Raw genomic sequence first — 230,686 nt, 5'->3', positions numbered from 1 at the left:
GTCGTCGTCGGAATACAGGATCGTCATGCCCTCGATGTGGACCGGTGTGTTTTCCACCGGCGTCGGCGCGTCGGGCAGCCGCACATGCAAGAGGGCGCCGGGGGTCAGCCGGTCGGCTTTGCCGGCCGGCATGCCGTCTAGCTCCACACCGCCGTCTTCAGCCAGCGCCGCGGCCGCAGTCCGCGACAGGCCCAGCAAGCGCGCCAGCCCGGCGTCGACGCGCATGCCCGCCAATCCCTCGGGGACCGGCATCGAACGATTGGTCGTCAAGGTTTGTCGGCCTCATGGCCTGGTGCGGCGAGGTCCTCGCGCTTGCGCCGGCCGACGGTGTCGAAGTCGAACCCGAACACCGACAGGGCGACCAGCAGGATCGCCCCGCCGACCACCGACGGGTCGGCGACGTTGAATACCGGCCACCAGCCGATCGACAGAAAGTCCACGACATGACCGCGCAGCGGGCCCGGTGACCGGAAGAACCGGTCGACCAGGTTGCCCATTGCCCCGCCCAGGATCATGCCCAGGCCGATGGCCCACCACGGCGACACCAGTCGACGCCCCATCCAGAAAATGCCGATCACGACACCCGTCGCGATCACCGTCAACAGCCACGTGTATCCGGTCGCCATCGAAAACGCGGCCCCCGAGTTGCGCACCAAAGTCCAGGTGACGGTGTCGCCGATGATCGACACCGGCTGGCCGGGCGTCAGCAGTTCGACGGCCAGCACCTTGGTGACGAGGTCGAGCACCAGCACGACCGCCGCCACGGAAAGCAGCAGGCGCAGCCGTCGCGGCGGTGCGGCAGCATCGGCATCCGCCGCCGGCGCCGGCTCAGCCGATCGTATTGGTTCCTCAGTCACGTCCCTATCATCCCAGCATGACCGGACTCACCGTCATCACCACCGGCGGCACGATCGCGACCAGCGCCGACGCCGACGGTGTGCGGCGCCCGACCCGCAGCGGCGCCGAGCTGACGGCCGGACTGGACGTCGACGTTGTGGACCTGATGGCGCTCGACAGCTCGCAACTGGTGCCCGCCGACTGGGATCGCATCCGCGACGCGATCGAGGCCGTGGCCGCGGGCGGCGCCGACGGCGTGGTCGTCACGCACGGTACCGACACGCTCGAGGAAACCGCGTTGTGGCTCGATCTCACGTATGGCGGCCCCGCACCGGTGGTGCTCACCGGAGCGCTGCGCAGCGCCGACGATCCGCACGCCGACGGTCCGGCCAACCTGCGGGATGCCCTAGCGCTGGCAGCCAGCGCGCAAGCCCGTGACCTCGGCGTGCTGGTGTGTTTCGGGGGCCGGGTGTTGCAGCCGCTGGGGCTGTACAAGGTGGCCGCCGGTGACGGTTTCACCGGCGAGCTGCTCGGCTCCGTCACCGAGGCGGCGGTAACCATGACGGGCGCTAAAGCCCGCCCGTACCTCGGCGATCTGAGCGCCGCCAGGGCCCCGCGAGTAGACATCGTGGCGGCCTACCCGGGAAGCGACGCGGTGGCGCTCGACGCGTGCGTGGCGGCGGGAGCCCGCGGGGTTGTGCTGCAAGCGCTTGGCTCCGGCAATGCCGGAGCGGCGGTGATCGACGGGGTGCGTCGCCATTGCCAGGACGGCATCGTGGTCGCGGTGTCGACCCGGGTTGCGGGCGGGCGGGTCAGGCCGGGATACGGTCCGGGCCGCGACCTGGTCGATGCCGGGGCGGTGATGGTGCCCGGACTGCCGACCAGTCAGGCGCGGGTACTGCTGATGGCGGCGTTAGTCGCGGAACTACCCCTCGTCGACGTCGTCGGCCGTCTGCTCTGACAACGCAGCCACATACTGCGGCCAGTCGAGGCTGTCGACCGGATTGGCGCGGGTGAGCGCGCCGCTATCGACCGGGAAGGTGCGCGCCGGGCCGGGCCCGGAGCCTCGGGTCTCGAAACGCGCCGTGACGACGCCGTGCCCGGCGCCCTGAACCCAGCCGTGCCCAAGCTCGCGATGCTTGACGTCGTCGCCGATCCGCCAGTCCGCTGCGTGCGGCACCTCCGCGGATGTGTCGACTCGGTGATCGGGTGCCGTCATCTCGCCGAACAGCTCCAGGTCGGGAAACAACGACTCCTGACGCACTTCCGTCAAACCCGAAAACCCAACGCCCAGTAGCCGAATCGGCCCGATCTCCCGCGGATCCAGCAGCAGTCGCCGAGCCACCGCCACCAACGCGGCGGCATCGGTGGTGCCGTATGGCAGCGTGGCCGACCGGGTCAGCATACTCATATCGGACTTCTTCAGCTTCACCGTGACCGTGCGGGCTCCCCGACCGTCGCGCAATAGCCGCCGATGCGCATGCTCGGCGATCGGCCCGACCTCTTCGCGCACTTGCTCGAGGCTGGTCAGGTCGGCCGGGAAGGTTGATTCGGCGCTGATCTGCTTGGCTTCGGCGCGTTCTGCGACTGGGCGGTCGTCGATGCCGCGGGCCAATCGGTGCAGGGCGGGCCCGATGGTTGCGCCCAGGATGTTGGCGACCTCAGCGTCGGTGAGCGCGGCCAGCTCCCCGATGGTTTCGATGCCGAGCCTGTGCAGCTTCTCTTCGGCGACTGGGCCGATGCCCCACAGCCGTCGCACCGGCAACCCGGCCAGCAGTGCCTGTTCGTCGGCGCGCCGGATCACCCGCACACCATCGGGTTTGGCCAACCCGGAAGCGATCTTGGCGATCTGCTTGCCCGAGCCGGCGCCGACCGAGGCAATCAGGCCAGTCTCGTCGCGCACCCGGCCACGCAGGTCCTCGCAGTACCGTTCCACGTCGGGCGCCGACGCGCCGGCGAGTTCAGGCGGCTCTGCGAATCCCTCGTCGTAAGAAAGTTGTTCGACGACGGGCACCGCGGCGCGCACGATGTCGAAGACGCGACGGCTGGCCACGCCGTACACCACACCGCGTGGCGGCAGCACCACCGCATGGATGCCCACCAGTCGGCGCGCCTGGTGCATCGGCATCGCCGAGCGAGCACCGAACACGCGGGCTTCGTAGCTGGCGCCGGCCACCACGCCCCGGCCACCGAGCCCACCGACCAGCACCGGCCGGCCCCGCAGCGTCGGCCGGGTGAGCTGCTCGACGGACGCGAAGAACGCATCCATGTCGAGGTGCAGCACCCAGCGCGAGTCCACGCGAGAAATGCTATGGGGAGTATGCGCCGCAGGTCTGCGCTACGTCAGCGCGCGGCACCCCTCATGCGCGGCGCGGTCTCATTCGGTTGGCTCGGGCGCTGCGACGGATTCCGCCTCGCTCGACTGTGATTCCGAATCGGGCAGCTGGCTCGCGAGGTATTCGCCGAGGCCGCCGATCGTCGGGTAGTCGAACACCGCGGTAGCGTTAATCGTGAACGCGCCACCGAACTGGCTGTGTAGCCGGTTGCGCAGTTCGACCGCCATCAGTGAATCCGTGCCGAGGTCCAGGAATCGACTTGTCGCGGCGGGCGGTTGCGCCAGCCGCAGAAAACCTTGCACTTCGCGCTGCAGGAATTCGGTGATGAAACTGGCGCGCTGCGCCACCGGTATCTCCTGCAGTTGCCGCAGCAACTCACTGTCACCGGTCGTCTCCTTCTCGGCGCTCGGCAATACGAGGTCGAGAATCGGTGGACGAGCACCGCCCAGCAGCTTTGCCGCACGCTGCCAGTTGGCTTTGATGACGGTGGCCTGCCCAGTTCCGTTGGCGACCACCTCGGCCAGCGCGTTGAGCGCGGCCGTGGGTTCCAGCGGAACCAGGCCTTGCGCAGCGATATTGGCGCGGGCGGCCTCCGATGAGGCCATGCCCCCCTTGGCCCAAGGACCGAAGTTGACGCCGGTCGCCGGCAACCCTTTCGCCTTTCGTTTCGCCATTAGCCCGTCGAGCAGCGCATTGGCAGTCGAGTAGTTGGCCTGGCCGGGTGAACCGAGCAAGCTGGACACCGAGGAGGACACGACGAAGAAATCGAGGTCGTCGTTCTTCGTCAACCGGTCCAAGTGGCATGCACCGAACGCCTTGGGCGCCAACGTCGTCCGGAAACGCTCGAGGCTCTGGTTTGACAGCAGCGCATCGTCGAGCACGCCCGCCAAATGCACCACCCCTGCGAGCGGCGGCAGCTCCCTACGGATGCGCTCCAGCATCTTTGCGACCTCGGTCTCGTCGCCGACGTCGGCCGCGAAGGTGTGGACGCGGCACGGATAGCGTTCGGTGATGTCGTCGATCGCTCGTTGCGCCTGCACATCGGGCGCGCGCCGACTCGTCAACACGATGTCGCCGGCACCGAGTTGCGCGAGGTAGGCCGCCGCGTGCAAGCCGATTGCGCCGAGCCCACCGGTGATCAGATAGCTCCGATCCCCCCGCGGCTGCAATGGATTCGGCATTTGCAGCACGATCTTCCCGATATGCCGAGCTTGTTGCATACGGCGAAAAGCCGTCTTCGCTTCACTCAGCGGGTAGACCTCGGCGGGTAGTGGCTGCCACTCGCCGCTGGCCAACCCGTCCGACACCTCGTCCAGCAAGCGGCGAATACGCTCAGGCTCTTGCACGCAGGCCCAGTCCAACGCGACGATCTCGTAGGCGATATCCGGACGGGCCGCCGCCATCTGTTCGCGCGTCCAGATGTCGCGCTTGGCGATCTCGACGAAGCGGCCATTGCGGGCAGTGGCCCGTACCGTCGCTTCGATGAACCCCTCATTGGTCAGGCTGTTGAGCACCACATCAACACCTGAGCCGCCGGTATCCGCCAGGATCTGGTCGGCGAAATCCGTAGTGCGCGAGTCGTACACATATTCCACACCCAGCTTGCGTAGTGTTGCGCGTTTGTAGGCACTCGCGGTGGCGAAGACGATCGCGCCTTTTCGTTGCGCCATCTGGATCGCGGCCAATCCGACACCACCGCTCGCGGCATGAATGAGCACACGGTCACCAGGCCTCAGCTGCGCCCAGTCGAACGCGAGCCGGGCGGTGAGTGCCGCAGCAGGAATAGTCGCCGCCGCAACTGCGCTCAGCCCGTCAGGCAGGGGCGCCAGCAACTGGACCGGCACATTGAAACGGCTGGCGAACGCGCCCTGCATAAAGCCATAGACGCGTTGCCCGACTTCGAGTCCGGTGACGCCCTTACCTAACTGGGTGACGACGCCGGCGAAGTCGCCGCCGAGCGGGCCTGGATCGCCTGGGTAGAGGCCGAGCACATTGAGCACCTCCCGGAAGTTCAACCCACCGGCTTCAACCCGAACCTGCACACAGCCGTCGTCCGGCGGCGAGGCTTCCTTCTCGATCAGACGCAGGTTGTCGATTGCGCCGCGTTCAGTGGGCGCCAAGACGTAATCGGTTCCACGCGGTACCGCGAGATGACCGCTGCGTGCCGATGGCAGCAGCCGGGACGCCAAGAACTTTCCTTGTCGCAGCGCGAGTTCCGGTTCCTCGATCGGTGCGCCGAGAAGGTCGACCAGCAAGCGCCCGGCCTGCTCTGATCCGTCGCAATCGACCAGCCTGCAGCGCAGGGCCGGTTCCTCGTTGATGATGGTGCGCCCGAGTCCCCACAGCGCCGCCTGCACCGGGTCGACCGGCTCACCGGATTCGGTCGCCACCGCCCGTTCGGTGACGATCCACAGACCACCTGGAAGTTTGATCGCCTCATCGGCCTGCAGCGTGTGCACGGCACTAAGCAGGTGGGCGATCTCGTTCTCCAGCCGCGCGGCCGATTGCGCGCTCGACTCATCTGCACTCGGCCCGGCACTGCGCCAGACGATACCGGCGAACGGCACGCCGCGCTCTTGAGCCTGTGCCAACACTTGCCCCACCGGCGACGAATCTGTGGTCCGGTCAAAAGAGATGCAGCCGGGCAGCTGGGAGGCCAGTTCGTCGAATCCGGCAACCAGCCAGGTGCCGTTCACGTTTCTTGCGCCGTCACTCGACGGCTGAAGCGGCACCTCGTGCCAACCGAAGGTGTACAGCAGCCGGGTGGCATCGCCGCCGAGCCCGCGCAGCAACGCCTCCCGGGGCGCGCGTTTGACAGTGAACTCGCGAATCCCGCCCAGGTAGCGGCCATCCCGATCGACGAAATCGATGTCGAAGACTTGGGTTTCGCTGTCGACGGCGCTGGTATGCCACCTTCCCCGACAGTAAAACCGCCGCGGCATCTTCTCCCGCAGCGCCACTTGCCCGTACCGCAACGGCAACAACAGATCGTTCACACCCTGTTCGGCCGCGACAAGAGCCGGGAACGCCGGGAAGACGACTCCTGTGCACAGATCGAGCAGCACCGGATGCATGGGCTCGGTGCCGAGATGCTCGGCGAGTTCGTCGCCGACGGCGACATCGCCGATCACCTCGCCCACGCCAATCCACAGCGATTTGAGGGATGTGGACCAGGTAGGACCCCATTCCAGCTCGCTCTCGGCGAAAGTCTCGAACAGCTGCTGTGGATTAGCGCGGTCGAACCGCTCGATTGCCGCGTCGATGGAGTCCGCCGAATCGTGTACCGGTTCGTCATCGACACCGGTGACAACGGTGCCATCAGCATTCAACGACCATTCAGCATCGCCGTCGCCGTACGGGCGGCTATGCACTTGGAAACTCCACCCACCGCCGTCCTCCAGCGGATGCAACGTCAGCTGCACCTCGCGAGAAGCCTTCTCGGGCAAGATGATCGGCTCATAGAAATAGACGTCTTTGACCCGCGCCGGCGGCCCGACGGCGGCCAGGGCCATCGCCGCATACGTCGCCCCCGGCACGACAACAGTGCCGTAGATGACGTGATCGACCAGCCACGGCTGCGATTTGACCGACAGCCGGCTGGTGTAGACGGAGTCTCCGGAAGCCAGATCCTTTGCGCTGCCCAGGATTCCGGACATGGCGGCACCGTCAAAGGCGATACCAGATGTCTTGGGCCAAAAGCGACGACGCTGGAACGGATACGTGGGCAGTTCCAGCCTGTGGCGGGGCTTGCGGTGCAGCTCAGCGAACTTGGGCCGATGGCCGCTGACGTACGCCGCCGCCAGCGCTTCGGTGATCTGGCGCCGGTCGCCGATGCCCTTGCGCAGGGAAACGATCGCCCGCGGCGCAGCCAAGTGTTCCGGCCAGACCTGCACCGCAGCCCCGGTCAGAACCGGTTGCGGACCGAGTTCCATCAACACCGAGCATCCCAGCGCCGCCACGGTGCGGACGCTTTCGGCGAATTGCACCGGCTGTCGGGAATGGCGCCGCCAATACTGTGCGTCGAGCGGGGTCGCCGCGGTAAGCACGCTGCCGGTGCGGTTGCAGACCAGCGGCAATGTCGGCACGGCGAACTGCAACCGCGCTGCATACGATTCGAATTCGCCGAGCACCGGCTCCAGCAACTCCGAATGGAAGGCGTGGCTGGTCTCCAGCCAGCTACAACGGATTCCGTCGTTACCGCATTTGGCGACAATGTCTTCCAGATCCGCACCCGGACCTGACAGCACCGTGTTGGGGCCGTTGTAGGCGGCGACCGACACCCGCGGAAATTCGTTGGCGGTCTCCTCGACGTGCTTGGCGTCAGCGAAGACCGCCACCATTCGCCCACCTTCGGGCAGGCTGCCAAACAGCCGGCCGCGTTCGGCCATGAGCCGCGCCCCGTCCTCGAGGCTGAAAACTCCCGCAACACACGCCGCCGCGTATTGGCCCACGCTGTGCCCCAGCACCACGTCGGGCTCGATGCCCCACGACTGCCAGAGCCGGGCCAGCCCCATCTCGACGGCGAAAAGCGCCGGCTGCGCAAACGAGGTGTGCCGCAGTGTTTCTCCGGTACTGCGGTCGCTGGCGAACAGCACCTCCAACAATGGGCGAGGAAGAATATCGTTGACCGCTTCGGCGCAGCGTGTCACTGTTTCTGCGAAAACCGACTCGCTGTCGAACAACTCGCGGGCCATCCCCGGATGTTGGCTGCCCTGCCCGGTGAACAACCACGCCGTCGTCGGCCGGTCGGTGCACTCTCCACGTAGCACACCGGGTCGCAGCCGCTTTTCGGCCAACTCGGCCAGGCCCTCGCGGGCACCGTGGACCGAATCCACGACCAGCGCGGCGCGGTGTTCGAAATGCGAACGCCCGGCCCCGGCGGTGAAGCACACGTCGGCGATGTCGACGTCAGGGTGGGTGGCCAACCAGGAGCCATAGCGCCGCGCCAACGCCACCAGCGCCTCCGGTGAGCGCGCCGACAACGCCAACACGTTGACCGATTCATCGCGGCGGTCCGACTCCGGCGCCACCGCGACGTCGTCATCTGCCGAATGATTGACGGTGTTCGGCGGCTCTTCGATCAGCACGTGCGCATTGGTGCCGGTGAACCCGAAAGAACTTATGCCGGCGCGTCGTGGTTTTCCGTTGGGCCGCCACGGAGTCGGCTTGTCTACGACTCGCACCGGCAGCGAGTCCCACGGGATATGCGGCGACGGCTTCTCGAAGTGCAGACTTTGGGGCAGCACTCCGTGCTGCAGCGACAACACGACCTTGATCAGACCGGCGGCCCCCGATGCCGACTCGAGGTGGCCGATGTTGGTCTTCACCGACCCCATCAGCAACGGCCGGTCCGCGTCGCGCGCGGCGCCATAGACGGCCCCGGCCGCCTGCACCTCGATCGGATCACCCAGCGGGGTACCGGTCCCATGCGCCTCGAGGTAGTCGACATCTTCGCCGGCCAGACCGGCACGTGCCAGCGCTGCGCCGATAAGCCGTTGCTGCGCAGCGCCATTGGGCACCGTCAAACCGCTGGAAGCGCCGTCTTGGTTGACCGCGCTGCCCGGGATGACTGCGCAAATCCGATCGCCGTCGCGCTCGGCATCGCTCAGCCTCTTGAGCACAAGAATCCCGCAGCCTTCACTGCGAACATAGCCGTCGGCGGAGGCGTCGAAGGTCTTGCAGCGCCCGACGGGGGAAAGCATCCGGGCGCGTGAGGCGGCGATGATGGTCACCGGGCTCAGCAAGACGTTCACACCGCCGGCCAGGGCTAAATCGCAGTCACCGGAATGCAGTGCCTGGCAGGCCTGATGGACGGCCACCAATGACGAGCTGCATGCGGTGTCGACCGCCACCGCCGGTCCTTCCAGCCCGAGCGCGAAGGCAACCCGACCGGAGATGGCATTGAGTGAATTGCCGGTGATGAAATGGGGCTCGATCTTGTCGACCGACTCGGCAGACAGCAGATGCGCATACTCGTTGGCGGCCACCCCCACGAAGATCCCGGTCCGGCTGCCGCGCAACTCCCCTGGCGAATACCCAGCCCTTTCAAGGCCTTCCCAGGCCGTTTCCAGCATCAGCCGCTGCTGCGGCTCGATCCAGACCGCTTCGCGCGGAGAAATACCGAAGAACTCTGGATCGAATGCGTCGATTTCGTCGACGAATCCACCAAAGCGGCTGTAGATCTTGCCCGGGGTCTCCGGGTCCGGGTCGTAAAACTCGTCGATGTCGAATCGGTCTTCCGGGATTTCCCGGATTGCATCGCCGCCACCGGACAACAGCTCCCAGAACGCTTCGGGATTGGGCGCGCCGGGGAAACGGCACGCCACCGCCACGATCGCGATCGGCTCATCCGTGCGCGTCACCGCTATCGAAGCCGGCTGAGGCCCTGACGCCTGTTCGCTCAGTTCGAGCACATCACAAAGCAGGTAATGGGCCACGTCGGACAGCCGTGGGTGGTCCATCGCCAGCGTGGCCGGCACGTCCTTGCCCACTGCTTGTTCGATGCGGCGCCGCAATTCCACAGCCATTAGCGAATCCATGCCGAGGTCAAAGAATCCGGCGTCCTCGCGTATCTGCGCGGCATCGACTCGCGTCACCTCCGCCACGGCATCGCGCAGGTAATCGACGAGAAGTTTCTTGCGCTGTTGTGCGGGAGCGCTGGTCAGCTGCTCGACCAGTGGAGTCTTCCCGGCCCGGGTTGGGGCTGGCGCCAAATCGGGCACCTCACGCTCCAGCTCTGCAAGGAATGACTTTCTTCCCGCTTGCTGGTAGAGCGGCAGGAAGCGAGCCCAGTTGATCCGGGCCACAATGCCTTGTGCGGAGCCCTGTGTCACCCCCTGCGCGAACGAAGCCGCCATGGCATCAGCCATGCCTGCCAGTGCATCGGCGGGTGACAATGTCCACACCCCACGCTGGTCCAGTCGCGCACGAGCCTCCTCGTCGGCCATACCCGCCGACCAAGGACCGAAATTAACACTGATCCCTCGAACGCCTTGCTCGCGCAGCCGCCAAGCCAGCCCGTCGAGGAAGGCGTTGGCCGCACCATAGGCGGTCTGACCGAAGCTTCCCCACACTGAGGCGATCGAGGACGTGCTCAGGAAGAAGTCCAGCTTCAGGTCAGCAGCTGCTTGGCTCAAATGCCATGCGCCCCAGACCTTTCCTGCGAACACGCGGTCCACTTCGGCGTCGTCTAGGGTGCTAAGGGGGGTGGTGCCGATCTCGCCTGCGGCGTGGACGATGCCGGCCACCGGCGGTAGTTCGGCCTGCACAGTGGCCAGCAGACGCGCAACATCGTCTGCATCGGCGACATCGGCTGCGACAACCTGGATTTCGGAGCCATGCCGCTGGCGTATGGCATCGATGCGCTGTTGCGCGGCATCGCTGGGTGGGCGCCGGCCGGTCAGCACCAGATGCCTGGCGCCGTGCGCGGCCAGGTATCCGGCGATTTCCAGTCCGATCGAACCCAGTCCCCCGGTCACCAAATACGTTGCGTCATCATGCAATGACGGCGGTGTTGCGATCGGCTGCCCAACCCGTCGAACCAGCCGCGGAACATAGACCGCTTGATCGCGCAGCGCGACTTGGTCTTCCCTCATGGCCGAGTCGCACGGCGCTGCGACGATCTGGCGGATCAACAGCGACCACTCGGCGGCGCTGGCGTGCGCCAAGTCCGCCAGTCCGCCCCATACTTGCGGGTGCTCCAGCGATGCGGCACGACCGAATCCCCAGAGGCAACTCTGATCGGCCGACACGGTGTCGGTGTCTGTGACGTGTTGTGCGCCACGGGTGATCAGCCAAATGGGTATGCGCAGTTCTGCGGCGACCGCCGCGCGGAAGAGTCGCCTGGTTCCGCCCACGACTCGGTGTTGCATCCGCAACAGCGACTGCATCGACGGTGCGGTGTCGGAGCCGAGGGCAGCGACATGCAGGATACGTAGCGCCGGTTCGTCTGCTGCCGCAGCGCCCAACGCAAGCTCAAGGCGATCCTCGTCCGCGTCGTTCACCGGCAACGAAAGAATCTGGTGCCGGTGCCCGTGCGCGGTCAGCACTTCGACCAATGGCTGAACTGCATCAGCATCATCGCCGACGATCAGCCAGGCAGACGCGTCGCCGGCTTCCGGCACCACGGCAATGGATTTCTCCCAGCGAATCTCGTAGCGGTCGTCCGCGATGGACCGGTTTTGGCGCTGCTGGTTGTGTTGTGCGGCAAGCTTTGTCAGCACGTCGACGGTCTGCTGGTTGCCGCTTGCACCGTCGAGCATTTTCGCAAGCTCTTCGACGCGGCCGTCCTCGAGAAGACGGACGGTTTCGGTGCTCGCGGCGCTGGTCTTGCCGGTGGGCCGGACCCGCTTCTCGGTAAACCAGTACTGCCGATGCTGGAACGGATAGGTCGGCAGGTCGAGCTTTCGCGCCGGCCCGCTGACAGCGCCGAAGTCAGGCACATGGCCCAGGACGTACGCGTCAGCAAGGGCTTCGGTGATCTGGCGGTGGTCGGCGGTGTTTCGCCGCAGTGAGGCGATGGCACGCGGCGCGTTAGCCGGATCCGGCCACGCCCGCAGGGCTGCCGCGGCGAGCACAGGTTGCGGGCCGACTTCCAGCAACACTTTGCAAGCCAGATTCGCGAGGCTGCGCACACTCTGTGCAAATTGCACCGGTTGGCGCGCGTGGCGGCGCCAATAGGAGCCGTCGAGTTTCACGCTCCGGCCGAGCGCCGCGCCGGTCCGGTTGCACACCAAAATCCGTTGAGGAGGGCTGAAATTGAACTGGTTCGCAAACGATTCGAACTCGTCGAGGATCGGATCCAGCAACGCGGAGTGAAACGCGTGGCTGGTGTCCAGCCAGTCACACCGGACACCGTCGGCGCTCAGCGCGGCCACCGCCTGGTCCAAATCCTGTACGGGTCCAGACAGGACGGTATTGGCACCGTTGTAGGCGGCAACCGACAGACTAGGGAATTCGTCGGTAAGGCTTTCGACGCGCTCGGCGGCGGTGAAGACCGCGACCATCCGACCCCCGGGGGGCAAGCTGCCGAAAAGCCGGCCGCGCTCGGCCATCAGCAGCATGCCGTCCTCGAGGCTGAACACGCCTGCGACGCAGGCCGCCGAATACTGGCCCACGCTGTGGCCCAGCACCACGTCGGGTTCGAAGCCCCACGACTGCCAGAGGCGGGCCAAGCCCATCTCCACCGCGAACAAGGCAGGCTGGGCGTAGGAAGTCTGCCGCAGCGTGTCGTCGCTATCCGCATCGAAAATGACATCCAGCAACGGTTTCTCGAGGACGTCAGCGACCACTGCCGCGCAACGGGTCAGCGTCTCGGCGAACACCGGCTCGGCGTCGAACAACTCCCGGCCCATACCCACGTACTGGCTGCCTTGACCGGTGAACAACCACGCCGTCTTCGGGCTGTCGTCGGACACTCCGCGCACCAGGCCAGGGGCCGGACGGTCGTCCGCGAGCGCACCTAGCAATTCGCTGGCAGATTCCTTGGAATTGACCACCACTGCAGCCCGGTGCTCGAAATGCGCTCGCGCTACCCCGGCGGTGAAGCACACGTCGGCCAGGGTGGCCCCGGGGTGTGCGCTCAACCAGGTGCGGTATCGATCCGCGATCTGTACCAATGCGTCGGGCGTGCGGGCCGATAGTGGAAGGACGCTGAACCGTCGGCCGCCGGACTTGCCGACCGGACTTGGGGCCACTGCCGCCGGGCTTGCTTCATCGGGCGCTTCGGAGATGATGACGTGCGCGTTGGTTCCGGCGAATCCGAAAGAGCTGACACCCGCAATACGCGGCCGGCCATTGCGTTCCCAGGCAGTGGCCTCCTGTACGACCTGCACCGCAAGCCGGTCCCAGGGAATGTGCGGCGACGGATCGCGAAAGTGCAGGTGCTGCGGTAGTAATCCGTGCTCGAGCGACAGGACGACCTTGAGTACGCCCGCGATTCCCGCGGCTGCTTCCAGATGTCCGATATTTGTCTTTACCGAGCCGATCAATAGCGGCTGGCTCGCCTCGCGTCCCGTGCCGAGCACCGCACCTGCGGCCTGGATCTCGATGGGATCGCCCAGCGATGTCCCGGTCCCGTGTGCTTCCAGGTATCCGACGTCGCCGGGCGCGATATTGGCGCGCTTCAGGGCCTCGGCGATAACCCTTTGCTGGGCAACGCCGTTTGGCACCGTCAAACCACCCGATGCGCCGTCCTGGTTAACCGCGCTGCCCCGAATCACGGCGCGAATCCGATCGCCGTCGCGGATCGCGTCCTCAAGCCGCTTCACGACAATGACACCGCACCCCTCGCCGCGCACGTAACCGTCCGCCGCCGCATCGAACGTCTTGCACCGGCCGTCGGGCGCGAGCATGTGCGCATTGGAAAAAGTGATCATGGTCGCCGGGGTGAGCAGCGCGTTCACGCCGCCGGCCAGTGCGAGGTCGCACTCCCCCAACCGCAGCGCTTGGCACGCCTGGTGAACGGCCACCAACGAAGAGCTGCACGCCGTGTCGACGGCGACGGCCGGGCCCTGCAGCCCCAACCGATAGCTGATCCGACCCGCTGCTGCGGCATTCGACGTCCCGATTGCCATATAGGCCTCGATCTCGTCGTAAGTCAGCTCGTCTGATGCCATACCCAGGTAATCGTGGGTGGACAAACCGACGAACACGCCGGTGTTGGTGTTTGCTAAAGCCGTTGGCGCAGTGCCCGAATGCTCGACCGCCCGCCAGGCCGTCTCCAGCAACAGCCGATGCTGCGGGTCCATCAACCTGACTTCGCGAACTGACATACCGAAAAACGGCGCGTCGAATCCTGTTGCGTCGTCGACGAAACCTGCCCGCCGGGTCACTACCTTGCCAGGCGTGTCGGGATCCGGGTCGAAGAATTCATCGGCATCCCACCGGTCCTCGGGCACCTCCGATATCGCGTCGCGGCCTTGCCGCAGCAAATCCCAAAACTCGTCCGTATTCGCGGCGCCCGGAAAGCGCGCAGCGTAGCCAACAATCGCGAAACCCGATGCTCGCTGCTGCTGACTTTCGACGGATGCCATGCCGTTGCCCTCCTGCTTAGGACTGTGAAAGATTCGATCGCTGCGGGCGGCTCCGTTGCGCAACAGAGTCACCGCCGCCGGCCAGTATTGCAAGCGCGGCGACGCCACCGGGCACCCTATCGCCAAAGATGGCTTCCTGCTTGCATTTCACGACGGGTGACTCCTTGTCAACTTGCTGTGAGGTATCGAAGGCACGCCCCATGTCGGCGACGGCGACCGCAGGGAGGGTTATGTTGTTCTGGCTGCCAGCGTGGCCGGGCGGGAGCGTTCAAATCGAGGAGGACGAAGTTTTGCGCATCGGGAAGATTACGATCGGCTCGATTGACGATTGGACGCTGACTCCCGGCTCAGTCATCTCCTGGCGCCCGACAACCGCGTCCAGCGAACGGGTCCGGCACGCGCCGGTCAGTTCGGTCCCGGTCAGCTACATGCAGAGCCAACACCTTCGCAACTACTGCGAACGCACAGCCGCAAACCTGGACTTTTCGCGACAAATCATCGCCACCTGCGAAATAGCCGGCGAGTGCGATGTTTCCGCTATGAACGACGCCCTCAACGCATACCTGCGCCGGCACGACACATTTCGCAGCTGGTTCGAGCACACCGGCAACGGAAGTTTCATCAAGCACACCATCGCCGATCCCGCGGATATCGAGTTCGCGCCGACCGAGCATGGCCACATGACGGTCGACGAGATTCGCGCTCATGTCGTGGCCATACCGAATCCGCTGGAGTGGGGGTGCTTCACCTTCGGGGTTGTGCGGAGCGAGAACCACTTCACGTTCTTTGCCGCGATGGACCATGTCCACGGGGACGCGACGTTGATCGGCACAACGATGCTCGAAGCCAACGGAATGTATTCCGCGTTGAGTGCAGGTGGTAAGCCCCTCGCGCTTCCTGAGGCCGGTAGCTATGACAATTTCTGTGTCCGCGAACGCCAGTACACCTCAACGTTGACTTTAGATTCGCCCGAGGTACGCGCGTGGATCGAGTTCGCGGAGAACAACAACGGCGGCTTTCCTGAATTTCCGCTTCCGTTGGGTAACCCACTGGAGCCGTGTGACAGCGACATTGTCTCCGAGCTCCTGATGGATGCCGAACAGACAGAGCGATTCGAATCGGCCTGCTCAGCGGTGGGCGCGCGGTTCGTCGGCGGCCTGTTCGCCTGCATCGCCCTGGTGGAACACGAGTTTACGGGTGCTCCCACGTATTACGGGCTGACTCCCCGCGATTCGCGCACCGGAGCGGACAGCTTCACGACGCAGGGATGGTTCACCGGCTTGATCCCGATCACCGTGCCGATAGCCGCGGCCTCTTTCGGCGATGCGGCATGGGCAGCGCAGGCCTCTTTCGACTCAGGACTGGCCATGGCAAAGGTGCCGTATTACCGCGTGTTGGAACTGGCGCCGTGGTTGAGCTGGCCACAACCGAACTTTCCGGTGTCGAACTTCTTTCACGGCAACGCTGCCCCACTCAATGCCGTCCTTGCAGCGGCCGACCTGGGTCTGGCGAACAATATCGGAATCTACTCTGACGGCCGGTATTCCTATCAACTGACCATCTATGTATTCCGGTACGGCGAGGGCACCGTCATGGCGATCATGTATCCCGACAACCCGGTCGCCGAGAAATCAGTCACCCGCTACATGGAGGCGATGAGGTCCGTATGCGTGCGGGTCGCCGACACCGGACACTGGGGACGCGTCGCATAGCGTGGCTCACTTCGGACTGCGCCGACCGGGGGTGAGGGCGACATGCGACGGCTAGCCGACTTTGTGGTGCGCTGGCCCTGGATAGTCATAGGGCTATGGGTCGCGATTGCGGTCGCGCTGCCACTGACATGCCCGTCCCTGAGCGAAATGGCGCTGAAGCACCCGCTCGCTATCTTGCCCAACGACGCGCCCTCGAGCGTGACCGCTCGAAAGATGACCGAGGCGTTTCACGAATCCGGCTCGGAGGATCTCCTGTTGGTGGTCCTGACCGACGACCACGGACTCAACCCCGCCGACGAAACCACTTACCGCAAACTGGTGGACGCGCTGCGCCAGGACACGCGAAACGTGGTGATGGTACAGGATTTCATCAGCACGCCGGCCCTGCGTTCAGTCGTGACCAGCGCGGATCGCAAAGCTTGGGTGTTGCCGGTCGGTCTTGCCGGCGAGTTGGGCACCCCGCAGTCCTACGCCGCGTTCAACCAGGTCGGCGACATCGTCAAACACACCTTGGAAAAAAGTCCAGCTGGAACGTCCCTGACGGCAAGGCTCACCGGCCCCGCAGCAACCGTCGCCGACCTGACGGTCGCGGGCGATCGGGACCGCCTTCCCATCGAACTGGCGATCGCCGTTCTGGTGCTCATCATCCTGTTGGTGGTTTACCGCAGCCCGGTCACCATGCTGCTGCCGTTGATAACCATCGGGTTGTCTCTGGTGATCGCACAGGCGGTGGTGGCGGGCTACTCACAACTGACGGGCTCGGGGGTCTCGAACCAATCCATCGTATTTCTGAGCGCGATAATGGCTGGCGCCGGAACGGATTACGCAGTCTTTCTGATTAGCCGCTATCACGACTATCGGCGGTCAGGTGCGGATTTCGATCAGGCGATCACAAGGGCGATGATCTCGATCGGCAAAGTGATCACCGCATCCGCCACTACTGTGGGAATCACTTTTCTGCTGATCAGCTTCTCCCGCATGGGAGTGTTCAAGACGGTCGGAGTGTCGTCTGCGATCGGCATCGGCGTGGCATATCTCGCCGCAATGACTTTATTGCCGGCAATTTTGGTGCTCGCCGGGCCGCGTGGCTGGGTCAAGCCACGGCGCGAACTGACCGCTCGGTTCTGGCGGCGTTCCGGCATACGCATTGTGCGCCGGCCGAAGGTCCATCTGGTTGCCAGCGTGCTGGTGTTGGTGATCTTGGCCAGCTGTGCCGGCTTAGTGCGCTACAACTACGACGATCGCAAAGCCCTGCGGCCGTCTGCTCCAAGCTCCATCGGGTATGCCGCTCTGGATCGCCATTTCCCGGTGAACCAGTCGATTCCCGAGTACATCCTCGTCCAATCGCCGCGTGACCTTCGCACGCCGCAGGCCCTTGCAGATCTGGAACAGATGGCCGCGCGAGTGAGCCAACTGCCGAATATCGCTGCTGTCAGCGGTATCACTCGTCCCACCGGAAATGTGCCGGAACAATTCAGAGCCACCTATCAGGCAGGTGCTGTCGGCGCCCTTTTGGCCGGCGGGTCCACGATGATCAACGACCGCACCAATGACCTCAACCGGCTGGTCGAAGGGGCCGGCACCCTAGCGGACAACCTCGGCGAGGTACGCGGCCAAATCAGCCTGCTCGCTGCCAGCGTGGAGGAACTCGAGAATGCCTTCTCATCAGCGAAGGACCAGTACAGCGGCGATACGCTGGTCAAAGAGGTCGATATTGCGGCCCAACTTGTCGACCACGTCAACTCGCTGAGCAACACCATGGGCTGGAACTTCTCAGCCGCAAAGAACATGTTCGCCTGGATAGGCCCGGTGCTGGCGGCGCTTCAGGGCAACCCGGTCTGCGATGCCGATCCGTCGTGTAGCGCCACCCGCGGAACGTTCGAGCAACTGGTCGGCGCACGCGACCAAGAAGACCTCAACGCGATCAATGACCTGGCCCACCAACTGCAGGGCTACCCGGACAAACGCGCCCTGAAAGCGTCGACCGACCGCCTGCGTAATGCAATAACCAAGCTCACCAACGTGATGCATTCCATGGGGATGGACCAACCCGGTGGCCTGCAGGCGAACCTGAACAGCCTGCAAGATGGCGCGGACCGGTTCGCCGGCGGAAGCCGGCAAGTGGCCGACGCGGTGGCTCAGCTCGTCGGCCAGGTCAAACGGATCGGCGCGGGGCTCAGCGAGTCGGCGGCGTTCCTGTTGTCGCTGAAACATGATGCCGCACAACCGGCAATGGCCGGGTTCAATATCCCGGCCCAGTTGCTGCATTTAAAGGAGTTTCAGAAGGCCGCCAAGGTATTCATCTCCCCGGACGGCCACTCGGCGCGGTATTTGGTTCAAACCAAACTCAATCCGTTCAGCACCGAAGCCATGGATCAGGTCAACGCGATCATTGCAACCGCTCGGGGCGCCCAGCCGAACACCACATTGGCCGACGCCAAGGTATCGATGGCCGGATACACCGTTGGACTGAAGGACACCCGCGACTACTACGGACACGACATCCGGTTCATTATCGCGATAACGCTCCTCGTCGTACTACTCACCTTGATCGCGCTGCTGCGTGCACTTGTCGCACCGGTATACCTAGTCGCTTCCGTGGTCATCTCGTATTTGTCAGCCGTGGGTATCGGCGTCCTGGTATTCCAATTCCTTCTCGGCCAACAACTACATTGGAGCGTGCCGCCGCTCGCGTTCGTGGTGTTGGTCGCCGTGGGAGCCGACTACAACATGCTGCTTGTCTCACGAATGCGGGACGAATCTCCGCGCAGCATGCGTTACGGCATCATTCGCACCCTCAGTTCGACCGGCGGTGTGATCACCGCGGCAGGCTTGATCTTCGCTGCCTCGATGTGCGGTCTGCTGTTCTCCAGCATCGGCACAGTGGTCCAAGGCGGTTTCGTGATCGGCGCGGGAATTTTGCTGGATACCTTCGTGGTACGCACCATCACGGTTCCCGCCATCGCCGCGTTGGCCGGGCGGGCGAACTGGTGGCCGTCACGAGTGGGCGCGCGGCGGTCACCGGTCGGACGCGCCGCGCCACAACCCGGTTAGAGCCCACACATGGTGTATGTGAAACTAGAGAAGCCGAGCGGTCAGGAGTAGCGATGAGGAAACTACTCGCAGGGGTGACGACGCTGGTAACCCTCGGCACAGCAGGCTGTTTCGGCGTCAGGACCGCCTTGGCCGACGACACGCCGGGTGGCGGGACGCCGGCACCCGGTACGTCCGCCGACGGGACAGCGTACGCGCTCGGAGGCGCTCACGTTCTGGGTATTCCCTATGACGAGTACATCCGCCGCGAAGGTGCTGAATGGTTCCCGGGACTGAAGCGACAGATCGTTCGCTACCCGGCGGGGCAGGTTCAGGGCCACGTGCTGGAACGACTCTTCCCTGGAATAGGCCGACTCGATGAACTCTTTCCGGGCCTGGGCTTGGACGGCCCCAGCGTCGGCGAGTCAGTCGACGAGGGAGTGGGCAACCTCGACGCGGCGATCCGCAACGGTGGTCGCGGCACCGCGATCGGCCTATCCGAGGGTTCGCTCGTAGTTGACGCCGAGCAAGCTCGGCTCGCAGATGATCCAACCGCGCCACCGCCAGACAAGCTGACCTTCGCCACATTTGGCGACCCAGTTGCGCGCCACGCTTTCGGGCAAAGTTTCCTGACCGCCATGTTCCCGGTCGGCAGCGTTGTTCCAGCACTCGACTACCGGGTACCACCTCCGACCGAGAGCCAGTACGACACCAAGGTTTTCATCTCCGCATACGACTCCATCGCCGACTTCCCCGACCGGCCGGACAACCTGTTTGCTCTCGCCAACACGCTGATGGGCCTCGCCACGGGTCACACCGCGGTGGCCTTCACCAACCCGAGCATGGTGCCGCCGCAGAACATCAGGTCCACAGTTAACTCCAAGGGTGCGACCACAACGACATACCTGATCCCCGAAAAACACCTTCCGCTCGTCATGCCGTTGGCTTACATCGGAATCCCTGAGGACACGCTGAACAAGCTTGACGCGATATTGACGCCGCGGGTGAATGCGGCCTATTCGCGAAACGACGATCCGGCGACCGCTCCGATCCAAGTAGACCCGGTGCACGGCTTCGACCCCGCGGCCGTCACCGCACCCGCCACACAGGCGACTTTCGGCGGCGATGCCGACCCGTTCTCGCAGATTCTCAACGGCGCCATGTCCGCGTTCTCGTCGGGCAAAGGCTGACAACGGCATGCCTGCGAGCATCGGTTAGCCGCGGTGGATTCTCGTGTTTCGCGGTCCCGGGTGGCCGCTTGGGCGTTGTGGGATTGCGGCGCCACTGGGGTGAACGCCGTCGTGGTGACGTTCGTCTTCTCCGTTTACCTCACCGGTCAGGTCGGCGTGGGATTGCTCGGCCCCACGACACCCGCAAGCTGGTTGGGTCGGGCGCTGGCGATGGCAGGGCTGCTGGTCGCGGTGCTGGCGCCGGCAACCGGGGTCTGGGTCGACGCTGCCGACCGACGCCGCACGGCAATCGCGGCACTCACCGGATTGGTAGTCGCGATGACGTCGGCGATGAGCCTGATCCAAGCCGACTACCACTACCTGTGGGCCGGCCTGGCTCTGCTGGCCTGCACCGCAGCCTGCAGCGATCTCGCAACAGTGCCCTACAACGCCGTGTTGAGCCAACTGTCCACGCCGCAGAACCTGGGCCGCATCTCCGGGCTTGGTTCGGCCGCAGGGTTTTTCGGCAGCGTGCTGTTGCTGCTGACGCTCTATGTCGGGTTCATCCAGGGAGATGGCGACACCCGCGGCCTGCTCGGTCTCTCGGTGACCGGCGGCCAGTACGTACGAGTGGCGATGCTGCTTGCAGCTGCGTGGCTGGTTCTGTTCGCTTGCCCGCTGCTGGTCGCCCTGCGCACTCCGGCCGTCATCGACCGCCGCCCGGTCGTCGAGTTCCGCAGCGCCTATCGCGCGCTGTGGCACGACCTGAAGGCCGAGTGGCGACGCGACCACAATGTCGTCTACTACCTTTTGGCCAGCGCGGTCTTCAGGGACGGGCTAACGGGTGTCTTCACATTCGGCGCAGTCCTCGGCGTCACCGTCTACGGGATATCGCAGGCCGATGTGCTCGTGTTCGGCGTATGCGCGAGTATTGCCGCCGCGATCGGGGCCCTGGTCGGCGGCCGGCTCGCCGACCGAGTGGGCCCAAAACCCGTCATCGCCGCCTCGCTCACCGCCATGATCACTGTCGGACTCGTGCTGCTGACTCTCTCCGGAGCGGCGGCCTTCTGGATCTGCGGGCTGCTGTTGGGCCTATTCGTCGGACCAACCCTCGCCTCCGCACGGGCACTGATGCTGCGGATGTCCGAGCGGGGCAAGGAAGGAGTGGCCTTCGGCCTCTACACCACCACCGGTCGTGCGGCATCGTTTCTGGCACCGTGGATGTTCTTCATGTTCGCCGACTTATTCAGCACCGACCGGGCCGGGATGGGTGGGTTGTGCTTAGTTTTGGCGGCAGGCCTGGCGGCCATGATCGCAGTGCGAGTGCCCCGAGAAGCGAACGTGACTGACGCCGACGCGTGCGCAGACACGAGATCTGTTGGGAGAACTGAAGTTAGTAGTGGAGAAGTAACGTGACGCACATGTCCCCGCCGTCTATTGTCACCATGCTGCACGGGCGCGCCAGCCTGCGGCCTCATGACATAGCGTTCACTTACACCGACTACGACGAGGATTGGGCGGGAGTTCCCGAAAGTCTTACCTGGTTGCAGTTATCCCGGCGAACGCTGAATGTGGCACGAAAGCTCAGCCTCTACGGGTCGGTTGGAGACAGGGCAGTGATCTTGGCCCCACAGGGTCTCGCGTACATTGTGGCATTCCTGGGATCCATGCAGGCAGGGCTGGTTGCAGTCCCGCTCCCGTTGCCACACCGCGGTTCGAGTCATGAGCGGGTAAGTGCGGTCCTTGCCGACACGTCACCTGCAGTTGTTCTCACAACGTCTGCGGTTGCGGAAGATATCGCCGAATACGTTGATCAGGCACGCCTGGACGCTGTTCCGAAGATCGTCGAAATCGATTCGATGAACTTGGATGTCGATGACGCAACAAGCGCTCGGACGGATGGTGTTTCCAGCACAGCCTATTTGCAGTACAGCTCAGGTTCGACCCGGCTGCCGACCGGGGTCATGATCTCGCACCGCAACCTCCAGGCGAATTTCGAGCAGCTGATGCGCGGCTTCTTCACCGACTCCAACATCAAAGCCCCGCAAGGTATCACGATTGTTTCGTGGTTGCCCTTTTACCATGACATGGGCTTGGTGCTGGGAGTCTGCGCACCAATTCTGGGCGGCTGGCGCGGCGAGCTGACAAGTCCGGTTTCGTTCTTGGAGAGGCCGGCCAGATGGATGCGATGTTTGGCCGCAAGTCCTCATGCGTGGTCAGCGGCGCCCAACTTCGCCTTCGACTTGGCCGCCCGCAAGACAACCGACAGTGACCTTGCCGGGCTCGACCTCGGGGACGTGCTGGGCATCATCAGCGGCGCAGAACGTGTCGAGCCCGCCACATTGCAACGCTTCGTTGACCGCTTTGCGCACTTCAATTTCCGGGACCACATGGTGCGTCCTTCATATGGCTTGGCGGAGGCCACCGTCTTCGTGGCGACAGGCGCCTGGAGCGATTCATCGGGTGCCGTTCACTTCGATGCCGCTGAACTGTCGGCCGGCCGGGCTCAGCGATGCGCGGCCGGGGATGGCAGTTCGCTGGTCAAATACAAAGTGCCCCAATCACCCATGTTGCGGATCGTCGACGGCGACACATGCCGCGAGTGCGCTCAGGGCCAGGTCGGCGAGATCTGGGTCCATGGCCACAATGTCGCCGACGGCTACTGGAACAAACCGCCGGAGGAGCAGCGCTGCTTCGGCGCAACGCTCGTCGACCCTTCGCCGGGCACGCCGGACGGGCCCTGGCTAAGAACGGGCGACCTCGGTTTCATCTTCTCCGACGACCTGTTCATTGTCGGCCGCATCAAGGATCTGCTGATCATCCGTGGACGTAATCACTATCCGGAGGACATCGAGACGACGGTCCAAGAAATCACCCGTGGTCGGGTCGCGGCGATATCGGTCCCTCTTGACAGTACCGAGCAGCTGGTCACCGTCATCGAGCTCAAGAAGCGAGGCGATTCCACCGAGGAGGCGATGCACTGGCTGACCCGCGTCAAAAGCGACGTCATCTCCGCAGTATCCAATGCGCACGGGTTGACTGTCGGGGACCTCGTCCTGGTACCGCCTGGGTCGATTCCCACCACGACGAGCGGCAAGATCCGGCGCGCCGCCTGTGTCGAGCAGTACCGCCAGGACCAGTTCGCCCGGTTGGACGCTTAAGCCGGGCGCAGGGGTGAATTACGGATGCTATTCACTGTCCTGATAATGGCGCTGGCCGTCAGCGTCGAACCATTTCGAATCGGTATGACCGTGCTCATGCTGAACAGGCCCAGACCGGCACTGCAACTGCTCGCGTTTTTGTCGGGCGGGTTCACGATGGGGATCACCGTGGGTCTCGTTGTGCTGTTTGTGTTTCGACGCACACTGCTGGGATCCAGCTACTTCACTGTGCCGAAAGTCCAAGTTCTGATTGGGTTCCTGGCCTTGTTGGTCGCGGTAATCGTGGCCCTCAACCTCCCCGACCGGTTGGCCTTGCGCCCAGCACGATTGGCGACGCCGGCCCAACGATTGCTGCGGGGGGATTCGCTGTCAGTCGCGGGAATCGCCGGTCTCGGCATCGCATTGCCATCGGTCGACTATCTGGCCGCGCTGGCCGTCATACTGGCCTCTCGGGCGGCGGCCCTAACGCAAGTCGCAGTGCTGTTGACCTTCAATGTCGTGGCCTTCGCGCTCGTAGAGATTCCGCTCATTGCCTATCTACTGGCGCCCCAGACAACCGCCAGGTCGATGACGGGGCTGCACAACTGGATCCGGTCGCGGCGCCGAGTTGACGTCGCGATGTTGGTGGCCGCGGCCGGCTGTGCGTTCCTCGTGATCGGCCTTGCCGGGCTTTGACCATTTCTCGACCCTGACCAATGCTCGGACATGACCCACAACGGCAGATGCTTTTGCGCTAGCGTCAGGGTCCATGGCGATGAATCTGTGTCACCGAATGTTCTGCAGCTCCAACCGCTGGGCCACGACCGTGAAGAACCAGCTGCTGCCCTGGGTGCTGGGCGGCGTGGAGCTCGGCGACAACGTGCTCGAGATCGGCCCCGGTTACGGCGCCAACATCCGTGTGCTGATCGATAAGACCCCGCGCTACACCGCCGTCGAGATCGACCAGAACATGGCTGACCGGTTGCGTGCAGCCTATGGCGACCGGGCACAGATCATCCATGGTGACGGGACCGACACCGGTTTGCCAGCAGAAGAGTTCAGCGCGGTCGTGTGTTTCACGATGCTGCATCACATCCCCACCGCGCAACTGCAGGATCGCCTGTTAGCCGAAGCGTTTCGCGTGCTGCGGCCCGGCGGGGTGTTCGCGGGCAGCGACAGCGCTGCCTCGATCCCGTTCCGGATCTTGCATTTTCGCGACATGTGCAACCCGGTGTCGCCGGCCACATTTCCCGACCGGTTGCGGCAAGCAGGCTTTGACGATGTGGATGTCGACACCAACGGCGGCAGGCTGCGCTGGCGTGCGGTGAAGGGCGGCTGAAGATGGGCCAGCAAGACTCGACACTATGGTCGCGGCTGCGTCAGGAATGGCTGCAACGCCTCGAGTCCGACGAACGCTCTGCCGTGCTGGCTTGGGCGGCGTTCACCCTCACCTTTACCGGACTCCGGGCGCTTACCCACTGGATCCACGCCGGCCACGGCCCGTCAAGCGGTGGTATCAAACTGGGCAATAGGCACTTTCACCACTACAACCTCGGAATCGCGTTGCTGTCCATCGTGGGCGCGGTGGGCCTGCGCGGATCGGACGAACAACGGCGCCACCCTGTGGCGGCGGTCGCGTTCGGCGCCGCCAACGCGATGATCGTCGACGAGTTGGCCTTGCTGCTCGACCTTGAGGATGTCTACTGGAAGGCCGAGGGACGCGAGAGCGTCGACGTGGCGGTCGGTCTCATCGCCGCAAGCGGCACCGTGCTGGCCGGGATGCCGTTCTGGCCGTATGCGCGTCGCGCATTGCGATCACCCAAAGACGCCGCTAAACCTTAGCGATCGCCACCCGGACGCCATCACCGATCTCCGCGGATTCCGGACCCGGATCGCCGAAGTCGAAACTGGTGGCGAGGATCTCGCGGGCGATGAGGTCGCGATGCGTCCGCGCCCATTCCGCGCGCTCGGCAGGCACTGAGATCACTACGCTGATGCGGTCGGAGACGTCGAGGCCGGTCGACTTGCGCAGCTCCTGTAGCTCGCGGATGCGGTCTTTGGCCCAGCCTTCGGCCTCCAGTTCGGGTGTCACCGTGCCGTCCAGCACGACCAGCCCGGCACCGTCGGGCAGTGCGGCGGTGAACTCCGGGTCGGCGGCCACCAGGCGCGAGCTGAACTCGTCCGGCTGCAGCAGCGCCGGTCCTGCGGTCAGTGTGCCGTCCGGGTTGACGACCCCCTCGCCCGCCTTCACCGCCTTGATCGCGCCCTGCACATCCTTACCCAGCCGTGGTCCGGCCACCCGGGCGTTCACGGTGAGCTCGAAACGACCGTAACGGCCGATGTCGTCAGTCAGTTCGACCTTCTTGACGTTCAGCTCGTCGGCGATCAGATCAATGAACGGCTCCAGGCGCTGCGGTTCATCAACAGCGACAGTCAATTTCGGTAGCGGCAGCCGAACCCGCAGCTTCTTGGCCTTGCGCAGCGACGACGCCGCCGAGCACACCTGGCGGACCTGGTCCATGGCAGCAACCAACTCGGTATCCGCCGGCAGCGTGTCCGCCGACGGCCAGTCGGTCAGATGCACCGATCGCTCTTTAGTGATGCCGCGCCAGATCACCTCGGTAGTCAGCGGCAGCAGCGGCGCGGCCAGGCGAGCGGTGACCTCCAGCGCGGTGTGCAGGGTGTCGATGGCGTCGGCGTCTTCGTCCCAGAACCGTTGCCGTGAGCGTCGCACATACCAGTTCGTCAACGCCTCAGTGAACTGGCGCAGCTGCTCGCATGCAGCGGAGATGTCGCAGACATCAAGTGCATTGGTGAGGTCGTCTCGCAACGCGGCCAGCTTGGCAAGGATGTAGCGGTCCAGCACGTGCGGCGAATCAGTGCGCCAATCGCCGACCTTCGGCGCATACAAGGCAAGGAAGCTGTAGGCGTTCCAGAACGGCAGCAGCACCTGACGCACACCCTCGCGGATGCCCGGCTCGGTAACGATCAGGTTGCCTCCCCGCAGGATCGGCGAGGCCATCAAAAACCACCGCATGGCATCCGAGCCGTCGCGGTCGAACACCTCCTTGACATCGGGATAGTTGCGCAGCGACTTACTCATCTTCTGCCCGTCAGAACCCAGCACAATCCCGTGCGCCACACAGGTTTTGAAAGCAGGTCGGTCGAACAGCGCGGTGGCCAGCACGTGCAGGGTGTAGAACCAGCCGCGGGTCTGCCCGATGTATTCGACGATGAAGTCGCCAGGGTAATGGCTGTCGAACCAGTCGCGGTTCTCGAAGGGGTAGTGCACCTGCGCGTAGGGCATCGACCCGGAGTCGAACCACACGTCGAAGACGTCAGGGATTCGCCGCATCATCGAACGCCCGCTGGGATCATCGGGGTTGGGCCGGACGAGTTCGTCGATGTAGGGCCGGTGCAGATTGTCGGGCCGGACACCGAAGTCGCGTTGCAACTCGTCGAGGCTGCCGTAGACGTCGATCCGCGGATACCCGGGATCGTCGGAGACCCACACCGGAATCGGCGTTCCCCAGTAGCGGTTTCGGGAAATCGACCAGTCGCGTGCGTTTTCCAGCCACTTGCCGAACTGACCGTCTTTGACGTGCTCGGGATGCCAGGTGATCTGCTGGTTGAGTTGCACCATGCGGTCGCGGAATTCGGTGACTTTCACAAACCACGACGACACCGCCCGGTAGATCAGCGGATTGCGGCACCGCCAGCAGTGCGGGTAGGGGTGCTCATACGTTTCGTGCCGCAACAGCACCGCGCCGTTAGCCGCGGCCGAGCCGGTGCCGTTTTTGAGATCCCGGATGATGTGTGGGTTGGCGTCGAACACGTGCTGGCCCTGGTAATCCGGAACCGATGAATCGAAGCGGCCGTTGCTGTCAACGGGTGTGGCCGGCACGATGCCGGCCTTGTCCCCCGCCTCCTTGTCGTCCTCGCCGTAGGCCGGCGCCATGTGAACGATCCCGGTGCCGTCCTCGGTCGTCACGAACTGTCCGGGCAGCACGTGAAAGGCTTTAGCCGAATCGTTCCAGCGCGAGTCCATGAAATAGGGAAACGGCGGCAGATACCGCATACCCAGCAGATCCGCACCGCTATAGCGGCCCAGCACCTCCGGCTCGTCGCCGAGCTCGCGCGCGTAGGCGCCCAGCCGCGCTTCTGCCAGCACATAGCGCCGCTCCCCCGCCCGAACCTGCACGTAGGTCACGTCGGGGTTGACGGCCACCGCCTGGTTGGACGGCAGCGTCCACGGCGTCGTCGTCCACACCAGCAGGTACGCACCCGCCAATTCCCCTTCGGGAAGCCGGAATCCGACCGTGATCGCCGGGTCCTGACGACTCTGGTAGACGTCGTCGTCCATCCGCAGTTCGTGGTTGGACAACGGGGTTTCGTCGCGCCAGCAATACGGCAGCACCCGGTAGCCCTCGTAGACCAAACCTTGGTCCCACAGCTGCTTGAACGCCCAGATCACCGACTCCATGTAGGGCAGATCGAGCGTCTTGTAGTCGTTGTCGAAATCGACCCACCGGGCCTGGCGGGTGACATAGGCCTGCCATTCGTCGGTGTAGCGCAACACCGATTCGCGGCAGGCTTCGTTGAACGCCGCGATGCCCATCGCGTCGATCTGCGACTTGTCGGTGATGCCGAGCTGGCGTTCGACCTCGAGTTCGGCGGGCAGCCCGTGGGTGTCCCAGCCGAAGCGGCGCTCCACCTTGTAGCCGCGCATGGTGCGATACCGCGGCACGATGTCCTTGACGTAGCCGGTGAGCAGGTGCCCGTAATGCGGCAGGCCGTTGGCGAAGGGCGGCCCGTCGTAGAACACGTATTCGGGGGCGTCGGCGCGGCGCGCGATGCTGGCGCGGAAAGTGTCGTCGCGGGCCCAGTAGTCGAGGACCTCGAGCTCCAACGCCGGAAAATCGGGTGCCCCGCTGCCCAGTTTCGGATAGCTGTGCTCGGTCACTGCGTCGTCTCCTGTGCCATTGTCAGGCCGGGGACGACGCCGCGCATGATGCGCGAGCGCCGCGGTACCACCCCGCTTGCCGCGCTGGCGCGCGACCGCTCGATGACGGCTGTGACGGGCCTACCCGTTCGGTTCTACTGAGCCTGGTTGGCTGTTCTTCCGAAGGCTCCCCGGTGATGGCCGGATCGATGCCGTTGGGACAATTCTACGGACGGCGCCAAATCGGCACTCAGCCCAGTGCCGCCTTCGCATCGGCCAGGTTGTCCGCGCCGAGCACCAAGCGGGTCTCGGTGGCCAGGTAGGCCGTTTCCAAGTTGACCTTCGCAGTGCCGAGCTTGTGGATCGCCTCGGCAAGCGCACCCGGACGGTCTTGTATGTCGAGAACGATGACTTCCTGCTCTTCGGCGATTTTGATTCCGGCGTCGTGCAACGCTTCAAACGCGGGCGTGGCGTCGTAGACCAGGATGTGCACCTCGGACTGCCCGCCCCCGCTGCTCAGCGCGCACAGGCCGGCGATGTTGACGCCCGCCTTGCCCAGCACGTCGCCGACCCGGGCCAGCTCACCGGGCTCGTCGTCGAGATAGAGCGTCAGATCGGTCGCCATGGTGGTACTCAACGCTACTGCGAAAACCGGGCGTATTGCGGCGATTCCAGCGGGCCACCTCTTACACTGCGGCGCGTGGCATTCAACGCAGTGTTCGCTCGGGACGTGGCCTTACCGTTGGCGCTGGCCGCCTACAGCGTGATGGACGGAAGTTCCCCCGCCCTGCCAACCGGGTTCGTGCAGACAGCACTGATCCGAGCCGACGGTGCCTTACTCACCGCGATGACCGACCCACATCCTGCGGTGGTGGCGATGACGAAGGACAACACCATCTTTGGTCTGATGGGCCACAACGCCGCCACTCACACCGCATTCGTATCGTTTCGCGGCAGCGCGGACCTGGCCGACTGGCTCGCCGACTTCGACGCCGTCCCCACCGGATACGCGCCGATCGCCGGATTCGGAGAAGTGGCAGCCGGCTTTTTAGACGTCTACGAACTCGTCCGCGACAGCATCGCCGCGAACTTAGCGACCGCAACCGCCGACTGCGATCAGATCCTGATCACCGGACACAGCCTGGGCGCCGCGCTGAGCGTGCTCGCCGCCCCGGATATCTTCCGCAAGATGCCGCCGAACACCATCGAGCCGCGGCTGATCACCTTCGCCGGGCCTCGCGTCGGGTTCAACGACTTCGCGGCCGCATTTAACGCCGCCATCGAAAGCTGTTTTCGAGTGGTCAACTTCCTCGACATCGTGCCGCACGTGCCGCCGTCCCCGTATGTGCATGTCGGCGCTGAGATCGATGTCGACAGCGGCGGCGCGATCGACGTCGTCTGGCGCCATAGCTTGGCCGCTTACCGCCAAGGCTTGACCGCGCTGATAAACCGTTCTTCTGCCTAGAACGCGACACGCCGATCATGGAGGCAACCAATGATGACCGGCGCGTCGCGTCCTAGCTGCTCAAAAGCAATGAAGCCAAAATGCGAGTTGCCAGGCGCTCGACCCAAAGAGTCAGCGACCTGGCAACTAGCGGCTTGGGGAGAAGGATCGCTCGGCGGTCATCGGACTACGCCACCTCGAGCAGTCCCACTCGCCACAGCGCCGCGTACAGGTGACGCAGCGGAATGCTCAGCAAACGAGCAGCCCCGGTGACCAACGGGTCTCCCTGGCCGAAGGGGTCGGACTTGACGTCGCGCGCCACCTTCTTCGCCGCGGTGTCCGCCGGCGCCGGCGCTACGGTCAGCTTCGGCGCCGCCGTCAGCCGGGGGGCGGGTGCGGTGGTCACCACCTCGTCGTACAGAACAGCGGTCATGGTTGCCTCCTAGACGGAAATCAAGCGGTTTTTGTTGGGACTTGATGTTCCGTCCCGCTGGTTCCGAGCAGTTCCCTGCTCTTAGGCAACGCGCGCGTCGAGCCGATTCAGCTGGAGGCGGCGTGCCGGGGACCGGTTCGGGACGAAACAGGACCCGGATATCGGTCCGGACTCTCACTGGAACTCATTCGTCCCTCACCTCCTCACGGCAACGCCAGGTGCGGATAGCCGCACAACATCCACGTGCACTGCAGGAGTACAGCCCGACGAATGTCGGTGACCGCACCCCACTCGCTAGAGCTTCGACACCACACGGCGTGTCCGGTATCCCGGAAGCCACTTGGGCTCAACCCTTAAGCCGGGAAGAGCTGTCCTGACCCGGGGCGTCTCTCGACGTTCAGGGTCAGTGGCCTATGTCCGTGTAGCCGCCTCACCTAACGAGGTGCTTACATCCGATGATGCAGGAACATCTTGATTAGGTCAATTTAATCCCGACCGGCGTGTCAGCGAATTGACGGTATCTTTACGTTAACGACACCTGAACACGTGTCACGCGAGCTCATAATCTCGCAGGTCAGGGCGTGTCATGACGTCCTGGAACCGGGTGAAACTCCACGGCCACACCGCGGGTAATCCGCGGTCGTCGAGATACCAACTTCGGCAACCAGTCACCCACACCGTCTTCTTGGCGGCCTCGGCTCGCGCGGCCTCGAAGCGGGTCGTGACCGCGCGTTTGGCGCTGATCGCACGGTATCGGCCGTCGGCCAGTAGCTCGATGAGCTGCATGAGGTAGGCGAACTGCGCCTCGGCGACGTCGATCAGCGAGAAATTGCCGACCGGCCCGTTGGGGCCGTTGAGCATGAACAGGTTGGGAAAGCCCGGAACCGACACCGACAAGTACGCGTACGGCCGCTGCGCCCATACGTCGTCGAGGCGCACGCCGTCGCGGCCCACCACGTCGATCGGCCGCAGGAAGCGGTCGACCCGGAACCCGGTGGCCAGCACGAGCACGTCAAGCCGGTGCAGTTCACCGTCGAGGGTCCGGACGCCATCCGGCTCGACCCGGGCAATGGGCTCGGTGACCAGGCGGGCGTTGGGCCGCTGAATGGCTTCGTAGAAGTTCGGCGAGATGATCAGCCGCTTACACCCGGCCCGGTAGTCGGGCCGCAACTTCTCCCGCAGCACGGGATCGGCCACATTGTCCTCGAGGTTGGCGCAAGCTGCCTGTTGCAGCTGCATGAGCGCGGGCGAGTCTGCGTCGACGACCGCGTTGGCGAAACTTTGGACAAAGCCGGCGTTCAGCTCGGCACGCAGCTTGCTCAGCAGCGACGGGTTGGCGCGGTAGCGGGCCCGCTCCGCCTCGTCGATGGGCGGATTCTGTACCGGCAGGATCCATTGCGGGGTGCGCTGGAAGAGGCGCAGCTCGGCCACGGTGTCGGTGACGGCGCCGACGATCTGCACCGCGGATGAGCCGGTGCCAACCACGCCGAGCCGCGCACCAGCCAGTGGCACGCTGTGATCCCACCGCGAGCTGTGGAACACGCGAGGTCGCCTGCGCGACCCGAGCCCCTCGATGTCGGGATAGCGCGGGTGGTGCAGCACCCCGGTGGCGGCGATGACAACGTCGGCCTCGTCGCGCTCACCGGTGGAAGTCGTGATGCGCCAACGGTTTCCGATGTATTCCAGGCGGCGGATTTCGCGGCCGAAGCGGATCAGCTCGTCGACGGCGTGGTGGCGCGCGACGCTCTCGAAATAGGCGAGGATCTCCGGCCCGGGCGCGAACGCATGGCTCCATTCGGGGTTCGGCGCGAAGGTATAGGTGTAGAGGTGCGAGGGCACATCGCAGGCGATGCCCGGATAGGTGTTCTCCCGCCAGGTGCCGCCGAGCCGGTCGGCCTTTTCGTACACCGTGATGTCGGTGAAACCCGCTTGGCGCAGCTTGACGGCGGACAGCACGCCGGCCATCCCGGCGCCGATGACGGCGAATCTGAGGTCAGGCATCGCCGTCGGACAACGACGGGCGCCGCGCAGCGGCAGGAGGAGTAATCGCGCTAAATTCCCGAGGCCGCAGGCCGTCGAGGACGAGCGATACCACGAAGTCGGCGACTTCGGCGGCGCTGACACCGTCGTCGGTGGAAAGGCGCCGGTGCGCCAGCTGACCGATCAGCGCTGCGAGGGTGTAGGCCACCATCCGCGGTGGGGCCGTGATCACCTCGCCGCGCTCCTGGGCTGTGGCGATGAACGTTTCGATGTCGTCGATGAACCGCTCGTAGATGCCGCCGAGGTGTTTTTCGAAGCGGTCGCCCAGCGCGTACGCGTCGCGGAACAGCAGCTTGACGGTGGCTTTGTCGGCCTCGAAGAACTCGAACGTCGCCTGCACGGCCGGGCGAAACGACGCGTCGAGGCCGGCCCCGGCGAAGGCAGTGACCGCGGCCGCGACATGTGCGCGCAAAGCCTGCTCCTCGACGGCCATCAAGGCGTGGAACAACTCGTCTTTGGAGTCGAAGTACCAGTAGATCGATCCGTAGGCCAGCCCGGCCTCTTTCGCGATGTCGGCGATCGTCGTGGCGTGAAAACCCTTGCGGGCGAACACTTTTTTGGCCGCGGCCATGATCTGGTCGCGGCGGGCGGACTTGTCTTCGTCGCTGACCGCGCGCCGGCGTCGGGTTGCCGTACTCACCGCTCGACCAGCTGCTCGAGCTGGCCAACTGCGTCGATGAACTCAGAGACCATGTCGAGCACCACTGACCGAGCAGACCGTACTTTGTCCAGCGAGCCGACCACCTGGCCGACGAAGTAGGTCGCCAGCTCACGGGCTTTGGCGTCGGGCTGGCTCGCGGCCTGGTTGATCCGCAGCTGCGGGTCGGCGACCAGCGCGCTTTGCAGCGGCATGCCCAGCGGCGCCGGACTTCCGGGCCGCTCCCATTCGTCGGTCCAGGCGGTGCGCAGCATGCGGGCGGGTTTACCGGTCAGCGACCGCGACCGCACAGTGTCCGACGACGAGGCGGCCAGGAACTTGTCCTTCACCACTGCGGGCGTCTCGGCTTCGTCGGTGGTCAACCACACCGACCCGCACCACACGCCTTCGGCGCCCAGCGCCAGCGCGGCGGCGATCTGGCGGCCGCGGGCGATCCCGCCGGCAGCCAGAACCGGCGTCGGCGACACCGCGTCGACCACCTCGGGCACCAGCACCATCGTCGCCACCTCGCCGGTGTGGCCGCCGGCCTCGGTGCCCTGAGCAACGATAAGGTCGACGCCCGCCGCGGCGTGGCGCAGCGCGTGTTGTTTGGTGCCGGCCAATGCGGCCACCAGGACGTCGTTGTCGTGGGCACGGGTGACCAGGTCGGGTGGTGGCGGGCCCAGCGCGCTGGCGATCAACCGAATGTCGTGGGCGAACGCGACGTCCAGCAGCGGCTGATAGCCCTTGGGCGACACGTTGAGCCCCGCAGTGGGCGGCAAAGACCCTGGCGCACTGTGGATTCCGTAGCGGTGAAGAAGGTCGTCGAGAAACTCGCGATGTTCGTCCGGCAGCAGCGCACGCACCTGCGCGGCGTCGATCCCGCCGGATTCCGCGCCCACGTATTTGGGCGGCAGCAGCAGGTCCACGCCGTACGGCTTGCCGCCGGTCTGCTCCTCGATCCACGTCAGCTCGGTTTCCAGCCGCTGCGGGCTGTGTGCGACGGCGCCGAGGATGCCGAAACCGCCCGCGTTGGTCACGGCGGCCACCACGTCGCGGCAGTGGCTGAACGCGCAGATCGGAAACTCCACGCCGAGTAGCTCGGCAACCCTGGTTCGCACAGACGACGACGCTACCGAGTTATTGATTGACGTGTCAATCAGGTTCGATAGGGTGCGGCCATGGGCCTGAGTGAGCACGAGCAGCGCAAGCACCGCCAGGCGGTGCGGGAGCTGATGCTGACGACGCCGTTCCTGGCCGGACTGGGTATCGCGTTCGAGCGCTACGAGCCCGACGACGTCACCATCCGGTTGCCGTTCCGGGAAGACCTGACCAACGACGGCACCTACTTTCACGGCGGGGTGATCGCGTCGGTGATGGACACTGCCGGTGCCGCGGCGGCCTGGTCCAACCACGACTTCGACAAGGGGATGCGCGCGTCCACTGTCGCGATGAGCATCCAGTACACCGGCGCCGCCAAGCGCTGCGACCTGCTCTGTCACGCCCGCACTGCCCGGCGGCGCAAGGAGCTGACCTTCACCGAGATCACTGCCACCGACGCCGACGGCAACGTCGTCGCCCACGCCGTGCAGACCTACCGCATCGTGTGAGCTCTTCGACGCCGAGTGGCTACTTATGACACGCTTTCTTGCGCCGGGCACGTGTATTAAGTGGCCACTCGGCGCACTACGGGGCCTGCCCGTCCGGCGGCCAGCTGGCGACGCCGTCTTCCAGCGGAACGTCCAGGCTGCGGACAACCGTGGCGATCATCCGCCAGGCCGCGATCGCGGTGACGAGTTCGATGAGCACGGCTGGGTCGGCGTCGAGTTCGCGTTCGCAGGCGGCCCAACTCTCGGCGCTCACCGCGCCGTCGCGCACGACGTCGTCGGTGGCCGTCAGCACCGCGCGCTCGACCGGCCCGAACCCGTCGTAGCCGCGCCAGTCCCGCACCGCAAGCAGGTCCTCAGCTGAGACGCCGAGACCCTGAGCGACGCGCCAATGCTGCGTCCACTCGTAATCCGATGCGGTGAGCCAGCCGATGCGCATGATCACCAGTTCGCGCAGCCGCGAATCGAGGGAGCCGTGCCACAGCATGCTGGCGAGCAAGTCGTTGATCGCGCGGGCCAGCAGCGGGTGGTTCAACAGCACCTGAAAGATGGCCAGGTCGGCCATATAGTTCGGGACACCCGCTTCGTCGGCGGCGGCCTTTGCCTCGTCGACCGGCAAAGGTGGCACCCGAGCGTCGGTCATGGCGTGACGACTCCATGCACGGGCGGTACGCCGGCACGCTCACCGGCCATCGTGGCAACTAGATCTTCCACGTCGTCGAGCCCGGCGCAGCGACGCGGCAGGCTCTCGAACGGGTAGCGGCCCGACGCCAGCAGCTGCAGCGCCGCCCGGTACGCGGCGACATCGACCCCCAGCGCGCCAAGGATCCGTAGTTCCTTGGCCACCAGCATGTCCGGCGAAAACCCCGGGGCGCCGCTGCCGAAGCCTCGAGTACCGGCTACTACGACGGTGGCGGCGGGACGGGCCAGTGCGATCGCTTGCGCGAACGCCGCAGGCGCCCTGGCGGTGACGTCGACGACGACATCGGCCAGCCCGCCACACGCATTCATCAAGGCGGCGACGGGATCGTCAACGGCCACGTCGACAGCGAGGTCGGCACCGAACCTCGCGGCAAGCGCCAACCGATCGGCGTCGCGGGGCCCCAGCCCGGTCACCATCACAAATCCCGCGCCGGCCTCTTTCGCCGCCGCGGCCGCGCACAACCCGCGAATCCCCGGACCAAGCACCGCGACGACGTCGCCCGGACCGGTCTCGGGAAGCGTTGCACCCCAGCGTATTCCGGCCCCCAGCGGATTGAACAACGTCGCCACGACCGGATCGAGGTCGGCCGGCACCGGCAGCACCATCGAATCGGGCGACAGGTATTGGTATTCGGCGTAGCCACCCCACAAACTCGGCGCCCGATCGACGGGAATGAATCCGTACATGTCCGCCAGCCCGTGACGGTCACAACGCCGATACTGTCCGGCAAGGCAATTCACACACCGTCGGCACGATTGGAAGACTTCGACAGCAATTCTGTCGCCGGCGGCCACCCCCCAACGCTGCGCTGCCTGCGGCCCGATGGCCTCGATTATGCCGACGGTTTCGTGACCGGGAATAAATGCGAAGCCCCCGGCCAGATCTCCGGTGTACTCTTCGTGGTCGGTGCCGCACAGCCCGCAGGCCGCCACCCGCACCAGGGCATCGTCGTCGGCTACCTCCGGAACTGGAAATTCGCGGCTCACCAGGCGGCGCGGCGCCTCCAGCACCAACGCCCGCGCCATCGCGTCGCGCGACATACGCGCACCTTACGGACGTATTTGCGGACGAGTCAATCGCCGCGCCGACCCGTCGGATATAGCCGTGCCCACTTGCGCGGGGTGCATTCATAACCACATTTACTGCTCGCCGATTTAGCTGCTAGTGAACACCGCGACGGCTTTGCCGGGGACAGAGCAGGCGCGGGCGCTAATTGTACCGGCTGATTCCGCATATTTCCGGTGTCTAATGCAACGAAACTTCTTAGATACCGCACAGCTGCTCTGGACTTCGCCAAAGGCAGTCAGCCGCTAAGCTGATATGGTTGCCGTCAAAACGTCCGGCGATGAATTCGTTGAAAGGTGTTCGTAAATGGTCACATTGTCGTTGACGAGACTGGCTGTCGCGGTGGGTGGTGCGGCATTGGCGTTGTCTGCTGGGGCCGGGCTCGCGTCTGCGCAACCGGATGATCCAGCGGTCAACACGACCTGTACCTACCCTCAGGTGATCTCAGCGCTCAACGCGCAAGATCCGGCTGCTGCCGCGCAATTCAACCAATCGCCGATGGCGCAGTCGGCGCTCCGGAGATTCCTCGCCGCACCGCCGCCTCAGCGCCAGCAGATGCTCCAGCAGTTGCAGGCCAGCCCAGCGGGTGCGCAGTACTACGGAACCATTGAGCAGGTCGCCCAAACCTGCAACAACTACTGAGCCGATTCGGCGGGAGTGCCCGACTCATCTCACGCCGCGTAGCCAGCACCCCGACGCGGCGGTGGGTTAGCCGGCGACGGCTCCCGGCTGGGGAAACGGGGCGCCCAAATCGGGCACCCGGTGAAATCCGTGTCGACGTGTCAGCGATGCGCCGCGTCGAAGCATGGTGCTCATCGCGACGAATCCGGCATGGTCCACCACGACGAACGGCGACAGCAGCCGGTTGTGCACGAACGCGAACGCCACGCCGCTCGCCGGGTCCGCCCACCCCAGCGAGCCGCCCAACCCCGCGTGACCAAAGCCGGGCATCGCGTTGAACGGCACACGGTGATAGCCCATGTGAAAGGCCAAGGGCACTAAAAGGTTCCGATCCGGCCGCAGGCTGCGCCGTCCGGTCAGACGGGCCACCAGCTCCCGCGACAGGAACCGGGTGCCGTCGATCTCGCCCCCGTTCGCAATCGCGCCGTACATTCGGGCCAGGCTGCGCGCGGTCGCGACCCCATTCGCCGAGGGAATCTCGGCGTCGAGCAGCGGAATCTCGCCCTGCACAACGGCTCTCATCCCAGGAAAGTACATCGAGCCGAAGCCGGCCGATAGCTCCAGTGCCGCGATCCGTGGTGCCACACGGTTGAAGACCGGGTTGGAAATGGTGCTCTGCGGCATGATGATCTGCGCCACCTTCGTCGGCGACTCAAGCGGCGGGCGGCCCAGATGCAATCCGTCGGTGTCCAGCGGCTCGGCGAGTTCCTCCCGGATCAAATCCCGCATCCCCTTGCCGGTGACGGCCCGCGCCAGCCCCGACATCAGCCAGCCGTAGGTCAGCGCGTGGTAGGCGGGCTTGCCCAACAGGGTTCCTGGCGCGGCCGCCGCAATCCGCTGCTCCATCCGCCGGTGGTCCAGCAAATCTTCCTTCGTGGCGCCGTGCAGGTGCGAGAGTCCGGCCCGATGCCGCATCACCTGGCGAACGGTGATCGTGTCTTTGCCGTTCGCGCCGAACTCCGGCCAGTACTCGGCAACGGGTGCGTCGTAGTCGATCAACCCGCGGTCTGCTAGCCGGTGGATAACGGTGGAAGCCATGCCCTTGGTCGCCGAGAACACCATGGCACCGGTATCGGCCGACCACCGCACCTGACCAGCGCGGTCGGCCCAGCCCGTCCACACGTCGACGACGGGTTCGCCGTCGACATATACTGCCAGCGCCCCGCCGCCGAATCGTCGCGACGGGAATATGCTCGCGAAGCTGCGAACCGCACAGGCAAAGTGCCGATCCGCTGCACCGTGAACACCGCGCGGCAACGCTGCGCCAGGGTAATCACGGGTTTCTTGCCTCACAGCATCGAATTTACCCACCTGGTTGGCAAACAATCCTGAATTTACCTTTCCGTTAGGCTGATGCAACCTTAAGTATTTGCTGAGCGGCCATTGCCGGCGTCAATTCGCCTGCTAACACCTGTCGCTCGACGTCAGCGCGGATCTTGCGGACCTCGGGATTGGACAGCAGCCGCTCGAGCACGGTGTCGCGCACCATCTGCCAGGTCCAGTCGACCTGCTGCGCGCGGCGCCGTGCGTCGAACTCCCCGGCCTCTTTGAGCACCTGGCGATGACGCTCGACGGTCTCCCACAACTCGGTGAGTCCATTGCCCTCGAGGGCGCTCATGGTCAAAACGGGGGGACGCCAGAGTGTGTCGCGCGGATAGATCAACCGGATCGCCGACGACAGCTCTCGAGCCGCGATCCGCGCATCGGCCAGATGATCACCGTCGGCCTTGTTCACCACCACGATGTCGGCCAGCTCCAGCACGCCTTTCTTGATGCCCTGCAACTGGTCACCCGTGCGAGCCAGGGTCAAAAAAACGAAGGTGTCGACCATGTTTGAAACCGCCACTTCTGACTGACCGACGCCGACGGTCTCGACCAGGATTACGTCGAAGCCCGCGGCCTCGAGCAGCACGATGGTTTCCCGGGTGGCCTTGGCGACTCCGCCCAGCGTGCCGGAAGTCGGGGATGGACGGATATAGGCGTCGGGATGCGTTGCTAGCCGCGGCATCCGGGTTTTGTCGCCGAGAATCGATCCCCCGGTTCGCGTCGAGGATGGGTCGACGGCCAGCACAGCTACCCGATGGCCTTGCTCGATCAGCATCATGCCGAGCGCTTCGATGGCGGTCGACTTGCCTACTCCGGGAACGCCGGTGATGCCGACGTGGTGGGCGCTTCCGGCCGCAGGCATCAGCGCCAGCAACAGCTGCTGGGCTTGTTCGCGGTGGTCGGCGCGGGCGGATTCCACCAAGGTGATGGCCCGTGGCAGGGCCGCGCGGTCGCCGCTGCGCACAGCCTCCGCGAGCTCGTCGACGATGTCTTCAGGTGCCATCTAGGTCAGCGTGTACCCCAGCCGCTCGGCGAGCTTGTGCAGCAAGTCGATTGCGGCGTCGGCGATCACCGTTCCCGGCGGGAAGATCGCGGTGGCCCCGCAGGCGTAGAGTTCGTCGAAGTCACCGGGCGGGATCACTCCGCCCACGACGATCATGATGTCGGGCCGGCCCGCCTCGGCCAGCGCGTCGCGCAGTGCTGGCACGAGGGTCAAATGACCGGCGGCGAGCGAAGACACTCCGATCACGTGCACGTCGTTGTCGGCGGCCTGACGAGCCACCTCTTCCGGTGTGGAGAACAGCGATCCGACGTCGACGTCGAACCCGATGTCGGCGAACGCCGTTGCGATCACCTTCTGGCCACGGTCATGGCCGTCTTGACCCATCTTGGCCACGAGAATCCGCGGCCGGCGCCCTTCGGCCTCGGCGAATTTCTCGACGAGCTCACTGGCTTTGGCGATGCTGTTCACCTTTCCGGCTTCATCACGATAGACCCCGGCGATGGTACGGATTTCGGCCTGGTGGCGTCCGTACACCTTTTCTAGCGCGTCGGAGATCTCCCCCACCGTCGCTTTGGCCCGCGCCGCGTTGATCGCCAGCGCCAGCAGGTTGTTGCCGAGCCCGTCTTCGCCGGCTCTGCCGTGCGAGCCAGCGGCGCGCGTCAGCTCCGCTAACGCCTTCTCGACCTCGTCGGAGTCCCGATTGGCGCGCAGCTCTTGGAGTTTGGCCAGTTGCTCGGCCCGCACCCGGGTGTTGTCGATCTTGAGCACCTCGATTTGGTGGTCCTCGTCGACTTGGTACTTGTTGACCCCGATCACCGGTTGCCGTCCGGAGTCGATGCGCGCCTGGGTGCGCGCCGCGGCCTCTTCGATGCGCAGCTTCGGGATACCGTCGGTGATGGCCTGAGCCATCCCGCCGTGCTCGGCGACCTCGCGCAGGTGTGCGCGCGCGCATTGGGCGAGTCGATGGGTCAGCCATTCCACGTAATAGGAGCCGGCCCATGGGTCGATCGGCCGAGTGGTGCCGGATTCCTGCTGTAACAGCAACTGGGTGTTGCGCGCGATGCGTGCGGAGAAGTCGGTGGGCAGCGCCAGCGCCTCGTCGAGCGCGTTGGTGTGCAGCGACTGGGTATGGCCCTGCGTAGCGGCCATCGCCTCGATGCACGTGCGGGCGACATTGTTGAACGGGTCCTGTGCGGTCAGCGACCACCCCGAGGTCTGTGAATGGGTGCGCAGCGACAGCGATTTCGGGTTCTTCGGGTTGAACTGGGCGACCAGCTCATTCCACAGCAGCCGCCCGGCGCGCAGCTTGGCGACTTCCATGAAGAAGTTCATGCCGATACCCCAGAAGAACGACAGCCGCGGCGCGAACTGGTCGATATGCAAGCCGCCATCCAGGCCGGCCTTGATGTAGTCCACGCCGTCGGCCAGCGTGTAGGCAAGCTCCAAATCCGCTGTGGCACCGGCTTCTTGGATGTGATAGCCGGAAATCGAGATCGAGTTGAACTTCGGCATCTTGGCGCTGGTGTAGGCGAAGATGTCGGAGATGATCCGCATCGACGGCTTGGGCGGATAGATGTAGGTGTTGCGGACCATGAACTCTTTGAGGATGTCGTTCTGAATGGTCCCGGCCAGTTTTTCCGGCGGCACGCCCTGCTCCTCGGCCGCCACCACATACAGCGCCAGGATCGGCAGCACCGCGCCGTTCATGGTCATCGACACGCTCACCGTCGACAGGTCGATCCCATCGAACAGTTGCCGCATGTCGAGAATGGAATCGATTGCCACTCCGGCCATTCCGACGTCGCCCTGCACGCGCAGATGATCGGAGTCGTAGCCGCGGTGGGTAGCCAGGTCGAAGGCCACCGAGAGGCCTTTCTGCCCGGCGGCCAGGTTGCGGCGGTAGAACGCGTTGGATTCGGCTGCGGTGGAAAATCCGGCGTATTGCCGGATGGTCCACGGCTGGCTGACATACATCGTCGGATAGGGGCCGCGGACAAAAGGCGGCTCACCCGGAAAGCTGTGCAGCGGATAGCCCTCTTCGACTGCGGCGTTGCGGTCACCACCGATGTAGACCCGTTTGACGACAATGCCTTCCGGTGTGTGCCACTCGAGCTGATCGGGGGTATACCCAAGCGCCGACGCCGCCGCGGCGACGTGCTTTTCGACCGCAGCCTCGGTGACCTGGCCGTCGGCGGTGTCGCCGTGCAACGGCACATCAGCGAAACTGCTGAGGATAGAAGCGGTTTCCGGAGCCGGCTTACCGGCGACGTCCTGGAATATCATCGACCCTAGGCTCCCAGTCGGGTGAGCAGATTGGACAAGGCTTCGACCGCATTGATTTTGACGGTCAAATACTCGTCGGGCAGATGTTCGGCGTCTGGTAGCGCTGTTTTCGGCCCGGCGAGGTAGACGCGCTGTATCCCGGCGCTGCGTGCCGCCTCCACCATGGCAGGGGCCTCGTCGTTGTAGCGCTTGTCGGTGCCGCAGATCACCGCGGCCGTGGTGGTTCCGGCCGTCGAGACCGCCTGTGCGACACCGGCGGCGTCAACCGGGCCCGGGTTGATCGCCTCGATCCCGCCGGAGGCGAGCAGGTTGGCCGCGAACGTGGCACGGACGTTGTGCTCTGCCAGCGGGCCCAGCGGCAACAGCAGCACCTGCGGGCGTGAGCCGGTCTGCTCCAGGTAAGCGTCGGAACGGTCTCTCAACGCCTCGAACTCGGCAGCGTAGCGTTGCACCGCGGCAGTCGAATCGCTTGGCGGCAGTGGCGGTTCGGTGATGTTCGGGTATTCGTTGACGCCGGTGATGGCCCTGCGGCGGTGCGCAGTGTCGTCGATGCGGCGGGCGGCGACTTCGGTGATCTGATCGCTCACGTAGTCACGGGCGTCGACGAAGCCGCCGCAGGCTTCGATGTCCTGGAAATGCTTCCAGGCCTGCTGAGCTAGCTGTTCGGTGAGGTCCTCGACATACCATGACCCGCCCGCGGGGTCGAGGACTCGGCCGATATGCGACTCCTCGAGCAGCAGTAGCTGCGTGTTGCGGGCAATGCGGCGCGAGAAGCTCGTCGGTGTGCCCGGATAGCCGCCGGGAATCGCGACGTCGAACGGCAACACCCGCACGGTGTCGGCGCCGCCGACACCGGCTCCGAATGCGGCCACCGTGGTGCGCAGCATGTTCACCCAAGGGTCACGCTGGGTCATCATCGCCCACGAAGTCTCGGCGTGCAGGATCGCCGCGCCGCTGTCGGGCTCGCCCACCACTTCGGCCACCCGAGCCCACAGTTGGCGCGCCGCACGCATCTTCGCGATCGTCATGAACTGGTCGTCGTCGGCGGCAAACCGAAAACTAATCTGCTGCAACGCATTTGCGGCGGATATCCCGGACTCGTCGAGCACCCGAAGATAGGCCACCGCGGCGGCGATAGTGCCGCCGAGCTCCCACGCGGCACTGGCGCCGCGGTTGTGCAACGCCGGGCCGTCGACCGTGATCGCCCGCACGCCGTGTGCCCCGGCAACCCGTGATGCGACCGCGACCACCTCATCGAGCGAGGGGGCGGCGCGATCGCTGAGCGGCGCGGTCAGCGGGTCGGCGCCGAGATCGACCGACAGCATCGCCCGATTGTGGTCGTCCACCTCGGCCACCAAAGCCAGCATGGTGTAAGCGGCGGTTGGGTAGTCGGCGCCGGCGTCGAGAATGACTGGCACGAGCGCTAAGTGCACACCGGCCAGCAACCGGTCGAGCTGAGCCGGCGCCACACCGGATTCGCCGACCCGCAACACCAGCGCGCTGACGCCGTCGTTCAGGGCAGCCAGTAGCGCCGCGTTGTCCTCACTGGCATTGCTGGGGAACACCTCGGCAACTTTCCAGCCGGCGTTGACGTCGCGGTGGGCGCTGGCGCCGCGCACGAACGGGAACTCGCCGGGAAGCGGCCGCTCCGGCAGCGCGTCCAATGCGGTGTAGAGGGCTCGGATCGGAAACCCTTCGTACGTAGGGGTCTCCAGCAGCCGCTCCGGTTCGTCGCCGAGCTCCTCGGCGCCACGCCGGGTGCTCTTCGCCACCACCTCGGCGACAGCTGTGCGCCACCGCGCACGTGCCTGCGCCAGATCGACGGGCTCGGACGACGCATCGACTGACACCGGCGGCTCCTGTTGTCGCAGAGTCTGGTTTGCCCGGCTCCTGCACAGGCCGTTCCCGGCCCCGCATCGTCGCCGGGCTCGCCACTTGACACCCAGGCTAATTGATCGCGATCGGTGCTCAGAAGCCGAGGTGTGGTCGGTGCTGGCGAAACGCCGGACACCGGAAACGCACTGTTTACTCACCACCCGTAGCCTTAGACACCGTGCCGGGTCCCGCCGCGAGCAAGATAGCCGACACTTTCCGTGGCGTCGCTTCCGCGGTGGTCGCAACGGCCCGTCAAGTGCCCCGTCGGCGCATCATCCTGACAGCGTTGACCATTGCGGTGCTGATCGCGGTGGCGTTGCTGGTCCCGATTCCCACCGCGGTGCAATTGCGCGACTGGGCAAAATCGGTGGGACCGTGGTTTCCGCTCGCCTTCCTGGGCGCGCACATCGTCGTCACCGTGCTGCCATTTCCACGCACCGCATTCACGCTTGCCGCCGGCCTGTTGTTCGGCTCGGCGCTCGGTGTGGTGCTGGCGGTCCTGGCCAGCACTGCCAGTGCGGTGATCGCGCTGGTACTGGTCCGGGTGGCGGGTTGGCAGCTAAGCCGTCTGGTGCGCCATCGAGCGGTCGACAGCGTCGACGAGCGGCTGCGCGACCGCGGTTGGCCGACGATCCTTTCCCTGCGGCTGATCCCAGCCGTGCCGTTCTCGGTGCTCAACTATGCGGCCGGCGCCTCGGCGGTGCGCGTGTTGCCGTACACGGTGGCCACGCTGGTCGGCACGACCCCCGGGACCGCTGCCGTGGTGATCCTCGGCGATGCGCTCACCGGACACGTCAGCCCGCTGCTAATCGTGGTGTCGCTGTGCACGGGCGCCGTCGGGTTTGCCGTACTGGTCTACGAGATCCGCCAGCATCGGCAGCACCACCGGCGGCGGTTGGCCCACACGCCGAAATCAGCCGAGCCGGCTACCAGGAGTTGACTAACCTGCGATCACCATGACTGACCAGACGAAACTCGCGTTGAGCAAGGTGCCGGAAGTCACGTTGGGCTTCTGGATCATCAAGGTGCTGGCGACGACGCTCGGCGAGACCGGCGGCGACACGGTCACGATGACGCTGAATTGGGGGTATCTCGCGGGCGTCGTGCTGTTCGGGGTCGTGCTGGTAGCGCTTGTGCTGACCCAGATCTGGGCCAAGAGCTTCCGGCCGTTTCTCTACTGGGCGACGATCATCGCCTCGACAACCTTCGGCACGGCGATGGCCGACTTCGCTGATCGCTCGCTCGGGATCGGCTACACGGGCGGGTCGAGTCTGCTCTTGCTGTGTGTGCTCGTCACCCTCGGGCTCTGGTACTGGTCGGAGGGCACGGTTTCGGTGACGACGGTCTCGACCCCGAAGGTCGAGGCTTTCTATTGGGCGACAATCACTTTCTCGCAGACGCTGGGCACGGCCCTCGGCGATTGGCTGGCCGACACCCGCGACCTTGGTTACGAACGCGGTGCGCTGGTGTTTGCTACTGCGCTCGCCGTGGTCGCGGCGCTGTATTACTGGACAAGCATCTCGCACGTGGCCCTGTTCTGGATTGCCTTCATCTTGACCCGGCCGCTCGGTGCGACTCTGGGCGATTTTCTCGACAAGCCGGTGAGCCAGGGCGGGCTGAACCTGAGCCGCCCGTTGGCTTCTGCGGTGATTGCGGCCCTGATCGTCGCGCTCATCATCGTGCTGCCGCAACGGGCGGGACGGCATCCTGGCGCCGAGGAGAATGGCCGCGTCACGCAGCAGCCGGGTCAGCCGGGATCGTGAGCCGGAACTGAGCACCGCCCTGGTGGGATAGGCACGTCAGGTCGCCGCCGTGGGCACGGGCCAGGGCGCGTGCGATCGATAAGCCGAGACCCGCGCCGCCGTGGTCGCGGGCGCGCCCGGTGTCCAGGCGCACCAGCCGTTCGAAGATGCGTTCGCGTTCGTCCTCAGGAATACCTGGGCCGGTGTCGGTGACCGTCACCTCGGCGACGCCGTCGCGTCGCTGCAGGTCTATGCCGATCTGGCCACCGGGCGGAGTATGCCGCCGCGCGTTGTCCAAGAGGTTGGACAGGATCTGGGCCACCCGCGTCGGATCGGCGCGCACACGCAGCGCGCTGAGCCCCGCCCGCGTGATGGTCAGCTGCGGCGCCAGCATGCGCGCGCGGTCGGCTTCGGCGTCGGCGATCGCGCCCAGGTCGGTGTCTTGCAGGTCCAGCGGTAGGCCGGCGTCGATGCGACTCAGGTCGAGCATGTCGGCGACCAGCCGTGCGGCGCGGTGGGCGTCGGACAGCAGCAGGCTGGCTCGACGGTACTGGCGCCGTGCCGCGGGGTCGGACTCGTCTTGGCTGGCGTTGCTGGCGAGTTGTTCGGCGGCGGCCTGGATCCCGGCAATCGGGGTGCGCAGTTCGTGCGCCGCGTCCACGAGGAATCGCCGGGTCGCCGTCTCGGCGCGCTGCGCGGTCTCCGCCGCCCGCTGAGCGCGGTGTTCGGATGCTTCCAGCGCGTCGAGCATGCCGTCGAAAGCGCTTGCGGCGCGGCCTAACTCGGTGGTGGGCCGGTCCGGCCGCAGCCGTCGGCCACGATCACCGATGGTGGTGTCTTTGGCCAGCTGAGTGAGTCGCGCCAAGGGAAGCAACGCCGCACGGCTGGCCGCTATCAGCAGTAACGCCGCGACGCTGAGGGTGGCCAGACCGGCGCCAACCATCAGGCGGCGCAGCTGGCTGATCATCTGCACGCTCTGCGTGGTGTCGGCGACGAGGATCACTCGTCCACCGGTGGGCAGCGGGTGCACGACAGCGGTGGCGGTCGCCTCGGGCGGGGGCGGTGGCCGCGGAGGTGGTGGAGGCGGTGGACCCCAGGGTGGCGCGGGCGGTGGCGGCGGGCCAGCACCCAGCAGCGGTGGCAGCGGTGGCCGAGGTGGCGGTGGGGCCACCGGTCCGGCGGTCATGTCCGGGCTGATCGAGGGGTCACCGTACGTGGCGCCGTTTGCTGTGACGACCAGCGCTCGCACGGTGCCCCCGTTGAGTTCGGCGGCCAGCTGAGCGGGCGGAGTGCCGGCGGCGGCGAGTACATCGGCGCGCGACGTCGCAGCGACCAGCCGGTCATGCAGATTGCGGCGGGCCTGGACGCCGACGCTGAAGTCGATCACCACCCCGAGCAGCAGCAACAGCAGCGCCATTAACCCGACCACGATCAGCGTCACTCGACGCCGCAGCGACGGGGTCGGCGTCGTGGCAGACGTCATGACCGCTGGGGTTGCAGGCGGTAGCCGATGCCCCGGACGGTGTGCAGGATCCGGGGGCCATGGGCCTCGAGCTTGCGCCGCAGCCCGCTGATGTGCACCTGGACGAGGTTGGGGTCGTAGGCGTCGTAGCCCCACACCGCGGTCAGGATCTGGCGCGCGCTGACGATCCGGCCGCGCTGCTCGACGAGGAAGGCCAGCAGGCGCAGCTCGGTTGCCGTGAGGTCCAGCGGCTGGCCGTCGCGGGCGGCGATCCCGGCGTCGACGTCAACCATCAGGTCGCCCACCTGCACCACCGCGGGCAGCCGTCCGCGGCGGCGCAGTACCGCGCCAACTCGCGATACCAGTTCGGCGAGCTCGAACGGCTTGACGACGTAGTCGTCGGCGCCGCCGTCGAGCCCGCGCAACCGGTCCGGCAACCCATCGCGGGCGGTGATCATCACGATCCCGACATCGCCCCAGCCGACTACGACGTCGATCAGGCTGAACCCGTCGCGGCGGCCCGGCAGCATCACGTCAAGCACCACCAGGTCGGGGCGAAAGCCGTCGAGCACGCCCTCCAAACCCTCGCCGTCCGAGCGGGCTTCGGCGAGATAGCCGGCGTCGGCCAGCGCCTCGCACACCATTTCACGGATCGTCTCGGAGTCTTCGACCACCAGTACCCGCGGCGCGCCGACACTGAACTGGTCGGCCTTTCGGGCTGCTGAACCCGCGCCCGCGCGGGCGGTGCGACGGTAATCGGTCATGGTTCATTGTTAGCGCCGAGTTTCTGAGACCAGCCTGAAGAAACGCTCCCGACCGTTTCTTCAGGCTCACTTCAAGTTCGCTGCCTAGCTTCTGAGGTGACCACAGCCGACAGAGATGGGAAGCGACATGGCCGATAACGACACCACCCCCGACGACGTCACCGCTACCCCGCCGGACACTGAATCCGACCGCCCGACAGCGTCTTCCGATCACGAAACGCAGGTCCGTCGACGCCGATGGGTGGGTTTCACGCGCCGCCATCCCACGGGGACGGCGGTCGGTGCAGGGCTGGCTGGTCTGGTCGTTGGCGCGGTTGCCACGGCCGCGGTGATCGCGACCACCTCGCCTGCGTTCATCGCCGCGAGCGAGGGACGAACCCATGCCGGGCCGCCTCCTCCTGCGCCGGCTTGCGTTGCTGCCCCCGTGCCGCCGCACGCATGGCCCGCACCGCCTCCGCCGCCCGACGCTTGGTCCGGCGTTCAGCCGCGCCACGGAGGGCCGGCCAATCGGCCGCCCGCGCCTGGGGAGCCGGCACCCCCGCCACCACCCCCGCCTGCTGGGCCGCCACCTGGCTGGGGTGCACCACCGCCACCACCACCGTGGGGACCGCCGCCGGCGTAGCGATCGAGGCCCGCGTTATCCAGCGGCCTAGCCGTGGTGTCCGCGGCCGAAGCTCGGCGCCGGCGTTGCGGCGCGGCACAGGCACGGATCACCGGCCGCCGTGACCGCCGCCGAAACCGCCGTGGCCGCCGCCAAAGCCTCCGATACCGCCGCCGTGGCCGCCCCCGGACCCACCGGGTCCATCGCCGAAGCCGCCGTGGTTGCCGCCGAAGCCGCCGCCCGGGGCGCCCCCGGGTAACCATCCGCCCCCGCCGCGCTCGCCACCGCGGGGCTGCCACCCGCCACCTGGCGGCCATCCGCCGCCGTCTCGGCCGCCACCAGCCGGTGGCCACGCGCCGCGATCGCGAGCGCCGCCTCCGGGCGGCCACCCGCCCCCACTGCGGTCACCGCCGCCGGGCTGGAACGGCGGGCTCTGCACCGGCGGATGGAGGACCGGCGGATTGAAGACCGGGGGAAGGATCGGAATCACCGGCGCCACCGGTACCGGGACCGGCACCGGGGCCACCGGAGCGGGTGCTGGAGCCGCAGGCGCGGGCACGACCGGAGCCGGCGCTGGAGCGGCGGGTGCCGGAACGACCGGAGCCGCGGGCGGAGCCGGAGCCACCGGAACAGGCGTCGCAGCCACCGGCACGGGGACCGGCTTGGGAGCAGCAGGCGCGGGCGCGGCCGCCTCAGGCGCAGGCGCCTCCGGGGCTGGCGCTGACGCAACAGAATCGGAAGGTGCCGGCTGCATCTGCGGCGCCGGCTGGACGTTCGGCGCAGCCGCGGGCGGAGCTTGCACTTCTGCCTTCGGGGGCGCAGGCGCGGGCGCCTCCTTCACCGGAAAGACGAGGTCTCCGGCGGCCCGGGGCTGCTGACTCATCGCAGGGCGAGCACGGATGCCCAAGGAAACGACCAGCGCCAAAACCCCGACAAAGAAGATCGTCATCACGCTCAGCGCGACCAAGAGCGGCTTGCGGCCCTCGGCGCTGAAGTCAGCGTCGAGGGCGGCGTAAGCGTCTGTGTCGGCGGCATACGCCAACGCGTGACCCGCACCGACGTCGGCCGTATCCGGCTCGACCACTCCGGCCGTCGTCCAGTCCCGAACTTGGGAGTAAGCCACCGCGACGGTCGACGAGGCGAACAGCGGCGCGTCGGCCGACGCCAATGCGGCTCCTCGCGCCAGTGCCATGTCGGGCTCTTCGGGGACGGTCACCGGCAGCCCGGTTGCCGCCTCCAGGTGGGGCTTGATCGCCGCGACGTCAACGCCAGTGCCTACGACAAAGACGCCTTCCGGCCGGGATTCCAACACATCCAGCTGGGCCATCAGGCCTGTTAACTCGGTCAGCGATTCTGCGCTCCGCACTGGTCGGCGGCGTACATCGCTGATCGAACCGTCGGCCGAGTCGACGACCGCCAGGGTCGCGGCGTCAGGCTCCAGGAACAGCAGCCCGGTGTGGCCATAGCCCACCGCGCTACCGACGGACTGCGCCAAAGCGGCCGCGGCCAGAAATGCCGAGACCAGCATGACGTTTTCGACCTTGTAAGCCGCCAGTGCGTCGCGGAGCGCGGCGGCTTCGACAGGGTCGGTCCACGTGACCCCAGTTGCCGCGAGGTGGTAATCGCCTTCTGCAGCGCTCTCTCGAGTACCGAGGATGGCCGCGATCACCCGCTCGGGTGCACTCGTAGTTGCGGACTCCTCGTCAGCAACGACGTCAAAGCCGTCTTCGTCGACGGTGGCTCCGTCGGCGTTCTGCCCTTCGACGAGCACCATGCGGACCGTCGTGGGTGCCATCGACACGCCGAGGACGATATCCACTGTTCCTCCAAGCCAATTGGCGCAATCATCAGCTTAGCCACCACGACGGCAAGGTTCAGCGATACGGTTGTGCCCAACCGACGGAGTCAGGCCCGCGAATCGGGCCCCTTAGCCGTCATCGTCGCGAACGTCACCAGAAACGTAGCCGCCGGAATCGCGTTGACCACCCGATCGCGCACCCGGATGTGGGCACTCACCGCCAGCAGGAAGTACAGCGTCAGCATGGCCGTGGTGAGCCGCGCCAGCACAGGAAAACGGAACACCGACAGCAACCCCACTGCCGCGGCGGCTTTAACCACCGGAAAAATCCACCGGATATCAGTCGGAACGCCCAGCGTGTCAAGGGATTTGGTGATGGCCGGTAGCGGCACCGCGCAGGCCACCGCATCTCCGGCTTGGAAGGCCGCCAGGGCGGCATATGTTTTCGGTGATGTGACGAAGCTCATCGTGGCATTCTATTGACCCAACTCCGGCGTCGTCCCGACCGGACCCTCAACCGGCTTGCGCGCGTCGGCCTCGGCCTTGGCCACCGCCTGCATGATCGCGGGGTCGGTCTGCGTCGAGAACCAATCGGCGATCTCCTCGCTGTCGTCTTCAGGTTTGGCCAACTCCTCGTCGACCGGCGACGGCTGATACCGGAACACCCCGTCGTCACCAGGGGCGCCCAGCAGTTTGGTGAAACCCTGTAACGCCGAGCCGAAGTCGCTGGGCACCACCCACACCTTGTTCGCTTCGCCCCGGGCCAGCTGTGGTAGCACCTGAAGATACTGGTAGGCCAGCAGTTCCGGTGTGGGCCTGCCGGCCTTGATTGCGGCGAACGTCTTCTCGATGGCCTTGGCTTGGCCCTGGGCCTGCAAGTACGCCGCCGCACGTTCCCCTTGCGCGCGCAGCATCCGGGATTGCCGGTCGGCTTCGGCCGCCAGGATCGCCGCTTGCTTGGCGCCCTCGGCTTGCAGGATCTGCGCTTGCTTTTGCCCCTCGGCTTGCTTGATCGCCGATTCCCGAGTGCCTTCGGCGGTCAAGATCATCGCGCGCTTTTCCCGGTCCGCCTTCATCTGCTTTTCCATTGACGCCTGAATCGACGGCGGCGGGTCGATGCTGCGCAGTTCCACTCGTGCCACGCGCAGCCCCCAGCGGCCGGTGGCTTCGTCGAGGACCCCGCGCAGCTGTCGGTTGATCACCTCTCTCGACGTCAGCGTCTGCTCCAGCGTCATGCCACCCACCACATTTCGCAGCGTGGTGGTGGTCAGCTGCTCAACGCCGACGATGTAGTTGCTGATCTCGTAGACCGCGGCTTGCGGGTTGGTGACCTGGAAATAGACCACGGTGTCGATGTTGAGTGTCAGGTTGTCCTCGGTGATCACCGGCTGCGGCGGGAAAGACACCACGCGTTCCCGCAGATCCACCCTGGCGCGAACCCGGTCGATGAACGGCACTAACAAGGTCAGCTGCCCGCTGACCGTGCGGCTGTACCGACCCAACCGTTCGATCACCGCGGCCTCTGCCTGCGGAATCAACGCCACCGATTTGGCCACCACGATGGCGGCGAAGATCACTAAGACAGCGAGCATCACCAGACCAGCAACCGCGCCTTGCATTTGGGTTCCTCCTATTGCTCCAGAGGGCTCAGATGTTTTTCCACACCACCGCGGTGGCGCCGTCGATGCGCATGACGGTTACCAACTCGCCGGGCTCGTAGACGTCAGCGTCGTCGAACGGCCGCGCCGTCCACATCTGACCGTCCAATTTCACTTGACCCTCGTCTCGTGCGACGCGGTCGACTACCAGCGCGTTCTTGCCCTCCAGCGCCTGCACCCCGGTCGTTATCCCCTTCGCTGCGCTCAGCCGCCGCCGCAGCGGAGGCCGCACTAGTACCAGCAGGAGAACCGAAACCACCAGGAATACCGCCCCGTCGGCCCAGATCGGCCAATTCAGCAACCAACTCGTTGCGGCCGCTGCCAGCGCCCCACCACCGAGCATCAACAAGGACATGTCGCCGGTCAACGCCTCCGCACCGGCGAGGCCCAATGCGAAGATCAGCCAGAGCAGGGCCGCGGGCATGCGGTCAGGATATCGCGTGATCAGCCGCAACCACGGCGAACAACTAGACTGCGAAACCATGTGGTGCCCCAGTGCGACGCTCTCGGTATGGGCTAACGCTTGGCTTGCCGGCAAGGCGGCGCCCGACGATGTTCTCGATGCGTTATCACGTTGGGCGCCAAGGCAATCCGTTACCGCTTATGATGCCGTCGCGGCTGGTCACACCGGTCTGCCGTGGCCCGACGTGCACGACAGCGCCGCGGTGTCGCTGTTGCAGACGCTGCGCACCGCAGCGGGCCGGCCGGCGCTCACCGGTCCATCGGTGAATGTGGTGTTGCCGGTGCCCGGCGATGTACGTGGACTGGCGGCCGGTACCCAGTTCGAGCGCGATGCGCTCGCGGCCGGGGAGGCGCTGATTGTCAGCGATCCCCGCGACCCGTCGGTGGCCGTCGGGCTGGTTCCGGAGTGCCGCTACGACGAATCCGATGACGAAGCCGGCATGCCCGAATTGTGTGCGCTGTCCTGGACCGTGTATTCGCTGCCGGCAGCACCGACGTTCGACCACGACGAGCTCGGCGACGCCGAATACGCGCTGCGCTCAGCGGTGCGGTCGGCGGCCGATGCCCTCGGCACTCTCGGACTCGGATCCGCCAACACCGACGTTGCCGATCCCCGGGCGCTGGTCGAGCAGCTGGTCGAATCCTCGCGGCACCACCGTGTTCCCGACCACGCGCCGTCACGGGCGTTGCGCGTCCTGGAAAATGCGGCCCACGTCGACGCGATCATCACGGTCAGCAGCGGGCTGAGCCGATTGCCGACGGCGGCGCAATCCGCGTCGCAAGCGCAAATCGCCACCGAGGCGCTGCGCCCGCTGGCCGCGGTGGTGCGTTCGGCGCGGATGGCCGCGGTCAGCGCGATTCTGCGGTCGGCGTGGCGGTACTGACCGCCGGCGACCATTCGGCAACACAGTGCGGCGGCCGGCATGGCGCGCCGTTGATGCTGGCCCGGCATCCCGGCACCGGGTCGGGCCCGCTGATCCGCGCCGGCTTGCGGTCGTAGCGAAGTTCGTCGATCAATCCGACGGCGAGCCGGGCGAATCGCCGATCAGCGTTAGGGGTGCTAGCCCGCGCGAATGCCATGCCCGCCGCCTCGGCCTGCGCCCGCAGCTCGTGATCGAGATCCCACACCACCTCGATATGGTCGGCGACGAATCCGATGGGGCATACGATGACGGCCTTGGTGCCTGCCTCCGCGAGCGTCGCGACGTGATCGGCGACATCGGGCTCCAGCCAAGGGATTTGCGGCGGTCCCGATCGCGACTGCCACACCAGGTCGTAGTCGGAATACCCCGCGCCGACAGCGACCAGGCTTGCGGCATACGCGATTTGGCGGCTGTAGAGCCGAGGTCCGCACCGCTGGTCGGCGGCAACCGGGATCGAATGTGCCGTGAACACCAGCCGCGCGTCGGCCGGCACCGTACCGGCGGCTTTCGTGATTGCCTCCGCGAACATCTCGACGAACAGCGGATGATCGAAGTAAGGCCGAAGTTTGACCAGCTCCGGCGCGTCGGCGCCGGCCGCTGCCCGGGCCCGGGCAATGTCCTCGACATACTGGGTGCAGCTGGAATAGCCGCTCCACGCCGACGTCGTGAACACCGCTGCACGGCGAATCCTATTGTCGCGCATGGTCCTAACCGTATCCTCGACGTACGGCTCCCAGTTGCGGTTGCCGAAATACACCGGCAGGCTGCCGGCTAGTTCAGCGCGCAGTTGGGTGACCAGCGCCCGGTTGATGCCGTTGATCGGCGACACCCCGCCGAAATGCAGGTAGTGCTCGGCGACTTCGTCGAGACGCTCTGGCGGCACGCCACGCCCGCGGGTGACGTTCTCCAGGAACGGCCGCACCTGCTCTGGTCCCTCCGGTCCACCGAAGGACAACAGCAGGACAGCGTCAAACTGCATCAGAGCAGCTGGGTATGCGCACCGCCGTCGGCGTAGATGATGTCCCCGGTGGTGGCCGGCAACCAGTCGGAGAGCACCGCGCACACCGTCTTGGCGACCGGGGTGGCGTCCTTCATGTCCCAGCCGATCGGGGCCCGCTGGTCCCAGCCCTGCTCCAGCAGCTCCATTTGCTTGCTGGCTTCTTCGCCCAGGGCACCGCCGACGATCGCGCTCATCGCCAACGTCCGAATCGGGCCCGCCGCAACAAGATTGGACCGCACGCCGTACGGGCCGGCCTCGCGTGCGACGAACCGGTTCACCGACTCCAGCGCGCTCTTGGCCACCGTCATCCAGTTGTAGGCCGGCATCGCTCGGGTGGGGTCGAAGTCCATGCCCACAATCGCCCCGCCGCGATTCATGATCGGCAGCAGCGCCTTGGCCAGTGACGCGTATGAATACGCCGAAATGTGAATGCCTTTTGAGACGTCTTCATAAGGCGCGTCGAAGAACGGGTTGATGCCCATCCCGCTGGGTGGCATGTAGCCGATTGAGTGCACCACGCCGTCGAGTTTGTTGCCTTCGCCGATGACTTCGGTCACCCGCTCAGCCAGCGTGGCGAGGTGCTCGTTGTTTTGCACGTCAAGTTCCAGCAGCGGCGGTTTTTGCGGCAGCCGGTCCAGGATGCGTTCAATGAGCCGCAGCCGGTCGAACCCGGTGCAGACCAGCTGCGCGCCTTGTTCCTGCGCCACTCGTGCGATGTGGAACGCGATCGACGCGTCGGTGATGATCCCGGTGACGAGGATCCGTTTGCCTTCGAGCAGTCCTGCCATATCCGTCCTTCGCTTAGTGGCCCATACCCATGCCGCCGTCGACGGGGATGACCGCGCCGGAGATGTAACTTGCGTCCTCGGAGGCCAAAAAGCTGACCACCCCGGCGACCTCATCGGCAGTGCCGATCCGCTTGGCCGGGATGAAGTCGAGCGCGCCCTCTTGAATCCGCTCGTCCAGCCCACGCGTCATGTCGGTGTCGATGTAGCCCGGCGCCACGACATTTGCGGTGACGGACGCCTTGGTCAGCTCCCGAGCAATCGAGCGGGCCATCCCGATCAGGCCGGCCTTGGACGCCGCGTAGTTGGCCTGGTTTCCGATGCCCCACATGCCCGAGACCGAACCCATGAAGATCATCCGGCCGAACCGCTTTTTGATCATGCTGCGCGACGCACGCTGGGCCACCCGGAACGCGCCGGTGAGGTTGGCGTCGATGACCTTTTGGAACTTCTCTTCGGTCATCCGCATGAGGAATGCGTCCGCGTTCAGACCGGCGTTGGCGACCAGAACCTCTACCGGGCCCTGGTGCACTTCGACGGCGGTGAACGCCGCGTCGACGGCGGCGGAGTCCGTGACGTCACACTCGACGCCGAACAGCCCTTCGGGTGCGCCAGATCCGCGGTGGGTCACCGCAACCTTGTGTCCGTCGGCGGCGAGCCGGCGGGCCACCGCCAACCCGATCCCCCGGTTTCCACCGGTGACCAGCACTGATCGCGACACGAACGGGGGCTTTCCGCCGGCCGGCGTCTCGGTTGGTTTCTCGGTAGCAACTTCAGTCACCCCGACAACCTAGCGTCTCGGCAGCGAGACGCCGAAATCGGCTGGCACCATCCGCATCCGCTCACCCAGTGGCCACTTATGACACGCGTTTTGGCGCCAGGCGTGCATTAAGTGGCCACTCGGTGCACCGAGTCAGGTCGGCAGGCGCCGGTTGATCAGCAGCGCCGCCAGCCCCGCCAGCGCGAGGATCAGCGAACCGAGCCGCAGCCAGCCGACGCTGGCATCGCCCTTGATCGTCTCGTAGCCGATCTGCTGCTGCAGCGTGGAGTAGACCTGCTTGAGTTCCTGCAGGTTGGACGCGTTGTAGGCATTGCCGCCGGACAGCTCGGCGACCTTCTTCATCGTGGTGTCGTCGACGGGCACCGGCTGGCGCTGGCCGTTGATCTCGACGAAGCCGTACGGGGTGCCGAACGAGATCGTCGAGATCGGCACACCTTGGTCTTTGGCGGTCCGCGCCGCGGTGAACGCCCCTTTGGGGTTGTCCGGATTGGTCGGCACGGTTTCCTTGCCGTCGGAGAACAACACGATCCGTGCTGGCGGCGGGGTGTCGCCGCCGCCGATCACCGCCCCGACGGTGGCGATAGCCTGCAGCGCGGTGAAAATGCCCTCGCCGGTGGCAGTGCGGTCGGCGAACTGCAGCTTGTCTAAAGCGGCCTTGGTTGCCGCCCGGTTGGTCGTCGGGGACACCAACACAGTCGCAGTGCCCGCATAAGCGATCAGCCCGAGGTTGATGCCCGGGGTCAGCTCGTCGGCGAACGTCTTCGCGGCCTCCTGGGCCGCCACCATGCGGTTGGGCTCGACATCGGTGGCCCGCATCGACTGCGACACGTCGATCACCAGCATCACCACGGCGCGGTTGCGGGGAATACGCACATCGTGGGTCGGGCCGGCCATCGCGATCGTCAGCAGCAGCAGCGACGTCACCAACAAGATCGCCGGAAGGTGACGCCACCGCGTAGGCCGTTTGGGCGCAACGCTTTCCAGCAGCTCCATGTTGGCGAACCGCAGCATCCGGCGATGCCGCGCCACCTGCGCGATGATGTACAGCCCCGCCAGGCCGAGGACGGCGAGCAAAAACAGAAAGAACCACGGGTGTTCGAAGCCGGACAGTGTCATCGGTCCGAGCAACGGCACCGTCACTGCATACCCGCCAAAGCTCCGCGGCGGCGCGACTCGACGAAACGGACGATGTCCGCGATCCAGTCGCGATCGGTGCGCAGCGACAGCAGCGGTGCTCCGCAGCTGCGGATTGTGCGCTTTACCTCGGCGCGGTGGGCAGCGGCCGCCTTGGCGAAATCGTCACGCAGCTGCGGGTCGATGGTGAACTCGCGGATGGCACCGGATTCGGCATCTTGCAAGATGACGTCGCCGACGTCGGGCAGCTCGACATCGCGAGGATCCAGCACTTCGATGCCGAGCACTTCGTGACGACCCGCGATGGCGCGCAGCGGGCGCGTCCAGTTGATGGGGCCCAGGAAGTCGCTGATGATCACGGCCATCCCGCGGCGCCGTTGCGGCCGGCGCAGCGCGTCGATGGCCGCCGCCAGATCACCGCGCACCCCCACCGGCGCCTTGGGGGTCGTTGCGATGGTGCGCAACAACGTCTGCTCGTGCATGCGCCCCGAGCGGGCAGGCACCCGGATCATCCGCTCGCCGTTGGAGATCAGCGCGCCGAGCCGGTTGCCGCCGCCGCTGTTGAGGAAGGTGATCGCGGCTGCGGCCGCCACCGCCAGGTCACGCTTTTCGCAGACAGTGGTGCCGAAGTCCAGGCTCGCCGACATGTCGACCACCAGCCAGGTCTCCAGCTCGCGGTCGGCGATCATCTCCCGGACGTGCGGCACCGTGGTGCGCGCGGTGACCCCCCAGTCCATCCGGCGCACGTCGTCGCCGGGTTGGTAGAGCCGCGACTCCCCCGGCTCCGTACCAGGGCCCGGAAGCAAGCCGAGGTGATCGCCGTGCAGCACACCGTCGAGCTTGCGTTTGACGGTCAGCTCCAAAGTGCGAAGCGCCGCCGAGAGCTTCGGGTCGTCGATCTCGCCGCGCTGGAAGGACGGCGGATGCACCACCGCCGGCGTCTTGGAGTCTGTCACCGACCGCTAGCCGCCCCTGCGGCCTGCATCACCGGGGGCACCGAATGTCCTTGCTGCGGAACGGCATTCACCTGTGGCAGGGCAACCGTCTGCAGCACTCGGTTGATGACGACCTCCGGGGCGATCTCGTCGGCGAGCGCGTCGTAGGTGAGCACCAGCCGGTGGCGCAGCACATCGGGGATGACCTCGATGACATCCTGCGGAATCACGTAGTCGCGACCGCGCACCAGAGCCAGCGAACGCGCCGCGGCGATGATCCCCAGCGAGGCACGCGGGGACGCGCCGAACGCGACCCAGCTCTTGACGTCGTTCATGCCGAGCTGCTCGGGATGACGGGTGGCGGTCACCACGCGCACCACATAGTCGACCAGCGCGTGGTGCACGAAGTTGTTGGCCGCGATCTCCTGTAGCCGTAGCAGGTCACCGGTTTGCAGGACCTGCTTGGGCGTGGGCGGGGTGACACCCATCCGGTAGATGATCTCGCGCTCTTCCTCCGGCGACGGGTAGCCGACGTTGATCTTGAACAGGAAGCGGTCGCGCTGCGCTTCCGGCAACGGGTAGACACCTTCGTGCTCGATCGGGTTCTGGGTCGCCATCACCAGGAACGGGTTGGGCATCGGGAAGGTCTTGCCGCCGATGGACACGTGCCGTTCCTGCATGACCTCCAGCAGCGCCGACTGCACCTTGGCCGGCGCGCGGTTGATTTCGTCGGCGAGCAGGAAGTTGACCACCACCGGGCCCAGCTCGGTGTCGAACTCCTCTTTGCCCTGCCGGTAGATGCGGGTACCGATGATGTCGGTCGGCACCAGGTCGGGAGTGAACTGGATACGCGCGAACGTCCCGCCGACGACCCGGGCGAAGGTCTCCACCGCCAGGGTCTTGGCGACACCGGGCACACCTTCTAGCAACACATGGCCTTTGGACAGCAGACCCACGAGCATCCGCTCGACCAGCTGGTCCTGGCCGACGATGATCCGCTTGACCTCGAAGATGGCGCGCTCAAGGGTGTGCACCTCGGCGGCCAGCCCATTGCCGCCGCCCCCGCCCGGCGCGGCGTGCGCCGGGGATGTCGGGGGGCCGCCCGGCCCGGAGTAACCGCTGGCGCCCTGGGGCGGCCCACCTGGTGATGTCATCGGCTTTCCTTCACGGCTCAATCTCCACAGCTTGATGAGACACGACTGCCAAAACGGACGTCGCGAGCAGCGGCGTGCCCTCGTCCACTATTCCAGGCCTGCGAGCTTCCGTCGACGTGGCGCCCGCCCAGCCCCGACGACGGCCTCAGTACTCGATGATCCGCGTGACGTACGGCGTCATTCCTTCCGTCCGCACCGGGCTGACGATGACTTTGCCCGCGATGCTGGATGCCTCCAGCATCTGACCGTTTCCCAGATACAGCGTGACGTGCTGACTGCCGCCCGGGCCGTAGAAGATCAAGTCGCCTCTCTTGGCCTGCGACGGCGGGACGTGCCGGCCGGCGTTGTACTGGTCACCGGAAAACCTGGGGATCAGCACACCGACCCCGGCGAACGCGTATCGGGTCAACCCCGAGCAGTCGAAGCCCACCGTGTCGGCGCCGTCTTCCACACCCCGGCTCGGGCCATCGAGCGTGCCGCCGCCCCATGAATACGGCACCCCCATCTGCGACCCGGCGCGGCGGATCACGTACTCGACTGCCTGGCGTCCGTACACCCGCGGAATTCTGCTCGGGCTGGTGTTATTGCCGCCACCGCCACCGCCACCGCCGCCGCCGATTCCGAGGCTGCCGAGGAACTTGCGGCCCAGGTCGAGGGTGGTCTGCGTGGCCTGGGCGGTGGCGGCCATCGAGGCATTGGCGATCGCCAGCGGATCGCCCGGCGCGCCCGCGCTGGGCACCTTGGGCAGCGTCGGGTCCCACTGGGGATCGTCGGCCATGGCGGGGCTGGCCAAACCGATCAGCAGCCCAATCACCGCCAACAACGGCCAAGCCAGCATCGCGCGACGAAATCGGTTGTGGCGCATTACGATCCGCATGTCACCACTCGATGTAGCGGACCACGTAGGGGGTCATGCCGCTGGTTCGCACCGGCGCCACCCGCACCTTCAGCCCGACGTCAGGGGCCTCGAGCATCTGTCCGTCGCCGAGGTAGAGCGTCACATGCTGGCTGCCGCCCGGGCCGTAGAAGATCACGTCGCCGCGGCGCATCTCCGCTGAGGGGATCTTGCGGCCGAGGTTGTATTGCGAACCGGAGTAGTGCGGCAGCTTGATGCCAACCCCGGCGAACGAGTACAGGATCAGGCCCGAGCAGTCGAACCCGACGGTGTCGGATCCCGAACCGATGCCCCGGCTCGGCCCCGCGGCGTTGCCACCGCCCCACGAATACGGCACACCGAGCTGCGAGAGCCCCCGGCGGATGACGTATTCGGAGGCCTGCCGGCCGTACACCCGCGGGATCCGGCCGTTGGTGATCCCGGTGTCGTCGGGCTTGAGAATGCCCAGCTTCTGCAGAAAGCCGCGGCCCATGTTGGCGGTGACCTGCGACGAGGTCGCCGAAATCCCCAGGACGGTGTTGATGATCGCGATCGGGTCACCCGGGACGTTGGCGCTGGGCACCATCGGCAGGGTGGGGTCCCACTCGCCGGCCCACTGCTTGGGATCGCTCGCCGGCCGCGCCGCGCCTGACGCCCTGGTATCCCACCGATCACCGGAGCGGGTGCCTGCCTGCCCGCCGCCGGCCGACGCCGACCAGTTGCGGGCCGCGTCGAGCTTGGCCTGGGCCGCGTTGCGCTGCGCCGCAAGGCGATTGGCCTCCGACTGCTGTTCGCTGAACTTGCGCTGCGCGTCGGTGAGCGCCGCCACCGCCGCGTCCTGGCTGGACTGCGCGTCGGCGGCAGCACGGTCGGCTTTCTGCTTGGCCAGCCGCGCCGCCGACTCCTTGTTCACCTGCTCAGTGCGGGCCCGCTGCAGGTTCACCATGACCTGTCGGGAGCTGGCGGCCAGGGTCCGGCTGGCGGTCGCGGTGGCGATGATGTCGTCGGGGTTGGCGGCGGTCAGATAACTGTTCGACGGACCGTTGACGTAGGTGGCCGCCGCGAAGGTGTCGAATCGCCGTTGGGCCGCGACAATCGCGGCGTCGGCGTCCTTGACCGCTTGCTGACTGACCTCGACGTCATGCTGCGCGGCCGCGGCGTTGTCGCGCGCGGTCTGCACGTCGACCAAGGCCTTGTTGACGCCTTCTTGCTCGCTCTGAATGGCCGCGCGCAGGTCTTCAAGGCGTTGGTTGGCCTTGGCGACATCAGCGATCAGTGCCGCCAGTGAGTCGGTGCCGCCGGGATCAGCGACGGCTAATCCGGGTGTTCCCGCCAGTAGGAGCACCACACTCAACACCGCCGCGGTAGCAGGCCGAGCAAGCCAGGCCGCCACCCTGGAAGAAGAGCCGCGGCAGATGCGTCTCATTCGACTGTGGTCTCCTATGGCTCAACGCGGACGGACGACGCGAGCCCCAGTAATCACTGCAGGCACGGTTCATAACAAAGGCACCGTTTGAACCATAAGTCACATATGACCCTATGGAAACTTTAGTAACAAACTACAGCGCTGTAGTTTGATTACTTGTGACCGAACGGTGACTTAATGAATTCCCGGCGAGCCGGCGCGACTCATAATCCGGAGGGAACCAAGCCGGTCAGGCGCTTACGCCCGCGTCGTTGGCGACAGTGCCCGGTGCAGCCGTCACGGCTCGTTTGGCGCGCACTTGCAGGATTCGAGTACCGACGGCGGCCGCGAGCACGCCGATCACTACCAGGATGGTGAACGCTGTCCACGGGAATTGTGGAGTGCTCAATTCGTGGAGGAAATTCTGCGCCGATTGCACTGGATTGCCGGTTTTGGCGTTGTCTTCCCCGATCTCCAACGTGGCCCGCGGGAAGTGCGTGCTGTAACTGCCGACGTGCGACGGGCTGAGCACGAGGACGGTCGCGTCCGGGTGGCTGCTGCCGATCACGGTGGCGACGTCCCGCAGTGGCGTGTCCGTCGGGGGGTTTTTATCGAGCACCACGATCTTGAGGTCGATGCCGTCCTTGCCGGCTTGGTTGACCACCTGGCGCAAGCCGGGGACATCGGGGGCGGGTGCGCTGATGCCGTCGGCGTCGACGGCCGCTTTGACCAGCGCCAGGCACTGGTCGGGCGGGGTCGACGGGTCCGCGCCGACGGCGCTGCAGATTTCACCCGGGATGTATAGCGGCGCATGCAGCGTGGTCACGGTGCAAGACGGTACGCGACGGAACTCGACAGCGTGACAGCCCATCCGCGCGGGGAGAAGACTGGACGACGTCCGCACGCAGGACCGCAGCCCATTGCAGGACAAGCGTACTGTTAAAGTGGGACCGGATCGCCGGCACGGCCCGTCGGCGGTGGAGAACTAAATCTCGGGAGTTGATGTGACGACAGAGTCGGTGAATTCGTTCGGAGCCCGCGACACCCTCAAAGTCGGGGACAACAGTTACCAGATCTACCGCCTCGACGCGGCACCCGGCACCGAGAAGCTCCCCTACAGCCTCAAAGTCCTGGCCGAAAACCTGCTCCGCAACGAGGACGGCCGCAACATCACCAAGGAGCACATCAACGCGATCGCACACTGGGATCCCAAAGCCGAGCCCAGCGTCGAAATCCAGTACACGCCGGCACGAGTGGTGATGCAGGACTTCACCGGGGTGCCCTGCATCGTCGACCTGGCGACCATGCGTGAGGCGATCGCAGAGCTCGGCGGCGACCCCGAGCGGGTCAATCCGCTGGCACCGGCCGATCTGGTGATCGACCACTCGGTGATCGCCGACCTGTTCGGCCGCGCCGACGCTTTCGAGCGCAACGTCGAGCTCGAATACCAGCGCAACGGCGAGCGCTACCAGTTTTTGCGTTGGGGCCAGGGCGCTTTCCGCGACTTCAAGGTGGTGCCGCCGGGCACGGGCATCGTGCACCAGGTCAACATCGAATACTTGGCCCGCGTCGTGATGACCCGCGCAGACGGCGCGGGAGAGATAGCTGCATACCCCGACACCTGCGTGGGCACCGACTCCCACACCACGATGGTCAACGGGCTCGGCGTCTTGGGCTGGGGTGTGGGCGGCATCGAGGCCGAGGCCGCGATGCTCGGTCAGCCGGTGTCGATGCTGATCCCGCGGGTGGTCGGCTTCAAGCTGACCGGTGAAATCCAGCCGGGAGTCACCGCCACCGACGTGGTGCTCACCGTCACCGAGATGCTGCGTAAGCACGGTGTAGTCGGCAAGTTCGTCGAGTTCTACGGCGAAGGCGTGGCCGAGGTGCCGCTGGCCAACCGGGCCACGCTGGGCAACATGAGCCCCGAATTCGGTTCCACCGCAGCCATTTTCCCGATCGATCAGGAAACCATCGACTACCTGCGGTTCACCGGGCGCAAAGAGGAGCAGCTTGCGCTCGTCGAGGCGTACGCCAGGGAACAGGGCATGTGGCACGACCCCGCCCACGAGCCCGCGTACAGCGAATACCTCGAGCTCAACCTTTCCGACGTCGTCCCCTCGATCGCCGGGCCGAAGCGTCCGCAGGACCGCATCGCCCTGGCCGACGCGAAACGCACGTTCCGCGAGCAGATTCCGAGCTACGTCGGCGACGACCCGGAGAAGAAGGAGTACTCCAAGCTCGACGAAGCAGTCGACGAGACGTTCCCGGCCAGCGATCCGGCGTCGCTGTCGTCCAACGACGCCAACGGCGCCCCGGTGCACTCGGCTGCCGCTAGCGCCAAAGGCCGCGTCAGCAACCCCGTGCGGGTCAAGTCAGACGAACTGGGCGAGTTCGTACTCGACCACGGCGCGGTGGTGATCGCCGCCGTCACGTCGTGCACCAACACCTCCAACCCCGAAGTGATGCTGGGCGCGGCGCTGCTGGCCCGCAACGCCGTCGAAAAGGGATTGACGTCCAAGCCGTGGGTCAAGACGTCGATGGCCCCGGGTTCGCAAGTGGTCAGCGACTACTACGAGAACGCCGGGCTGTGGCCATATCTGGAGAAGCTCGGCTTCTATCTGGTCGGCTACGGCTGCACGACCTGCATCGGCAACTCCGGGCCACTGCCCGAGGAAATCTCCAAGGCGGTCAACGACAACGATCTGTCGGTTGCCGCCGTGCTGTCAGGCAACCGCAATTTCGAGGGCCGCATCAACCCCGACGTCAAAATGAACTACCTGGCGTCACCGCCGCTGGTGATCGCCTACGCGCTGGCCGGCACCATGGACTTCGACTTCGAAACCGAGCCGCTGGGCCAAGACAAGGACGGCAACGACGTCTTCCTGCGCGACATCTGGCCGTCGCAAAAAGATGTCTCCGACACCATCGCCTCCGCCATCAACCAGGAGATGTTCGTCAAGAACTACGCCGACGTGTTCAAAGGCGACGAGCGGTGGCGCAATCTACCGACGCCGAGCGGCAACACCTTCGAGTGGAATCCGGATTCGACGTATGTGCGCAAGCCGCCGTATTTCGAGGGGATGGCTGCCGAGCCGGCGCCGGTGAGTGACATCACCGGCGCGCGGGTGCTGGCACTGCTGGGCGATTCGGTGACCACAGACCACATTTCACCGGCCGGCAGCATCAAGCCCGGCACGCCTGCGGCGCAATACCTCGACGACCACGGAGTGCAGCGCAAGGACTACAACTCCTACGGCTCGCGCCGCGGCAACCACGAGGTAATGATCCGCGGCACGTTCGCCAACATCCGTCTACGCAACCTGCTTCTGGACGACGTGGCGGGCGGCTACACCCGCGACTTCACTCAGGAAGGCGCTCCACAGGCGTTCATCTACGATGCGGCGCAAAATTATGCGGCTCAAGGGATTCCGCTGGTGGTGCTGGGCGGCAAGGAGTACGGCTCCGGGTCGTCTCGGGACTGGGCGGCCAAGGGCACTGCGCTGCTTGGGGTTCGGGCGGTCATCGCCGAGTCGTTTGAGCGGATCCACCGCTCCAACCTGATCGGCATGGGTGTGATTCCGCTGCAGTTCCCGGAAGGCAAGTCCGCCCAGTCGCTGGGTCTGGACGGCGCCGAGGTGTTCGACATCACCGGTATCGAAGCGATCAACGACGGCAAGACCCCGAAGACGGTGCACGTCAAAGCCAGCAAAAACGACGGCAACGCGGTCGAGTTCGACGCTGTGGTGCGCATCGACACGCCCGGCGAGGCCGACTACTACCGCAACGGCGGGATCTTGCAGTTCGTGCTGCGCAACATGCTGAAGTCCAACTAGCTCGGGTGCATCCGTGCCCAAGGTCAGCGCGGACCATCTGGCGGCCCGCCGCCGTCAGATCCTCGACGGTGCTCGCCGCTGTTTCGCCGAATACGGTTACGACAAGGCGACCGTACGGCGGCTGGAACAGGCGATCGGATTGTCGCGGGGCGCGATCTTTCACCACTTCCGGGACAAGGACACACTGTTCTTCGAGCTGGCCCGCGAGGACGCCGAACGCATGGCCGCAGTCGCCTCTCGTGAAGGTCTGATCCAGGTGATGCGCGAGATGCTTGCCGCGCCGGAGGAGTTCGACTGGCTCGCCACGCGGTTGGAGATCGCCCGCAAGCTCCGCAACGACCCTGCCTTCAGTCGCGGATGGCGAGAACGCTCAGCAGAATTGGCGGCGGCGACAACCGAACGGCTGCGCCGACAAAAGCAGGCGGGTCGCGTGCGCGACGACGTACCCAGCGACGTGCTGCAGTGTTACCTAGACCTGGTTCTGGACGGGTTGGTGGCGCGGCTGGCTGCCGGTGAAGACCCGTTGCGGCTCACCGCAGTCCTGGACCTGGTCGAACGCTCGGTGCGCCAGGGCTGAGCGTTACCGGGCCCGGGTGCGGTGGTTGGGTCCGCCGCGGCTGCGCATCGTGGTACCCGATTCGCGCAGCATGCTGTGGATGGACCCGTACGATCTGCCAGTGGAAGCCACGAGTTTCCGGATGCTTGCTCCGCCCTCGTATGCATTGCGCAACTCGGCGACCAGCTGCTCGCGTGTCTTCTTCGTTTTCCTCATCGGCGCCCTCCCGCGGTCACCCGGATTAGGCATAGCGTAGGAAGCAACTGTCAGCGGCGCGGCAGTTTTGGCCGAAAATCCCTGCTGTCGCTCAAGCCAATTCGATGAGGTCCCGGTACTCGTCGGACCAATAGTCCTCGGTGCCATCGGGCAGTAGCACAACCCGTTGCGGGTCCAATGCCTCGGCCGCCCCCGGGTCGTGCGTCACCAGCACCACCGCGCCGGTGTAACTGCGCAGCGCGTCGAGCACCTGTTCGCGGGACGCGGGATCGAGATTGTTGGTTGGTTCGTCCAGCAGCAATACGTTGGCAGTCGACGCCACCAGCCCGGCCAAAGCCAACCGCGTCTTTTCTCCACCGGACAACGTGCCGGCCGCTTGCTCGAGCTGCGCACCGCTGAACATGAACGCCCCGAGCAGTCCGCGTAGATCCTGCTCGCCCGAATCCGGTGCGGCATGGACGATGTTCTGCCACACCGTGGCCGCGTCGTCGAGCGTGTCGTGTTCTTGCGCGAAATAGCCGATTTTTAAACCATGCCCGGGTTGCAGCGTTCCCGCGTCGGGTTTCTCGACTCCGGCCAACAGCCGCAGCAGCGTCGTCTTGCCGGCGCCGTTGAGCCCCAGCACCACAACCCGGGAGCCGCGGTCGATGGCCAGGTTGACGCCGGTGAACACTTCCAACGATCCATAGGTCTTGGTCAAACCGGTAACCACCAACGGAGTGCGCCCGCACGCTGCCGGGGTCGGGAACTTGATCCGGGCCACCTTGTCGGCCACCCGCTCTTCGTCGAGCGCAGCGATCATCCGATCGGCGCGTCGCAGCATGTTCTGCGCTGCAACGGCTTTGGTGGCCTTCGCGCCCAGCTTGGCGGCTTGAGTGCGCAGCGCAGCGGCTTTGCGTTCGGCGTTGGCCCGTTCGCGCCGCCGACGCTGCTCGTCGGTGGCGCGGGCGTCGAGGTATTTGTGCCAACCCATGTTGTAGACGTCGACCTCTCCGCGCACCGCGTCCAGAAACCACACCCGGTTGACGACATCGGCCAATAGGTCGACGTTGTGGCTGATCACCACCAGCCCGCCGGTGTGTGTGCGCAGAAAATCCCGCAGCCAGCCCAACGAATCGGCGTCGAGATGGTTGGTCGGCTCATCGAGCAGCAAGGTGGTGGCAGAGCCGTTGTCGGAGGCGGCGAACAGGATGCGGGCCAGTTCTATTCGGCGACGTTGACCGCCGGACAGCGTGCGCAGTGGCTGATGCAACACGCGTTCGGCCAAACCGAGATTTGCGCAGATACGCCCGGCTTCGCTTTCTGCGCCGTATCCGCCCAGCGCGGCGAACTTCTCCTCGAGTTGGCCGTAGTGGCGGATCGCGCGGTCGCGCTCGGTGTCATCGGCGACCTCGGCCATCAGCGCCTGCTGCTTTTCCAGCTCGGTGAGCAGCGTGTCCAGTCCTCGGGCGGAGAGCACGCGGTCGCGGGCCAGCACGTCGAGGTCACCCTCTTTGGGATCTTGCGGCAGATAACCGATCTCGCCGCTGCGGGTTACTGATCCGGCGTATGGCTGGGTCTCCCCCGCCAGGATGCGCAACGTGGTGGTCTTGCCGGCACCATTGCGTCCGACCAGCCCGATGCGGTCGCCGGACTGAACCCGCAAGGCGGGCCCGTCAGCGGAGAGCAAGATACGCGCCCCAGCGCGGACCTCGAGGTCCGTTGCCGTGATCACGATCAGTCTCCTTGTTAATGGGCGCGACGCCCGTCACGTGTCGTCGGTGAACACCGGAGGCCGTTTCTCAGCCCGCGCGGCAACCGCTTCCTCGAAGTTGGAGGTGAGCAGACGAACGAACAGCTGTCCGAGACCCTCGGCCTGCATGTGCCCTTCCAGGCTAGCGGCGTCCAGTCCACTCCACAGTGTGCGCTTGGTCAACTCGATTCCGGGACGCGAGAACGCCGCGATCCGTTCGGCCAGCGCATAGCACGTGTCCAGCAGCTGCTCGTCGGGCACGCGATACGACACCAGCCCGATGCGTTCGGCTTCTTCGGCGTCGACGTCGCGACCGGTCAGCATCAGCTCGAACGCTCGCGAGGAGCCGATGGCCCGGGGCAGCAGATAGCTCAGGCCCAATTCGCTTGCGGTCAGCCCGTTGTTGATGCCGGCGGCCCGGAAGTAGGCGCTGGTCGAGGCAACCCGGATGTCGGCGGCCAGGGCCAGACATAACCCGCCGCCGATGGCGGCGCCGTTAACTGCGGCAATCACGGGTTGGTGGAGCCGGCGCAGCCCCAGGATCACGTCGTCGAGCAGTTCCATGGAGCGCAGCGCGTAGGTCGGCCGGGTCAGCCCCTCGACGTGTGGCACCTGCCCTGCCGACTTGTGGTCGGCGCCCGAGGAGAAGCCCCGGCCCGCTCCGGTCAACACGACAACCCGCACGGAATTGTCGTAGGTGACCTCGGCCAGAGCCTCTTTGAGCGGCACCATGACATCGAAGGCCATGGAGTTCATGCGCTCCGGCCGATTGAGGGTGATCAGCGCGACGTGCGGCCGCGGGTGTTCAACACGGACAAAGCCAGTCTGGGAATTCACGGAGTGCACGCTATCGCGTGCCGCCGCTCAGACCTGGTCAGGTTTGGACTGCTCGGCGATGGCGGCGTCGACGTCGAAGGCCTTGACCTGCTGCACCAAGTCTTCCAGCGCGGGCGGTGGCAGAGCGCCGGCCTGGTTGAACACCAGCTTGCCCTTCTTGAACGCCATCAACGTCGGGATGGCACGGATCTGGGCGGCCGCTGCCAGTTGCTGCTCCGCCTCGGTGTCGACCTTGGCGTGCACGACGTCCGGGTGTTTGTCCGAGGACGCCTGGAAAGTCGGCGCGAACTGTTTGCAGGGTCCGCACCAGGAGGCCCAGAAGTCGACGAGGACGATGTCGTTGTCGGCGATCGTGTCGTTGAAGTCTGCAGCGGTGAGGTCTCGAGTAGTCACCTCTTGCCCAACGCGGTGAGCTGCCGCAATGTTCCCGTGATTGCAAAGTCGGCGGCGGCCACCCCCCTCTAGTGGCCGCCGCCGTCCATCGCCACCGTCAGCATCTCCAGCCAACCCCCCGTGACTGGTTCGCGCTGCATTTGGCGGCACCCACGATTATAGGTGAAGACATGTCGAGGTCTACATATATCGGTGATATTGCCTGCTGTGTGGTTGAATTTGCAGATGGCTCAGGGGGCGAAGCGCCGGACCGCACCTCCGGTTCTCGATCCCGTCGCGGCGGTGAAAGTTGCCGAAACGCTGCAGGCGCTGGCTTCCCCGAACCGCCTGCGCATCCTGACCCGATTGCGGCAATCACCTTGTTCGGTAACGGAATTATCGGCTGCAGTCGGTATGGAGCAGCCCGCCGTTTCCCACCAGCTCCGGCTGTTGCGCAACGTTGGTTTGGTGGCCGGAGACCGCAGCGGGCGCCACATCGTCTACCGGCTCTACGACAGCCATGTCGCCGCTTTGCTGGAGGAAGCGATCTACCACATCGAGCACCTGCACGTCGGCGTCAGCGATACGTTTCCGCACACGGTCGACACTCTGCAGCCGGGATGGCCCGAAGGTCGGGGTCGGTCGATTCGCGGCTGACCATTCGGGGGTGCGCGAGCAGTACAGCCAACACACAGCAACCTTTCACCCGAACACCAGCAGATCGTCAGCCAAACCGGCGATCGTGAAGTGCGCCGCCGCCACGGAGGTCTGTTGCGGCCATCCGCTTACGCAAAGATCGGAGAACGCCGATGTCTTTTCCTTTGCCCACGGCACTGGCCCGGTTCGTGATGTTTGCGGCCGTCGCAGCCACCGCGTTGTCGGTCGCCGCGTGCGGCACATCGAACAAGGGAAACAACGCCACCAGCCCGTCTGCCAGCCCGACGAGTTCGTCCGCAGCGCCGGCGCACGCCAAAGGCACCGACCACGTCGCCGGTCTGATCGCATCGGTGTCGGGCAGCACGATTCAGGTCACCCAGTCCGGCGGGAACGCCACCGTCGACTTCACGCCTTCCACCAAGGTCGTGGAAGTCACCCCCGCCCAGCTGACTGACGTCACCGCCGGAAGCTGCGTCAGCGTGCACCCCACGCCGGAAACTGCTCCGGCAGGAAGTGCGGTGACTGCTCAGTCGGTGCGGGTCAGCGCGCCCGTCGACCGCAAGTGCCCGCAACCCAAGGCGCAAGCAGGTTCGTCCGCCACACCGCCGTCGTCCGCTGCACCGGCGAAGAACCGGGGGATCAACGGCACCGTGGCGTCAGTCACGGGCAACACCATCAACGTCACGAGCAACGATGCCAGCGGCGCAGCGTCGCAGACGGCCGTCACCGTGACCGAGAAGACCAAATACACCAAGCAGACAACAACCGACGGTCAAGCAATCGCTCAGGGTAAATGCATTACGGCGCGGGGCACCAAGGATGGTGGCGGAACGCTGCAGGCCACGACCATTACGCTTCAACCGGCCAACAACGGCAAGTGCCCGCAGCCGGGCGGCAATCACCACGGCCACTAGCCGCCGACGATGCGGGCCGCCTCGGCCCCGAAGGATGACACCAGACATCGATGTCTGCCACCCCGACCAAGCCTCAGCTGAGGCCACTCGTGATCCTCGCGGTCAGCGCGGTCACCGCGTTAGCGGCGGCTGCGTGCGGCACATCGAAGAGCCCCGGCAGCGAAACCACAGGGAAGCCAACATCATCGGCGCACCCGACGACATCTGCGCCCACGCCGGCGCCGCCACCGAACGAGGGCATCGGCAACGTCGAGGGCATGGTCTCGTCGGTGTCCGGCAACACGATTCACCTCCGGCTACGGAGCGGAACAGCGACCGTGAACTTTTCGCCGTCGACCACGGTCACCGAGGTCAGTTCGGCTCAGTTGAGCGATGTCACCGTCGGTAGTTGCGCCGACGTCGAGCCCACCCCAGAGACCGCTCAAGCCGCTGGTGGCGTCACCGCCCAATCTGTGACGATCAGTCCGGCCGTCGACGGCAAGTGCCTGCCGCGCCCGACGGCGGCAAGCACACCGTCACCCACCTCCCCCGGTGCACCAGCAGAGAATCCCGGGGTCTACGGAATGGTCGGCTCTGTCTCCGGGAACACCATCACGCTCACCACGACGGGCGGAAAAACCCCGCAGACGAAGGTGACCGTCACCAACACGACTACGTACGTCAAGCAGCTACCCAGCAATACGCAAGCGATCACGCAGGGTAAGTGCCTGGCGGCCCAAGGGCCGGACAACGGCGGCGTCGTGCAGGCGACGACGATCGAGCTGCAGGCCTGCCCACCGATGGGCCGCCCGCATTTCCACATCCCGTTGCCTCACTTGCCGCACCACCACCATTAGAGGGCTCAGTACGATCGCGGCAGCCCGAGGCTGTGCGTAGCAACGTGGTTGAGGACCATCTCGCGGGTGATCGGCACGGTTTTGAAAAGCCGGACGAATTCATACATGTTGGCCAGCGCGACTTCTCGGGTGAATCCGCTGCCGCCGTGCACTTCGATGGCCTGGTCGACGCAGCGGATGGCGGCGTCGGCGGCCAGGAATTTCGCCATGTTGCTGGCCTCACCGGCGTCGGCGCCCGCGTCGTAGCTCGCCGCGGCGTGCCGGGTCATGAGCCGGGCCGCTTCCAGCGCAACCTTGGCTTCGGCCAAGGGATGTGCGACGCCCTGGTGTGCGCCGATTGGCACGTCCCAGACACGTCGTTCGCGGGCGTAGCCGACTGCCTTGTCCAGTGCGTATCGGCTGACGCCGTTGCAGATCGCGGCGATGATGACCCGCTCGGGATTCATCCCGTCGAACGCGACCCGTAATCCGTTGCCTTCGCCGCCGATCAGCCGATCCGCCGGAACCGCAACGTTGTCGAAGAACACCGTGAACGACTTGTCGGTGATCTCGAACGTCATTGGTATGCGGTGCATCTCGATGCCAGGAGTCTCGCGGTCGACCAGCAACAGCGACAGCTGAGCGCGCCCGGCTGTATCTGTGCCGGTGCGGGCGACGACGAGCAGCGCGTCGGCTTGGTCGGCGGCGGTGATGAACGTCTTTTGCCCGCTGATGTAGTACTTGTCGCCGTCGCGGCGGGCACTCGTGGCGAGATTGTGGGTGTTGGAGCCGGCGTCGGGTTCGGTGATCGCGAACGCGATCTTGACTGTGCCGGCGGCCATCGGCTGCAGCCACTCCTGTTTTTGCTCATGGGTGGCGTGTCGTCCCAGCAAGCTGCCGACGATGCCGGGCGAGATCATCAACATGATCTGCGGGCAGCCCGCTGCGGCGGCCTCTTCGGCGACGACGTTCATCGCGGTCAGTCCCATTCCGCCGCCGCCGTATTGCTCAGGCAGGTTCACGCCGACGAAGCCGCCGGCGGCCAGCGCGTCCCACACCTCGGTGGGATGCTGCAGGGTCTCGCTGCAGTGCGTGAAGTACGCGTTGCCGAATTTGGCGACGATCCCGTGAACCGAAGCGCGCAGTTCGGTTTCTTCCGCGTCGCTCAAGAATGCGGTCGGGGTCAACGGAAGTCCATCCAGTGCCCGTGGGGAGTGAAGCCCAGCAGGAATGGGATCTCGATGCGGCAGATCGGGCCGGCGGTGATGTCGTCGGTGTCGAAAATCACGTATTCACCGAGGTTTTCGGCCCACCGCGACACCGGCACTACCAGGTAGCCGTCGCCCTCCGGCGCCTCGGGAGTGCGGGGTACGAAGGTCGGCTCCATCACCAGGGCCGGGCGGTCGTGGCGCAGCCGGTACTCCTGCTCGCGGCCGGTGTCGATGTCGCGGACGACGAGGCTGTGCATACGCATGCCTTGGCCCTTGGCATCGCCGCCGATCAAGTATCCCCACTTGTGCCCCCGGCCGTAGTAGCGTTCGTCGACTTTCGGCAACTCGCACGGCCGGTCGCCGAGCAACTCCGATTTGACGCTCCCCTCGTCGAGATCCACCGTCCAGCGGCCGAGCGTGCTGCGCGCGAGGTTGAAGAACAAGGCGATGTCCTGGCCTTCGAACCGGTCGATGTCCAGCGGAAACGGTGGCCGTTCGAAGACCGGGCCATCCAAGGTCAGCCTGTTGTCGACGACATTGGCGGCCAGCGTGTGCATGACGTACTGTGGCCCGATTTCTGCGGTGATCCACCGTATTTCGCCGTGTTCGACGTCGTCGCGTGGCACCAGAGCAAGGATGATCGGGAGATGCGGATCCCAGTGCTGCACAGACAGGCCGCGCTCGATCCGGTCGGGATCGAACGCGAAGCCCTGGAACGGCAGCACCATCCAGTCTTGGGTGAGCCACATGTCGTGGACTTCGCAGCAATACGGCGCATCTGTCAACTCGCGTGAGATCACAGCTCCATCGGGTCGCACCACATGCACGGTGACGTATGGTCGACGGTTGCTGTAGGCCCACCCGTACAGCGTGCCGGTGGCGCTGTCCCACTTCGGGTGCGCGGTGAACGCCGCGTCGCCGTAGCACGCTAGGTCGAAGATCCCGCGCGACAACTGCGGCGACCACGGCACCACCCCGCGGGTTTCGAGCGTGATCGGATCCAGCGCGATCGGCGGGCTGCCCTGCTCGCCGGAGGCAAGGATCTGGCCGCCGAAGGGAAAGCAATTGATGTTGTTGGTGCCCTGCGGGATTCCGCGGGTGTGCTGGTCGCGGACGGCAGGCCCGAAGCCGATGTTGCGCCAGTCGCTCCATTCGCCGTCGGCCCAGCAGAACATGCCGCGGCCGTGACGCTCCTCGAGCACGTATTTCGGAGTGCGGATCCAGCGGTTGCGGAAATCCGCACGCCCGTTGTCCAACGTCAGCCCCTGAACCATGCCGTCCATGGCCAACAGCCCGTTGGCGCCCTGCTTGGTGGGCCGTTTGAACGTCGGGCCGGCCCGATAGAAGCCGCCGGAAAGTTCTTTAGGAATCTCGCCGAACGTCGTGATGCAGTCCTCGACGGTCGCCTCGAACCGCATCGGCCGGAACGCTCCCGTCAGCACCGCGGCATTCGGTACCGTGACCATGGCGACTTAGTATACTAAGTGATGTGACGACGGCAAAGTCTTTTCGGACCTCTCGGGCCGCCGACGTTGTCGCCGCCAGCCTGCGCCGCCAGATCCTGTCCGGCGAACTCGCGCCGGGCGATTCGCTGCCGACCGAAAGTGAGCTGATCAGCCAGCTCGGGGTCAGCCGCGAAACGGTGCGAGTAGCGCTGCGGCTGCTCGACGCCGAAGGTCTGACCACGACCAGCCAGGGACGCAGCGGTGTGCGCATCCGTCACCCCGAGCCTGAGCGGGTGGCCCGCTCGCTGGTGCAGTTGCTCACCCTCACCGGCGCGACGTGGGGTGATCTGCTGGCGTTCCGCAAATTGCTTGAACCGGCTGCGGCGGCGCACGTCGCCCAGCACGCTTCTGCGCAGCAGAAGGCCGCCCTTGCCGAAGTGGCCGAGCGCGGTATCGCGCCGGATGGAGCGGGCTATCACGAATTTCACGAGCTTCTCGTGCAAGCAAGCGGAAACCCGATCCTGACAACGGTTCTGGCCGCTGTCGAGCAGGCGGTCCGCTGGGCCGCCGCCGAACAGGACATCACCCAGTACGACCGCGAAGAAGCGGCCAAGTCACACCGTGCGATTGCCGACGCGATCGCCGCGGGCGACGCGCAGAAGGCCGAGCATCGCATGCGCCGGCACCTCGACGCCGCTCTGCGTCATGTCGATGCATCGGGATTGCTTGGTGCCCCGATGATTCCGCCTTCGCGCTGGCGCGGCGACAACAGCGACCTGCCATGGCAGTGACTACCGCCCCGGCCTATCTCTTGAGCGCTGCGAGATCCTCTGTCAGCGCTTCCTCGGCGAGGTCTTCGAGTTCCTTGCCTTTCGTCTCCGGCCCGAGGAGGTAACCGGCCAACGTCAACGCCCAGAGACCGCCGAGCGCCAGGTAGGGCGTCTCGAGCCCGTACCGGGTGATGGCCCACCCGACGATGGTCGGCGCCGCGATCGACACGATGCGGCCGCCGCCGACGGCGATGCCAAACCCGGTGCCGCGCAAAATAGTTGGGAACAGTTCGGCGATGTAGGTATCGCCGACGCCCCACAGCCAGCCGAGCGTGGCAATGGCGACGGCGCCGAACACCTGGTAATCGTGCAGCGAATCAGACGCGGCCGCCAGGACGGTCGAGATGACTTCGATGATCCCGGCCAGTATCGCCGACGGTCGCCGACCGACCCAGTCAGCCAGAGCAGTTCCCAGGTAAGCGAACACAGCTTGCAGCAGGAAGAACACCAGCGCGTAGCGAATCGCCTCGATTGGGGCTGCGTGGAACTTCTTGACGATGTACGTCGTCAGAAACAGCGTCATACCCCAGTAGCCGACTGCGTTGGCGGTGTAGATGAGCCAGCCCGCGACCAGGCGTCGCCGCACACCCGGAGGCTGCCAAAGCTGCGGCTTGGCAGCACCGCCCTCTACTTTGGCCTGGACGTCGGGATATGCAACGTCTTCTTGATTTCCGGCAGGACGAGGCTCTAGATGTTCACCGCGTAGGAGTCGAAGCCATAGCCCAGTCCGGCCGTCACTGCGACGAAGAGCGCCTGCGTGAAAGTCGCCGATACAGGTCGCAATACGGGGGCCTGGACAGTGTCAAGGTTCAATGCCACCCGGGAACGGTATGCAGCGAGGCGACGTATGCAGAAGAATCACAATCTTCATGATCAGAACACACCAGGCGCCGCCGGTGGTTGGCCCCAGCTCGGCCTCAGGCAAGCGTCGCCTGCTCGGCGGCGGCGACGACGTCGGCGGGGTCGCCGCGCATGCGCCAAGCCCGGAGTTGCCGCATGGCGCCGTTGCCTTCTTCGCTCAGGCGAGCTAGCTCCGAGATCACCCGCTTGTGTTCGCCGAGTGAGTGCAAGGCCGGTGCGATGCGGTCGACGAAATCGATCAATAGCCGCCGGGTCGGCACCAATCTGCGGTCGCCGGCAAGGTCCATCGCCTGACCGTCGAGCCCGTCGTGCGCGGCTTTCCAGTAAGCCGCACGCAATACGTCTGCGGGAACGCGCAAAGCGGGTTCCCCGCACCGCATCTCGTCCAATGCGGTCATGACAGCGGCGCGAACCAGGGTGGCCAGCAGCACCGTCTCGGCCACCGTCGACGGCACGTCGGCTACCCGTACCTCGATCGTCGGATATCTCGCCGATGGACGAACGTCCCAATAGATCATTCCGTCGTCGAGCACGGTGTCGGTATCGATCAGCATGCGGACCGTGTCGTCGTAGTGGTCAACCGAGTCGAAAAACGGCGGCGGTCCCGCGGCGGGCCAACGGCCCCATAAGATGCTGCGCCAGCTGGCATAGCCGGTCTCGGCGTTGCGGTACACCGCCGAGTTCGCGGTCAACGCGAGCAGTAGCGGCAACCAGGGCAACAGCCGGTTACTCACTTCGACGGCCGATTGCCGGTCGGGCACCTCGACATGAACGTGACATCCGCACACGCCCTGTTCTCGGGCCAGCATGCCGTACCTATCGCCGATCTGGCGGTAACGCGGCGTGTCGGTCACCGGGAACTCCTGCGACAGGTAGGGCGGCAACCCGATCGCCAACAGCCGCACATCGCACGCCCCGGCGGCGTCGGCGGCAATCCGACGTAACCGCAGCAGTTCGTCGCGAAGCTCACCGCTGGTGGCGAAGACACCGGTCGTCGTTTCGACCTGGCACGTGGTCAATTCGAGCTGCAGCTCGACGCCACGCGCACGCGCCTTATCAGCGACCGACCGATTGGCCGGCGCTGGTTCGTTGTCGGCGCCAATCAAGAGGAACTCTTCCTCGACGCCGACGGTGGGGTGCTCGGGCACGGTGTGGCCCTTCGTGTCGTGCTGTACCTGCCAACGCCGGACTGACGGCGATGAGCAACTGGACGCAAAGCGGTCGACCTCGACTGTATCCCCCGGCAGGCCGCATTGTCCGACAGGCGCCGAATCAGTTCTGACGATTGCCAATATTTTTGTTCGAGTTCGCCATCGTCTCACCCCGCCATTTGCGGTGATGATAGGTCGAGCGCGTGACGCCCTCGTCGGACAATCCGCGGCAGCCAGGCACGAAGGAGATGTCATGAAGGTCATCGCTTTTGAAGAGCATTACAAACTGCCAGCGATATCCGACGAGCACGAGAAGGACCCGATCACGTCGGGAACCGCGCTACTGAAGCAGGCCGGTTACGGCGGCACCGGCTCGCAAGGCGAATGGCCTCCGGGCATCAACGATCTGGGTGGGGGGCGAATCGCCGCAATGGACGCCGCAGGCGTCGATGTGCAAATCCTCTCGCACAGTGTCCCGGGCCCCGAGACCCTAGAGCCGTCGGTAGCAGTGCAGCTTTCGGCGCAGGCCAATGATGCTGTTGCAGCTGCGGTCACCGAACACCCCGACCGATTCCGCGGCTTCGCCACCCTGCCAATGCGTGACCCGACGGCAGCCGCCAGAGAACTCGAGCGTGTCGTCCGTGAGCACGGCTTCGTGGGCGCCCTGATCAACGGCCACGTCAAAGGGCGCTATCTTGATGACGCATTTTTTTGGCCGGTGTTCGAGTGCGCCGAAAGGCTGGGCGTGCCAGTATATTTGCATCCCACCGTTCCGCCGCAATCGGTAATCGACGCTTATTACCGTGGCTTCGAACCGAAGATCTCGGCGAGGTTGTCGGCCGCCGGAGTCGGCTGGCACATCGACACCGGTATTCACTGCCTTCGCCTGATCCTGGGCGGCGTGTTCGACCGGTTTCCCCGGCTGCAGATCATCGTTGGTCACCACTTCGAAGCATTGAGCTGGATGGGATGGCGCGCGGACTACTCGTTTCCCGTGGATGAGAGCGGACTGAGGCGCACCGTCAAGGAATACCTGCGGGAAAACTTCTACGGCGGCATCCTCGCCGGCGATTTCTTCACTCAAGACCCCGGCGCGATGGACCCAAGTTGGAGTTTGTCCTTCAATGCCTTTCTGGCCATGACCAACGTGATAGGGATTGACCGGATCGTCTTCACCGCCGACTATCCCTACGCCGGCATGAAAGCCGCGCGGCAATTTCTCGATCAGATGCCGATCAACCACGCGGACAAGGAAAAGATCGCGCACCTCAACGCCGAGCGCCTGCTGAGACTATGAGCGCCCGCCCGGTCGACTGCGCGCTAAACCAGTGATTGACTTCGGTCAATCACGACCGGTAGAAAAGAACGCATTGCTCGCACCAGCGCTGCCGGCAATGGACGAGCGCAGCGCTGGGAACGGCCGGACCTTGCGCTAGAGGTTGTTGAGCGCCACGCCAGCCTAACCCGTCACCACCCCACCAGAGGAGCGCCACAGTGCCGACATCACCCACAGGACGGGTTGCTGGCAAGCGAGTGCTGATCACGGGCGCTGCGCGCGGTCTCCGGGCGCAGCCACGCGGTGCGGCTCGCTGAGGAGGGTGCAGACCTCATTCTCCTCGACATCTGCCAGTCGCTGCCCCAGGTCGAATACTCGTTAGCCACTGAGTAAGACCTGGCCGAAACGGTGCAACTGGTCAGCGCTTACGGCTGCCGGTGCGTGAGGCGAGTGGTCGATGTTCGCGACGAGGCGGCGTTACGCTCAGCGGTCGACGACGGCGTCAGTGAGCTCGGCGGGTTAGACGCGGCGGTTGCCAACGCGGGTGTGCCGACAGTTGCTCCTTGGGACAGAACGACTCTCGACCATTGGCGCACCGTAGTCGACGTGAACCTCATCGGAGTGTGGAACACCTGCGCGGCGGCGGCGGTTGACAACCACGTACGCATGGCCCACCCGCGACGCGATGCTCGAGGACTACGTGACCAGGACCTGGTGCAGCATCCAAACCGCCTGACCCCGGTCAACGATTACACAGTAAAGCCGAGCGCCCGCAGCTGTTCGCGGCCATCGTCGGTGATCTTGTCTGGGCCCCAAGGGGGGTTCCACACCCAGTTGATGCGCAGCTCGTCGACCAGTCCGGCGCCGATCAGCGCGGTGCGCGACTGGTCTTCGATGACGTCGGTCAGCGGGCAGGCCGGCGAGGTCAGCGTCATGTCGATCAGCGCCACCGTGCCCTCGTCGCTGTGTTCGACGTTCAGGCCGTACACCAACCCCAAGTCGACGACGTTGATACCCAACTCGGGGTCGACGACGTCTCGCATCGCCTCCTCGACGTCGGCGAGCAATTCGTTATCCGGTGCTGCGGTTTCGCTCATCGTTAACCTCCTCGAAGCCTGATATCGCCTGTGCCAGCGCGTCTTTGAATGCCATCCAGCCCAGCAGTGCACATTTGACCCGCGCCGGGTATTTCGCGACCCCGGCGAACGCGACACCGTCGCCGAGAACATCCGGGTCTGGATCGATGGTTCCGCGCGAAGACACCATTTCGGTGAACGCGGTGACGGTCTTCAGCGCCTGTCCCACGTCTTGACCGATCACCTGCTCGGTGAGCACCGAGGTAGCCGCCTGGCTGATCGAACAACCTTGTCCGTCGTAGGAGACGTCGGCAATCCGCTCGCCGTCGTCGGACAACGCGATGCGCAAGGTGACTTCGTCGCCGCAGATAGGGTTGACGTGGTGCACTTCCGCGGCGAACGGCTCACGCAGTCCGCGGTGTTGCGGATGTTTGTAGTGATCGAGGATCACGTCCTGATAGATCTGCTCCAGGCGCACGGTCACGCTCCCCCGAAGAACTCCACGGCGCGGCGCACCCCGGCGACCAGTCGGTCGACCTCGTCGACGGTGCTGTAGACCGCGAACGACGCCCGCGCGGTGGCCGCCAAGCCGAAGCGGCGGTGCAACGGCAGCGCACAGTGGTGCCCGACCCGAACGGCGACGCCCTCGTCGTCGAGCACTTGTCCGACGTCATGGGCGTGGACACCGTCGACCACGAAAGACACCGGCGATCCGCGGTCGTGCATCGATGTCGGCCCGATGATACGCACGCCGTCGATGCCCGACAGGCCCTCGATCGTGGCCGAAACCAGCTGGCGCTCGTGCGCCTCGACGGCATCCATCCTGATCGCTTGCAGATAGCGTGCCGCCGCCGCAAGTCCGACCACTTGGGAAGTCATCGGGGTGCCGGCCTCGAACCGCTGCGGGGGCGGCGCGTAGTTGGTGGCCTCCATAGTGACGGTTTCGATCATCGAGCCGCCGGTGAGGAACGGCGGCATCTCGGCGAGGAGGTCGCGACGGCCGTACAGCACGCCGATCCCGTTGGGGCCCAGCATTTTATGGCCGGAAAAGGCGGCGAAGTCGACATCGAGTCCATGGAAGTCAACCGCTCGGTGCGGCACCGACTGGCAAGCATCGAGCACGGTCAACGCGCCAACCGCCTTGGCCCGGGCCACCAGCTCCGCTACCGGGGCGTGTGCACCGGTCACATTCGAGTGATGCGTTACCGCAACGACTTTGACCCGTTCATCGAGCTGCAACGAATCCAGGTCGATGCGGCCATCGTCGGTGACGCCGTACCAGCGCAGCGTAGCGCCGGTCCGGCGGGACAGCTCCTGCCACGGAACCAGGTTCGCGTGATGCTCCAGCTCGGTGGTGACGATGACATCACCGGGTCCGACCGCGCGCTCGAAGCGCGCGTCGCCCAATACGTAGGACACCAGGTTGATGGCTTCGGTGGCGTTCTTGGTGAACACCAGCTCGTCGGCGTCGGCGCCCACGAACGCGGCGACATCGGCGCGGCCCTGCTCGTAGGCGTCGGTGGCCTCCTCCATCAGCTGGTGCGCGCCGCGATGGACCGCGCCGTTGGATGTGATCAAAAACTCACGCTCGGCGTCGAGCACCTGGACCGGACGCTGCGACGTCGCACCGGAATCCAAGTAGGCCAACTGTTTTCCGCCGCGCATCACGCGCTTGAGGATGGGGAAATCGGCGCGGATCGCGGTCAGATCGAGCGGAGTCACCGACGTCTCCATGGTCAAGCCCCCGTGGCCGCCGTTTGGGTCGCTGTCTGGGTGAAGCGCACGTAGCCGTTCTGGTCAAGCTCGTCTGCTAGCTCGGGGCCGCCGGATTCCACGATCCGTCCGCCGACGAAGACATGCACGAACTGCGGCTGGATGTAGCGCAGGATGCGGGTGTAGTGGGTGATCAACAGGATGCCGCCATGGACCTCTTCGGCGTAGCGGTTCACGCCCTCGCTGACCACGCGCAGCGCGTCGACGTCCAGACCGGAGTCGGTCTCGTCGAGAATCGCGATCTTGGGCTTGAGCAAGCCGAGTTGCAGGATCTCGTGACGCTTCTTCTCGCCACCGGAAAAGCCTTCGTTGACACTGCGTTCGGCGAAGGCCGGGTCGATGTCGAGGGCATCCATTGCGGACTTGACCTCTTTGACCCAGTGCCGCAGCTTCGGCGCCTCGCCGCGGACCGCGGTGGCGGCGCTGCGCAGGAAGTTCGACATCGACACGCCGGGCACCTCGACGGGGTACTGCATGGCCAAGAACAGCCCGGCGCGGGCCCTCTCGTCGACGCTCATGTCCAGCACGTTCTGACCGTCGAGCGTGATGGACCCGGATGTCACCTTGTACTTCGGGTGTCCCGCAATCGCGTACGAGAGCGTTGACTTGCCGGAGCCGTTCGGGCCCATCACGGCATGGGTTTCGCCGGAACTGACGGTCAGGTTGACGCCGTTGAGAATCGGGATTTCGCGTTCGCCGTCCGACGGGTCGGTGACGCTGACGTGTAGGTCTTTGATTTCCAGAGTGGTCATGAGGCTGTCGTCTTCTCCGTGATGGCCAGTTCGTGTTCGATGGCTGCGGTCAGGCGCTCGCGCACCTCGGGCACTGCGATCTTGGCGATGATCTCGCCGAAGAAGCCGCGCACCACCAGCCGGCGCGCTTGCTCTTCGGGGATACCGCGGGAACGCAGGTAGAACAGTTGCTCGTCGTCGAATCGTCCAGTGGCGCTGGCGTGTCCGGCACCGACGATCTCGCCGGTTTCGATCTCCAGGTTGGGCACCGAGTCTGCGCGCGCCCCGTCGGTGAGCACCAGGTTGCGGTTGACTTCGAAGGTGTCGGTGCCGGTGGCCGCGGCGCGGATCAGCACGTCGCCCACCCACACGGTGTGCGCGTCGGGCTTGCCGGAGTCTGGATTCCCTTGCAGCGCACCCTTGTAGAGCACATTGGATTTGCAGTCGGGGTGGGCGTGATCCACCAACAGCCGCGACTCTAGGTGCTGGCCGTCGTCGGCGAAGTACAGTCCGAGCAGCTCGGCGTCACCGCCGGGGGCATCGAACCGCACTCTGCCCGTGAGCCGCACCACGTCACCACCGAGAGTGACCGCGACATGGCGTAGCACCGCGTCTTTTCCGAGCGCGGCGTGGTGCATGCTCACATGTACGACGGCGTCGGCCCAGTCGGCGATCGAGACCACGGTGAGCCGGGCAGCGTCGCCGACGACGAATTCGACGTTGTCGGCGTAGGTTCCGCTGCCCCGCTGGTCGATCACCACAACCGCCTCCGCGAGTTCGTCGACCCGGATCTGCAGGTGCCCGTAGGCCGTCGCTCCCTCGCCCGGCCCCGTGACCGCTATCTCAACCGGTGTCTGCAGCGCCGCGCCGCGTTCCACGGTGACCAGCGTCGCGGCGTTGAACGACGAAAAGGCCTGCGCGGCAACCCGGTCGGCGGGCACGCCGCCTTGGCCGAGGCGCTCGTCGCCGCGGCGTACGGTCTCCACGGTGACACCGGGCTGTTCGGCGACGCTGACCTGCGCAGTCCCCGTGGCCGGTGCTGAGCCGTCGTGCAGGCCACGCAACCGCCGCAGCGGGGTGAATCGCCAGATCTCGTCGCGGCCGCCGGGAACCTCGAAGGCGTCGACGTCGAACGACGCGAACAGCTCTCCCTTATTCAGTGCGGTGAGTGACGACCCTGCTGGCGATACCTCGACGGTCAGGTCTTGAGCCGTCATCCGACAGCACCCTCCATCTGCAGCTCGATCAGCCGGTTGAGCTCCAGCGCGTATTCCATCGGCAGCTCTTTGGCGATCGGCTCGACGAAGCCGCGCACGATCATCGCCATCGCCTCGTCCTCGGTCAGCCCGCGGCTCATCAGGTAGAAGAGCTGGTTCTCACTCACCTTGGACACGGTGGCCTCATGCCCCATCGTGACGTCGTCCTCGCGGATGTCGACGTAGGGGTAGGTGTCGCTGCGGCTGATCGTATCCACCAGCAGCGCATCGCATTTCACGCTGGAGCGCGATCCATGGGCGCCCTTGTTCACCTGTACCAGGCCGCGGTAGGAGGTGCGGCCGCCGCCGCGGGCCACCGACTTGGACACGATGTTGCTCGACGTGTTGGGCGCCAGGTGAAGCATCTTGGCGCCGGCATCCTGGTGCTGACCCTCGCCGGCGAACGCCACCGACAGCACCTCACCCTTGGCGTGCTCGCCGGTCATCCACACCGCGGGGTATTTCATCGTGACCTTGGAGCCGATGTTGCCGTCGATCCATTCCATGGTGGCGCCGGCTTCGGCGCGCGCGCGCTTAGTCACCAGGTTGTAGACGTTGTTCGACCAGTTCTGGATCGTGGTGTAACGGCAACGGCCACCGGGCTTTACGATGATCTCCACTACCGCCGAGTGCAGCGAATCCGACTTGTAAATCGGCGCAGTGCAGCCTTCCACGTAGTGGACGTACGCACCCTCATCGACGATGATCAGCGTCCGCTCGAACTGGCCCATGTTCTCGGTGTTGATCCGGAAGTAGGCCTGCAGCGGGATATCGACGTGCACACCTGGCGGGACGTAGATAAACGACCCGCCACTCCACACTGCAGTGTTCAACGCGGAGAACTTGTTGTCTCCGGCCGGGATCACCGTGCCGAAATACTGCTTAAAGATGTCCTCGTGCTCACGCAGTCCGGTGTCGGTGTCGAGGAAGATAACTCCTTGCTTTTCAAGGTCTTCCCGGATCTGGTGGTAAACAACCTCTGACTCGTATTGCGCGGCTACGCCAGCAATCAGCCGCTGCTTTTCGGCTTCCGGGATGCCCAGCCTGTCGTAGGTGTTACGAATGTCTTCTGGCAAGTCATCCCAGGAGGCTGCTTGCTTCTCGGTCGAGCGCACAAAATACTTGATGTTGTCAAAGTCGATACCGCTGAGGTCTGAACCCCACGTCGGAATCGGCTTACGTCGGAAGATGCGCAGTGCCTTCAGCCGGTTCTCCAGCATCCATTCCGGCTCGTTCTTCTTCGCCGAGATGTCGCAGACCACTTCTTCGGAGAGCCCACGCCGAGCGCTGGCGCCCGCGACGTCGGAGTCCGCCCAGCCATAGCCGTACCGGCCCAGCGCAGCGATCGCCTCCTGCTGGGTCAGCGGCTCGGCGGTCGGCCCACCGGTCTTGGTGGCCTCAATGGTCATAGCGACGCTCCTTTGATGCTCGTGGGTTTCGGCGCGGGCTGGGCGCCGACGGGTAATCGCTTGAGCTGCTCGACGGTACTGGTCAGCGGCACATGGGTGGTGCAAGCACAGTCTCCGTTGACGATGGTCGCCAGCCGCTGCACGTGGGTGCCGAGCACTTCGGCCATGGCCTGCCGCTCGGTTTCGCAAAACTCCGGAAACTCTTCGGCCACATGGGAAACCGGGCAGTGATGCTGGCAGATCTGCACGCCCTGAATCGGCCCACCCACTCGTGTGGTGGTGGCTACATAGCCAGCCTTGGTCAGCGCAGTGGCGATCCGCCCGGCCGTCGCCTCGAGGTCGGCGTCGGCGTGGCTGCCGGCCGCGGGCACCTCGGACAAGATTGCGTCGATACGCCGCCTGGCGAACGTGCGCACCGCGTCGTCACCGCCGATTTCCCGAAGCTGTCGCATGGCTGCCGACGCCAGGTCGTCGTAGGCGTGTTCCAGCTTCTCGCGGCCGGCCGCGGTCAGCCGGTAGCGCTTCGCGGGGCGGCCGCGTCCCATCTGCTGCCAGGCCGCAGCGGGAACCGACTCCGCCTCGCCGGCGTCGATCAGCGCGTCAAGGTGACGGCGCACACCGGCAGCCGACAGCCCCAACCGCTCGCCGATCCGGCCCGCGGTGATCGGCCCGGACTCCAGCAGAAGCTGCACGACAGCACGACGGGTATGACCGTCGTGAGTCGACACTGCGGCTGCTGCCGCTGCAGACGGGATTTTCACAACACCAGTGTGACGCAATTCCGGCGACCGGTCCAGCAAGGCTAGCCTGGCCCGTCGGTTGGGCTGGTCACACCGATGGCCGGCGCCGCCCGGTTACGCTGCTCAGATGGCCGCCCGCCACCACACGTTGAGCTCGTCGATCGCCCGATGGCACGGTGACGAGCAGACGGTCGGCCCGCCGCTCAACGATGCCGAGCTCGTCGCACTTCGGCGCACACGGCTATTCGGGGCCACCGGCACCGTCCTGATGGCAATCGGCGCGCTCGGCGCCGGGGCGCGGCCGGTGGTGCAGGATCCGTCCTTCGGCGTGCGACTGCTCAACCTGCCGTCGCGGCTGCAGACCGTGTCGTTGACGATGACCACCACGGGCGCGGTGATGATGGCGCTGGCGTGGCTGATGCTGGGCCGCTTCGCGCTGGGCAGTCGGCGGATGTCGCGCGGCGACCTGGACCGCACGTTGTTGTTGTGGACGCTGCCGCTGCTGATGGCGCCGCCGATGTACAGCAAGGACGTCTACTCCTACCTGGCCCAGAGCCAGATCTGCCGGCTCGGGCTCGACCCCTACCGCGTGGGGCCGGCACGGGCGTTAGGCCTCGACCACGTGTTCACGCTCTCGGTGCCGAGCCTCTGGCGCCACACCCCGGCGCCCTACGGTCCGCTGTTTTTGTGGATTGGCCGCGGCATCTCGGCGCTGACCGGCGAAAACCTCGTCGCAGCCGTGTTGTGCCATCGGCTGGTGGTGTTGATCGGCGTCGGGCTGATCGTGTGGGCCCTTCCGCGGCTGGCCCGCCGTTGCGGCGTGGCAGAGGTCAGCGCGCTGTGGCTGGGAGCGGCCAACCCGCTGCTGATCATGCATCTGGTCGCCGGCATTCACAACGAAGCGCTGATGCTGGGTCTGATGCTGGCCGGCACCGAATTCGCGTTGCGCGGCCTCGATAGTTGGCACTGGCCGGGGCTGCCGCCGCTCAGAGCGACGACCCATTGGCGCGACTGGGCGCCGGTCGGCATGCTGCTGTTCGGGGCCGTGCTGATCACACTGTCCTCGCAGGTGAAATTGCCGTCACTGCTGGCGCTCGGATTCGTCGCGATGGCGCTGGCTTACCGGCTGGGCGCCAACCTGCGGGCGGTGCTCCTTGCCGGCGGAGCGATGGCCGCGGTGGCGCTGGCCGTGATGGCGGTCGTCGGCTGGGCCAGCAGGCTCGGCTTCGGCTGGATCAACACGCTGGGCACCGCCAACGTCGTGCGCAGCTGGATGTCACCGCCGACGCTGCTTGCCCTTGGCACCGGGCAGGCGGGCATCCTGCTGCGTCTGGGTGATCACACCACCGCGGTGCTGTCGCTGACGCGCGGCATCGGGGTGCTGATCATCGCCGTGATGGTGGGCTGGCTGTTGGTGGCGGTGCTCCGCGGACGGCTGCATCCGGTCGGCGGTCTCGGCGTCGCACTGGGCATTACCGTCCTGCTGTTTCCGGTAGTGCAACCGTGGTATTTGCTATGGGCGATCATTCCGCTCGCGGCCTGGGCGACCCGGCCGGGCTTTCGCGCAGCGGCGATCGGCGTCACCATCGTCGTCGGTGTCTTCGGCCCGACTGCGAACGGCGACCGGTTCGCGCTCTTCCAAATCGTGGATGCCACGCTGGCCAGCACGCTCATCGTGGTGCTGCTCATCGCCGGGACCTATACACGTTTGCCATGGCGCCGGCTGCCGGTCGAGGCCGGGGTACTGATTCACGAAGCGGTATCTGACGTGGTCTCCCCGCCGGCCGATACTCCGCAGCGGCAAGCGGTGCCGGGCGCATAGGCTGACATTCCGTGAGCTCAGCCGCAGAGGTCCCCGTCCGCATGCGTGGGGCACGCAAGCAGTACGGGTCGACAACCGCGGTCGCCAACCTCGATCTCGACGTCCATGCCGCTGAGGTGCTGGCTCTGCTGGGACCGAACGGTGCAGGCAAGACGACAGCGGTCGAGATGTGCGAGGGGTTCATCCGCCCGGACGTCGGCACGATCGAAGTGCTCGGCCTGGATCCGATCCTCGACAATGCGCAGCTGCGGCCGCGGATCGGGGTGATGCTGCAAGGCGGCGGCGGCTATCCCATGGCCCGCGCCGGCGAGATGCTCAACCTGGTGGCCGCCTACGCCACCGATCCCCTGGACCCGCAGTGGCTGATGGACACGTTGGGCCTCACCGAGTGCGCACGCACCACGTATCGGCAGCTCTCGGGCGGGCAGCAGCAGCGGCTCGCGCTGGCCTGCGCGCTGGTCGGCCGTCCGGAACTGGTGTTTTTGGATGAACCCACCGAGGGCATGGACGCCCATGCCCGGCTGATCGTGTGGGAGTTGATCGACGCGCTGCGTCGTGACGGTGTGACGGTGCTGCTCACCACCCACCAACTCAAGGAAGCTGAGCAGCTCGCTGATCGGATTGTCATCATCGACCACGGTGTAGAGGTGGCCGCGGGAACACCGGCGGAGTTGACGCGCACCGGGGCCAAGGACCAGTTGCGGTTCAGCGCACCGCCACGGCTCGACCTGTCGCTGCTGGTTTCCGCGCTGCCCGAGGACTACAAAACCACCGAGGTGACACCGGGCGAGTATCTGGTCGAAGGACCGATCAACCCGCGGGTACTGGCGACGGTCGCGGCATGGTGCGCACAGATCGACGTGCTGGCCACCGACATGCGCGTCGAGCAGCGCAGCCTCGAGGACGTTTTCCTCGACCTGACCGGCAGGGAATTGCGGCAATGACGAGTGAAACTCTTTTTCCCGCAGGCACTTTCGCGCCCAATCCGCGCCCCAACGCAGTGTCGAAGATGCTGGTCGCCCAGTCCACGTTGGAGCTGAAGCTGCTGCTGCGCAACTTCGAGTACTTGCTGCTGATCATTTTCATTCCGATCATGCTTCTCATCGCGCTCACCCTGCTACCGTTCGGCTCCTTCGGTCCCAACCGCGCCGCTACCTTCGTCCCGGTCATCACGGCGCTGGCGGTGATCTCCACCGCTTTCACCGGCCAAGCCATTGCGGTGGCGTTCGACCGCCGTTACGGCGCACTGAAACGCCTGGCGGCCACCGCATTACCGATCTGGGGAATTATCGCCGGCAAGTCGCTGGCCGTGGTCGCAGTGGTGTTAGGGCAGTCGATCGTCTTGGGCGCCATAGGTTTTGCGCTCGGTTGGCGGCCCCATCTCGCGGGTCTGGTGCTGGGGGCGGCGATCATCGCGCTGGCTACCGCGGGCTTTGCTGCGCTTGGGCTGCTGCTTGGCGGCTCGATGCGGGCAGAGATCGTGCTCGCGTCCGCCAACGTCCTGTGGTTGATCTTCGGTGGGTCCTGCGCGTTGACCCTTGAGACGGACATGGTCCCCAAGGCGGTGAAGTGGGTCGCGCGGTTGACCCCGTCGGGGGCTTTCACCGAAGCGCTGTCGCAGGCGATGCGGCTGTCGGTCGACTGGTTCGGCATTGTCGTGGTCCTGGCGTGGGGGGTGCTCGCGGCGCTGGCCGCCCTGCGCTGGTTCCGATTCAGCTAGTGCGAGCCTCTTTCGAGACTGCAGCCTTAAACGCGACACGCCTGTGGTGACCGCTACGGGTGCAGTGTCGGGGCCACCGGTGCAGTCTCGGCTCGGGGCGACGGCTACTACGACCTGTAGTTATCGGTGGCCTACCATCGAGGCCGTGACGACCATGGCGATGCCCGTCGGGCGCTGGCTGTTGCGGCTGCTGGACCTGCTGCCCGTGCCCAGCGTGCGCGCCCAACGCTTCATCGCCGCCGCCGTCATCGTGACGCAGGGCGGCATCGCCGTCACCGGCGCGATAGTGCGCGTCACCGCGTCGGGACTGGGCTGCCCCACGTGGCCGCAGTGTTTTCCGGGCAGCTTCACCCCGGTAGCGGTGGCCGAGGTGCCTCGGGTCCACCAGGCCGTCGAGTTCGGTAACCGGATGTTCAGCGTCGCGGTGGTGATCGCCGCGGCGCTGGCTGTGCTGGCTGTCGCCCGGGCACGGCGTCGCCCCGAGGTACAGGTGTACGCGTGGTTGATGCCCGCCTCGACGATCGCGCAGGCAGTGATCGGCGGCATTACCGTCCTCACCGGGCTGCTGTGGTGGACCGTGGCCATCCACCTTTTGGCATCGATGACGATGGTGTGGCTCGCGGTGTTGCTGTACGTCAAGGTCGGCGAACCCGACGACGGTGTGCTCCGCTACCGGGTGGTCAAGCCGTTGCGCGGGCTCACCGCACTGAGCGCGATGACGCTGGCTGCGGTGTTGGTGGCCGGCACGCTGGTCACCGGCGCGGGTCCGCACGCTGGTGATCACAGCAGCAGTCGGACGGTGCCGCGATTGGCAGTCCAGATCACCACGTTGGTGCACGTCCATTCGTCGCTGCTGGTCGCCTACCTCGCGCTGTTGATCGGGCTGGGTTTCGGCTTGCTGGCGGTGCATGCGCCGCGGCCGGTGTTGTTGCGGCTGGGTGTACTGGTGCTGCTGGTGTGCGGCCAAGCCTTAGTCGGGACCGTGCAGTTCTTCACCGGCGTGCCTGCCGCGCTGGTCGCCGTGCACGTCGCGGGCGCGGCGCTGTGCACCGCGGCCACCGCCGCGCTATGGGCGTCGATGCGAGAGCGGGCCCAGTCCGAGCCGCTCCAGGGCTGACTCGACACAGAGCGCGAACTGACGCTGCTGATCGCTGCGGTCGGCGTCGTCCAACGCCCGCCAACCGAGCGACGGCGCGACGAGGTCGAGCCGCACCAGCCGAGCATCGTCGGGGCGGCCGGTGACGTCGGCACGGGCGCAGAGCAACTCCGTCGCGTCGATGCCCAGCTTTTCGGCCGCGGCCCGCAGCGCAGCATGACCCACATCCCACAGCTCGAAATCCGCATCGACAAGCCGGCGTCCGATGAACGCGTGTGACTGCACGCCACCGAGAAAGACCAGCGCCGTCGTGTCGGGTCCGGCTGCGGTGGCCGCTGTCGGCACGCCGGCCCGCTGAAGATCGCGCAGATATCGCTTGTCGACATTCCACTCGATGACAGGCGGGGCGTTCAGCACGTTCGGCACGCGTTTTGTCCACGCCAAAAAGTCGTCCAGCAGGCCGGCGTCATCAGGTGCCGCCCGCAAAATCACTAGGTCGGCGTTCACGGTTGCCGGGTCGTCCCAGCGCATCCACCGTGCGTGCAATCCCCGTTTGCGCAGCGCGCCGACCAATCCGTCGTCGTCATTATCGACCGACCGGGAGCCGGCCAGCACGATGCGCGGATGACGGACGTCGGGGCGGGCCAATTTCATGGGCTCTCCACACCTGCGGATGATAGTCAGCATGCACGCGATCGAAGTCGCCGAACTCGGCGGACCAGAAGTCCTGCGTTATGTCGACAAGCCACAGCCCTCCCCGGCTTCCGGCGAAGTGTTGATCAAGGCCGAGGCGATCGGCATCAACTTCATCGACACCTATTTCCGATCAGGGCAATACCCGCGCGAGTTGCCGTTCGTGCTCGGAACCGAAGTGTCGGGCACGGTTGCCGCCGTCGGTGACGATGTGACGTCGCTGCGGGAGGGCGACCGGGTGGTGACCGCGGCCGCATCCGGGGCCTACGCCGAATTCAGCACAGCCCCAGCCGAATTCGTCGCACAACTACCGACCGAGGTGGACTTCGACGTGGCAGCCTCGGCGCTGTTGAAAGGGCTGACCGCGCACTACCTAATCATGTCCGTCTACCCGGCGCAGCCCGGGGACACCGTGTTGGTGCATGCCGGCGCCGGCGGGGTGGGCCTGATCTTGACGCAGTGGGCGGCCGCCCTTGGTATTCGGGTGATCACGACGGTGTCGACGCCCCGGAAGGCGGAGCTGTCGCGGGAAGCCGGCGCTAGCGAGGTGCTCGATTACCCTGACGACGCCGACGAATTCGGCAAACGGATCCGCGAGTTGACCGAGGGTGCCGGGGTGGCCGCGGTCTACGACGGAGTGGGGGCCAGCACGTTCGACGCCAGCCTGGCCAGCCTGGCCGTGCGGGGCACGCTGGCGTTGTTCGGCGCTGCCAGCGGACCCGTGGCCCCGGTCGACCCGCAGCGCCTCAACGCCGCTGGGTCGGTGTACCTGACCCGCCCGAAACTGGCTGACTTCACCCGCACGGAGCAGGAATTCGCTTGGCGCGCGCGCGAATTATTCGACGCGATCGCGGCCGGGTCGATCAGGGTCACCGTGAGTCGGCGCTACCCACTGGCCGACGCCGTCCAGGCGCATCAGGACCTACAGGGGCGTAAGACGGTCGGCTCTATCGTGCTGGTGCCCTAGGCGTTGTCAGCCTGCGGCCCGAGTTCGTCCTCTTGGCCCCAGCTGCCCGGCACCATCGGCATGGTCGGGTTCGCGCCGAACTCGTCACCAGGAAGCGTGGTCAACCCCGCGGCCTTCGTGGTGCCTTGACGGACGGTCCCGGCGAAGCCCAGCGGCCCCGCACCGGCATCGGAGGCCGCCGTCGAGCCGACGAGCTCCTGCTCCGGCGGACCCCAGTCAGGGTCCACGTCGACGTCCATCGTCATGAACTGGTCGCCGTGGTCGCGCAGTGTCGCGCGCCGGCGGCGGCGCGCCCGCGCCTGCTGCCGGGCGGCCGCTGCTGCCGCCGCGGCGGCCGAATCCGGCTCGGACCCTTTCTTTTTGGCGCTGGAGCTGGCGCTTGCGCTGGCACTCATGCCCGAGCCGAACCCGGTGCCTGGCGGCCCCTCCATGTAGGGCGGGACGAATCCCGCCCCGCCGGCGGCCGGGGGTGGCGATGGCGGAGCGGGACTGGCGGCGGTGCTCGTCGTCGGCGTTGGCGCGGGCGCCGGGGCCGAGGCGGAAGCCGCGGCTGGCGCGGCGGGACCCGGACTCATCCCGGCGACCGGCAACACAGGCGGCGCAGGCTCGGCGGGCGCCGCAAGCGGCGCGACGGCCGGCGCGGCGGGCTGGATGGCAGCCAGACCCGCCAGCCCCGCGAAGCCGCCTACCACACCCAGGGGAGCAACCGCCGCGAGAACCGCGGGCACCAGCAACTCCGGCTGAGTCCCAAGCCAACTGGCGATCTGGGCGATGTGCGTCGGCCAGTCGAACATCTCGAGGGCAACCAGATACTGGAAAGCCAACGCCGGATTTTGCATCAGGTATACGCCGAACTGTTGAAAATCCTCGAACAGTTCGAGCGCGCGGACAACCCAGTAGATCGGTTGGCCAGGGTTCGTATAGGCGTCGTAGGGCAGCCCGTTCACGGTGCCCTGCGCGGGATTCCAATTGATTCCGAAGTTCTTCAGGATGTTGGCGATGAAGTCGTCCAGCGGGTTGTCGACCCTGGGGTCTGGGAATGGGTTCCCCGAATCTTGAGTCGACGCATTGGATTTCACGATCTGTGGTGCCGGGGTGGTCTGCGGTGTTGACGCCACCGCGGTGGTGGAGACGGCTTGGTAGGTGGTCATCGTGGTGGCCGCCTGAACCCACATCCGCACATAGTCGGCCTCATTGAGCGCGATCGGAATCGTATTGATCCCAAAGAAATTCGTCGCCACCAACACCGCATGCACAGCATGGTTGGCCGCCAACTCCCCCAGCGTCGGCATCGCCGCCAACGCCGCGGTATAGGCGCCAGCCGCCGTCTCATGCGCAGCAGCCGCCGTCGCACTATCGGCACTGGTCTGCATCAACCACGCCAGATACGGCACATGGGCAGCCACATACGACTCCGCACTCGGCCCCTGCCACGCCCCGGCCTGCGTCGCCGCCAACACGCCGCTCAGCTCCTGAGCAACCGACGCATACTCCGTACTCAACGACGACCACGCCCCCGCCGCCGCCAACAACGACCCCGGACCCGGACCAGCGCTCAACAACGCCGAATGCACCTCCGGCGGAAACGCCATCCAGATCGGCGCCGACATCGTCAGTTGTCCAGTACCGAATGCGACGGAGCTGCAACGCTATTCGCGGCCCGTAAGCGGGCGGTCAGTGCCTCGGTACCAGCACTGGCGATCATTCCGTCGGGATCCACGCGCAACCTCATGCCAAGCACTCCTCCCTGCGTGGGTAACCATAATGAATATCGTTTTCATTTTCAACGTGGATTTCTTGGCGCAAGGAGCCGTCCGGCGGCCTGGCGCGTCTAGCGCCGCCGCGACCGCGGGTCAGGTGGTGTCGAACAGAGTTGTTAGCGGGTGCTGTTCTGGGGCGTTTCGGGCGGATCGGTGCTCCAGGTCCCCGGCACCATCGGCACGCTGGGGCTGCCACCGAAGCCATCGCTGGCGAGCGTGGTCAACCCAGCGGCTCGCGTCGCGGCGTCGTTAGCTACCGTCCCGGCAAACCCCAACGGTCCCGCGCCTTTCTCGGATGCCGTCGTGGCAACGGTGGGCTCGTTCGGCGGCGGCGCTTCCCAGTCGGGCTGTACCTCGACATTCATGTCCATGAATTCGTCGCCGTACTCGGGCAGCTTCGCCCGTCGGCGCCGCCGCGCCCGGGCCTGTTCTCGAGCCGCCGCAGCCGCCCCTGCCGCGGCGGTATCACCCTCGGGCGTCTTGCGTTTCGCGCTCGAGCTGGCACTGGTGCTCATCGCCGAGCCGGACCCGATGCCGGGAGGACCGACGATGTAGGGAGGGGTGAAACCGGCGACGCTGACCGTCGGCGACGGTGGCGCCGGCGGCGCCGGGGAACTGACGACGGTGCTCGCGGTGGGGGTAGGAGCGGGAGCCGGGGCGGAGCCAGGACTCACGGCGGTCGAGGTAACCGGCGTTAGGCCCCCAGCGACTGGCATATTGGACTCGATCTGGGGCTCGGTCGCGGCCGGGATAGTTTCGGCGCCCGTGGGCACGGCTGCCAGCCCGGCTAGCCCCGCGAAAGCGCCCACTCCTAGGCCGGGAACTGCCATCAGGGGGAATAGCGGCAAGCCGAAAGCGGACGTGGTCGCCTGCGAGGTGAAGTAGCTGATCGCTTCAAGCGCGTGCCCGAACTCGTCGGCAGCAAGCGCCGGAATGTCGCTCATCAGCTGCTGGAAGCCTAAGGACGGATTTGTCAGGATTTCGGAGAAATCTCTTCCCAATGTGTCGGTAATTTCAAGTACTCGGTTGTTCCACCAGCTCTGCTGGCTTGGATCCCCGCCGTCATTGTCGATGATGTCTTGGATTCCGCTGCTGTTGCCGCTGTCGTTGCTGTTGCTGCTGGTGCTGTCGCTCTTCTGAATCTGCGGCGCCGGGGTGGTCTGCGGTGTTGACGCCACCGCGGTGGTGGAGACGGCTTGGTAGGTGGTCATCGTGGTGGCCGCCTGCACCCACATCCGCACATAGTCGGCCTCATTGAGCGCGATCGGAATCGTATTGATCCCAAAGAAATTCGTCGCCACCAACACCGCATGCACAGCATGGTTGGCCGCCAACTCCCCCAGCGTCGGCATCGCCGCCAACGCCGCGGTATAAGCGCCAGCCGCCGTCTCATGCGCAGCAGCCGCCGCCGCACTATCGGCACTGGCCTGCATCAACCACGCCAGATACGGCACATGGGCAGCCACATACGACTCCGCACTCGGCCCCTGCCACGCCCCGGCCTGCGTCGCCGCCAACACGCCGCTCAGCTCCTGAGCAACCGACGCATACTCCGTACTCAACGACGACCACGCCCCCGCCGCCGCCAACAACGACCCCGGACCCGGACCAGCGCTCAACAACGCCGAATGCACCTCCGGCGGAAACGCCATCCAGATCGGCGATGTCACAGGCACTCCTGCGGTTTGGTTTTGCGGGGCAACAACCAGCCCCACGGTCCGCGACCCGGCGCCACGGACTGACTAAGCAGGTCAACTGAACCGGCATTTAATACGACCTGGTGTGGTAGGACAAGACCCGGTCGGGGTATGGGGTATTTGCTGGAACGACGAGCTTGGTGGGCGATCAGGCACCCAGGAGCGTGGGCAGCTTCAGCGCGGAGTCCACTGCCAGCGCGCAGAACACCACCGCCAGGTAGTTGTTGGACTGCAGGAAGAGCCGCAACGGTTTGACCGGCTCGCCGCGGCGCACCCCGGCGTAGAGCTGGTGGGCCATCGCCAGGAACCACACGCCCGCCAGCACCGCAACAGTCGCGTACAGCCAACCGGTTGCCAGCGCCAATACCAGCGTCGCCAGCACGGTCAGCCAGGTATAGACCAGGATTCGCCCGGTGACCTGACGCTCCGTCGCGACAACTGGCAGCATCGGCACGCCGGCGGCTTTGTAGTCGTCCTTGTACCGCATGGCCAGCGCCCAGGTGTGGGGTGGCGTCCAGAAGAAGACGATCGCGAACATCACCAACGCCGGCCAACCGATGGTGCCCGTCACTGCTGACCAGCCGATCATCACCGGCATACAGCCAGCGGCCCCACCCCAGACCACGTTCTGGGAGGTGCGCCGCTTGAGCAGGAGTGTGTAGACGAAGACGTAGAACGCGATCGTGGCGACGGCCAGCAACCCGGACAACAGGTTGGTCGTCCACCACAGCCAAACGAACGAGCCCGCACTCAGGACTAGGCCGAACACCAAGGCGTTCCGGGTCGGCACGGCGGCACGAGCCAAGGGCCGTCGTGCGGTGCGTTTCATCACCTTGTCGATGTCGGCGTCGGCCACACAGTTGAGCGCGTTAGCGCCGCCGGCAGCCAGCATCCCGCCGATCAACGTGTTGAGGATCAAAAGCGGATTTACCGTGCCGCGGTCGGCGAGCAACATCGCCGGTATGGCGGTAACCAACAGCAGCTCGACAACCCGCGGCTTGGTCAACGCCAAATAAGCCAGCACAGTGGTGCGTACTGGACTCGGCGCGACGCGCCCGCGAACGCTCACGCAATAACTCCTCGATCGCAGCAGCGCGCAGCTTCTACTACAGACGATGGTAGACCGAGTGGTTGCGCCACCCTCACCGCAGGGTCCATTCGCGACCGATTGCCGTGATCGGATCGGTCATACGCCGTTTGCTCAGCGGCCTGGAGTGGTACGACCAAAGTTGACCTGCAGTGCGCTGTGATCCCGCACTAGGGTGGGGATGAACCAGCTTGTCGAATCGAGGACTGAGCTTGTGACCACGCTTGAAGACATTTCCGCGCTTACCCAACCGCACCACCCCGACGACTGGACCGAGGTTGACTCGCTTGCGGTCGACACCATCCGGGTGCTGGCCGCCGATGCGGTCCAGAAGGTCGGCAACGGCCATCCCGGGACGGCGATGAGCCTGGCTCCCCTGGCCTACACGCTGTTCCAGCGGGTGATGCGCCATGATCCCAGCGACACCACGTGGCTGGGCCGCGACCGGTTCGTGCTGTCGGCGGGGCACAGCAGCCTCACCCTCTACATCCAGCTCTACCTCGGCGGCTTCGGGCTCGAGCTCTCGGACATCCAGTCGTATCGGACCTGGGGATCCAAGACTCCCGGGCATCCGGAGTTCCGCCACACGGCGGGGGTAGAGATCACCACCGGCCCGCTCGGTCAGGGTTTGGCGTCGGCGGTGGGGATGGCGATGGCATCACGCTTCGAGCGCGGCCTGTTCGACCCCGACGCCGCCCCGGGCACCAGCCCGTTCGACCACTACATCTTTGTGATCGCCTCCGACGGCGACATCGAAGAAGGGGTGACCTCGGAGGCGTCCTCGTTGGCGGCGGTTCAGCAGCTGGGCAACCTCATCGTGTTCTACGACCACAACCAGATTTCGATCGAAGACGACACCAACATCGCGTTGTGCGAGAACACCGCCGACCGCTACCGCGCCTACGGCTGGCATGTGCAGGAGATCGAGGGCGGCGAGAACGTGGTCGCGATCGAGGAGGCCATCGCGAACGCGAAGGCTGTCACCGACCGCCCGTCGTTCATCGAGCTGCGCACGATCATCGGCTATCCGGCACCGAACGCGATGAACACCGGCAAGGCGCACGGCGCGGCCCTGGGCGAGGACGAGGTAGCGGCCACCAAGAAGGTGCTGGGGTTCGACCCCGACAAGCACTTTCAGGTCAGCGACGAAGTGCTGGCCCACACCCGCAAGCTGGTGCAGCGCGGCAAGGAGGCTCACGAGCGCTGGCAGCCCGAGTTCGATGCGTGGGCGCAGCGCGAGCCCGAACGCAAGGCGCTGCTGGATCGGCTGACGGCCGAAGAGCTGCCCGACGGCTGGGACGCCGACTTGCCGCACTGGGAGCCCGGATCCGACGAGATGGCCACCCGTAAAGCATCCGGTGCGGTGCTGAACGCGGTGGCGCCGAAAATTCCCGAACTGTGGGGCGGGTCCGCCGATCTGGCCGAAAGCAACCTCACCACGATCAACGACGCCGACTCCTTCGGGCCACCCGCGATCTCGACCAAGGAGTTCACCGCAAGCTGGTACGGCCGGGTTTTGCATTTCGGTGTGCGCGAGCACGCGATGGGCGCAATCCTGTCCGGCATCGTGCTGCACGGCCCGACTCGCGCCTACGGCGGCACCTTCCTGACGTTCTCCGACTACATGCGCCCGTCGGTGCGGCTGGCCGCGCTGATGGACATCGACACCATCTATGTGTGGACACACGACTCGATCGGCCTCGGTGAAGATGGCCCCACCCATCAGCCGATCGAACACCTGGCGGCGCTGCGCGCCATCCCGAAGCTGTCGGTTGTGCGCCCCGGCGACGCGAACGAGACTGCGTATGCCTGGCGCACAATCCTGGCCCGCGGCAACGGCAGCGGGCCGGTCGGGCTGATCCTGACCCGGCAGGGTGTGCCGGTGCTCGAGGGCACCAGCCTCGACGGCGTGGCCCGCGGCGGTTACGTGCTCGGCGGCGCCGAAGGCGGCGAGCCCGACGTCATCCTGATCGGCACCGGCTCGGAACTGCAGATCGCGGTGGCGGCACAGAAGGCGTTGGCGGACAAGGGCGTTACCGCGCGGGTGGTCTCGATGCCGTGTGTGGAGTGGTTCGAATCGCAGCCGTATGACTATCAGGAAAGCGTGCTGCCGACCAGCGTCAAGGCCCGGGTGGCCGTCGAAGCGGGTGTCGCCATGCCCTGGCACAAAATGGTCGGCGAGACCGGGCAGATCGTCTCGATCGAGCACTACGGCGAATCCGCGGATTACAAGACCCTGTACCGGGAATTCGGCTTCACCGCAGAAGCCGTCGTTGCCGCCGCCGAACGAGCACTGGACAACTCCAGAAGAAGGGCGAATCAATGACTCAGAATGCGAATCTGGCCGCGTTGAGCGCGGCAGGTGTATCGGTGTGGCTGGACGACTTGTCGCGAGACCGGATCAAGTCCGGCAATCTGCAGCAGCTGATCGACACCAGGTGCGTCGTCGGCGTCACCAGCAACCCGACTATCTTCCAGAAGGCGCTGGCAGAAAGCGACACCTACAACGACCAGATCGCCGAGCTGGCCGAACGGGGCGCCGACGTCGACGCCACCGTCCGCACCGTGACCACCGACGACGTCCGCATGGCGTGTGACGTGCTCAGGCCGCAATGGGAAGCCTCCGACGGAGTCGACGGGCGGGTGTCGATCGAGGTGGATCCGGGGGTTGCGCACGACGCCGACGCAACCATCCAGCAGGCCGTCGACCTGTGGAAGACCGTCGACCGACCGAACCTGTTCATCAAAATCCCGGCGACCGAAGAAGGCATACCGGCCATCACCTCAACACTGGCCGAAGGGATTTCGATCAACGTGACGCTGATCTTCTCCGTCGAACGCCACCGTGCGGTGATGGACGCCTACCTCAACGGCCTGGAGAAGGCCAAGCAGGCCGGCCACGACCTATCCAAGATCCATTCCGTGGCATCGTTTTTCGTGTCCCGGGTGGACACCGAGGTTGACAAGCGGCTGGAGAAGATCGGCACCGAAGAGGCGCTGGCGTTGCGGGGCCAGGCCGGTGTCGCCAACGCCCGGCTGGCCTATGCCGCATACCAGGAGGTCTTCGTCGGCGGCGATCGCTACGAGCAACTCAAGACTCAGGGCGCGCGAGTGCAGCGACCGCTGTGGGCGTCGACCGGCGTCAAGAACCCCGACTATTCCGACACGTTGTATGTGACCGAGCTGGTCGCGCCGAACACGGTGAACACCATGCCGGAGAAGACCATTGAGGCCGTCGCCGACCACGGTGTCATCAAGGGTGACACGGTGACCGGCACGGCGTCGGAGGCCCAGCAGGTATTCGACAAGCTGCAAGCCGTCGGGGTGGATCTGACCGACGTGTTCGTCGTGCTGGAAAACGAAGGCGTGGAGAAGTTCGAAGAGTCCTGGACCGAGTTGCTCAAGGAGACGCAGGCTCAGCTGGACGCCGCTGCCAAATGAGCCAAGCCGGCACCCAATCCTTTCGGGGGGCCAGCACCACGCAATGGCGAAACCCGCTGCGGGACAAGCGCGATAAACGGCTGCCTCGGATCGCCGCCCCGTGTGGCATGGTGATCTTCGGGGTCACCGGCGATTTGGCCCGCAAGAAGGTGATGCCGGCCATCTACGATCTGGCCAATCGCGGCCTGCTGCCACCCACTTTCGCACTGGTGGGCTTCGCCCGCCGCGACTGGGACCACGAGGATTTCGGTCAGGTGGTGTACGAGTCCGTCAAACAGCACGCGCGTACACCGTTTCGGCAAGTGGTGTGGGAGCGTCTGGCCGACGGGTTCCGTTTCGTGCCAGGCACGTTCGATGACGAGCAGGCGTTCGCCCGGCTGGCCGAGTGCCTGGACAAGCTCGACGCCGAGCGCGGCACCGGCGGTAACCACGCGTTCTATCTGGCCATCCCGCCGAAGTCTTTTCCCGTGGTGTGTGAGCAGCTGCACAAGTCAGGGCTGGCCCGTCCGCAGGACGGCCGGTGGAGCCGGGTGGTCATCGAGAAACCGTTCGGCCACAACCTTGGCAGCGCACGTGAGCTGAACAAGGTGGTCAACAGCGTCTTCCCCGAGGAGTCGGTCTTCCGCATCGACCACTACCTCGGCAAGGAAACCGTGCAGAACATCTTGGCGTTGCGGTTCGCCAACCAACTGTTCGATCCGATCTGGAACTCGCACTACGTCGACCATGTGCAGATCACAATGGCCGAAGACATCGGCCTGGGCGGGCGAGCCGGCTACTACGACGGCATCGGCGCGGCCCGCGACGTAATCCAGAACCACCTGATGCAACTGTTGGCGCTCACCGCGATGGAAGAGCCGGTGAGCTTCCAGCCGTCGGAACTGCAGACCGAAAAGATCAAGGTGCTCTCGGCGACCCAACTCGCCCAGCCCCTCGATGAGACCACCTGCCGCGGCCAGTACACCGCCGGGTGGCAGGGTGGTGAGCACGTGGTGGGGTTGCTCGACGAGGAGGGCTTTTCCAAGGACTCCATCACCGAGACGTTCGCGGCAATCACGTTGGAGGTCAATACTCGCCGCTGGGCAGGGGTGCCGTTTTACCTGCGCACCGGAAAACGCTTGGGACGCCGGGTTACTGAGATCGCGCTGGTATTCAAGCGGGCGCCGCATCTGCCGTTCGACGCCACCATGACCGACGAGCTGGGCGCGAACGCTCTGGTGATTCGGGTGCAACCTGACGAAGGGGTCACGCTGCGGTTCGGCTCCAAGGTGCCGGGGACCGCCATGGAGGTGCGCGATGTCAACATGGACTTCTCGTACGGCTTGGCGTTCGCCGAGGACTCACCCGAGCCGTACGAGCGGCTGATTCTGGACGTGCTGCTCGGTGAGCCGTCGTTGTTTCCGGTCAACGAGGAGGTCGAATTGGCCTGGGAAATCCTCGATCCCGTGCTGGACAACTGGGCCGCACATGGAAAGCCGGAGCCGTATGAGGCGGGCAGCTGGGGCCCGACGTCGTCGTTCGAGTTGCTGCGCCGCACCGGCCGGCAATGGCGGCGGCCATGATTCTCGATCTGCCGGATACGACTACCACCGCTATAAACAAGAAGCTCGACGAGGTACGCGAACGGGTCGGGGCTGTGACGATGGGCCGGGTACTGACGTTGGTCATCGTGCCCGATACCGAAGCCATGGTCGAGGAATCCATCGAAGCCGCGAACGCGGCCAGCCATGAGCATCCCAGCCGGGTGATCGTGGTGATCACCGGTGACCGCGACGCGCCCGAAGCGCGGCTCGACGCGCAGTTGCGTGCGGGCGGTGACAGCGGCGCCGGAGAGGTGGTGGTGCTGAGGCTGTCGGGTCCGCTCGCCGACCACGCCGGCAGTGTGGTGGTGCCCTTTCTGCTGCCCGACATCCCCGTCGTCGCATGGTGGCCCGACATTGCCCCGGCAGTGCCAGCCCGGGATCCCCTGGGGCAGTTGGCAATTCGGCGCATCACTGACGCCACCAACGGTGTCGACCCGCTGTCGGCGATCAAGAGCCGGCTGCCGGGTTACACCCCGGGCGACACTGACCTGGCCTGGAGCCGGATCACCTATTGGCGCGCCTTGCTGACATCGGCGATCGATCAGCCCCCGCACGAGCCGATCACCTCTGCGGTGGTTTCCGGCCTGAGGACGGAGCCGGCTTTGGATGTCCTGGCCGGCTGGCTGGCCAGGAGGATCGATGGGCCGGTGCGGCGCGCGGTGGGCGACCTCAAGGTCGAGCTGGTCCGTCCGACCGAGACGGTGACGCTGAGCCGGCCACAAGAAGGGATGACGGCGACGCTCAGCCGCACCGCCAAGCCGGATGCGCTGGTTCCCTTGCCCCGCAGGGAAACCCGTGAATGCCTTGCCGAAGACCTGCGCCGGCTGGATCCGGACGTGATCTACCTCGAGGCGCTGGAAGGTATCAGTCAGGTGGAGTACGTATGAGCAGAGTGGTCGAAACCTATCCCGACAGTGACGCGCTGGCGGCGGCAGCGTGCGAGCGGCTGATCGATGCCATCGACGCAGCCGTGGCGGCCCGCGGCCAGGCGCTGATCGTCTTGACCGGCGGCGGCAACGGCAACCGGCTGCTGAGCAAGCTCAGCGAGCAGAGCCAACGAATCGACTGGTCGAAGGTCCACCTGTTCTGGGGAGACGAGCGCTACGTACCCCAGGACGACGACGAGCGCAACGACAAGCAGGCTCGTGAGGCCCTGCTGGACCACGTCGACATCCCGGCGCGCAATGTGCATCCGATGCCGGCGAGCGACGGCGAATTCGGCGACGACATCGATGCCGCCGCACTGGCCTACCAGCAGGTTCTCGCGGCGTACGCCCAGCCTGGTGACCCTGCACCCGATTTCGACGTGCACCTGTTGGGCGTCGGGCCCGAGGGCCACATCAACTCGTTGTTCCCCGATACCCCCGCGGTGCGGGAGACCGCCCGGCTGGTGGTGGGGGTCACCGATTCACCGAAACCCCCGCCACAGCGAATTACCTTGACGTTGCCCGCACTTCAGCGCTCCCGCGAAGTCTGGACGATGGTCTCCGGGTCGGAGAAGGCCGACGCCGTGGCCGCCGCCCTCGGCGGCGCCGACCCGGTCTCGGTCCCGGCCGCAGGAGCAGTCGGGCGGGAGAACACGGTGTGGCTGCTCGACACGGACGCCGCGGCCAAGCTCTCGAGCTGACTCCTTCTCCGCAGTTCCTCCCGGCCGAGCGTCATAATGACCGTCATGGCAGACAAATCGGCCCGCGCGGGCTCCGAGCGGCAGCGGCTGAAGACCCTCGCACAGGCCGCGTTGAACGCCGACCTCACGGTGCAACAGCTCGAGAGCGTGCTGGCCGACATGAACACGTCGCTCTCCGGCCTCAACGGTGCCCTCGACACCTTCGAGAACAGCCTCGAACACCTAAACACCACACTGGGCAAGCTCGACGAGCTCGCGCCGAGGCTCGGCGGTGTGGTCGATCGGATGGAAGCGATTGTTGAGAGGGTCGAGCACATCGTCGACCTGACCGAAGCGGTGATGTCACCGTTGTGGGCGACCGAGCACGCGGTGCGCGGCGTCATCAACGCCTTGCGGAACCGCACCGTGCGATAGCGGACCCAAACACGAACTTCCGCTAGCCGCTGTTGCGCAGCGCGCTCGCTAAACCGTTCATCGTCAACAGGATTCCGCGCTGCACCAGTTCGTCGTTGTCACCGCGGCGGTAGCGCCGCAGCAACTCTACCTGAAGGTGGTTCAGCGGCTCCAGGTACGGGAAGCGGTTGAACACCGAGCGCGCCAGCGCCGGGTTGTCAGCCAGCAGGTCGTCTTGGCGAGTGATCAACCGATGCATGGTGATGGTGCGCTGGTGCTCGTCGACGATCTTGTCAAACACCCTGTGCCGCAGTGACTCGTCAGAAACCAGCTCGGCATACCGAGCCGCCAGTCCCAGGTCGGTCTTGGCCAGCACTTGGGCCATATTCGACAGCACGGTGCGGAAGAACGGCCATCGTCGATACAAGTCGTGTAGGACGTCGAGTCGGGCTTTCTCTCTATCAGACCTCTCGGCGACCCACTGCTCGAACGCCGAGCCGGTGCCATACCAGCCGGGCAGCATCACCCGGCACTGGCTCCAGGCCAGCACCCAGGGAATGGCGCGCAGGTCCGCGATCGACGTGGTGGGTTTGCGCGATGTCGGCCGGCTGCCGATGTTCAGCGACCCGATCTCACTGACCGGGGTGGACGCCAGAAAATAGTCGACGAAACCCGCTGTCTCATGGACCAATTCGGCATAGACCCGTTGTGCTCGCGCGGCCAGGTCGTCGAGCACCTCGTAAGCGGGGGCCGCGTCGTCGCCGAGACCCTCCACGTCGAGCAGCGTCGCCTCCAAGGTGGCGGCCACCAACGTTTCCAGGTTGCGGCGCGCCAGTTCCGGTTCGGCGTATTTGGCGGCGATCACCTCGCCCTGCTCGGTGAGGCGCAGGGAGCCGTTCACCGCGCCCGGCGGCTGGGCGAGAATGGCCTCATAGCTGGGCCCGCCGCCGCGCCCTACGGTGCCACCGCGACCGTGAAAGAGCCGCAACCGAATTCCCGTTCTGCGGGCCGTCTCCACCAGGGCGAGCTCTGCGCGGTAGACCGCCCAGTTCGAAGCCAGATAGCCGCCGTCCTTATTGGAGTCGGAGTAGCCGAGCATCACCTCCTGGCTTTCGCCGCGAGCCCGGACCAGCGCCCGGTAGAGCGGAAGATCGAGCATCGCTTGCAGAATCGACGCTCCGCTGTAGAGATCGTCGATGGTCTCGAACAGCGGGACGATGCCCACGGGGCAATACGGTCGTGCCCCGGAGGCATCTAACAGACCGACCTCTTTCAGCAGGATCGCCGGTTCGAGCACGTCCGACACCGAGCGGCACATCGAGACGACGTAGTTGGGCACCGCCTGCGGGCCGTATACCGCCACCGCGCGGGCGGCAGCCGCGACGATGTCGAGCTCGCGCCGGGCCAGCCCGGAAAGTTGGGCGCGGTCACTGAGCAGCGGCCGGCGGGTGCCCAATTCGCCGGCCAGCAGCGTGACCCGCTGGTCTTCGGGCAGCGACGAGTAGTCCGGATGCACCCCGGACCAGGCCAGCAGCTCGGCAACCACTTCTTCGTGGACGTCGGAGTTTTGCCGCAAGTCCAGGCCACACAGGTGAAAACCGAAGACGTGCACGGCCTCCCGCAACGCGGCCAGCCGGTGCTCGGCGAGCAGCGCGCTGCCGTGGCGGCGCAGCGAGACATCGATGGTGTCAAGGTCAGCCCGCAACTCCCCCGGCGTCACATATCGGGGCAGGCCCAGCTCGAGCTGTTGGGCCGGCTGACGATCGAGGATCGCGGCCGCGGTCGTGGTGAGCCGGGCGCGGATCACCCGCAACGCCCGCCGGTACGGCTCGTCGGCGCGGGCCGGTTCGTGACAGGCATCGGCCAGCGCGGCCAGTTCGGGGCTGACGGTGACCAGCCGCGCCGACATCGACAGCTCCTGTTCCAAGGCGGTCAGCTCGGCGAAATAGTGCGCCAGCGCGGTGTAGGCCGCACTGCCAGTGGCCAGCCGCACCACGTCGGCGGTCACGTTCGGGTTGCCGTCGCGATCACCACCGATCCAGGAACCCGGCCGCAGGATGGGCTCGCAGAGCAGGTTCGAGTCGGGCCAGCGTGCGCGCAGCGCCTCCCGCACTTCGGCGTTGATCTTCGGGATGACATCGAAAAACGCGGCCGGGTAGTAGCGCAGGCCGACTTCGATCTCGTCGGAGATCTGCAGCCGCGACAGCCGGACCAGCGCGGTCTGCCACAGCGTCAGCACCTGGCGGCGCAACTCCGGTTCGATGGCGCGGCCTCCGAAACAAGCGCTGTCAGTGTCCCCGCGTCCTGCAGCGCGCAGCCGCATCAACTCGGTGATCCGGTGTTGGGTGGCGAACACGGTGCGACGTCGGGTCTCGGTCGGATGCGCGGTGATGACCGGCGACACCAACGCGTCGGCCAGCGCGGCGGCAACCGTAGCCGAATCGATATCGGCGGCATCGAGTTTGCGATACGTGGCGGCCAAGCTGCTGTCCTGCGGCGGCTCACCGGCGGCGACGTGGATGGCGCGGCGCCGCTCGCGGTGGATGTCCTCGGCCACATTGGCCAACAGCGCGAAGTGAGTGAAGGCCCGGATCACCGGAATGGCCAGGTGGATGTCGAGACCTGAGAACATCCGGGCCAGATCGGCACGCTCGATCTCCGAACGCCGCAGGCGAAACGACTCCACCCGGGCACGCTCGACGAGTTCGAACACCTCGTCGCCGTTCTGCTCGCGCACGGTGTCGCCGAGTATCGCGCCGAGCAGCCGGATGTCCTCGCGCATCGGCTCGGTGGCTTGGCGTCCCACTCGCGTGCGTTGGACGGCGCCGACCGGCTCCAGCACAGCGTCGGATACCTCGGCCATGCGTTCCAGTGTGACGCCGGCTGCCTGAACTCGCCTGTTTAGCGGTACTTGATCAGCAGGGCCATCCCGATGATGGACACCAGCCAGATGCCGGTGACGAACAGGGTCAACCGGTCCAGGTTCTTCTCGACGACCGTCGACCCGGACAGGCTGGATTGCACGCCGCCGCCGAACAGTGTCGACAGACCCCCGCCCTTCGCGCGATGCAGCAGCACCAGCAGCACCACCAGCACGCTGGTGATCACCAGGATGATCTGCAGGGCCAACTCCATGGCCGCCACCTTACCGGGTTAAGCCTCCAAGACGACCGCGGCCCGGTCATCGCCGTTCGGGCGCCACTGCCTCGGCCAGTCCGGCAGGAATCCCGGGCAGCCGGGCAATCGTGTCCAGCAGGGCGTGAGCGCAGACGTCGCCCAGCAATCCGCCGTCGACGGCTGGGTCCGTGATTTGCTGCCGGCACACCTCGAAGGTGAATGCCAGCCATCCCGACACGCTCATTCTGAGCGCGCATGCCGTGGACCCGTCCAAACCCTGCTGCCGACCCGGAACCACCTCGGTGAGCAGGGCCATGACGCGCGGAACCTGCCGGTCGATGACTAGTTCCTCGATGGCGAGTAGCAGCGGGTCGGCGCGACCCACACCGAGGTAGGCGGCCCACACGCTGTTCGGATGGCGTTCGTGATATTCCAGGCAGGCGAGCACGGCGGCGCGAATCCGCTGAAACAGCGTCTGATCCGGTCCCCGCGGCGGGGTAGTTGCTTCGAACAACCGCTGTGCCTCGGCGTCGACGACCGCGTCGAAAAATGCCCGCTTGTCCGGGAAATAGTGGTACATCAGCGCCCGAGATACCCCTGCGCGCTCGGCGACCTCGTCGATGCGCACCTCGTCGTAAGGTCTTCGCCCGAACATTTCGACGCCCCACGCAAGCAGCTCGGCACGCCGGTGGTCGGGCGACAGACGGCGTCTGCCCTCCCCCATATTTCCTCCCCTTTAACATAAGCTGCTTATCTACCAGGCTAGGCTTCTCACTTGCCCATCGTTGTTGCGCATTGAGAATTCATAGGAATTCCGCGTTGTGTACATAGGCATTTGATATAGGTCGGGTGCGAATGAAGCGGGACACGCAAAACCGAGAGCACATCGTCGCGGCACTCCATGCCGCGGCACGACTGCGGGTGCACCACCTGGCCCGTGGCCAAAGCTTGACGGCCAACTCGGTACTGGCGCGCCTGGCCGACGATGGTCCGACGCGGCTGACGGTGTTGGCAGACACCAGCGGTGTCAGTCAGCCGGCGATGACGCAAGTGGTTACGCGATTGGAGCGCGAAGGTTTGGTTGCTCGCCTGCCCGACCTGGAGGATCGACGGGCCACCCTGGTCGAGATCTCGGACCGGGGGCGGACGTTCCTGTCCGAGCTGAGGCAATCGCTCAACGACCGCCTCGTCGAACTGCTGGAAACGCTGTCGCCCGACGACGAGGCGGCGTTGGCGTTAGCGATGCGCGTTGCCTTGCCCCGCATCCGACAGCTGATCGAAGAAGCCGCGCAGCAACCCCGTTCGGCGCGGGAACCCACGCCGCTGATGAGCTGACCGAGCAGCTGGGCGGCGCCTAGGGCAGCGGCCCCCCAGCCGCGATGGCGCACAGCTTCGCGAACTCCTCGCCGTCCAGGGAGGCCCCGCCAACCAGGGCGCCGTCGACGTCGTCGCAGGCGATGATGTCGCCGATGTTCTTGGCGTTCACCGAGCCGCCGTACAGAACTCGGACTGTGTCGGCGATCTGCGGTGACGCCAACGCGCCCAGTTCTTTTCGAATCGCAGCGCACACCTCCTGCGCGTCCGCGGCGCTCGCCACCCGCCCGGTCCCGATGGCCCACACCGGCTCGTAGGCGATGACGACGGTGCCGATCTGCTCGGCCGTGAGCCCTGCGAGCGAGCCGCGCAGCTGCTCGACGTTGTGGGTCACGTGGTCACCGGCTTCACGGACCTCCAGGTGTTCGCCGATGCACACGATGGGTGTCAGCCCGTGCTTGAGCGCGGCCGCGGCTTTGGCGGCGACCAGTTCGTCGTCCTCGTTGTGGTAAGTGCGCCGTTCGGAGTGACCGGCGACGACGTAGGTGCAGCCCAGCTTGGCGAGGAACGCGCCGCTGATGTCGCCGGTGTAGGCGCCGGAGTCGTGTGGCGACAGGTCCTGGCCGCCGTAGGTCAGCCGTAGTTTGTCGCCGTCGACAAGGGTTTGCACGCTGCGAAGGTCTGTGAATGGTGGCAGCACCCCGACGTCGACCTTGTCGTAGTACTTGTCCGGCAGCGAGAACGCGATCTTTTGCACCAGCGCGATCGCTTCGAAGTGGTTCAGGTTCATCTTCCAATTGCCGGCGATCAGCGGCTTGCGGCTCATCGGGCTCCTTTGCGTCAGGTGTTCAACACCGCTAGGCCGGGCAGTTCTTTGCCCTCGAGATATTCCAGCGACGCGCCGCCGCCGGTGGAGATGTGCGACACCGCGCCCTCAGGAAGGTTCAGCCCGCGCACAGCGGCAGCCGAGTCACCGCCGCCGACCACGCTGAAGGCACCCTTGGCGGTGGCGGCGACGATCGCTTCGGCCACACCTTTGGTGCCTGCGGCGAACGCGGGGAACTCGAATACGCCCATCGGGCCGTTCCAGAAGATTGTCCTGGCGTTGGAGAGCAGCGTCCTGAACCGGATAACCGATCCGGGCCCGATGTCCAAGCCCATCTTGTCGTCGGGAATAGCGTCGGCTGCAACGACTTTCGATGGGGAATCGGCCGCGAATCTGTCGGCCACGACGATGTCCACCGGCAGGCGGATCACGTCGGCATAGGTTTCGGACAGCCTGCGACAGGTATCGACCATCTCGGGCTGCACCAGCGACGTCCCGACCGGAAGACCATGGGCGGCAAGGAATGTGAAGCACATGCCGCCGCCGATCACGATGCTGTCGGCCTTCGTGGCCAGCTTCTCGATGACGCCGAGCTTGTCCGACACCTTCGACCCGCCGAGTACCACGGCATACGGCCGTTCGGTGGAGCTGGTCAGCTGCTCGAGGACTTTGACCTCGGCGGCGACCAGCTTGCCGGCGTAGTGCGGCAGCAGTGTGGCAACGTCGTAGACCGAAGCTTGCTTGCGGTGCACGACACCGAACCCGTCGGAGACGAAAGCGCCGTTGTCTCCGACCAGTTCGGCGAGTTGCCGGGCCAGCGCGAGGCGCTCGTTGTCGTCCTTGCTGGTCTCGCGCGGGTCGAAGCGAACGTTCTCCAGCAGCAGCACTTCACCGTCGCTCAGCGCTTGGGCGCTGGCGACCGCGTCGCTACCCACAACATCGCTTGCCAGTTGGACATCGTGGTCGAGTTGCTCGCTGAGCGCAGCCGCGACCGGGGCCAGTGACAGATTCGGGTCGTGGCCGTCCCTCGGGCGACCTAGGTGCGCGGTGACGACCACTTTGGCCCCGGCGTCGGCCAGTGCCTTCAGCGTCGGCACCGACGCGGTGATGCGGCCCGGGTCGGTGATCGTCCCGTTCTCGAGCGGGACGTTCAGGTCGGAGCGCACGAGGACTCCGCGACCCGAGACCCCTTCGGCGAGAAGGTTTTCGAGTGTCTTGATGACCACGGCTTACAGCGACTTGCCGACCAGGGCGACCAGGTCGACGAGGCGGTTGGAGTAACCCCATTCGTTGTCGTACCAGGACACCACTTTGGCTTGGTTGTCGATGACCTTGGTCAGCCCGGAGTCGAAGATCGAGCTGTGCGGGTCGGTGACGATGTCGGTGGAGACGATCGGCGCGTCGTAGTACTTGAGGATGCCCTTGAGCCGGCCCTCCGCGGCGGCCTTGAAGGCGGCGTTGATCTCCTCCACGCTGGCGGGCTTGGACAGGTCGGCGGTCAGGTCGGTCACCGAGCCGGTCGGGATCGGCACGCGCAGCGCGTACCCGTCGAGCTTGCCGTTGAGCTCGGGCATGACGAGCCCGATGGCCTTCGCCGCGCCGGTGGAGGTGGGCACGATGTTCAGCCCGGCGGCGCGGGCGCGGCGCAGATCTTTATGCGGCCCGTCTTGCAGGTTCTGGTCCTGAGTGTAGGCGTGGATGGTGGTCATCAGGCCTTTGATGATGCCGAACTCGTCGTGCAGCACCTTGGCCAGCGGCGCAAGACAGTTCGTGGTGCACGAGGCGTTGGAGATGATGTTCTGGCTGCCGTCGTACTTGTCGTCGTTGACCCCGAGGACGATCGTGATGTCCGGGTCGGTGGCCGGCGCCGAGATGACGACCTTCTTGGCGCCGGCGTCCAGGTGGCCCTTGGCCTTGGCGGCATTGGTGAAAAGCCCGGTGGATTCGACGACGACGTCCACGCCCAGATCACGCCACGGCATGGCGGCTGGGCCTTCCCTGACCTCCAGCGCTTTGATTTTGGAGCTGCCGACGACGATGGTGTCTTCGCCTTCCAGGCCCACGTCGTGGGGCAGCCGGCCTAGGATCGAGTCGAATTTCAGCAGGTGGGCCAGCGTGGCGTTGTCGGTGATGTCGTTGACGGCCACCACCTCGACGTCGGCGATGCCCTGCTCCTGCTGCGCGAGTAGGGCCCGATAGAAGTTGCGTCCGATTCGACCGAAGCCGTTGATGCCTACTCGGACCGTCACGTCTTTCTCCTTAGTCGCTGGTGGTCTACCCGCGCCAGCCTAGTCGGGCGACGATGCGGGCCGTCTGCGGCCCGAGGAGGAGCCCGACCATCCAGCCCAGCGGGCGACGATGCGGGCCGTCTGCGGCCCGAGAAGGAGCCCGACCATCCAGCCCAGCGGGCGACGATGCGGGCCGTCTGCGGCCCGAGAAGGAGCCCGACCATCCAACCCAGCGGGCGACGATGCAGGCCGTCTGCGGCCCGAGGAGGAGCCCGACCATCAACCCAGCGGGCGACGATGCGGGCCGTCTGCGGCCCGAGGAGGAGCCCGGCCATCCAGCCCAGTCGGAGCCCGGAGGCGTCCGGAAACTGCACATCAATGTCGATTCCGCTACGCTGAGCCGCAGGTTGAATAGCAGCCTAGAAAGCGCCGTACTGGCGTGCAGGCCGAGGTCTTCGTGCTTGTGACGATGCTCGTGAAACCGGTGCCTCCGCTTGGCGTTTTTCACGCGATTAGCGATCAGCGACATTCAAGATCAGGGAGCTCATGTCTGTTGTTTGTATGCCCGGACCAGGGCAGCCTCCAAGTGGCCACGGGATTTCGTGTCCGACAGTCTGCGAGAACGGTGTTGCCTGAGCATGAGCGAGAACGAAACGGTCGAAAACATGCGCGCTGCGGTCACCGAAACCAACGAGCTGAACTCGGTGTCACAGCCTTTGGGGTATGCCGTCACCTGCCAACCGGGCGCCGGAGTCGGTGACGACGACCCAGCTCGTCGCCGATTCAACGTCCACCGGATAGACCACCCGGTTGGGCATGGCCCCAGCTTCGATAACGCAGCCGAGGTGCGCGCGCACCTCGACCGGCTAGCGAAGCTGCCACGCTGGCGCCTCGATCTCGACGACGAGTCCGTGACGTTTGACAGCACGAAGCTGACGATTACCGACAAGCAAAGCGGCGAGAGCTTCTCCTTGAAGGGGTGGAAGTCGTTCGGGATCTCCGGCATGGCCAGCGCCCAAAAAGCGCCGGGCGCATCTGTGGGTGTGCGCCATATCTCGGTGGCCGCCGAGGAGCCGCCCACCGTAGGGCGCTGGAACCGGTGGGACGGGCGCTGAGCCCCTACTTCTCCGTGCGCAGGCGGCGCAAGGCCGCTTCGGAAGCGTGATAACCGCACAGCCCGTGCACACCGGCGCCGGGTGGCGTGGATTGCGAGCACAGGTAGACACCTGGCACACCAGTGAAGTAGGGATCGACTGCCACCCGTGGCCGGAAAAGTATCTGCAAGCGGTCATTGGCGCCGCCGATGATGTCGCCGCCGATGAAATTCGCGTTGTATGCCTGCAGCTCGGCGGTTGACTTGCTGACCCTCGCGACGATGCGGTCGCGGAATCCGGGCGCGAACCGCTCGATTTGGTCGACCACCGCGTCGGTGGCGTCGCCGTTGTAGCCGAACGGCACATGCGCGTACGCCCAGATCGGGTTGATGTCGCCGTTGGAACGCGACGGGTCGGCCAGATACTGCTGCCCGACGAGGACAAAAGGGCGCCTGGGCATTTGGCCGTTGGCGCGCTCGAGTTCGGTCTGCGCGATTTCGGCAAACGTGCCACCGAGGTGGACGGTGCCCGCGCGGCCGCAGGCCGGATCGGCCCACGGGATATCGCCGTCGATGGCGAAGTCGACTTTGAACGCCGATGAACCTTCGCGGTAGCGCTGATAGGAGCGCTTGATGCGGGCGGGCATCAGGTCGCCGTAAATCGACAGCGCCGCAGCGGGACTCAGGTCGAGCATCACGATATCGGCGTCGGGGATGTCGGCGCGGCTGCGGACGGTGACGCCGGTTGCGATCGCCCCGCCATACTCGCCGAGCGCAGTGGCCGCGGCCGCGATGATGAACCCTGATCCGCCTTGCGCCACGGGCCAGCCGTAGCGGTGTCCGCTGGCCAGGATCATCAGTCCCAGTGACGCGGTCAGTGGTCGGTCGAGCCGGGTGTACACGTGGGCGGCCGCGCCGCCGAACAAGGCTCGGGCTTTCTCGGTGCCAAACCACCGCGCCATTACGGTGGCCGGCAGCAGGGCGCGTGGCCCGAATCGCGCAAGGTGGATCGGGTGCCGCGGAACACCCAGAACGGGCCGCAGCAAGTCGTGCGAGAGCTCGTCGAAACCGGCCGCCAGATCACTCAGCGCGCGCCGCCAGCGCGGCCCGTCGGAGCCAAGACCAGCGGCGGTCTGATCGATCGACCGGTACAACACCCCGGCAGTGCCGTCGTCGAGCGGATGCGCGCAGTCGATCTCCGGCCATCGCCACGTCAACCCGCGGTGTTCGAGGTCGATCTGCGTCCAGAACGGTGAACCTACCGCCATCGGATGGAAGGCCGAACAGTGGTCGTGGATGACACCAGGCAGCGTCAGTTCGCCCGAGCGTGCACCGCCGCCGATCCTGTCGGCCGCCTCCAGCACCTGCACGTCGACGCCGTGGCGCGCGAGATTGACTGCGGCGGCCAAGCCGTTGGGGCCGGCGCCGACGACGACGGCGGTGGTCACTGCGTCCGGTGCGCGGCGTCGGTGTGGTGCTTCGTGGGATGGACGGGGATCTGGTCACCCGGTTCGGGCCACGGCTCGCGGCTCAGCATGTCTTCGACTTTGACATAGCCCTCTTCCATCACGCCGGTCTTGGCGTCGGCAATGCGGTACCACTGCTTCTGTGTCTGGATCGGTTGGCCTTCGAGGATGATTACCCTGACGTCGCCCTCCTCGAAGTGACAGCGCCGCTGCACCGCCTCGATCAGCTGCTCGTTGTGCAAATGACCTTCGCCGAAGTTCCATCCGATGAGCGGCCCCGCGACGATTTCGCCTTCTCGGATGGCGTAGTCGGCTTCGTTCTCGATAGCGCGGGGCAGCAACCCGTTGAGCGCCCGGCCGTGCAGATGCATGGCCCGAAACGCTCCTGGAACCTTGTCGGCCATGACTTCCGCGGTCGCCGGGCCGTAGAGTTTTACCAATTGGTTGACCACGAGCGGTGAGCTTTTGACGACGTTGGCTTCAATCTTGTCCTCGGCCCCCGGACGGAAGCACCACAGGCTGGTGGCCCAGTTACCGGCGTAGTAGCGCATTGCCGGAAGGAACGAAATCTGCTGGGGGAACATGTTTCCTGCGATCAGAGCGGTAGCGATGACAACGATTAAGGCGGCTGCCAGCAGCGGGGAGCTCAGGTCGTAGACCGTAATGGAGCCGTAGTGCCCGAACAGGTAGAACAGCGAGAAGATGAAGAAGACGTTCCACTCCAACGGAACTCCCATCGGGAGGTTGGAAATGATGTTGAGGTGGAAGATCACCATGAAGGCGATCAGGAACCACCGCCACGGCTGACCGTCGGCGGCGAAGACCAGCACGCCCGGCACGATGAATTCGGCTGTGGTACCGCCAACGTGGGCCATGAATTTCGGCAACCAGGAGGGTCGCAGGTCGTTGACCGGGTCACGGTAGAGCATGTGCTTGAACCAGCTGAACATCTTGGGGCGCAGCAGCGCGTTATTGCTGGTCATCACCGCCACGACATACGGGAAGTGGTGGTTGAGCTTGGACGTCGCTGCGCCCCACCACAATCCGAGCATGATGATTTTGAAAGCCGCGATCTCGTCGATGAACGGAAAGAAGAACACAAAAAGCTTGAGCCAGTAATGTTCGGCGCGGGCGGCCAAGAAAATGGTCTTGTCGCGCAGCCCGAGCACCGCCAGCGCGACTATAGTCGGCACCACCAGCATGGGGTCGACCAGCCCGACATCGCCGCTGCTGGTGACCGCGCCGCCATTGCCGGGCGACAGCAGCGCCCACACGCCGGAGATCAGCACCGCGGCATACAGCGCGACGTCGACGACCGTGCGGGTGTCGCCAGCGGTGAACGGAACCTTCTGCGGCCACGGTGGCAAGCGAATCGTGTTGGGCCGCAACCAGTACAGGAACCCACCGATCGGCGGCCAGAACCTGCCTGTCAGCGGGCCGGAACCGCAGCCTAGGCCCAGTACCTCGAACAGCAGGGTGAAGATGATGACCTTCTGGTACACGATCGGCTGCGTCCACCATTCGCCGATGTGACCGAAACCGCCCAGACCCGGTGTGAGCGAAATGATCGCTGCGGGGGCGGCGATGTACACGGCGATCTTGAGCACGTAGAGCAGGTAGACCGCATACGGGGTGCCGAAGCCGTGTTCGGCCCAGTGGCGGCTGCAAACCTGGACCCGGGTGCTCCACGGCAGGGTTCGCCACGTGTCAGGGTCGACGTCCGGAATCGACGGTGTGATGAATCCCATGACGGCCTCGTTTCCGTGAAAAGCGGAGTCTATCGCCAAATCACTTGGCGGATATGGCGAATCCCTTCTAGGTCAGGCGTCCTCCAACAGATCCGGGGTCACCGCTGATTCCGTGTCCGGGATCCCCTCTTGCTTCGCTTTGCGGTCTGCCATCGACAGCAGTCGCCGAATACGGCCTGCGACAGCGTCTTTGGTCATTGGCGGGTCTGCCAGCCGGCCTAGCTCTTCCAGGGAAGCCTGGCGGTGCTCGATGCGCAGCTTGCCGGCCGCGGCCAAATGGTCGGGCACACTGTCGCCGAGTATCTCCAGCGCGCGCTCCACTCGGGCCGCCGCCGCCACCGCGGCCCGAGCCGAACGGCGAAGGTTGGCGTCGTCGAAGTTGGCCAACCGGTTCGCCGTTGCCCGCACTTCGCGGCGCATCCGGCGCTCTTCCCAAATCAGCCGGGTGTCCTGGGCGCCCATCCGGGTAAGCAGGGCGCCAATCGCTTCACCGTCGCGCACCACCACCCGGTCGGCGCCGCGCACTTCGCGTGCCTTGGCGCTCACCCCGAGTCGGCGCGCCGCACCCACCAAGGCCAGCGCGGCTTCCGGCCCCGGGCAGCTGACCTCCAAGGACGAGGAGCGTCCCGGCTCGGTCAGCGACCCGTGCGCCAAAAAGGCGCCGCGCCAAGCAGCTTCGGCGTCGGCGATGCTGCCCCCAACCACCTGGGCCGGCAGGCCGCGCACGGGGCGGCCGCGCTGATCGAGCAGGCCGGTCTGCCGAGCTAACGCCTCGCCGTCGTTGGCCACCCGCAGCACGTACCGGGTTTGTTTGCGAATACCGCTGGCCGACAACACATGTACCACCGCGTTGTAGCCGTACAGCTCGAAGATCTCTTTGCGTAGCCGCCGTGCGATGCTGCCCAGGTCCACCTCGGCTTCGACGACTACCCGACCACCCACGATGTGCAGCCCCCCGGCGAACCTCAGCAGCGACGTGACTTCGGCACGCCGAGCGCTCACCGAATTCACCACCAACCGGCTCAACTCGTCTTTGACTTCGGCCGTCATCGCCACGCGTCGTCACCTCTCGGTCCGCTACGACCCGGTGCCTGAGCGCCGGTCCCTTCTTCAATTGGCATCGGTGCGGTGGCCGCGGGACGGGCTTCGGCGTCGGTGCCACGCACCCGCACCTCTTCCAGCACCGCCGCGAGCTTGCCCGGATCATGTAAAGGTGTACCAGGCCTGGAGACATCCACGAATCGCACCTGCGCGTCGAGCAGCTTTGCGGTGCGGCGCAGTTGCTCACGCTCGCGCTCACTGGGCACCCGTTCGGCGTCGATGATCACGTCATGCACGGTGAAGTCCGGCGCATGCTGCGCCAGCACGTGCAGATGACGCTCCACCGAAAAACCCGCGGTCTCCCCCGGCTCGGCCACCAGGTTGAGCACCAGCGCCCGTCGGGCCGTCGTCGCCTGCAACGCTGCAGCCAGCCCTGGCACCAATACATGCGGGATCACGCTGGTGAACCACGAGCCCGGTCCCAACACCACCAGGTCGGCGGCCATGATGGCGTCGACGGCCTGCCGTGTGGCCGGCGGGTTGGCGGGCAGCAGCCGCACTCGGCGCACCTTCCCCGGTGTGGTTGCGATCGCCACCTGGCCGCGGATCACCCGGCTCATCCGCGGATCGGTCTCCAGGCCGGCGACGTCTGCCTCGATTTGCAGCGCGATGGGGCACATCGGCAACACCCTGCCTTTGACGCCGAGGATGCGGCCCAGTTCGTCGAGCGCCGCGACCGGGTCGGCCAGCACTTCGTTGAGCCCGGCGAGCAGAAGGTTGCCGATCGGGTGCCCGGCCAGTGCCCCGCTGCCGCCGAACCGATGCTGCAGGATGGTCGCCCACAGTCGCCCGTGTGGGCTATCGGATGCCAAGGCAGCCAATGCCATTCGTAGATCACCCGGCGGCACCACGTTGAGCTCGTTGCGCAGCCGGCCGGAGGAGCCCCCGTCGTCGGCGACAGTCACCACCGCCGAGACGTGCGGGGTCAGCCGCCGGGCCGCTGACAGCGTCGCATATAGGCCGTGTCCGCCGCCCAGGGCGACTATGCGTTCATTCATTCGCGACCCAGATCCCGGTGCAGCACCCGCACGGACAATTGCGTATCGGGCTCCAGCAGCCGCGCCAACTCCTCCGCGATGACAACGCTGCGGTGCTTACCGCCGGTGCAGCCGATGGCGACGGTCATGTAGCGCTTCCCCTCTCGCCGGTAGCCGTCGACAACCAGGGACAGCAATCGATGGTAGGTGTCCAGAAACTCTGCCGCGCCGGTCTGGCCCAACACGTAGTCACGAACCGCAGGATGCTGGCCGGTGTGGGGGCGCAGCTCGTCGACCCAGTGCGGATTGGGCAGGAAGCGCACGTCCATCACCATGTCCGCGTCCATCGGTAGGCCGTATTTGAAGCCGAACGACTCGAGGGTGACGCTGGTGTGCGCCACGGCTTCGCCGCCGAATGCTCGTTCGATGCTTTCCCGCAAGCCCCGGACCGACAGGGTCGTGGTGTCGATGATCAGGTCGGCGGTGGCGCGAACCGGAGCCAGCATCTCGCGCTCGGCGGCAATCCCTTCGGCCAACGTCTGGCTACCTTGTAGCGGGTGGCTGCGCCGATTCTGCTCGTAGCGGCGCACCAGCATGTCGTCGGAGGCTTCCATGAACAACACCCGCGGGGTGATGTTGCGGGTGGCCAAGTCGTTGCGCACCCAGTCCAGGTCCCCGGTGAACCCCCGAGAACGCACATCCATGACGACGGCCAGCTGGGTGATCCGCGATCCCGCCGCCAGCCCGAAGTCGACCATGCGGGTGATCAGCTGCGGCGGCAGGTTGTCGGCGACATACCAGCCGAGGTCCTCGAGCACCTTGGCCGCGGTGCCGCGGCCCGCACCTGAGAGCCCTGTCACCAACACGACATCGATGCCCGATTGCGCTGCCCCGTCCGGCTGGTTGCCAGCCGACTCCGCGTGCACAGCGTTTCCACCCAGGTTTTCGTCGCTCATGCGCTGCCCCATCATCCCGACGCCCGTTCGGGGACTCGGTCGCCGTCGGATCGCAGCGCTTCGAGCACCGCGGTCGCCGTCGCGACCCCGATACCCGGTACGGCGGTGATTTCTTCGACGGTTGCCTCGCGGAGCCGGGCCAGCGATCCGAAATGGGTGACCAGCGCCTTGCGACGGTGCTCCCCCAGCCCGGGCACCGCGTCGAGGGCCGACGCGGTCATCCGCTTGGACCTCTTGCTGCGGTGATAGGTGATCGCGAATCGGTGTGCCTCGTCGCGCACCCTCTGCAACAGATACAGGCCCTCGCTGTTGCGGGGCATGATGATCGGGTCCGGCTCGGAGGGCACCCACACCTCTTCCAACCGCTTCGCCAGACCGATCACCGCGACGTCAGTGACGCCGAGTTCGTCGAGCACTGCCTTGGCCGCGTTGACTTGCGGGGCGCCGCCGTCGACGACATACAGATTGGGCGGGTAGGCGAATTTCCGTGATCTTCCTTCGGGGGCAAGCATATTGGGGTCTTGTTGGTCGCGCAGGTGGCGCATGAACCGGCGACGGGTCACCTCGGCGATGGAGGCGACATCGTCGGAGCGGCCCTGGCCGGCGGCTTCCCGGATCGCGAAATGCCGGTAGTCGGACTTGCGGGGCAACCCGTCCTCGAACACCACCAGCGAGCCGACCACGTCAGTGCCCTGGACGTGGCTGACGTCGACGCATTCGATCCGCAGCGGCGCGTCGGGCAGGCCGAGCGCTTCCTGAATGTTCTGCAGCGCAGCCGATCTCGCAGTGAAGTCGCCAGCACGCTTCAATTTGTGTTGCTGCAGCGCCTCTTTGGCGTTGCGCTGGACCGTTTCGGCCAGGGCCTTTTTATCGCCGCGGCGCGGCACCCGCAGCACGACGCGTGAGCCCCGGAGCTTCGATAGCCAGCTGGCCAACTCGTCGGCGTTGGGCGGCAGGCACGGCACCAGCACCTCACGTGGCACCGGGTTGGCGGATTCATCTGCTGCGCCGTCAAGTTCGGCTTGTTCACCGTAGAACTGGGTGAGAAACTGCTCGACCAGTTGTGCTTCAGCCGAATCACCAGGATCACCGGGCTTTTCGACGATCCAGCCGCGCTGGCCGCGGACCCGCCCGCCTCGGACGTGGAAAACCTGGACAGCGGCTTCCAGCTCGTCGTCGGCGAACGCCACCACGTCGGCGTCGGTGCCGTCGCCGAGTACCACCGCCTGCTTTTCCAGTGCCCGCTTGAGCGCCGACAGGTCGTCACGCAGCCGCGCGGCCGTCTCGAAGTCGAGTTGCTCGGCTGCGGCGTTCATCTGCTGTTGCAGGCTGCGGGCGAACTTCTCGGTTTTGCCGGACAGAAAATCGCAGAAATCCAGCACGATCTGGCGGTGCTCCTCGGCGGTCACCCGCCCGACACAGGGTGCCGAGCATTTGTCGATATAGCCGAGCAGGCAGGGCCGATCAATTTGCTTGTGCCGCTTGAAAACCCCAGCCGAGCAGGTGCGCGCCGGGAACACCCGGGTGAGCAGGTCCAGGGTTTCCCGGATGGCCCAGGCATGCGAGTACGGCCCGAAGTAGCGCACACCTTTGCGCCTCGGGCCCCGGTAGACCATCAGCCGCGGAAATTCCTCGTTGAGGGTGACCGCCAGCACGGGGTACGACTTGTCGTCGCGGTAGCGGACGTTGAACCGGGGATCGAACTCCTTGATCCAGTTGTATTCCAGCTGCAGCGCCTCGACCTCGGTGTTGACCACAGTCCACTCGACCTTGGCGGCGGTGGTCACCATCTGGCGGGTCCGAGGGTGCAGGCTGGCGACGTCGGCGAAGTAGGACGTCAGCCGGCTGCGCAGGCTCTTGGCCTTCCCGACGTAAATGACACGTCCGTACTGGTCCCGGAAGCGGTAGACGCCCGGCTCGACCGGGATGGACCCGGGCGCGGGGCGGTATGTGGCGGGATCAGGCACGTTTTAAGGCTAGTCGTGTACAGCGACCAGACGTAAAAGCACCGTTTTGCGCCCCGAAAACGGAGCTTTTACGTCTGCTCGCGCGAGGGGCGGTAGCGCTCCAGCAGCTCGCGGACGGTGTCCATGGCGGCTACCGCGCGGTGTTTGTCAACGGCCTGGATCGCCATCAGCGGAATGTACTCGTCGTCGGGCAAGTCGATTCGCGCCCATCGGGCCCCGACCGGAAACGACACCCCGACGACCTCCGACCACGGGATCAGCCGGTCGCCCAGCAGGTTGCGCACCGACAGTCCGGCAGCGCCCACGCGGAGACGGGGCCGCGCGAACAAAAGCACCAGACCGGCGATGACGATCCCGAGCGCGGCGATCGCTACCTGGTCGGAAGTCTGGAAGACCACGCCGGTGGACTTGACTTTGAGCAGCAGGCCGACCGCGATATGCGCGGCCGCGATCACCACCGCCGCGGCGTAGGCGAAGTACGGCGTCAGGTGCGGGCGCACTTCTACGTCCCACTCCGGTGTCACGGTCACGACTGTGCGCGCAAATCGCGCAGCGTCAGCGCGGTATTCAACGCGGCCGCGGTCGCCTGCGCGCCCTTGTCTTCCGCCGACGCGGGCAGGCCCGCCCGGTCACGCGCCTGTTCTTCGGTGTTCGTCGTCAGCACACCGTTGGCCACCGGGGTCGACGCATCCAGGGACACCCGGGTCAGACCCTGGGTCACCGCGTCGCAGACGTAGTCGAAATGCGGTGTCTCACCGCGTATTACCACTCCCAGTGCGACGACCGCGTCATGCTGGCAGGCCAGTTCCTGTGCCACCACTGGGATCTCGATCGCCCCGAGGACGCGGACCACGGTCGGGTTGTCGATTCCCCAGTCAGCGGCCACTTTGCGGGCACTGTCCAGCAGCGCGTCACAGATTTCGGTGTGCCATGTGCTGGCGACGATTGCCAGCCTCAACCCGGACGCGTCGAGCGCCGGCATCTCCGGCACACCGGCGCCGCCACTCATATTGCGCCGCTCCTCCTCATCGCTTCGCTCTGCATCGTCGCCGGCGCGTCATAGAGCCCCACCGAATTCACCTGGCAGATGGACCGTTTCGTGGTAGTCGTCGAGCCCGACCAGGTCGTGGCCCATCCGGTCGCGCTTGGTCATCAGATACCGAATGTTCTCGGCATTGGCCCGCACCGGCAGCGGCACCCGTTCGATGATGTGCAGCCCGTAGCCGTCCAGACCGACCCGTTTCGCGGGATTGTTGGTCAACAGCCGCATCGACCGAACCCCGAGGTCCACCAAGATCTGTGCGCCGATGCCGTAATCCCGTGCGTCGGCGGGAAAACCGAGTTTGAGGTTGGCGTCGACTGTGTCTTCACCGGCGTCCTGCAGCTGGTAGGCCTGCAATTTGTGCAGCAATCCGATGCCGCGGCCCTCGTGGCCGCGCATGTAGAGCACGACACCGCGCCCCTCGCGCGCGACCATCGCCATCGCGGCGTCCAGCTGGGGCCCGCAGTCGCAGCGACGCGAGCCGAACACGTCGCCGGTCAGGCATTCGGAGTGCACCCGCACCAGCACGTCGTCGCCGTCGTAGTTCGGGCCCGCGATCTCCCCGCGCACCAGAGCCACGTGCTCGACGTCGTCGTAGATGCTGGTGTAGCCGATCGCGCGAAACTCGCCATGCCGGGTGGGGATCCGGGCTTCGGCCACCCGCTCGATCTGCTTCTCGTGTTTGCGCCGATACTCGATCAGGTCGGCGATGGCGATCAGCGCCAGGTCATGCTCGTCGGCGAACACCCGCAGCTCGTCGGTCTGCGCCATCGCGCCCTCGTCCTTCTGGCTGACGATCTCGCAGAGCACACCCGCAGGTCGCAGCCCGGCCATCCGGGCTAGGTCGACGGCCGCCTCCGTGTGGCCGGGCCGGCGCAACACACCGCCCTCCTTGGCGCGCAACGGAACAACGTGGCCGGGGCGGGTGAAATCCTCGGCGACGCTGGCTGGATCGGCCAGCAACCGCATCGTGGTGGCCCGGTCGGACGCCGAAATCCCGGTTGTCACACCGTTTCTCGCGTCCACGGTGACCGTGTAGGCGGTACCGCGCTTGTCCTGGTTGACCGCGTACATCGGCAGCAGGCCCAGCCGGTCGCAGATCGCGCTGTCCAGCGGCACGCACAAGTATCCCGAGGTGTAGCGGACCATGAACGCCACCAGGCTCGGCGTCGCCTTCTCGGCGGCGAAAATGAGGTCGCCCTCGTTCTCCCGGTCCTCGTCGTCGATGACGATGACGGCCTTGCCGGCCGCAATGTCGGCAACCGCCCGCTCGACGGAGTCCAACCTCGTCATCTCTGCCACCTGTCCGTTCCCGGCCGTTCTCGGCCGAGAACGCTGCCAGAAGAGCCCTGGTGAAGAGCCCATGTGTTGCATCCAGTATGAACCACCACGCGGGCGCCGTTATTGCCGCTGCTTATTCGATGCTTACTCTGCGGAATGCTGCATCAGCCGCTCGACATATTTGGCGATGACGTCGACCTCGAGGTTCACCGTTGTTTCCGCGGGTGCGCGGCCCAAGGTGGTCAGCTCCCGGGTGGTCGGAATCAGCGAGACTTCGAACCAGTCGTCACCGATACCGGAGACGGTCAGTGAGATGCCGTCGACGGTGATGGAGCCCTTTTCGACGACGTAGCGGGCCAGCGCGGCGGGCAGCCCGATCCGCACCACTTCCCAGCCCTCGGCGGGCATCCGGGCGAGGATCTGAGCGGTGCCGTCCACGTGCCCCTGCACGATGTGCCCGCCGAGGCGGCTGTTCACGGCGGCGGCGCGCTCCAGGTTCACCCGGCTGCCCGGTTCCAGCCCGCGCAGGCTGGACCGGTTCAGTGTCTCGCCCATCACATCGGCGGTGAACTGTCCACCGGGCAGCACGTCGACAACTGTCAGGCACACGCCGTTGACGGCGATCGAATCGCCGTGGCCGGCGTCGGCGGTGACCACAGGGCCGCGTATGGTGAAGCGCGCACAATCGCCGAGATCGTCCTTGGCGACTACTTCGCCGAGTTCCTCGACGATTCCGGTGAACACCGCATCAGGCTAATGATTCGGCAGTGGCGGCGGAAAGACGCGTCACCTCCGGCTTCCGGGTGCAGTCACGGCCACCCTCTACGATGCAACCTATGCAGACGCGCCGCCGCCTATTTGTCGTCCTCGCCGCCCTGAGCATCGCCGCCGCCCTGATCAGCGGTTGCTCCTCATCTTCGAAGTCCTCCAGCAAGCCGCTGCCGGATGCCGCGACGCTGGTCAAGCAGTCCAGCCAGGCCACCAAGAACGTCAAAAGCGTGCATCTGGTGTTGTCGACGACCGGCAAGGTCCCGGGGCTGCCGATCAAAACGCTCACCGGGGACCTCACCACCAACCCCACCGCCGCCAAGGGCAACGCCAAGATCACCGTCGGCGGCTCGGACATCGACGCGGATTTCGAGGTCTACAATTCAAACCTTTATGCGACGCTCACGCCGGGCAAGTGGGACAACTTCGGTCCAGCCGCCGACATCTACGACCCGTCAACGATCCTGAACCCCGACAACGGTCTGGCCAACGTCTTGGCCCACTTCACCGACCCCAAAGCCGAGGCGCGGGAGAACATCAACGGCCAAGACACCATCCGGATCAGCGGAAAAGTATCCGCCGACGCGACGAATGCGCTCGCTCCGTCATTGAAAGCGACACAGCCGCAGCCGGCCACGGTCTGGATTCAGGAGAACGGCGACCATGAACTGGTGCAGGCCAAGCTGGATCAGAGCCCGGGCAATTCCATCCAGATGACCCTGTCGAACTGGAACCAGCCAGTGCAGGTCACCCAGCCGCCGGTGAGCTGACGACATGCAAGCCGGACGCAGAGTCGCGATCAGCGCGGGCAGTCTCGCCGTACTGCTGGGCGCCCTCGACACCTATGTCGTGGTCACGATCATGCGCGACATCATCATGACCATCGGCATCCCGGTCAACAAGCTCGAGCGGATCACCCCGATCGTCACCTGGTACCTGCTGGGCTACGTCGCGGCGATGCCGCTTCTCGGCCGAGCGTCGGACCGGTTCGGCCGCAAGCTGTTGCTGCAGGCCAGCTTGGCCGCGTTCGCGGCCGGGTCGGTGGTCACCGCGCTGTCGACCGATCTGCACGTTCTAGTCGTCGGCCGCACGGTCCAGGGCCTGGCCGCCGGCGCGCTGCTGCCGGTCACGCTGGCCCTCGGGGCCGACCTGTGGTCGACCCGCAACCGCGCCGGGGTGCTCGGCGGTATCGGCGCCGCGCAGGAACTCGGCAGTGTGCTCGGGCCGCTATACGGGATTTTCATCGTCTGGCTGACCAGCCGCTGGCAAGACGTGTTCTGGATCAACGTGCCGCTGGCCGTGGTGGCGATGGTGATGATCCAGTTCAGCCTGCCGTCACGAGACCGCAGCGCCGAGCCGGAGAAGATCGACCTGGTCGGTGGATTGCTGCTGGCGGTGGCGCTGGGCCTGGCGGTGATCGGGCTGTACAACCCGGATCGGACCGCTCAGCAGGCGCTGCCGAGCTACGGATTGCCGCTGGTGATCGGCGCGATCGTCGCCGCGGTGGTGTTTGCGCTCTGGGAGCGCTTTTCCCGCACCCGGTTGATCGACCCCGCCGGTGTGCACTTCCGGCCGTTCTTGGCGGCGCTGGGCGCATCGGTTGCGGCCGGGGCGGCGCTGATGGTGACGCTGGTCGACGTGGAGCTCTTCGCCCAGGGCGTGCTCGGCAAGGACCAGGACGAGGCCGCATTTGTGCTGGTCTGGTTCCTCGCCTTCCTGCCGGTCGGGGCGCTGGCGGGTGGGTGGATCGCCACCAAAATCGGCGACCGCGCGATGACGTTCATCGGTCTGCTCATCGCCGCCGGCGGATATTGGCTGATCTCGGGCTGGCGGCCCGACCTGCCGAGCCATCGGCACACCATTCTCGGCCTGGTCAGCCTGCCCGCGATGGACACCGACCTGGCGATCGCCGGAATTGGGCTGGGCCTGGTGATCGGCCCGCTGTCGTCGGCCAGCCTGCGAGTGGTCCCATCCGCACAGCACGGCATCGCCGCGGCCCTGGTGGTGGTGGCCCGGATGACCGGCATGCTGGTCGGAATCGCCGCGCTGAGTGCATGGGGGTTCCAGCGCTTCAACCAGATCGTGGCCGCCAAGACCGCAGCGGTACCGCCAAACGCCAGCCTCGCGGAACGGTTGGCCCTCAAGGCGGTGCTGTACCGGGATGCGTTCGCGGAGATGTACGGCGGGATCTTCACCGTCACAGCCGTCGTCTGCGTCGTCGGGGCACTCCTGGGTCTGCTGCTGTCGAGCCGTCGCGTCCACGCCGAGGAGCCGCACGCAGCCGAGCCGCAGCCCGTGGGGCCCAAGGCCTAACGCGGGACCAGGCTCAGCAGCAGGTCCGGACCTACCCGCTCTACTCCGTCGAAGCGCCAGCGCAGTGCTCGCGCGATGCTGGGCACCCCGACGTCGTCGACCGCGGTGATCGGCCCGCCCAGCAGAATCGGCGCGACATACGCCAGGATGCGGTCGATGGCCCCGGCGCGCAGGAACGCCCCCGCAAGCGTCGGTCCGCCCTCGAGCAGCACGTCGGTGCGATCCGAGAGAGCCTTGAGCACCTCATGCGGATCGTGGGTGCGGATCACCATGGTGCGCGAATCATCGTTGAGAACCTGTGCCTCCGAAGGGATTTCGCGCTTGCCCACCACGACCCGCAGCGGCTGGCGCCCGGCGAGGCTGCCGTCGGCCAGCCGCGCGGTCAGCGCCGGGTCGTCGGTGAGCACCGTGCCCGTGCCGACGACGATGGCGTCGGCGGCGGCGCGGCGGCGATGCAGGTCAGCGCGAGCCGCCTCGCTGGTGATCCACTGGCTTGACCCGTCGGCGGCCGCGCTGCGTCCGTCGATGCTGGTCGCGTACTTCCATGTCACATGGGGAAATCCGGTGCGCTGCTTGTGCAGCCACTCCCGCAGCGGCCCGGCCGCCACCAGATCTGCCTGTACACCCGGGACGACATGCACACCCGCCGCGGCCAGCCGGGCCGCTCCCCCGGCCGCGAGCGGGTTCGGGTCGGCGACCGCGTACACCACCGTGGCGATACCAGCGTCCAGCAGGGCATCCACGCACGGCGGGGTCTTGCCGTAGTGATTGCACGGCTCCAAGGTGGCGACCGCCGTGCCGCCTTCGGCCAGGGCACCGGCGCGGCGCAGCGCCACGATCTCGGCGTGGGCGCTGCCCGCTGGTTCGGTGCCACCTGCGCCAGCGACTCGGCCGTCGCGGTCGAGAATGACCGCGCCGACCGGTGGGTTGGGATAGGTGCTGCCCTTAACCAGCTCAGCGTGCTCGACGGCGAGTCGCATGGCGGCGTCGTAGCTGATGGCCACCTGAATGTTCATCGGCGCAGATGCGGTGACGCGGCGCTGGCTTGCCGGCGGAGTGCCTCGATCGCAGCGGCCGGATCGTCGGCGCCATAGACGGCTGACCCGGCGACGAAGCAGTCGACGCCGGCCTCGGCTGCTTGCTCGATGGTGTCGGCGTTGACCCCGCCGTCGATCTCAACCAGGATGGTCAGCTCGCCGGAATCGACCAGCTTGCGGACTTTGCGGACTTTGCCCAACACCTTCGGCATGAACTCCTGGCCACCGAACCCCGGTTCCACCGACATGACCAGAAACGTGTCGAAGTCCTTGAGGATGTCGAGGTAGGGCTCGAGCGCGGTACCGGGCTTGATGGAGAGGCCCGCCTTGGCCCCGGCGGCCCGGATGTCGCGGGCCACCTTCACCGGGTTCTCGGTGGCCTCCGCATGGAACGTGACGTTATAAGCGCCGGCTTCGGCATACGGCGGTGCCCAGCGATCCGGGTCTTCGATCATCAAATGGCAGTCCATCGGGATATCGGTGACCTTCAACAGGCTTTCCACCACCGGCAACCCGATCGTCAGGTTCGGCACGAAATGGTTGTCCATCACGTCCACATGCAGCCAGTCCGCACCAGTCACCGCGGCGACCTGGTCGGCGAGACGCGCGTAATCAGCGTTCAGGATCGACGGCGCTATCAGGGGCCGATCGGTCTTGCCTGACATGGGGTTCAGCCTACTTTGAGGACTTCCAGGGCTGCGGCGAACATGGCGTCGGTGCCGTGCCGGTGCGGCCACAGCTGGACGTACGGGCCATCTCCAAGCTGGTCGACGGGTTCGAACAGCGGCCGGGTGTCCAGCGCGGTGACGGGGTGGCGGCGCAGCGCATCGGCGACCACGCCGACGGTTTCGGCCAGGTGCGGCGAGCAGGTCGCATACAAAACGACACCGCCGGGGCGGGTCAGCGCGATCGCCGCCTCCAATAGCTCGCGTTGCAGCTTGGTCAATGCCGGGAGGTCGGTGGGCTGACGCCGCCAGCGGGACTCCGGTCGTCGGCGCAGCGCGCCGAGGCCAGTGCATGGCACGTCGACCAAAACCCGGTCGAAACCCGGCTCGAGGCTGCTGCGGCGGCCGTCGACCCGCAGCACGTCGACGGCCAGCCCACGCGTGTTCTGCTCCACCAAGTCGGCGCGGTGCGCCGACGGCTCCACCGCCGTGACCCGGGCCCCGCGATCGGCGCCCAGCGCCGCCAGCAACGCGGTCTTTCCGCCCGGCCCCGCGCACAGGTCCAACCAGCGACCGGTGTCGCCGCTGACCGGCGCCAACGTCAGCGCGCGGGCCACCAGTTGGCTGCCTTCATCCTGCACCAGGGCGTGACCGTCGCGCACGGCTGGCAACTGCGCCGGGTCACCGCCGGGCAGATACACCGCATACGGCGAATACCGGCCGACGCTGCCACCGACGGCGTCGGCCAGCTCGGCGGCGGTCAGGACACCGGGACGTGCCGCCAAGTGCACCTGTGGGCGTTCGTCGTCGCTGGCCAGCACCGCCTCGAGTTCCCCCGCCGCCGAGCCCAGTGCGTCGGCGAAGGCCTGGGCGATCCACCGCGGGTGGGCGTGGGCGAAGGCGGTGTAGCCGATCGGATCCCGCGCCCGGTCGGGCGCCAGCTCCGCCACCCAGGCCTGTTCGTCGCGGGTGCTGATGGTGCGCAGCACGGCGTTGACGAAACCCGCTCGGGCAGAATCGAATTCGATGCCCGCTTGCTCGACGGTGGTGGACACCGCGGCGTGCGCGTCGACCCGGGTGCGCAGCAGCTGGTAGGCGCCCAGGCGCAGCAGATCCAGCAGCACCGGGTCGATGGTTTCCGGCCGGCGCCCAGCGGCCGCACCGATGATCGCGTCGAGCAGACCCTGGGTGCGGCACGTGCCGTAGGTCAGTTCGGTGGCGAATGCCGCGTCGCGCCCTGTGATTCCGCGCTCGCGCAGCAGCGCGGGTAGCGCCAGGTTGGGGTAGGCATCGCGCTCGGTGACGGCCCGCAGCACGTCAAAGGCGGCGCGACGGGCCGGATCAAGCTGCCGGCGGCGTGGTTTTCGGGGTCGGGGCTTCGCCGGCCGGGATGGCCGGTTGCCCCGTGGACTCGCTTGGCGTGTCATACCGCTCGCGTGTCGGCTTCGAGGCGAGCGCCGCGGGCCCAGTCGACGGCGTTCATGAGCTTCTTTCCGGGCGGCTGGATTTGGCCGAGACGGACCGGCTCTGACGCGGTGCCGATCCAGACGTCATGGCGACCGACGTGAATATGCCCGGGCTCCAACGGTTTTGGTGCCTCGCCGTCGACGCTTACCGGCCCGATTTTGACCCGCTGTTCACCGATGAGTGTCCACGCGCCGGGCTTGGGCGTGACGGCGCGGATCCGCCGCTCGACAGCTTGGGCGGGCAGGTCCCAGCACACCCGCGCTTGCTCCACGGTGATCTTCGGGGCGAAGCTCACCCCGTCGGCGGGCTGCGGAACCGGGGTCAGCGTCCCGTCGGCGATGCCGTCAAGCGTGGTCTCGAGCAGCGCGGCACCCGAAATAGCCAGTCGCCCAAGCAGATCGCCCGCGGTGTCCGTCGGCCGAATCTCCTCGGTGACGACGCCGTAGACCGGCCCGGAATCCAGACTCGGCTCGATCTGAAAGGTTGTAGCGCCGGTGATCGTGTCGCCGGCGGCGATGGCCGCCTGCACGGGCGCGGCCCCGCGCCAGGCGGGAAGCAGCGAGAAGTGCAAGTTGACCCAGCCGTGAGTGGGTATCGCGAGCAGCTCGTCGCCGAGTAGAGCGCCGTAGGCCACCACCGGGCAGCACTCCGGTGCCAGCTCAGCGAGTTCGGCGACGAACTCAGCGGAGTTGGGCCGCGGTGGCCGCAGCACCGGGATGCCGTGGTCGAGAGCCGCCCGCGCCACCGGCGACGGCTCGGGGCGGCCGCGCCGCCCGGACGCCGCGTCCGGACGGGTGAGCACCGCGATCACGTCGTGCCGGGGCGAGTCGATGAGCCGCTGCAATGCGGGCAAGGCGGATTCGGGGGTGCCGGCGAAGACGAGACGCACTTGCCCAGTCTAGGAATCCGACCAGCGCCGCCAGTGGACGGCGGCATTCGCTTTGGCCCGGCGGGTCGACCGACCGACAGCATGGCGGTAGTCAACTATGGTCTTGCTGTATTGTTTCTTACAGCTACTGTAGCTGTTGTGCGATGACTGGGATTGCGTGAGGAGAAGCAGATGAGCATTGACGTTCCGACCGGCGAGTACGTCTCGGCCGCCGCCCATCGGGCGACGTGGGCAACGGGCGACTACGCGCGCATAGCGGAGGAGGTGATGGCTCCGATCGGGCCGGTACTTGTTGCCGCCACCGGTATCGGCCCCGGTGATCGGGTGCTCGACGTTGCGGCCGGATCCGGCAATGTCTCCATCCCTGCTGCCAAGGCCGGTGCCAGGGTGGTTGCCAGCGACCTCACACCGGAGCTTCTTCAGCGCGCTCGGATGCGTGCCGGCCAACAGCGACTCGCTCTGGAATGCCGAGAAGCCAACGCCGAAGCGCTGCCGTTCGGTGACGGCGAGTTCGACGCGGTGCTCTCCGCGATCGGGGTGATGTTCGCGCCCCGCCATCAGCGCGCGGCCGACGAGCTGGTGCGGGTGTGTCGCTCCGGCGGAACTCTGGGTGTGGTCAGTTGGACACCCGAGGGCTTCTTCGGCCAGATGCTCGCTGCGATCGCTCCGTACCGGCCGACGCTGCGACCCGGTGACCCGCCTGCGGCGTTGTGGGGACGTGAGGATTATGTGGCCGGACTATTCGGTGACCGAGTTGCGGATATCAGTGCGCGGCGGGGCATGTTGATGGTCGACCGCTTCGAGAGCGCCGACGCGGTGCACGAGTACTTCAAGCACCACTACGGCCCGACCATCGAGGCCTACCGCAATATCGCCGACAATCCCGTCGTGGTCGCCAGCCTTGACGCTCAACTGGTCGAACTGGCGGAGCGTCACCTGACCAACGGCACGATGCAATGGGAGTACCTGCTCGTCACCGCCCCCAAGCGGTGAGAGCGGCGTCTTAGTCGCGGTGGTATTGGTCGTTGCTCAGGATTTCGACGCCACGCCAGCCCCAATACACCCGATGGGCCTGGATGAGCCCGCCGTCGATTTCCATGACCTCGACGAAGTCCATCTGCTCGCCGTTCGGTGTCTGCCGCGGGTATTCCCAGGTGGCGCGATGCCCGTCGGTGAAGAAGCCGGTCCTGTAGTACTGGCGTTCATCTGGTGTGCGCGCGACAACCTCGGTTAGGAAGGGCCGCCATTCATCATGGCCGCGACACACTCCCGGGCCGCCGAGAATGTGTGCCGCCACAGGGCTTTCCAACGTGGCGTCCGGCGCTGCCCATTCTCCGTTATTGCCCTTCTTCTTCGGCCAACCGCGGAATCAGCCCGCCCGCTAGCACATCCTTCACCTGGCGCGGCGAAAGGCGGTGGCGGACAGTGAAAGACATCTCCTTGGTGACGTTGTCGACCTGCAGCGTGTCCTTGCTGGGCAACGTGTCGCGAAGATGGGCGATGCGCAGCTTATCGCCCTGCTCGATCGCGTCGTAGTCATCCTCGTTGTCGAACTCGAGCGCCAGCACGCCGTAGTTGGCCAGGTTCTGCCAGTGGATACGGGCGAACGACTTCGCGATGACCACACGCAGTCCGAGGTAGCGCGGTGCGATCGCGGCATGCTCGCGCGACGATCCCTGACCGTAGTTCTCACCACCGACGATGAAGTGGCCAGTTTCCACTTCTTCTTGTGCGCGTCGCGGATACGAGTCGTCGATCTGGGTGAAACTGAACATCGCCAGCTTGGGAATGTTGGAGCGATACGGTAGCGCCCGCGCACCGGCCGGGGAGATCTCGTCGGTGGAGATGTTGTCACCAACCTTCAGCAGCACCGGCGCCTCGATCTCGTCGGGCAGCGGTGACAGCTCCGGAAGGCTGGAAACGTTGGGCCCCTTCACCGGTTCGACCTTGCGTGCCTCCTCCTCCGGCAACGGCGGCACCAACATCGCGGTGTTGATCGAGCTCTTCTCGGGCAGCTCGATTTTCGGATAGTCCATGTTCGCCTCGCGCGCCCAATCGCGCGGATCGGTGATCCCTCCCGTCAGCGCCGACGCCGCTGCGGTCTCCGGCGAACACAACCAGACGGAGTCCTCTTTGGTGCCCGATCGGCCGGGAAAGTTACGCGGCATGGTGCGCAACGAGTTTCGGCCCACAGCCGGAGCCTGACCCATGCCGATACAGCCCATGCATCCCGCTTGGTGGATGCGCGCACCGGCGACCACCAGATCGGTTATTGCGCCCATCTTCGTCAGGTCGGCCAGTATCTGCCGCGACGTCGGGTTGATGTCGAAGCTGACCTGCGGTGCCGTCTGTCGCCCAGCCACCATCGCGGCGGCGATCGCGAAATCGCGCAGTCCGGGATTGGCACTCGACCCGATGACCACCTGCGCCACGTCCTCGCCGGCGACCTCGCGGACCGGCACCACGTTGCCCGGCGACGACGGCTTGGCGATCAGCGGTTCGACCTTCGACAGGTCGATCGTCTCCTCGACGTCGTAGCCCGCGCCGTCGTCGGCGACCAGTTCGACCCAGTCGTCCTCGCGCTCTTCTGCCCGCAGGAAGTCGCGTACCGCCTCGTCGCTGGGGAAAACCGTTGTGGTGGCGCCTAGTTCGGCTCCCATATTGGCGATGACGTGCCGGTCCATCGCAGTCAGGCTGGCCAGGCCGGGGCCGTGATACTCGATGATCCGGTTCACCCCGCCTTTGACGTCGTAACGGCGCAGCATCTCCAGAATGACGTCTTTGGCCGAACACCACTCGGGCAGCTCGCCTTCCAGGCGCACACCCCAGACCTCGGGCATCCGCAGGTGCAGCGGACGCCCGGAAATCGCCAGCGCCACTTCCAGACCGCCCACCCCGATGGCCAACATGCCCAACGAACCGGCCGCCGGCGTGTGGGAGTCAGAGCCCACCATGGTCTTGCCGGGAATCCCGAAACGCTGCATGTGCGTCGGGTGCGACACCCCGTTGCCCGGCTTGGAATACCAGAGGCCGAAGCGCTGGCAGGCAGTGCGCAGATATTCGTGATCTTCGGCGTTCTTCTCGTCGGTTTGCAGCAGGTTGTGATCGACGTACTGCACGCTCACCTCGGTGCGGGCCCGATCCAGCCCGAGCGCTTCGAGTTCCTGCATCACCAACGTGCCGGTCGCATCCTGGGTCAGCGTCTGGTCGATGCGTATCGCGATCTCCTCGCCCGGCGTCATCTCACCGGAAACCAGGTGCGACTCGATCAGCTTGCGGGTGACATTGAGCGCCATGTTGGTCCCTTTCTGATCACGGTGCGCCGCCGTGCTACCCGATATGTTCCCGGGACAAGCGCACAGTTACCAGACCCGTGGGTCATGCCGTGCGGAAGGTGCACCATCAATGAAATATCCGTCGGTTCAAGTAACGCCCATTGCGTCAATTCACCGTAGCCTAACTTTACTAAGTGGACGGCAGCTCGAGGCGGTATTCAACCTAGCCTTGCTTTACTTAGGCAAAGCTGGCCTGAATAAGCATTACCTTCGTTGCAAACCGCCGTCCACCTGCTCTAACCTGCTTCTATGAGCGATCGAAATGCCCCCACAACCAAATTCAATGCGCTCCTTCAAGAGCAAATTCGCAACGAATTCACTGCTGCCCAACAATATGTTGCAGAGGCGGTGTATTTCGATGGTGAGGAGTTGCCACAGCTGGCGAGACACTTTTACAGCCAAGCCGTCGAAAAGCGAAATCACGCGATGATGCTGGTGCAGTACCTGCTTGACCGAGATGTCGCCGTCGAAATCCCGGGAGTAGACGCGGTGCGCAACCAGTTCGACACCGCACGGGATGCGTTGGCGCTGGCGGTGGACCAAGAACGCGCGGTGACCGACCAAGTCAGCCGGCTCGCCAGCGTGGCGCGCGAGGAGGGCGACTACCTGGGCGAGCAGTTCATGCAGTGGTTCTGCAAGGAGCAGACCAGGGAAATGGCGCTGATGGCGACCCTGCTCCGAGTCGCCGACCGCGCCGGGCACAACCTGTTCGATCTGGAGACCTTCGTCGCCCGTGAGGTTGGCTCAGCGCCCAGCGCCTCCGGCGCTCCACATGCCGCGGGGGGCAGCCTCTAAATCTGCGGGTAAATCTGCGGGCAAACGGCTTCGGCGAAGCCCTGCGATTTCCCGTTGCGTTGTGGTAGCAATTGCCGCGTCGACGCGAGAGGAAGGCATGTCAGTGGATCCACTCGCAGCTCACCAGCGTGCTCAGGAGGTGTTCGCCGGCGTGCTTGCCAATGTCACGCCCGATCAGCTCAAGGCACCTACCCCGTGCTTGGAGTGGACGGTTCGTGACCTGATCGAGCACGTGCTGGGGGGCAACGAACGAGTATCCCAGTGGGCAGGCGGTGACGAACAGCCGCCGGCCCGACCCGACGATCGGATCGAGGCTCACCGAGCCACCGCCGCGGCGGCCCAGGAGACGTTCGCAAGGCCGGGCGCGTTGGAGGCGACCTACCGCCTGCCGTTCGGGGAGGTCCCCGGGCACCGCTTCATCGGCATGCGCACCACCGACGTTTTGGTTCATGCTTGGGATCTCGCCGTCGCCACGCACCAGCCCACCGACCTGGACGCCGAGTTAGCGCTTCGGCAGCTGGCCGCCGCGCGCCAGGGGGTTCCGCCCGAGTTCCGCGGTCCGGGCAGGCCGTTTGCCGTGGAGCAGCCCTGCCCCGCCGACCGCCCGCCCGCCGATCAGCTGGCCGCCTTCCTCGGCCGGACGGTGCAGTGAACCGGCGTGGTGGACTCAGCCGATGTGTAACGGGTCGATCTGTACCCGGACGGGGCCGTGTGTCGCCTGGGCGCTGAGCACCGCAACGGCCCGGCGCAGGGCCGCCGCCAACGCCAGACCTTGATCGCGGGGCACCCGCAGCAACATCCGGGTCACCGCCGCGTCAGTGGCGAAGCCGGCCGGGCGGCGTGCGCCCGGCGGCAGTTCCACCGGGCCGAGCACATCCGTGCCGTCGGGCAGCTGCACTTCGTCGAGCAGCGCTGCCACCGCGTCCGCGGTGCCGTCGACCGCGGCAATGTGCACGCTGGGCGGCAGGCCGACTTCGCTGCGGCCCGTGAGTTCGGCATCTGCATGGCCGACCGGATCCCAGCGGATCAGGGATTGCACGGTGGGGATGGATGATTCGGCGATCACCGTGACCACTCCGCCGTCTTGACGGCCCCGAACCAACGCCGCTGCGGTCATCCAGCGCCGCAGCGTGTCCTCGGCCGCGCGCAAATTCTGTCGGCCCAGCAGCGCCCAGCCGTCCAGCAGCAGCGCCGCCCCGTAACCGCCGGGGGTGCGAGGCTCAGCACCCGGCGTGGCGACCACCAGGGCAGGGTTCCCGGCAACCTCGGTGACGACGGCGTCGCCGGCCGAGGTGATCACGGTAGTGCCGGGGAATGCCCGGCCCAGTTCCTCGGCAGTGCGTCCCGCGCCGACGACCACCGCGCGCACCGCATCCGACCCGCAGCGGGCGCACCGCAGCGACGGCTCCGCCCGTCCGCACCAGCGGCACACCGGACCGGGTCCGCCGCCGTCGGGTAACGACAGCGGACCCGTACAGTGCCGGCAACGAGCGATGGCACGGCAGCGCCCGCACGCCAGCGACGGGATGTACCCGCGCCGGGGCACCTGCACCAGCACCGGCGCCCCCGCCTGCAGCGCGGTGCGGGCGGCGCGCAGCGCCATCGACGGCAGCCGCGCGGTGCGTGCCGCGGGGTCGCGCTCCTCGGCGTACCCGCGGTCGTCGAGGGCGACCACCCGCGGCGCACAGGCTCGCACCATCGGCCGCGCCGCGACGATGTCGTGTGCCCAACCGCGCCGCACCAGCGCATGGGCCTCGGCGGTGCGGGCGTAGCCGCCGATCAGCGCCGCGCACCGACGCTGGTGGGCCCGCAGCATACCCACCTCGCGGGCATGGGGATAGGGTGCCCGCGGCTCGGACAGGGTGTCGTCGCCGTCGTCCCAGACGATGACCAGCCCCAGGTTGGCCACCGGCGCGAACACCGCGCTGCGGGTGCCGATCACCAGGCGCGCGGCGCCCCGCAACACGGCCAGCCAGCGGCGGTAGCGAGCCGCGGGCCCCAGACCGGCCGACAGCGCCACCACGGCGGATTCGTCGATACGTGTCGTCGCCGCCTGCCACAGCGCGTCGACATCCCGCTGGTCGGGGACGATCGCCAGCACCCCCTGGCCCGCGCTGATCGTCTGCGTCGCGGCCTCGGCCATCCTGTGCGTCCACAGCTCTCCCGGCAGCGCCTGCCACACGGCCCGCGCGGCACGCGACTGGCCCAGCGCGGCCAGAAACTGACCGCCGCGGCCATACGCTTGCCAGCCCGCCGGGTCTACCGGCTCCACGACCGGCTGGCTTGCCGTTGCGGTGGTTTCCCGCTCCGCCCCGGCATGCCGCGCCGGCACGGCCAGCCGCAGCACGTCGGCCCTGGTCCCCGCATAGCGCGCCGCTACCGCGTCGACCAGCCTGCGGATCTCCGCGGTGAGCACTGGCTCGGCGGAGATGACCCGGTCCAGCCAGCCCAACTTGCCTAGGTGATCGGTGTCGGTGCGACGCTCCAAGATGAACCCGTCGACCAGCCGGCCGTGAAACCGTAGCCGGACCCGCACCCCCGGCTGGGCGTCGTCGGATTGCTCGGCGGCAACGAGATAGTCGAATTCGCGGTCCAGATGCGGCACCGACAACATCGGCAGTACCCGCGCGATCGGCTCATGCTCGGCGGCCTGCCGGGTTGTGCTCACCGGTCGGCCACCGGCTCCGCCCGGCCGAAGAAGAACCCCGCCGTGATCAGGATCTGCGCCACCGCATAGGTCCACCAGACCGGAACTGCCAGAGCCTCGTTGTCGAGCACGAAGCGGTCGATGCCGATCATCGCATCGGACACGGCGAAGCACACCGCGCCCACGGCGGTCATCACCGTGGGCAACCGTGCCAGCAGCGCCGCGCACACCATCGCAGCCAGCACGACCATGTAGACGGTCACGGGAAGCGTCAGCGCGTGCAGCCGCGGCCAGAACCACACCAGCAGCGCCGCACACGCGAGGCAGGTGACCACCACGGCGCTCAGGCGCGCACCCGACGGCCTCGCCAGTGGGATCAGCACGGCCAGAAAACACAAGTGCGCCAATAAAAATGACGTCAACCCGGCGACGAACGACGGCGCCCACCACGGGATTGCCAGCAACCAGTCGCCAACAACGGAGAGCAGCAGTGCCGGCACCAGCCAGCGCCGCTCGCGGGCGATCGGATGCGCGGCGGCGCCGACGGCCAGCAGCAGCGCCATCGACGCCTTGAACGCGGGCTGGGCCACCCAGTGGCCGGTCAGCTCTTCACCGGGCGCGGAACGCAATGCGGTCACGGTCAAGAACATCCCGTAACCGACGCCGCACCAGCCGGCACTCGCCCAAGCACCGAGCACCAGACGGGGTGCGTACGGTGGGCCCATGCCCAGCTTCGACACTCCCGGTCCTGCCATCGACGCCATCTTGCTGAAGGTACTGGATAAGGTTCCGTTCCGGTTATCCGCCGACGACAGTATCGACGTGGTGCGGCAGCGGCTGCGCGAGCTGCCCCGCCGCCGGGTACACCCGGAGCTGCGCGTGGAAAACAGCAGCATCGATGGGCCGGCCGGCACTATCAATATCCGAACCTATTGGCCGCCAAGCAGTTCGGAGGCGACAACGCCGGTTGTGGTGTACTTCCACGGCGGCGGCTTCGTCTCCGGCGATCTGGACACCCACGACGGCACCTGCCGCCAGCACGCCGTCGGCGCCGACGCGGTGGTGGTTTCCGTCGACTACCGGCTGGCACCTGAGCACCCCTACCCCGCTGCGGTCGAAGACGCTTGGGCGGCAACACAATGGGCCGCCGAACATGCCGCCGACCTCGGTGCGGATCCCACCCGGTTGGCGGTGGCGGGTGATTCGGCCGGCGGCACCCTGTCCGCGGTGATCGCCCAGCGGGCCCGCGACAACGCCGGCCCGCCGATCAGCTTCCAGCTGTTGTGGTATCCGTCCACGCTGTGGGACACCTCGCTGCCGTCGTTCACCGAGAACGCGTCCGCACCAGTCCTGGACCGCAAGGCGATCGCGGCGTTCTCGCGTTGGTATGCAGGAGAAATCGACTTGGCCGATCCGCCGCCGGGGCTGGCGCCGGGGCGGGCGAAGAACCTGGCCGGTCTGCCGCCCGCCTACATCGCGGTCGCCGGCCACGACCCGCTGCGCGACGACGGGCTGCGCTACGGTGAGCTGCTCGCCGCGGCGGGGGTGCCTGTCGAGGTGCACAACGCCGAGACGCTGGTGCACGGCTACATCGGCTACGCCGGCGTGGTGCCGGCTGCCACCGAGGCCATGGACCGAGGGTTGGCGGCACTGAAAGCGGCGTTGCACTAGCGCGCGTACCGGCTGGGCGCGACGCCGTGCCAACGTTTGAACGCATGCGAGAACGTGGAAATGTCGGTGTACCCCAGCCGTTTCGACACCTCCTCCACGGTGAGCCCGACATTGCAGAGCAGGTCGACGGCCAGCGCGGCGCGGACCTCGTTGACCAGGGCGCGAAACGACGTGCCCTCGGCGGCAAGCTGGCGGCGCAGCGTGCGCGAATGCATGTCGAGTTCGGCGGCGATGTCGGGTAGGGCGGGAAACCCGCTGGAATCGCGAAACAGCTTGCTGCGCACCACCGCGGTGATTCCGCAGCGTTGCTCGCTGCGCTGCATCAGCACGTCGCATTGCGCGACGCAGATTTCCAGCGTGTGCGGATCGGCTTGCGGCAACGGCTCGTCGAGCATGGCCCGCGGGAAGTGCAGCCGGTTGTGGGCGCGACCGAATGCCACATTGCGGATCGGGACAAGCCCGAGCAGCGGGGCCAGCAGATCCTCGTCGATCGCCACGTCAGCCGAAACCTGATCGGCGTACTTCTCCACCACCGGAAGCACGAAACCTGTTGTCGTGGTGATGATCCCCGCAATATCACGCTCGACAAAGAAGCGCCGCACGTCGGCGGGCAGATGGTCGGCGCTCAGTTGGAGCATGCACTCGTCGGCGCCTTCGAACAGTTGCACATCGATGTGCATCATGGTCAGCGCGAAGTAGCGCATCGCGATCGTGAACAGTTCGCGCAGCGTCCCGCAGGACATCACCGCGAAACCCATCAACCCGAAGTGGGTGAGGGTGAACCGGTTGCCCACCTCGATACCGACCCCTGGGGCGGCGGGGAGGCGCTCGAGCAGCCTGCGGACCGCCGCCACCTCGTCCCCCGCGCTGACCACCAGGTCAGGTTCGGCCAGGTGAGCCGGATCGATTCCGGTGCCGGCCAGCACCTCTGCCGCGGGCACCCCGTGTTCCTCGGCCACCTCGCACAGCACCCTCGTCGCGTACACGGGGTGCCGTATGTCCGGCGTCCACGTCGCCACGGCCCACCGCCTGTCCTAAACTCCCAAGTCTCTGTCCCATAGTCCCATTACCCGTTGCGGTTGTCGTCCATACAGTGGAGTCGTGGCCACGCTGACACCCAGTGCGCCAGCCAAGCGGTTGAGCACCTGGACCATGACCCGCGAGGCGATCACCGTCGGCTTCGACGTCGGTGAGAAGTTCATCGGCCGGCTGCGCGGCAGCGATATCACCCGATTCCGTTGCGGTGGTAGGCGTTTCGTCGCGCTGAGCCACCCCGACTACGTCGACCACGTATTGCATCGGGCTCGGCTGAAATACGTCAAGTCGCCCGAATACGAGCCGGTCCGCGCCGGTGCCGGCATCAATCTGCTCACCGACGAAGGCGACTCGTGGGCCGCGCACCGCGGCGTGCTGAACCCGACGTTTTCGCGGCGCCACCTTGGCGAGCTGGTCGACCTGATGATCGATCCGATCGAGGACGTCACCGGGTCGCTGCCCGCCGATGCCGAGTTCGACATGCACGAGACGATGGTCGAGGCGACGCTACGGGTGGTGGCCAACGCCCTGTTCAGCCAGGACTTCGGGCCGCTGGTGCACAGCATGCACGACCTGGCCACCCGAGGACTACGGCACGCGGAGAAGATGGAGCGGCTGGGCCTGTGGGGGTTGCTGCCCTCGCCGGTCTACGACGGGTTGATCTGGTGCACGTATTCGCGGGTGCCGCTGCCGCCGCCCCTGCACGACATGCAGCGGATCTTGCTGGAGCTCGACGGCGCAGTCAACGCGGTGATCGACCAGCGGCTGGCGCATCCGACCGCGGAAAACGACCTGCTGAACGTTTTGCTGCAGGCCGAGGGTGGGACGTGGCCGCGCAAGCGGGTTCGCGACGAGGCGCTGACGTTCATGCTCGCCGGGCACGAGACCACGGCGAATTCGATGTCGTGGTTCTGGTATCTGATGGCGCTGCACGGCCAGGCGCGCGCCCGGATGCTCGACGAGGTCGACGCCGTGCTCGGTGGCCGCCGTCCCACCACCGACGACATTGCGCGGCTGCCGTGGACCACGGCGTGTATCCAAGAGGCGCAACGGTATTACTCGGCGGTGTGGATCCTGGCCCGCAAGGCGGTCGAGGACGACGTGATCGACGGCCACCACATCCGCGCCGGCACGACGGTGATCATCCCGATCCACCACATACACCACGACCCGCGGTGGTGGGAACGGCCCGACGACTTCGACCCCACCAGATTCTTGGGCGGCGGCGGCGAGCGGCCCCGCTCGGCATATCTGCCGTTCGGCGGCGGGCGGCGGATCTGCATCGGACAGAGCTTCGCGCTGATGGAGATGGTGCTGATGGCGGCCATCATGAGCCAGCGGTTTACTTTTGACCTTATGCCCGGACATCCGGTCGAGCTCGAGGCGACGCTGACGCTGCGGCCCAAACACGGTGTGCACATGATCGGACGGAGGCGCCTATGACAACGGCAACCCCCGACTACCACACCGTCGTCGTCGGCGCCGGGTTCTCCGGGATCGGCACCGCGATCAAACTCGGCAAGGCCGGCCTCGGTGAGTACCTGGTTATCGAGGCCGGCGACGGCGTCGGCGGCACCTGGTACTGGAACACCTATCCCGGTATCGCCGTTGACATTCCGTCGTTTTCCTACCAGTTCTCGTTCGAGCAGAGCCCGCACTGGTCGCGGACCTACGCGCCCGGACACGAGCTTCAGGCCTATGCAGAACACTGCGTCGACAAGTACGGCATCCGGTCGAAGATCCGGTTTAACACCAAGGTCCTATCCGCGGAGTTCGACGACGAGCAGAACCTCTGGCGGGTGCAGATCGATCCGGGCGGCGAAATCACCGCCAGGTTCTTGGTGAGCGCCAGCGGCGTGCTCACCGTGCCCAATCTGCCCGACATCGACGGGGTGGACTCCTTCGACGGAATCACCATGCACACCGCCCGCTGGGACCACTCGCAAGATCTGACCGGCAAGCGGGTGGCGGTGATAGGCACCGGGGCATCAGCCGTGCAGGTGATCCCGGAGATTGCGCCGATTGTCAAGCAGCTCACCGTGTTTCAGCGCACGCCGATCTGGTGCTTTCCGAAACTCGACGTGCCGTTGCCGGCGCCGGCGCGTTGGGCGATGCGGGTACCCGGCGGCAAAGCGGTTCAGCGGCTGGCCAGCCAAGCCTTCGTCGAGGCGACGTTCCCGATCGCGGCGCACTACTTCACCGTTTTTCCGTTGGCCAAACGGATGGAAGCGGCCGGGCTGGCCTACCTGCGCCAGCAGGTCCGCGACCCAGTGGTGCGCGAGAAGCTGACGCCCAAATACGCCGTGGGCTGCAAACGCCCCGGCTTTCACAACGGTTATCTGGCCACCTTCAACCGCGAGAACGTGCGGCTGGTCACCGAGCCGATCGACAAGATCACGCCGACAGGTGTGGCCACCCGCGACGGCGAGACCCACGAGGTCGACGTGCTGGTGCTGGCGACCGGCTTCAAGGTGATGGACACCGACAGCACCCCCACCTTCGCGGTCACCGGCAGCGGTGGCCGGTCGCTAGCCAAATTCTGGGACGAGCACCGGCTGCAGGCCTACGAAGGCGTCAGCGTTCCGGGTTTTCCCAACTTGTTCAGCGTGATGGGCCCTTACGGCTATGTCGGGTCGTCGTATTTCGCGCTGATCGAGACGCAGACCCACCACATCATGCGGTGCCTGAAGCAGGCCCGCCGCCTGGGCGCGAACCGGGTCGAGGTCACCGAGGAAGCCAACGACCGCTACTTCGCCGAGATGATGCGCCGCCGGTACCGCCAGGTGTTCTGGCAGGACAGCTGCCGGCAGGCCAACAGCTACTACTTCGACAAGAACGGCGACGTGCCGTTGCGGCCCACCACCACGGTCGAGGCCTACTGGCGCAGCCGCCGCTTCGACCTCGACGACTACCGGTTCAGTTCGTAGCGCGAACAGACGCAAAAGCCCCTCACGCCTAGGCGTGTCGGGGGCTTTTGCGTCTGCTCGGCGTTAAACCGCGCGCTTGAGGTCGTCGACCTTGTCGAGCTGCTCCCAGGGCAGCTCGACGTCGGTGCGGCCGAAATGGCCATAGGCGGCGGTCTGCGCGTAGATCGGCCGCAGCAGGTCGAGGTCGCGGATGATCGCGCCGGGCCGCAGGTCGAACACCTCCCCGATGGCCTTCTCGATCTTGACCGGGTCGACAGTCTCGGTGCCGAACGTCTCGACGAAAAGCCCAACCGGGGCGGCCTTACCGATCGCATAGGCGACCTGCACCTCGACTCGCTCGGCCAGCCCCGCAGCGACGACGTTCTTGGCCACCCAGCGCATCGCGTACGCCGCCGAACGGTCCACTTTGGAGGGATCCTTGCCGGAGAAGGCGCCGCCGCCGTGGCGGGCCCAGCCGCCGTAGGTGTCGACGATGATCTTGCGGCCGGTCAGCCCGGCGTCGCCCATCGGGCCGCCCAGCACGAACTTGCCGGTCGGGTTGACCAACAGCCGCACCTCGGAGGCGTCCAGGGTCTCGTGCGCCAGGTCGTCGAGCACGGTGTTGAGGACCTTTTCCCGGATGTCCGGGGTCAGCATGTCGTCCAGGTCGACGTCAGCGGCGTGCTGGGTGGAGATCACGACGGTGTCCAACCGCACCGGCACGTTGCCTTCATAAGCGATGGTGACCTGGGTCTTGCCGTCCGGGCGCAGGTATGGCAGCACGCCGTTCTTGCGGACCTCGGCCAGCCGTCGCGAGAGCCGGTGGGCCAGCGCGATAGGCAGCGGCATCATCTCCGGGGTGTCTTTGATCGCGTAGCCGAACATCAGGCCCTGGTCGCCGGCACCCTGGGCGTCCAGCGGATCCGCGACGCCCTCGACGCGAGCCTCGTAGGCGGTGTCGACACCTTGGGCGATGTCAGGAGACTGCGCGCCGATCGCGATGTTCACCCCGCACGACGCGCCGTCGAAGCCTTTGTCGGACGAGTCGTAGCCGATCTCCAGGATGCGACTGCGGACGGTGTCGGTGATCTCGGCGAACGCCTCCTTGGCGCTGGTGGTCACCTCGCCCGCGACGTGCACCTGGCCGGTCGTCACCATGGTTTCCACGGCGACCCGGGAGCGGGGGTCGTCGGCCAGCAGGGCGTCGAGCACCGAGTCGCTGATGGCGTCGCAGATCTTGTCGGGGTGTCCCTCGGTCACCGACTCGCTGGTGAACAGCCGACCCTTTTCGCTCACACCCAGATCCTTCCCCATCATCGACAAAATGTTAGTTAGACGAATTATATCGTCGCGCCGTCCACCCGACCGGCCGGCATGGGCGCCACACGATTTGACTTACCCGCTGCCGCTGTGCAGAAAGGCGGCGATTGCGTCCACGATACGACTGGCCATCAGCGTCTTCGAACCGTGTTGCAGCGCCGACTCGGTGCCGTCCGCGGCCAGCAGCCAGCCGTCGTTGCTGTCGACTTCGAACGCCTTGCCCTCGCCGACGGCGTTGACCACCAGCAAGTCACATCCCTTGCGGCGCAACTTGTTTCGCGCGTGGAACAGCACGTCACCGCTCGCGTCGCCGGTCTCGGCGGCGAACCCGACGATAGCCCGCATGTTGGGCAGCTGCCCGTCGGCGCGGGCCCGTACCGCCCCGGCCAGCACGTCGTCGTTGCGCACGAGTTCGATCGCGGGAGGCTCTTGCACGCCTTTTTTGATCTTGGCGGTTGCGACCTGCGCGGGCCGGAAGTCCGCGACCGCGGCCGCCATCACCAGCACGTGGGCGTCGGGAGCGTGCTTGGACACCGCGTCGCGCAGCTGCTGCGCGGAACTGATGTGCACCACCTCGACGCCGGCGGGATCGATGAGCCCCGCGGTGTGTCCGGCGATCAGCGTCACCTCGGCGCCGCGCTGCGCCGCGACCCGGGCCACCGCGTAGCCCTGCTTGCCTGAGCTGCGGTTGCCGATGAAGCGCACCGGGTCGATCGGCTCGCGGGTGCCGCCGGCGGTCACCAGCACCTTGCAGCCGGCGAGGTCGTAGGGCAGCGCGTCAGGGCGCTCGAGCAGTAGGTGGGCGAACGTGGTGATCTCCTCGGCTTCGGGCAGCCGGCCAGCCCCGCTGTCGGCGCCGGTCAGTCGCCCGGATGCCGGCTCCAGCACAACCGCGCCGCGGCGCCGCAGCGTGGCCACGTTGTCGACGGTGGCTGGATGCTGCCACATCTCGGTGTGCATCGCCGGTGCGAACAGCACCGGACATCGCGCGGTGAGCAGTGTCGCGGTCAGCAGATCGTCAGCGCGCCCGGCTACCGCGCGGGCCAGCAGGTCGGCGGTCGCCGGCGCCACCACCACCAGGTCGGCCTCTTGGCCGATATGAACGTGCGGCACGGTCGGAACGTCGTCGAAGACGCCGGTGCGTACCGGCTCGCCCGACAGTGCCTCGAAGGTGGCCGCGCCGATGAAACGCAATGCCGATTCGGTGGGGACGACGCGAACTCGGTGGCCCGCTTCGGTGAGCTGACGAACGACAGTGCACGCCTTGTAGGCGGCAATGCCTCCGGAGACGCCGACGACGATCCGCTTGCGGTCCATGCCGCGACGCCTACTTACTCGCCTTCGGTGTGTTCGAGAAGGTCGGCGTGGATCTCGCGCAGCGCGATGGACAGCGGCTTTTCCTGCAGTCCCGGCTCAACCAGCGGACCGACGTACTCGAGGATGCCCTCCCCGAGTTGGTTGTAGTAATCGTTGATCTGTCGGGCCCGCTTAGCTGCGTAGATCACCAGGGCGTACTTGCTCGAGACGCGCTCCAGCAACTCGTCGATGGGTGGATTGGTGATGCCCAGCGGCGGGTCGTAGGTCACGGTGCCGCCCAAGGCGGGATCGAACTGGTCCGCGGCGGCTGACGACGCGTCGGACTGAGGGGTGCTCACTGAAAAAATTCTCCTGGCGAAGTAGTACGGCGGGGAACGGCTAGCGACTCGAACCAAACAAACCGACTCACGCCGTATCCGGCGTGGTTCCCAGCAGCAAGGATACCAACTGCGAGCACGCAGTCTCCAATTCGTCGTTGACCACGACTTGGTCGAAGTCACCTTGAGCTGCCAGTTCGGCGCGGGCGGTGGCGAGCCGGCGGCGGATCACGTCCGGTGTCTCGGTGCCGCGGCCGACCAGTCGGGCTTCCAGGACGTCCCAGCTCGGCGGCGCCAGGAAAACCAGGAGCGCCTCGGGCATCGCTTTCTTCACCGCCCGGGCGCCGGCCAGGTCGACCTCGATGAGCACCGGATGTCCGGCCGCGGTGGCGTCACGAACCGGCTGCGCGAGGGTGCCCGATCGGTGCAGCCCGCCGTGGATCTCCGCCCACTCGAGCAGCGCGCCGTCGTCGATCAGCTGTTGGAAGCGCTCCGGTGTCACGAAGTGGTAGTCGACGCCGTCGACCTCGCCGGGCCGGGGTGCCCGTGTCGTGACCGATACGCTGAAGTGCAGATCAGAGATCCGTTCCCGCAGGCACCGAACCACCGTCGACTTGCCGACGGCAGAGGGACCGGACAGCACCACCACACGTCCCGCCGTCGCCGGCGCAAGACCTTGGTCGCGCTCGCCGTCCGGTCCCCCGTCGGCGCTCATGGGTCGGGTTAGGCGGAGCCGAACTTTTCCAGCAAGGCCTTGCGCTGCCGATCACCAAGGCCACGCAGCCGACGGGTCGGCGCGATCTCCAGCTCGGTCATGATCTCTTGCGCCTTGACCTTGCCCACCTTCGGCAGCGCCTCGAGCAATGCAGACACCTTCATCTTGCCCAAGACCTCGTCGGTCTCGGCGTCCTTGAGCACTTGCTTGAGGTTGGTGCCGCCGCGCTTGAGCCGATCCTTGAGTTCGGCTCGCGCTCGACGTGCGGCAGCAGCCTTCTCCAACGCGGCGGCGCGCTGCTCGTCGGTCAACTGGGGAAGGGCCACGATTCCTCCGTCTCATCGATCTTGTTGGTCTCAGCCGGGTACACCAGCCAGCGGAGACGACCGTACCCACGCTGACTGACGAAATCTAACCCGCCCCCCTGGTTCCGGCTACAAAGGCCCAGCGTGCGGGCGCGTCGACGACCTCGCGTGACCTCGCTGGAGCCCGCGAATCGCAACGCGCCGGCCACTGCTGCGACTTGCGCCGCAAGCCGCGAACATGCTGTCTAGCAGGCGTTTTGGGTGTGTTCGCGAGCGTCGCGGCCAGTAGACCGACGCCACCCCTGACCGCGCGCGCGGCCGTTGCGGTCGAATCTTGACCGATTTCGCACGTCGCGGCGTGTCGCGCGTGTCGCGGGGCTACTCGCTCATCAACACGCAGACAACTACACAGCGTAGTAGACGCGGTATAGCTGGTCGACCGGCAGGCCTACTTCCCTCCGCGCCAGCCTCGATCGAAGGGAAGCCGCCAGGCATGCGGCGCAATGAGCTGGTGAATGGCGTTGGGGCCCCATGAGCCGACGTCGTAGCTGCGCACCGGCGGCGGCTCGTCGAGCAGCGGCTGAGAGACCTCCCAGAGCCGCTCGATGCCTTCCGCGGTGGTGTACAGCGTGTGGTCGTCGTGCATGGCATCCAGGATCAGCCGCTCGTAGCCTTCGAGCACGTCGCGCACGGCCTCGGTCTCGGCGATGCCGAACTGCAGGCTCTGCTTGTCGAGCTTCATACCGGGCCCGGGGCGTTTGCCGTAGAACGACAGCGACACCTTGGACTCGTCGGCGAGATCGAAGGTGAGGTGATCGGGGCCGTGCAGCCCGATGCCGCAGCCGGGCGGGAACATGCTCTTGGGCGGTTCGCGGAACGCGATCGAGATGATTCGCTGGCCCTCGGCCATGCACTTGCCGGTGCGCAGGTAGAACGGCACGCCCGCCCAGCGCCAATTGTCGATCTCGCACTTGAGCGCCACGAAGGTCTCGGTGTCGGAATCCGCTGACACACCGTCCTCCTCGCGGTATCCGCGATACTGGCCACGCACGACGTGGGTCGGGTCCAGCGGCACCATGGACTCGAACACCTTGTTCTTCTCGGCGCTGATCGACCGCGAGGCCAGCGCGGTCGGCGGCTCCATCGCCACGAACGCGAGAATCTGGAAGAGGTGCGTGACGACCATGTCGCGGAAGGCGCCGATCGGCTCGTAGAACGCCGCGCGGCCCTCCAGGGACAGCTTCTCCGGAACGTCGATCTGGATGTGGTCGATGAAGGTCCGGTTCCAAATCGGCTCGAACAGGCCGTTGGCGAACCGGAACGCCAGGATGTTCTGCGCGGCTTCCTTGCCGAGGAAGTGGTCGATGCGGAAGATCTGCGATTCGTCGAACTTCTCATGGATGGAGGCGTTCAGGTCGACCGCACTCTGCAGATCGGTGCCGAACGGCTTTTCCATCACCACCCGGGCGCTCTTGACGAGTCCGGCGTCTTCGAGTGTCTGCAGCACCGGGATCACGGCTTTCGGCGGAACGCTCAGGTAGTGCAACAGCCGTACTTCGCCGTCTAGGTGCGCGGCCTGCTCGTGCACGGCGTCCGAGAGCGCGCCGGCTCCCTTGCCCTGCGGGACGTAGCGCAAGTTCTGCAGCCACTTGTCGAGGTCGTCGCGGTTGACCTCGCGCCGGGAGAACTCGGCACATGCTTCGCCGGCGAGCTTGCGGAAACCGTCGTCGTCGAGGTCGTCGAGCGACGTGCCGACGACCCGCAGTTCGGGCGCCAGTTTGGACATGCACAGGTGGAACAGGCCGGGAAGCAACTTACGGCGAGCCAAATCACCTGTGGCGCCGAACAAGACGACGATGTGCGGGGCGGCGCCGGTGGACTTGCCCTTGGTCTGCGATGTTGAGCTGGTCACAACTACGATGTTCCCACTTGATCTCGATGCGACGCGACGAATTGAGCAGCACCGGCTCAGGCCCGTGAGGGTGTTCCGCAAAGACGGTTGGGGGCGCCGCTTTCGTCCGCATAGCGGCCGTTTTTGCCCGGATCGCACGCTAGGGTTTGGCCATGCCGATGATGCGGATCCGGGAAGCCGCCGAGCTGCTGGGGGTCAGCGACGACACCGTGCGGCGATGGGTCGACCAGGGCAGCTTGTCGGTCAGCCGCGACCAGTCCGGCCGTAAGGTGATCGCCGGCGACGAGCTGGCGGAATTCTGGCGGACCAACGCGCGGCCGCTCCCGGCCAATCCGCTGGGTGTGGGCAGTTCGGCGCGCAACCGGTTCGTCGGCTTGGTGACCCGGGTGGTCAGCGACAAGGTGATGGCGCAGGTGGAGATGCAGTGCGGTCCCTTCACCGTGGTGTCGTTGATGAGCACCGAGGCGGCGCGCGAGTTGAAGCTGGAGCCCGGCAGTGTGGCCGTGGCCGTGGTCAAGGCCACCACCGTCATCGTCGAAACGCCGGAAGAGTTCTCCTGATCCGCTAGACCGCGGCGAGGTAGGCCACGGCGTCGCGCATCCGCTCCGCCGCGGCGCGCAGGTCTTCGACACGCGGCCCGGATCGCAGCACGTCGCGCGACACCGCAGGCAGGAGCTGTCCCGGCGCCGCCCCGCCCAATCCGCCGAGCGCCTGGACCTGTCCGCCCTGCGCCCCGACACCCGGCACCAGCACCGGGCCGGCCAGTGCACTGACGTCGGGCGGCTGCGCTACCGTCGCGCCGACCACCACGCCGACCGAACCCGGCTCAGGCAGCCCCGCCCGGTTCAGCTCTGCCGCCGCGTCGACGATCGATTGAGCGACGGTGCGTCCGCCTGCGTCGGCCCGCTGGATGGCCGCGCCTTCCGGGTTGGAGGTCGCCGCCAGCACGAATACCCCGCGTCCGTGCGCGGCTGCGGTGTGCAAGAGCGGTTGCAGGGCGCCGAATCCCGGATACGGCGACGCGGTGACGGCGTCGGCGGCCAGCGGCGAGTCACCCACCCAGGCCTGCGCGTAGGCCGCCAGCGTGGAGCCGATGTCACCGCGCTTGGCGTCGGCCAGCACCAGCACGCTGGTGTCACGCAGTGCGCCGATGGTGCGTTCCAGCACGGCGTATCCGGCGGCCCCGTACGCCTCGAAGAACGCGACCTGAGGTTTGACGACGGCGAAGCCGCCGTAGGCCTCGATACAGATGTCGCAGAACGACGCCAGCCCGTCGGGCGTGGTCGGCAAGTCCCAGGCGCGCAGCAGCTCCGGATGTGGGTCGATGCCCAGGCACAGCAGCCCCCGCTGCGACATCGCGTCGCGCAGCCGGGCGCCGAACCCGGGCATGACTAGCGCCCGCCGTTGGTCAGCGCGCTGTGTAGCTCCTGCAGCGAACGCACCCCGATGTCGCCGCGGATCCCGGCCTCGATGCCCTGCACAGCCGCCGAGGCGCCCTGCACCGTCGTCACGCAGGGAATGTTCATCGCGACCGCGGCCGAGCGGATTTCGTAGCCGTCGATGCGCGGACCGGAGTTGCCGTAGGGGGTGTTGATCACCATGTCGACCTCACCGGCCCTGATCGCGTCGACCGCGGACAACGCCGGGCGGCCAGGACGCGGCTCTTCGAAATGCTTGCGCACCACCTGACAGGGAATCCCGTTGCGCCGCAACGTTTCCGCGGTACCTTCGGTGGCCAGCACACGGAAGCCCAGGTCGGCCAGCCGCTTGACCGGGAACACCAGCGAGCGCTTGTCGCGGTTGGCCACGGACACGAACACCGTGCCCTCGGCCGGCAGCGAACCGTACGCAGCGGTCTGGCTTTTGGCGAACGCGCTGCCGAAGTCGCGGTCGATGCCCATCACCTCGCCGGTCGACTTCATCTCCGGGCCGAGCAGCGAGTCGATGCCGGCGCCTTCGACGGTGCGGAACCGGTGGAACGGCAACACGGCCTCTTTGACCGCGATCGGAGCATACGGCGCCGCGCTTGCCCCGTCACCGGATAACGCCAGCATGCCGTCTGCGCGCAGTTCGGCGATGCTGGCCCCCAACATGATTCGTGCGCACGCCTTGGCCAGCGGAACCGCGGTCGCCTTCGACACGAACGGCACCGTGCGACTGGCCCGCGGGTTGGCCTCCAGCACGTACAGCACGTCGTCTTTGAGGGCGTACTGCACGTTGAGCAGTCCGACCACGCCGATACCGTGGGCGATGGCCTCCGTCGCTTTGCGGACCTTCTCGATGTCCGTGCGGCCCAACGTCACCGGCGGCAGCGCGCACGCCGAGTCACCGGAGTGAATCCCCGCCTCCTCGATGTGTTCCATGATCCCGCCGATGTAGACCTCCCTGCCGTCGCACAGCGCGTCGACGTCGATCTCGATGGCGTCCTCGAGGAATCGGTCCACAAGCACCGGGTGTTCGGGGGATAGCGCTGTGGCGCGGGTGATGTAACCCTGCAGCGTGTCGTCGTCGTAGACGATCTCCATGCCGCGACCACCCAACACATACGAGGGCCGCACCAGCACCGGATACCCGATCTCGGCAGCGATACGGCGGGCCTGGTCGAAGGTCGTCGCGGTGCCGTAGCGGGGAGCCGGCAGCCCGGCAGCGGCGAGCACATCGCCGAAGGCGCCGCGGTCCTCGGCCAAGTCGATGGCCTCCGGCGCGGTGCCGACAATCGGAACTCCGGCGTTGGCCAGCTGCTGCGCCAAGCCGAGCGGGGTCTGGCCGCCCAGTTGCACGATCACGCCGACCACGCCGGGACCGCCTTGTGCGGACTGGGTTTCGGCGTGAAACACCTCCAGCACGTCCTCGAACGTCAGCGGCTCGAAATACAGCCGGTCGGCGGTGTCGTAGTCGGTGGACACGGTTTCGGGGTTGCAGTTGACCATCACTGTCTCAAACCCGGCCTGGCTCAACGTGGTTGCGGCGTGCACACAGCTGTAGTCGAATTCGATGCCCTGCCCGATCCGGTTGGGCCCGGAGCCCAGGATGAGCACCTTCGGTTTCTGGTTCTGCGGGGCCACCTCGGTTTCGGCGGCCGGGTCGAGCTCGTAGCTGCTGTAGTGGTACGGGGTCTTGGCCTCGAACTCCGCGGCGCAGGTGTCGACGGTTTTGTACACCGGGTGGATGCCGAGCCGCTGCCGCAGTGAGCGCACACCGTTCTCGCCGGCCAGTTCTGGTCTTAAAGCGGCGATCTGGCGATCCGACAGCCCGCTGTACTTGCAGCGGCGCAGCAGGTCGCCGTCCAGCACGGCGGCGTCGACCAACTCGCCGCGCAGCTCGACCAGTTGCGCAATCTGCGCGACGAACCACGGGTCGACCCCGCAGGCCTGCGAGACCTGCTCGACCGAAGCGCCCAGCCGCAGCGCCAGTTCGATGTCGTAGAGCCGGCTTTCGGACGGTGTGGCCAGCCGCTGCAGGGCTTCGTCGACGCCGCCCGGCGGGTCAGGAGTCGTCCAGAAGCCGGCGCGGCCGGCTTCCAGCGACCGCATCACCTTACCCAGAGCTTCGATGAAGTTGCGCCCCAACGACATTGCCTCACCGACCGACTTCATGGTGGTGGTCAGCGTCGGGTCGGCGCCCGGGAATTTCTCGAAGGCGAACCGCGGCGCCTTGACAACGACGTAGTCGAGGGTGGGTTCGAAGCAGGCCGGGGTTTCTTTGGTGATGTCGTTGAGGATCTCGTCGAGGGTGTAGCCGATGGCCAGCTTGGCCGCGATCTTCGCGATCGGGAACCCGGTCGCCTTGGACGCCAGCGCGGACGACCGCGACACCCGCGGGTTCATTTCGACGACGATCAGCCGCCCGTCGCGCGGGTTGACCGCGAACTGGATGTTGCAGCCGCCGGTGTCGACCCCGACCTCGCGCAGGATCGCAATGGCCAGGTCGCGCATCCGCTGGTATTCCCGGTCGGTCAGCGTCATGGCCGGGGCTACGGTCACCGAGTCGCCGGTGTGCACGCCCATCGGGTCGACGTTCTCGATCGAGCAAACCACCACGACGTTGTCGTGGCCGTCGCGCATCAGCTCGAGCTCGAATTCCTTCCAGCCGTAGATGGATTCCTCGATCAGCACATTGGCGCTCGGTGAGGCGGCCAGGCCGGCGCCGGCCATCCGGTCGACCTCTTCGGCGCTGTGCGCCATTCCGGAGCCAAGGCCGCCCATGGTGAAGCTCGGCCGCACCACGACGGGCAGGCCGAGTTCGGCGACCGTCTCGCGGACCTCGTCCATGGTGAAACAGACCCGGCTGCGGGCCGATTCGCCACCGACTTTGGCGACGATGTCTTTGAACCGCTGCCGGTCCTCGCCGCGCTGGATGGCGTCGAAGTCGGCGCCGATCAGCTCGACGTCGTAGCGCTCGAGCACGCCGTTCTCGTAGAGCGCGACCGCGGTGTTGAGTGCCGTCTGCCCGCCCAGGGTGGCTAGCAGCGCGTCGATCTTGTTGCCGCGCCGGGCTTGTTGGGCGATGACGCGTTCGACGAACGCTGGGGTGATCGGCTCGACGTAGGTGTGGTCGGCGAACTCCGGGTCGGTCATGATCGTGGCCGGGTTGGAGTTGACCAGGCTGACCTGCAGCCCTTCGGCTTTCAACACGCGGCAGGCCTGGGTGCCTGAGTAGTCGAATTCACATGCCTGCCCGATGACGATCGGCCCGGAACCGATCACCAGCACGTGGCGCAGGTCGTCGCGGCGCGGCATCAGCCCTCCCCCTTGCCGCGAGCGTGCACAGTTGTACGCCAATTACGACGTGTCGGCGCACAAACACGCCCGCTCGCGGGAGATGTCATTGGCCGGCTCCCATCAGATCGACGAACTGGTCGAAAAGGTATTCTGCGTCGTGCGGTCCGGCCGCGGCCTCAGGATGGTATTGCACCGAAAATGCGCGCCCGTTGGCCAGTTTGACGCCTTCGACGACGCCGTCGTTGGCGCAGGTGTGGCTGACGACCGCCGGCCCGAACGGGGTGTCGAACCGCTGACCCGCCTCGCCTTCCAAAGCGAACCCGTGGTTCTGCGCGGTAATCGCGACCCGACGGGTGGCGTGGTCGATCACCGGGACGTTGATGCCGCGGTGGCCGAACACCATCTTGTAGGTGGACAGGCCCAGCGCGCGGCCGAGGATCTGGTTGCCGAAACAGATGCCGAACAACGGGATTCCGGCGTCCAGTACCTGACGGGTCACGGCGACGACATGGTCGGCGGTGGCCGGGTCGCCGGGGCCGTTGGACAAGAACACGCCGTCCGGCTCGATCTCGGCGATCTGCTCGAAGGTCGCCGACGACGGCAGCACGTGGCTGCGGATGCCGCGCCGGGCGAAATTGCGCGGCGTATTGGTTTTGATCCCGAGGTCGAGCGCGGCGACGGTAAACCGCTGCGGCCCTTCGGGTTCCACGATGTAGGTGCCGTCGGTGCTGACCTGCCCGGCCAGGTCGGCGCCCAGCATCGGCAGCTGGGCACGCACCCGCTCGATCAGCTCGTCCGGCTCGGCCAGCGCGGCACCGGAGAAGATTCCGGCTTTCATCGAGCCGCGGCTGCGCAGATGACGCACCACGGCCCGGGTGTCGATGCCGGCCACCCCGACGATGCGCTGGCGGACCAGCTCGTCCTGCAGCGTGCTGGTCGCCCGCCAGTTGGAGGCACGCGGCGACGGATCGCGCACCGCGTAGCCGGCCACCCAGATCTTGTCGCCGCGGCTCTCGGCGTCTTCGGTGTTCCAACCGGTGTTGCCGATCTGCGGCGCGGTCGCCACCACGATCTGGCGGTGGTAGCTGGGATCGGTCAGGGTCTCTTGGTAGCCGGACATGCCGGTAGAAAACACCGCCTCGCCCAGTGTCTGACCGATCGCGCCGAACGATGTGCCGGTGAATATGCGCCCGTCTTCGAGCACCAGCACGGCCCTGTCGCGGTTGTTCATCAGCATGCCTCCGGCAGCCAGCGGTGGTACTGGCTGCGGTCGTCGCCGCGAAAGCCGGTGTCGATCTCGGCGCCCGACGGCAGCCGCCATCGGATCGCCAGTATCCCGTCGCGGGTGGTGACTTTGCCGACCATGCCGCGCTCGGTGCGGATGGCGGTGATCGACTCCTGGGGAATCCAGATCGGGCTGGCCTTCGAGCGTTGCACCAGGATTCCCTCGGGATACCGGGTCAGCACCGCCTTGCTGCGGTAGCCGAGATCGCCGACCGCCACCCGGTCATGCCACCTCGGCGCCAGCGTGCAGCCGACGTAGATGCCGGAGGTCGGCGCGACGATCGCCGATCCCACCGTCTCCGGTACCTCGGGCAGGGCCCCGATCAACGCGGCTTGGCGTTCCCCGCGATGCCGCCAGCCGCGCACCATCAGCGAGATCACCAACGCGATCACCAGCGCCAGCACAGCCGCGAAAATGAGCGACCCGATCAACGTCGTGGAGTTCAAGCCGGGCTCTTTCCGTCGCGAGCGGTGAGCTTGCCGCGCAGCAGCGTCGCAGTCACCGTGGCCGGCAACGTCATCGACTCATACGGCGTGTTCGACGAGCGGCTGGCCAGGTCGGACCCGGCGACGGTCCAGGTGGCGTCGGGGTCCACGATCGTGAGGTTGGCCGGCTCGCCCACCTCCAGCGGGCGGCCGTGGTCGGGCAATCCGGCGATGCCTGCGGGGTTCTCGCTCATCACCCGGGCGACGTCCCGCCAGCTCAGCAGGCCCGGCTCCACCATGGTGGCGACCACCACCGACAGCGCGGTCTGCAGCCCGAGCATGCCCGGTCGCGCGGCGACGAACTCGACACACTTCTCGTGTTCGGCGTGCGGGGCGTGATCAGTGGCCACACAGTCGATTACCCCGTCGGCCAGGGCTTGACGCAACGCGGCAGCGTCGGCCGCCTCACGCAGCGGCGGGTTGACCCGGTTCACGCCGTCGTAGCTCGCGAGCCTGGAGTCGTCGAGCATCAGGTGATGCGGAGTGACTTCGGCGGTGATCGAAATGCCTTGCTGCTTAGCCCATTTCAGAATCTCGACAGTGCCCGCGGTGGAGGCGTGGCAGATGTGCACCCGGGCGCCGGCGTCGCGGGCCAGCAGGGCGTCGCGCGCGACGATCGACTCTTCGGCGGCCCGCGGCCATCCGGCCAGGCCCAGCCGGGCGGCGCTCGGCCCCTCGTGGGCGACGGCGCCGACGGTGAGTCTGGGTTCTTCGGCGTGCTGGGCGACGAGCAAGCCCAGGCCGGTGGCGTACTCCAGGGCGCGGCGCATGACCAGCGGGTCGGCCACGCAGTTGCCGTCGTCGGAGAACATCCGCACCTGGCCAGCGCCGGCGGCCATCATGCCCATCTCGGTCAGTTCTTTTCCGGCCAGGCCCACCGTGACCGCGCCGACCGGATGCACGTCGACCAGGCCGACCTGCTGGCCGCGATGCCAGACGTGGTCGGTGACCACCGGGCTGTCGGCGACCGGGTTGGTGTTGGGCATCGCGAAGACCGCCGTGTAACCACCCAAAGCCGCTGCTGCCGAGCCGGTTTCGATGTCCTCGGCGTATTCTCGGCCCGGTTCACGCAGATGGGTGTGCAGGTCGACGAAGCCGGGCAGCAGCACCTGTCCGGTGGCGTCGATCACATCGGCATCTTCCGGAATCGCCAGCCCCGCACCGATATCGGCGATCTGCCCGTCATCGACGAGCACGTCGACGCGCTTGCCCTCCCCGTACGGGCGAACCCGGCGAATCAGCACGCTCATGCCGCGGCTCCTCTTTCCGGGGACTCCGCTCCGACCAAGACATGGAACAGCACCGCCATCCGCACGTGCACACCGTTGGAAACCTGTTGCAGCACAGCCGATTGCGACGAGTCAGCCACCGACGACGCGATCTCCATGCCACGCAGCATCGGACCCGGGTGCAGGACCACTGCGTGGCCGGGCAGCAGCGCCTGGCGCCGGTCGGAAAGCCCGTAGAGCACCGAGTACTCGCGCGCGGACGGGAAGAAGCCGCCGTGCATCCGCTCGGCCTGCACCCGCAGCATCAACACCGCGTCGGCGGCGGGTAGTTCGGCGTCGAGGTCGTAGGAGACGGTGACCGGCCAGTCGGCAACCCCGACCGGCAGCAGCGTGGGCGGCGCGACCAGCACCACTTCGGCGCCCAGTGTGGCCAGCAGCATGACATTGGAGCGGGCGACCCGGCTGTGCAGGATGTCGCCGACGATCACAATGCGCCGGCCTTCGATGCCGCCGAGCCGCTGGCGGATGGTGAGCGCGTCCAGCAGCGCCTGCGTGGGGTGTTCGTGGGTGCCGTCGCCGGCGTTGATCACCGACGGGCCACCTTGGTCGGTGGCGGTCCAGTCGGCCAGCCGCTGCGCGGCACCGGATGCGGGGTGGCGGATGACCAAGGCGTCGCCGCCGGCGGCGCGCAGCGTCAGCGCGGTGTCGCGTAGCGATTCCCCTTTGCCCACCGAGGATCCCGTCGCGCTGACGTTGATCACGTCGGCGCTCATCAGCTTTCCGGCCACTTCGAACGACACCCGGGTGCGGGTGGAGTTCTCGTAGAACATCGTGATGATGGTGCGGCCGCGCAGCGTCGGCAGTTTCTTGACCTCGCGGCCGACCAACGCCTGCGCGAAGCGGTCGGCGTCGTCGAGGATCGCGGTGGCGTCGTCACGGGTCAGGTCGCCGGCGGCCAGCAGGTGTCTGGTCATCGGGAGATCACCACCCCGTCGCGACCGTCGTGTTCGCTCAGCAGTACGTGCACACTCTCGCTGCGAGAGGTCGGCACGTTCTTGCCGACGTAGTCGGCGCGCAGTGGCAGCTCGCGGTGGCCGCGGTCGACGAGTACCGCCAGCTGCACGATCCGCGGCCGGCCGATGTCGCGCAGCGCGTCGAGCGCCGAGCGCACCGAGCGCCCGGAGTACAGCACGTCGTCGACCAGGATCACCAGCGCGTCGTCGATGCCGCCGGGCGGAATGCTTGTCGCTTCCAGGGGCCGCGGCGGCTGCATCATCAGGTCGTCGCGGTACAGGGTGATGTCGAGCGCGCCGTGGTCGACATGGACACCGGAGAACTCGGCGATGCGGGAGGCCAGCCGCTGGGCCAGCGTCACCCCGCGGGTGGGGATGCCCAGCAGCACCACCCGCGGACCGGAGCGACCGGTGTCGTCGAGCGCGGTCTTCTCGATGATCTGATGGGCGATACGGGAAATGGTGCGGCCCACGTCGGCCGCCGACATCAATTCCCGGGATTCGCTGCCTAAGCCGGCGTGGCCCGCAGCACCCATGCGTGACTTGACCTCCTTCTCCGCCTCGCCGGACGGATCGTTAAAGGATGTCGACTGCCCGGCAGCCTAGCATTGCCGGCACCTGGGCCCGCATTGCGGTCAACGTGTCGGTCGGGTCGTGTATGATTCGAAATTATGTTCGAAGATAACGCCATGGCGGCAGTAGACCCCCATGCCGACGAGGCGGCGCTGATCGCACGCATCGCCAAGCTGGAGCGGGTGAAATCGGCTGCGGCCGCGGGTCAAGCGCGGGCGGCCGCGGCGCTGGATGCGTTGCGGCGCTCGAATGAGGCTGCTGCGGGGATTCCGGCGAACCAGCGGGGGCGCGGGGTGGCCAGCGAGGTCGCGTTGGCGCGACGGGATTCGCCCGCGAGGGGCGGGCGGCACCTGGGCTTCGCAAAGGCGTTGGTGTACGAGTTGCCGCACACGCTCGCCGCGCTGGAGGCCGGGCAGTTGTCGGAGTGGCGGGCCACGTTGATTGTGCGGGAATCGGCCTGTTTGGACGTCGAGGACCGCCGCGCGCTCGATGCCGAGCTGTGCGCCGACATGTCCGCATTGGACGGGATGGGTGATGCGCGCATTGCAGCCGCGGCACGGGAGATTGCCTACCGGCTCAACGCGCAGGCGGTGGTGGATCGCGCTGCGAAGGCGGCCTCCGAGCGCACGGTGACAATCCGCCCGGCCCCGGACGCCATGACCTGGGTGACGGCCCTGCTGCCCGTTCCGCAGGGCGTCTCGGTGTACGCGGCGCTCAAGCGGGCGGCAGACACGACGTTCGATGGCCGCACGCGCGGCCAGGTGATGGCCGACACCTTGGCGGAACGCGTGACCGGACGACCCGCCGATGTAGCCGAACCGGTTGCGGTGAACCTGATCATCTCCGACGAGACGCTATTTGGCGGTGACTGTGCCGCAGCGGTGATCGACGGCTATGGCCCGGTCCCGGCCGCCGTGGCTCGCGATCTGATAAGCGGCGCAGCTACCGACGCCCGGTCGCGGGCCACGCTGCGCAGGCTGTACCGCCATCCCCGCTCCGGCGCTTTAGTGGCAATGGAGTCGCGGGCGCGCCGTTTCCCCAAGGGCCTGGCCACCTTCATCGGTTTGCGCGATCAGCGATGCCGCACGCCCTACTGCGATGCCCCGATCCGGCACCGCGACCATGCCCAGCCGCACCACCGCGGCGGACCGACCATGGCGGCAAATGGACTCGGCTTCGTGTGAGCGCTGCAACTACGTCAAGGAATCGCCCGGCTGGCACGTCAGCACCAGATTGGACGAAAATGGCTGGCACACAGCGGAATTCACCACGCCCACCGGAATGCATTACCACTCGACGGCACCGCCGCTACCCGGAGCATTCATGGTCATGGTCAGCGAAGTCGAAACCCGAATCGGCATCGCCCTGACCCAACTGCACGCCGCCTGACTGGCTTGTCCACGCGCGGCGCACACTATTCTGATCCGGTGAATCTCGACGGCAATCAGGCTTCCATTCGGGAGGCCTGCGAAGCCGGTCTGCTCGCCGGTGCGGTGACGGTGGTCTGGCAGCGCGGAAATATGTTGCAGATCAACGAGATTGGCTATCGTGATGTCGATTCCGGGCTGCCGATGCGGCGCGACACCATGTTTCGTATCGCGTCGATGACCAAGCCGGTCACCGTCGCCGCCGCGATGAGCCTGGTCGACGAGAGCAAGCTGGCGTTGCGCGACCCGATCACCCGCTGGCTGCCGGAATTCGCCGACATGCAGGTGCTCAACGACCCGAACGGCCCGCTCGAGCGCACGCATCCGGCGCAGCGGGCCATCCTGGTCGAAGATCTGCTGACTCATACCAGCGGGCTGGCATACGGCTTCTCGGTCACCGGGCCGATAGCGCGGGCGTATGTTCGGCTGCCGTTCGGCCAAGGCCCGGACGCCTGGCTCGCCGCGCTTGCCGCCTTACCGCTGGTGCACCAGCCCGGTGAGCGGCTCACCTACAGCCACGGCATCGACGTGGTCGGTGTCCTGGTGTCGCGGGTCGAAGGTAAACCGTTTCACCAGGTGCTCGACGAGCGCATCCTGCAACCGCTCGGTATGCGCGACACCGGCTTTTTCGTCCCGCCCGAGAAGCGGTCCCGCGCGGCGACCATGTACCGGCTTGACGACGACGACCGGCTGCAGCACGACGCGATGGGGCCGCCGCACGTGTCGCCGCCGGCGTTTCCCAACGCTGGCGGCGGATTGTGGTCGACCGCCGACGACTATCTGCGGTTCGCGCAGATGCTGCTGAACGACGGCACGGTCGACGGGGCGCGGGTGCTCTCGGCCGAGTCGGCGCGGGCGATGCGCACCGATCGGCTCACCGCCGAGCAGAAGCGGCATCCCTTTCTGGGCTCGCCGTTCTGGATCGGCCGCGGGTTCGGGTTGAACCTGTCGGTGGTGACCGATCCGGTGAAATCGGCGCCGCTGTTCGGGGCGGGCGGATTGGGGACGTTCAGTTGGCCCGGCGCGTACGGGACGTGGTGGCAGGCGGACCCGTCGGCGGATTTGATCCTGCTGTATCTGGTGCAGAATCTGCCGACCCTGTCCTCGGACGCCGCGGCTGCAGTCGCCGGAAACACCTCGCGCGCCAAACTGCAAGCGGTGCAACCGAGATTCGTACGCGGCACCTACCGCGCGCTGGGGCTCTAGCGCCTACTGGGAGTCAGATCATGCCGGGACCACTGTCGAGTCCGCGGCCATAGCGAGCTGCGCGGCAACTAGCAAGCAGCTCGAGCAGTTTCACCGCAGTGAGCGCAGTTTCGACGAGACGGGCGGCTAGTGGCGCAGCATCACTTCCAAGAACCGCTCGCGGTGCCCGGCGGCCTGCGGGTTCGGTCGCGAACCGGACAAATGCAGAAAGCCGATGCCGGCGGCGAAGGTGGCGTTGGCCCGCATGTCAGCCTCTTCGGAGTCGAAGCCGTCGTCGAGGAACGCCTGGCGCACCGCGGCCACCACCCGGCGGTCCGATTCACGGACCGCAGCCGCTACGGCGGGCTCCGAGCGAGCCCATTCGCGCATCGCGCGCTCCAGGATCCAGTGCCGGGGCCCGACCATCGCGGTCAGCATCCGCGACAGCCGCTGACGCGGCGGGTCTGCGGAGAGCGCGTCGAAGAATCCGCGATCCTCGTCGCGGACCGCGGCCCAGGTGTCGATGAGCGCGCGGCGGTAGGTCTTCATGTCGCTGAAATGCCAGTAGAAACTGCCTCTGGTCACACCCAGGCGGCGGCACAGCCGATCGATCGTGAGGGCCTTGATGCCCTCTTCCGCGAGGAGTCGGAAACCGGTCTGGATCCAGTCGTCCACTTTCAGGCGGGGATTGGTTGAGCCGCCCGAAATCGTCACGCTAGGCAAGCGTAGTCAGTCCGAGGGCAACAAATTGCCGTAATTGGACGCTGATGTCATTAGCTTCGCCGCGCGTCGCGGGGACGCCTAACCGCCTGTGGCCTCGGTTGCCTATTGCGTCAAGTGTCTAGCCACTGCGAAACCTCGGCGGATTTTTCGCCACAGGCTCACGCTGGATGCATTCGTAACGGGTAGGTCACCGGGTCGCGCGGCGGTTCGCTACCGCGATGATGACCGGAATGTCGGTGTTCTCATCGGTGTGGTAGCTGGCGCACACCCGGTGGTAGCCATCTGCGATTTGCACCGGAACGCCGGTCTGTAAGTCGCCGCGGATCAGAAGAATGGGCGACAGCGGATGGCCCTTTTTGATTTTGGACAAGTCGGAGGCTACGTGGGGATTGTCGACGGGAAGCAGCCGTAGCCGCGCAGCACGAAGGATGTCTTTGGCCTTCTTGTGCACGATCGATCCGGCGCGCAGCTCGTCCGTGAGCGTGGTGACCGTTTGCGGATCGGCAAGCAGGGCAAGATAGTCGGCGGCGGCGGGAAAGTCGTGCTCCTCAGGCCCGTCGAGCCATTTCACCTCAGGCATCGGGTACTTCCTCACTTCAGTGGTCGCCGAATCCACCGCGGACACTACCTCCCTCAAGACGGCGCGCATCAGCTCGTGTGGTATGCCTGCCCCCATCTCGGCGATCTCTGCGCGCATGCGCTCGAAGGTGCGTACTGCGATCGACAGCTTGGCCGCGGTTTTGGGCTGGGCCACATAGGGTCTTCTTCGAACTTGACGCCGTAGCGCTCGAGGCGCCGGGCCATGGCACACCCACGGGTGGCGGTCTGGCGGCCCAGCGTGTGACAGCCGGCACGAATACGCAAAGGTGGTGGAGTGACACGCGAGGCTTTCGGCGCCGAGTTCGACGGCGCCGACGGATTCCTGGACACCGCAACCTATGGTGTGCCGCCGCGGTTTGTCGCCGAGGCGCTGCGCGACTGCATCGACTCCTGGCAGCACGGCAGCCTCGAGGTGAGCACGTTCATCGAGCTGATGGCCGCGAGCCGAGCGGCGTATGCCGCACTGACCGGGACGGACCAGCACCGGATAGCCGTCGGCAGCAGCACCTCTTCTCTGATCGGTCTGATCGCTGCGTCGATACCGGACGGCAGTCGGGTGGCCACCTTTCGCGGTGAATACACCAGCGTCGTTTTCCCGTTCGTGGCACAAGCAGCTCGCGGTGTCACCGTCACCGAGTTGCCGCGGGGCCGACTCGAGGACAGCGCCGCAGACTTCGACGTGATCGCCGTCAGCCTCGTGCAGTCCGCCGACGGCGCCCTCCTTGACGTCGACTCGTTGCGCCGCAGCATCGCCGGTGCCGGCACCCTCACGGTGATCGACGCGGTGCAGGCGCTGGGCTGGATGGACGTCGAGCTGTCCTGGGCCGACGCCGCGGTCGGAGCGAGCTACAAATGGCTGCTGGGCCCGCGCGGTGTGGCGTGGATGTCGTTGAGCGACCGGATGTCCGGCACGTTGGTCCCGCACATGGCGAATCCCTTTGCCGCAGAAGACTTATGGTCGTCGCTGTACGGGCTGCCGATGCGGCTGGCCGGCGACGCCCGGCGGTTCGACTTGTGGCCGGCGTGGTTCAGCCTGCTCGGCGCGGGGCGGTCGCTGCCCTGGCTCGCCTCGCTGGATCGGGCCGCCGTCCAAGCGCACACCGTGGGCCTGGCGAACCGGCTGCGGACCGAATTGCAGCTTGCGCCCGTGGATTCCGCGATCGTCTCCATCCCTGGCAACCACTCGGCTGACGCGTTGCAACAGGCCGGTATCCGCGCAGCCGTGCGCGCAGGCGGGGTGCGCGTCGGGTTCCACCTGTACAACACCGAGGCCGACCTCGACCGTCTCTTGGACGCGCTGTAGGCCCTTATCCGACAACGGCTGCCGTTCCCTGCGGCGCAGCCGCGGCAACCGCCTGGCGGGCGGCGGCCATCCGCTTGAGCGATGCTTCGGTGAAGACCGACAACCCAAGCTCGGGGTTGTAGCCGTGGATTTCCTTCACGTCGAGCTCGGCCAGGAAATACAGAATCTGCTTGGAAATCACCTGGCCGGGCACCAGCACCGGGAAACCGGGCGGGTAGGGCACCACAAACGTGGTGGAGACCAACGTCTTTCCGCGGGCGAGCCGCCGGCCGGCCGCACCGAGCTGGACGTGTTCGCGGTCGGACTCTTCATAGCCGGCGTAGAAAGCCGAACGCATGTCGCCGAACGCGCAGGCGCCGTCGGGACGGAACGCGCCGTCGAACTCGCTGAAGTCGGGCAGCGCCGGCAGATTCTCGGTGATCTCCGCTACCCGGCGCTGCTGCAGGATCCGATCCTCTTTACTGGCCGCGCCCTGGCTGCGCTCGAAATCGGTGGCTACCCGACGCAGCACATCGAGCAGGTAATGCACGCTCGACCAGGTGACGCCGATCGTGAAGATCAACAGCACACTGTTGATCGACGTCTTGTTAATCTGGATCCCGAACCGCTCCATCAAGATCTTCTCGCGGAACTCGTATCCGGTCATCCCGGTCTTACCGACGAACAAAGTGACCCGCGTCGGGTCGAGCACGAACTGATCGGAGCGCCAGGCCTCGTTCCACTCCGCCAGCGCGCCCTGCCTGACCTGGCGGTACGAGCTGACCGTCGAAGTCCGGAATTCGTCTGGCACCAGGTCGGATTCGTCGAGGATGCGAAACCACTTGCTGATCAACCGGTCTTTGCGGACGCGATGGCGGAACACCAGCGCCATGTTGTAGACGTAGCGGACCAGCTGGAAACCTTCCATGTCGACCTGCCGGCGCGCCAGATCCAGCGACGCCAGCAGTTGTTGGTTGGGCGACGTGGAGGTGTGCGTCAAAAACGCCTCACCGAACGAATCTCGGGTGAGCGCTTTGAAGTCTTGGTCGCGGATGTGGATCATCGACGCCTGCCGAAGCGCCGACAGCGACTTGTGCGTCGAATGCGTCGCGTACACCCGGACCCGCGCGCGGGTGGGGTCGGGAAGCAGCCGGCGCCGCCCCCATTCGGCGCGCTCAACGCCCTCCATCGAGGCACGCCACTTGCGGTATTCCTTGGCGTAGGCCGGTGACGACAACATCGATTCGAGTTGCTCGGCGGCGATCATCGCGGTGCGCTGCCGCGCCCACGGCACCGCGGTGGCGAACGCGTACCAGGCCTCGTCCCACAGAAAGCAGATGTCCGGCTTGATCGCCAGCACCTCCTCCATCACGCGGCGGGGGTTGTAGACGACGCCGTCGAAAGTGCAGTTGGTGAGCAGCAGCATGCGTACCCGGTCCAGCTGTCCGGCGGCCTCGAGGTCCAGCAGCGCCTTCTTGATCGTCTCGAGGGACACCGCCCCGTAGATGGCGAACGGCTGCAGTGGATAGGCGTCCAGGTACATCGGGTATGCCCCGGCCAGCACCAAGCCGTAGTGATGCGACTTGTGGCAGTTGCGGTCGATGAGAACGATGTCGCCCGGCCGGGTCAGGGCTTGAACGACGATCTTGTTGGCGGTCGAGGTTCCGTTGGTGACGAAATACGTCTGGTTGGCGCACCAGGTGATCGCGGCTTTGTCCATCGCCACTTTGATGGTGCCGTGCGGGTCGAGCAGCGAGTCCAGTCCACCTGACGTGCACGACGTCTCGGCCATGAAGATGTTGCGTCCGTAGAACTCGCCCATGTCTTGTAAGGACTTGGAGTTGAAGATGCTGGCGCCGCGCGCGACGGGAAGCGCGTGGAACTGCCCGACCGGTGCCGCTGCGTAAGCGCGCAGCGCATCGAAAAACGGTGTGGCGAAACGAGTTCGGATGCCGGCCAGCACCGTGCTGTACAGGTCGGTGACGTCGTTGAGCCGGTAGAAGGTGCGGTCGTAGACGTCGGGTTCGTCCTCGGTTTCGGCGGCGATCGACTCGTCGGTGAGCAGATACAAGTCGATGTGCGGCCGCAACTCGCGGATCCACTCGCCGCATTCGATCCAGTCGTAACTGCGATCGTGCGAAGCCTCGTCGTCACCGGGACCCAGCAGCGTGGTCATCAACGGCAACCGGTCGCGGGAGCGCAGCGGCAGGTCGTGGCGGATGATCGCCGCCTGGATCTCGCCGTTGAGCGCGACGGCGGTGACGGCGTCCTCGATGCTGGCCACGACGAGCAATTCGAACTGCACGTCGTCGGCCGGGTCGCGCAGCGCTCGCAGCGCCTCGGCGAGGCTGTCGGGAGCCTCGGCCGGCCAATCATCGGCGAGCAAAACGGTGTAGAAGTGCTGTCGTTTGGCCCGCGCTACCAGCTCCTGATCGGCCAGCGGCGCAGAGGTGTCGAAAAGCGCTGCGCGATCGCCGTATTCGGAGAGCAACCGGACGGCCAGCGACACCTCGTCGGACAGCCGCACCGTTGCACCGTTGGCGAGATAGCCGCGGAACGCCTCGACGTTGGCCGCGCCCGGGTACAGCCAGTAGCGCTCGTATGCACCGAGGCGATTGAGCAGGCGCTTCACCCGCGCGGCCTGGTGGCCGGTGTCCACCCCGGCGCGGCTGAATTCGGCGAGCTGACGGCAGGCGTCGTCCAACAGGTTCCAGGTGTCGATACGCGAGTACGACGGGTTGGCTACCGCGGCCAAGGCGGAAACCCGAAGCCGCCTTGGGTGCTCGCCGTTTCGCTGCATGTCGCCAGTGTGTCGCGCCGGTGAACAGCGCGAGGGCGTTTCGTCGTCAACCGCGCAGTTCGTCGTCGCGGTCGTCGATGCGGCGATTGCTGCGGGTGATGACCATCCACCTTCGAACCGGCAGGTCCCAGCGCCGCTGTGGCAGTTCGGTGACATCGGTGAGCGACCTGACAACGGCCTGCGTCAGGCCCATGATCGCGGCCATCACCGGAAGCAGCGGTTGGAACGGTTTGGCCGCCGAGCGCACGGTGCTGATGCGCCGGGCGACGACGTAGCGCTCGATGCAGTGATATAGCCAGGCGCCGACACCGAGCGCGTAGATCGCCAGCGCCGCCGCAACGACGGCCAGCCCGTACGCGGCGCAGGCGACGGCTCCGAGCACGACGGTCGCCGCCAGCGCGGCGGCGATGACGATGCGCAACTCCAAGCGGGTCATGACTCGGGCCCCGGCTCGCGCGGCGCCGCCCGAACCGCTTGCGAGGCCACGCGGATCTGCGGTGTCACCAACATGATCTGACCCAGCACCCCGTTGACGAAGCCGGGCGACTCGTCGGTGGACAGCTCCTTGGCCAGCTCGACGGCCTCGTCGACCGCAACAGGCTCGGGCACGTCGTCGGCGTGCAGCAGCTCCCACACCGCCACCCGCAGAATGGCGCGGTCCACGGCGGGCAACCGGTCCAGCGTCCAGCCCTGCAGATGCGAGGCGATGAGGTCGTCGATGTGGTCGATGTGCTCAGTGACCCCGCGGGCCACAGCGACCGTGTACGGGTGCAGCGGCGCCACATCGGGATTCGCGTCGGCCAGCGCCGTGCGCGCGTCGGCCATTTCGGCCGGAGTCTGGCCCCGCGCTTCGGCTTCGAACAGCAAGTCGACGGCACGCTTGCGGGCTTGGTGCCGACCTTTCACAGGCCTCGCCGGCTTACCGCCAGGCATGGTCAGGCACGGCCCAGGTAGCTGCCGTCGCGGGAATCCACCTTCAGCTTGTCGCCGGTGTTGATGAACAACGGCACCTGGATTTGTGCGCCGGTCTCCAGCGTGGCCGGCTTGGTGCCAGCACTGGAGCGGTCGCCCTGCAGGCCCGGCTCGGTGTGGGTGACTTCGAGTTCCACGGTGACCGGCAGCTCGATGTACAGCGGTGTGCCGTTGTGGAACGCCACCTGCACCGGCATGCCTTCCAGCAGGAACCGGGCGACGTCGCCGACCAGCGACTCCGGGATGTGGTGCTGCTCGTAGTCCTCGCTGTCCATGAACACGAAGTCCGAGCCGTCGCGGTACAGGTAGGTGGTGTCGCGCCGGTCGACGGTGGCGGTCTCCACCTTCACGCCCGCGTTGTAGGTCTTGTCGACGACCTTGCCGGAGACCACGTTCTTCAACTTGGTCCGCACGAACGCCGGGCCCTTGCCGGGTTTGACGTGCTGGAATTCGACGATCTGCCACAGCTGGCCGTCGATCACCAGCACCAGTCCGTTTTTGAAGTCGGCAGTCGTTGCCACAGTCGGTGACTCTCCTACACGATGGCCAGTTCCTTGGGGAACCGGGTGAGCAATTCCGGTGTGTGTCCGGATGTTTCGTCAGCCACGACGAGGGTGTCCTCGATACGGACACCACCCTGGTCGGGCAGATAGACACCGGGCTCCACGGTCACGACGGAGCCCGCAAGTAGTGTACCGGCGGCCGTCGCGTTGATCCCCGGCGCTTCGTGGATCTGCAGGCCCACCCCGTGACCCAGCCCGTGGCCGAAGCGTTCGCCGTGGCCCGCGTCGATAATCACCTGGCGCGCCGCGGCATCCACGTCTTGCAGGTTCGCCCCCGCCCGCAGCGCCTCGCGGCCGGCCCGCTGTGCGGCGGCAACCAGTTGGTAGATCTCCTGCTGCCAGTCGGCGGCCCGGCCGAGCACGAAGGTGCGGGTCATGTCGGAGTGGTAGCCGGCGACGAGCGCACCGAAGTCGATCTTGACGAAGTCGCCGGCGGCCAGCACCGCGTCAGTGGGCCGATGGTGTGGGATGGCCGAATTCGGCCCGGCCGCCACGATTGTCTCGAACGACACGCCTTCGGCGCCGTGGTCGAGCATCAGGTTCTCCAGTTCGCGGCTCACCTCGCGCTCGGTGCGGCCGGGCCGCAGGCCGCCGCGCTCGATCAAGTCGGTCAGCGCCGCGTCGGCCGCCTCGCAGGCCAGCCGCAGCAGCGCCACCTCGCCGGCGTCCTTGACCTCGCGCAGCGCCTCGACCGTGCCCGAGGCGCGCACCAACTCCGTCGTCCCCGCCTCTGCGGCCAGCACGTCGAAGCCGTCGACCGTGACCACGTGGCTTTCGAAACCGAGGCGCCGCACACCGGCGGCCGCGGCTCGCCGCACCAGGTGACGTCCGCAGGCCCGCTCAATGGCGATCTCGAGATCGGGCGCCTGCTGCGCGGCCTGGGTACGGTAGCGCCCGTCGGTGGCCAGCACCGGAGTCCGGTCGTCGGCAAACACCAGCAGCGCGGCGTTCGAGCCGGTGAAGCCGGACAGGTATCGCACGTTGACCAAGTCGCTGACCAGCATCGCGTCCAGCCCGGCGGTAACGATTCGATCCCTTAGATGGCCTCGGCGCTGGGAATGTGTCACAACCGCTGACGCTACTCGCTACGCTGTGGCCCCATGACTAACTGGAGGCTGCGCGGGCTGGTGTTCGCCGCTGCGATGGTCGTCGTCCGCTTGCTTCAAGGGGCGCTGATCAACGCGTTTCCCACGCAGGCGGGGTTGATCAGCATCGTGCTGGTGCTTTTGTTGTTGATCGCCGCTCTGCTTTGGGGGCTGCGGGACGGTCGCGCCGACGCTTCAGCGGAGCCTGACCCGGACCGCCGCCAGGATCTGGCGATGACGTGGCTGCTGGCCGGCCTGACCGCCGGGATCGTCAGCGGTGCGGTGGTGTTTGTGATCTCGCTTCTCTACAAGGGCCTCTATGCCGGGGGGCTGCTCAACGAGCTGACGACGTTCGCCGCGTTCACCGCGCTGTTGGTGTTCCTGCCGGCAATGGCCGGGGTGGCCGCTGGCCGCTGGCTCATCGACCGCCACGCTCCTCCGCCGCCGAAACATGAGCACCGTGAGGATGACACCGATGTGTTCGACGCGGTCCACGAGGACGAGACCCCGACCGAGGGGATGGCCACGGCCAAGGGCCATGACCAAGAGCAGACCGCTGGGGGCAGGACCGAAGAGCGGCCCTCGTCGGTGGCCACAGCCGAAGGCGAAGAACCCACCCGAGCCGAGCCGACCCAATCCGATGCCGAGCAGACCAGGCGCGCCCCTAGGTCCGGAGACGATCAGCGGTAAACGCTGGCCAGGTAACGCAGCGCGAGCACATAGCCCTGTAGGCCGAGCCCGACGATGACCCCGGTGGCGACCGGGCTCAGGTAGGAGTGCCGCCGAAACTCCTCGCGGGCATGCACATTCGAGATGTGCACCTCGATCAGTGGTGCCCTCAGTTCGGCGCATGCGTCGCGCAGCGCCACCGACGTGTGGGTCAGCCCTCCGGCGTTGAGGATCACTGGTTCTTGCGCGTCGGCGGCCTGATGTATCCACTCCAACAGTTGAGCTTCGCTGTCGCTTTGGCGCACAATAGCTTTCAGTCCGAGGTCGGCGGCCTCCTGCTCGATCAGCGCGCTCAGCTCGTCGTGGGTGGCGGCGCCATAGACCTCGGGCTCGCGCTGCCCGAGCCGGCCCAGGTTGGGCCCGTTGATGACGTTGACGTTCACCGGGCACTCACCTCCGCGTAGGCCGCTGCCAACAGCGATGGGTCGGGGCCTTCGAGCCGGCCGGGTTTGGCCAGCCCATCGAGCACCACGAAACGCAACACCCCGGCGCGGGTCTTCTTGTCGGCGGCCATGATCTGCAGCAGTTCGGGCAATGCGTCGGCCTCGTAGCTGACCGGCAGAGCCAGCGACGTCAGGATGGCCCGGTGCCGGTCGGCGGTCGCGTCGTCGAGACGCCCCGTCAGCCGACCCAGTTCCGCGGCGAACACCAAACCCACCGACACCGCGGCGCCGTGGCGCCACTGGTAGTGCTCGCGCCGCTCGATCGCATGCCCCAGTGTGTGGCCGTAATTGAGGATTTCGCGCAGCTGCGATTCCTTCTCGTCAGCGGCGACGACCTCGGCCTTGACAGTGACCGCGCGCCGGATCAACTCGGGCAGCACGTCACCGGCGGGATCTATTGCGGCCTGCGGGTCGGCTTCGATCAGGTCCAGGATCACCGGGTCGGCGATGAAACCGGCCTTCACCACTTCGGCCATGCCGGCGACAAGTTCGTTGCGCGGCAAGGTTTTCAACGTATCCAGGTCGACCAGTACGGCGATCGGCTGGTGAAACGCGCCGACCAGGTTCTTGCCCGCGTCGGTGTTGATGCCGGTCTTGCCGCCGATGGCGGCGTCGACCATGCCCAGCAGGGTGGTCGGCACGTGCGCGATCGACACCCCACGCAGCCACGTGGCCGCAGCGAAGCCGGCGACATCGGTTGCGGCTCCCCCGCCGAGGCTGACCAGCGCGTCCTTGCGGTCAATTCCGATGCGGCCCAACACTTCCCAGATAAATCCGACGACGGGTAGGTCTTTGCCGGCCTCGGCGTCGGGAATCTCGATACGGTGAGCGTCGATGCCCTTGCCCGCCAGGCCTTTTCGGATCGACTCGGCAGTTTCCGCGAGCACGGGCTGGTGCAGGATCGCGACGCGGTGCCGATCGGCCAGCAGCTTGGTGAGCTCGCCCAGCAGCCCGGTGCCGATGATCACCGGGTAGGGCGGGTCGACGGCCACGTGCACGGTGACCGGAGCGAAACCTGTCATTTGCCGGCCTCGGCGCGGCGAGCAGCGGCCAGCGCCGCCGGTGTGACCGGGCTCGCCGGTGTGACTGGGCTGGGCGGCGGTGACGGCTGGCTGGTCGCCGCCGGGGTTTGCTCAGCCTGCGACGGTCGCCGCCATGACGTGCGGCGCCGTCGAGGGGGCGCCGGCTGCGGATTCTCCAGCCGCGACACGATGTAGCGCACCACTGCCCCGGGGTTTCGGCGGTTGGTGTTGACCCGCATCGTCGCGACCCGCCGGTACAGCGGAACCCGCTGGGCCATCAACGCGCGGAACTTCTCGGCGCGGTCGGCCCCGGCCAGCAGTGGGCGCACGGTGTTGCCCCCGGTGCGGCGGATGCCTTCGGCCGCGCTGATCTCCAGGAAGATCACGGTGTGTCCGGCCAGCGCCGAGCGCACCCCGGGGCTGGTGACGGCGCCGCCACCCAGCGAGAGCACGCCGTCGTGGTCGGCCAGCGCCGAGCGCACCACCTCTTCTTCGATGCGGCGAAACTCCTTCTCCCCGTCGGTGGCGAAGATGTCGGCGATGCTGCGCCCGGTCCGCTGCTCGATCGCCGCGTCGGTGTCGAGCAACTCCACCTCCAGCGCCTTCGCCAACCGTCGCCCGATCGTGGACTTACCCGAACCGGGCAGCCCCACCAACACCGCCTTGGGCGCCATTACCCCGACGCCCTGGCGCGGTCGGTGACCGGCTCACGCTCGGCGACCGAACGAAGGTATGCGTCGATGTTGCGGCGGGTCTCGGTCAGCGAGTCGCCGCCGAACTTCTCCAGCACCGCGCGGGCCAGCACCAGCGCCACCATGGTTTCCACAACGACCCCGGCGGCCGGTACCGCGCACACATCCGACCGCTGGTTGATGGCGACGGCCTCGTCGCCCGTGGTCATGTCGACGGTGGCCAACGCCCGCGGCACGGTCGAGATCGGCTTCATCGCCGCGCGTACCCGCAGCGGCTGGCCGTTGGTCATGCCGCCCTCGAGCCCGCCGGCTCGGTTGGTCGATCGCACGACGCCGTCGCGGCCGGGATACATCTCGTCGTGGGCTTGGCTGCCGCGGCGGCGCGCGGTCTGGAAGCCGTCGCCGATCTCCACGCCTTTGATCGCCTGGATGCCCATTACGGCGCCGGCGAGCTGGCTGTCGAGCCGGTTCTCGCCGCTGGTGAACGACCCGATACCCACCGGCAGGCCCAGTGCGACGGCCTCGACCACGCCGCCGAGCGTGTCGCCGTCCTTCTTCGCGGCTTCGATCTCGGCGATCATCGACTGTTCCGCGGCCTTGTCGAAGGCGCGCACCGGGCTGTCGTCGATCGCGGGCAGGTCTTCGGGCTGCGGCGGCGGACCGTCGTAGGGCTCCGAGGCGCCGATGGAGATGACGTGGGAGAGCACCTCGGCACCCAGCGCCTGGCGCAGAAACTGCCGCGCCACCGTTCCCGCCGCCACCCGGGCGGCGGTCTCGCGGGCGCTGGCCCGCTCCAGCACCGGTCGGGCATCGTCGAACCCGTACTTGAGCATGCCGGCGTAGTCGGCGTGGCCCGGCCGGGGCCGAGTCAGCGGCGCGTTGCGGGCGAGGTCGGCCAGCTCTGACGGGTTGACGGGGTCGGGGGCCATCACGGTCTCCCACTTCGGCCATTCGGTGTTGGCGATCTCGATCGCGATCGGCCCGCCGAGGGTGTAGCCGTGCCGCACTCCGGCCAGCATGGTCACTTGGTCGCGTTCGAATTTCATCCGCGCGCCACGGCCGTAGCCCAGCCGCCGGCGGGCCAGCTGGGTTGTGATGTCGTCGCTGGTGACGGCCACCCCGGCGACCATGCCCTCCAGCACGGCCACCAGCGCGCGGCCGTGGGATTCACCGGCAGTGGTCCATCGCAACACGTGTCCCATCTTCCCATGACCGGCGTGGGCGGCGGGCCAAGCCTTACGCTCCGCCCGGAAAGGCGGTCAGCTGCATCAGCTCAAAGGAATGGTTGGAGGATTTCGGTCGTCACGGCATGCAGGGTCGACCGGATCGTGGGATCGTATGCCGCGCGATGAGCCTTGGCCTCGCGGCAGGCGTCGAAGTACCGCCCCGTCACCGCGGCACCGGTTGGCTCCACAGCCAGGTTCATCACCGCTCGGACACCGCTCGATACCGAGGACAGTGGGGGAATCCAAGCTCCGCGAACCATGCGCGTATTCATCAATGTCGCGGGGTGCAAGCAGTTGACGGTGATGCCGGTGTCGGCCAGTTCTGCCGCCAGGCCGAACGTGAACACGACCATGGCGAACTTGCTGCGGTTGTAGGCCTGCACGCCGGTGTAGTGGTGGTCCATCCGCAGGTCTGCGAAGTCGACCGGTGCTTGCGCGGCGGATGCGACGTTGACGATCCGCGCCGGTGCACCGGTTTTTCAGCGTGGGAAGGAGTCGTCGAGTCAACAGTGCGGCGGCGAGGTAATTGACCGCCCACCGCAGCTCGTGGCCGTCGATGCTCAGCTCCCGCTTGCGATACGGGGGTCGGCCCGGACCTAGTCCCGCGTTGTTGATCAGCAGATGGATCGCCGGGTGCTCGGAGCTGACCCGGTCTGCCAGGTCGCGGGTTTCCTGCAGGGAACCGAGATCGGCGAGATAGGCCTGGGCGCTGCCACCGGATGCTCGCACCTCGTCGGCGACATCTTCTGCGCGCTCGCGATCGCGGCCGTGCACCAGCACATGCATGCCGCGCGCAGCGAGCGCTACGGTCACAGCACGGCCAAGCCCAGACGTAGCTCCCGTGATCAGCGCGACGCGACTGGTTTCCATCACCTACCCCGTTCACGATAGGCGCAGCTTTGCTGCGTCACATCAGAGCCAGCGCGACGGCGCCTGCGCTGGCCGCGCACATTGACGGGCCATGCGGCACGGCGGAGGCGCCCGTAGCCGCTTTCACGACGATGCCGCACGCGGCGGTGAGCAGCGGCGCGCCGAATGCCGCCAGGAACCACACGTCGACACCGAAGCATCCGGTCAGCGCGCCCAGGCCGATCGCCAGCTTGACGTCGCCGGCGCCCATCGCCGTCGGCGCTGCCAGATGCATCAGCAGATACACCGTCGTCAGCGCTACGGCGCCGGCCACCGCCGCCATGCCGAACCCGGCAACGACCGCAGCAATCAGGATGATCCCCGCGCCGGGCAGCGTCAGCACGTTAGGCAGTCTGCGCTGCCGGATGTCATAACCGCTGAGCACTAACAGCCACGCCAGCATCACCCCGGCGAGCGCGATCCGCATGCGCGGCACGTTATTGCAAAGCAGCCGCCATGGCTTCCCGCGGCGCGGGCAGCCCTGTGAATTGTTCGACTTGCGCGAACGCCTGGTGCAGCAGCATTTGCAGGCCGCTGATCACCCGGCCACCGGCGGCGGCCACTGCGGTGGCCAGCGGGGTCGGCCAGGGGTCGTAGACCGCGTCCAGCAGCACCGGCACACCGGCCAGCGTCTCGGCGTAACGGGCGGCCACGTCGGCGGGGATAGTGCTGACCAGGACTTCAGCGGCCACCGCTTTGTCGGCCAGCGCGTCGCTGTCCAGTCCACAGAAGCGGCTCCGGACGCCGAGCCCGACGCCCAGCGCGACCAGCCGGGCGGCCTTGTCCGGATTACGCGCGACAACCGTCAGCCGGTCGGCGCCCAGCTGCGCCAACGCGACCACAGCGGCGGGCGCGGTGCCGCCGGAGCCGAGCACCATGACGTGGCCGCTCACCGCGCCCAGCGCCCCGGCCACACCGTCGATATCGGTGTTGTCGGCGCGCCAGCCGCGTGGTGTGCGCACCAAGGTGTTGGCCGAACCGACCAGACCGGCGCGGTCGGTGTGCTCGTCGGCGAATGCCAGCGCGGCGAACTTTCCCGGCATCGTCACCGAGAACCCCACCCACTCGGGTCCGCAGGCGCTGACCACACCGGCCAGCTCGTCGGCGCCGCATTCGATGCGCTCGTAGGTCCAGTCCCCCAGCCCCAGCGCGCGGTAAGCGGCCAGGTGCAGCTGCGGGGAGCGGGAATGGGCGACAGGAGAACCGAGAATCGCCGCCTTCCTACCGCGCCAAGCCTGATTGCGCTCTTCGCCGCCGCGCTGCGCGCGGCTACGCTCATCGCGCGGAGTCGAGGACACCGTTGTGCTTGGCCAGCTCGATGTTCGCCAGATGCTGCTGGTAGTCGCGGGTGAACAGGGTCGTGCCCTGCGAGTCGATGGTCACGAAATACAGCCAGTCCCCCGGCTCGGGATGCTCGGCCGCGTGCAGCGCATCCACGCCCGGAGAACAGATCGGCGTCGCCGGCACCCCTTCCGACACGTACGTGTTCCACGGGGTGGGCTGCGCGCGGTCGGCGTCGCTGGTGGCCACCTCGCGGCGGTCCAGCGGATAGTTCACCGTCGAGTCGAACTCCAGCGTGCGATGCTCGCGCAAGCGGTTGTAGATCACCTGGGCGACCTTGGGGAAGTCATGCGGCTTGGCTTCCTCCTGCACCAGCGACGCCACCACCAGCACGTCGTAGGGTGACAGGCTCAGCGAATTCGCCGTGTCCAGCAGATCCGAGCGCACGTACATGTCGGAGCTGGCGTTGATCAGCGTCGCCAAAATCGTTTCGGCGGAATCCGACGGGTTGACGTTGAACGTCCCCGGCGCGATCAGGCCCTCGATGCGGCGGTGATCGTCGCCCATCGCGGTAACCGGCTCGGTCGCCCACTGCGGCACCGACAACGCCGTCGGCGGGCGGACCTGTCCCGCCGCGTTGCGCAGGTCGTTCACCGGAACACAGTGCTCGTTGCCGTCGAGATCCACGCAGGTAGCGCGGGAGATCAAGGTGAGGATCCCCGGGGTGACCGCGTTGGTCTTCATGTCGGTGGTGTCGTCGAGCTGACGTCCTTCGGGGATGACCAGCTTGCCCACCCGGTTGTGCGGGTCAGCGAGCCGCTGTACCGCGGACTTCGCCGGGATTTCGGTGCGCATCCGGTAGTACCCCGGCTGGATCGCCGAGATCGCGGCGTTGCCGTGCGCGGCGTCGACGAATGCCCGCACGGTCCGCACCACGCCGTGGTTGAACAACGTCTCGCCGACCGCGGTGGTCGAGTCGCCGGGGTGGATCTGGATCACGACGTCCCGCTTGCCGCTGCCGGTGTAGTCGTTGTCAGATCCGAACATCGTGTGCCAGAGCTTGGAGCCCACGAACACAGCGGCCACGACAACAACGACGAGCAGGCTGACCGCCAACCCGCCGACGATGCGCCGGCGGCGACGGATGCGCCGGTCGCGCAGCCGCTCGGAGCGGCTCTTGCGATGCCGGGCCGGACCCACAGCGTCAGATGCTGGTGGCGACCCGCTGCGCCCGGCTTCGCCGCGCTGGCGATCGCCACGGGGTTTGGTGCGGTCGCGGCCGCCGCCGTCGCTGTCAGGCACCGTCGGCCTCCCCGCGAAGCGTTGCGCGGCGCTGGTCGAGCCAGCCCTGCAGGATCGCCACGGCCGCGACCTGGTCGACGACAGCGCGTCGGCTTTTCGCGCTGACCCCTGCCGCACGCAGCGACCGCTGCGCGCTCACCGTGGTCAGCCGCTCGTCGGCCAGCCGCACCGGGATCGGCGCGATCCGGCGGGCCAGCGCGTCGGCCACGTCGATCGCGTCGCGGGCCGACGGACCGGTCCGGTCGGCCAGCGTGCGCGGCAGCCCGACAATCACCTCGACCGCCCCTAGCTCGTCGGCGAGCTCAGCGAGCCGACGAAGATGCGCGCCCGAACGCTCGCGGCGCACCGTTTCCACCGGGGTGGCCAGGATGCCGTCCGGGTCGCTGCTGGCGACGCCGATGCGCACACTGCCGACGTCGATGCCCAGCCGCCGCCCCCGGCCGGGGTCGTCCCCGCCGGGCCGATCGGGCAGCCGGTGCTCTAGCGACGTCACTCAGCCGACCCGCGCTATCTCTGCACGGACCGCGTCGAGTGCAGCATCGATGCCGGACGGATTCTTTCCTGAGCCCTGCGCCAGGTCGGGCTTGCCGCCCCCGCGGCCGTCGACCGGCGCCGAGAGCGCCTTGACCAGATCGTTGGCCCGAATGCCCAGGTCCTGGGCCGCGGAATTAGTCGCTGCGGCATACGGCACGGTGCCGCCGTCACCGGCGGCGATCAGCGCGACCACCGCGGGATCGCTGCCAAGTTTGCCGCGGATGTCCGCGGCCAGCGAGCGCAGGTCGGCAGCCGTCATCCCGCTCGACATGCGCTGCGCCACCACACGCACGTTACCGATGCGCTCGGCTCCGGCGGCGGCATTGGCCGCGGCGGCTCGTGCGTTGGCCAGCCGCATCCGCTCGAGCTCCTTCTCGGCGGCCTTGAGCCGCTCCACCAGATTGGCCACCCGGGCCGGCACCTCTTCGGAGGGCACCTTCAGCGTCGCCGCCAACCCGGCCATCAGCGCGCGCTCCTTGGCCAGATGGCGGAAGGAGTCCAGGCCGACATAGGCCTCCACCCGGCGCACGCCCGAACCGACCGACGACTCACCGAGAACCGTCACCGGGCCGATCTGCGCCGAGTTGTGCACATGCGTGCCCCCGCAGAGCTCCAGCGAGAACGGCCCGCCGATTTCGACCACCCGCACGATTTCGGGATAGCTCTCCCCGAAGAGCGCCAGCGCGCCCATGGCCTTGGCTTTGTCGAGCTGCTCGGTGAACGTGTGCACCTCGAAGTCGGCCTGCACCGCCTGATTGGTGACCTCTTCGACTTGACCCAGCTGCTCGCCGCTCAACGGGCCCTGCCAGTTGAAGTCGAAGCGCAGATATCCCGGGCGGTTCAGCGATCCGGCCTGAACGGCATTGGGCCCCAACACTTGACGTAGCGCGGCGTGCACCATGTGGGTGCCGGAGTGACCCTGGGTGGCGCCTTTGCGCCACTCGGGGTCAACCGCCGCGACGACGGTGTCGCCTTCGACAAACTCGCCCGACTCGACGTTGACCCGGTGCACCCATAGGGTCTTGGCGATCTTTTGCACATCGGTGACGGCGGCTTTGGCGCTTTCGCTGCTACCGGTGCCGGTGATGCTGCCGGCGTCGGCGAGCTGCCCGCCGGACTCGGCATACAGCGGGGTGCGGTCCAAGATCAGTTCGACGCGGTGCGCGCCGTTGACGCTGTGCGACACCACCGGTACTCGCCTGCCGTCGACGAAGATCCCCAAGATCGTTGCTTCGGAAGCTAATTCGTCGAATCCGGTGAACTCGGTTGGGCCGGCGTCGATGAGCTCGCGGTAGGCGGAAAGGTCGGCGTGCGCGTGTTTGCGCGCCGCGGCGTCGGCCTTGGCGCGGCGGCGCTGTTCGGCCATCAGCTCGCGGAAGCCGTGCTCGTCGACCTGCAGGCCGGCCTCCGACGCCATCTCGAGGGTGAGTTCGATCGGGAAGCCGTAGGTGTCGTGCAGGGTGAAGGCGTCCGAACCGGACAACACGGTGGAACCGGATGCTTTGGTGGCGCTGGCCACCTCTTCGAACAGCTTCGAGCCCGACGCCAGCGTGCGGTTGAACGCCGTCTCCTCGGCGACCGCGATGCGCTGGATGCGGTCGAAGTCGCTGACCAGTTCCGGGTACGACGGGCCCATCGCGTCGCGCACGGTGGCCATCAGCTCGCCGACGATCGGGGTGTCGATGTCGAGCAGTTTGGCCGAGCGGATCACCCGGCGCAGCAGCCGGCGCAGCACATAACCGCGCCCGTCGTTGCCGGGGCTGACCCCGTCGCCGATCAGGATCGCCGCGGTGCGGCTGTGGTCGGCGATGATGCGGTAGCGCACGTCATCGTCGTGGTTGCCGACGTCATACCCACGGGGCGCCAGCTCGGCCACCGTGTCGATGACAGGCCGCAGCAGGTCGGTCTCGTAGACGTTGTGCACGTCTTGGAGCACACACGCCACCCGCTCCACGCCCATGCCGGTGTCGATGTTCTTGCGCGGCAACGACCCGGTGATCTCGAACTCGTCCTTGGTGCCCTCCCCGCGCTCGCTTTCCATGAACACGAGGTTCCACAACTCGATGTAGCGGTCTTCGCTGACGACCGGACCGCCTTCGGGTCCGAAGTCCGGCCCACGGTCGTAGTAGATCTCCGACGATGGCCCACAGGGACCCGGGATGCCCATCGACCAGAAGTTGTCGCCCATGCCGCGGCGCTGGATACGCTCAGCCGGCAGCCCTGCGACTTGCTGCCACAGCTGCGCGGCCTCATCATCGTCGAGATAGACTGTCGCCCAAATTCTTTCGGGATCTAATCCGTATCCGCCGTCTTCGACGCTGTTGGTCAACAGCGTCCAGGCCAGCTCGATCGCGCCGCGCTTGAAATAGTCGCCGAACGAGAAGTTGCCGGCCATCTGGAAAAACGTGTTGTGCCGAGTGGTGATGCCCACCTCGTCGATATCGGGTGTGCGGATGCATTTTTGGATGCTGGCGGCCGTCGGGTAGGGCGGTGTGCGCTGGCCCAGGAAGTACGGCACGAACTGCACCATGCCGGCGTTGACGAACAGCAAGTTGGGGTCGTCGAGGATCACCGAGGCACTCGGCACCTCGGTGTGACCCGCTTTCACGAAATGATCAAGGAACCGTTTCCTGATCTCGTGTGTCCGCACTTTTCCGCTTCCTTTGCCGCCGCTGCACGGCTCATTTGCGACCGCATTACCCTACCGGTCCGGTTACCCGCCCTGAACAGGTAACGAATCGCGGCGCCGGGTGGTGCCGACGCTAGCCGTTGACGAAGCTCAACCGCACCTTTCGCTGCGGGTTGTCCCGGTTGAGGTCGACCAGCACCACGCTCTGCCAGGTGCCCAGCAGCGGCTCACCGCCCTGCACGGGCACCGTCACCGACGGGGCGACGATCGCGGGCAGCAGGTGGTCGGCGCCGTGGCCTTCCGACCCGTGCGCGTGCCGGTAGCGGTCGTCGCGGGGCAGCAGCCGTTCCAGGGTGTCGACGAGGTCGTCGTCGGAGCCCGAGCCGGTCTCGATGATCGCCACACCCGCCGTCGCGTGCGGGACGAACACGTTGCACAGGCCGTCCTGGTGGTTGCCGCAGAACGAGCGCACCGCGGCGGTCAGGTCCACGATCCGGCGACGCGCGGTGTCCACTTCCAGCACATCCGTATCCACGACTTCAAGCCTACGAGTCGGGCCCGCGACGCTGCCAATCCCCCATAACGACACGGCAACTGCCCATTGCCATGCGTAATCGGCGGGTGAAAAGTATTCAGTAGACCGGCGGCGCCGCCGGGGCGCCGCCCCAACAGGTGAAGGGGTCAACCGTGTACGCACGCTCTACGACGATTGAGGCCCAACCATCGCTGATCGATGCAGGCATTGCGCACATCCGCGACGAGGTGATGCCCGCGCTGGAACAGATCGACGGCTGTGTGGGCGTGTCGCTGCTGGTGGACCGGGAAACCGGCCGCTGCATCGCGACCAGCGCGTGGGAGACCCAAGAGGCGATGCATGCCGGCGCTGAGCGGGTGCGGCCGGTGCGTGACCGGGCCGCGCAGGCATTCGGCGGTACCCCGACCGTCGACGAGTGGGAGATCGCGGTGCTGCACCGTGACCACCACTCGCGTCCCGGTGCCGGCGTGCGAGCGACCTGGCTCAAGGTGCGAGACCCAAATCAGTTCGACCGGGCCATCGAGTTCTACCGGGAGTCGGTGCTGCCCGACATCGAAAATCTCGAGGGGTTCTGCAGCGCCAGCCTGATGATCGACCGCACGTCGTGGCGTGCCGTGTCGTCGTCGACGTTCGACAGCATGGAAGCGATGCAGCGTAACGACGACAAGGCCCGCTCGCTACGCACCGCGCTGCTGCGCGACCTGGGCACCGACCAGTACGACGTCGGCGAGTTCGAGCTGGCGCTCGCCCACCTGCGGGTGCCCGAGCTGGTCTGACCGCTGGTCTTTGCGCCGAGATCGACGTTCTGCAGGCCGTCTGTCGCGTTTTGTCGGCGAAACGTCGATCTCGGCGCTGCCTCTACTCCGCTACGGCAGCGCGTCGCCGGGGAATCCGCGGCACGGGTGCACGTCGAAGGTGAATACCCCGGCTTGCACACCGGGGTCGTCGTTCATGACCGCAGTGGTCTCCTCGACGGTCCCGGTGAACACCCCGATACCGCACACGTCCGAGCCGTCGGTGACCGGAAGCACCACCGGCAGCACTCCTTCGTGGCGCAGCGAGAAGTTGCGCCGGCCGTGCTCCCAGATGATCGACGGGGTGTCCTCGCCGCCGAAGTTCGGCCCCTGCTTGAGGATGACGACGCTGTAGGCCTTGGCGGCGGGCAACAGCGCGTTCATTTCTTCGTCGGTGAAGGTCTTCATGATCCTCCCTGTCGCTTGCCGCGGATGATCGCCCGCAGCCGCTCCAGTCGGCCGGCGATGTCGCGTTCCTTGCCGTGCCCGGTCGGGCGGTAGTAGTCGACGCCGACCAGCTCGTTGGGCGGATACTGTTGCGCCACAACGCCATCGGGGTCGTCGTGGGAGTAGCGGTAGCCCATCGCGTTGCCCAGCGCCGCGGCGCCCGAATAGTGGCCGTCGCGCAGGTGTGCCGGCACCAGGCCGGCCTTGCCCGCTTTGATGTCGTCCATCGCCGCCGCCAAAGCAGTGGTCACCGCGTTGGACTTGGGTGCGGTGGCCAGATGCACGGTCGCGTGCGCCAGCGTCAGCTGGGCTTCGGGCATGCCGATCAGCTGCACGGTCTGCGCGGCGGCCACCGCCGTGTGCAGCGCGGTCGGATCGGCCATGCCGATGTCTTCGCTGGCGAGGATCATCAGGCGACGGGCGATGAACCGCGGGTCTTCGCCGGCGACCAGCATCCGCGCCAAGTAGTGCAGTGCGGCGTCCACGTCCGAGCCGCGCACCGACTTGATGAACGCGCTGATCACGTCGTAGTGCTGATCGCCGTCGCGGTCGTAGCGCACCGCGGCCTTGTCCAGGGAGCGTTCGATCGCCTCGACGGTGACCTGCTCCCCCGCCTCCGCTGCCGCCTCCAGCGCGGTCAGCGCACGCCGGGCATCACCGGCGGCCAGCCGCACCAGTAAGTCGACGGCGTCGGAGTCGACCTGAACCCGCCCGCCCAGGCCACGCGGGTCGTCGATCGCCCGCTGAACCACGGCGCGCACGTCATCGCCGCTCAACGGCCGCAGCTGCAGGATCAGGGACCGCGACAGCAGCGGGGCCACCACCGAGAACGACGGGTTCTCGGTGGTCGCGGCCACCAGCAGCACCACCCGGTTTTCCACCGCCGACAGCAGCGCGTCTTGCTGGGTCTTGGAGAACCGGTGCACCTCGTCGATGAACAGCACCGTCTGTTCGCCATGCGCGGCGGCCCTTCGCGCGACATCGATGACGGCCCGGACCTCTTTGACACCGGCCGACAGCGCCGAGAGCGCCTCGAACCGGCGTCCGGTCGCCTGTGAGATCAGCGCGGCCAGCGTCGTCTTGCCGCTTCCCGGCGGGCCGTAGAGGATGACCGACGCCACCCCGGAGCCCTCGACCAGGCGGCGCAGCGGCGACCCGGGCTGCAGCAGGTGGTCCTGCCCGACCACCTCGTCAAGGGTGGCCGGGCGCATCCGCACCGCCAGCGGCGCCGCGGCCGAAGCAGCTGGGTCGCGGTCGGTGAAGCTGGGCGCACCGGGCAGGTCGAAGAGACCGTCGGACACGGTGTTCAGGTTAGCCACCGGCGACGACGAGTGGCTTCCCGACGGAATTCCGCATCGGCGCCGTGGCCGCAGGCGATGATCATCGGGTGACTGACCTTGCTGTATACGGGCCGTGGGCCGTGATTGCCGGCGGATCGGAAGGCGTGGGCGCCGAATTCGCCCGACAGCTCGCCGCAGCCGGCTATGCGGCCGAAGGCGCTCGCGTCGTGGTCGCCGAACTCGATCCGGCCGCGGGCCAGGCCGTCGCCGAAGCGATCGGCGGAGTTTTCGTCGCCACCGACGTCGCCAACCGCGCTGACCTCGAAAACGCCGTGCAGACAGCGCTTTCCGAATACGGATCAATCGACATCGTGGTGAACAACGCGTGGGGCGGAGGTTCCATCGGCCGCGTCGAGAACAAGACCGACGAGCAACTGGCACAGGGCATCGCGGTCGGCTACTACGGCCCCTTCTGGGCGATGCGGGCCGCATTTCCCTACATGAAGGCACGCAGTTGGGGACGGGTGATCAACATGTGCAGCCTCAACGGCGTCAACGCACACATGGGATCGCTGGAATACAACGCCGCGAAAGAGGCGCTGCGTGCACTGACCCGCACCGCCGCTCGCGAATGGGCGCCCACCGGCGTCACCGTCAACGCCATCTGCCCGGCGGCCAAGAGCCAGGCCTTTTTTCGCGCCGTCGGGCAATACCCGGGGCTGGAGGCAATGGCGGATGCGGCCAACCCGATGGGCCGCCTCGGCGACCCCTACGACGACATCGCGCCGGTCGCAGTGTTTTTGGCCAGCGAAGGCTGCGGCTATCTCACCGGAAATACGCCGTTCGTGGATGGCGGCAGCCACATCAACGGCGTCGCCTGGGCGCCCGACCTCGATGCCGAGCAGCCGAATTAACGCGCGCGGGTCACCTCGTCGATGACGGTGTGGATGAACCCCATCTTGTCCAGCACCGGAGCCGGCAGCACGAACGGGTAAAGGTCGTCGCGGCCCATCGAGCGGTTCACCATGTTCAGCGACCACGACAACGGCAGCCACATCTCGATGATCGTGCGAAATGCGCTGGGCCCCAGCGGCGGCTGCGCGAAGGTGGCGGCGGCGGGAGCAAGCCCGCAGGAGGCGCAGGTATCGAGCGCGGCGCGGATGTGCAGGTAGTGGGCGAAGGTTTCGGCCCAGTCCTCGCTGGGGTGCATGGTCGCATACGACGACACGAACCGCTTTTCCCAGCCGGCGGGTGCACCGTCGCGGTAATGCCGGTCGAGGGCGGCCTGGTAGTCGGCGTCGGGATCACCGAACAGCTCCCGAAACCGGGCAAGGTAATCCGGTGACGTGTCGACCAACCGGTAGAAGTAGTAGTGGCCGATCTCGTGGCGGAAGTGCCCGAGCAGCGTGCGGTACGGCTCCCCCATCTCGACGCGCAGCTGCTCGCGGTGCACGTCGTCGCCCTCGGCCAGATCCAAAGTGATGACGCCGTTGTGGTGGCCGGTCATCACCTGTTCTTGTTCGCTGGAGAGCAGATCGAACGCCAGCCCGTAGTCGGGGTCGCGGTCGCGTCCGATGATCGGCAGCTTGAGCTCGCACAGCTCGGCGATCAGCCGTCGTTTGGCCCGCTCGGCGCGCGCGAACGCCGCCAGCGCCTTGGTGTCCGAGTCGTTGGGCCGGCAGCGGGTCAGCGCGCAGGAGACGCAGAGTCCACCCTGGTCCACGCGAACTAGCCAATTGCATTCCGCCAGATGCATATTGGCGCACAGCTGATACTCGCGGGAACTGACCGCACCGGGGTGCTCGACGTCGGCGTCGTCGGTGATCACCAGCAGCGCCATGTCGTCGAGCGAGAACCCCAGGGCCGCACCGCACGACAGGCATATCGAGTTTTCGAACGTCAGGCGTTGACCGCAGTTGGGGCACACGAAGTCACGCATGCAGCACTCCGTCCGCGCACGGCACTACGTCGACAGCGACATCGATCTCGCTGTTCTCCGAATTGGTGTAGATGATGCCGCGCAGGGGCGGCACGTCGGCGTAGTCGCGGCCCACACCGACCACGATGTAGCATTCGTCGACCATCTGGTCGTTGGTGGGATCCATTCCCAGCCAACGGTTTTCCGGTGTCCACACCGCCGCCCACGCGTGGCTGGCGTCGATGCCGACCATCCGTTCCTTGCCCGGCGGCGGGTCGGTGGCCAGATACCCCGACACGTAGCTGGCGGCCAGCCCGTTGGCGCGCAGGCAGGCGATCGCGAGCCGGGTGAAGTCCTGGCAGACACCTTCGCGCGCCACCAGCATCTCGTGCACACCGGTCGACACAGTGGTCGAGCCGGAGCGGTAGGTGAAGTCGGCGTGGATGCGCGACGCCAGGTCGCGCAGCACGTCGATCAGCGGACGCCCGGCAGCGAAGCTGGGGGCGGCATAGTCGCGTACTTCGTCGGTGATCTCCGGAGGGTCCAGGTCGAGCGTGAACTCGGTGGCGAGCGCACCCTCCGGCCCCGTGGGGCGGGCGCGCTCCCACGGGGCGCGCGCCGATCCGTTGGCGTACAGCTCGGCGGGCGGCGGATCGACCTCGACGACCGACTCGCTGGTGACGGTCAAGGTGCGGTGCGGCTCGGTGACGTGGAAATAGCAGCTGACGTTGCCGTAGACGTCGCGGCTGGTGGAGCTGTCGGCGGGCGCGGGCTCGATGCGCAGCTCGTGGGCCAGACAGCGCTGCCCGGGCAGGTCGCGCGGGGTGAGAAAGCCCCGCCCGTAGGAGCTGGTCACCACGTCGGAGTAGCGGTATTCGGTGCGGTGGGTGACGCGGTAGCGGCGCGTGCCAGGGCCAGCCGTCGACGTCACGGCGCCATCCGGCGACGGGCCGGGCCGGACAGAGGGTGCATCGCGCCGGGCAGCGACAGCTGAGTGGCCGTGATGATCCGGGACAATTCCCGCAGTCCGCCGTGCATGCCGTCGAGCAGGTCGACCAGCTCGCCGCGCTCCCCCGACTCGGCGATTTCCTCCAGGTCGGCCGGGTCGAGCCGGCGCAGCCGGGTGCTGATCTCGTCGACCAGACGTTCGGGCCGTGACGAGCCCGACGCCCCAGGCAGTCCCTTCAAGTTCGCCCGCAGCCGCTCCAGCTGATACACCAGCGAGCGCGGGTTTTCCGCCTCAAAGAGCACCAACTCGGCCACAGCGGCAACACTAACGGCGCCCAGATTGCGCCGAAGGTAGATCACCGACGACTCGCACGCCACCAGCACCGCCTCGACGATCGTTTGCTCAGCGGTACGGCTGCGGGCCCGGCCCAGCGTGGCGCGCAGCAGCGCGGTGAGAAACAGGCCGCGCTCGAGCCGCTTGCCGATGTCGGTCATGGTCCAGTCGACGTCGCGCACCATCGACTCCGCGGCCACCCCCGACAGCGCCAGCATGCCCGCCAGGGTCAAGGCGTGCGCGGTCGCGAGCGTGGTGTCGTCGGCGGGATGACCGTTTGGCCGCTGGGCGGCGACCTGCGCCAGCGCGCGCTCCACCCCGCCGAGCACCATCCACGTGTCGTTGGACATCTGGTCGCGTACCGCGCGCGCCGCCAGCCCCAGCCGCTCGACCGACTGGGCCAGCGACCCGGGGCACTCCCGGTCGACGGTCAGCGACCACAGGGTGCGAGGCACAGCCGCGAGGGCGTCGGCAACGTCGGCGCCGGTGATCTGCCGAAGCGCGCCCAAGAGCACCGATACGCATTCGCTGCCTTCGGTATCCGGCCGTGAGCGGTAGTCGTGGTAGCGATCGCGGGTAACGGAGAGCAGCCGGGCCATGCTTTCGGCGCGTTCGCCGTAGCGGCCCAACCAGAACAGGTCGGACAGCACGCGCGGCGAGCTGATACCGCGGGTGCCGCTTGGCGTCGGCGTGGGTCGCTCCGGCGGGGGCACCGTCACCGTCAGCTCCGCCTGTGCGCGTACCGGCGGGCGCACCCAAACATCCTTGGCTGCAACAGTTTTCAACAAATAGGCCTCGTTGCCGGGTGCCAGCACGTAGCCCAGTCCGCCCGCCATCGGCGCATATCCGCCGCGTTGGGACACGGTGAACAACCGCACGCCGACGCTAGCTGCCGCCATCTGGTCGGTCGGCGCCGAGGAGAACTGCGGCAGTTCCTGGCCGACCCACTGCCACGGCGCCGCTTCGATGCGCGCGGCCAGCGCGTCACGTTGCTCTGACGACAGTGTGGGCCCGACGATGAGCCGCCCCCCGACCGTCGGCTTGATCAGCAGCGACGACAGGTTTGCCAGCAGATGCGAGCGCTCGGCATCGATACCGGCCCAGTACAGCGGCGCGGTGGGCAGCAGCGGTGCTTCGCCGAGCAGCTGCTGGGCCAGCTCAGGCAAAAACCGAAGCAGCCCAGGGCTTTCCAGGATTCCGCTGCCGAGCGTGTTGACCACGGTCAGCGCGCCGCGCCGCTGTACCTCGACCAGTCCCGCCACCCCCAGCTGCGAATCTGAGCGCAGGTCCAGCGGATCGGCGTAGTCGGCGTCGACCCGGCGCAACACCACGTCGACGCGTTGCAGCGTGCCCAGCGACCGCATCCACAGCGCGCCGTCACGCACCACCAGATCGGCGCTTTCCACCAACGGAAAGCCCAGCACCGATGCCAGGTAGGCCTGGTCGAACGCGGTTTCGGAGTGGATGCCCGGGCTCAGCACGACCACCACCGGGTCCTGGGCGGTTTCGGGTGCGGCCTCGATCAGCGCCAGCCGCAGCGCCTGGGCGAACGGCGCGGTGGGTCGCGGCCCGACCCGCTCGTAGAGCTCGGGAGCGGCGTGGGCGACGACCCGACGGTCGGCCAGCGCATAGCCCGCTCCCGAGGGCGCCTGGGTCCAGTCGGCGTTGACGAGAAACCCGCCGGATTGATCGCGGCTGACGTCGCAGCCGTGCATGAACAGTTGGTGCCGGCCCGGTATTTCGATGCCGCGGACGGCCCGGACATAGCCGGGGTGCGCGAACAACAGCTGGGGCGGCAACAGCCCGCCGGTGACCGCGCGCTGCGGGCCGTAAAGGTCGACCAGTATCGCGTCGAGCAGCCGGCTGCGTTGAAGCACACCGGCTTCCAGCGTGGCCCAATCCTCGGGTGAGATCAGCAGCGGCAAGCCATCCAACTGCCACGGTTGGGGGTTGGCCGTGTCGTGAACGTCGGTGTGGCTGTGGTCGATCGTGATGTAGGTGATGCCGTCGTGGTCGACCAGCGCGCTGACCGCTGCACGCAGCCGGGCCAATCCGGCGCGTCCCCGCGTCGCGATCACCTCGGCGAGCTCTGTCCAGCCCGGGCGGACATCGCCGGAGGCGTCGACGAACTCGTCGTAACCGGTTGCCCCGAAAGCCGAACGGTCTGCGCCCAGGTCGAACAGGCCCTCCTGCAGGCGCGCCGCGCGGTAGCCGGCCACCAGGTGGTCGGGATCGTGAGGCGCCGACCGAGAATCGGGCGACGCCTCTCGCGGCAACGACACCGCCGCACCTCCTGCCGTTTCGGCACCGCCCGATCTCCGGCGTACGTAAAGCCATTATGGGTATCACCTATATGTCTGCGCTCGTGAGCAGAGAGGGGCACCCGTGCAGCGACAGGAAATCCGTTCATTGGCCGACCTTGCCGGAGAAGGCTCGCGGGTGGTCACCAATGTGGTGCGCGACATGCACGACGGGATCTCCCGTCGCGTTTTCGGCGCGATCGGACCGGCGGCGAAACCGGTCCGGGTCGTTCACGACACCGTCGCCGCGATGACGTATTACGCCGTCGACCGAGCCGTGCGGGCATCACTTGACGGCGCCGGCGCGGTGGCGGCCGAGGTGTACGGCCGCGACGAGGACGACACCGTCCAATCACATCTCCCGATCGCCAGGGCGGTCGCGGCGCTGAACGGAATCTATGGCGACGAGCTGGTCAACCGCGGCAACACGTTCGGGCTGCGCATGCAGATCCGCCGCCACGGCAAGCCCGTTGACCTGACCGCCGCATCGATCGCCGCGGCGTTCCCGAAGGCCACCGGTCGCATCGTGGTGTTCGTCCACGGCTGGTGTCTGACCGAGCGATCGTGGTGGCGCCAGCCGCGCACCGGGGAAAGTCGGCGCCCCTACGGAGCGCGGCTGCGCGGCGAGCTCGGGTTCACGCCCGTCTACCTCCGCTATAACACCGGCCTGCACATCTCACAGAACGGACGAGCCCTCGCCGACCTGCTGAACCGGCTGCTTGCGCTGTGGCCGACCGCGGTGGACGAGATTGCGCTGGTGGGCCATTCGATGGGTGGGCTGGTGGTGCGCAGCGCCTGCCACTACGGCGCCCAGCAGCAGCACGACTGGCCCGACCTGGTGCGCCATGTGGTCTGCCTGGGCTCACCGCATTTGGGCGCCGATCTGGAAAAGGGCGTCAACGTCGCGTCATGGGCGCTGTCCCAACTACCCGAAACACGAGCGCTGGCTGCGTTTCTCAACGCCCGCAGCGACGGCGTCAAGGACCTGCGGTTCGGCGCACTGCTCGACGAGGACTGGAGCCAGTGCGATCCCGACGAGTTCCTGCGCGACCGCTGCCACGAGGTGCCGTTCCTCCCCGGCGCGGTTTACCACTTCGTCGCGACCACGGCGGCGCCCCGGGCGGTCGGGATGCTGCTCGGCGACCGCTTGGTGCGCGCACACAGCGCTTCCGGGCGCGGCCGCTCGCGACAGATTCCGTTCGAACCGGCACACGGGCTCACCCTGACCGGCCTGCACCACTTCGACCTGCTCAACCACCCGGAGATCTACGCGAAGCTGCGCTACTGGCTCACTCAGCCGGCGATCAGCCAGACCGGGGCGTAGCCGCGGCTACAGAAAGCCGAGCGGCTTGCGGCCGGTGCCGACGGACGGCGTGGGATCGGTGCGCAGCGTCGTCGATAGCAGCTCGTAGTAGACGTCGCGGAAATCCGTCGTGGCTTTCAGGTCGCCGTTGTCGAGGTCGGTCAGGCTGGGTTCGTCGCCGTAGAAGCCGCCCCTGACCGGTGCGCCCGCGACGAATACCGGCCCGGCGGTGCCGTGGTCGGTGCCCTGCGATGCGTTGGCGGCGACCCTGCGGCCGAATTCCGAGTACGCCAACACGACGACGTTCTTGCCGTAGCGGTCGCCGGCCACCTCGGCAAGGAACGGAGTGAGCGCTTCGTCGAAGGTCTGCAGCAGGCGCTGCTGGGTTTCCCGCTCGTCGGCGTGGGTGTCGAAACCGCCCAGCGCCACCGTGTAGACCCGCGTCGGCACCGCGGCGCGCACGGCGGCCGCCACCATGGCGAGCTGGGCCGCGAGCCCTTTCTTACCGGAGGTCTTGACCTTGCCTAACGTCGTGTCGGCGGTGCGAGCGGCGCGGTAGGCGGCGCATACCGCGGACATGGCCGGTGTGTCGCCTGGGTCGTCGACGCCCAGGGCGTCCATCGTGTCCGTGAACCAGTCAGCGGATTCCGTTGCGGCAGTTGGGGAAAGCGCAGCGGCCGTGCACTTCTCGCCGACCGCCAGCGGCGGCAGCACCGGCCCGATGTTGACGGCGCGCAGCGGGTCGTCACCGGTGGCGTCAAGCCAGCGCCCGATCCAGCCGGTCGGCACCGGTTCGGCGGGTGAAGCGGTCTGCCAGATATCCATCGACCGGAAGTGGCTGTGGTCCGGCTTGGGGTAGCTCACGCCACGCACGATGGCCAATTTCTTGTCGCGCCACGTTTGAGCCAGCCCCTTGAGAGCAGGGTTGAGTCCCAGCTGCTCGTCTAGGTGCAGCACATCGCCTGGCGCGTAGGCGAGTTCGGGGCGAGCGTCGTGATAGGCGTTGTCCGCGTAAGGGATGACGGTGTTGATGCCGTCGTTTCCGCCGTAGAGCGTCACGATCACCAGGATCCCGCTGCCGTCAGCCAGCGGCCGCTCATGTGCGGCGCGATGCAAGTCGTTCCAGGTGATCGCGACCGTGCCGGACAGCAGGCCGGCCGCGCCGACACCGGCGCTGGCGATCAGAAACTTTCGGCGGCTGAGTTCGGGCATCGGCGATCTCGCTAGGAGGTCAGGTACTCGGGTGTGTTGACCGCGGCGGCGACCAACTGCACAGGCTTGCGCACCAGCGGCTTGAGCCCGGCGACGGACCTGTTTGACCATGCGCCGACACCGATGAGGTAGCCCACCGCGTCGACACGCTCACCCGCAGAGGCGTTTTCGATGGTCGACAGGTCGCCGGCACGGGCCAGGTTGGTTGCGGCGCGTAACCGCAGCCCTGCGCTCGCGGTCGACAGCCACACCCGCCCGTGCGGCCAGCCGCCCACGTCGGGCGGGTAGAACGGCCGCTGCCCCAGCGCTTTCAACGTTGCATCGAGGGTCGTCAGCCGTTTTGGCGGGTCCAGGGCAACCCGCAGCGTGCGGATTACTCCCACCAACCATTCGACCGGAGTGTTGACGACGGCGCCCCGTGCGCCGGTGAATTCGTCGTCGGTGAGGATCGCCCGGGTCAGGGCCCGCAGGTCACGTCCGGAGCCGTAGGCGCTGACCAGCCTGTCGAGCGTCGGCGCCGGCGGCGGGTCGTCGGAGGCAAGCTGCTGCCATAATCGTCCGGCGACGTATCGCGGCGAGTTGGGTTGGGCCAGTACGGTGTCGCAGAATCCCGCCACGTCGAAGTTGGCGGTGGCGCCCAGGATGGTCTTGGTGCTGCGGTCGTGGCGTCTGGGCAGCATCGTCGTGTTGCCGTTTTTCTCGATGACCCATCCGGTCAAAGCGCGAGCGCCCGCCCGCACGTCGGCTTCGGTGTAGCCGTTGCCGTGGCCGAGCGCGAACAGCTCCATGAATTCGCGGGCGAGGTTCTCGTTGGCGGCCTTCGCGGTGTTGGTCTGCCCGTCGAGCCAACGCAACATCGCGGCGTCGGTCAGCATCGCGTAAGCCAGGGTCCGAAAATCACCGAACGCAAGGCTGCGCAGCTTCTGGTTTTGCGCCGCCATGTAGCCGGCAATCCGGACCTTCTGCGCTGAGGTAGCAAAGTGGTTGTGCCACAACAATGTTAGCTTCTCGTGAATGGGCTGCTCGACGGCGACCATGCGACGGAGCCACCATTGGGAAAGCTGCGCCATCTGCTCGGATAGCTGGCGGTTGTACTGCTTTCTCTCGGCCACCGCCGCGTCTTTCCCTGGCCGAGAAGGCAACGGAAACGTCGGGATGGGGGTCGCCGCCGCTCCGGGATCGGCGTCGGCGTTCGAGCCGAGAGCCTTCTCGACGTAGGACGACCAGTCTCCAGCGGCCACCGCGTCGACTTGTGGGCCGCTCACCCCGAATCCGGCCCGCCGCAGCATGCGCGCCGTGGTGATCCACCGCTCGGACTGAGCCACAAGGTAACTATCGGCGACGTAGCTGAGAATTTGCTGTAATCCCGCGGCTGGGGTGTCGCGGTGGCGATTTGCGGGCACGCCCAGGCGGCGCGGAGCACAATCGAGAGGTGGCCACGTGGGAGGACGTCGCCCGAATCGTCGACGAGTTGCCACTCACGGCGGAGCCGTCGCCGCATGACTGGCGCGTCGGCAAGAAGCTCATGGTGTGGGAGCGGCCGCTGCGCGAGCCCGACCGCGAGGCACTGGCTGCCCGCGGGTTGGAGGTGCCGACCGGCGACATCCTGGGCGTGCGGGTGGCCGACGAAGCCGTCAAGTTCGCGTTGGTCGCCGACGCGCCGGGGATCTACTTCACCACCCCGCATTTCGACGGCTACCCAGCGGTGCTGGTCAAACTCGAGCGGATCACAGTGTCGGAGTTGCGAGAGTTGATCACCGAGGCGTGGTTGACGCAGGCTCCCCGCCAGCTGGTCAAGGAGTTCCTTGGCGAGGCGAATTGACCAGCGCCGCACCGAGGTTGATGACCTGTTGCAGGTCGTCGACACAAGTCTGGACGACGGCGGCCAGCGTCACTTCGGGCGTGTTGTGGGCGGCTGCATGCATTTCGGAAGCATGTCGGCGCGCCGCCGCAGTGTGAGCGGCCGCCGCGGCGTGGTCGGTGTCGACAGTTGTTGCGCCGGCGGCAAGTTCGCTGATTGCGGCGCGCATGGGTTGGCGGAGCCGGTCCTCGAGATCCGGAGTGACGACGCGCGCCAGATGCAGCACCGAGCTGGCTAGCAGACCCAGATGAGCGGCCTGCTGATCGGCGTCGTGGACGGCGTGGCGGGCGGCCCACCGGCGAGGCGCTACCCGAACGGCGAGGCGCGCGGTGGTGCGGGCTTCGGCAAGCCCGGCGACCTGTTGGTGTAAGTGCTCGACGACGGGCAGCGGCCAGTTGTGCGCGGGCCGTTTGCGCTCCGGGACCAGGTCGGCGATTTCGGTGAGCGCGTCGTGCAGAGCGGCCAGCATGCCGCCGCGTGCCCCGCGCAACAGGATCAACGGATCAACGGGGAACAGCAGGATGCCGAACACGATCGCGATGCCGCCGCCGATCAGCGTGTCAAAGAGGCGTTCGGAGACCATCCCGCTGCGCGCGAACACCAACACCAGCACGGCCGAGACTGCCGTCTGGTTGACGAACATCAGTCCCTGTGCGATGAAGCCGCGCCCGATCAGCACCGCAACGCACAACGCGATGAACACCGCGACCGAGAGGGCGATACGGCCGGTACCCAACAGGGCCTGAACCGCAGCGCCCAGGCCGATGCCCAGTGTTACACCGATGATCATCTGGACGGCGCGCTGCCCGCGTAGCACGTGGGTCGCCGACAAGCACACCACCGCGGCGATCGGTGCGAAGAACGGCTGTCGATGGCCCAGCAGATCGTGGGTGAGGTACCACGCCAGGCCGGCGGCGACTGACGTCTGGGTGATCGGCCACAGCGCCGGGCGTAGCCGTTGCAGGGCAGCACGGCCGGCAACCTGAGCCTGAATTGCCAGCGAAGTGCTCACCACGCTTGCTTACCATGATGCGGCCCCACGCCCTCAGGCGGACAACATCAACAACATGCGCAACATAGGAAACTTTCGTAACTCTGATCATTTTAGAATCGCTTACATCAATCCTCGCATAGATAACACTAGTTACCGAAACTACGTGTTTAGATCAAAATTCTCTGGGGTAATTCCAGCCCCAGCTGTTGACATTTTTCACGCCATTTTGTTACAGGTGGTAAATGATGATTTTAGGCGGAATATTGAGACCGAGGAGGCTGGCAAAGTCGTTCGCCAAAGCCGCCGTCATCGTCGTCGGGATCTCATCGTTGGTCGAGCCGCCCACCGCCGTGGCAGACGCGGACGGCGTCGATTGGGACGCCGTCGCCGAATGCGAGTCGGGCGGTGACTGGCACGCCGACACCGGCAACGGGAAATACGGTGGCCTGCAATTCAAGCAGTCGACTTGGGACGCCAACGGCGGCGTCGGCTCACCGGCGGATGCGTCGCGAGAGCAGCAGATCGCGGTGGCCCAACGCGTGCTGGCCACCCAGGGAACCGAGGCGTGGCCCAAGTGCGGCCCGAATCAAGCCCTGTTTCCAACCGAAGTGGTCGATGTGCTGCGATCCGGGCATCCGGTGCAATCCGCGCTCCGAAAGCTGTGGTCGAAAGCGATTCCCCACTGAATCCGCTCGTCGCAGAGCGGCGTCGCACAGGGGCGGCGTTGCAAAGCCGTGATCAGCCCGTGATCGGCGGCGGCTAATTCACCGGCTGTAGCTCGAAAAGCGGGATTACCCGCGTGGTCTTGGCTTGATAGTCGGCGAATCCCGGTGCAACGGCGGTGACTTTGGGAAATATGGCGTCGCGCTCGTCTGGCGTCAGTTCGCGGGCGATTACGTCGAAGGATTCGGTGCCGATCTCGACATGCGCGTGCGGGTTGGCCCGCAGATTGTGCACCCACGCGGGGTTGACATCGGCGCCGGCAAATGAGCCGACGATGACGATCTTGCCGTCGATGCGCAGATATGCCAGCGGCGTCAACCGCGGCTGGCCGGACTTGGCGCCGGTTGTGGTGAGCAGCAGCAGGTTGGCACCCTCGAACTGGCCGCCGACTTTGCCGCCGTTGGTGCGGAACTCGTCGACGATGGACTTGTTGAACGCCTTGATCGTTTCGGCATCGGGCATCTGTTGGGCCATGCCGGCGACAACCTGCTTCGGCGTGGCGTTATTCCGTTCAGCGGTATGCGTCGCTGCGCTTGACGACGGTGAAGACAGTGATGACGGCGTCCTCGTCGTCAATGTGGTAGACGATGCGGTATTGCCCGAAGCGGATACGCCACTCGTTTTTCGTACCAACAAGTTTCTTCGCACCCACCGGGCGCGGATTCTCGCCAAGCTCGATGATCGTGTGCAGTGCGGTCTCGACTGTATCGCGGGGCAGGTGCTGCAGCTGCTTGAGTACGTCGGGATGGAATGCGATCCTCACGAGGCGACGAACGACGCGGCATCAATGCCCAGCGCGTCGAGCATTTCCGACATCGACATCGTGGAGAAGCCCTGGGCGCGGATGTCACGCAGCCGTATTGCGTCGACCACGTCGGCGTGCTCATGAAGACGCTCATAGTCGGCCATCGAGATGATGACCGCGACCTCGCTGCCGCTGTCCGTGATGATTGCTTCTTCCCCCGTCGTGGCGACCCCACGGACAATCGCACCCAGCTGGGCCCGCAAATCACGCAGGCTGTGTGTACTCATGTTTCACGTGTTACACGCCGCGGAAGGTTTCCAGGGCTCCGCTGAAACGGTGTCTAGCGGCGACCTCGGCGCTCGGGCACGACGTCGATACCGGACTCCTTGCGCTGCTGAGGGGTGATCGGCGCCGGCGCGTCGGTGAGCGGGTCGACACCGCCGCCGGTCTTGGGGAACGCGATCACCTCGCGGATCGAATCCATGCCGGTCAGCAACGCCGCGATGCGGTCCCAGCCGAATGCGATGCCACCGTGCGGCGGCGCGCCAAATGTGAACGCCTCCAACAAGAATCCGAACTTCTCTTCGGCCTGCGCCTTGTCGAGACCCATCACCGCGAACACCCGCTCCTGGATTTCGCGGCGGTGGATACGGATCGAGCCGCCACCGATTTCGTGCCCGTTGCAGACGATGTCGTACGCGTCGGCCAGCACAGCGCCCGGATCGGATTCGATGCTGTCGACCGACTCGGGCTTGGGCGCGGTGAACGCGTGGTGCACCGCTGCCCAGGCGCCGCCGAGCGCGACGTCGCCGTGAGCGGCGGCCTCCTCGGCGGGCTCGAACAGCGGCGGGTCGACCACCCAGACGAACGCCCACCTGTCGGGGTCGATCATGCCCAGCCGGTTGGCTATTTCACTGCGCGCCGCGCCCAACAACGCCCGCGACGACTTCGGCCGGCCGGCCGAGAAGAACACGCAGTCGCCGGGCTGGGCGCCGACGTGCGCCGCCAGCCCGGCGCGTTCGGCGTCGGAGAGGTTCTTGGCCACCGGACCGCTCAGCGTGCCGTCTTCACCGACCAGCACATAGGCCAGACCCTTGTGCCCACGCTGTTTGGCCCACTCCTGCCAGCCGTCCAGCGTCCGCCGCGGCTGCGACGCCCCGTCGGGCATCACCACTGCACCCACATACGGCGCCTGGAACACCCGAAAAGGCGTGTCTGCGAAGAACTTAGTGCACTCGACGAGTTCGAGCCCGAACCGCATGTCCGGCTTGTCGGAACCGAAGCGCCGCATCGCTTCGGCGTAGCTGATCCGCGGGATCGGTCTGGGCAGCTGGTAGCCGATCAGCGCCCACAACGCGGCCAGGATCTCCTCGGAGATCGCGATGACGTCGTCAGCGTCGACGAAGCTCATCTCCATGTCGAGCTGGGTGAACTCCGGCTGGCGGTCGGCGCGGAAGTCCTCGTCGCGGTAGCAGCGGGCGATTTGGTAGTAGCGCTCCATGCCCGCGACCATCAGCAGCTGCTTGAACAACTGCGGACTTTGCGGCAGCGCGTAGAACGTGCCCGGCTGCAGCCGCGCCGGCACCAGGAAATCGCGAGCACCCTCCGGCGTCGAACGGGTCAGCGTCGGCGTCTCGATCTCGACGAAGTCATGCCGGGCCAGCACCTCACGGGCAGCCGCATTTACCTTGGAACGCAATCGAATTGCCGAACCAGGACCGTCGCGGCGTAAGTCGAGATAACGGTATTTCAGGCGCAGTTCCTCACCGGCAGGCTCGTCAAGCTGGAAAGGCAGCGGCGCGCTTTCTCCCAGCACCGTCAGCGAGGTGGCGTTGACCTCGATCTCGCCGGTCGCCAACTCCGGGTTTTCGTTGCCCTCCGGGCGGATTTCGACCACGCCGTCGACGGCCACGCAAAACTCCGCGCGCAGCCGATGCGCCTGCTCCAGCACGTCCGCGGCGCGGAACACCACCTGCGAAACCCCCGAAGCGTCGCGCAGATCGATGAAGATCACCCCGCCGTGGTCGCGGCGACGCGCCACCCAGCCGGCCAACGTGACCTTCTGGCCGGCGACGCCGGCGCGCAACGCACCGGCGGCGTGACTGCGCAGCACAAACACTCCCTACTGTCGGACGGCCCGACCAGTCTAGAGGGACGCCACTACCGCTAACTTGGGTGACATCGCTACACACATAGCCGTTGTCGGCCCGGGCGCCATCGGTGCGACGGTCGCGGCGTACCTGCACTCCGCCGGTCACCCGCTGCTGCTGTGCGGCCGTACCGCGCGTGACCACATCGAAGTCCGACCCGACGGCGCCGATCCCATCGTGGTGCCCGGGCCGGTGCACACCGATCCGCGCGAAGTCAGCGGTCCGGTCGACGTCGTCATGCTCGCCGTCAAAGCCACGCAGAACGATGACGCCGGTCGCTGGCTCGCCCGGCTGTGCGGCGAACACACCATCGTCGCTGTGCTGCAAAACGGTGTCGAGCAGGTCGAGCAGGTGCAGCCGCACTGCCCGTCGTCGGCCGTCGTGCCCGGCATCGTCTGGTTCAGCGCCGAAACCCAACCCGGCGGCTGGGTGTGGTTGCGCAGCGAACCCCGCCTGGTCCTGCCGTCCGGACCCGCCGCGGAGACGGTCGCCCAGCTGCTGCGCGACGCCGGCTGCCCGGTCGACTGCGACCCCGACTTCATCACCGCGGCGTGGCGCAAACTGCTGGCCAACGCGGTGGGCGGCCTGATGGTGCTGAGCGGGCGGCGATCGGGAATGTTTCGCCGCGACGACGTCGCCGCGCTGTCGCGTCGCTACCTCGCCGAGTGCCTGGCCGTCGCCCGCGCAGAAGGCGCCCGCCTGGATGACGCCGTCGTCGACGAACTGGTCGACATGTTCCGCGCCGCTCCGGTCGACATGGCCACCTCGATGCTGTTGGACCGGGAAGCCCGCCGGACGCTCGAATGGGACATCCGCAATGGCGTGATCATCCGCAGGGCTCGGGCGCGCGGTCTGCCCACCCCGATCAGCGACGTCGTGGTGCCGCTTCTGGCGGCGGCGAGCGACCGGTCCGGGCTAATGTCTAACGCCATGGTCCCCTGCGAGCGTGTGGATCTCGACTTCATCGAGACGGCGCCGTACCGGTTCCGCAACAGCGTCGAACTGGCCATCACACCCGAGCAGCTCTTCGAGGTTCTGGCCGACCCGCAGTCGTGGCCCCACTGGGCGACGGTGATCACCAAAGTCACCTGGACCAGCCCGGAGCCACTCGGTGTCGGTGCCACGCGTACCGTCCACATGCGCGGCGGCATCGTCGGCGACGAGGAGTTCCTGGCCTGGGAACCCTTTTCCCGCATGGCATTTCGGTTCAACGAATGCTCGACGCGCGCCGTCGCCGCATTCGCCGAGGACTACCGCGTCGAGACCACCCCCGGTGGCTGCCGGCTGACCTGGACCATGGCGCAGAAACCGGCGGGCCCCGCTCGCATAGCGATGCCCGTCGTGCGTCCACTGCTGAACGTGATGCTGCGCCGATTCCTGGCCAACCTGCGGGCCTACACGGACAGGCGGTTCGCCACCGCGCGACAATAGTCGATGACGAGATACAAACGGAGAGCGCGATGACGTTCAACGAAGGTATGCAGATCGACACCAGCACCACGTCGACATCCGGCGGGGGTGGGGGCCGGATGATCGCGATCGGCGGCGGTCTCGGCGGGCTGGTGTTCGCGGTCGTGGCGATGCTGCTCGGTGTGGATCCCGGCAACGTGCTGAGCCAGCAACCGGTGAACGTCGGCGAAAACACCGCACCCGGTTTCGACCTGGACAGGTGCCGGACCGGCGCCGACGCCAACAAATACGTGCAGTGCCGGGTGGTGGCCACCGGCAACTCGGTCGACGCGGTCTGGAAGCAGCTGATGCCCGGCTACACCCGCCCGCACGTGCGGCTTTTCAGCGGCGCGGTGGACACCGGCTGCGGCCCGGCTACCAGCGAGGTCGGCCCGTTCTACTGCCCGGTGGACAAAACCGCCTACTTCGACACCGACTTCTTCCAGGTGCTCAAAGACCAATTCGGTTCCAGCGGTGGGCCGTTGGCGCAAGAGTACGTGGTGGCTCACGAATTCGGTCACCATGTCCAAAACCTCGAAGGTGTGCTGGGCCGCGCGCAGCAGGGCGCGCAGGGCGCCGGCGGCAACGGCGTGCGCACCGAGCTACAGGCCGACTGCTACGCCGGCGTGTGGGCGCACTACGCGTCGACGGTGCGGCAGGAGAGCACCGGGGCGCCGTTCTTGGAGCCGTTGACCGACAAGGACATCGCCGACGCGCTGTCGGCCGCGGCGTCGGTGGGCGACGACCGAATTCAGAAGCAGGCGACGGGACGCACCAACCCGGAATCGTGGACGCACGGCTCGTCCGAGCAGCGGCAGCACTGGTTCACTGTCGGCTACCAGACCGGTGACCCGAACAAGTGCGACACCTTCCATGCCGCCGATCTGGGCTAGCGCCGCTAGAACAGCGTCGGCTGGGCTACCGCGGCAGGGTCGGTGGCGGTCTCGGTGAACGCCCGCCGCTCGCCGGCCAGACCGTAGCGTGCGATCAGCGGTTCGACCTTCTGGCGCAAGGTGTTTCGATACTGCTCCGGCAGGTACGAGCCGCGTCCGTATAGCTCCTGATAGCGGGCGACCAGCTCGGGATGTGACCGCGCGAGCCACGACATGAACCAGCCGCGGGTCGACCCGCGCAGGTGCAACCCCAGCACCGTCACCCCGGTGCCGCCGGCGACGGCGATCTCGCGCAGCAGCGCATCCAAATGCTCGGTCGAGTCGGTCAGGTACGGCAGCACCGGCGCGACCATGACATGGCAGTCCAATCCAGCGTTGCGGATCGCGCTGATCAACCCGAGCCGGGCCTGTGGGCTGGGTGTTCCCGGTTCGATGTCCTTGTGCAGCAACGGATCAGCCATTGCCAGCGACACCGCGACGCTGACCGGCACCTGTGCAGCGGCCTCGGCGATCAGCGGGAGGTCGCGGCGCAGCAGCGTGCCTTTGGTCAAGATCGACAGCGGCGTGCCGGATTCCGCGAGCGCACCGATGATGCCCGGCATCAACGCATAGCGGCCCTCGGCCCGTTGGTAGGGATCGGTGTTGGTGCCCAGGGCCACCTTCTCGCGGCGCCACGATTTGCGATGCAGCTCGCGGCGCAAGACGTCGACGACGTTGGTCTTGACTATGATCTGGGTGTCGAAGTCGTCGCCGCAGTCCAGGTCGAGGTATTCGTGGGTGGGTCGCGCGAAACAGTATCGGCACGCATGCGAGCAACCCCGGTAGCCGTTGACGGTGTAGCGGAACGGCAGCATTGAGGAGTTGGGCACCTTGTTCAGCGCGGATTTGCACAGCACTTCGTGAAACGTGATGCCCTCGAATTGCGGTGTGCGCACAGTGCGGACGAAGCCGATGCGCTCCAAACCGGGCAGGGCGCCGTCGTCAACGGCGACGCTTTGCTGCTCCCAGCGCATACCCTATTCGAACTCTTGTTCGAGACAAAGTCAAGTCTGCGTCAGCAACTCTTGCAGCCTGGCCCGGCCTTGGTCGTCGAGGGGCAGAAGCGGACGGCGCGGCTCGCCGACCCCGATGCCGAGCAACTCGAGCCCGGCCTTGACGGTGGTGGCCAGTCCGCCCGCGACGATGAACTCCAGCAGCGGCTTGAGTTCGTCGTACATCTTCTGCGCCTTGTCCACGTCGCCGGCGCGCACGGCGTCATACAGGTCGATGCACGGTTGCGGACGCAAACACGGCGCGGCCGTGCACCATCCGGAGGCGCTGGCCTTCAACGCCTCGAGCACCAGCGGGTTGCTGCCGTTGTAGAACGGCAGCCGGCCACCGCTGAGCTCGGCGATGCGCTGCATGCGCGACAAGTCGCCGGTGGACTCCTTGACCATGGTGAGGTTGTCGACGGTCTCGAACATCTTCACCAGCAGCTCGGGGCTCATGTCGATCCCGGCCGTGGCCGGATTGTTGTAAGCCATGGTCGGAATCCCGATCGCCTCGCCGATGCTGCGGTAGTGCTGGACAATTTCGCGCTCGGTGAGCTTCCAGTAGGACACCGGCAGGACCATCACCGCGTCGGCGCCCGCCTTCTCCGCGTAGCGGGCACGCCGAATCGTCTTGGCAGTGGTCACATCTGACACACCGACGACGACGGGGACGCGGCCGTCGACGGCGGAGATGGTGGTGTCAACGACGGTGTCAAACTCGTTCTCGTCGAGGTAGGCCAGTTCGCCGGTGCTGCCGAGCGGGGCGATCGCGTGGACGCCGGCGCGCACCAGCCGATCCACCAGCCCGCTCAGCGCCGCGGTGTCGATGGTGTCGTCCGAGGCGAACGGCGTCACCGGGTAGGCGATGATCCCGTGAATCTTGGGCAGCTCAGGCACTCGCACTCTCCTTCGGGTCAGCTGGTCAAAACGTCGGGATGGCGCTTGAGCGCGCGGCGCGCGTAGTAGGCGAAGTTCGCCCGGCTGCGCTCCGGTCGCAGCGTCCAGTCGTGGGCCTCGCGGGCCAGCGTCTCGGGCAGTTCTTTGATGGTGCCGGCGGCCATGGCGGCCAGTTGCAGTTTGGCGGCGCGCTCGATGAGCATCGCCAAAGAGCAGGCTTCCTCGATGCTGGCACCGGCGACCACTTGACCGTGGTGGGCCAGCAGGACCGCCTTCTTGTCGCCGAGGGCAGCGCTGATGATCTCGCCCTCCTCGTTGCCCACCGGCACGCCCGGCCAGTCGGGCAGGAACGCGCAGTCGTCGTACAGCGGCGTGGTGTCCATCTGCGAGACGGTCAGCGGGAACTCGAGCATCGACAGCGCCGCGCAGTGGAAGGCGTGCGTATGCACGATGCACTGCACGTCCGGCCGCGCCCGGTAGATCCAGCTGTGAAAGCGGTTGGCGGGGTTGGCCATTCCGTCACCGTCGAGCACGTTGAGGTCCTCGTCCACGAGGAGCAGATTGGCGTCGGTGACCTCGTCGAAGCCCAGGCCCAGCTGCTGGGTGTAATAGGTCCCGGGCTGCTCGGCCCGCGCGGTGATCTGCCCGGCCAGTCCGGAATCGTGTCCGGCGTCGAACAAGGCTCGGCATGTCAGTGCCAGCTTCTGGCGGGTGGTCAACTCCGATTCGCCGACGTTGGCGGCGAGACTCCGCTGCGTGCGGCGCATCAACTCGGCTTTGGAATCGGTGAAAGTGGTTGCCATCAGTGGCTCCCGGAATCGCAGTGACATGACTACAGCCACCATATGCATCTGCGACGTCGACGCGTCGGTCAGCCACCGCCGAGGAGCCGGGGCCGCGTGTTCACCGGCCCTTATGCCTCTGGTGGCCCCATTCAGGTATGAAGCAAGGGTGGCCGAAGACTCCGAACCGGCCGACGGTGCCGCTCCGCAACCGCCGGGCATCAGCCGCCGGACGCTGCTTGCCACGGGCGCAGCGTCGGCGGTCATCGGCGCAGGCCTCGGAGCGGGCGGCGCGGTGCTGACGCGACCACACCCGCCGGCTCCTGCCCTGTGGCCGCGGCCCGACCGCAACGGCGCCCCGCCGGTCGGCGGCCTGCATCTGCAATTCGGCAAGAACGCGTCCACCGAAGTGGTGGTGTCGTGGCACACCACCGACGCGGTACGCAATCCGCGGGTCATGCTCGGCGTGCCCGGATCCGGTTTCGGGCATTCGGTGCCGGCGCAAACGCGCACCTACCGCGACGCCAAGTCCGGCACCGAGGTTCGCGTCAACCACGCCGTACTGGACAAGCTCACACCGAACACCGACTACGTCTACGCCGCCGTGCACGACGGCACCAATCCCGAGCTGGGAACTGTGCGCACCGCACCGTTAGGGCGAAAGCCGTTGAGTTTCACCAGCTTCGGTGACCAGGCCACGCCGACACTGGGCAGGATAGTCGGCAGCAGGTATGCCAGCGACAACCTCGGGTCACCGGCCGCCGGGGATATGACTACCGCCGTCGAACGCATCGGCCCGCTGTTCAACCTCGTCAACGGCGACTTGTGCTATGCCAACCTGGCCCGCGACCGGATTCGCACGTGGTCGGACTGGTTCGAGAACAACACCCGCTCGGCGCGGTATCGGCCGTGGATGCCGGCGGCGGGCAACCACGAAAACGAGCTCGGCAACGGGCCAGTCGGTTACGCGGCCTATCAGACATACTTCGCATTGCCCGATTCCGGGTCGGACGGTCAATTCCACGGACTGTGGTACTCGTTCACCGCCGGGTCGGTGCGGGTGATCAGCCTGAACAACGACGACGTCTGCTTCCAGGACGGCGGCAACTTCTACATCCACGGCTACTCGGGCGGTGGCCAAAAGCGCTGGCTGGAAAGCGAACTCGCAGATGCGCGCCGCGACCCGGCGATCGACTGGATCGTCGTCTGTATGCATCAGACGGCGATCTCGACCACCGACCGCACCAACGGCGCCGACCTGGGCATCCGCGAGGAATGGCTGCCATTGTTCGACCGCTACCAGGTTGACCTGGTGCTGTGCGGCCACGAACACCACTACGAGCGCTCCCATCCGATTCGCGGAGTGTCGGGCGCCGACACCCGCACGCCGATACCGGTCGACACTCGCGCCGACGTCTTCGACACCACCAAGGGAACGGTGCACGTCGTCATCGGCGGCGGCGGAACGTCGTCGCCGTCCAACAAGCTGTTCTTCGACCGGCCGCGGTGCCGTGTGGTGACCGGGGTCGGCGGATTCGATCCTTCGATCGGCCGCAAGGCGCCCATCTATCTGACCGAGGACGCGCCGTGGTCGGCATTCCGCGACCGCGACAACCCGTACGGCTTCGCCGCTTTCGAAGTCGATCCCGGTCAGCCGGGCGGCGAGACCTCAATCAAAGCCACTCACTATGCAGTGCACGGGCCCGCTGGCGCGCTGGCCGTCGTCGACCAGTTCACCCTGACCAGACCGCGCGGCGGCTAATTGGTCTTCCCCTTCAGCGAATCTCACGCTTCTCAAGAAGAAGGATGTGTCGATGTGCCCGGCTACGAGCGACAACTTGCTCGGGGTTAGAAACACCCCGGGGCGGCGGCGGTGTGGATTTCGTCGGCCCCGATGTGCCCGCGACGCGGTAGGCAGCCGGGTAGTGTGAACGAATCCTTTGTTTCTCCAGTGTGTTTGAGCTTCCCAGCCCCGCTAGTTGGTTGGCGGTGGTGGTTGGGGTTGGAAGGGGTCATACCACCACCAGTCGGCGCGCTCGCCGGTCGGTCCCGGACAGGGCGGCACCGCGGGCGGCGAAGTTGTGGGTGGGCGCGCCAGCGATCCCGGGCTTAGCGGGCGGCCGGTGGCATCGGTGACGATCAAAGCGTCTGCGGGTCCGGTGATGGTGATGACGCCACGATGGTGCAACCGGTAATGATACGGGCACAACAAACAGCACCAGGTTGGCCAACTCCGTGGGGCCGCCGTCTTCCCAGTGCCGGATGTGATGGGCATGCAGACCACGAGTGGCACCACACCCGGGAACCGCGCACATGCGGTCGTGATACCTCAGCGCACGGCGAAGCCGCCGGTTAATCAGGCGGGTCGCCCGCCCGGCACCAATCATTTCGCCGTGCCGTTCGAACCACACCTCACAGGTGGCATCACACGTCAGGTATCGGCGGTCGGCATCCGAGAGCAGCGGACCCACATGCAGGGCCGCCACGCGCTGCTCGACGTCGAGGTGCACCACCACGGTGGTGTGCTGGCCGTGGGGGCGTCGCGCCGTCTCGGTGTCCCAGCCCGCCTCGACCAGACGCATAAACGCCTCGGCACTGGTCGGAAACGGCGGTGACTAATCGGAGACGCCGTCGGCCCTCCACTCGGCGATCAGCGCATCGCGATGCGACGCCAACGCGGCGTCGAACTTCGCCGCGTCATGGTGGCCAAGGGTGATCCGATAACAGCTGCCGTGCTCGGTGGTGGTTTTGCTGATCGCGCGCGCCGGCTCGGGCGACGGGTGGGGTTCGGTCCGCGGTTCCAGCTTGACCGCGGTGCGCAACTGAGTGACCGTGGCAACGCTGGCCAACTGCGCGTAATGCTCATCGGATCCCTCACCCGCGCGTTCCGCGATCACTCCGACCTGATCGACCGACAACCGGCCCTCCCGCATGCCTTGCGCACAGCGCGGAAACTCCGCCAGCCGGCGCGCGATGGTGGTGATCGTGCGGGCGTTGGCCGGCGAGCAACCGGTCTTCCAAGCCACCAACGCCGGCACCGAGCGCACCCCGGTGGCACCCCACAACTCGTCGCGGTCGATCTCGGCCACGATCTCCACGATGCGCCCATCAATCGCGTTGCGCTGACCGCACAACTCCGCCAACTCCTCAAACAACACCTCAAGACGCTCGCACGGACTCAGCGCCACGGCGACAGCAGATGCGGTCGACGACATGACCACATCATCGCAACCACCACCGACAAAAACCGGCCACCCGACCCAAGCGCCGAGACTGCTGTGGCTCGAGACGCGGGTGTGGCGTAACTAGTTACGTCAGCCGCGAAACCACCTCGGACACAACGGAATCAGCCGCTACGTCTACCTGCTCGCCGGTTGTCAGGTCTTTCACCCCGACTGTGCCGGCGTCGATATCGCGGTCGCCGACGACCAGCGCGATGCGTGCACCGGAGCGGTCGGCGGCGCGCATCGCGCCCTTGAGGCCGCGATCGCCATAGGCAAGGTCGACCCGCAACCCCCGGGCCCGCAATTGGCCGGCCAACACCGCCAGCTGCAGCTTGGCCGGATCGCTGAGTGGCACGCCGAACACGTCGCATCGACTGCTTTCCCCCACCGTCTTGCCCTCGGCTTGCAAGGCGAGCATCGTGCGATCGACTCCCAGGCCGAATCCGATGCCGGACAGATCAGCTCCGCCGAGTTGGCGCATGAGGCCGTCGTAGCGGCCGCCGCCGCCGATGCCGGATTGCGCGCCCAGCCCGTCATGGACGAACTCGAACGCCGTCTTGGTGTAGTAATCCAGCCCGCGCACCATGCGCGGGTTGATGACGTAGGGCACACCGAGCGCATCGAGGTGGGCCAGCACGGTGTCGAAGTGCTGTTTGGCGACATCGGACAAATGGTCGAGCATCACCGGCGCATCTGCCGTCATCGCCTTAACCTCCGGGCGCTTGTCGTCGAGCACCCTCATCGGGTTGATCTCGGCGCGCCTGCGGGTTTCCTCGTCCAGGTCGAGCTGAAATAGAAAGTCCTGCAACAACTCTCGGTACTGGGGACGGCTGGTCTCGTCGCCCAGCGACGTGATTTCGAGCCGGAAGTCGGCCAGGCCCAATGAACGAAAGCCGGCGTCGGCGATCGCGATCACCTCGGCGTCCAATGCGGGATCGTCGACGCCGATCGCCTCCACGCCGACCTGCTGCAACTGGCGGTAGCGGCCGGCCTGGGGGCGTTCGTAGCGGAAAAACGGGCCCGCGTAGCACAGCTTGACCGGCAGCGCACCGCGGTCGAGTCCATGCTCGATCACCGCACGTACCACACCGGCGGTGCCTTCCGGGCGAAGCGTCACCGACCGGCCGCCGCGGTCGTCGAACGTGTACATCTCCTTGGACACCACGTCGGTGGACTCGCCGACCCCGCGGGCGAACAGCGCGGTGTCTTCGAAGATCGGCAACTCGATGTCGCTGTAGCCGGCGCGACGAGCGGCGTCCAGCAGGCCGTCGCGGACCGCGACGAACCGCGCCGAATCCGGTGGGACGTAGTCTGGTACGCCCTTGGGCGCAGAGAATTGGCTCACGGACTGAGGCCTTCAAGGAACGGGTTGTGCCGGCGCTCGGCGCCGATCGTGGTCTTGGGACCGTGCCCGGGCAGCACGACGGTGTTGTCGTCGAGCACCAGCAGCTTGTCGACGATCGAGCAGAGCAGGTCGCGGCCGCTGCCGCCGAACAGGTCGGTGCGGCCCACCGAGCGCTCGAACAGCGTGTCTCCAGTGAACACGATGTCGGATCCGTCGCCGCCGACCCGGAAACTGACCGATCCGCGGGTGTGGCCGGGGGTGTGGTCGACGGTGACGGTGATGTCGGCCAGGTCGATCTTGTCGCCGTCGCGGTCCAGTTCGACGACCTGCTTGGGCTCGCGGAACATCGCGCTGAAAAGCAGCTGGCCCAGCCGCGGCCCGAAGCCCTTGATCGGGTCGGTCAGCATGAACCGGTCCTCGGGGTGGATGTAGGCGGGACAGCCGAAGGTGTCGGACACCTTCTGCGCCGACCAGATGTGGTCGATGTGGCCGTGGGTGAGCAGGACGGCCGCCGGGGTCAACCGGTTCTCGTCGAGGATCCGCCGCAGCCGGCCCATCGCCCACTGGCCGGGGTCGACGATGATGGCGTCCGCCCCGGGGTTCGGCGCCACCACATAGCAGTTGCACTGCAGCAATCCAGCTGGGAATCCGGTGATCAACACGGTCCTTAGTCTCCCATCCGGCACCGCCCACGGGTGGTGCGACCCGTGTTCAGGATCGGCTGGCACACTCTGTCGAGACTCGAGAGAACGACGATGGGAGGGGTAGCGGCGGTGCCGAGCAACGAACAACGACGAGCGGCGGCCAAGCGCAAACTCGAACGCCGGCTGGAGCGTCAGGCCGAGCAGGCCCGCAGGCGCCGGACCTATGCCCTGGCCGGTGGCACGCTTGCCGTGGTGGTGGTGGCCGCAGCGGTCGTCGCGACCCTGCTCATCGCCAACCACGAGCACCACAACCGGACCGCGTCAGCGAAAAGCGGTACTTCTGCCACCACCACGCCGGCCCAGCCCGCAGCGCCGGGGGTACCGCCGTTGCCGTCGTTCACGCCGTCGGCCAACCTGGGCGCCAACTGCCAGTACCCGCCTTCGCCGGACCCGGCTAGCAAGCCGGTGAACCCCCCGCGGTCGGGCAAGGTGCCGACCGATCCGGCGCAGGTCAGCGTCAGCATGGCCACCGATCAGGGCAATATCGGCCTGCTACTCGACAACGCGAAGTCGCCGTGCACGGTCAACAGTTTCGTCAGCCTGGCGCAGCAAAAGTTCTTTGACGACACCCAGTGCCACCGGCTGACGACATCGCCCACGCTGAATGTGCTGCAGTGTGGCGACCCCAAGGGTGACGGCACCGGAGGGCCGGGCTACCAATTCGCGAACGAATACCCCAGCGACCAGTACAAGCCCGAGGACCCTGCGCTGCACGAACCGGTGATGTACCCGCGCGGCACGCTCGCCATGGCCAACGCCGGACCGAACACCAACGGCAGCCAATTCTTTATGGTGTACAAGGACTCCCAACTGCCGCCGGAATACACCGTTTTCGGCAAGATCCAAGACGACGGCTTGGCCACCCTGGACAAGATCGCAAAGGGCGGAGTCGAGGGCGGCGGCCAGGACGGCCCACCGGTCACCAAGGTGACGATCAAGTCGGTGCGGCTGGACTGAGATTCGCTCGGCGTTGGTAGCAGCGACCCAAACCGGGTACACCGCACGCGGTGGTTCGCCGGTGACGGGAGGCTGTGATGGCTGCCAACAGCGTGGCACAGATTCGGTTTGGTGCTCCGGAAAACGTCTTGGAAGTGCAAGTTGGCAACGTCGAGATCGATGTGCCCAGATCGGTCGGGTTTTTCGGCGGCCTCGCCGCCGCGGTCGGGCTGGGTTTCATCGAACCGCCACTGGCGGTGTTCATTGCTGCCGTGCCGTTGTTCAAGGCGTTGACGAACACTGCCTTCCCACGGTCGGTGCGCGTCGTCGGGGAAGTGCTCGAAGGCGCAGCGAAACCGGTGGGCAGTGACGCGGAAGGTGTGATTCAGCTGCGCGGCCAACGTGAGCCGGACACGATAGTCGCCGACATGGGCTCGGGGCCGTCGCGGCGGCGATCGACTGCCCGCCGCAGTGGATAAGCCCTGCAATACCAATCGAAATTGCGCTGGTGGTCGTCAATCTCGCGGCAAAATCACGACCATCACCGCAATCTCGAGGAGCGGAGACGGCTAGGCGGCCGACGTCACCCGGTAGACGTCGTAGACACCCTCGACGTTGCGCACCACGTCGAGCAGGTGCCCCAAGTGCTTGGGGTCGCCCATCTCAAATGTGAAGCGGCTGATGGCAACCCGGTCGTTCGACGTGGTCACCGACGCCGAGAGGATGTTCACCTTTTCGTCCGCCAGCGCGCGGGTCACGTCCGAGAGCAGGCGGTGCCGGTCGAGCGCCTCGACTTGAATCGCCACCAGGAACACCGACGACGGCGACGGCGCCCAGTGCACCTCGATGATGCGCTCGGACTGCTGGCGCAGCGACGCGGCGTTGGTGCAGTCGGTGCGGTGCACACTGACCCCGCCGCCGCGGGTGACGAAGCCCATGATCTGGTCTCCGGGCACCGGAGTACAGCACTTGGCCAGCTTGGTCAGCACGCCGGGCGCACCCGGCACCGCGACCCCGGTGTCGTCGGCGCGCTGGCGCCGCGGCATGGTCGCCGGCGTCGACCGCTCGGCAAGCTCCTCCTCGGCCTGCTCGATGCCGCCGAGCTCGGCGAGCAGCCGTTGCACGACGTGCTTGGCCGACACGTGTCCCTCACCAATCGCGGTGTACAGCGCGGAGACGTCGGCGTAGTGCAGCTCGTTGGCAACCGCCGCCATGGACCCGCCATTGACCAAGCGCTGCAACGGAAGTCCACCCCGGCGGACCTCGCGAGCCATCGCTTCCTTGCCTGCCTCCAGCGCTTCCTCGCGGCGCTCCTTGGCAAACCACTGCCGGATCTTGGTCTTGGCGCGTGGCGAGACCACGAACTGCTGCCAGTCGCGCGACGGCCCCGCGTTGGGCGCCTTCGACGTGAAGATCTCGACGACTTCCCCGTTTTCCAGCTTGCGTTCCAGCGCAACCAGCCGGCCGTTGACCCGGGCGCCGATGCAGCGGTGCCCTACTTCGGTGTGGACGGCGTAGGCGAAGTCCACCGGCGTCGACCCGGCGGGCAGCGTGATCACGTCACCCTTGGGGGTGAACACGAAAATCTGTTGTACCGCAAGGTCATAACGCAACGACTCGAGGAACTCGCCGGGGTCGGCGGCCTCACGTTGCCAGTCGAGCAGCTGGCGCATCCAGGCCATGTCGTCGATCTCGGCGGCAGCATGCGGATGCGGAACTCCGTTGCGGCCCTTGGCTTCTTTGTAGCGCCAGTGCGCGGCGATGCCGTATTCGGCGGTGCGGTGCATATCGCGGGTGCGGATCTGCACCTCCAGCGGCTTGCCCTCCGGCCCGACCACCGTGGTGTGCAGCGACTGGTAGACCCCGTAACGCGGCTGGGCGATGTAGTCCTTGAACCGGCCCGCCATCGGCTGCCACAGCGAATGCACTACGCCCACAGCGGCATAACAGTCGCGGATCTCGTCGCACAGAATACGGATGCCGACCAGGTCGTGGATGTCGTCGAAGTCGCGGCCTTTGACGATCATCTTCTGGTAGATCGACCAGTAGTGTTTCGGGCGGCCTTCCACCGTCGCATTGATTTTCGACGCCTTCAGTGTGGCGACGATCTCGTCGCGCACCTTGGCCAGATAGGTGTCGCGCGACGGCGCCCGGTCGGCCACCAGCCGCACGATCTCCTCGTATTTCTTGGGGTGCAGGATCGCGAACGCGAGGTCTTCCAGCTCCCACTTGACGGTGGCCATACCCAGCCGATGCGCAAGCGGCGCAATGACTTCCAGTGTTTCGCGGGCCTTGCGGGCCTGCTTCTCCGGCGGCAGGAAGCGCATGGTGCGCATGTTGTGCAGCCGGTCGGCCACCTTGATCACCAGCACCCGCGGGTCGCGGGCCATCGCGATGATCATCTTGCGGATCGTCTCGCCTTCGGCGGCGCTGCCCAGCACGACCCGGTCCAGCTTGGTCACCCCGTCGACGAGGTTGCCGACCTCCTCGCCGAAGTCCTCGGTCAATTGCTCCAGCGTGTAGCCGGTGTCCTCGACGGTGTCGTGCAGCAGCGCGGCCACCAGCGTCGTGGTGTCCATGCCGAGCTCGGCCAGGATGTTGGCGACGGCCAGCGGATGCGTGATGTAGGGATCCCCGGAGTGGCGCAGCTGGCTGGCGTGCCGCTGCTCGGCGACCTCGTAGGCCCGCTGCAGCAGCGACAGGTCGGCCTTCGGATAGACCTGCCGGTGTACCGCCACCAGCGGTTCGAGCACCGGGTTGATGGCGCTGCGCTGCGCGGTCATCCGCCGCGCCAGCCGTGCCCGCACCCGCCGCGACGCGCTGCTGGACGTCTTCAGCGTTTCGCCGCGGGGCTCGGCCCCCGTCTCAGGGCGAGGCTCGGCCGCCCCGTCGGCCCCCGGGATGTCGGCGACCGGCAGCGGCTGAGTGGTCGGCTGCTGCAGCGCTTGCGCGGTGCCCTGGTCATCCGCCACGTTCGTCACCTCCGATTTCCCAGGATATAGCTCACGCGAGCCGCAAGCTGCGTACCGGCAGCGGCGCCAGCAGTTCACGGCCGCCGAGCTCAGCCAGCTCGAGCACCACCGCCGCCATGGTCACGACGGCGCCGGCGTGTTCGAGCAGCCGCTGCGCCGCCCCCACACTGCCGCCAGTGGCCAGCACGTCGTCGACGATGACAACGCGCCGGCCCGCCAACTCGATCCCGCTCGCCGGAATCTCCAGGATCGCGGCGCCGTACTCCAGGTTGTACGGCTCGGCGAGCACCGGCGGCGGCAGCTTGCCGCCCTTACGGATGGCCAGCACGCCGGTGCCCAGCCGGGTTGCGACGGCACCGGCGACCAGGAATCCACGGGCATCGATGCCGGCCACCAGGTCGGCTCCGGCGACCGCGTCGGCCAGCGCGTCGGTGACCGCCGCCAGTCCGCGGCGGTCGGCGAACAGCGGGGTGAGGTCTTTGAACTGCGTTCCCGGCGTAGGGAAGTCGGCCACTTCCCGGGTCAGCGACGCGATCAGATCATCGATGGACCCGTTCACTGTCACCGCACCAGCACCCAGCGGTCCATGTTCCAGCCAGCGCCCCAGCGGGTCGGGTTGCTGGTCACGGCATAGATCTTTTTCGAGGTGACCAGTGTGCGCTGTTGGCGATACAGCGGCATCGTCGGCATGTCGGCCCACAGCACTGCGGCGCCGTCGCCCAGCAGCCGCGCCAGGTCTGCCGGGTCGGCGGAGACGGCCTGGGAGCTGATGATGCCGTCGACTTGACTGTTGCGGTAGCCCGAGAGGTTGTTGCCGTTGCCGCTGTAGAGGTCGTAGCCGTCCATCGCCGACGATCCGGTCGACCCGCTTCCTGTGGCGCCGCCGGTGCTGGCGAGCAAGGCGTCGATCTGGCCGGCCTTGAGCGTCTGTGGGCCGGTGGCCGGCGAGGTGGCGTCGGAGACCGCGATGCCCGCCGGCGCGCAGGCTTTGGCGATGGTCCCGACGATGGCGGCCAGCCGCGCGTTGGGTGCGCGGTAGCCGATGCGGACGGGCAGCGGCGCACCACCCAGCTCGTTGCGGGCGGCGTCGGGATTGGCGCGCATAAACGGGACGGCCGCCGGGGTGGCGCTCTCGCCCTGACCCAGGGCATCGTCGGCGGCTGTGTGCAGCCTCGCATTGGCAATCGGCACCGCGGCGTCGCGTGCGATCAGATCGCGCGGCGTACACATCGCAAGCGCGCGGCGGGCGCGGGTCTGCGACAGCGGACCAACTGAGGAAAAGATCAACTGCTGGATGCCGCCCGACGCCGAGTCGGTGCGCTGGTAGGTGTCGGGGGTGATCAGCGATCCCGACGACCCGGCCGCGACGTCGACGACATCGAGGGACTTGTTGTTGATCCGGTCTTGGATGTCGGCTTCCTGCGGCCACACCGTGACCCGCCTGGTGACGGGCTTCGTGCCCCACCAGCGGTCGTTGGCGACCAGCACCACCGCGCCGCCCTGCAGCACCGACTCGATCTTGTACGGTCCCGACGAGGGGAAGTGCTTCAAGTCGAGGCCGGGCTTGAGGTCCCACGTCGTGTTCCATACCTGCGCGATGCGGTCCACCACCGGTGTGTTGTTGGTCTGGAGTGCGGCGGTGACATTAGCTTCTGGGACGCCCAGCTCGTCGGCGATCACGTGGGACGGCATCAGCGACGTCGCGGTGAACAGCTGGCTGTAATCGACGGCATTGCGGTCCGGGGCAAACGACACGCGCGCCTTCTTCTGTCCCGCGTGGCAGTCGATGTTGGCGATGTCGATGTAGCCGGCGCGGTTGGCAGCGTCGAAGCCGGGGAACCGGCCCGACTGCGCGGCCCAGGCCAGCACCAGGTCGTCGCAGGTCACCGGCCTGCCGTCGGAGTAAACGGCGTTGTCGGCGATCTGGTAGTCCAAAACCAGCGGCGCACCGCCGACCACCGAGACGGTCCCGAAGTCGTGGTCGGCGACGACCTGCCCGTCGGGTCCGTGGTAGCCGAATCCGGTGAGCGTGCGGGCGAACGCCTGCGCTGCGGCCGACGCGGCACCGTTGACGGTGTTGGCGTTGTAGGTGAGAAGGCTGCCGTCGACCGCGTAGTCGATCTGGCCGGCGGCGCTGCCCGCGCACCCCATCAGCAACGCCAGGCCCGCGGCCACCAGTGTCGCCGCCAGCGAGACCGTGGCCGCGCGCCGACACCAGGAAGCCATCGGGGCTATCGCTTGTTCCGCTTACCGGTGGGCCGCCGCTGGCTTCCGGTGGGCCGCACCGGGCGTGCGCCCGGTGCGGGTTTGCTTGGCGCCGGCTTGCTGTGAGCGGCCGCAGCTGCGGTGACTTCCTGCTGGGGTTCCTCGCCCCTTGATTCCGCCGCGGATTCGGTTGCCGCCCCTGCCTTTTCGGGTTCCCTGACGCGCGAGGGATCGCGGCGACGCAGCACGCGGCGGGTGTGGCCGCGGACCAGTTCGGTGCGTTCCCGAAGGGTCACCAGCAGCGGGGTTGCGAAGAAGATCGACGAATAAGTGCCGACGAGGATGCCGACCAGCTGCACCAGCGCCAGGTCCTTGAGGGTGCCCACACCAAGGAGCCACACCGCCACCACCAGCAAGGCGATCACCGGCAGCACCGAGATCAAGCTGGTGTTGATCGACCGCATGAAGGTCTGGTTGACCGCCAGATTGGCTTGCTCGGCGAAGGTGCGCCGCGTGGTGTGCTGAAAACCGTGAGTGTTCTCCTCGACCTTGTCGAACACGATGACCGTGTCGTAGAGCGAGAAACCGAGGATGGTCAGCCAGCCGATCACGGTGGCGGGGGTGACTTCGAAGCCGACCAGTGAATACACCCCGGCCGTCACCGTGAGGTCGAAGAACAATGCCGCCAGCGCGGAGATCGCCATGTAGCGCTCGTAGCGCACGGTGATGTAGAGGGTGACCAGCACCAAGAACACCACCAGCGCGATCACGGCTTTCTTCGTGATTTGGCCGCCCCACGTCGACGACACTGCCGAGTCGCTGATGGACTGCTTGCTGGGCTGACCGTCGGCGCCCCGAGGGTGAAACGCGTTGAACAGCGCATCTTTTAGCTTCGCGGTCTCCTGGTTGGTGAGGTGCTCGGAGCGGATCTGGATCGAGGCCGAGCCGCCGCTGCCCACGATCACCACCGACTCCGGTTCGCTACCCAGTGTGCGACGGAAGACGTCCTGGACTTGGCTGACCTGGACGCCGCCACGTGGGAACGACACCTTGGTGCCGCCCTGGAAATCTATCCCGAAGGTGAACCAGCGGATCGCGATGCTGGCGATGGCGATCGCGACGATCGTCGCGCTAATCGCATACCAGAACCGGCGTCGCCCGACGACCTCGAATGCGCCGGTGCCGGTGTAGAGCCGGGTGAAGAAATTGTGGTGCGGCAGCTGGGTTTCGTCGCTGACGTCCAGTGCGGCTCCGGTGGATTTAGTGAGTTCCCTTGCGCCACTTGTGGTGTTCGACTTCGAAGCCATCTCGCTATCCCCGTCCTACCTGGGCAACGGCGCGGCGCTCGCGTGCGACCTGCTGAACCGCGCCCAGGCCGTTGAACTTCGGCTTGGCCAGCGTTGCCGACTTGGACGCCAGATACACCAGCGGCCAGGTCACCAGGAACACTACGACGGTGTCAAGGATGGTCGTGAGCCCCAACGTGAACGCGAACCCCTTGACCTGTCCGATGGCCAGGAAGTACAGCACGGCGGCGGCCAGGAAGGTGACCGCATTACCCGACAGGATCGTCTTGCGGGCCCGCGCCCAACCGCGAGGCACCGCCGAGCGGAACGAACGACCTTCACGGATCTCGTCTTTGATGCGTTCGAAGAACACCACGAACGAGTCGGCGGTGGTGCCGATACCGATGATCAGACCCGCGATGCCGGCCAAGTCCAGCGTGTAGTTGATATATCGGCCCAGCAACACCAGGATCGCGAAAACCATTGCGCCCGAAGCGGCGAGCGATAGTGCGGTGAGCACGCCTAAAGCCCGGTAGTACAGCAGCGAGTACACCAGCACCAGCGCCAGCCCGATCGCGCCCGCGATGAGGCCCGCGCGCAGCGACGTCAAACCAAGTGTGGCCGAGACGGTTTCGGCTTCCGACGATTCGAATGACAGCGGCAACGAGCCGTATTTGAGCACGTTGGCCAGTTCCCGGGCCTGGCCTTGGGTGAAGTTCCCGGTGATCTGCGTTCGGCCGCCCGGGATCGCTTCGCGGATCTGCGGCGCGCTGACCACCTGCGAGTCCAACGTGAACGCCGTTTGGGTGCCGACGTGGGCTGCGGTGAAGTCCGCCCAGGTGTTGGCCGCGCCGCTCTTGAATTGCAGGTCGACGACGTAGCCGCCGCTGTGCTGGTCCAGACCGTAGCTGGCGTTTTGGATCTGGTCACCGCTGATGATCGACGGCGCCAGCAGATACGCCATCTTGTGGTCCTTGTCGCAAGTCACCAACGGCAGCTTGGGGTCGTCATTGCCGGCCAGGATGTCGTCTTCGCCGCAGTGGAGGCTCTCATACCTCATCGCCCAAAACTGCACGCCTGGGTCGGTGCTCTGCCGCAAGTCCTGCTCGTTGCGGATGCGCTCGGCGAGGTCCTTGCGCGGGTCCGGAGGGGCCGGTTTTGCGGCGGGCGCCGACGGTGCGGCACTGGGTGCTGCTGGAGTGGGTGGCGGGCTGGGCGTCGGCTCCTGCGGGTACGGCCGTGGCTGCGGTGCCGGCTGTCCGCCGGGCGGCGGCGCTTCGCCGGGCTGACCAGGTGGGGCTTCCGGTGGCGCTTCGCCGGGCTGGCCAGGCGGCGGTGGCGCTTCGCCGGGCTGACCGGGCTGGGTGCCCGCCGGCCCAGGTGCGGGAAGTGGCTGCTGATCCGGCGGCGGTGCGGTTTCCGCCGGGATCGCGTTGATCACCGGCCGGATATAGAGCCGCGCGGTCTGACCGAGATTGCGGGCCTCGTTGCCGTTATTCCCGGGGACCGTGATGACCAAATTGTCGCCGTCGACGATGACTTCCGAACCGGACACACCCAGGCCGTTGACCCGGGCACCGATGATCTGCTGGGCCTGCGACAACGCTTGGCGGGTCGGGCGTGAGCCGTCCGGGGTCCGCGCCGTCAGCGTGACCCGGGTACCGCCTTGCAGGTCGATGCCGAGTTTGGGTTCAGCCCGTTTGTTCCCCGTCAGGAACACCGGCAGGTAGACGCCGACCAGCAGGACCAGGAATACCGACAGATAGCGGGCAGGATGCACCGGCGCCGAAGGCGATGCCACGTTCTCTCCTCACACTCTCGCGCGATCCGCTCCCGCGGTGGTCACTGCACCCCGCAAAGAGTACGTGCCGGTGGGCCGAGCTCAGTCGTTGGTCAGCCGCTCGCGGTCGGGCGTGTCCTGCTCGACGGCGGCGGCCTCGGCATCGGAGGTCTCCGGTTCGATACGGTCCCGGATGGCCAGCTTCATCCAGGTCGTCACCACGCCCGGGGCGATCTCGAGGTCCACTGTGTCGTCGGTGATGCCGGTGATGGTCGCTTGCAACCCGGATGTGGTGTGCACGCGGTCACCGATGCGCAGCGACTCGTGCAGGTCGATGGTGGCTTGCATCGCACGCTTCTGGCGCCGCGACGCGAAGAACATGAATCCGGCCAGCAGAATGATCAGCGGCAGGAAGACGAACAGGTCCATGACAGCAACTATCTTTCGTATTGGTTGAGGGCCAGGGCGTCGAACATGAGCATCTCCCCGGCTTGGTAAGTCCCCAGTGTGCCATTGCGGGCCTTAGCTACCGATCCGATGGCCTTGACGCGGCGCTGCGACAGTGAGACAACGGGCGATATGACCCGCATCGTGGACTCGGACCAGCACCTCTACGAGAGCCGTTCGCTCTGGGCCGACCATATGGATCCGGCCGCCCGCGAGGAGGCGCTGAGCCTGGTCGACGACGAACTCGGCTACACCTGGCTGAGCTGGCGCGGCGCTCACCTCGCTCTGGCCGACGTCCACCTTCCCGGCAACACCGCCTCGTGCGGGGAGCACCGCAACCGGCAACGGTCCGGCGAGCCGGCGTCCTACCGCTACGACGAGGCGTTGCCCGACTCTTACTGGCTGCCCGCGGCTCGCATCGCCTGGCTCGACGACGTGGGTCTTGACGAGGCGGTCCTCTTCCCCAATTTCGGCCTGTTGTGGGAGCGGCGCCTCTCGTCGTCGCTTCCCGCCCTGACCGCGAACATGACGGCATGGAACCGCTGGTGTGCGGTGGTGCAGGCCGAGGGCCGAGGGCGCCTGCATCCGGTGGCTCATCTCACGCTGCGCGACCCAGACTGGCTGCAGACCGAGCTGGACGCACTGGCCTCCGCCGATGTCCGGCTGGCCATGATCGGCGCCGGGCCAGTGGACGGCCGGGCGCTGTCGCACCCCGACCACGACCCGATGTGGTCGGCGTTCGTCGACCATGGCGTCACACCGGTCTTCCACGTCGCCGACCAGATACGAGTATTCGACGACTGCTGGTACCCGGAAGACCCGACGGACGACTTGGCCACGGCGACCGAGGCGGTGTTCTTGTGGGTGCCTCCGGCGCTGGCGTTGACCGACCTGATTCTGCACGGCGTGTTCGATCGCCATCCCGGGCTGCGCTTCGGCGTCGTCGAGCTGAGCTCGGCCTGGGTGCCGTCGTTTCTGCTGATGCTCGACGGCGCATCGGATTTCACCACCCGGCTCAACGGCCGGCCGGTGGCACAGCTGTCGCGGCGACCGAGCGAATACTTCCTCGACTACGTCCGGGTGTCGTCCTTCTCCTACGAGGACCCCAAGCAGCTGACCGACAAGACCGGCGACGTGTTCATGTTCTGCAGCGACTATCCGCACTCCGAGGGCACCGCGACACCACTCGACGACTATCGGCGGATGGGCTGCGACGAGGCGGCGATGCCCGGCCTGTTCCACGACAACGTCGACGCGCTGCTGGGTCGGTAACCCGATGGAACTCACCGAGGCGCTGCGAACCACCGGCGCGATCCGCGCCTTCCGGGACCAAGCCGTCGACGACGCCGTGCTGGCCCGTGTGCTGGACACCGCACGCTTCGCGCCGAGCGGCGGAAATGCGCAAGCCTGGCGGGTGGTGGTCGTCAAGGATCGCGCCACGCGGCGCCGCCTGCGCGACCTCTATGTGCAGGGAATGCGCGAGTACATGGCGATAGCCGCCGCCGGACTGCGGCCGTGGGCACCGACCAACGACCGCGAGGCCGAAAAGCAGGCCCTGGCGGCCGTGAAAGCCGACAGCGACACAGGCGACTTCGCCGAGCGGTTCGACGAGGCTCCGGTACTGCTGGCAGTGTTCGTCGACCTGTCGTTGCTGGCTGCCATGGACCGCGACGCGGCCCGATATTCGTTCGCCGGAGGCGCCTCGATCTACCCGTTCACCTGGAGCATCCTGCTTGCCGCACGCGACGAGGGGCTGGGCGGTGTCATCACCACCATCCTGATTCGCGCCGAAGACGAGGTGAAGTCATTGCTGGGAGCCCGCGACCCGCTGACGCTGGCGGCAGTCATCGCGCTGGGTTATCCGGTCCGTCAACTGCGCCGGCTCAACCGGGCGCCGCTCCCCGCCTTTGCGACCGTCGACTCGATCGACGGTCCGCCGTTCGGTACGCCTGGAGCGTAGCGAATCCGCTGCCGGTCACCACACAAGCGGGACAAGCCTCTTGGTACTGCGGCAGTACTCGGCATAGCCCGGCAGATCTCGCTGGAGCAGCTCTTCCTCCGCGACGATGCGGCGATGGTAGGCGCGACCCAGCAAGGCAGCCACTAGAACGATCACCGGAATGTTGCGTGAGGCGAGACCGAATCCTGCCCACGTCATCAGTGAGCCCGCGTATCCCGGGTGTCGGACAAACCGGTAGGCGCCCGTGTCGACGACATGTTGGTGGTCTTCGGTTCGCAGCGTCCGCGTGTAGAAGGCGCCGAGCGTGTGCATCGACCACCCTCGTAGGGCTATCCCAGCTGCCTGCAACGCCAATCCGATCGGGCCGGTCACACCCGGGAGCCTCAGCACGCGGACTCGCTGCAGGACAAGCGGCAGCTGGGTGGCCAGGACATACGCGCTGACAATCAAGCGTGTAGTTCCCCGGTCGGCGCTCGAGGTCTCCAAACTCGCTGCAGCGCCGGGCTTTCGGAGCACTGCTTCGCCCGCGAAAAAGCCGGCGATGCCGATATACCCGGCAACGAGCCATCCCCCACCGGGCGGCGAATAGCGTCTAACCAGCGATGACCCGGCGACCATATCGACAGCATTCCACCGAAAGCGGGCAACGCCGCACCGATAGGCTCGAATCACCACCCGCGACCCGGACTGCCGTGAGGAGACCGACGTGCCCGCTCTCGACCAGAGTCGCCATCTCGTCACCGAAATCCCGGGCCCGGCCTCGCTGGAACTGACCAAGCGTCGCGCCGCCGCGGTGCCAAGCGGTGTCCGCAGCACCATGCCGGTGTACGCCGTGCGCGCCGGCGGCGGGATCGTCGAAGACGTCGACGGCAACCGGCTGATCGACCTCGGGTCGGGCATCGCGGTCACCACGATCGGCAACGCCGCGCCGCGCGTCGTCGACGCCGTCCGCGCCCAAGTCGCAGAGTTCACCCACACCTGCTTCATGGTGACCCCGTACGAGAACTACATCGCGCTCGCCGAACAACTCAACCGGTTGACGCCGGGCTCGGGTGACAAGCGCTCGGTGCTGTTCAACTCTGGCGCTGAGGCGGTGGAAAACGCCATCAAGATCGCGCGTTGCCATACCCGCAAACCCGCCGTGGTAGCGTTCGACCACGCCTACCACGGCCGCACCAACCTGGCGATGGCCCTGACCGCCAAATCGATGCCGTACAAGAGCGGTTTCGGGCCGTTCGCGCCGGAGATCTACCGGGCGCCGCTGTCCTACCCGTTTCGCGACCGCCTGCTCGACGAGAAGCTGGCCACCGACGGTGAGCTGGCCGCCCAGCGGGCTATTCGCGTCATCGACCAGCAAGTCGGCGTCGACAACGTCGCCGCGGTGCTCATCGAACCGATCCAGGGCGAAGGCGGCTTCATCGTCCCCGCTCCCGGATTCCTGCCTAGCCTGCTCGAATGGTGCCGGCAGAACGACGTGGTGTTCATCGCCGACGAGATCCAAACCGGTTTCGCGCGTACCGGCGCGATGTTCGCCTGCGAGCACGAAAGCATCCGGCCCGACCTGATCTGCACCGCCAAAGCGATCGCCGGTGGATTGCCCCTTTCGGCGGTGACCGGACGCGCCCAGATCATGGACACCGCCCAACCGGGCGGCCTGGGCGGCACGTTCGGCGGCAACCCGGTGTGCTGCGCGGCGGCGCTGGCCAGCATCGCGACGATCGAGGCCGACGGGCTGGTCGAGCGGGCGAGGCACATCGGCGAGCTGATCACGGACCGACTGCGGGCGTTGCAGCGTGACGACGAACGGATCGCCGATGTCCGCGGCCGCGGCGCCATGATCGCCGTCGAGCTGGTGAAACCCGGCTCCACTGAGCCCGACCCCGAGCTGACCAGCGCGCTGGCCGCCGCCGCACACGCCGCCGGGGTAATCGTGTTGACCGCGGGCACCTTCGACAACGTCATCCGGCTGCTGCCTCCGCTGACCATCAGCGACAAGCTGCTGACCGAGGGACTCGACGTGCTCATGGAGGTACTTCCAAAGCTGTAGCGCGCTAACCCGTAATGTTTCTCATCGGCGTGGATGGGTATATCGGGTTGCGCTGCCGGACAAGTGTCGGGGCCGTGCTGGTCGGCCAGCTGCAGCGCCACTTCGGCATCAGGTTACCGGCAGCCGCCATGCGCTCACTGGCTGCCGCAGTACCTGTCGCTGATGTCACAACGCACGAGTCGAATAGTCCGGAATATCATTAGCTATGCTAACGTAGTTTCCATCAGGTGCAGCGTCGCACCACATCCAGACTTACCAAGTGATTGTTGTGAGGTTCGTTATGTCGAATGATTCCCGAGAACTCCTGGAGCGTCGTGTCGCCGAGTTGTCGGCCAACGACCCGCAGTTCGCCGCCGCCCGACCGAACCCGTCCGTAAGCGCCGCTATCGCGCAGGCCAGACTGCGGTTCCCGCAGGTCGTCCGCGTCGTGCTGGAGGGTTACTCCGACCGGCCCGCGCTCGCGCAACGCGCCTACGAGCTGGTCAAGGACCCACAGAGCGGGCGTACGTCCGCCCGGCTGCAGCCCTGGTTCGACACCATCACCTACGGCGAGCTCCGCGAGCGGGTCGACACGCTGTCCCGTGCCCTGAGCGACGGCCTGGTGGCCCGCGGTGATCGGGTGTGCGTGCTGGGCTTCAGCAGCGTCGACTACACGACGATCGACATCGCGCTGGGACTGGTCGGCGCGGTGTCGGTGCCCCTGCAAACCAGCGCCGCGCTCACCCAGCTGCAGCCGATCGTTACCGAAACCGAGCCCACCCTGTTTGCGGCAAGCGTCGACTACCTTTCCGATGCTGTCGACTTGCTCCTCGCCGCCGCCGAAGCCGGCCACAAGCCCGGACGGCTGGTGGTGTTCGATTACCGCGGCGAGCTCGACGGCAACCGCGAGGCGCTGCAGAGCGCGCATGAGCGGCTCGCCGACCTCGGCATCACGATCCAGACACTCAACGAGGTCCGCGAACGCGGCGCAGCGCTGCCGGCCGCGCCGGTCTTCGAGTCCGACCCCGAAAACCACGACGACCCGCTTGCGTTGCTGATCTACACCTCCGGCAGCACCGGCGCGCCCAAGGGCGCGATGTACCCGCAGAGCAACGTCGCCAAGATGTGGAACAGGTCGACCCGCAACTGGTTCGGGCCGTGTGCCGCGTCGATCACCGTCAACTTCCTCCCGATGAGCCACGTCATGGGACGGGGCATCCTCTACGGCACGCTGGGCAACGGCGGCGTCGCCTACTTCGCCGCCAAGAGCGATCTGTCGACGCTGCTCGAAGACTTGCGCCTGGTGCGGCCCACCGAGCTCAACTTCGTGCCGCGCATCTGGGAGATGTTGTACGGCGAATTCCGCAGCGAGGTGGACCGGCGGATAGCCGCGGGAGCTGACCGCGAAACGGTCGAGTCGCAAGTGCTGCGCGACATGCGCCAAGAGCTTCTCGGCGGCCGGTTCATCTTCGCGATGACCGGTTCGGCACCCACCTCCCCGGAGTTGCGGAAATGGGTCGAATCGCTGCTCGAAGCGCCTTTGATGGACGGCTTCGGCTCCACCGAGGCCGGGATGGTGTTGTTGGACGGCCAGGTGCAGCGTCCGCCGGTGATCGACTACAAGCTCGTCGACGTCCCCGAGCTGGGTTACTTCAGCACCGACCGGCCGTATCCGCGCGGCGAATTGCTGCTCAAGACCGAGAACATGTTCCCCGGCTATTACAAACGCCCCGACATCACCGCCGAGGTGTTCGACGCCGACGGCTACTACCGGACCGGCGACGTCTTCGCCGAGGTGGCGCCCGATCGGCTGATGTATGTCGACCGCCGCAACAACGTGCTGAAACTCGCGCAGGGCGAGTTCGTCACGCTGGCGAAGCTGGAGGCGGTGTTCGACACCAGCCCCCTCGTGCGCCAGATCTACGTCTACGGCAACAGCTCACAGCCGTACCTTTTGGCGGTGGTCGTGCCGACCGAGGACGCGCTCGCGCGCTACGACGTCGAGACGCTTAAGCCGATGATCGCCGACTCGCTGCAGAACGTCGCGAAAGAGGCCGGCCTGCAGTCCTACGAGGTGCCGCGCGACTTCATCATCGAGACCACACCGTTCAGCCTCGAGAACGGTCTGCTGACCGGAATCCGCAAGCTGGCGTGGCCGAAGCTCAAGCAGCACTACGGCGAACGGCTCGAGCAGCTTTACGCCGAGCTGGCCGAAGGCCAGGCCAACGAGCTGGCCGAACTGCGCCGCAACGGCGTGCAGCGGCCGGTGCTGGACACCGTCAGCCGGGCCGCGGCCGCCATGCTGGGCACGGCAACCACCGACGTGCGGCCCGACGCGCACTTCACCGAATTAGGCGGTGACTCGTTGTCTGCGTTGACGTTCGCCAACCTGTTACGAGAGATCTACGACATCGACGTGCCAGTCGGTGTGATCGTCAGCCCGGCCAGCGACTTGCAGGAGATCGCGGACTACATCGAGGCCGAACGGCAAGGCTCCAAGCGGCCGACGTTCGCCTCGGTGCACGGCCGCGACGCGGTCGAGGTGCACGCTCGTGACCTGACGCTCGACAAGTTCCTCGACGCCAAGACGCTGGCCGACGCCCCGAACCTGCCCGGCCCGAGCGCCGAGGTGCGCACCGTACTGTTGACCGGCGCGACCGGCTTCCTGGGCCGCTACCTGGCGCTGGAGTGGCTGGAACGCATGGACCTGGTCGACGGCAAGGTGATCGCGCTGGTGCGGGCTAAGGACGACGCAACCGCGCGGACGCGGTTGGACAAGACGTTCGACAGCGGCGACCCGAAGCTGCTCGCCCACTATCGCGAGCTGGCAGCCGACCACCTCGAGGTCGTCGCCGGCGACAAGGGCGAACCCGACCTCGGCTTAGATCGGCAGACCTGGCAGCGCCTGGCCGAGACAGTCGACTTGATCGTCGACCCCGCCGCGCTGGTCAACCACGTGCTGCCCTACAGCCAGCTGTTCGGCCCCAACGCGCTGGGCACCGCCGAGCTGATCCGGCTGGCGCTGACCACGAAGATCAAGCCGTACACCTACGTGTCGACCATCGGGGTGGGCGACCAGATCAAACCGGGCACGTTCACCGAGGACGCCGACATCCGGGTGATCAGTGCGACCCGCAATATCAACGACAGCTACGCCAACGGCTACGGCAACAGCAAGTGGGCCGGTGAGGTGCTGCTACGCGAGGCCAACGACCTGTGCGGCCTGCCGGTCGCGGTGTTCCGCTGCGACATGATCCTGGCCGATACCACGTATGCCGGCCAGCTCAACCTGCCGGACATGTTCACCCGGCTGATGCTGAGCCTGGTGGCCACTGGAATCGCGCCCGGTTCGTTCTACGAGTTGGACGCGGACGGCAACCGGCAGCGGGCCCACTACGACGGGTTGCCCGTCGAGTTCATCGCCGAGGCGATCTCGACGCTGGGGGCTCAGAACGTCGATGGCTTCCAGACCTATCACGTGATGAACCCGCACGACGACGGCATCGGGCTCGACGAGTACGTCGACTGGCTGATCGAGGCCGGTTACCCGATCCGACGCATCGACGACTACGCCGACTGGGTGCAGCGGTTCGAGACCGCGATACGTGCCCTGCCGGAGCGGCAACGCCAGTACTCGCTGCTGCCCCTGCTGCACAACTACCAGAAGCCGGAAAAGCCGATCCGCGGATCGATGGCCCCGACCGACCGGTTCCGGGCAGCGGTGCAAGAGGCGAAAATCGGCCCGGACAAAGACATTCCGCACGTGACGCGGGAGGTCATCGTCAAGTACATCACCGATCTACAACTGCTCGGTTTGCTCTGACGAGAAGACGCGAGAGCCCCCATTTCCGCGATGAAATGGGGGCTTTCGCGTCTGGCGGCGCTGGGTTAGCGGCCAGCGCCGACATGGCGTCGGCGGCGGAAGAAGCTGCCTTTGCTCTCCCGCGGCTCTTCGGCCGGTGCCGCGTACTGATCGCCGCGCACCTGGGTCATCGCGTCCGGCGAGACTGCGGGAGCGGCTCCGTACTCCGGCGCCGGTTCCATTGCCGGCACGTCGTCGGTCGCGGCCGCCGCTGCGGGCTCGACGTCACGCGCCAATCGGACCGACAGGCGGGCCAACGCCGCTCCGCCCAGGAAGACGATCAGTGCACCGAGTCCGGAGAAGTAGGTGATTTCCAGCAGCGCTCGCTTGAGGTCGGTGGCGGCCACCGGGTGGCCGATGTCGCCGATCCGCAATACCGAGGACAAGGTGCCGCCGATCACGAACCAGCCCCCGGCGAAGACGGCGAGCCAGCCCCCGAACATCGCGGTGGCGCGGTTTCCCGAACCGATCAGCAACAGTCCGCCTACGACGGTGGTGACTCCTGGGAAAACTTCCAGCCAGCCACGCGCCGCGGTCCATGCCCACGCCTTGTCCGGCGTGTAGGCCCAATCGAAAAACGGCCCGACAAACGGGATCAATGCGCCCCATGCGCCCAGGAGGACCAGGAGCAACCCCGTTACCGCACCGCGGGTGCGGGGCATTTGCAGACCGTCGAGTCGTTCAACTCTGCGTGAGCCTCTCATCGTGTCTCCTCAACCAGCGGATACCGGCTGTACCGGCGTACAACAACTGGCTGGGTACCCGCATCAGTGGCGGCGTAACCGGCTAAAAAGCGTGCTAGTCGAAGAGGCCGGGCTGGCCGAGACCCGAGACTCCTACGGGCGGCGTCATCCCGAGATGAGTCCACGCCAGTGGGGTGGCCACCCGGCCCCGGGGAGTGCGCGCGATCATGCCGGCCCGCACCAAAAACGGCTCGCACACCTCCTCCACCGTGGCGGCCTCCTCCCCGACCGCGACCGCCAGCGTCGACACCCCGACCGGACCGCCGCCGAAGCTGCGGGTCAGCGCCGACAGCACGGCTCGGTCCAGCCGGTCCAAGCCGAGTTCGTCGACGTCGTAGACCTCCAGCGCCGATTTGGCGACGTCCCGGGTGATGACGCCGTCAGCGCGCACCTCGGCGTAGTCACGCACGCGGCGCAGCAGCCGGTTGGCGATCCGCGGAGTGCCGCGCGAGCGGCGGGCGATCTCCGCGGCGGCGTCGGCGCCGAGCTCGATGCCCAAGATTCCCGCCGAACGCGCCAGCACCTGTTCCAGCTCGGCCGGCTCGTAGAAGTCCATGTGGGCGGTGAAGCCGAAGCGGTCACGCAGCGGGCCGGTCAGCGCGCCGGAGCGGGTGGTCGCACCGACCAGGGTGAACGGTGCCACCTCCAACGGAATCGACGTTGCGCCAGGGCCTTTGCCCACAACGACGTCGACCCGGAAATCCTCCATCGCGAGGTAGAGCATCTCTTCGGCGGGCCGGGCGATGCGGTGGATCTCGTCGATGAACAGCACGTCGTGCTCGACGAGGTTGGACAGCATCGCCGCCAGATCGCCGGCCCGTTCCAGCGCCGGCCCGGATGTGACCCGAAGCGACGACCCGAGCTCGGCGGCGATGATCATCGCCAGCGACGTCTTGCCCAGCCCGGGCGGCCCGGACAGCAGGATGTGGTCCGGCGTGCCGCCGCGGTTCTTGGCGCCCTCGATGACCAGCTGCAGCTGTTCGCACACCCGCGGCTGGCCGATGAACTCCCGCAGCGAACGCGGCCGCAGGCTGGCGTCGACGTCGCCCTCGCCGACGGTCAGCGTCGGCGTCACGTCTCGTTCGCCGGGCTCGTCGGGAAACTCGCTGAACCGGCTCACTTGTTCTTCCCCAACAACGACAGGGCGGCGCGCAGCGCGCTGGCCGTGGTGGCGCCGTCGTCGGTGGCCAGCACCGCGTTGGTGGCTTCCTCTGCTTGCTTGACCGCAAACCCGAGCCCGACCAACGCCTCGACTACGGGTCCGCGCACGGCATGACCGTTGACCGACGAACTCGGCGCCGCGGCGGCGCCGATCTTGTCGCGCAGTTCGAGCACCATTCTTTCGGCGCCGCGCTTGCCGATGCCCGGCACCCGGGTCAACGCAGTGACATCGCCGTCGGCCAGGGCCTGGCGCAGCGCCGCGGCGTCGTAGACCGCCAGCGTGGCCAGCGCGATCTTCGGCCCAACCCCGGAGACGCCCAACAGCGTCAAGAACAGGTCGCGGGTCTCGATGTCGGGGAAGCCGTAGAGCGTCATCGAATCCTCGCGCACGATCATCGCGGTGATCAGCCGGGCTTCCGTGCCGCGCCGCAGGGTCGCCAGCGTCGACGGTGTCGCGTTGACCCGGTAGCCGACCCCCGCTGCCTCGATCACGGCGTGGTCCAGCGCCACCTCGAGCACCTCACCGCGGACCGACGCGATCATCGGGCGGCCTTCACTTTCGCGGCGAACTTCTTGCGCTGCTCGGCCGCCTTGGCCTCGGCCGCTGCCATCCGGGCGATCATCGGCGCGCGCCAGCAATGACAGATCGCCAGCGCCAGCGCGTCGGCGGCATCCGGCGGCGTCGGTTTAGCTTGCAGCGCAAGGATTTTCGTGACCATGGTGGTGACTTGATCCTTACCTGCGCCGCCGTTGCCGGTGACCGCGGCCTTGACTTCGCTGGGCGTGTGGAAATGCACGTCGATCCCGCGTTTGGCCGCCGCCAATGCGATCACCCCCCCGGCCTGCGCGGTGCCCATCACGGTCGACACGTTCTGTTGGGAGAACACCCGCTCGATCGCGATGACGTCAGGGTGATGGGTGTCCAGCCAGTGCTCGACCGTGTCGCTGATGGTGAGCAGCCGCCGCGGCAGCGCCTCGTCAGCGGGTGTGCGCACGACGTCGACGTCCACGGCGATCACTTGCCTGCCCAGCCCGCCCTCCACGACCGACAGACCGCAGCGGGTCAGGCCGGGGTCGACTCCCATTACGCGCACCGCATGCTCCCTCGACGCCGAACGGCTGTTCGATAACACTAGCGGCCGGGGCCGACATCCTCGGGCAGCGACACAGCGCGCGCCGCATGCAGCGAAATCCACATTTTGCAGAAGAGCGAGTAGCGGCCTGCCAAACGTCGATCTGGAAGAGACGGCCGAACCCCGCCCTCACTCCTCGATCTGGGCCAGGATCTCGTCGGGGATGTCGGCGTTGGTGTAGACGTTCTGCACGTCGTCGCTGTCTTCGAGCGCGTCGACGAGTTTCATCACCTTGCGCGCGCCCTCGGCGTCGAGCGGAACGGTCACCGACGGCTGGAATCCGGCTTCGGCGGAGTCGTAGTCGATGCCGGCTTGCTGCAGCGCGGTGCGCACCGCCACCAGGTCACCGGGCTCGGAGATGATCTCGAAGCTGTCGCCGAGGTCGTTGACGTCCTCCGCGCCGGCGTCCAGCACGGCTGCCAATACGTCGTCCTCGGTCAAGCCGTCCTTCTCCAGCGTGACGACGCCCTTGCGGGAGAACAGGTACGCCACCGAGCCGGGGTCGGCCATGGTGCCGCCGTTGCGGGTCATGGCGACTCGCACCTCGCTGGCAGCGCGGTTGCGGTTGTCGGTCAGGCATTCGATGAGCACCGCCACCCCGTTGGGGCCGTAACCCTCGTAGGTGATGGTCTGGTAATCGGCGCCGCCGGCTTCCTCGCCGGCGCCGCGTTTGCGGGCCCGCTCGATGTTGTCGTTGGGCACCGAGCTCTTCTTCGCCTTCTGGATGGCGTCGTAGAGCGTCGGGTTACCGGCCGGGTCACCGCCGCCGACGCGGGCCGCTACCTCGATGTTCTTGATCAGCCGGGCGAAGTTCTTCCCGCGCCGGGCGTCGATGACGGCCTTCTTGTGCTTGGTGGTGGCCCATTTGGAGTGGCCGCTCATCCGCTACTACCTCTTCTTTTGCTCCCAAAGTTCGCCAGACGAGTCTACGTGGACGGCCGGCGCCTTAATCTCCAGGATTCCCGGCGCGGGTAGGGCGGCTGGCGTATACCCATGTGCCCGCCTCATAGCGATTATTAGCTGGGCTAATCGCTAAGAGGTGGGCAACGCGCCACCCATCTCCTCGGTGACTGGAGTGACAGGAGGCGCCAGTGGGGTCAGACCTGTCCCTTGACGATGTCGACGAACATCCGGTGGATGCGGCAATCGCCGGTCATCTCCGGGTGAAACGCGGTGGCCAGCATCGGGCCTTGGCGCACCGCGACGGTATGACCGGCGGCCTCCGCCAGCACCTGCACGTCGGCACCGGTCCGCTCCACCCACGGCGCGCGGATGAACACCGCGTGCACGGGGTCGTCGAGACCCACGAACTGCAGATCGCCTTCAAACGAGTCGACCTGACGACCAAAAGCGTTGCGGCGCACCGTCATATCGATGGCACACAACGGAACTGCTTCCCGGCCACCTGCGCCCGCGTCGAGAATCTCGCTGGCCAGCAGGATCATCCCCGCGCAAGCCCCGTACGCCGGCAACCCGTCGGCCAACCGGGCCCGCAAGGGCTCCAGCAGGTCCAGGTCACGCAGTAGGTGGCTCATCGTGGTGGACTCCCCACCGGGGATGACGAGCCCGTCCACCGACTCCAGCTCGTCGCGACGACGCACCGGTATCGCATCGACGCCCGCCTCACGCAGCGCCGCAAGGTGTTCCCTGGTATCCCCCTGCAGCGCCAGGACGCCGACCCGCGGCGAGCTCACGGCGAAGAAAAGTCGCGCTTGTAGCGGGTCAAGCCCTCCTGCATCACCGCCGCGACCATCTCGCCGTACTGGTTGAAGATCTTGCCCTGCGTCAGCGACCGCCCGCCGCACGCCGACGGCGAGGACTGGTCATATAGCAGCCATTCGTCGGCCCGGAACGCCCGCATGAACCACATCGCGTGGTCCAGCGAGGCAACCTGCAGATGCGCCCGCTCTTCGAAGTGGATCACCTGAGCCGATCCGAGCAGTGTGAGATCACTCATATAGGCCAGCGCGCAGATGTGCAGCACCGGGTCGTCGGGCAGCGGATCGCGGTGCCGAAACCACACCTGCTGCTGGGAGGCCAGTCCCGGTAGGCGTTCCAGCTTGTCCTGCGGCACGATCCGCACGTCCCACTCGTCGAACTGGCGAAAGCCGGCGTCGTCGAACACTTTCATCGACCGCAGCCCGGGCAGGTCGTCCGGTGGCGGCGCCGACGGCATCACGTCCTGATGCTCGATGCCACTCTGATCGGTCTGAAACGACGCCGACATGGAAAAGATGGTTTCCCCATGCTGAATCGCATTGACCCGCCGGGTGCAAAACGAGCCGCCGTCACGAATGCGTTCGACGAGAAAAACCGTGTGCGCCTTGGCATCTCCGGGCCGCAGGAAGTAACCGTGCAGGGAGTGCACGAGGTAGCGCGAATCGACGGTGCGCACGGCCGACACCAGCGACTGGCCGGCGACATGCCCGCCGAAGGTGCGCTGCCAGTTGCCCGATTCGGGGCTGAACACGCTGCCGCGATAGATGTTGACCTCGAGTTGCTCGAGATCGAGGATCTGCTCGATCGACACGAAACGTTCTTACCAGCCGCGTTCGGCCAGGCGATGCGGCGCGGCGATCTCTTCCACGTTGATGCCGACCATCGGCTCGCCGAGCCCCCGCGACACCCGGGCCAACACGTCAGGATCGTCGTAGAACGTGGTCGCTTTGACGATGGCCGCGGCGCGCTGCGCGGGATCGCCGGATTTGAAGATGCCCGAACCCACGAACACCCCCTCGGCGCCGAGTTGCATCATCATCGCCGCGTCGGCGGGGGTGGCGATGCCGCCCGCGGTGAACAGTGTGACGGGGAGTTTGCCTGCGCGGGCCACCTCCACCACGAGGTCATAAGGGGCTTGCAATTCCTTTGCGGCGGTGTACAACTCGTCGTCGGACAGCGAGCCCAACCGCCGAATCTCGCCGGTGATCGCCCGCATGTGCGTGGTCGCGTTGGAGACGTCGCCGGTGCCGGCTTCGCCTTTGGAGCGGATCATCGCCGCGCCCTCGGTGATACGCCGCAGCGCTTCGCCGAGGTTGGTCGCGCCGCAGACGAACGGGACGGTGAACTTCCACTTGTCGATGTGGTGGGTGTAGTCGGCGGGGGTGAGCACCTCGGATTCGTCGACGTAGTCCACACCCAGGCTCTGCAGAATCTGGGCCTCGACGAAGTGGCCGATGCGGGCTTTGGCCATCACCGGGATGGTGACCGCGGCCATGATGCTTTCGATCATGTCGGGGTCGCTCATCCGCGATACGCCGCCTTGGGCGCGGATGTCGGCGGGAACCCGTTCCAGCGCCATCACCGCCACGGCGCCGGCGCCTTCGGCGATGCGGGCCTGCTCGGGGGTGACGACGTCCATGATGACGCCGCCCTTGAGCATCTCGGCCATACCGCGCTTGACCCGCGCCGTTCCGGTCTGCCCGCGGCCGTTCGACGAACCGGCGGTATCCACTGCGAATTCTCCTTTAGCTGGTTACTAAGCCAGTCTAGTGGCGGGTGTCCACCCACCCGCGAGCAGACGCAAAAGCCCCCGACACGCCGAGCGAAGAGGGGCTTTTGCGTCTGGTCGCGTAAACAATCCTCAGCGAATGGACTGCAGCGCAGGCCGCGGTTGCGCTGCCCGGCGGTCGGCCAGCGCGTTGGCATCGGCCAACAGCTCGGAGAGCTGCAGCGGGTAGACGGTCTCACCGGCACCGGCCAGCTCGGCGATATCCGCGGCGCTACACCAGCGCGCACAATGGATGTAGCGCCGCTCTAATTCGGTCCGGCTGGCGATGGCGGGCTCGAATCGGCGGGTGCGGTAGACGAAGAAGAACTCCTGGCTGTCGATCACCGAGCCGTTGAAGTCGAACACCGCGTCGCGCCGCCAGATCGGTCCGATCATCTCGGCCGGGTCTGCCCGCAGCCCAGTCTCCTCGGCCAGTTCCCGTGCGGCGGCCTGCGCCAACTGCTCGCCCGGCCGCACCTGGCCGCCCACGGTGAACCACCACCTCGGCGCGCTGCCGTCGGTGATCGCCGGGTCTGATCCGCATAACAGCAACACCGCGCCGTCCTCGTCGAGCAAGACGACCCGCGCCGACGTGCGCTGGCTGGACACGCCATAGGCGGCATGACCGATCGGGTGGGAGCGCTCGGCGATTTCGAAATACGTTGGCAGCGGCGCAGTTCCACCCAGTCGCAGCAGCCGGACCATGGCCCGCTCACGCAACGCCAACGTGTCCCGGACAGCGTCGTTGTGGAAGCGGCGGGCCAACAGCACCCGCGCTTCCGCGTCGGCGAGCTCGGCGACCAGCGCAGACGGCAGTGTGGCCGGGTCGACCATCGCCAGCGCGGCCGAGAGCTCGTTTTCGCACGCCTCCCGTGCATGCCGGGGCGCACGTTCGGCGGCATCGGCCAGCGCCGCCAACCGCTTACCTTCGGCCGCACCGCCGTACGCGTCGACCGCGATCGCGCGGGCCACCACCGCGCGGCGGGCCAACGCCGCATCCAGCGCCTGCCAGGACAGGTCATAGCGCACGTGCAAGCGGTCGAGCCGGTTGGCCGTCTGGTACACCCACCCCGCGAACAGCACCAGCACCGCGACCAGCACGGCGATCGCCACAGCGAGCCAGACCATCAGCTGGCCACCTGCACCTTTGTGCCCGAGCCGGCGACCGTCTCGTAGACCCGCATGATCTGGTTGGCCACCACCGACCAGTCGTACCGGCGCACCG

General features: G+C 66.6%; 201 protein-coding genes, 7 pseudogenes and 1 riboswitch (2 of these 209 only partly in view). Of the genes and pseudogenes, 64 read left to right on the top strand and 144 right to left on the bottom strand.

From position 1 onward, the window contains the following. Together G6N15_RS18905 and lspA are read right to left on the bottom strand one after the other, a co-directional pair. Positions 1–252, bottom strand: the 5' portion of a protein-coding gene (locus tag G6N15_RS18905; protein ID WP_083087584.1) for an RluA family pseudouridine synthase. Its footprint begins 660 nt before the window's first position; only the first 252 of its 912 coding nucleotides appear in the window; the start codon lies at positions 250–252; the stop codon falls past the left edge of the window. A gap of 14 nt (positions 253–266) precedes the next feature. Beyond that, on the bottom strand, positions 267–857 hold the full coding sequence (gene lspA, locus G6N15_RS18900; protein ID WP_179961757.1) for a signal peptidase II: 591 nt from the start codon (positions 855–857) through the stop codon (positions 267–269). A 17-nt stretch (positions 858–874) separates the two neighbouring features. Between lspA and G6N15_RS18895 the strand changes: the two genes are divergently transcribed. Beyond that, positions 875–1,798, top strand: a complete 924-nt coding sequence (locus G6N15_RS18895) for an asparaginase (RefSeq protein ID WP_163748151.1) — start codon at positions 875–877, stop codon at positions 1,796–1,798. On the opposite strand, the gene G6N15_RS18890 is transcribed toward G6N15_RS18895, so the two are convergent. Both G6N15_RS18890 and G6N15_RS18885 read right to left on the bottom strand, forming a co-directional pair. Further along, positions 1,763–3,136 carry a DNA polymerase IV gene (locus G6N15_RS18890; RefSeq protein WP_083089009.1) on the bottom strand — a complete coding sequence of 458 codons (1,374 nt, stop codon included), beginning with the start codon at positions 3,134–3,136 and terminating at the stop codon, positions 1,763–1,765. The genes G6N15_RS18895 and G6N15_RS18890 overlap by 36 nt on opposite strands. 78 nt (positions 3,137–3,214) lie before the next feature. Next, the gene (locus G6N15_RS18885) at positions 3,215–14,206 is read right to left on the bottom strand and encodes a type I polyketide synthase (RefSeq protein WP_083089015.1); all 10,992 of its coding nucleotides are present in this window, start codon (positions 14,204–14,206) and stop codon (positions 3,215–3,217) included. Between the two features lie 290 nt (positions 14,207–14,496). Here G6N15_RS18885 and G6N15_RS18880 point away from each other — a divergent pair, with 290 nt between their 5' ends. From G6N15_RS18880 to G6N15_RS18845, 8 genes are all read left to right on the top strand, one after another. After that, a complete protein-coding gene (locus G6N15_RS18880; protein ID WP_083089014.1) occupies positions 14,497–15,918 on the top strand; it encodes a condensation domain-containing protein in 1,422 nt (473 codons plus the stop codon). 42 nt (positions 15,919–15,960) lie between these two features. Beyond that, positions 15,961–18,972: an MMPL/RND family transporter gene (locus G6N15_RS18875; RefSeq protein WP_083089008.1), complete on the top strand. Its 3,012-nt coding sequence runs from the start codon at positions 15,961–15,963 to the stop codon at positions 18,970–18,972. Between the two features lie 53 nt (positions 18,973–19,025). Further along, positions 19,026–20,141, top strand: a complete 1,116-nt coding sequence (gene pe, locus G6N15_RS18870) for an acyltransferase PE (RefSeq protein WP_083089007.1) — start codon at positions 19,026–19,028, stop codon at positions 20,139–20,141. Between the two features lie 33 nt (positions 20,142–20,174). Continuing rightward, a complete protein-coding gene (locus G6N15_RS18865) occupies positions 20,175–21,536 on the top strand; it encodes an MFS transporter (RefSeq protein ID WP_083089006.1) in 1,362 nt (453 codons plus the stop codon). 5 nt (positions 21,537–21,541) lie between these two features. Further along, positions 21,542–23,281, top strand: a complete 1,740-nt coding sequence (locus G6N15_RS18860) for an AMP-binding protein (RefSeq protein ID WP_083089005.1) — start codon at positions 21,542–21,544, stop codon at positions 23,279–23,281. Between the two features lie 24 nt (positions 23,282–23,305). After that, a complete protein-coding gene (locus G6N15_RS18855; RefSeq protein ID WP_083089004.1) occupies positions 23,306–23,956 on the top strand; it encodes a GAP family protein in 651 nt (216 codons plus the stop codon). 73 nt (positions 23,957–24,029) lie between these two features. After that, positions 24,030–24,599 carry a class I SAM-dependent methyltransferase gene (locus G6N15_RS18850; protein WP_083089003.1) on the top strand — a complete coding sequence of 190 codons (570 nt, stop codon included), beginning with the start codon at positions 24,030–24,032 and terminating at the stop codon, positions 24,597–24,599. A gap of 2 nt (positions 24,600–24,601) precedes the next feature. Beyond that, on the top strand, positions 24,602–25,102 hold the full coding sequence (locus G6N15_RS18845) for a hypothetical protein (RefSeq protein ID WP_083089002.1): 501 nt from the start codon (positions 24,602–24,604) through the stop codon (positions 25,100–25,102). On the opposite strand, the gene ileS is transcribed toward G6N15_RS18845, so the two are convergent. Both ileS and G6N15_RS18835 read right to left on the bottom strand, forming a co-directional pair. Beyond that, positions 25,092–28,223, bottom strand: a complete 3,132-nt coding sequence (gene ileS, locus G6N15_RS18840) for an isoleucine--tRNA ligase (RefSeq protein ID WP_083089001.1) — start codon at positions 28,221–28,223, stop codon at positions 25,092–25,094. The genes G6N15_RS18845 and ileS overlap by 11 nt on opposite strands. 229 nt (positions 28,224–28,452) lie before the next feature. After that, positions 28,453–28,827: an amino acid-binding protein gene (locus G6N15_RS18835; protein ID WP_083089000.1), complete on the bottom strand. Its 375-nt coding sequence runs from the start codon at positions 28,825–28,827 to the stop codon at positions 28,453–28,455. Between the two features lie 75 nt (positions 28,828–28,902). On the opposite strand from G6N15_RS18835, the gene G6N15_RS18830 reads away from it, so the two are divergent. Further along, complete coding sequence (locus G6N15_RS18830; protein ID WP_083088999.1) at positions 28,903–29,667, top strand: lipase family protein; 765 nt, start codon at positions 28,903–28,905, stop codon at positions 29,665–29,667. Between the two features lie 166 nt (positions 29,668–29,833). Here G6N15_RS18830 and G6N15_RS18825 read toward each other — a convergent pair whose 3' ends face one another. From G6N15_RS18825 to G6N15_RS18810, 4 genes are all read right to left on the bottom strand, one after another. Further along, positions 29,834–30,079, bottom strand: coding sequence for an Rv1535 family protein (locus G6N15_RS18825; protein ID WP_083088998.1), 246 nt, complete (start codon positions 30,077–30,079; stop codon positions 29,834–29,836). 279 nt (positions 30,080–30,358) lie between these two features. Next, positions 30,359–30,528, bottom strand: a riboswitch (M-box (ykoK) riboswitch). A gap of 100 nt (positions 30,529–30,628) precedes the next feature. Then, positions 30,629–32,080, bottom strand: a complete 1,452-nt coding sequence (locus G6N15_RS18820) for a flavin-containing monooxygenase (protein ID WP_083088997.1) — start codon at positions 32,078–32,080, stop codon at positions 30,629–30,631. After that, positions 32,073–32,759: a TetR/AcrR family transcriptional regulator gene (locus G6N15_RS18815; RefSeq protein ID WP_139797939.1), complete on the bottom strand. Its 687-nt coding sequence runs from the start codon at positions 32,757–32,759 to the stop codon at positions 32,073–32,075. The genes G6N15_RS18820 and G6N15_RS18815 overlap by 8 nt, the downstream gene beginning before the upstream one ends. Further along, entirely contained in the window at positions 32,756–33,877 is a 1,122-nt protein-coding gene (locus G6N15_RS18810; RefSeq protein ID WP_083089012.1) for an NAD(P)H-dependent flavin oxidoreductase, read from the bottom strand. The genes G6N15_RS18815 and G6N15_RS18810 overlap by 4 nt, the downstream gene beginning before the upstream one ends. Before the next feature lie 60 nt (positions 33,878–33,937). Here G6N15_RS18810 and G6N15_RS18805 point away from each other — a divergent pair, with 60 nt between their 5' ends. Next, entirely contained in the window at positions 33,938–34,366 is a 429-nt protein-coding gene (locus tag G6N15_RS18805; RefSeq protein ID WP_083088996.1) for a PaaI family thioesterase, read from the top strand. A gap of 76 nt (positions 34,367–34,442) precedes the next feature. On the opposite strand, the gene G6N15_RS18800 is transcribed toward G6N15_RS18805, so the two are convergent. After that, a complete protein-coding gene (locus G6N15_RS18800) occupies positions 34,443–35,006 on the bottom strand; it encodes a carboxymuconolactone decarboxylase family protein (RefSeq protein WP_083088995.1) in 564 nt (187 codons plus the stop codon). Continuing rightward, complete coding sequence (locus G6N15_RS18795; protein ID WP_083088994.1) at positions 35,003–36,106, bottom strand: zinc-dependent alcohol dehydrogenase; 1,104 nt, start codon at positions 36,104–36,106, stop codon at positions 35,003–35,005. Before G6N15_RS18795 ends, G6N15_RS18800 begins: the two co-directional genes overlap by 4 nt. Before the next feature lie 331 nt (positions 36,107–36,437). On the opposite strand from G6N15_RS18795, the gene G6N15_RS18790 reads away from it, so the two are divergent. Then, a complete protein-coding gene (locus G6N15_RS18790; protein WP_083088993.1) occupies positions 36,438–36,773 on the top strand; it encodes a hemophore-related protein in 336 nt (111 codons plus the stop codon). Between the two features lie 66 nt (positions 36,774–36,839). On the opposite strand, the gene lipL is transcribed toward G6N15_RS18790, so the two are convergent. From lipL to mutA, 4 genes are read right to left on the bottom strand one after another with little or no spacing between them, the layout of a single operon-like run. Next, positions 36,840–38,105 (bottom strand): esterase/beta-lactamase LipL, encoded by a 1,266-nt coding sequence (gene lipL / locus G6N15_RS18785; protein ID WP_083088992.1) that lies wholly within the window; start codon positions 38,103–38,105, stop codon positions 36,840–36,842. Positions 38,106–38,157: 52 nt separating this feature from the next. Then, entirely contained in the window at positions 38,158–39,141 is a 984-nt protein-coding gene (gene meaB, locus G6N15_RS18780; RefSeq protein ID WP_083088991.1) for a methylmalonyl Co-A mutase-associated GTPase MeaB, read from the bottom strand. Then, the gene (gene scpA / locus G6N15_RS18775) at positions 39,142–41,424 is read right to left on the bottom strand and encodes a methylmalonyl-CoA mutase (protein WP_083088990.1); all 2,283 of its coding nucleotides are present in this window, start codon (positions 41,422–41,424) and stop codon (positions 39,142–39,144) included. A gap of 5 nt (positions 41,425–41,429) precedes the next feature. Then, on the bottom strand, positions 41,430–43,274 hold the full coding sequence (mutA, locus tag G6N15_RS18770) for a methylmalonyl-CoA mutase small subunit (RefSeq protein WP_083088989.1): 1,845 nt from the start codon (positions 43,272–43,274) through the stop codon (positions 41,430–41,432). Positions 43,275–43,477: 203 nt separating this feature from the next. Here mutA and G6N15_RS18765 point away from each other — a divergent pair, with 203 nt between their 5' ends. Then, positions 43,478–44,239, top strand: coding sequence for a TVP38/TMEM64 family protein (locus G6N15_RS18765; RefSeq protein ID WP_139797938.1), 762 nt, complete (start codon positions 43,478–43,480; stop codon positions 44,237–44,239). Between the two features lie 16 nt (positions 44,240–44,255). Next, positions 44,256–45,062, top strand: coding sequence for a COG4705 family protein (locus tag G6N15_RS18760; RefSeq protein WP_083088988.1), 807 nt, complete (start codon positions 44,256–44,258; stop codon positions 45,060–45,062). Here the strand turns inward: G6N15_RS18760 and G6N15_RS18755 are convergent. The 7 genes from G6N15_RS18755 to G6N15_RS18725 form a co-directional block, all read right to left on the bottom strand. Further along, a complete protein-coding gene (locus G6N15_RS18755) occupies positions 45,031–46,524 on the bottom strand; it encodes a sensor histidine kinase (protein WP_163748149.1) in 1,494 nt (497 codons plus the stop codon). The genes G6N15_RS18760 and G6N15_RS18755 overlap by 32 nt on opposite strands. Continuing rightward, the gene (locus tag G6N15_RS18750) at positions 46,521–47,267 is read right to left on the bottom strand and encodes a response regulator transcription factor (RefSeq protein WP_083090139.1); all 747 of its coding nucleotides are present in this window, start codon (positions 47,265–47,267) and stop codon (positions 46,521–46,523) included. The genes G6N15_RS18755 and G6N15_RS18750 overlap by 4 nt, the downstream gene beginning before the upstream one ends. 353 nt (positions 47,268–47,620) lie before the next feature. Continuing rightward, positions 47,621–47,974, bottom strand: coding sequence for a hypothetical protein (locus G6N15_RS18745; protein WP_163748147.1), 354 nt, complete (start codon positions 47,972–47,974; stop codon positions 47,621–47,623). A gap of 3 nt (positions 47,975–47,977) precedes the next feature. Continuing rightward, a complete protein-coding gene (locus tag G6N15_RS18740) occupies positions 47,978–49,687 on the bottom strand; it encodes a DUF7159 family protein (RefSeq protein WP_163748145.1) in 1,710 nt (569 codons plus the stop codon). An 86-nt stretch (positions 49,688–49,773) separates the two neighbouring features. Continuing rightward, positions 49,774–50,133 carry a DoxX family protein gene (locus G6N15_RS18735; RefSeq protein WP_083085981.1) on the bottom strand — a complete coding sequence of 120 codons (360 nt, stop codon included), beginning with the start codon at positions 50,131–50,133 and terminating at the stop codon, positions 49,774–49,776. Between the two features lie 9 nt (positions 50,134–50,142). Continuing rightward, entirely contained in the window at positions 50,143–51,285 is a 1,143-nt protein-coding gene (locus G6N15_RS18730) for an SPFH domain-containing protein (RefSeq protein ID WP_083085979.1), read from the bottom strand. Between the two features lie 28 nt (positions 51,286–51,313). Then, the gene (locus G6N15_RS18725; RefSeq protein ID WP_083085976.1) at positions 51,314–51,748 is read right to left on the bottom strand and encodes an NfeD family protein; all 435 of its coding nucleotides are present in this window, start codon (positions 51,746–51,748) and stop codon (positions 51,314–51,316) included. A 58-nt stretch (positions 51,749–51,806) separates the two neighbouring features. On the opposite strand from G6N15_RS18725, the gene G6N15_RS18720 reads away from it, so the two are divergent. Further along, positions 51,807–52,670: a hypothetical protein gene (locus G6N15_RS18720; protein ID WP_083086077.1), complete on the top strand. Its 864-nt coding sequence runs from the start codon at positions 51,807–51,809 to the stop codon at positions 52,668–52,670. Here the strand turns inward: G6N15_RS18720 and G6N15_RS18715 are convergent. The 9 genes from G6N15_RS18715 to G6N15_RS18675 all read right to left on the bottom strand — a co-directional run bounded on the left by G6N15_RS18715 (position 52,636) and on the right by G6N15_RS18675 (position 61,564). After that, positions 52,636–53,688: a ferrochelatase gene (locus tag G6N15_RS18715; RefSeq protein ID WP_083085973.1), complete on the bottom strand. Its 1,053-nt coding sequence runs from the start codon at positions 53,686–53,688 to the stop codon at positions 52,636–52,638. The genes G6N15_RS18720 and G6N15_RS18715 overlap by 35 nt on opposite strands. After that, positions 53,688–54,497 carry an NADH-dependent enoyl-ACP reductase InhA gene (gene inhA / locus G6N15_RS18710; protein WP_083085970.1) on the bottom strand — a complete coding sequence of 270 codons (810 nt, stop codon included), beginning with the start codon at positions 54,495–54,497 and terminating at the stop codon, positions 53,688–53,690. Before inhA ends, G6N15_RS18715 begins: the two co-directional genes overlap by 1 nt. A gap of 13 nt (positions 54,498–54,510) precedes the next feature. Next, positions 54,511–55,275, bottom strand: a complete 765-nt coding sequence (fabG1, locus tag G6N15_RS18705; RefSeq protein ID WP_083085967.1) for a 3-oxoacyl-ACP reductase FabG1 — start codon at positions 55,273–55,275, stop codon at positions 54,511–54,513. A 132-nt stretch (positions 55,276–55,407) separates the two neighbouring features. Continuing rightward, a complete protein-coding gene (locus G6N15_RS18700) occupies positions 55,408–56,415 on the bottom strand; it encodes a VWA domain-containing protein (RefSeq protein WP_083085965.1) in 1,008 nt (335 codons plus the stop codon). Further along, positions 56,412–57,365 (bottom strand): DUF58 domain-containing protein, encoded by a 954-nt coding sequence (locus G6N15_RS18695; RefSeq protein ID WP_083085962.1) that lies wholly within the window; start codon positions 57,363–57,365, stop codon positions 56,412–56,414. Before G6N15_RS18695 ends, G6N15_RS18700 begins: the two co-directional genes overlap by 4 nt. After that, positions 57,362–58,498 carry a chaperone MoxR1 gene (gene moxR1 / locus G6N15_RS18690; protein ID WP_083085960.1) on the bottom strand — a complete coding sequence of 379 codons (1,137 nt, stop codon included), beginning with the start codon at positions 58,496–58,498 and terminating at the stop codon, positions 57,362–57,364. Before moxR1 ends, G6N15_RS18695 begins: the two co-directional genes overlap by 4 nt. Before the next feature lie 145 nt (positions 58,499–58,643). Beyond that, a complete protein-coding gene (gene ripB, locus G6N15_RS18685; RefSeq protein WP_083086074.1) occupies positions 58,644–59,363 on the bottom strand; it encodes an NlpC/P60 family peptidoglycan endopeptidase RipB in 720 nt (239 codons plus the stop codon). A gap of 13 nt (positions 59,364–59,376) precedes the next feature. Next, positions 59,377–60,798: an NlpC/P60 family peptidoglycan endopeptidase RipA gene (gene ripA / locus G6N15_RS18680; RefSeq protein WP_083085957.1), complete on the bottom strand. Its 1,422-nt coding sequence runs from the start codon at positions 60,796–60,798 to the stop codon at positions 59,377–59,379. Positions 60,799–61,027: 229 nt separating this feature from the next. Beyond that, a complete protein-coding gene (locus G6N15_RS18675; RefSeq protein ID WP_083086072.1) occupies positions 61,028–61,564 on the bottom strand; it encodes an Rv1476 family membrane protein in 537 nt (178 codons plus the stop codon). A 217-nt stretch (positions 61,565–61,781) separates the two neighbouring features. Between G6N15_RS18675 and G6N15_RS18670 the strand changes: the two genes are divergently transcribed. Both G6N15_RS18670 and G6N15_RS18665 read left to right on the top strand, forming a co-directional pair. Next, positions 61,782–64,610 carry an aconitate hydratase gene (locus G6N15_RS18670; RefSeq protein WP_139797722.1) on the top strand — a complete coding sequence of 943 codons (2,829 nt, stop codon included), beginning with the start codon at positions 61,782–61,784 and terminating at the stop codon, positions 64,608–64,610. Between the two features lie 13 nt (positions 64,611–64,623). Beyond that, entirely contained in the window at positions 64,624–65,187 is a 564-nt protein-coding gene (locus G6N15_RS18665; protein ID WP_083085951.1) for a TetR/AcrR family transcriptional regulator, read from the top strand. Between the two features lie 3 nt (positions 65,188–65,190). Here G6N15_RS18665 and G6N15_RS18660 read toward each other — a convergent pair whose 3' ends face one another. The 4 genes from G6N15_RS18660 to trxA all read right to left on the bottom strand — a co-directional run bounded on the left by G6N15_RS18660 (position 65,191) and on the right by trxA (position 68,344). After that, complete coding sequence (locus G6N15_RS18660) at positions 65,191–65,382, bottom strand: helix-turn-helix domain-containing protein (protein ID WP_083085948.1); 192 nt, start codon at positions 65,380–65,382, stop codon at positions 65,191–65,193. Between the two features lie 91 nt (positions 65,383–65,473). Beyond that, positions 65,474–67,096, bottom strand: coding sequence for an ABC-F family ATP-binding cassette domain-containing protein (locus G6N15_RS18655; protein ID WP_083085945.1), 1,623 nt, complete (start codon positions 67,094–67,096; stop codon positions 65,474–65,476). 33 nt (positions 67,097–67,129) lie between these two features. Continuing rightward, positions 67,130–67,951, bottom strand: coding sequence for an enoyl-CoA hydratase (locus G6N15_RS18650; protein WP_083085942.1), 822 nt, complete (start codon positions 67,949–67,951; stop codon positions 67,130–67,132). A gap of 27 nt (positions 67,952–67,978) precedes the next feature. After that, complete coding sequence (gene trxA, locus G6N15_RS18645) at positions 67,979–68,344, bottom strand: thioredoxin (RefSeq protein WP_083085940.1); 366 nt, start codon at positions 68,342–68,344, stop codon at positions 67,979–67,981. A gap of 225 nt (positions 68,345–68,569) precedes the next feature. Between trxA and G6N15_RS18640 the strand changes: the two genes are divergently transcribed. From G6N15_RS18640 to G6N15_RS18630, 3 genes are all read left to right on the top strand, one after another. Next, positions 68,570–68,980, top strand: coding sequence for an ArsR/SmtB family transcription factor (locus tag G6N15_RS18640; RefSeq protein ID WP_083086070.1), 411 nt, complete (start codon positions 68,570–68,572; stop codon positions 68,978–68,980). A 152-nt stretch (positions 68,981–69,132) separates the two neighbouring features. Continuing rightward, a complete protein-coding gene (locus tag G6N15_RS18635; RefSeq protein WP_232070276.1) occupies positions 69,133–69,894 on the top strand; it encodes a DUF5666 domain-containing protein in 762 nt (253 codons plus the stop codon). Positions 69,895–69,944: 50 nt separating this feature from the next. After that, positions 69,945–70,730, top strand: a complete 786-nt coding sequence (locus G6N15_RS18630; protein ID WP_083085932.1) for a hypothetical protein — start codon at positions 69,945–69,947, stop codon at positions 70,728–70,730. Positions 70,731–70,735: 5 nt separating this feature from the next. Here G6N15_RS18630 and G6N15_RS18625 read toward each other — a convergent pair whose 3' ends face one another. Beyond that, positions 70,736–71,896, bottom strand: coding sequence for an acyl-CoA dehydrogenase family protein (locus G6N15_RS18625; protein ID WP_232070275.1), 1,161 nt, complete (start codon positions 71,894–71,896; stop codon positions 70,736–70,738). Next, entirely contained in the window at positions 71,893–73,386 is a 1,494-nt protein-coding gene (locus G6N15_RS18620) for a carotenoid oxygenase family protein (protein ID WP_197910672.1), read from the bottom strand. Before G6N15_RS18620 ends, G6N15_RS18625 begins: the two co-directional genes overlap by 4 nt. 23 nt (positions 73,387–73,409) lie before the next feature. On the opposite strand from G6N15_RS18620, the gene G6N15_RS18615 reads away from it, so the two are divergent. Further along, on the top strand, positions 73,410–74,156 hold the full coding sequence (locus G6N15_RS18615) for a FadR/GntR family transcriptional regulator (protein ID WP_083085927.1): 747 nt from the start codon (positions 73,410–73,412) through the stop codon (positions 74,154–74,156). 13 nt (positions 74,157–74,169) lie between these two features. Here G6N15_RS18615 and G6N15_RS18610 read toward each other — a convergent pair. The 3 genes and pseudogenes from G6N15_RS18610 to G6N15_RS18605 all read right to left on the bottom strand — a co-directional run. Further along, positions 74,170–74,832, bottom strand: a pseudogene (locus tag G6N15_RS18610) (MFS transporter); the annotation flags it as partial. Positions 74,833–74,882: 50 nt separating this feature from the next. Beyond that, positions 74,883–75,014 carry a hypothetical protein gene (locus G6N15_RS23860; RefSeq protein WP_372506497.1) on the bottom strand — a complete coding sequence of 44 codons (132 nt, stop codon included), beginning with the start codon at positions 75,012–75,014 and terminating at the stop codon, positions 74,883–74,885. A gap of 98 nt (positions 75,015–75,112) precedes the next feature. Then, positions 75,113–76,204: a glutamate--cysteine ligase gene (locus G6N15_RS18605; protein WP_139797720.1), complete on the bottom strand. Its 1,092-nt coding sequence runs from the start codon at positions 76,202–76,204 to the stop codon at positions 75,113–75,115. Positions 76,205–76,460: 256 nt separating this feature from the next. Between G6N15_RS18605 and G6N15_RS18600 the strand changes: the two genes are divergently transcribed. Then, on the top strand, positions 76,461–77,504 hold the full coding sequence (locus G6N15_RS18600) for an amidohydrolase family protein (RefSeq protein ID WP_083085921.1): 1,044 nt from the start codon (positions 76,461–76,463) through the stop codon (positions 77,502–77,504). 236 nt (positions 77,505–77,740) lie between these two features. Beyond that, a pseudogene (locus G6N15_RS18595) lies at positions 77,741–78,128 on the top strand (SDR family NAD(P)-dependent oxidoreductase); the annotation flags it as partial. A gap of 104 nt (positions 78,129–78,232) precedes the next feature. Here the strand turns inward: G6N15_RS18595 and G6N15_RS18590 are convergent. Genes G6N15_RS18590 through G6N15_RS18560 form a run of 7 tightly spaced genes read right to left on the bottom strand, consistent with a single transcriptional unit; the run spans position 78,233 to position 84,528 of the window. Beyond that, positions 78,233–78,580: a metal-sulfur cluster assembly factor gene (locus G6N15_RS18590; protein ID WP_083085919.1), complete on the bottom strand. Its 348-nt coding sequence runs from the start codon at positions 78,578–78,580 to the stop codon at positions 78,233–78,235. Beyond that, a complete protein-coding gene (gene sufU / locus G6N15_RS18585; RefSeq protein WP_083085916.1) occupies positions 78,555–79,043 on the bottom strand; it encodes a Fe-S cluster assembly sulfur transfer protein SufU in 489 nt (162 codons plus the stop codon). Before sufU ends, G6N15_RS18590 begins: the two co-directional genes overlap by 26 nt. Beyond that, entirely contained in the window at positions 79,040–80,293 is a 1,254-nt protein-coding gene (locus G6N15_RS18580) for a cysteine desulfurase (RefSeq protein WP_083085913.1), read from the bottom strand. Before G6N15_RS18580 ends, sufU begins: the two co-directional genes overlap by 4 nt. 2 nt (positions 80,294–80,295) lie before the next feature. Next, positions 80,296–81,084 (bottom strand): Fe-S cluster assembly ATPase SufC, encoded by a 789-nt coding sequence (gene sufC, locus G6N15_RS18575; protein ID WP_083085910.1) that lies wholly within the window; start codon positions 81,082–81,084, stop codon positions 80,296–80,298. Beyond that, positions 81,081–82,280: a Fe-S cluster assembly protein SufD gene (gene sufD, locus G6N15_RS18570; RefSeq protein ID WP_083085908.1), complete on the bottom strand. Its 1,200-nt coding sequence runs from the start codon at positions 82,278–82,280 to the stop codon at positions 81,081–81,083. The genes sufC and sufD overlap by 4 nt, the downstream gene beginning before the upstream one ends. Continuing rightward, the gene (sufB, locus tag G6N15_RS18565; protein WP_083085906.1) at positions 82,277–83,728 is read right to left on the bottom strand and encodes a Fe-S cluster assembly protein SufB; all 1,452 of its coding nucleotides are present in this window, start codon (positions 83,726–83,728) and stop codon (positions 82,277–82,279) included. Before sufB ends, sufD begins: the two co-directional genes overlap by 4 nt. Beyond that, positions 83,725–84,528 carry a helix-turn-helix transcriptional regulator gene (locus tag G6N15_RS18560; RefSeq protein WP_083085904.1) on the bottom strand — a complete coding sequence of 268 codons (804 nt, stop codon included), beginning with the start codon at positions 84,526–84,528 and terminating at the stop codon, positions 83,725–83,727. Before G6N15_RS18560 ends, sufB begins: the two co-directional genes overlap by 4 nt. Positions 84,529–84,595: 67 nt before the next feature. Here G6N15_RS18560 and mptB point away from each other — a divergent pair, with 67 nt between their 5' ends. From mptB to G6N15_RS18540, 4 genes are all read left to right on the top strand, one after another. Next, positions 84,596–86,290 (top strand): polyprenol phosphomannose-dependent alpha 1,6 mannosyltransferase MptB, encoded by a 1,695-nt coding sequence (mptB, locus tag G6N15_RS18555; protein ID WP_083085901.1) that lies wholly within the window; start codon positions 84,596–84,598, stop codon positions 86,288–86,290. Positions 86,291–86,331: 41 nt separating this feature from the next. Next, entirely contained in the window at positions 86,332–87,234 is a 903-nt protein-coding gene (locus G6N15_RS18550) for an ABC transporter ATP-binding protein (RefSeq protein WP_083085898.1), read from the top strand. Next, positions 87,231–88,010 carry an ABC transporter permease gene (locus tag G6N15_RS18545; RefSeq protein ID WP_083085896.1) on the top strand — a complete coding sequence of 260 codons (780 nt, stop codon included), beginning with the start codon at positions 87,231–87,233 and terminating at the stop codon, positions 88,008–88,010. The genes G6N15_RS18550 and G6N15_RS18545 overlap by 4 nt, the downstream gene beginning before the upstream one ends. 160 nt (positions 88,011–88,170) lie before the next feature. Beyond that, the gene (locus tag G6N15_RS18540) at positions 88,171–89,127 is read left to right on the top strand and encodes a COX15/CtaA family protein (protein WP_083086065.1); all 957 of its coding nucleotides are present in this window, start codon (positions 88,171–88,173) and stop codon (positions 89,125–89,127) included. Here G6N15_RS18540 and G6N15_RS18535 read toward each other — a convergent pair. Then, a complete protein-coding gene (locus G6N15_RS18535; RefSeq protein ID WP_083085894.1) occupies positions 89,077–89,760 on the bottom strand; it encodes an ATP-grasp domain-containing protein in 684 nt (227 codons plus the stop codon). The two genes, G6N15_RS18540 and G6N15_RS18535, sit on opposite strands and share 51 nt — an antisense overlap. Positions 89,761–89,791: 31 nt before the next feature. Between G6N15_RS18535 and G6N15_RS18530 the strand changes: the two genes are divergently transcribed. Then, complete coding sequence (locus G6N15_RS18530; RefSeq protein WP_083086062.1) at positions 89,792–90,766, top strand: quinone oxidoreductase family protein; 975 nt, start codon at positions 89,792–89,794, stop codon at positions 90,764–90,766. On the opposite strand, the gene G6N15_RS18525 is transcribed toward G6N15_RS18530, so the two are convergent. The 3 genes from G6N15_RS18525 to G6N15_RS18515 form a co-directional block, all read right to left on the bottom strand. Continuing rightward, positions 90,763–92,376 carry a PPE family protein gene (locus G6N15_RS18525; protein ID WP_083085893.1) on the bottom strand — a complete coding sequence of 538 codons (1,614 nt, stop codon included), beginning with the start codon at positions 92,374–92,376 and terminating at the stop codon, positions 90,763–90,765. The genes G6N15_RS18530 and G6N15_RS18525 overlap by 4 nt on opposite strands. Positions 92,377–92,642: 266 nt before the next feature. Beyond that, the gene (locus tag G6N15_RS18520) at positions 92,643–94,196 is read right to left on the bottom strand and encodes a PPE family protein (protein ID WP_083085892.1); all 1,554 of its coding nucleotides are present in this window, start codon (positions 94,194–94,196) and stop codon (positions 92,643–92,645) included. 175 nt (positions 94,197–94,371) lie between these two features. After that, a complete protein-coding gene (locus G6N15_RS18515) occupies positions 94,372–95,292 on the bottom strand; it encodes a heme o synthase (RefSeq protein ID WP_083085891.1) in 921 nt (306 codons plus the stop codon). A 232-nt stretch (positions 95,293–95,524) separates the two neighbouring features. Here G6N15_RS18515 and tkt point away from each other — a divergent pair, with 232 nt between their 5' ends. The 6 genes from tkt to G6N15_RS18485 are packed head-to-tail and all read left to right on the top strand — an operon-like array spanning position 95,525 to position 102,375. Continuing rightward, positions 95,525–97,636 (top strand): transketolase, encoded by a 2,112-nt coding sequence (tkt, locus tag G6N15_RS18510; RefSeq protein WP_083086060.1) that lies wholly within the window; start codon positions 95,525–95,527, stop codon positions 97,634–97,636. Next, positions 97,633–98,751 (top strand): transaldolase, encoded by a 1,119-nt coding sequence (gene tal / locus G6N15_RS18505; protein WP_083085890.1) that lies wholly within the window; start codon positions 97,633–97,635, stop codon positions 98,749–98,751. The genes tkt and tal overlap by 4 nt, the downstream gene beginning before the upstream one ends. Beyond that, positions 98,748–100,313, top strand: coding sequence for a glucose-6-phosphate dehydrogenase (gene zwf, locus G6N15_RS18500; RefSeq protein ID WP_083085889.1), 1,566 nt, complete (start codon positions 98,748–98,750; stop codon positions 100,311–100,313). The genes tal and zwf (G6N15_RS18500) overlap by 4 nt, the downstream gene beginning before the upstream one ends. After that, the gene (gene opcA, locus G6N15_RS18495; protein ID WP_083086057.1) at positions 100,310–101,221 is read left to right on the top strand and encodes a glucose-6-phosphate dehydrogenase assembly protein OpcA; all 912 of its coding nucleotides are present in this window, start codon (positions 100,310–100,312) and stop codon (positions 101,219–101,221) included. The genes zwf (G6N15_RS18500) and opcA overlap by 4 nt, the downstream gene beginning before the upstream one ends. Further along, a complete protein-coding gene (gene pgl, locus G6N15_RS18490; RefSeq protein ID WP_083085886.1) occupies positions 101,218–101,961 on the top strand; it encodes a 6-phosphogluconolactonase in 744 nt (247 codons plus the stop codon). Before opcA ends, pgl begins: the two co-directional genes overlap by 4 nt. A 36-nt stretch (positions 101,962–101,997) precedes the next feature. After that, a complete protein-coding gene (locus G6N15_RS18485; protein ID WP_083085883.1) occupies positions 101,998–102,375 on the top strand; it encodes an ATPase in 378 nt (125 codons plus the stop codon). 22 nt (positions 102,376–102,397) lie between these two features. On the opposite strand, the gene ppc is transcribed toward G6N15_RS18485, so the two are convergent. Genes ppc through G6N15_RS18470 form a run of 3 tightly spaced genes read right to left on the bottom strand, consistent with a single transcriptional unit; the run spans position 102,398 to position 106,195 of the window. Next, positions 102,398–105,217: a phosphoenolpyruvate carboxylase gene (ppc, locus tag G6N15_RS18480; RefSeq protein WP_083085881.1), complete on the bottom strand. Its 2,820-nt coding sequence runs from the start codon at positions 105,215–105,217 to the stop codon at positions 102,398–102,400. A 38-nt stretch (positions 105,218–105,255) separates the two neighbouring features. Next, complete coding sequence (gene secG, locus G6N15_RS18475) at positions 105,256–105,489, bottom strand: preprotein translocase subunit SecG (RefSeq protein WP_083085879.1); 234 nt, start codon at positions 105,487–105,489, stop codon at positions 105,256–105,258. A gap of 46 nt (positions 105,490–105,535) precedes the next feature. Next, complete coding sequence (locus G6N15_RS18470; protein WP_083085876.1) at positions 105,536–106,195, bottom strand: TetR/AcrR family transcriptional regulator; 660 nt, start codon at positions 106,193–106,195, stop codon at positions 105,536–105,538. A gap of 131 nt (positions 106,196–106,326) precedes the next feature. Between G6N15_RS18470 and G6N15_RS18465 the strand changes: the two genes are divergently transcribed. Next, positions 106,327–106,806: a MarR family winged helix-turn-helix transcriptional regulator gene (locus G6N15_RS18465; RefSeq protein ID WP_083085874.1), complete on the top strand. Its 480-nt coding sequence runs from the start codon at positions 106,327–106,329 to the stop codon at positions 106,804–106,806. A 19-nt stretch (positions 106,807–106,825) separates the two neighbouring features. Here the strand turns inward: G6N15_RS18465 and tpiA are convergent, their stop codons facing one another. Genes tpiA through gap form a run of 3 tightly spaced genes read right to left on the bottom strand, consistent with a single transcriptional unit; the run spans position 106,826 to position 109,860 of the window. Continuing rightward, entirely contained in the window at positions 106,826–107,611 is a 786-nt protein-coding gene (tpiA, locus tag G6N15_RS18460) for a triose-phosphate isomerase (RefSeq protein WP_083085872.1), read from the bottom strand. A 14-nt stretch (positions 107,612–107,625) separates the two neighbouring features. Next, positions 107,626–108,837: a phosphoglycerate kinase gene (locus tag G6N15_RS18455; RefSeq protein WP_083085869.1), complete on the bottom strand. Its 1,212-nt coding sequence runs from the start codon at positions 108,835–108,837 to the stop codon at positions 107,626–107,628. Positions 108,838–108,840: 3 nt separating this feature from the next. Further along, positions 108,841–109,860: a type I glyceraldehyde-3-phosphate dehydrogenase gene (gene gap / locus G6N15_RS18450; RefSeq protein WP_083085867.1), complete on the bottom strand. Its 1,020-nt coding sequence runs from the start codon at positions 109,858–109,860 to the stop codon at positions 108,841–108,843. 617 nt (positions 109,861–110,477) lie between these two features. Here gap and G6N15_RS18445 point away from each other — a divergent pair. Beyond that, the gene (locus G6N15_RS18445; RefSeq protein ID WP_083085864.1) at positions 110,478–110,954 is read left to right on the top strand and encodes a hypothetical protein; all 477 of its coding nucleotides are present in this window, start codon (positions 110,478–110,480) and stop codon (positions 110,952–110,954) included. Between the two features lie 4 nt (positions 110,955–110,958). On the opposite strand, the gene G6N15_RS18440 is transcribed toward G6N15_RS18445, so the two are convergent. The 10 genes from G6N15_RS18440 to G6N15_RS18395 form a co-directional block, all read right to left on the bottom strand. Continuing rightward, on the bottom strand, positions 110,959–112,380 hold the full coding sequence (locus G6N15_RS18440) for a phytoene desaturase family protein (RefSeq protein ID WP_083085862.1): 1,422 nt from the start codon (positions 112,378–112,380) through the stop codon (positions 110,959–110,961). After that, positions 112,377–114,146 carry a DUF3556 domain-containing protein gene (locus tag G6N15_RS18435; protein ID WP_083085859.1) on the bottom strand — a complete coding sequence of 590 codons (1,770 nt, stop codon included), beginning with the start codon at positions 114,144–114,146 and terminating at the stop codon, positions 112,377–112,379. Before G6N15_RS18435 ends, G6N15_RS18440 begins: the two co-directional genes overlap by 4 nt. Before the next feature lie 72 nt (positions 114,147–114,218). Beyond that, complete coding sequence (whiA, locus tag G6N15_RS18430; protein ID WP_083086045.1) at positions 114,219–115,196, bottom strand: DNA-binding protein WhiA; 978 nt, start codon at positions 115,194–115,196, stop codon at positions 114,219–114,221. Next, entirely contained in the window at positions 115,193–116,245 is a 1,053-nt protein-coding gene (yvcK, locus tag G6N15_RS18425) for a uridine diphosphate-N-acetylglucosamine-binding protein YvcK (protein WP_083085856.1), read from the bottom strand. Before yvcK ends, whiA begins: the two co-directional genes overlap by 4 nt. Further along, a complete protein-coding gene (gene rapZ / locus G6N15_RS18420; RefSeq protein ID WP_083086043.1) occupies positions 116,242–117,180 on the bottom strand; it encodes an RNase adapter RapZ in 939 nt (312 codons plus the stop codon). The genes yvcK and rapZ overlap by 4 nt, the downstream gene beginning before the upstream one ends. Positions 117,181–117,191: 11 nt before the next feature. After that, positions 117,192–119,147, bottom strand: coding sequence for an excinuclease ABC subunit UvrC (gene uvrC / locus G6N15_RS18415; RefSeq protein WP_083085853.1), 1,956 nt, complete (start codon positions 119,145–119,147; stop codon positions 117,192–117,194). A 68-nt stretch (positions 119,148–119,215) separates the two neighbouring features. Next, the gene (locus tag G6N15_RS18410; protein WP_083085851.1) at positions 119,216–119,677 is read right to left on the bottom strand and encodes a PH domain-containing protein; all 462 of its coding nucleotides are present in this window, start codon (positions 119,675–119,677) and stop codon (positions 119,216–119,218) included. Then, a complete protein-coding gene (gene ribH / locus G6N15_RS18405) occupies positions 119,674–120,156 on the bottom strand; it encodes a 6,7-dimethyl-8-ribityllumazine synthase (protein WP_083085848.1) in 483 nt (160 codons plus the stop codon). The genes G6N15_RS18410 and ribH overlap by 4 nt, the downstream gene beginning before the upstream one ends. A gap of 48 nt (positions 120,157–120,204) precedes the next feature. Then, complete coding sequence (locus tag G6N15_RS18400; RefSeq protein ID WP_083085846.1) at positions 120,205–121,482, bottom strand: bifunctional 3,4-dihydroxy-2-butanone-4-phosphate synthase/GTP cyclohydrolase II; 1,278 nt, start codon at positions 121,480–121,482, stop codon at positions 120,205–120,207. A 132-nt stretch (positions 121,483–121,614) separates the two neighbouring features. Further along, positions 121,615–122,214, bottom strand: coding sequence for a riboflavin synthase (locus G6N15_RS18395; protein WP_083085843.1), 600 nt, complete (start codon positions 122,212–122,214; stop codon positions 121,615–121,617). 92 nt (positions 122,215–122,306) lie between these two features. On the opposite strand from G6N15_RS18395, the gene G6N15_RS18390 reads away from it, so the two are divergent. Both G6N15_RS18390 and G6N15_RS18385 read left to right on the top strand, forming a co-directional pair. Continuing rightward, complete coding sequence (locus tag G6N15_RS18390; protein WP_083085842.1) at positions 122,307–123,008, top strand: LppX_LprAFG lipoprotein; 702 nt, start codon at positions 122,307–122,309, stop codon at positions 123,006–123,008. A 4-nt stretch (positions 123,009–123,012) separates the two neighbouring features. Further along, on the top strand, positions 123,013–124,551 hold the full coding sequence (locus G6N15_RS18385) for an MFS transporter (RefSeq protein ID WP_083085834.1): 1,539 nt from the start codon (positions 123,013–123,015) through the stop codon (positions 124,549–124,551). Here G6N15_RS18385 and ribD read toward each other — a convergent pair. From ribD to fmt, 4 genes are read right to left on the bottom strand one after another with little or no spacing between them, the layout of a single operon-like run. Next, positions 124,548–125,567: a bifunctional diaminohydroxyphosphoribosylaminopyrimidine deaminase/5-amino-6-(5-phosphoribosylamino)uracil reductase RibD gene (gene ribD, locus G6N15_RS18380; RefSeq protein WP_083085832.1), complete on the bottom strand. Its 1,020-nt coding sequence runs from the start codon at positions 125,565–125,567 to the stop codon at positions 124,548–124,550. The two genes, G6N15_RS18385 and ribD, sit on opposite strands and share 4 nt — an antisense overlap. Continuing rightward, the gene (gene rpe, locus G6N15_RS18375) at positions 125,564–126,253 is read right to left on the bottom strand and encodes a ribulose-phosphate 3-epimerase (RefSeq protein ID WP_083085829.1); all 690 of its coding nucleotides are present in this window, start codon (positions 126,251–126,253) and stop codon (positions 125,564–125,566) included. The genes ribD and rpe overlap by 4 nt, the downstream gene beginning before the upstream one ends. 5 nt (positions 126,254–126,258) lie before the next feature. After that, complete coding sequence (locus tag G6N15_RS18370; RefSeq protein WP_083085827.1) at positions 126,259–127,680, bottom strand: RsmB/NOP family class I SAM-dependent RNA methyltransferase; 1,422 nt, start codon at positions 127,678–127,680, stop codon at positions 126,259–126,261. Next, positions 127,677–128,609: a methionyl-tRNA formyltransferase gene (fmt, locus tag G6N15_RS18365; RefSeq protein ID WP_083085824.1), complete on the bottom strand. Its 933-nt coding sequence runs from the start codon at positions 128,607–128,609 to the stop codon at positions 127,677–127,679. The genes G6N15_RS18370 and fmt overlap by 4 nt, the downstream gene beginning before the upstream one ends. A 171-nt stretch (positions 128,610–128,780) precedes the next feature. On the opposite strand from fmt, the gene G6N15_RS18360 reads away from it, so the two are divergent. Beyond that, positions 128,781–129,602 carry a class I SAM-dependent methyltransferase gene (locus tag G6N15_RS18360; RefSeq protein ID WP_083085822.1) on the top strand — a complete coding sequence of 274 codons (822 nt, stop codon included), beginning with the start codon at positions 128,781–128,783 and terminating at the stop codon, positions 129,600–129,602. Positions 129,603–129,612: 10 nt separating this feature from the next. Here the strand turns inward: G6N15_RS18360 and G6N15_RS18355 are convergent, their stop codons facing one another. Both G6N15_RS18355 and G6N15_RS18350 read right to left on the bottom strand, forming a co-directional pair. After that, positions 129,613–129,906: a nuclear transport factor 2-like protein gene (locus tag G6N15_RS18355; protein ID WP_232070274.1), complete on the bottom strand. Its 294-nt coding sequence runs from the start codon at positions 129,904–129,906 to the stop codon at positions 129,613–129,615. Positions 129,907–129,946: 40 nt separating this feature from the next. Then, positions 129,947–131,905 (bottom strand): aconitate hydratase, encoded by a 1,959-nt coding sequence (locus G6N15_RS18350; protein ID WP_083085817.1) that lies wholly within the window; start codon positions 131,903–131,905, stop codon positions 129,947–129,949. A gap of 288 nt (positions 131,906–132,193) precedes the next feature. Between G6N15_RS18350 and G6N15_RS18345 the strand changes: the two genes are divergently transcribed. Both G6N15_RS18345 and G6N15_RS18340 read left to right on the top strand, forming a co-directional pair. Further along, positions 132,194–132,739: a ferritin gene (locus tag G6N15_RS18345; RefSeq protein WP_083085814.1), complete on the top strand. Its 546-nt coding sequence runs from the start codon at positions 132,194–132,196 to the stop codon at positions 132,737–132,739. A 103-nt stretch (positions 132,740–132,842) separates the two neighbouring features. Then, positions 132,843–133,391: a TIGR03086 family metal-binding protein gene (locus tag G6N15_RS18340; protein ID WP_083086041.1), complete on the top strand. Its 549-nt coding sequence runs from the start codon at positions 132,843–132,845 to the stop codon at positions 133,389–133,391. 15 nt (positions 133,392–133,406) lie between these two features. Here G6N15_RS18340 and G6N15_RS18335 read toward each other — a convergent pair whose 3' ends face one another. Together G6N15_RS18335 and G6N15_RS18330 are read right to left on the bottom strand one after the other, a co-directional pair. Beyond that, entirely contained in the window at positions 133,407–135,353 is a 1,947-nt protein-coding gene (locus tag G6N15_RS18335; RefSeq protein ID WP_083086035.1) for a primosomal protein N', read from the bottom strand. Positions 135,354–135,403: 50 nt separating this feature from the next. Beyond that, positions 135,404–136,111, bottom strand: coding sequence for a lysoplasmalogenase (locus G6N15_RS18330; RefSeq protein ID WP_083086038.1), 708 nt, complete (start codon positions 136,109–136,111; stop codon positions 135,404–135,406). On the opposite strand from G6N15_RS18330, the gene G6N15_RS18325 reads away from it, so the two are divergent. Beyond that, positions 136,110–137,057, top strand: coding sequence for an alpha/beta hydrolase (locus tag G6N15_RS18325; protein WP_083085812.1), 948 nt, complete (start codon positions 136,110–136,112; stop codon positions 137,055–137,057). The genes G6N15_RS18330 and G6N15_RS18325 overlap by 2 nt on opposite strands. Here the strand turns inward: G6N15_RS18325 and G6N15_RS18320 are convergent. Next, a complete protein-coding gene (locus G6N15_RS18320; protein WP_083085809.1) occupies positions 137,054–138,076 on the bottom strand; it encodes an AraC family transcriptional regulator in 1,023 nt (340 codons plus the stop codon). The genes G6N15_RS18325 and G6N15_RS18320 overlap by 4 nt on opposite strands. A gap of 133 nt (positions 138,077–138,209) precedes the next feature. Here G6N15_RS18320 and G6N15_RS18315 point away from each other — a divergent pair, with 133 nt between their 5' ends. Next, a complete protein-coding gene (locus G6N15_RS18315; RefSeq protein ID WP_083086033.1) occupies positions 138,210–139,535 on the top strand; it encodes a cytochrome P450 in 1,326 nt (441 codons plus the stop codon). Further along, positions 139,532–141,019, top strand: coding sequence for a flavin-containing monooxygenase (locus G6N15_RS18310; protein WP_083085807.1), 1,488 nt, complete (start codon positions 139,532–139,534; stop codon positions 141,017–141,019). Before G6N15_RS18315 ends, G6N15_RS18310 begins: the two co-directional genes overlap by 4 nt. Before the next feature lie 63 nt (positions 141,020–141,082). Here the strand turns inward: G6N15_RS18310 and metK are convergent, their stop codons facing one another. The 6 genes from metK to zwf (G6N15_RS18280) form a co-directional block, all read right to left on the bottom strand. Further along, positions 141,083–142,294 (bottom strand): methionine adenosyltransferase, encoded by a 1,212-nt coding sequence (gene metK, locus G6N15_RS18305; RefSeq protein WP_083086030.1) that lies wholly within the window; start codon positions 142,292–142,294, stop codon positions 141,083–141,085. Positions 142,295–142,393: 99 nt separating this feature from the next. Beyond that, complete coding sequence (gene coaBC, locus G6N15_RS18300) at positions 142,394–143,635, bottom strand: bifunctional phosphopantothenoylcysteine decarboxylase/phosphopantothenate--cysteine ligase CoaBC (protein ID WP_083085804.1); 1,242 nt, start codon at positions 143,633–143,635, stop codon at positions 142,394–142,396. A 14-nt stretch (positions 143,636–143,649) separates the two neighbouring features. Next, positions 143,650–143,973 (bottom strand): DNA-directed RNA polymerase subunit omega, encoded by a 324-nt coding sequence (gene rpoZ / locus G6N15_RS18295; protein WP_083085802.1) that lies wholly within the window; start codon positions 143,971–143,973, stop codon positions 143,650–143,652. Positions 143,974–144,040: 67 nt separating this feature from the next. Beyond that, positions 144,041–144,667, bottom strand: a complete 627-nt coding sequence (gene gmk / locus G6N15_RS18290) for a guanylate kinase (RefSeq protein WP_083085800.1) — start codon at positions 144,665–144,667, stop codon at positions 144,041–144,043. 8 nt (positions 144,668–144,675) lie between these two features. Continuing rightward, the gene (mihF, locus tag G6N15_RS18285; RefSeq protein WP_003920181.1) at positions 144,676–144,993 is read right to left on the bottom strand and encodes an integration host factor, actinobacterial type; all 318 of its coding nucleotides are present in this window, start codon (positions 144,991–144,993) and stop codon (positions 144,676–144,678) included. Positions 144,994–145,420: 427 nt separating this feature from the next. Further along, complete coding sequence (gene zwf / locus G6N15_RS18280; protein WP_083085797.1) at positions 145,421–146,884, bottom strand: glucose-6-phosphate dehydrogenase; 1,464 nt, start codon at positions 146,882–146,884, stop codon at positions 145,421–145,423. Positions 146,885–147,036: 152 nt separating this feature from the next. On the opposite strand from zwf (G6N15_RS18280), the gene G6N15_RS18275 reads away from it, so the two are divergent. Beyond that, a complete protein-coding gene (locus G6N15_RS18275) occupies positions 147,037–147,444 on the top strand; it encodes a TOBE domain-containing protein (RefSeq protein WP_083085794.1) in 408 nt (135 codons plus the stop codon). Positions 147,445–147,448: 4 nt separating this feature from the next. Here G6N15_RS18275 and pyrF read toward each other — a convergent pair whose 3' ends face one another. The 7 genes from pyrF to pyrR all read right to left on the bottom strand — a co-directional run bounded on the left by pyrF (position 147,449) and on the right by pyrR (position 156,153). Beyond that, entirely contained in the window at positions 147,449–148,273 is an 825-nt protein-coding gene (gene pyrF, locus G6N15_RS18270) for an orotidine-5'-phosphate decarboxylase (RefSeq protein WP_083085793.1), read from the bottom strand. A 2-nt stretch (positions 148,274–148,275) separates the two neighbouring features. Then, positions 148,276–151,623 carry a carbamoyl-phosphate synthase large subunit gene (carB, locus tag G6N15_RS18265; RefSeq protein WP_083085790.1) on the bottom strand — a complete coding sequence of 1,116 codons (3,348 nt, stop codon included), beginning with the start codon at positions 151,621–151,623 and terminating at the stop codon, positions 148,276–148,278. A gap of 85 nt (positions 151,624–151,708) precedes the next feature. After that, the gene (carA, locus tag G6N15_RS18260) at positions 151,709–152,836 is read right to left on the bottom strand and encodes a glutamine-hydrolyzing carbamoyl-phosphate synthase small subunit (RefSeq protein ID WP_083086028.1); all 1,128 of its coding nucleotides are present in this window, start codon (positions 152,834–152,836) and stop codon (positions 151,709–151,711) included. Next, positions 152,836–153,336: a PH-like domain-containing protein gene (locus tag G6N15_RS18255; RefSeq protein ID WP_083085788.1), complete on the bottom strand. Its 501-nt coding sequence runs from the start codon at positions 153,334–153,336 to the stop codon at positions 152,836–152,838. The genes carA and G6N15_RS18255 overlap by 1 nt, the downstream gene beginning before the upstream one ends. Then, positions 153,333–154,625: a dihydroorotase gene (locus tag G6N15_RS18250; RefSeq protein WP_083085785.1), complete on the bottom strand. Its 1,293-nt coding sequence runs from the start codon at positions 154,623–154,625 to the stop codon at positions 153,333–153,335. The genes G6N15_RS18255 and G6N15_RS18250 overlap by 4 nt, the downstream gene beginning before the upstream one ends. Further along, a complete protein-coding gene (locus G6N15_RS18245; RefSeq protein ID WP_083085782.1) occupies positions 154,622–155,578 on the bottom strand; it encodes an aspartate carbamoyltransferase catalytic subunit in 957 nt (318 codons plus the stop codon). Before G6N15_RS18245 ends, G6N15_RS18250 begins: the two co-directional genes overlap by 4 nt. Continuing rightward, entirely contained in the window at positions 155,575–156,153 is a 579-nt protein-coding gene (gene pyrR / locus G6N15_RS18240) for a bifunctional pyr operon transcriptional regulator/uracil phosphoribosyltransferase PyrR (protein WP_083085779.1), read from the bottom strand. The genes G6N15_RS18245 and pyrR overlap by 4 nt, the downstream gene beginning before the upstream one ends. Before the next feature lie 135 nt (positions 156,154–156,288). Here pyrR and G6N15_RS18235 point away from each other — a divergent pair. Both G6N15_RS18235 and G6N15_RS18230 read left to right on the top strand, forming a co-directional pair. Further along, positions 156,289–157,579 (top strand): annotated as a pseudogene (locus G6N15_RS18235) (DUF222 domain-containing protein). Positions 157,580–157,617: 38 nt separating this feature from the next. Beyond that, positions 157,618–158,823 carry a serine hydrolase domain-containing protein gene (locus G6N15_RS18230; protein ID WP_083086025.1) on the top strand — a complete coding sequence of 402 codons (1,206 nt, stop codon included), beginning with the start codon at positions 157,618–157,620 and terminating at the stop codon, positions 158,821–158,823. A gap of 126 nt (positions 158,824–158,949) precedes the next feature. On the opposite strand, the gene G6N15_RS18225 is transcribed toward G6N15_RS18230, so the two are convergent. Together G6N15_RS18225 and G6N15_RS18220 are read right to left on the bottom strand one after the other, a co-directional pair. Then, positions 158,950–159,510 carry a TetR/AcrR family transcriptional regulator gene (locus G6N15_RS18225; RefSeq protein WP_083086022.1) on the bottom strand — a complete coding sequence of 187 codons (561 nt, stop codon included), beginning with the start codon at positions 159,508–159,510 and terminating at the stop codon, positions 158,950–158,952. Positions 159,511–159,712: 202 nt separating this feature from the next. After that, complete coding sequence (locus G6N15_RS18220; RefSeq protein WP_083086020.1) at positions 159,713–160,105, bottom strand: hypothetical protein; 393 nt, start codon at positions 160,103–160,105, stop codon at positions 159,713–159,715. A gap of 294 nt (positions 160,106–160,399) precedes the next feature. Here G6N15_RS18220 and G6N15_RS18215 point away from each other — a divergent pair, with 294 nt between their 5' ends. Further along, positions 160,400–161,428, top strand: a complete 1,029-nt coding sequence (locus tag G6N15_RS18215) for an aminotransferase class V-fold PLP-dependent enzyme (protein ID WP_083085777.1) — start codon at positions 160,400–160,402, stop codon at positions 161,426–161,428. A gap of 4 nt (positions 161,429–161,432) precedes the next feature. On the opposite strand, the gene G6N15_RS18210 is transcribed toward G6N15_RS18215, so the two are convergent. The 5 genes from G6N15_RS18210 to G6N15_RS18190 are packed head-to-tail and all read right to left on the bottom strand — an operon-like array spanning position 161,433 to position 166,809. Further along, a complete protein-coding gene (locus G6N15_RS18210) occupies positions 161,433–164,207 on the bottom strand; it encodes an aminotransferase class I/II-fold pyridoxal phosphate-dependent enzyme (protein WP_083085775.1) in 2,775 nt (924 codons plus the stop codon). 46 nt (positions 164,208–164,253) lie between these two features. Further along, positions 164,254–164,643, bottom strand: coding sequence for an antitermination protein NusB (locus tag G6N15_RS18205; protein WP_083085772.1), 390 nt, complete (start codon positions 164,641–164,643; stop codon positions 164,254–164,256). Continuing rightward, the gene (nusB, locus tag G6N15_RS18200) at positions 164,640–165,140 is read right to left on the bottom strand and encodes a transcription antitermination factor NusB (RefSeq protein WP_083085770.1); all 501 of its coding nucleotides are present in this window, start codon (positions 165,138–165,140) and stop codon (positions 164,640–164,642) included. The genes G6N15_RS18205 and nusB overlap by 4 nt, the downstream gene beginning before the upstream one ends. Positions 165,141–165,142: 2 nt before the next feature. Beyond that, a complete protein-coding gene (gene efp / locus G6N15_RS18195; protein WP_083085767.1) occupies positions 165,143–165,700 on the bottom strand; it encodes an elongation factor P in 558 nt (185 codons plus the stop codon). A gap of 14 nt (positions 165,701–165,714) precedes the next feature. Then, positions 165,715–166,809, bottom strand: coding sequence for a M24 family metallopeptidase (locus tag G6N15_RS18190; RefSeq protein ID WP_083085765.1), 1,095 nt, complete (start codon positions 166,807–166,809; stop codon positions 165,715–165,717). A 33-nt stretch (positions 166,810–166,842) separates the two neighbouring features. Here G6N15_RS18190 and G6N15_RS18185 point away from each other — a divergent pair, with 33 nt between their 5' ends. Then, the gene (locus G6N15_RS18185) at positions 166,843–167,517 is read left to right on the top strand and encodes a B-4DMT family transporter (protein WP_083085762.1); all 675 of its coding nucleotides are present in this window, start codon (positions 166,843–166,845) and stop codon (positions 167,515–167,517) included. On the opposite strand, the gene aroQ is transcribed toward G6N15_RS18185, so the two are convergent. The 12 genes and pseudogenes from aroQ to G6N15_RS18130 all read right to left on the bottom strand — a co-directional run bounded on the left by aroQ (position 167,508) and on the right by G6N15_RS18130 (position 178,117). Further along, the gene (gene aroQ, locus G6N15_RS18180) at positions 167,508–167,939 is read right to left on the bottom strand and encodes a type II 3-dehydroquinate dehydratase (protein WP_083085760.1); all 432 of its coding nucleotides are present in this window, start codon (positions 167,937–167,939) and stop codon (positions 167,508–167,510) included. The genes G6N15_RS18185 and aroQ overlap by 10 nt on opposite strands. Continuing rightward, positions 167,936–169,021: a 3-dehydroquinate synthase gene (aroB, locus tag G6N15_RS18175; RefSeq protein WP_083085758.1), complete on the bottom strand. Its 1,086-nt coding sequence runs from the start codon at positions 169,019–169,021 to the stop codon at positions 167,936–167,938. Before aroB ends, aroQ begins: the two co-directional genes overlap by 4 nt. A 158-nt stretch (positions 169,022–169,179) precedes the next feature. Next, a pseudogene (locus G6N15_RS18170) lies at positions 169,180–169,695 on the bottom strand (shikimate kinase); the annotation flags it as partial. Continuing rightward, the gene (gene aroC, locus G6N15_RS18165) at positions 169,695–170,906 is read right to left on the bottom strand and encodes a chorismate synthase (protein WP_083086017.1); all 1,212 of its coding nucleotides are present in this window, start codon (positions 170,904–170,906) and stop codon (positions 169,695–169,697) included. The pseudogene G6N15_RS18170 and the gene aroC, both read right to left, overlap by 1 nt. Before the next feature lie 80 nt (positions 170,907–170,986). Further along, positions 170,987–171,343 (bottom strand): SDR family NAD(P)-dependent oxidoreductase, encoded by a 357-nt coding sequence (locus G6N15_RS23545; protein WP_264018899.1) that lies wholly within the window; start codon positions 171,341–171,343, stop codon positions 170,987–170,989. Positions 171,344–171,461: 118 nt separating this feature from the next. Beyond that, positions 171,462–171,809 (bottom strand): annotated as a pseudogene (locus G6N15_RS23855) (SDR family NAD(P)-dependent oxidoreductase); the annotation flags it as partial. A gap of 37 nt (positions 171,810–171,846) precedes the next feature. Then, positions 171,847–172,275: a prepilin peptidase gene (locus G6N15_RS18155; protein ID WP_083085753.1), complete on the bottom strand. Its 429-nt coding sequence runs from the start codon at positions 172,273–172,275 to the stop codon at positions 171,847–171,849. 10 nt (positions 172,276–172,285) lie between these two features. Then, positions 172,286–173,146, bottom strand: a complete 861-nt coding sequence (locus G6N15_RS18150) for a shikimate dehydrogenase (RefSeq protein WP_083085750.1) — start codon at positions 173,144–173,146, stop codon at positions 172,286–172,288. Further along, on the bottom strand, positions 173,124–174,329 hold the full coding sequence (gene mltG / locus G6N15_RS18145; protein WP_232070484.1) for an endolytic transglycosylase MltG: 1,206 nt from the start codon (positions 174,327–174,329) through the stop codon (positions 173,124–173,126). The genes G6N15_RS18150 and mltG overlap by 23 nt, the downstream gene beginning before the upstream one ends. Before the next feature lie 94 nt (positions 174,330–174,423). Further along, positions 174,424–174,924 (bottom strand): Holliday junction resolvase RuvX, encoded by a 501-nt coding sequence (gene ruvX / locus G6N15_RS18140; protein WP_083085745.1) that lies wholly within the window; start codon positions 174,922–174,924, stop codon positions 174,424–174,426. After that, a complete protein-coding gene (alaS, locus tag G6N15_RS18135) occupies positions 174,925–177,615 on the bottom strand; it encodes an alanine--tRNA ligase (RefSeq protein ID WP_083085742.1) in 2,691 nt (896 codons plus the stop codon). Positions 177,616–177,727: 112 nt separating this feature from the next. After that, positions 177,728–178,117: a secondary thiamine-phosphate synthase enzyme YjbQ gene (locus G6N15_RS18130; protein ID WP_179961839.1), complete on the bottom strand. Its 390-nt coding sequence runs from the start codon at positions 178,115–178,117 to the stop codon at positions 177,728–177,730. A 164-nt stretch (positions 178,118–178,281) separates the two neighbouring features. On the opposite strand from G6N15_RS18130, the gene G6N15_RS18125 reads away from it, so the two are divergent. Next, the gene (locus tag G6N15_RS18125) at positions 178,282–178,905 is read left to right on the top strand and encodes a hypothetical protein (RefSeq protein ID WP_083085736.1); all 624 of its coding nucleotides are present in this window, start codon (positions 178,282–178,284) and stop codon (positions 178,903–178,905) included. 90 nt (positions 178,906–178,995) lie between these two features. Here G6N15_RS18125 and G6N15_RS18120 read toward each other — a convergent pair whose 3' ends face one another. Together G6N15_RS18120 and G6N15_RS18115 are read right to left on the bottom strand one after the other, a co-directional pair. Continuing rightward, the gene (locus tag G6N15_RS18120) at positions 178,996–179,331 is read right to left on the bottom strand and encodes a hypothetical protein (protein WP_083085733.1); all 336 of its coding nucleotides are present in this window, start codon (positions 179,329–179,331) and stop codon (positions 178,996–178,998) included. Then, positions 179,328–180,671 (bottom strand): replication-associated recombination protein A, encoded by a 1,344-nt coding sequence (locus tag G6N15_RS18115; RefSeq protein ID WP_083086014.1) that lies wholly within the window; start codon positions 180,669–180,671, stop codon positions 179,328–179,330. The genes G6N15_RS18120 and G6N15_RS18115 overlap by 4 nt, the downstream gene beginning before the upstream one ends. A gap of 86 nt (positions 180,672–180,757) precedes the next feature. Here G6N15_RS18115 and G6N15_RS18110 point away from each other — a divergent pair, with 86 nt between their 5' ends. After that, entirely contained in the window at positions 180,758–181,564 is an 807-nt protein-coding gene (locus G6N15_RS18110) for an SDR family NAD(P)-dependent oxidoreductase (protein ID WP_083086007.1), read from the top strand. On the opposite strand, the gene G6N15_RS18105 is transcribed toward G6N15_RS18110, so the two are convergent. From G6N15_RS18105 to G6N15_RS18095, 3 genes are read right to left on the bottom strand one after another with little or no spacing between them, the layout of a single operon-like run. Continuing rightward, positions 181,561–182,589, bottom strand: a complete 1,029-nt coding sequence (locus tag G6N15_RS18105; protein WP_083085730.1) for a zinc-binding metallopeptidase family protein — start codon at positions 182,587–182,589, stop codon at positions 181,561–181,563. The two genes, G6N15_RS18110 and G6N15_RS18105, sit on opposite strands and share 4 nt — an antisense overlap. Further along, positions 182,582–183,499 carry a transglutaminase family protein gene (locus G6N15_RS18100; RefSeq protein ID WP_083085727.1) on the bottom strand — a complete coding sequence of 306 codons (918 nt, stop codon included), beginning with the start codon at positions 183,497–183,499 and terminating at the stop codon, positions 182,582–182,584. The genes G6N15_RS18105 and G6N15_RS18100 overlap by 8 nt, the downstream gene beginning before the upstream one ends. Then, positions 183,496–186,132, bottom strand: coding sequence for a circularly permuted type 2 ATP-grasp protein (locus G6N15_RS18095; protein WP_083085724.1), 2,637 nt, complete (start codon positions 186,130–186,132; stop codon positions 183,496–183,498). The genes G6N15_RS18100 and G6N15_RS18095 overlap by 4 nt, the downstream gene beginning before the upstream one ends. A 103-nt stretch (positions 186,133–186,235) precedes the next feature. Here G6N15_RS18095 and G6N15_RS18090 point away from each other — a divergent pair, with 103 nt between their 5' ends. Further along, positions 186,236–187,474, top strand: coding sequence for an esterase/lipase family protein (locus tag G6N15_RS18090; RefSeq protein ID WP_083085721.1), 1,239 nt, complete (start codon positions 186,236–186,238; stop codon positions 187,472–187,474). Between the two features lie 6 nt (positions 187,475–187,480). Here the strand turns inward: G6N15_RS18090 and G6N15_RS18085 are convergent, their stop codons facing one another. Together G6N15_RS18085 and G6N15_RS18080 are read right to left on the bottom strand one after the other, a co-directional pair. Next, positions 187,481–188,665 (bottom strand): DUF1501 domain-containing protein, encoded by a 1,185-nt coding sequence (locus tag G6N15_RS18085; RefSeq protein WP_083085718.1) that lies wholly within the window; start codon positions 188,663–188,665, stop codon positions 187,481–187,483. An 11-nt stretch (positions 188,666–188,676) separates the two neighbouring features. Further along, entirely contained in the window at positions 188,677–189,954 is a 1,278-nt protein-coding gene (locus tag G6N15_RS18080; protein ID WP_083086006.1) for a DUF1800 domain-containing protein, read from the bottom strand. A gap of 143 nt (positions 189,955–190,097) precedes the next feature. Between G6N15_RS18080 and G6N15_RS18075 the strand changes: the two genes are divergently transcribed. Then, on the top strand, positions 190,098–190,487 hold the full coding sequence (locus tag G6N15_RS18075; RefSeq protein ID WP_083085715.1) for an MmcQ/YjbR family DNA-binding protein: 390 nt from the start codon (positions 190,098–190,100) through the stop codon (positions 190,485–190,487). Here the strand turns inward: G6N15_RS18075 and G6N15_RS18070 are convergent. Continuing rightward, positions 190,459–191,538, bottom strand: a complete 1,080-nt coding sequence (locus tag G6N15_RS18070) for an FUSC family protein (RefSeq protein ID WP_083086005.1) — start codon at positions 191,536–191,538, stop codon at positions 190,459–190,461. The genes G6N15_RS18075 and G6N15_RS18070 overlap by 29 nt on opposite strands. 290 nt (positions 191,539–191,828) lie before the next feature. Here G6N15_RS18070 and G6N15_RS18065 point away from each other — a divergent pair, with 290 nt between their 5' ends. Continuing rightward, the gene (locus tag G6N15_RS18065; protein ID WP_372506507.1) at positions 191,829–192,206 is read left to right on the top strand and encodes a transglycosylase family protein; all 378 of its coding nucleotides are present in this window, start codon (positions 191,829–191,831) and stop codon (positions 192,204–192,206) included. 73 nt (positions 192,207–192,279) lie between these two features. Here G6N15_RS18065 and G6N15_RS18060 read toward each other — a convergent pair whose 3' ends face one another. Genes G6N15_RS18060 through aspS form a run of 4 tightly spaced genes read right to left on the bottom strand, consistent with a single transcriptional unit; the run spans position 192,280 to position 195,107 of the window. Beyond that, the gene (locus tag G6N15_RS18060; protein ID WP_083085713.1) at positions 192,280–192,717 is read right to left on the bottom strand and encodes a nitroreductase family deazaflavin-dependent oxidoreductase; all 438 of its coding nucleotides are present in this window, start codon (positions 192,715–192,717) and stop codon (positions 192,280–192,282) included. Positions 192,718–192,754: 37 nt separating this feature from the next. Then, positions 192,755–193,006 (bottom strand): type II toxin-antitoxin system RelE family toxin, encoded by a 252-nt coding sequence (locus G6N15_RS18055; RefSeq protein WP_083085710.1) that lies wholly within the window; start codon positions 193,004–193,006, stop codon positions 192,755–192,757. Then, the gene (locus G6N15_RS18050) at positions 193,003–193,275 is read right to left on the bottom strand and encodes a type II toxin-antitoxin system Phd/YefM family antitoxin (RefSeq protein WP_083085707.1); all 273 of its coding nucleotides are present in this window, start codon (positions 193,273–193,275) and stop codon (positions 193,003–193,005) included. The genes G6N15_RS18055 and G6N15_RS18050 overlap by 4 nt, the downstream gene beginning before the upstream one ends. Before the next feature lie 53 nt (positions 193,276–193,328). Beyond that, a complete protein-coding gene (gene aspS, locus G6N15_RS18045; RefSeq protein ID WP_139797719.1) occupies positions 193,329–195,107 on the bottom strand; it encodes an aspartate--tRNA ligase in 1,779 nt (592 codons plus the stop codon). A gap of 52 nt (positions 195,108–195,159) precedes the next feature. Here aspS and G6N15_RS18040 point away from each other — a divergent pair. The 3 genes and pseudogenes from G6N15_RS18040 to ypfJ all read left to right on the top strand — a co-directional run. Further along, positions 195,160–196,041, top strand: a pseudogene (locus tag G6N15_RS18040) (oxidoreductase); the annotation flags it as partial. A gap of 27 nt (positions 196,042–196,068) precedes the next feature. After that, complete coding sequence (locus G6N15_RS18035; RefSeq protein WP_163748349.1) at positions 196,069–196,569, top strand: SRPBCC family protein; 501 nt, start codon at positions 196,069–196,071, stop codon at positions 196,567–196,569. 29 nt (positions 196,570–196,598) lie between these two features. Continuing rightward, positions 196,599–197,480, top strand: a complete 882-nt coding sequence (gene ypfJ, locus G6N15_RS18030; protein ID WP_083085701.1) for a KPN_02809 family neutral zinc metallopeptidase — start codon at positions 196,599–196,601, stop codon at positions 197,478–197,480. Positions 197,481–197,485: 5 nt separating this feature from the next. Here ypfJ and G6N15_RS18025 read toward each other — a convergent pair whose 3' ends face one another. From G6N15_RS18025 to G6N15_RS18015, 3 genes are read right to left on the bottom strand one after another with little or no spacing between them, the layout of a single operon-like run. Beyond that, on the bottom strand, positions 197,486–198,493 hold the full coding sequence (locus tag G6N15_RS18025) for an Rv2578c family radical SAM protein (RefSeq protein ID WP_083085698.1): 1,008 nt from the start codon (positions 198,491–198,493) through the stop codon (positions 197,486–197,488). 30 nt (positions 198,494–198,523) lie between these two features. Beyond that, the gene (locus G6N15_RS18020; RefSeq protein ID WP_163748346.1) at positions 198,524–199,399 is read right to left on the bottom strand and encodes a dihydrodipicolinate synthase family protein; all 876 of its coding nucleotides are present in this window, start codon (positions 199,397–199,399) and stop codon (positions 198,524–198,526) included. 26 nt (positions 199,400–199,425) lie between these two features. Next, a complete protein-coding gene (locus G6N15_RS18015) occupies positions 199,426–200,211 on the bottom strand; it encodes an aldolase (RefSeq protein WP_083085996.1) in 786 nt (261 codons plus the stop codon). 148 nt (positions 200,212–200,359) lie between these two features. Here G6N15_RS18015 and G6N15_RS18010 point away from each other — a divergent pair, with 148 nt between their 5' ends. Then, positions 200,360–201,952 carry a purple acid phosphatase family protein gene (locus G6N15_RS18010; protein ID WP_083085695.1) on the top strand — a complete coding sequence of 531 codons (1,593 nt, stop codon included), beginning with the start codon at positions 200,360–200,362 and terminating at the stop codon, positions 201,950–201,952. Between the two features lie 213 nt (positions 201,953–202,165). Here G6N15_RS18010 and G6N15_RS22900 read toward each other — a convergent pair. The 3 genes and pseudogenes from G6N15_RS22900 to G6N15_RS17995 form a co-directional block, all read right to left on the bottom strand. Continuing rightward, positions 202,166–203,405: pseudogene (locus G6N15_RS22900) on the bottom strand (HNH endonuclease signature motif containing protein). A 94-nt stretch (positions 203,406–203,499) separates the two neighbouring features. Beyond that, the gene (hisS, locus tag G6N15_RS18000; protein WP_083085692.1) at positions 203,500–204,759 is read right to left on the bottom strand and encodes a histidine--tRNA ligase; all 1,260 of its coding nucleotides are present in this window, start codon (positions 204,757–204,759) and stop codon (positions 203,500–203,502) included. After that, complete coding sequence (locus G6N15_RS17995; RefSeq protein WP_083085689.1) at positions 204,756–205,421, bottom strand: MBL fold metallo-hydrolase; 666 nt, start codon at positions 205,419–205,421, stop codon at positions 204,756–204,758. The genes hisS and G6N15_RS17995 overlap by 4 nt, the downstream gene beginning before the upstream one ends. 111 nt (positions 205,422–205,532) lie before the next feature. On the opposite strand from G6N15_RS17995, the gene G6N15_RS17990 reads away from it, so the two are divergent. Both G6N15_RS17990 and G6N15_RS17985 read left to right on the top strand, forming a co-directional pair. Then, positions 205,533–206,420 (top strand): peptidylprolyl isomerase, encoded by an 888-nt coding sequence (locus tag G6N15_RS17990; protein WP_083085994.1) that lies wholly within the window; start codon positions 205,533–205,535, stop codon positions 206,418–206,420. A 77-nt stretch (positions 206,421–206,497) separates the two neighbouring features. Beyond that, complete coding sequence (locus G6N15_RS17985; RefSeq protein ID WP_083085686.1) at positions 206,498–206,878, top strand: hypothetical protein; 381 nt, start codon at positions 206,498–206,500, stop codon at positions 206,876–206,878. A 90-nt stretch (positions 206,879–206,968) separates the two neighbouring features. Here the strand turns inward: G6N15_RS17985 and G6N15_RS17980 are convergent, their stop codons facing one another. From G6N15_RS17980 to yajC, 6 genes are all read right to left on the bottom strand, one after another. After that, complete coding sequence (locus G6N15_RS17980; RefSeq protein ID WP_083085991.1) at positions 206,969–209,371, bottom strand: RelA/SpoT family protein; 2,403 nt, start codon at positions 209,369–209,371, stop codon at positions 206,969–206,971. Positions 209,372–209,402: 31 nt separating this feature from the next. After that, positions 209,403–209,936: an adenine phosphoribosyltransferase gene (locus G6N15_RS17975; protein WP_232070273.1), complete on the bottom strand. Its 534-nt coding sequence runs from the start codon at positions 209,934–209,936 to the stop codon at positions 209,403–209,405. Then, positions 209,933–211,597, bottom strand: coding sequence for an ABC transporter substrate-binding protein (locus G6N15_RS17970; RefSeq protein ID WP_083085683.1), 1,665 nt, complete (start codon positions 211,595–211,597; stop codon positions 209,933–209,935). The genes G6N15_RS17975 and G6N15_RS17970 overlap by 4 nt, the downstream gene beginning before the upstream one ends. Positions 211,598–211,602: 5 nt before the next feature. After that, complete coding sequence (secF, locus tag G6N15_RS17965) at positions 211,603–212,883, bottom strand: protein translocase subunit SecF (RefSeq protein WP_083085682.1); 1,281 nt, start codon at positions 212,881–212,883, stop codon at positions 211,603–211,605. Positions 212,884–212,887: 4 nt separating this feature from the next. Next, positions 212,888–214,663 carry a protein translocase subunit SecD gene (gene secD / locus G6N15_RS17960; protein WP_083085677.1) on the bottom strand — a complete coding sequence of 592 codons (1,776 nt, stop codon included), beginning with the start codon at positions 214,661–214,663 and terminating at the stop codon, positions 212,888–212,890. An 81-nt stretch (positions 214,664–214,744) separates the two neighbouring features. After that, complete coding sequence (yajC, locus tag G6N15_RS17955) at positions 214,745–215,071, bottom strand: preprotein translocase subunit YajC (protein WP_083085675.1); 327 nt, start codon at positions 215,069–215,071, stop codon at positions 214,745–214,747. 150 nt (positions 215,072–215,221) lie between these two features. Here yajC and G6N15_RS17950 point away from each other — a divergent pair, with 150 nt between their 5' ends. Together G6N15_RS17950 and G6N15_RS17945 are read left to right on the top strand one after the other, a co-directional pair. After that, positions 215,222–216,361, top strand: a complete 1,140-nt coding sequence (locus tag G6N15_RS17950; RefSeq protein ID WP_163748142.1) for an amidohydrolase family protein — start codon at positions 215,222–215,224, stop codon at positions 216,359–216,361. Between the two features lie 4 nt (positions 216,362–216,365). Then, entirely contained in the window at positions 216,366–217,049 is a 684-nt protein-coding gene (locus G6N15_RS17945; RefSeq protein ID WP_083085670.1) for a nitroreductase family protein, read from the top strand. Between the two features lie 15 nt (positions 217,050–217,064). Here the strand turns inward: G6N15_RS17945 and G6N15_RS17940 are convergent, their stop codons facing one another. Next, positions 217,065–217,667: a methyltransferase family protein gene (locus tag G6N15_RS17940; RefSeq protein ID WP_083085667.1), complete on the bottom strand. Its 603-nt coding sequence runs from the start codon at positions 217,665–217,667 to the stop codon at positions 217,065–217,067. Positions 217,668–217,755: 88 nt separating this feature from the next. On the opposite strand from G6N15_RS17940, the gene gabT reads away from it, so the two are divergent. Together gabT and car are read left to right on the top strand one after the other, a co-directional pair. Continuing rightward, entirely contained in the window at positions 217,756–219,096 is a 1,341-nt protein-coding gene (gene gabT / locus G6N15_RS17935; RefSeq protein WP_083085664.1) for a 4-aminobutyrate--2-oxoglutarate transaminase, read from the top strand. Positions 219,097–219,376: 280 nt separating this feature from the next. Further along, entirely contained in the window at positions 219,377–222,898 is a 3,522-nt protein-coding gene (gene car, locus G6N15_RS17930) for a carboxylic acid reductase (protein WP_083085661.1), read from the top strand. Between the two features lie 65 nt (positions 222,899–222,963). Here car and G6N15_RS17925 read toward each other — a convergent pair whose 3' ends face one another. From G6N15_RS17925 to G6N15_RS17880, 10 genes are all read right to left on the bottom strand, one after another. Continuing rightward, positions 222,964–223,641, bottom strand: a complete 678-nt coding sequence (locus G6N15_RS17925; protein ID WP_372506505.1) for a hypothetical protein — start codon at positions 223,639–223,641, stop codon at positions 222,964–222,966. Between the two features lie 94 nt (positions 223,642–223,735). Next, positions 223,736–224,800: a Holliday junction branch migration DNA helicase RuvB gene (gene ruvB / locus G6N15_RS17920; RefSeq protein WP_083085655.1), complete on the bottom strand. Its 1,065-nt coding sequence runs from the start codon at positions 224,798–224,800 to the stop codon at positions 223,736–223,738. Beyond that, positions 224,797–225,384 (bottom strand): Holliday junction branch migration protein RuvA, encoded by a 588-nt coding sequence (gene ruvA / locus G6N15_RS17915; protein WP_083085652.1) that lies wholly within the window; start codon positions 225,382–225,384, stop codon positions 224,797–224,799. Before ruvA ends, ruvB begins: the two co-directional genes overlap by 4 nt. After that, positions 225,381–225,935 (bottom strand): crossover junction endodeoxyribonuclease RuvC, encoded by a 555-nt coding sequence (gene ruvC / locus G6N15_RS17910; protein ID WP_083085650.1) that lies wholly within the window; start codon positions 225,933–225,935, stop codon positions 225,381–225,383. Before ruvC ends, ruvA begins: the two co-directional genes overlap by 4 nt. Before the next feature lie 168 nt (positions 225,936–226,103). Then, complete coding sequence (locus G6N15_RS17905) at positions 226,104–226,856, bottom strand: YebC/PmpR family DNA-binding transcriptional regulator (protein ID WP_083085647.1); 753 nt, start codon at positions 226,854–226,856, stop codon at positions 226,104–226,106. A 215-nt stretch (positions 226,857–227,071) separates the two neighbouring features. Continuing rightward, positions 227,072–227,668 (bottom strand): pyridoxal 5'-phosphate synthase glutaminase subunit PdxT, encoded by a 597-nt coding sequence (pdxT, locus tag G6N15_RS17900; RefSeq protein ID WP_083085644.1) that lies wholly within the window; start codon positions 227,666–227,668, stop codon positions 227,072–227,074. Then, positions 227,665–228,504 (bottom strand): acyl-CoA thioesterase II, encoded by an 840-nt coding sequence (gene tesB, locus G6N15_RS17895; protein WP_083085641.1) that lies wholly within the window; start codon positions 228,502–228,504, stop codon positions 227,665–227,667. The genes pdxT and tesB overlap by 4 nt, the downstream gene beginning before the upstream one ends. A 9-nt stretch (positions 228,505–228,513) precedes the next feature. Beyond that, positions 228,514–229,425 (bottom strand): pyridoxal 5'-phosphate synthase lyase subunit PdxS, encoded by a 912-nt coding sequence (gene pdxS, locus G6N15_RS17890; RefSeq protein ID WP_083085639.1) that lies wholly within the window; start codon positions 229,423–229,425, stop codon positions 228,514–228,516. A gap of 129 nt (positions 229,426–229,554) precedes the next feature. Continuing rightward, positions 229,555–230,589: an NUDIX hydrolase gene (locus tag G6N15_RS17885; protein ID WP_083085638.1), complete on the bottom strand. Its 1,035-nt coding sequence runs from the start codon at positions 230,587–230,589 to the stop codon at positions 229,555–229,557. After that, a protein-coding gene (locus tag G6N15_RS17880; RefSeq protein WP_083085637.1) for a glycosyltransferase family 4 protein crosses the window boundary here: on the bottom strand, positions 230,589–230,686 show its 3' end. Its footprint extends 1,027 nt past the window's final position; the window shows 98 of its 1,125 coding nt (coding positions 1,028–1,125); its start codon lies off the right edge, out of view — the gene reads right to left on this strand; the stop codon is at positions 230,589–230,591. The genes G6N15_RS17885 and G6N15_RS17880 overlap by 1 nt, the downstream gene beginning before the upstream one ends.

Origin of the sequence: Mycobacterium noviomagense, from assembly GCF_010731635.1 — a bacterium.
In the GTDB taxonomy this organism is placed as follows: Bacteria; Actinomycetota; Actinomycetes; order Mycobacteriales; family Mycobacteriaceae; genus Mycobacterium; species Mycobacterium noviomagense.
This window is presented reverse-complemented; position numbering and strand designations above follow the sequence as displayed.

Coding starts and splice junctions, on each gene's coding strand:
- G6N15_RS18895 (WP_163748151.1), top strand. CDS start 875: ATGACCGGACTCACCGTCATCACCACCGGCGGCACGATCGCGACCAGC.
- G6N15_RS18885 (WP_083089015.1), bottom strand. CDS start 14,206: ATGGCATCCGTCGAAAGTCAGCAGCAGCGAGCATCGGGTTTCGCGATT.
- G6N15_RS18875 (WP_083089008.1), top strand. CDS start 15,961: ATGCGACGGCTAGCCGACTTTGTGGTGCGCTGGCCCTGGATAGTCATA.
- pe (WP_083089007.1), top strand. CDS start 19,026: ATGAGGAAACTACTCGCAGGGGTGACGACGCTGGTAACCCTCGGCACA.
- G6N15_RS18860 (WP_083089005.1), top strand. CDS start 21,542: ATGTCCCCGCCGTCTATTGTCACCATGCTGCACGGGCGCGCCAGCCTG.
- G6N15_RS18855 (WP_083089004.1), top strand. CDS start 23,306: ATGCTATTCACTGTCCTGATAATGGCGCTGGCCGTCAGCGTCGAACCA.
- G6N15_RS18850 (WP_083089003.1), top strand. CDS start 24,030: ATGGCGATGAATCTGTGTCACCGAATGTTCTGCAGCTCCAACCGCTGG.
- G6N15_RS18845 (WP_083089002.1), top strand. CDS start 24,602: ATGGGCCAGCAAGACTCGACACTATGGTCGCGGCTGCGTCAGGAATGG.
- G6N15_RS18835 (WP_083089000.1), bottom strand. CDS start 28,827: ATGGCGACCGATCTGACGCTCTATCTCGACGACGAGCCCGGTGAGCTG.
- G6N15_RS18825 (WP_083088998.1), bottom strand. CDS start 30,079: ATGACCGCTGTTCTGTACGACGAGGTGGTGACCACCGCACCCGCCCCC.
- G6N15_RS18820 (WP_083088997.1), bottom strand. CDS start 32,080: ATGCCTGACCTCAGATTCGCCGTCATCGGCGCCGGGATGGCCGGCGTG.
- G6N15_RS18805 (WP_083088996.1), top strand. CDS start 33,938: ATGGGCCTGAGTGAGCACGAGCAGCGCAAGCACCGCCAGGCGGTGCGG.
- G6N15_RS18800 (WP_083088995.1), bottom strand. CDS start 35,006: ATGACCGACGCTCGGGTGCCACCTTTGCCGGTCGACGAGGCAAAGGCC.
- G6N15_RS18795 (WP_083088994.1), bottom strand. CDS start 36,106: ATGTCGCGCGACGCGATGGCGCGGGCGTTGGTGCTGGAGGCGCCGCGC.
- G6N15_RS18790 (WP_083088993.1), top strand. CDS start 36,438: ATGGTCACATTGTCGTTGACGAGACTGGCTGTCGCGGTGGGTGGTGCG.
- meaB (WP_083088991.1), bottom strand. CDS start 39,141: ATGGCACCTGAAGACATCGTCGACGAGCTCGCGGAGGCTGTGCGCAGC.
- scpA (WP_083088990.1), bottom strand. CDS start 41,424: ATGATATTCCAGGACGTCGCCGGTAAGCCGGCTCCGGAAACCGCTTCT.
- G6N15_RS18760 (WP_083088988.1), top strand. CDS start 44,256: ATGACTGACCAGACGAAACTCGCGTTGAGCAAGGTGCCGGAAGTCACG.
- G6N15_RS18755 (WP_163748149.1), bottom strand. CDS start 46,524: ATGACGTCTGCCACGACGCCGACCCCGTCGCTGCGGCGTCGAGTGACG.
- G6N15_RS18750 (WP_083090139.1), bottom strand. CDS start 47,267: ATGACCGATTACCGTCGCACCGCCCGCGCGGGCGCGGGTTCAGCAGCC.
- G6N15_RS18735 (WP_083085981.1), bottom strand. CDS start 50,133: ATGAGCTTCGTCACATCACCGAAAACATATGCCGCCCTGGCGGCCTTC.
- G6N15_RS18730 (WP_083085979.1), bottom strand. CDS start 51,285: ATGCAAGGCGCGGTTGCTGGTCTGGTGATGCTCGCTGTCTTAGTGATC.
- G6N15_RS18725 (WP_083085976.1), bottom strand. CDS start 51,748: ATGCCCGCGGCCCTGCTCTGGCTGATCTTCGCATTGGGCCTCGCCGGT.
- G6N15_RS18720 (WP_083086077.1), top strand. CDS start 51,807: ATGTGGTGCCCCAGTGCGACGCTCTCGGTATGGGCTAACGCTTGGCTT.
- G6N15_RS18715 (WP_083085973.1), bottom strand. CDS start 53,688: ATGCAGTTTGACGCTGTCCTGCTGTTGTCCTTCGGTGGACCGGAGGGA.
- inhA (WP_083085970.1), bottom strand. CDS start 54,497: ATGGCAGGACTGCTCGAAGGCAAACGGATCCTCGTCACCGGGATCATC.
- moxR1 (WP_083085960.1), bottom strand. CDS start 58,498: ATGACATCACCAGGTGGGCCGCCCCAGGGCGCCAGCGGTTACTCCGGG.
- ripB (WP_083086074.1), bottom strand. CDS start 59,363: ATGCGCCACAACCGATTTCGTCGCGCGATGCTGGCTTGGCCGTTGTTG.
- ripA (WP_083085957.1), bottom strand. CDS start 60,798: ATGAGACGCATCTGCCGCGGCTCTTCTTCCAGGGTGGCGGCCTGGCTT.
- G6N15_RS18660 (WP_083085948.1), bottom strand. CDS start 65,382: ATGAGGAAAACGAAGAAGACACGCGAGCAGCTGGTCGCCGAGTTGCGC.
- G6N15_RS18640 (WP_083086070.1), top strand. CDS start 68,570: ATGGCTCAGGGGGCGAAGCGCCGGACCGCACCTCCGGTTCTCGATCCC.
- G6N15_RS18635 (WP_232070276.1), top strand. CDS start 69,133: ATGTCTTTTCCTTTGCCCACGGCACTGGCCCGGTTCGTGATGTTTGCG.
- G6N15_RS18630 (WP_083085932.1), top strand. CDS start 69,945: ATGTCTGCCACCCCGACCAAGCCTCAGCTGAGGCCACTCGTGATCCTC.
- G6N15_RS18620 (WP_197910672.1), bottom strand. CDS start 73,386: ATGGTCACGGTACCGAATGCCGCGGTGCTGACGGGAGCGTTCCGGCCG.
- G6N15_RS18600 (WP_083085921.1), top strand. CDS start 76,461: ATGAAGGTCATCGCTTTTGAAGAGCATTACAAACTGCCAGCGATATCC.
- G6N15_RS18590 (WP_083085919.1), bottom strand. CDS start 78,580: ATGAGCGAAACCGCAGCACCGGATAACGAATTGCTCGCCGACGTCGAG.
- G6N15_RS18580 (WP_083085913.1), bottom strand. CDS start 80,293: ATGGAGACGTCGGTGACTCCGCTCGATCTGACCGCGATCCGCGCCGAT.
- sufC (WP_083085910.1), bottom strand. CDS start 81,084: ATGACCACTCTGGAAATCAAAGACCTACACGTCAGCGTCACCGACCCG.
- sufD (WP_083085908.1), bottom strand. CDS start 82,280: ATGACGGCTCAAGACCTGACCGTCGAGGTATCGCCAGCAGGGTCGTCA.
- sufB (WP_083085906.1), bottom strand. CDS start 83,728: ATGACCATTGAGGCCACCAAGACCGGTGGGCCGACCGCCGAGCCGCTG.
- mptB (WP_083085901.1), top strand. CDS start 84,596: ATGGCCGCCCGCCACCACACGTTGAGCTCGTCGATCGCCCGATGGCAC.
- G6N15_RS18550 (WP_083085898.1), top strand. CDS start 86,332: ATGCGTGGGGCACGCAAGCAGTACGGGTCGACAACCGCGGTCGCCAAC.
- G6N15_RS18545 (WP_083085896.1), top strand. CDS start 87,231: ATGACGAGTGAAACTCTTTTTCCCGCAGGCACTTTCGCGCCCAATCCG.
- G6N15_RS18540 (WP_083086065.1), top strand. CDS start 88,171: ATGCCCGTCGGGCGCTGGCTGTTGCGGCTGCTGGACCTGCTGCCCGTG.
- G6N15_RS18535 (WP_083085894.1), bottom strand. CDS start 89,760: ATGAAATTGGCCCGCCCCGACGTCCGTCATCCGCGCATCGTGCTGGCC.
- G6N15_RS18530 (WP_083086062.1), top strand. CDS start 89,792: ATGCACGCGATCGAAGTCGCCGAACTCGGCGGACCAGAAGTCCTGCGT.
- G6N15_RS18525 (WP_083085893.1), bottom strand. CDS start 92,376: ATGTCGGCGCCGATCTGGATGGCGTTTCCGCCGGAGGTGCATTCGGCG.
- tal (WP_083085890.1), top strand. CDS start 97,633: ATGACTCAGAATGCGAATCTGGCCGCGTTGAGCGCGGCAGGTGTATCG.
- zwf (WP_083085889.1), top strand. CDS start 98,748: ATGAGCCAAGCCGGCACCCAATCCTTTCGGGGGGCCAGCACCACGCAA.
- opcA (WP_083086057.1), top strand. CDS start 100,310: ATGATTCTCGATCTGCCGGATACGACTACCACCGCTATAAACAAGAAG.
- pgl (WP_083085886.1), top strand. CDS start 101,218: ATGAGCAGAGTGGTCGAAACCTATCCCGACAGTGACGCGCTGGCGGCG.
- G6N15_RS18485 (WP_083085883.1), top strand. CDS start 101,998: ATGACCGTCATGGCAGACAAATCGGCCCGCGCGGGCTCCGAGCGGCAG.
- ppc (WP_083085881.1), bottom strand. CDS start 105,217: ATGGCCGAGGTATCCGACGCTGTGCTGGAGCCGGTCGGCGCCGTCCAA.
- secG (WP_083085879.1), bottom strand. CDS start 105,489: ATGGAGTTGGCCCTGCAGATCATCCTGGTGATCACCAGCGTGCTGGTG.
- G6N15_RS18470 (WP_083085876.1), bottom strand. CDS start 106,195: ATGGGGGAGGGCAGACGCCGTCTGTCGCCCGACCACCGGCGTGCCGAG.
- G6N15_RS18465 (WP_083085874.1), top strand. CDS start 106,327: ATGAAGCGGGACACGCAAAACCGAGAGCACATCGTCGCGGCACTCCAT.
- tpiA (WP_083085872.1), bottom strand. CDS start 107,611: ATGAGCCGCAAGCCGCTGATCGCCGGCAATTGGAAGATGAACCTGAAC.
- G6N15_RS18445 (WP_083085864.1), top strand. CDS start 110,478: ATGAGCGAGAACGAAACGGTCGAAAACATGCGCGCTGCGGTCACCGAA.
- G6N15_RS18435 (WP_083085859.1), bottom strand. CDS start 114,146: ATGGGATTCATCACACCGTCGATTCCGGACGTCGACCCTGACACGTGG.
- whiA (WP_083086045.1), bottom strand. CDS start 115,196: ATGACGGCCGAAGTCAAAGACGAGTTGAGCCGGTTGGTGGTGAATTCG.
- yvcK (WP_083085856.1), bottom strand. CDS start 116,245: ATGAATGAACGCATAGTCGCCCTGGGCGGCGGACACGGCCTATATGCG.
- rapZ (WP_083086043.1), bottom strand. CDS start 117,180: ATGAGCGACGAAAACCTGGGTGGAAACGCTGTGCACGCGGAGTCGGCT.
- ribH (WP_083085848.1), bottom strand. CDS start 120,156: ATGAGTGGCGGCGCCGGTGTGCCGGAGATGCCGGCGCTCGACGCGTCC.
- G6N15_RS18400 (WP_083085846.1), bottom strand. CDS start 121,482: ATGACGAGGTTGGACTCCGTCGAGCGGGCGGTTGCCGACATTGCGGCC.
- G6N15_RS18390 (WP_083085842.1), top strand. CDS start 122,307: ATGCAGACGCGCCGCCGCCTATTTGTCGTCCTCGCCGCCCTGAGCATC.
- G6N15_RS18385 (WP_083085834.1), top strand. CDS start 123,013: ATGCAAGCCGGACGCAGAGTCGCGATCAGCGCGGGCAGTCTCGCCGTA.
- ribD (WP_083085832.1), bottom strand. CDS start 125,567: ATGAACATTCAGGTGGCCATCAGCTACGACGCCGCCATGCGACTCGCC.
- rpe (WP_083085829.1), bottom strand. CDS start 126,253: ATGTCAGGCAAGACCGATCGGCCCCTGATAGCGCCGTCGATCCTGAAC.
- G6N15_RS18370 (WP_083085827.1), bottom strand. CDS start 127,680: ATGACACGCCAAGCGAGTCCACGGGGCAACCGGCCATCCCGGCCGGCG.
- G6N15_RS18360 (WP_083085822.1), top strand. CDS start 128,781: ATGAGCATTGACGTTCCGACCGGCGAGTACGTCTCGGCCGCCGCCCAT.
- G6N15_RS18350 (WP_083085817.1), bottom strand. CDS start 131,905: ATGGCGCTCAATGTCACCCGCAAGCTGATCGAGTCGCACCTGGTTTCC.
- G6N15_RS18345 (WP_083085814.1), top strand. CDS start 132,194: ATGAGCGATCGAAATGCCCCCACAACCAAATTCAATGCGCTCCTTCAA.
- G6N15_RS18335 (WP_083086035.1), bottom strand. CDS start 135,353: ATGTTGTCGGTGCCGCATCTGGACCGCGAATTCGACTATCTCGTTGCC.
- G6N15_RS18325 (WP_083085812.1), top strand. CDS start 136,110: ATGCCCAGCTTCGACACTCCCGGTCCTGCCATCGACGCCATCTTGCTG.
- G6N15_RS18330 (WP_083086038.1), bottom strand. CDS start 136,111: ATGGGCCCACCGTACGCACCCCGTCTGGTGCTCGGTGCTTGGGCGAGT.
- G6N15_RS18315 (WP_083086033.1), top strand. CDS start 138,210: ATGACCCGCGAGGCGATCACCGTCGGCTTCGACGTCGGTGAGAAGTTC.
- G6N15_RS18310 (WP_083085807.1), top strand. CDS start 139,532: ATGACAACGGCAACCCCCGACTACCACACCGTCGTCGTCGGCGCCGGG.
- coaBC (WP_083085804.1), bottom strand. CDS start 143,635: ATGGACCGCAAGCGGATCGTCGTCGGCGTCTCCGGAGGCATTGCCGCC.
- gmk (WP_083085800.1), bottom strand. CDS start 144,667: ATGAGCGCCGACGGGGGACCGGACGGCGAGCGCGACCAAGGTCTTGCG.
- G6N15_RS18275 (WP_083085794.1), top strand. CDS start 147,037: ATGCCGATGATGCGGATCCGGGAAGCCGCCGAGCTGCTGGGGGTCAGC.
- pyrF (WP_083085793.1), bottom strand. CDS start 148,273: ATGCCCGGGTTCGGCGCCCGGCTGCGCGACGCGATGTCGCAGCGGGGG.
- carB (WP_083085790.1), bottom strand. CDS start 151,623: ATGCCGCGCCGCGACGACCTGCGCCACGTGCTGGTGATCGGTTCCGGG.
- carA (WP_083086028.1), bottom strand. CDS start 152,836: ATGAACAACCGCGACAGGGCCGTGCTGGTGCTCGAAGACGGGCGCATA.
- G6N15_RS18250 (WP_083085785.1), bottom strand. CDS start 154,625: ATGAGCGTGCTGATTCGCCGGGTTCGCCCGTACGGGGAGGGCAAGCGC.
- G6N15_RS18245 (WP_083085782.1), bottom strand. CDS start 155,578: ATGACCAGACACCTGCTGGCCGCCGGCGACCTGACCCGTGACGACGCC.
- pyrR (WP_083085779.1), bottom strand. CDS start 156,153: ATGGGTGCTGCGGGCCACGCCGGCTTAGGCAGCGAATCCCGGGAATTG.
- G6N15_RS18220 (WP_083086020.1), bottom strand. CDS start 160,105: ATGCCTGAGGTGAAATGGCTCGACGGGCCTGAGGAGCACGACTTTCCC.
- G6N15_RS18210 (WP_083085775.1), bottom strand. CDS start 164,207: ATGCAGCGAAACGGCGAGCACCCAAGGCGGCTTCGGGTTTCCGCCTTG.
- G6N15_RS18205 (WP_083085772.1), bottom strand. CDS start 164,643: ATGACCCGCTTGGAGTTGCGCATCGTCATCGCCGCCGCGCTGGCGGCG.
- nusB (WP_083085770.1), bottom strand. CDS start 165,140: ATGCCTGGCGGTAAGCCGGCGAGGCCTGTGAAAGGTCGGCACCAAGCC.
- G6N15_RS18185 (WP_083085762.1), top strand. CDS start 166,843: ATGACTAACTGGAGGCTGCGCGGGCTGGTGTTCGCCGCTGCGATGGTC.
- aroB (WP_083085758.1), bottom strand. CDS start 169,021: ATGACAGGTTTCGCTCCGGTCACCGTGCACGTGGCCGTCGACCCGCCC.
- G6N15_RS23545 (WP_264018899.1), bottom strand. CDS start 171,343: ATGGACCACCACTACACCGGCGTGCAGGCCTACAACCGCAGCAAGTTC.
- G6N15_RS18155 (WP_083085753.1), bottom strand. CDS start 172,275: ATGCGGATCGCGCTCGCCGGGGTGATGCTGGCGTGGCTGTTAGTGCTC.
- G6N15_RS18120 (WP_083085733.1), bottom strand. CDS start 179,331: ATGAAGACCTTCACCGACGAAGAAATGAACGCGCTGTTGCCCGCCGCC.
- G6N15_RS18105 (WP_083085730.1), bottom strand. CDS start 182,589: ATGCGTGACTTCGTGTGCCCCAACTGCGGTCAACGCCTGACGTTCGAA.
- G6N15_RS18085 (WP_083085718.1), bottom strand. CDS start 188,665: ATGCCCGAACTCAGCCGCCGAAAGTTTCTGATCGCCAGCGCCGGTGTC.
- G6N15_RS18080 (WP_083086006.1), bottom strand. CDS start 189,954: ATGCTGCGGCGGGCCGGATTCGGGGTGAGCGGCCCACAAGTCGACGCG.
- G6N15_RS18060 (WP_083085713.1), bottom strand. CDS start 192,717: ATGGCCCAACAGATGCCCGATGCCGAAACGATCAAGGCGTTCAACAAG.
- G6N15_RS18050 (WP_083085707.1), bottom strand. CDS start 193,275: ATGAGTACACACAGCCTGCGTGATTTGCGGGCCCAGCTGGGTGCGATT.
- G6N15_RS18035 (WP_163748349.1), top strand. CDS start 196,069: ATGGTCCCCTGCGAGCGTGTGGATCTCGACTTCATCGAGACGGCGCCG.
- ypfJ (WP_083085701.1), top strand. CDS start 196,599: ATGACGTTCAACGAAGGTATGCAGATCGACACCAGCACCACGTCGACA.
- G6N15_RS18025 (WP_083085698.1), bottom strand. CDS start 198,493: ATGCGCTGGGAGCAGCAAAGCGTCGCCGTTGACGACGGCGCCCTGCCC.
- G6N15_RS18015 (WP_083085996.1), bottom strand. CDS start 200,211: ATGGCAACCACTTTCACCGATTCCAAAGCCGAGTTGATGCGCCGCACG.
- G6N15_RS17985 (WP_083085686.1), top strand. CDS start 206,498: ATGGCTGCCAACAGCGTGGCACAGATTCGGTTTGGTGCTCCGGAAAAC.
- G6N15_RS17970 (WP_083085683.1), bottom strand. CDS start 211,597: ATGGCTTCCTGGTGTCGGCGCGCGGCCACGGTCTCGCTGGCGGCGACA.
- secF (WP_083085682.1), bottom strand. CDS start 212,883: ATGGCTTCGAAGTCGAACACCACAAGTGGCGCAAGGGAACTCACTAAA.
- yajC (WP_083085675.1), bottom strand. CDS start 215,071: ATGGACCTGTTCGTCTTCCTGCCGCTGATCATTCTGCTGGCCGGATTC.
- G6N15_RS17950 (WP_163748142.1), top strand. CDS start 215,222: ATGACCCGCATCGTGGACTCGGACCAGCACCTCTACGAGAGCCGTTCG.
- G6N15_RS17945 (WP_083085670.1), top strand. CDS start 216,366: ATGGAACTCACCGAGGCGCTGCGAACCACCGGCGCGATCCGCGCCTTC.
- G6N15_RS17940 (WP_083085667.1), bottom strand. CDS start 217,667: ATGGTCGCCGGGTCATCGCTGGTTAGACGCTATTCGCCGCCCGGTGGG.
- car (WP_083085661.1), top strand. CDS start 219,377: ATGTCGAATGATTCCCGAGAACTCCTGGAGCGTCGTGTCGCCGAGTTG.
- G6N15_RS17925 (WP_372506505.1), bottom strand. CDS start 223,641: ATGAGAGGCTCACGCAGAGTTGAACGACTCGACGGTCTGCAAATGCCC.
- ruvA (WP_083085652.1), bottom strand. CDS start 225,384: ATGATCGCGTCGGTCCGCGGTGAGGTGCTCGAGGTGGCGCTGGACCAC.
- G6N15_RS17905 (WP_083085647.1), bottom strand. CDS start 226,856: ATGAGCGGCCACTCCAAATGGGCCACCACCAAGCACAAGAAGGCCGTC.
- G6N15_RS17885 (WP_083085638.1), bottom strand. CDS start 230,589: ATGGTCTGGCTCGCTGTGGCGATCGCCGTGCTGGTCGCGGTGCTGGTG.